166 protein-coding genes, 2 tRNA genes, 2 pseudogenes and 1 riboswitch (2 of these 171 only partly in view) are annotated in these 230,686 nt (G+C 72.6%); of the genes and pseudogenes, 99 read left to right on the top strand and 71 right to left on the bottom strand.

The annotated features are described in order from the left end of the window. The 3 genes in view from ACLJPY_RS34410 to ACLJPY_RS34400 are tightly spaced (at most 34 nt apart) and all read left to right on the top strand, a layout consistent with a single transcriptional unit that may run on beyond the window. Nucleotides 1–2,436, top strand: partial view of a glycoside hydrolase family 48 protein gene (locus ACLJPY_RS34410; RefSeq protein WP_410595046.1) — the 3' portion only. Its footprint begins 483 nt before the window's first position; only the last 2,436 of its 2,919 coding nucleotides appear in the window; its start codon lies beyond the left edge, outside the window; its stop codon occupies nt 2,434–2,436. A 10-nt stretch (nt 2,437–2,446) separates the two neighbouring features. Then, a complete protein-coding gene (locus tag ACLJPY_RS34405; RefSeq protein ID WP_410595044.1) occupies nt 2,447–3,967 on the top strand; it encodes a cellulase family glycosylhydrolase in 1,521 nt (506 codons plus the stop codon). Between the two features lie 34 nt (nt 3,968–4,001). After that, nucleotides 4,002–5,819 carry a glycoside hydrolase family 6 protein gene (locus ACLJPY_RS34400; RefSeq protein ID WP_410595042.1) on the top strand — a complete coding sequence of 606 codons (1,818 nt, stop codon included), beginning with the start codon at nt 4,002–4,004 and terminating at the stop codon, nt 5,817–5,819. Between the two features lie 195 nt (nt 5,820–6,014). On the opposite strand, the gene ACLJPY_RS34395 is transcribed toward ACLJPY_RS34400, so the two are convergent. Both ACLJPY_RS34395 and ACLJPY_RS34390 read right to left on the bottom strand, forming a co-directional pair. Then, nucleotides 6,015–6,542 (bottom strand): GNAT family N-acetyltransferase, encoded by a 528-nt coding sequence (locus ACLJPY_RS34395; RefSeq protein ID WP_410595040.1) that lies wholly within the window; start codon nt 6,540–6,542, stop codon nt 6,015–6,017. A gap of 48 nt (nt 6,543–6,590) precedes the next feature. Further along, on the bottom strand, nt 6,591–7,862 hold the full coding sequence (locus ACLJPY_RS34390; protein ID WP_410595038.1) for an ABC transporter substrate-binding protein: 1,272 nt from the start codon (nt 7,860–7,862) through the stop codon (nt 6,591–6,593). Nucleotides 7,863–8,031: 169 nt separating this feature from the next. On the opposite strand from ACLJPY_RS34390, the gene ACLJPY_RS34385 reads away from it, so the two are divergent. After that, the gene (locus ACLJPY_RS34385; protein WP_410595036.1) at nt 8,032–8,982 is read left to right on the top strand and encodes a LacI family DNA-binding transcriptional regulator; all 951 of its coding nucleotides are present in this window, start codon (nt 8,032–8,034) and stop codon (nt 8,980–8,982) included. A 73-nt stretch (nt 8,983–9,055) separates the two neighbouring features. Here ACLJPY_RS34385 and ACLJPY_RS34380 read toward each other — a convergent pair whose 3' ends face one another. Beyond that, nucleotides 9,056–10,180, bottom strand: a complete 1,125-nt coding sequence (locus ACLJPY_RS34380; protein WP_410595034.1) for a lytic polysaccharide monooxygenase — start codon at nt 10,178–10,180, stop codon at nt 9,056–9,058. Nucleotides 10,181–10,347: 167 nt separating this feature from the next. Between ACLJPY_RS34380 and ACLJPY_RS34375 the strand changes: the two genes are divergently transcribed. Together ACLJPY_RS34375 and ACLJPY_RS34370 are read left to right on the top strand one after the other, a co-directional pair. Continuing rightward, entirely contained in the window at nt 10,348–11,541 is a 1,194-nt protein-coding gene (locus ACLJPY_RS34375) for an AGE family epimerase/isomerase (RefSeq protein ID WP_410595032.1), read from the top strand. A 36-nt stretch (nt 11,542–11,577) separates the two neighbouring features. Continuing rightward, nucleotides 11,578–12,573 carry an aldo/keto reductase gene (locus ACLJPY_RS34370; RefSeq protein WP_410595030.1) on the top strand — a complete coding sequence of 332 codons (996 nt, stop codon included), beginning with the start codon at nt 11,578–11,580 and terminating at the stop codon, nt 12,571–12,573. Between the two features lie 223 nt (nt 12,574–12,796). On the opposite strand, the gene ACLJPY_RS34365 is transcribed toward ACLJPY_RS34370, so the two are convergent. Next, a complete protein-coding gene (locus ACLJPY_RS34365; RefSeq protein ID WP_410595028.1) occupies nt 12,797–13,981 on the bottom strand; it encodes a cellulose-binding domain-containing protein in 1,185 nt (394 codons plus the stop codon). A 510-nt stretch (nt 13,982–14,491) separates the two neighbouring features. Between ACLJPY_RS34365 and ACLJPY_RS34360 the strand changes: the two genes are divergently transcribed. The 5 genes from ACLJPY_RS34360 to ACLJPY_RS34340 are packed head-to-tail and all read left to right on the top strand — an operon-like array spanning nt 14,492 to nt 19,364. Beyond that, a complete protein-coding gene (locus ACLJPY_RS34360; protein WP_410595026.1) occupies nt 14,492–15,943 on the top strand; it encodes a hypothetical protein in 1,452 nt (483 codons plus the stop codon). Nucleotides 15,944–16,002: 59 nt separating this feature from the next. Then, a complete protein-coding gene (locus ACLJPY_RS34355) occupies nt 16,003–16,782 on the top strand; it encodes an AfsA-related hotdog domain-containing protein (RefSeq protein ID WP_410595024.1) in 780 nt (259 codons plus the stop codon). A 29-nt stretch (nt 16,783–16,811) separates the two neighbouring features. Next, the gene (locus ACLJPY_RS34350) at nt 16,812–17,636 is read left to right on the top strand and encodes a carboxymuconolactone decarboxylase family protein (protein ID WP_410595022.1); all 825 of its coding nucleotides are present in this window, start codon (nt 16,812–16,814) and stop codon (nt 17,634–17,636) included. Beyond that, nucleotides 17,633–18,334, top strand: coding sequence for an HAD family hydrolase (locus ACLJPY_RS34345; RefSeq protein WP_410595020.1), 702 nt, complete (start codon nt 17,633–17,635; stop codon nt 18,332–18,334). Before ACLJPY_RS34350 ends, ACLJPY_RS34345 begins: the two co-directional genes overlap by 4 nt. Before the next feature lie 28 nt (nt 18,335–18,362). Next, the gene (locus tag ACLJPY_RS34340; RefSeq protein WP_410595018.1) at nt 18,363–19,364 is read left to right on the top strand and encodes a zinc-dependent alcohol dehydrogenase family protein; all 1,002 of its coding nucleotides are present in this window, start codon (nt 18,363–18,365) and stop codon (nt 19,362–19,364) included. Between the two features lie 336 nt (nt 19,365–19,700). Here ACLJPY_RS34340 and ACLJPY_RS34335 read toward each other — a convergent pair whose 3' ends face one another. Then, nucleotides 19,701–22,406: a cellulose binding domain-containing protein gene (locus ACLJPY_RS34335; RefSeq protein WP_410595016.1), complete on the bottom strand. Its 2,706-nt coding sequence runs from the start codon at nt 22,404–22,406 to the stop codon at nt 19,701–19,703. Nucleotides 22,407–22,753: 347 nt separating this feature from the next. On the opposite strand from ACLJPY_RS34335, the gene ACLJPY_RS34330 reads away from it, so the two are divergent. Continuing rightward, nucleotides 22,754–24,154: a sugar porter family MFS transporter gene (locus ACLJPY_RS34330; RefSeq protein WP_410595014.1), complete on the top strand. Its 1,401-nt coding sequence runs from the start codon at nt 22,754–22,756 to the stop codon at nt 24,152–24,154. Between the two features lie 88 nt (nt 24,155–24,242). On the opposite strand, the gene ACLJPY_RS34325 is transcribed toward ACLJPY_RS34330, so the two are convergent. Continuing rightward, nucleotides 24,243–25,103: a TIGR03619 family F420-dependent LLM class oxidoreductase gene (locus ACLJPY_RS34325; RefSeq protein ID WP_410595012.1), complete on the bottom strand. Its 861-nt coding sequence runs from the start codon at nt 25,101–25,103 to the stop codon at nt 24,243–24,245. Between the two features lie 260 nt (nt 25,104–25,363). Then, nucleotides 25,364–25,442, top strand: a riboswitch (S-adenosyl-L-homocysteine riboswitch). Between the two features lie 14 nt (nt 25,443–25,456). Between ACLJPY_RS34325 and metH the strand changes: the two genes are divergently transcribed. Beyond that, nucleotides 25,457–29,086 carry a methionine synthase gene (metH, locus tag ACLJPY_RS34320; protein ID WP_410595010.1) on the top strand — a complete coding sequence of 1,210 codons (3,630 nt, stop codon included), beginning with the start codon at nt 25,457–25,459 and terminating at the stop codon, nt 29,084–29,086. Here the strand turns inward: metH and ACLJPY_RS34315 are convergent. Both ACLJPY_RS34315 and ACLJPY_RS34310 read right to left on the bottom strand, forming a co-directional pair. After that, nucleotides 29,068–30,219 (bottom strand): FAD-dependent monooxygenase, encoded by a 1,152-nt coding sequence (locus tag ACLJPY_RS34315; RefSeq protein ID WP_410595008.1) that lies wholly within the window; start codon nt 30,217–30,219, stop codon nt 29,068–29,070. The genes metH and ACLJPY_RS34315 overlap by 19 nt on opposite strands. A 191-nt stretch (nt 30,220–30,410) precedes the next feature. Further along, nucleotides 30,411–31,817, bottom strand: coding sequence for a hypothetical protein (locus tag ACLJPY_RS34310; protein WP_410595006.1), 1,407 nt, complete (start codon nt 31,815–31,817; stop codon nt 30,411–30,413). Nucleotides 31,818–31,992: 175 nt separating this feature from the next. On the opposite strand from ACLJPY_RS34310, the gene ACLJPY_RS34305 reads away from it, so the two are divergent. The 8 genes from ACLJPY_RS34305 to ACLJPY_RS34270 all read left to right on the top strand — a co-directional run bounded on the left by ACLJPY_RS34305 (nt 31,993) and on the right by ACLJPY_RS34270 (nt 38,096). Next, complete coding sequence (locus ACLJPY_RS34305) at nt 31,993–33,138, top strand: MFS transporter (RefSeq protein WP_410595004.1); 1,146 nt, start codon at nt 31,993–31,995, stop codon at nt 33,136–33,138. A 355-nt stretch (nt 33,139–33,493) separates the two neighbouring features. Then, nucleotides 33,494–33,817 (top strand): divalent-cation tolerance protein CutA, encoded by a 324-nt coding sequence (gene cutA, locus ACLJPY_RS34300; protein ID WP_410595002.1) that lies wholly within the window; start codon nt 33,494–33,496, stop codon nt 33,815–33,817. Between the two features lie 9 nt (nt 33,818–33,826). Further along, a complete protein-coding gene (locus ACLJPY_RS34295) occupies nt 33,827–34,534 on the top strand; it encodes an RraA family protein (protein ID WP_410595000.1) in 708 nt (235 codons plus the stop codon). 66 nt (nt 34,535–34,600) lie between these two features. Continuing rightward, nucleotides 34,601–35,065 carry a DUF6292 family protein gene (locus ACLJPY_RS34290; RefSeq protein WP_410594998.1) on the top strand — a complete coding sequence of 155 codons (465 nt, stop codon included), beginning with the start codon at nt 34,601–34,603 and terminating at the stop codon, nt 35,063–35,065. Nucleotides 35,066–35,132: 67 nt separating this feature from the next. Beyond that, the gene (locus ACLJPY_RS34285; protein WP_410594996.1) at nt 35,133–35,774 is read left to right on the top strand and encodes a response regulator transcription factor; all 642 of its coding nucleotides are present in this window, start codon (nt 35,133–35,135) and stop codon (nt 35,772–35,774) included. A gap of 72 nt (nt 35,775–35,846) precedes the next feature. Beyond that, the gene (locus ACLJPY_RS34280; protein ID WP_410594994.1) at nt 35,847–36,245 is read left to right on the top strand and encodes an ATP-binding protein; all 399 of its coding nucleotides are present in this window, start codon (nt 35,847–35,849) and stop codon (nt 36,243–36,245) included. Between the two features lie 52 nt (nt 36,246–36,297). Continuing rightward, nucleotides 36,298–37,719 (top strand): PAS domain S-box protein, encoded by a 1,422-nt coding sequence (locus tag ACLJPY_RS34275; protein ID WP_410594992.1) that lies wholly within the window; start codon nt 36,298–36,300, stop codon nt 37,717–37,719. Next, entirely contained in the window at nt 37,716–38,096 is a 381-nt protein-coding gene (locus ACLJPY_RS34270) for a response regulator transcription factor (protein WP_410594990.1), read from the top strand. Before ACLJPY_RS34275 ends, ACLJPY_RS34270 begins: the two co-directional genes overlap by 4 nt. 4 nt (nt 38,097–38,100) lie before the next feature. On the opposite strand, the gene ACLJPY_RS34265 is transcribed toward ACLJPY_RS34270, so the two are convergent. After that, nucleotides 38,101–38,493, bottom strand: a complete 393-nt coding sequence (locus ACLJPY_RS34265; protein ID WP_410594988.1) for an STAS domain-containing protein — start codon at nt 38,491–38,493, stop codon at nt 38,101–38,103. A gap of 321 nt (nt 38,494–38,814) precedes the next feature. On the opposite strand from ACLJPY_RS34265, the gene ACLJPY_RS34260 reads away from it, so the two are divergent. Continuing rightward, nucleotides 38,815–41,385, top strand: coding sequence for a hypothetical protein (locus ACLJPY_RS34260; RefSeq protein WP_410594986.1), 2,571 nt, complete (start codon nt 38,815–38,817; stop codon nt 41,383–41,385). On the opposite strand, the gene ACLJPY_RS34255 is transcribed toward ACLJPY_RS34260, so the two are convergent. Continuing rightward, nucleotides 41,382–42,827, bottom strand: coding sequence for a phenylacetate--CoA ligase family protein (locus tag ACLJPY_RS34255; protein WP_410594984.1), 1,446 nt, complete (start codon nt 42,825–42,827; stop codon nt 41,382–41,384). The genes ACLJPY_RS34260 and ACLJPY_RS34255 overlap by 4 nt on opposite strands. A gap of 28 nt (nt 42,828–42,855) precedes the next feature. Here ACLJPY_RS34255 and ACLJPY_RS34250 point away from each other — a divergent pair, with 28 nt between their 5' ends. The 9 genes from ACLJPY_RS34250 (at nt 42,856) to ACLJPY_RS34210 (ending at nt 52,471) form a co-directional block, all read left to right on the top strand. Then, on the top strand, nt 42,856–43,344 hold the full coding sequence (locus ACLJPY_RS34250) for a MarR family winged helix-turn-helix transcriptional regulator (protein WP_410594982.1): 489 nt from the start codon (nt 42,856–42,858) through the stop codon (nt 43,342–43,344). Between the two features lie 191 nt (nt 43,345–43,535). Continuing rightward, nucleotides 43,536–44,867, top strand: a complete 1,332-nt coding sequence (locus ACLJPY_RS34245; RefSeq protein WP_410594980.1) for a hypothetical protein — start codon at nt 43,536–43,538, stop codon at nt 44,865–44,867. Between the two features lie 103 nt (nt 44,868–44,970). Next, nucleotides 44,971–45,276 carry a DUF1883 domain-containing protein gene (locus ACLJPY_RS34240; RefSeq protein WP_410594978.1) on the top strand — a complete coding sequence of 102 codons (306 nt, stop codon included), beginning with the start codon at nt 44,971–44,973 and terminating at the stop codon, nt 45,274–45,276. Between the two features lie 72 nt (nt 45,277–45,348). Then, entirely contained in the window at nt 45,349–45,825 is a 477-nt protein-coding gene (locus tag ACLJPY_RS34235; protein ID WP_410594976.1) for an MSMEG_6728 family protein, read from the top strand. Nucleotides 45,826–46,728: 903 nt separating this feature from the next. Continuing rightward, a complete protein-coding gene (locus ACLJPY_RS34230; RefSeq protein ID WP_410594974.1) occupies nt 46,729–49,260 on the top strand; it encodes a glutaminase domain-containing protein in 2,532 nt (843 codons plus the stop codon). 24 nt (nt 49,261–49,284) lie between these two features. Further along, a complete protein-coding gene (locus tag ACLJPY_RS34225; protein WP_410594972.1) occupies nt 49,285–50,433 on the top strand; it encodes a type III PLP-dependent enzyme in 1,149 nt (382 codons plus the stop codon). After that, nucleotides 50,426–50,794, top strand: a complete 369-nt coding sequence (speD, locus tag ACLJPY_RS34220; RefSeq protein ID WP_410594970.1) for an adenosylmethionine decarboxylase — start codon at nt 50,426–50,428, stop codon at nt 50,792–50,794. The genes ACLJPY_RS34225 and speD overlap by 8 nt, the downstream gene beginning before the upstream one ends. Further along, entirely contained in the window at nt 50,785–51,660 is an 876-nt protein-coding gene (locus ACLJPY_RS34215) for a spermidine synthase (protein ID WP_410594968.1), read from the top strand. Before speD ends, ACLJPY_RS34215 begins: the two co-directional genes overlap by 10 nt. A 184-nt stretch (nt 51,661–51,844) precedes the next feature. Then, a complete protein-coding gene (locus tag ACLJPY_RS34210; RefSeq protein WP_410594966.1) occupies nt 51,845–52,471 on the top strand; it encodes a DUF4360 domain-containing protein in 627 nt (208 codons plus the stop codon). A 303-nt stretch (nt 52,472–52,774) separates the two neighbouring features. On the opposite strand, the gene ACLJPY_RS34205 is transcribed toward ACLJPY_RS34210, so the two are convergent. Then, a complete protein-coding gene (locus tag ACLJPY_RS34205) occupies nt 52,775–53,206 on the bottom strand; it encodes a MarR family winged helix-turn-helix transcriptional regulator (RefSeq protein ID WP_410594964.1) in 432 nt (143 codons plus the stop codon). A gap of 74 nt (nt 53,207–53,280) precedes the next feature. On the opposite strand from ACLJPY_RS34205, the gene ACLJPY_RS34200 reads away from it, so the two are divergent. After that, complete coding sequence (locus ACLJPY_RS34200) at nt 53,281–55,353, top strand: MMPL family transporter (RefSeq protein ID WP_410594962.1); 2,073 nt, start codon at nt 53,281–53,283, stop codon at nt 55,351–55,353. 133 nt (nt 55,354–55,486) lie between these two features. On the opposite strand, the gene ACLJPY_RS34195 is transcribed toward ACLJPY_RS34200, so the two are convergent. From ACLJPY_RS34195 to ACLJPY_RS34165, 7 genes are all read right to left on the bottom strand, one after another. Beyond that, nucleotides 55,487–55,840, bottom strand: coding sequence for an STAS domain-containing protein (locus tag ACLJPY_RS34195; protein ID WP_410594960.1), 354 nt, complete (start codon nt 55,838–55,840; stop codon nt 55,487–55,489). Next, nucleotides 55,837–56,907, bottom strand: coding sequence for a B12-binding domain-containing protein (locus ACLJPY_RS34190; protein WP_410594958.1), 1,071 nt, complete (start codon nt 56,905–56,907; stop codon nt 55,837–55,839). Before ACLJPY_RS34190 ends, ACLJPY_RS34195 begins: the two co-directional genes overlap by 4 nt. After that, a complete protein-coding gene (locus tag ACLJPY_RS34185) occupies nt 56,904–58,532 on the bottom strand; it encodes a PP2C family protein-serine/threonine phosphatase (protein ID WP_410594956.1) in 1,629 nt (542 codons plus the stop codon). The genes ACLJPY_RS34190 and ACLJPY_RS34185 overlap by 4 nt, the downstream gene beginning before the upstream one ends. Then, complete coding sequence (locus ACLJPY_RS34180; protein WP_410594954.1) at nt 58,525–58,923, bottom strand: ATP-binding protein; 399 nt, start codon at nt 58,921–58,923, stop codon at nt 58,525–58,527. The genes ACLJPY_RS34185 and ACLJPY_RS34180 overlap by 8 nt, the downstream gene beginning before the upstream one ends. Before the next feature lie 92 nt (nt 58,924–59,015). After that, nucleotides 59,016–59,171, bottom strand: coding sequence for a hypothetical protein (locus tag ACLJPY_RS34175; RefSeq protein ID WP_410594952.1), 156 nt, complete (start codon nt 59,169–59,171; stop codon nt 59,016–59,018). A 101-nt stretch (nt 59,172–59,272) separates the two neighbouring features. After that, a complete protein-coding gene (locus ACLJPY_RS34170) occupies nt 59,273–60,439 on the bottom strand; it encodes a VanZ family protein (protein WP_410594950.1) in 1,167 nt (388 codons plus the stop codon). A 74-nt stretch (nt 60,440–60,513) separates the two neighbouring features. Beyond that, nucleotides 60,514–60,708, bottom strand: coding sequence for an antitoxin (locus ACLJPY_RS34165; RefSeq protein ID WP_410594948.1), 195 nt, complete (start codon nt 60,706–60,708; stop codon nt 60,514–60,516). A gap of 284 nt (nt 60,709–60,992) precedes the next feature. Here ACLJPY_RS34165 and ACLJPY_RS34160 point away from each other — a divergent pair, with 284 nt between their 5' ends. From ACLJPY_RS34160 to ACLJPY_RS34145, 4 genes are all read left to right on the top strand, one after another. After that, nucleotides 60,993–62,672, top strand: a complete 1,680-nt coding sequence (locus tag ACLJPY_RS34160; RefSeq protein WP_410594946.1) for a sulfatase — start codon at nt 60,993–60,995, stop codon at nt 62,670–62,672. A 380-nt stretch (nt 62,673–63,052) separates the two neighbouring features. Continuing rightward, nucleotides 63,053–64,180 carry a S1 family peptidase gene (locus ACLJPY_RS34155; RefSeq protein WP_410594944.1) on the top strand — a complete coding sequence of 376 codons (1,128 nt, stop codon included), beginning with the start codon at nt 63,053–63,055 and terminating at the stop codon, nt 64,178–64,180. 101 nt (nt 64,181–64,281) lie between these two features. Further along, nucleotides 64,282–64,824, top strand: a complete 543-nt coding sequence (locus ACLJPY_RS34150) for a dihydrofolate reductase family protein (RefSeq protein WP_410594942.1) — start codon at nt 64,282–64,284, stop codon at nt 64,822–64,824. 297 nt (nt 64,825–65,121) lie between these two features. After that, entirely contained in the window at nt 65,122–65,640 is a 519-nt protein-coding gene (locus tag ACLJPY_RS34145; RefSeq protein ID WP_410594940.1) for a VOC family protein, read from the top strand. On the opposite strand, the gene ACLJPY_RS34140 is transcribed toward ACLJPY_RS34145, so the two are convergent. After that, nucleotides 65,637–66,062 carry a DoxX family protein gene (locus ACLJPY_RS34140; protein WP_410594938.1) on the bottom strand — a complete coding sequence of 142 codons (426 nt, stop codon included), beginning with the start codon at nt 66,060–66,062 and terminating at the stop codon, nt 65,637–65,639. The genes ACLJPY_RS34145 and ACLJPY_RS34140 overlap by 4 nt on opposite strands. A gap of 432 nt (nt 66,063–66,494) precedes the next feature. On the opposite strand from ACLJPY_RS34140, the gene ACLJPY_RS34135 reads away from it, so the two are divergent. From ACLJPY_RS34135 to ACLJPY_RS34070, 14 genes are all read left to right on the top strand, one after another. After that, nucleotides 66,495–67,178: a TetR/AcrR family transcriptional regulator gene (locus ACLJPY_RS34135; RefSeq protein ID WP_410594936.1), complete on the top strand. Its 684-nt coding sequence runs from the start codon at nt 66,495–66,497 to the stop codon at nt 67,176–67,178. Next, entirely contained in the window at nt 67,175–68,284 is a 1,110-nt protein-coding gene (locus ACLJPY_RS34130; RefSeq protein ID WP_410594934.1) for an FAD-dependent oxidoreductase, read from the top strand. Before ACLJPY_RS34135 ends, ACLJPY_RS34130 begins: the two co-directional genes overlap by 4 nt. A gap of 14 nt (nt 68,285–68,298) precedes the next feature. Further along, a complete protein-coding gene (locus ACLJPY_RS34125; protein WP_410594932.1) occupies nt 68,299–68,961 on the top strand; it encodes an alpha/beta fold hydrolase in 663 nt (220 codons plus the stop codon). Between the two features lie 29 nt (nt 68,962–68,990). Then, the gene (locus tag ACLJPY_RS34120; RefSeq protein ID WP_410594930.1) at nt 68,991–70,256 is read left to right on the top strand and encodes a PucR family transcriptional regulator; all 1,266 of its coding nucleotides are present in this window, start codon (nt 68,991–68,993) and stop codon (nt 70,254–70,256) included. 85 nt (nt 70,257–70,341) lie between these two features. Beyond that, on the top strand, nt 70,342–70,590 hold the full coding sequence (locus tag ACLJPY_RS34115; protein WP_410594928.1) for a hypothetical protein: 249 nt from the start codon (nt 70,342–70,344) through the stop codon (nt 70,588–70,590). Between the two features lie 412 nt (nt 70,591–71,002). Then, nucleotides 71,003–74,440, top strand: coding sequence for a beta-ketoacyl synthase N-terminal-like domain-containing protein (locus ACLJPY_RS34110; protein WP_410594926.1), 3,438 nt, complete (start codon nt 71,003–71,005; stop codon nt 74,438–74,440). Nucleotides 74,441–74,860: 420 nt separating this feature from the next. Further along, nucleotides 74,861–78,298 (top strand): amino acid adenylation domain-containing protein, encoded by a 3,438-nt coding sequence (locus tag ACLJPY_RS34105; RefSeq protein WP_410594924.1) that lies wholly within the window; start codon nt 74,861–74,863, stop codon nt 78,296–78,298. Further along, on the top strand, nt 78,295–83,583 hold the full coding sequence (locus ACLJPY_RS34100; protein WP_410594922.1) for an SDR family NAD(P)-dependent oxidoreductase: 5,289 nt from the start codon (nt 78,295–78,297) through the stop codon (nt 83,581–83,583). Before ACLJPY_RS34105 ends, ACLJPY_RS34100 begins: the two co-directional genes overlap by 4 nt. 10 nt (nt 83,584–83,593) lie before the next feature. Next, complete coding sequence (locus ACLJPY_RS34095) at nt 83,594–86,581, top strand: non-ribosomal peptide synthetase (protein WP_410594920.1); 2,988 nt, start codon at nt 83,594–83,596, stop codon at nt 86,579–86,581. Then, nucleotides 86,578–91,977, top strand: a complete 5,400-nt coding sequence (locus ACLJPY_RS34090; protein WP_410594918.1) for an amino acid adenylation domain-containing protein — start codon at nt 86,578–86,580, stop codon at nt 91,975–91,977. Before ACLJPY_RS34095 ends, ACLJPY_RS34090 begins: the two co-directional genes overlap by 4 nt. Further along, entirely contained in the window at nt 91,974–93,221 is a 1,248-nt protein-coding gene (locus ACLJPY_RS34085; protein ID WP_410594916.1) for an ATP-grasp domain-containing protein, read from the top strand. Before ACLJPY_RS34090 ends, ACLJPY_RS34085 begins: the two co-directional genes overlap by 4 nt. Beyond that, a complete protein-coding gene (locus tag ACLJPY_RS34080) occupies nt 93,218–94,480 on the top strand; it encodes an ATP-grasp domain-containing protein (RefSeq protein ID WP_410594914.1) in 1,263 nt (420 codons plus the stop codon). Before ACLJPY_RS34085 ends, ACLJPY_RS34080 begins: the two co-directional genes overlap by 4 nt. After that, nucleotides 94,477–95,409: a TauD/TfdA family dioxygenase gene (locus ACLJPY_RS34075; RefSeq protein ID WP_410594912.1), complete on the top strand. Its 933-nt coding sequence runs from the start codon at nt 94,477–94,479 to the stop codon at nt 95,407–95,409. The genes ACLJPY_RS34080 and ACLJPY_RS34075 overlap by 4 nt, the downstream gene beginning before the upstream one ends. Beyond that, nucleotides 95,406–96,020, top strand: coding sequence for an NAD(P)H-dependent oxidoreductase (locus tag ACLJPY_RS34070; RefSeq protein WP_410594910.1), 615 nt, complete (start codon nt 95,406–95,408; stop codon nt 96,018–96,020). Before ACLJPY_RS34075 ends, ACLJPY_RS34070 begins: the two co-directional genes overlap by 4 nt. Here the strand turns inward: ACLJPY_RS34070 and bla are convergent. Further along, nucleotides 96,017–96,934 carry a class A beta-lactamase gene (gene bla / locus ACLJPY_RS34065; RefSeq protein WP_410594908.1) on the bottom strand — a complete coding sequence of 306 codons (918 nt, stop codon included), beginning with the start codon at nt 96,932–96,934 and terminating at the stop codon, nt 96,017–96,019. The two genes, ACLJPY_RS34070 and bla, sit on opposite strands and share 4 nt — an antisense overlap. A gap of 106 nt (nt 96,935–97,040) precedes the next feature. Here bla and ACLJPY_RS34060 point away from each other — a divergent pair, with 106 nt between their 5' ends. The 3 genes from ACLJPY_RS34060 (at nt 97,041) to ACLJPY_RS34050 (ending at nt 99,542) form a co-directional block, all read left to right on the top strand. Beyond that, nucleotides 97,041–97,910 carry a LysR family transcriptional regulator gene (locus tag ACLJPY_RS34060; protein ID WP_410594906.1) on the top strand — a complete coding sequence of 290 codons (870 nt, stop codon included), beginning with the start codon at nt 97,041–97,043 and terminating at the stop codon, nt 97,908–97,910. Nucleotides 97,911–98,262: 352 nt separating this feature from the next. Further along, complete coding sequence (locus ACLJPY_RS34055; protein WP_410594904.1) at nt 98,263–99,165, top strand: serine hydrolase; 903 nt, start codon at nt 98,263–98,265, stop codon at nt 99,163–99,165. 44 nt (nt 99,166–99,209) lie between these two features. Next, on the top strand, nt 99,210–99,542 hold the full coding sequence (locus ACLJPY_RS34050; protein ID WP_410594902.1) for an antibiotic biosynthesis monooxygenase family protein: 333 nt from the start codon (nt 99,210–99,212) through the stop codon (nt 99,540–99,542). Nucleotides 99,543–99,822: 280 nt separating this feature from the next. On the opposite strand, the gene ACLJPY_RS34045 is transcribed toward ACLJPY_RS34050, so the two are convergent. From ACLJPY_RS34045 to selD, 3 genes are read right to left on the bottom strand one after another with little or no spacing between them, the layout of a single operon-like run. Next, nucleotides 99,823–100,389: a cysteine hydrolase family protein gene (locus ACLJPY_RS34045; RefSeq protein ID WP_410594900.1), complete on the bottom strand. Its 567-nt coding sequence runs from the start codon at nt 100,387–100,389 to the stop codon at nt 99,823–99,825. Between the two features lie 46 nt (nt 100,390–100,435). Next, the gene (locus ACLJPY_RS34040) at nt 100,436–100,648 is read right to left on the bottom strand and encodes a DUF2795 domain-containing protein (RefSeq protein WP_410594898.1); all 213 of its coding nucleotides are present in this window, start codon (nt 100,646–100,648) and stop codon (nt 100,436–100,438) included. 58 nt (nt 100,649–100,706) lie between these two features. Beyond that, the gene (gene selD, locus ACLJPY_RS34035; protein ID WP_410594896.1) at nt 100,707–101,699 is read right to left on the bottom strand and encodes a selenide, water dikinase SelD; all 993 of its coding nucleotides are present in this window, start codon (nt 101,697–101,699) and stop codon (nt 100,707–100,709) included. Nucleotides 101,700–101,753: 54 nt separating this feature from the next. On the opposite strand from selD, the gene ACLJPY_RS34030 reads away from it, so the two are divergent. From ACLJPY_RS34030 to ACLJPY_RS34020, 3 genes are all read left to right on the top strand, one after another. Then, nucleotides 101,754–101,848, top strand: a tRNA-Sec gene (locus ACLJPY_RS34030). Next, nucleotides 101,848–103,131, top strand: coding sequence for an L-seryl-tRNA(Sec) selenium transferase (gene selA / locus ACLJPY_RS34025; RefSeq protein ID WP_410594894.1), 1,284 nt, complete (start codon nt 101,848–101,850; stop codon nt 103,129–103,131). The genes ACLJPY_RS34030 and selA overlap by 1 nt, the downstream gene beginning before the upstream one ends. Then, nucleotides 103,122–104,846: a SelB C-terminal domain-containing protein gene (locus ACLJPY_RS34020; protein ID WP_410594892.1), complete on the top strand. Its 1,725-nt coding sequence runs from the start codon at nt 103,122–103,124 to the stop codon at nt 104,844–104,846. Before selA ends, ACLJPY_RS34020 begins: the two co-directional genes overlap by 10 nt. On the opposite strand, the gene ACLJPY_RS34015 is transcribed toward ACLJPY_RS34020, so the two are convergent. After that, the gene (locus ACLJPY_RS34015; protein WP_410594890.1) at nt 104,843–105,682 is read right to left on the bottom strand and encodes a helix-turn-helix transcriptional regulator; all 840 of its coding nucleotides are present in this window, start codon (nt 105,680–105,682) and stop codon (nt 104,843–104,845) included. The genes ACLJPY_RS34020 and ACLJPY_RS34015 overlap by 4 nt on opposite strands. A 125-nt stretch (nt 105,683–105,807) precedes the next feature. Between ACLJPY_RS34015 and ACLJPY_RS34010 the strand changes: the two genes are divergently transcribed. Next, on the top strand, nt 105,808–106,581 hold the full coding sequence (locus ACLJPY_RS34010; protein ID WP_410594888.1) for an SDR family NAD(P)-dependent oxidoreductase: 774 nt from the start codon (nt 105,808–105,810) through the stop codon (nt 106,579–106,581). On the opposite strand, the gene ACLJPY_RS34005 is transcribed toward ACLJPY_RS34010, so the two are convergent. The 3 genes from ACLJPY_RS34005 to ACLJPY_RS33995 form a co-directional block, all read right to left on the bottom strand. Then, nucleotides 106,572–107,450: an alpha/beta hydrolase gene (locus tag ACLJPY_RS34005; RefSeq protein WP_410595064.1), complete on the bottom strand. Its 879-nt coding sequence runs from the start codon at nt 107,448–107,450 to the stop codon at nt 106,572–106,574. The genes ACLJPY_RS34010 and ACLJPY_RS34005 overlap by 10 nt on opposite strands. A 70-nt stretch (nt 107,451–107,520) precedes the next feature. Then, nucleotides 107,521–107,703, bottom strand: a complete 183-nt coding sequence (locus ACLJPY_RS34000; protein ID WP_364268336.1) for a CsbD family protein — start codon at nt 107,701–107,703, stop codon at nt 107,521–107,523. A 100-nt stretch (nt 107,704–107,803) separates the two neighbouring features. Then, nucleotides 107,804–109,069, bottom strand: coding sequence for a cation:proton antiporter (locus tag ACLJPY_RS33995; RefSeq protein WP_410594886.1), 1,266 nt, complete (start codon nt 109,067–109,069; stop codon nt 107,804–107,806). A gap of 196 nt (nt 109,070–109,265) precedes the next feature. Here ACLJPY_RS33995 and ACLJPY_RS33990 point away from each other — a divergent pair, with 196 nt between their 5' ends. From ACLJPY_RS33990 to ACLJPY_RS33955, 8 genes are all read left to right on the top strand, one after another. After that, nucleotides 109,266–109,601: a hypothetical protein gene (locus tag ACLJPY_RS33990; RefSeq protein ID WP_410595063.1), complete on the top strand. Its 336-nt coding sequence runs from the start codon at nt 109,266–109,268 to the stop codon at nt 109,599–109,601. Nucleotides 109,602–109,640: 39 nt separating this feature from the next. Then, a complete protein-coding gene (locus tag ACLJPY_RS33985; RefSeq protein WP_410594884.1) occupies nt 109,641–110,957 on the top strand; it encodes a cytochrome P450 in 1,317 nt (438 codons plus the stop codon). A gap of 202 nt (nt 110,958–111,159) precedes the next feature. Next, entirely contained in the window at nt 111,160–113,745 is a 2,586-nt protein-coding gene (locus ACLJPY_RS33980; RefSeq protein WP_410594882.1) for a glycosyltransferase, read from the top strand. Further along, on the top strand, nt 113,745–115,193 hold the full coding sequence (locus ACLJPY_RS33975) for a radical SAM protein (RefSeq protein WP_410594880.1): 1,449 nt from the start codon (nt 113,745–113,747) through the stop codon (nt 115,191–115,193). The genes ACLJPY_RS33980 and ACLJPY_RS33975 overlap by 1 nt, the downstream gene beginning before the upstream one ends. Before the next feature lie 91 nt (nt 115,194–115,284). Beyond that, nucleotides 115,285–116,112 (top strand): GH25 family lysozyme, encoded by an 828-nt coding sequence (locus tag ACLJPY_RS33970; protein ID WP_410594878.1) that lies wholly within the window; start codon nt 115,285–115,287, stop codon nt 116,110–116,112. 147 nt (nt 116,113–116,259) lie between these two features. Next, a complete protein-coding gene (locus tag ACLJPY_RS33965; RefSeq protein WP_410594876.1) occupies nt 116,260–117,507 on the top strand; it encodes a GDSL-type esterase/lipase family protein in 1,248 nt (415 codons plus the stop codon). Nucleotides 117,508–117,564: 57 nt separating this feature from the next. After that, on the top strand, nt 117,565–117,873 hold the full coding sequence (locus tag ACLJPY_RS33960) for a hypothetical protein (protein WP_410595062.1): 309 nt from the start codon (nt 117,565–117,567) through the stop codon (nt 117,871–117,873). Then, nucleotides 117,870–118,139 carry a hypothetical protein gene (locus ACLJPY_RS33955; protein ID WP_410594874.1) on the top strand — a complete coding sequence of 90 codons (270 nt, stop codon included), beginning with the start codon at nt 117,870–117,872 and terminating at the stop codon, nt 118,137–118,139. The genes ACLJPY_RS33960 and ACLJPY_RS33955 overlap by 4 nt, the downstream gene beginning before the upstream one ends. Here ACLJPY_RS33955 and ACLJPY_RS33950 read toward each other — a convergent pair. Both ACLJPY_RS33950 and ACLJPY_RS33945 read right to left on the bottom strand, forming a co-directional pair. Then, nucleotides 118,099–118,301, bottom strand: a pseudogene (locus tag ACLJPY_RS33950) (leucine zipper domain-containing protein); the annotation flags it as partial. The gene ACLJPY_RS33955 and the pseudogene ACLJPY_RS33950 overlap by 41 nt on opposite strands. 92 nt (nt 118,302–118,393) lie before the next feature. After that, nucleotides 118,394–119,299, bottom strand: a complete 906-nt coding sequence (locus ACLJPY_RS33945; protein ID WP_410594872.1) for an MBL fold metallo-hydrolase — start codon at nt 119,297–119,299, stop codon at nt 118,394–118,396. An 87-nt stretch (nt 119,300–119,386) separates the two neighbouring features. Between ACLJPY_RS33945 and ACLJPY_RS33940 the strand changes: the two genes are divergently transcribed. Then, nucleotides 119,387–120,259: an AraC family transcriptional regulator gene (locus ACLJPY_RS33940; protein ID WP_410594870.1), complete on the top strand. Its 873-nt coding sequence runs from the start codon at nt 119,387–119,389 to the stop codon at nt 120,257–120,259. Between the two features lie 25 nt (nt 120,260–120,284). Here ACLJPY_RS33940 and ACLJPY_RS33935 read toward each other — a convergent pair whose 3' ends face one another. From ACLJPY_RS33935 to ACLJPY_RS33915, 5 genes are read right to left on the bottom strand one after another with little or no spacing between them, the layout of a single operon-like run. Next, entirely contained in the window at nt 120,285–120,773 is a 489-nt protein-coding gene (locus tag ACLJPY_RS33935) for a DUF2231 domain-containing protein (protein ID WP_410594868.1), read from the bottom strand. A gap of 26 nt (nt 120,774–120,799) precedes the next feature. Next, nucleotides 120,800–121,234 (bottom strand): FMN-binding protein, encoded by a 435-nt coding sequence (locus ACLJPY_RS33930; RefSeq protein WP_410594866.1) that lies wholly within the window; start codon nt 121,232–121,234, stop codon nt 120,800–120,802. Between the two features lie 15 nt (nt 121,235–121,249). After that, nucleotides 121,250–122,632, bottom strand: coding sequence for a ferric reductase-like transmembrane domain-containing protein (locus tag ACLJPY_RS33925; RefSeq protein WP_410594864.1), 1,383 nt, complete (start codon nt 122,630–122,632; stop codon nt 121,250–121,252). A 43-nt stretch (nt 122,633–122,675) separates the two neighbouring features. Continuing rightward, the gene (locus ACLJPY_RS33920) at nt 122,676–124,055 is read right to left on the bottom strand and encodes an ATP-binding protein (protein WP_410594862.1); all 1,380 of its coding nucleotides are present in this window, start codon (nt 124,053–124,055) and stop codon (nt 122,676–122,678) included. Next, a complete protein-coding gene (locus ACLJPY_RS33915) occupies nt 124,052–124,744 on the bottom strand; it encodes a response regulator transcription factor (RefSeq protein WP_410595060.1) in 693 nt (230 codons plus the stop codon). Before ACLJPY_RS33915 ends, ACLJPY_RS33920 begins: the two co-directional genes overlap by 4 nt. Nucleotides 124,745–125,069: 325 nt before the next feature. Between ACLJPY_RS33915 and ACLJPY_RS33910 the strand changes: the two genes are divergently transcribed. The 7 genes from ACLJPY_RS33910 (at nt 125,070) to ACLJPY_RS33880 (ending at nt 134,985) form a co-directional block, all read left to right on the top strand. Next, on the top strand, nt 125,070–127,196 hold the full coding sequence (locus ACLJPY_RS33910; protein WP_410594860.1) for a DUF6351 family protein: 2,127 nt from the start codon (nt 125,070–125,072) through the stop codon (nt 127,194–127,196). A gap of 159 nt (nt 127,197–127,355) precedes the next feature. Continuing rightward, nucleotides 127,356–128,681 carry a purine-cytosine permease family protein gene (locus ACLJPY_RS33905; protein ID WP_410594858.1) on the top strand — a complete coding sequence of 442 codons (1,326 nt, stop codon included), beginning with the start codon at nt 127,356–127,358 and terminating at the stop codon, nt 128,679–128,681. 16 nt (nt 128,682–128,697) lie between these two features. After that, nucleotides 128,698–130,239 carry a hydantoinase/oxoprolinase N-terminal domain-containing protein gene (locus ACLJPY_RS33900; protein WP_410594856.1) on the top strand — a complete coding sequence of 514 codons (1,542 nt, stop codon included), beginning with the start codon at nt 128,698–128,700 and terminating at the stop codon, nt 130,237–130,239. After that, nucleotides 130,239–131,309 carry a DUF917 domain-containing protein gene (locus ACLJPY_RS33895; RefSeq protein WP_410595058.1) on the top strand — a complete coding sequence of 357 codons (1,071 nt, stop codon included), beginning with the start codon at nt 130,239–130,241 and terminating at the stop codon, nt 131,307–131,309. The genes ACLJPY_RS33900 and ACLJPY_RS33895 overlap by 1 nt, the downstream gene beginning before the upstream one ends. Continuing rightward, nucleotides 131,306–132,406, top strand: a complete 1,101-nt coding sequence (locus ACLJPY_RS33890; RefSeq protein WP_410594854.1) for a DUF917 domain-containing protein — start codon at nt 131,306–131,308, stop codon at nt 132,404–132,406. Before ACLJPY_RS33895 ends, ACLJPY_RS33890 begins: the two co-directional genes overlap by 4 nt. Before the next feature lie 21 nt (nt 132,407–132,427). Continuing rightward, nucleotides 132,428–133,498, top strand: a complete 1,071-nt coding sequence (locus ACLJPY_RS33885) for a DUF917 domain-containing protein (RefSeq protein ID WP_410594852.1) — start codon at nt 132,428–132,430, stop codon at nt 133,496–133,498. Then, nucleotides 133,495–134,985, top strand: coding sequence for a helix-turn-helix domain-containing protein (locus tag ACLJPY_RS33880; protein ID WP_410594850.1), 1,491 nt, complete (start codon nt 133,495–133,497; stop codon nt 134,983–134,985). Before ACLJPY_RS33885 ends, ACLJPY_RS33880 begins: the two co-directional genes overlap by 4 nt. Before the next feature lie 376 nt (nt 134,986–135,361). On the opposite strand, the gene ACLJPY_RS33875 is transcribed toward ACLJPY_RS33880, so the two are convergent. Then, nucleotides 135,362–136,336, bottom strand: a complete 975-nt coding sequence (locus tag ACLJPY_RS33875) for an AraC family transcriptional regulator (RefSeq protein WP_410594848.1) — start codon at nt 136,334–136,336, stop codon at nt 135,362–135,364. An 81-nt stretch (nt 136,337–136,417) separates the two neighbouring features. Here ACLJPY_RS33875 and ACLJPY_RS33870 point away from each other — a divergent pair, with 81 nt between their 5' ends. Then, nucleotides 136,418–137,245, top strand: a complete 828-nt coding sequence (locus ACLJPY_RS33870) for an NAD(P)H-binding protein (RefSeq protein WP_410594846.1) — start codon at nt 136,418–136,420, stop codon at nt 137,243–137,245. Here the strand turns inward: ACLJPY_RS33870 and ACLJPY_RS33865 are convergent. The 23 genes from ACLJPY_RS33865 to ACLJPY_RS33755 all read right to left on the bottom strand — a co-directional run bounded on the left by ACLJPY_RS33865 (nt 137,206) and on the right by ACLJPY_RS33755 (nt 176,448). After that, entirely contained in the window at nt 137,206–137,646 is a 441-nt protein-coding gene (locus ACLJPY_RS33865; protein WP_410594844.1) for an ATP-binding protein, read from the bottom strand. The two genes, ACLJPY_RS33870 and ACLJPY_RS33865, sit on opposite strands and share 40 nt — an antisense overlap. Nucleotides 137,647–137,741: 95 nt before the next feature. Further along, nucleotides 137,742–138,146, bottom strand: coding sequence for an STAS domain-containing protein (locus tag ACLJPY_RS33860; protein WP_410594842.1), 405 nt, complete (start codon nt 138,144–138,146; stop codon nt 137,742–137,744). Nucleotides 138,147–138,564: 418 nt separating this feature from the next. After that, entirely contained in the window at nt 138,565–139,674 is a 1,110-nt protein-coding gene (locus ACLJPY_RS33855; protein ID WP_410594840.1) for a hypothetical protein, read from the bottom strand. Nucleotides 139,675–139,774: 100 nt separating this feature from the next. Then, nucleotides 139,775–140,848 carry a branched-chain amino acid aminotransferase gene (locus ACLJPY_RS33850; protein WP_410594838.1) on the bottom strand — a complete coding sequence of 358 codons (1,074 nt, stop codon included), beginning with the start codon at nt 140,846–140,848 and terminating at the stop codon, nt 139,775–139,777. Between the two features lie 23 nt (nt 140,849–140,871). Next, nucleotides 140,872–141,582: a nuclear transport factor 2 family protein gene (locus tag ACLJPY_RS33845; RefSeq protein WP_410594836.1), complete on the bottom strand. Its 711-nt coding sequence runs from the start codon at nt 141,580–141,582 to the stop codon at nt 140,872–140,874. 7 nt (nt 141,583–141,589) lie between these two features. Then, nucleotides 141,590–142,495, bottom strand: coding sequence for an ornithine carbamoyltransferase (locus tag ACLJPY_RS33840; protein WP_410594834.1), 906 nt, complete (start codon nt 142,493–142,495; stop codon nt 141,590–141,592). A gap of 112 nt (nt 142,496–142,607) precedes the next feature. After that, the gene (locus tag ACLJPY_RS33835; protein WP_410594832.1) at nt 142,608–143,903 is read right to left on the bottom strand and encodes an MFS transporter; all 1,296 of its coding nucleotides are present in this window, start codon (nt 143,901–143,903) and stop codon (nt 142,608–142,610) included. Beyond that, nucleotides 143,900–154,339 carry an amino acid adenylation domain-containing protein gene (locus ACLJPY_RS33830; RefSeq protein WP_410594830.1) on the bottom strand — a complete coding sequence of 3,480 codons (10,440 nt, stop codon included), beginning with the start codon at nt 154,337–154,339 and terminating at the stop codon, nt 143,900–143,902. Before ACLJPY_RS33830 ends, ACLJPY_RS33835 begins: the two co-directional genes overlap by 4 nt. Next, on the bottom strand, nt 154,336–160,629 hold the full coding sequence (locus tag ACLJPY_RS33825; protein ID WP_410594828.1) for an amino acid adenylation domain-containing protein: 6,294 nt from the start codon (nt 160,627–160,629) through the stop codon (nt 154,336–154,338). The genes ACLJPY_RS33830 and ACLJPY_RS33825 overlap by 4 nt, the downstream gene beginning before the upstream one ends. Nucleotides 160,630–160,652: 23 nt before the next feature. After that, nucleotides 160,653–160,874: an MbtH family protein gene (locus ACLJPY_RS33820; RefSeq protein WP_410594826.1), complete on the bottom strand. Its 222-nt coding sequence runs from the start codon at nt 160,872–160,874 to the stop codon at nt 160,653–160,655. After that, nucleotides 160,871–161,911, bottom strand: a complete 1,041-nt coding sequence (locus ACLJPY_RS33815) for a PLP-dependent cysteine synthase family protein (RefSeq protein ID WP_410594824.1) — start codon at nt 161,909–161,911, stop codon at nt 160,871–160,873. Before ACLJPY_RS33815 ends, ACLJPY_RS33820 begins: the two co-directional genes overlap by 4 nt. Further along, nucleotides 161,908–162,882: a kinase gene (locus ACLJPY_RS33810; protein WP_410594822.1), complete on the bottom strand. Its 975-nt coding sequence runs from the start codon at nt 162,880–162,882 to the stop codon at nt 161,908–161,910. The genes ACLJPY_RS33815 and ACLJPY_RS33810 overlap by 4 nt, the downstream gene beginning before the upstream one ends. Before the next feature lie 35 nt (nt 162,883–162,917). After that, the gene (locus ACLJPY_RS33805) at nt 162,918–164,177 is read right to left on the bottom strand and encodes a glutamate synthase-related protein (protein ID WP_410594820.1); all 1,260 of its coding nucleotides are present in this window, start codon (nt 164,175–164,177) and stop codon (nt 162,918–162,920) included. After that, complete coding sequence (locus tag ACLJPY_RS33800) at nt 164,174–166,489, bottom strand: amino acid--tRNA ligase-related protein (RefSeq protein WP_410594819.1); 2,316 nt, start codon at nt 166,487–166,489, stop codon at nt 164,174–164,176. Before ACLJPY_RS33800 ends, ACLJPY_RS33805 begins: the two co-directional genes overlap by 4 nt. Continuing rightward, nucleotides 166,486–166,857 carry a cobalamin B12-binding domain-containing protein gene (locus tag ACLJPY_RS33795; RefSeq protein WP_410594817.1) on the bottom strand — a complete coding sequence of 124 codons (372 nt, stop codon included), beginning with the start codon at nt 166,855–166,857 and terminating at the stop codon, nt 166,486–166,488. The genes ACLJPY_RS33800 and ACLJPY_RS33795 overlap by 4 nt, the downstream gene beginning before the upstream one ends. A gap of 231 nt (nt 166,858–167,088) precedes the next feature. Further along, a complete protein-coding gene (locus tag ACLJPY_RS33790) occupies nt 167,089–168,321 on the bottom strand; it encodes an ATP-grasp domain-containing protein (RefSeq protein ID WP_410594815.1) in 1,233 nt (410 codons plus the stop codon). Continuing rightward, nucleotides 168,318–169,748 carry a lyase family protein gene (locus ACLJPY_RS33785; protein ID WP_410594813.1) on the bottom strand — a complete coding sequence of 477 codons (1,431 nt, stop codon included), beginning with the start codon at nt 169,746–169,748 and terminating at the stop codon, nt 168,318–168,320. Before ACLJPY_RS33785 ends, ACLJPY_RS33790 begins: the two co-directional genes overlap by 4 nt. Then, nucleotides 169,745–171,094, bottom strand: a complete 1,350-nt coding sequence (locus tag ACLJPY_RS33780) for a helix-turn-helix domain-containing protein (RefSeq protein ID WP_410594811.1) — start codon at nt 171,092–171,094, stop codon at nt 169,745–169,747. The genes ACLJPY_RS33785 and ACLJPY_RS33780 overlap by 4 nt, the downstream gene beginning before the upstream one ends. Before the next feature lie 214 nt (nt 171,095–171,308). Next, nucleotides 171,309–172,754 (bottom strand): amidase family protein, encoded by a 1,446-nt coding sequence (locus ACLJPY_RS33775; protein WP_410594809.1) that lies wholly within the window; start codon nt 172,752–172,754, stop codon nt 171,309–171,311. A 331-nt stretch (nt 172,755–173,085) separates the two neighbouring features. Beyond that, nucleotides 173,086–173,604: a MerR family transcriptional regulator gene (locus ACLJPY_RS33770; protein ID WP_410594807.1), complete on the bottom strand. Its 519-nt coding sequence runs from the start codon at nt 173,602–173,604 to the stop codon at nt 173,086–173,088. 10 nt (nt 173,605–173,614) lie between these two features. Further along, nucleotides 173,615–174,475, bottom strand: coding sequence for an SDR family NAD(P)-dependent oxidoreductase (locus ACLJPY_RS33765; RefSeq protein WP_410594805.1), 861 nt, complete (start codon nt 174,473–174,475; stop codon nt 173,615–173,617). A 124-nt stretch (nt 174,476–174,599) separates the two neighbouring features. After that, the gene (locus tag ACLJPY_RS33760; protein WP_410594803.1) at nt 174,600–175,655 is read right to left on the bottom strand and encodes a hypothetical protein; all 1,056 of its coding nucleotides are present in this window, start codon (nt 175,653–175,655) and stop codon (nt 174,600–174,602) included. A 292-nt stretch (nt 175,656–175,947) separates the two neighbouring features. Beyond that, entirely contained in the window at nt 175,948–176,448 is a 501-nt protein-coding gene (locus ACLJPY_RS33755) for a hypothetical protein (protein ID WP_410594801.1), read from the bottom strand. A gap of 320 nt (nt 176,449–176,768) precedes the next feature. Between ACLJPY_RS33755 and ACLJPY_RS33750 the strand changes: the two genes are divergently transcribed. From ACLJPY_RS33750 to ACLJPY_RS33735, 4 genes are all read left to right on the top strand, one after another. Next, nucleotides 176,769–177,116: a TraR/DksA family transcriptional regulator gene (locus ACLJPY_RS33750; protein WP_410594799.1), complete on the top strand. Its 348-nt coding sequence runs from the start codon at nt 176,769–176,771 to the stop codon at nt 177,114–177,116. A gap of 192 nt (nt 177,117–177,308) precedes the next feature. After that, entirely contained in the window at nt 177,309–178,100 is a 792-nt protein-coding gene (locus tag ACLJPY_RS33745) for a hypothetical protein (RefSeq protein WP_410594797.1), read from the top strand. A 142-nt stretch (nt 178,101–178,242) separates the two neighbouring features. Beyond that, nucleotides 178,243–179,691 carry an FAD-dependent monooxygenase gene (locus ACLJPY_RS33740; RefSeq protein ID WP_410594795.1) on the top strand — a complete coding sequence of 483 codons (1,449 nt, stop codon included), beginning with the start codon at nt 178,243–178,245 and terminating at the stop codon, nt 179,689–179,691. A 454-nt stretch (nt 179,692–180,145) separates the two neighbouring features. Beyond that, nucleotides 180,146–182,044: an MFS transporter gene (locus tag ACLJPY_RS33735; protein ID WP_410594793.1), complete on the top strand. Its 1,899-nt coding sequence runs from the start codon at nt 180,146–180,148 to the stop codon at nt 182,042–182,044. A gap of 52 nt (nt 182,045–182,096) precedes the next feature. Here the strand turns inward: ACLJPY_RS33735 and ACLJPY_RS33730 are convergent, their stop codons facing one another. Both ACLJPY_RS33730 and ACLJPY_RS33725 read right to left on the bottom strand, forming a co-directional pair. Continuing rightward, complete coding sequence (locus ACLJPY_RS33730; protein ID WP_410594791.1) at nt 182,097–182,414, bottom strand: hypothetical protein; 318 nt, start codon at nt 182,412–182,414, stop codon at nt 182,097–182,099. Nucleotides 182,415–182,766: 352 nt separating this feature from the next. Continuing rightward, nucleotides 182,767–182,955, bottom strand: coding sequence for a hypothetical protein (locus ACLJPY_RS33725; protein WP_410594789.1), 189 nt, complete (start codon nt 182,953–182,955; stop codon nt 182,767–182,769). A 47-nt stretch (nt 182,956–183,002) separates the two neighbouring features. Between ACLJPY_RS33725 and ACLJPY_RS33720 the strand changes: the two are divergent. The 18 genes and pseudogenes from ACLJPY_RS33720 to ACLJPY_RS33635 all read left to right on the top strand — a co-directional run. Next, nucleotides 183,003–184,214, top strand: a pseudogene (locus ACLJPY_RS33720) (IS30 family transposase); the annotation flags it as partial. Nucleotides 184,215–185,241: 1,027 nt separating this feature from the next. Further along, nucleotides 185,242–185,553, top strand: a complete 312-nt coding sequence (locus ACLJPY_RS33715) for an ABC transporter permease subunit (RefSeq protein ID WP_410594787.1) — start codon at nt 185,242–185,244, stop codon at nt 185,551–185,553. Then, nucleotides 185,550–186,311 (top strand): ATP-binding cassette domain-containing protein, encoded by a 762-nt coding sequence (locus ACLJPY_RS33710; RefSeq protein ID WP_410594785.1) that lies wholly within the window; start codon nt 185,550–185,552, stop codon nt 186,309–186,311. The genes ACLJPY_RS33715 and ACLJPY_RS33710 overlap by 4 nt, the downstream gene beginning before the upstream one ends. A gap of 520 nt (nt 186,312–186,831) precedes the next feature. Next, on the top strand, nt 186,832–187,836 hold the full coding sequence (locus tag ACLJPY_RS33705; RefSeq protein ID WP_410594783.1) for a ParB N-terminal domain-containing protein: 1,005 nt from the start codon (nt 186,832–186,834) through the stop codon (nt 187,834–187,836). An 89-nt stretch (nt 187,837–187,925) separates the two neighbouring features. After that, nucleotides 187,926–189,956 carry a SidA/IucD/PvdA family monooxygenase gene (locus ACLJPY_RS33700; protein WP_410594781.1) on the top strand — a complete coding sequence of 677 codons (2,031 nt, stop codon included), beginning with the start codon at nt 187,926–187,928 and terminating at the stop codon, nt 189,954–189,956. Then, complete coding sequence (locus ACLJPY_RS33695) at nt 189,956–190,174, top strand: MbtH family protein (RefSeq protein ID WP_410594779.1); 219 nt, start codon at nt 189,956–189,958, stop codon at nt 190,172–190,174. Before ACLJPY_RS33700 ends, ACLJPY_RS33695 begins: the two co-directional genes overlap by 1 nt. Further along, nucleotides 190,171–190,662, top strand: a complete 492-nt coding sequence (locus tag ACLJPY_RS33690; protein ID WP_410594777.1) for a VOC family protein — start codon at nt 190,171–190,173, stop codon at nt 190,660–190,662. Before ACLJPY_RS33695 ends, ACLJPY_RS33690 begins: the two co-directional genes overlap by 4 nt. After that, nucleotides 190,659–191,582, top strand: a complete 924-nt coding sequence (locus ACLJPY_RS33685; RefSeq protein WP_410594775.1) for a hypothetical protein — start codon at nt 190,659–190,661, stop codon at nt 191,580–191,582. The genes ACLJPY_RS33690 and ACLJPY_RS33685 overlap by 4 nt, the downstream gene beginning before the upstream one ends. Before the next feature lie 33 nt (nt 191,583–191,615). Further along, nucleotides 191,616–193,949: a non-ribosomal peptide synthetase gene (locus ACLJPY_RS33680; protein WP_410594773.1), complete on the top strand. Its 2,334-nt coding sequence runs from the start codon at nt 191,616–191,618 to the stop codon at nt 193,947–193,949. Further along, on the top strand, nt 193,946–197,926 hold the full coding sequence (locus ACLJPY_RS33675; protein WP_410594771.1) for a non-ribosomal peptide synthetase: 3,981 nt from the start codon (nt 193,946–193,948) through the stop codon (nt 197,924–197,926). The genes ACLJPY_RS33680 and ACLJPY_RS33675 overlap by 4 nt, the downstream gene beginning before the upstream one ends. A 22-nt stretch (nt 197,927–197,948) precedes the next feature. Next, nucleotides 197,949–199,139, top strand: a complete 1,191-nt coding sequence (locus ACLJPY_RS33670) for a cytochrome P450 (protein ID WP_410594769.1) — start codon at nt 197,949–197,951, stop codon at nt 199,137–199,139. 23 nt (nt 199,140–199,162) lie between these two features. Next, nucleotides 199,163–205,660 carry an amino acid adenylation domain-containing protein gene (locus ACLJPY_RS33665; protein ID WP_410594767.1) on the top strand — a complete coding sequence of 2,166 codons (6,498 nt, stop codon included), beginning with the start codon at nt 199,163–199,165 and terminating at the stop codon, nt 205,658–205,660. Nucleotides 205,661–205,687: 27 nt separating this feature from the next. Further along, the gene (locus ACLJPY_RS33660; protein WP_410594765.1) at nt 205,688–206,614 is read left to right on the top strand and encodes an alpha/beta fold hydrolase; all 927 of its coding nucleotides are present in this window, start codon (nt 205,688–205,690) and stop codon (nt 206,612–206,614) included. 25 nt (nt 206,615–206,639) lie between these two features. After that, on the top strand, nt 206,640–207,503 hold the full coding sequence (locus ACLJPY_RS33655) for an aspartyl/asparaginyl beta-hydroxylase domain-containing protein (RefSeq protein ID WP_410594763.1): 864 nt from the start codon (nt 206,640–206,642) through the stop codon (nt 207,501–207,503). A gap of 15 nt (nt 207,504–207,518) precedes the next feature. Further along, a complete protein-coding gene (locus tag ACLJPY_RS33650) occupies nt 207,519–208,424 on the top strand; it encodes an LLM class flavin-dependent oxidoreductase (RefSeq protein ID WP_410594761.1) in 906 nt (301 codons plus the stop codon). Beyond that, nucleotides 208,421–209,980 (top strand): acetolactate synthase large subunit, encoded by a 1,560-nt coding sequence (locus ACLJPY_RS33645; RefSeq protein WP_410594759.1) that lies wholly within the window; start codon nt 208,421–208,423, stop codon nt 209,978–209,980. Before ACLJPY_RS33650 ends, ACLJPY_RS33645 begins: the two co-directional genes overlap by 4 nt. Continuing rightward, entirely contained in the window at nt 209,977–211,563 is a 1,587-nt protein-coding gene (locus ACLJPY_RS33640) for a condensation domain-containing protein (protein WP_410594757.1), read from the top strand. Before ACLJPY_RS33645 ends, ACLJPY_RS33640 begins: the two co-directional genes overlap by 4 nt. An 80-nt stretch (nt 211,564–211,643) precedes the next feature. Beyond that, nucleotides 211,644–212,858 (top strand): MFS transporter, encoded by a 1,215-nt coding sequence (locus tag ACLJPY_RS33635; RefSeq protein ID WP_410594755.1) that lies wholly within the window; start codon nt 211,644–211,646, stop codon nt 212,856–212,858. Between the two features lie 48 nt (nt 212,859–212,906). Here ACLJPY_RS33635 and ACLJPY_RS33630 read toward each other — a convergent pair whose 3' ends face one another. Next, nucleotides 212,907–214,439, bottom strand: a complete 1,533-nt coding sequence (locus ACLJPY_RS33630) for an aspartate aminotransferase family protein (RefSeq protein ID WP_410594753.1) — start codon at nt 214,437–214,439, stop codon at nt 212,907–212,909. On the opposite strand from ACLJPY_RS33630, the gene ACLJPY_RS33625 reads away from it, so the two are divergent. Further along, nucleotides 214,438–215,082, top strand: coding sequence for a DUF2461 family protein (locus ACLJPY_RS33625; RefSeq protein ID WP_410594751.1), 645 nt, complete (start codon nt 214,438–214,440; stop codon nt 215,080–215,082). The two genes, ACLJPY_RS33630 and ACLJPY_RS33625, sit on opposite strands and share 2 nt — an antisense overlap. 1,519 nt (nt 215,083–216,601) lie before the next feature. Here ACLJPY_RS33625 and ACLJPY_RS33620 read toward each other — a convergent pair. The 5 genes from ACLJPY_RS33620 to ACLJPY_RS33600 all read right to left on the bottom strand — a co-directional run bounded on the left by ACLJPY_RS33620 (nt 216,602) and on the right by ACLJPY_RS33600 (nt 221,959). Continuing rightward, on the bottom strand, nt 216,602–217,552 hold the full coding sequence (locus ACLJPY_RS33620) for a tyrosine-type recombinase/integrase (RefSeq protein ID WP_410594749.1): 951 nt from the start codon (nt 217,550–217,552) through the stop codon (nt 216,602–216,604). A gap of 153 nt (nt 217,553–217,705) precedes the next feature. After that, nucleotides 217,706–217,779: transfer RNA gene (locus tag ACLJPY_RS33615), tRNA-Pro, on the bottom strand. Nucleotides 217,780–217,891: 112 nt separating this feature from the next. Beyond that, a complete protein-coding gene (locus ACLJPY_RS33610) occupies nt 217,892–220,105 on the bottom strand; it encodes a glycosyl hydrolase family 18 protein (RefSeq protein ID WP_410595056.1) in 2,214 nt (737 codons plus the stop codon). Between the two features lie 160 nt (nt 220,106–220,265). Continuing rightward, a complete protein-coding gene (locus ACLJPY_RS33605) occupies nt 220,266–221,045 on the bottom strand; it encodes an enoyl-CoA hydratase/isomerase family protein (RefSeq protein WP_410594747.1) in 780 nt (259 codons plus the stop codon). Between the two features lie 2 nt (nt 221,046–221,047). Continuing rightward, complete coding sequence (locus ACLJPY_RS33600) at nt 221,048–221,959, bottom strand: PaaX family transcriptional regulator C-terminal domain-containing protein (RefSeq protein WP_410594745.1); 912 nt, start codon at nt 221,957–221,959, stop codon at nt 221,048–221,050. 146 nt (nt 221,960–222,105) lie between these two features. Here ACLJPY_RS33600 and ACLJPY_RS33595 point away from each other — a divergent pair, with 146 nt between their 5' ends. Beyond that, complete coding sequence (locus tag ACLJPY_RS33595) at nt 222,106–223,743, top strand: ABC-F family ATP-binding cassette domain-containing protein (RefSeq protein WP_410594743.1); 1,638 nt, start codon at nt 222,106–222,108, stop codon at nt 223,741–223,743. A 439-nt stretch (nt 223,744–224,182) separates the two neighbouring features. Here ACLJPY_RS33595 and ACLJPY_RS33590 read toward each other — a convergent pair whose 3' ends face one another. The 5 genes from ACLJPY_RS33590 to ACLJPY_RS33570 form a co-directional block, all read right to left on the bottom strand. Further along, the gene (locus ACLJPY_RS33590) at nt 224,183–225,004 is read right to left on the bottom strand and encodes a carbohydrate ABC transporter permease (RefSeq protein WP_410594741.1); all 822 of its coding nucleotides are present in this window, start codon (nt 225,002–225,004) and stop codon (nt 224,183–224,185) included. Beyond that, the gene (locus tag ACLJPY_RS33585) at nt 225,001–225,954 is read right to left on the bottom strand and encodes a carbohydrate ABC transporter permease (RefSeq protein WP_410594739.1); all 954 of its coding nucleotides are present in this window, start codon (nt 225,952–225,954) and stop codon (nt 225,001–225,003) included. Before ACLJPY_RS33585 ends, ACLJPY_RS33590 begins: the two co-directional genes overlap by 4 nt. Beyond that, nucleotides 225,936–227,204, bottom strand: coding sequence for an extracellular solute-binding protein (locus tag ACLJPY_RS33580; protein WP_410594737.1), 1,269 nt, complete (start codon nt 227,202–227,204; stop codon nt 225,936–225,938). The genes ACLJPY_RS33585 and ACLJPY_RS33580 overlap by 19 nt, the downstream gene beginning before the upstream one ends. 112 nt (nt 227,205–227,316) lie before the next feature. Next, complete coding sequence (locus ACLJPY_RS33575) at nt 227,317–229,407, bottom strand: alpha-galactosidase (RefSeq protein WP_410594735.1); 2,091 nt, start codon at nt 229,405–229,407, stop codon at nt 227,317–227,319. Nucleotides 229,408–229,462: 55 nt separating this feature from the next. Continuing rightward, nucleotides 229,463–230,407: a methionyl-tRNA formyltransferase gene (locus ACLJPY_RS33570; RefSeq protein ID WP_410594733.1), complete on the bottom strand. Its 945-nt coding sequence runs from the start codon at nt 230,405–230,407 to the stop codon at nt 229,463–229,465. A gap of 112 nt (nt 230,408–230,519) precedes the next feature. Between ACLJPY_RS33570 and ACLJPY_RS33565 the strand changes: the two genes are divergently transcribed. Further along, nucleotides 230,520–230,686 carry the 5' portion of a lysine N(6)-hydroxylase/L-ornithine N(5)-oxygenase family protein gene (locus ACLJPY_RS33565; RefSeq protein WP_410594731.1) on the top strand. The gene runs 1,132 nt beyond the window's last position, so the window shows 167 of its 1,299 coding nt (coding positions 1–167); the start codon lies at nt 230,520–230,522; its stop codon lies beyond the right edge, outside the window.

The following is a 230,686-nucleotide window of genomic DNA, read 5'->3' as shown; positions in this document are numbered from 1 at the left end:
ATCCCGCTGGCCGCGACCGCCGCCGACAGCGACGGCACGGTGAGCAAGGTCGAGTTCTACGCCGGTGACACGCTGCTGGCCACGGACACGGCCGCGCCGTTCGAAGGCAGCTGGGGCAACGTCCCGGCCGGGACGTACTCGATCACGGCGAAGGCCTACGACAACAAGGGCGCGTCGACGACGTCCAGCCCGGTCAGCGTGAAGGTCCTGTCCGGACCGACGATCGTGGCGAGCCCGGCGACCGCGCAGGTGAAGCAGGGCGGCACGACGACGTTCGCCGTCACCCTCGCCGGCGCGCCCACCTCGCCGGTCACCGTCGCCGTCGCGAGGACGGCGGGCAGCACGGACCTGACCGCGAGCCCGGCGAGCCTCACCTTCACCTCGGCGAACTGGAACGTGGCCCAGAACGTCACGGTCACCAGCGCCGACAATGGCGGAGACCTGGGCACCGCGACCTTCACCGCGAGCAGCAGCGGCTACACCGCGGCCACCGTGGCGGTCAACGAGATTTCGGCGTCCACTTCGGACTACCAGGTCGCGTTCCTCACGCAGTACAACAAGATCAAGGACCCGAACAACGGCTACTTCCGGAAGTTCGGGAACATCCTGGTGCCCTACCACTCCATCGAGACGCTGATGGTCGAGGCACCGGACTACGGCCACGAGACGACGTCGGAGGCGTTCAGCTACTACCTGTGGCTGGAGGCGTCCTACGGGCGGATCACCGGTGACTGGGCCCCGTTCAACCAGGCGTGGACGTCGATCGAGACCTACGCGATCCCGTCGGCGGCCGACCAGCCGGGCAACAGCGGCTACAACGCCAGCAAGCCGGCGACCTACGCGGCCGAGTACCCGACGCCGAAGTCCTACCCGTCGCCGCTGAACTCCGGCGTCTCCGTCGGCAGTGACCCGATCGCGGCCGAGCTCAAGGCGGCCTACGGCTCGGCGGACGTCTACGGCATGCACTGGCTGCTCGACGTGGACAACATCTACAAGTTCGGCCACTGCGAGGACGGCACCAACACCGCGCCCGCGTTCATCAACACCTTCCAGCGCGGTTCGCAGGAGTCGGTCTGGGAGACCGTCACCCAGCCCAGCTGCGACGTCCTCAAGTTCGGCGGCAAGAACGGGTACCTCGACCTGTTCACCGGCGACTCGTCGTACGCGAAGCAGTGGAAGTACACCGACGCGCCCGACGCGGACGCCCGCGCCGTGCAGGTGGCCTTCCAGGCCGAAAAGTGGGCCGCCGCGCAGGGCAAGAGCGCGGACGTCTCGGCCGTGGTGAAGAAGGCGTCGAAGATGGGCGACTACCTCCGGTATTCGCTGTTCGACAAGTACTTCAAGAAGATCGGCAACTGCGTCGGCGCGTCGAGCTGCGCCGCCGGCACCGGCAAGGACAGCGAGCACTACCTCATCTCGTGGTACTACGCGTGGGGTGGCTCGATGGACTCGTCCAGCGCCTGGGCCTGGCGGATCGGCGACGGCGCCGCCCACCAGGGCTACCAGAACCCGCTGGCCGCGTACGCGCTGTCGGCCGACCCGGGGCTGAAGGTCACTTCGGCGACCGGCGCGACCGACTGGGCGACCAGCCTCAACCGGCAGCTGGAGTTCCTGCAGTGGCTGCAGTCGTCCGAAGGCGCTCTCGCCGGCGGCGCGACGAACAGCTGGGAAGGCCAGTACGGCACCCCGCCGTCCGGCACGCCGACGTTCTACGGGATGTTCTACGACCAGCAGCCGGTCTGGCACGACCCGCCGAGCAACCAGTGGTTCGGCTTCCAGACCTGGGGCATGGAACGGATCGCCGAGTACTACCAGGCGACCGGCGACGCCCGGGCGAAGAAGATCCTCGACAAGTGGATTCCCTGGGCCATCGCGAACACGACGGTCGGTGCGGGCGGCAGCTTCCAGATCCCGTCCGACCTGACCTGGAGCGGCGCGCCGGACACCTGGAACGCCACCAGCCCGGGCTCGAACACCGGCCTGCACGTCGCGGTGAAGAACTACAGCCAGGACGTCGGGGTCGCGGGCTCACTGGCCAAGACGCTGCTGTACTACGCGTCGGGTTCGAGCAACGCCCAGGCCAAGACGGTCGGCGAGCAGCTCCTCACGGCGCTGTCGGCGAACGCGGACAGCAAGGGCATCGCGGTGCCGGAGACCCGGACGGACTACAACCGGTTCGACGACGCCTACAACGCCACGACGGACCAGGGGCTGTACGTGCCCCCGGGCTGGACCGGCACGATGCCGAACGGCGACCCGATCAACGCGAACTCCACGTTCCTGTCGATCCGCTCGTTCTACAAGAGCGACCCGCAGTGGCCGAAGGTGCAGGCCTACCTGGACGGCGGCGCCGCGCCGACGTTCACCTACCACCGGTTCTGGGCGCAGACGGAGATCGCCACGGCGTTCGCCGCGCACGTCGCCCTGTTCGGCTGAGAGGCACTTGATGAAGCGACTGCTCGCACTCGCGGTCGCCGCACTGGTCGGGGGCGCCGTTCTCACGGCGTCCCCGGCCGCCGCGGCCCCCGCTGCTTCGGGAACCGGCACCGGCTTCTGGCACGCCGTCGGTTCCCAGCTGGTCGACTCGACCGGGGCACCGGTCCGGATGACCGGCGTCAACTGGTTCGGCGCCGAAACCGGCAACTACTCGCCGCACGGCCTGTGGAGCCGCAACTACAAGGACATGCTCGACCAGATGGCCGGCCTCGGCTACAACACGCTGCGGCTGCCGTACTCCAACCAGCTGTTCGACCCCGGCGTCAAGCCCACCAGCATCGACGCCGTCCAGAACCCGGACCTGCAGGGCCTGTCCGGCCTGCAGGTGCTGGACAAGATCATCGCCTACGCCGGCGTCAAGGGCATGCGCGTGATCCTGGACCAGCACCGGCCGGACTCCGGCGCGCAGTCCCCGCTCTGGTACACCAGCGCCTACCCGGAAAGCCGGTGGCTGTCCGACTGGACCATGCTGGCCCAGCACTACAAGGGCAATCCGACGGTGATCGGCGCCGACCTGCACAACGAGCCGCACTCGATCCAGGGCGGCGGGGGAGCGTGCTGGGGCTGCGGCGACACCGCGACCGACTGGCGCCTGGCCGCCGAACGCGGCGGCAACGCGGTGCTCGCGGCCAACCCGGACTGGCTGGTCATCGTCGAAGGCGTCGACTGCGTCAGCGGCACCGGCGACCCGCAGTGCGGCTGGTGGGGCGGCAACCTCTCCGGGGCCAAGCAGTTCCCGGTGCGGCTGTCCAAGCCGGAGAAGCTGGTGTACTCGGCGCACGAGTACGCGACTTCGGTGTTCGCCCAGACGTGGTTCTCCGACCCGGCGTTCCCGGCGAACCTGCCGGCGTTGTGGGACCACTTCTTCGGCTACCTGCAGAAGCAGAGCATCGCACCGGTGCTGCTCGGCGAGTTCGGCTCCACGCTCGCCGACCCGCGGGACAAGGTGTGGCTGCAGGAACTGATGAAGTACACCGGCACGGGGCCGACCGGGATGAGCTTCACGTACTGGTCGTGGAACCCGAACTCCGGTGACACCGGCGGCATCCTCAACGACGACTGGACCACGGTCAACCAGACCAAGCAGGCGATCCTGCAGCCGTACCTGATCCCGCCGGTGGGTTCGGGCGGCGGCACGACCGATCCGCCGCCCGCGGCGAGCTGCGCGGTCACCTACCACGTCGACAACAGCTGGCCGGGCGGCTTCACCGCCTCGGTGACGCTGAAGAACACCGGCAGCTCGGCGCTGAAGAACTGGGCGCTCGGCTGGACCGTGCCGTCCGGGACGCAGATCACCGGCGGCTGGAACGCGACCGTCACGCAGACCGGGCAGCAGGCGAGCGCCAAGGCGCCCTCCTGGGCCCCCGACCTGGCCGGCGGCGCCTCGGTGTCGATCGGCATCCAGGCGTCCGGCGCCTCGACCGGCACGCCGAGCGGCTTCGCCGTCGGCGCGACCGCCTGCACCACCTGACCCACCCACCGAAGAACACGAAGGAGCGCACTCGATGAGGAGTGAATTCTGGTCCGCGAAGAGGAAGTCACGGTTCGCCGTGGCGTCCTCGGTGACCGCGGCCGCGGTCACGGCGGGACTGCTGGTGGCCGGGGGCAGCCCGGCGGGCGCCGCCACCGGCTGCAAGGTCACCTACACCGTCAACCAGTGGGACACCGGCTTCACGGCGAACATCGCCGTGACCAACCTGGGTGACGCCGTTTCGTCCTGGAACGTCGAATGGGACTTCGGCGGCAACCAGCAGGTCCAGCAGGGCTGGAGCGCCACGTTCAGCCAGAGCGGCAAGCACGTGAGCGCGAAGAACCCGTCGTGGGGCGGCTCGCTGGGCTCGAACGCCACGGCGAGCTTCGGCTTCAACGGCTCGTACTCGGGCACGAACGACATCCCGACGTCGTTCTCGCTCAACGGCGCCCACTGCGACGGCACCCCGGGCGGCACGCCGACGACCACGCCGACGACGCCGACGACCACCACCACGACCCCCACGACCACGACGACGACCCCGACCACGGTGACCACGACACCGCAGCCGGGGACCCACGTGGACAACCCGTACGCCGGCTCGAAGGGGTACGTGAACCCGGACTGGTCGGGCGAGGTGAGCGCGGCGGCCGCGGCCAAGGGCGGCACGCTCGGCGCGCAGATGGCCAAGGTGGCCAACACCTCGACGGCGGTCTGGCTGGACCGGATCGCCGCGATCGAGGGCACGTCGAGCGCGCGCGGCCTGCGCGGGCACCTCGACGCGGCGCTGGCCCAGGCGACCGGCGGTACGCCGGTGACCATCCAGGTCGTCGTCTACGACCTGCCCAACCGCGACTGCGCGGCGCTGGCGTCCAACGGCGAGCTGAAGGTCGCGCAGAACGGCCTGGCCCGGTACAAGAGCGAGTACATCGACCCGATCGCCTCGATCATGGCCGACCCGAAGTACGCGCCGCTGCGGATCGTCGCCATCGTGGAGCCGGACTCGCTGCCGAACCTGATCACGAACACCTCGATGTCCACCTGCGCCGAGGCGCAGTCCAGCGGGGCGTACGTGCAGGGCATCCAGTACGCGCTGAACAAGCTGCACGCGATCTCCAACGTCTACAACTACCTGGACATCGCGCACTCGGCGTGGCTGGGCTGGGACAGCAACTTCCAGCCGTTCGTCAACCTGGTCAAGCAGACGCTGCAGGGCACCACGGCCGGCGTCAACAGCATCGACGGCTTCATCAGCGACACGGCCAACTACACGCCGCTGACCGAGCCGAACCTGCCGGACCCGAACCTGACCGTCGGCGGGCAGCCGCTGAAGTCGGCGACGTTCTACCAGTACAACCCGTACTTCGCGGAAGTTCCCTTCGCCACCGCGATGTACAACGCGTTCGTGGCGGCGGGCCTGCCCAGCGGCATCGGCATGCTGGTCGACACCTCGCGCAACGGCTGGGGCGGCTCGGCCCGGCCCAGCGCGGCCTCCGGGTCCACTGTGGACGCCTACGTCAACTCGGGCCGGGTCGACCGGCGGCTGCACCGCGGCAACTGGTGCAACCAGAGCGGGGCGGGGCTGGGCGTGCGGCCCACCGCGTCCCCGGCGGCGCACTTCGACGCCTACGTCTGGATCAAGCCGCCGGGTGAGTCCGACGGCGCGAGCTCGCAGATCCCGAACGACGAAGGCAAGGGTTTCGACCAGATGTGCGACCCGACGTTCCACGGCACCCAGCAGGCCAACGGCGGCAACCTGACCGGCGCCCTGCCGGACGCCCCGCTGTCGGGCAAGTGGTTCGAGGCCCAGTTCGAGCAGCTGGTCCAGAACGCCTACCCGGCGGTCCAGTAGAAAGCCCCGGGCCGGGCGGTGCAGCGCAGCCGCCGCCCGGCCCGGACTCCACCACGGCGACCGCGGCCCGTCCCGCCGGACCCGGTCGCCGCGGTCCCGCCCGCACCGCCTGAGGCGGCCCGGACGGGACGGCGGGGTCCGGCCGAGGTCCACGGGGACCCCGGCCGGGCCTCGCGGCGCGCGCCGCCCGGCGCGTCAGCCGAGATCCTTGCGGAAGCTCAACCGGTCCAGGCCCGGCCCGTCGTAGTCGGGCTGGACCGGCAACCCCTCGAACTCCTTCGGCCCTGGTTCGGTGACGAACCCCATCCGGGTGTGGAACGCGTGCGAACCCTTGTTCTCCGGCGAAGTGATCGCCCGGACCACCGAGCGCCCATGGGCGGCGCTGTAGGCGAAGAAGCGCTCGTACAGCGCCGTGCCCAGCCCCCGGCCGCGTTCGGCCGGCTCGACGCCGACGAAGTGGATGTAGCTCTCGGCCGGCCGCGACGGCGAGAGGAACCCGATCAGGAACGCGACGATCCGTTCCTCGGACGTCACCAGGACGCTGCTGTGGGAGAAGTGCTGGAACATCAGCTTCGGCAGCAGCAGCGCCCGCTGGCGCGTGCCCGCTTCGCCGCCGAGACCGCCCCACCAGCGGTCGAGGACGGCCAGCACGGGCAGGTGGTCGTCCGGGCCGGGGTGCCGGATCGTGTGGTGCGGCCAGGGGTGCGGCAGAGGAGTGAGCATGCCCGTCACCCTGCCCGCTCCGGCGGGCTCCGACGAGCGGATTCCCGGTCAGGGGACCAGCCGGCGCACCCCGATCAGCACCTGGTCCCAGACGGCCACGGGATCGGCGCCCTGCTCGACCGCCTTGAGCCCCGGCGCGATCACCGTCTCCTGGATCTTGCCGTCGCCCGGCCCCTTGTACTGCGGTTTCCCGACCTTCCGGGCCTGTGCGACGAAGACCTGCCCGCTCAGCGCGCCGCCGAAGTAGCCGTTCATCTCGCTGAGCAGGTCCGGCGAGGTGAAGGCGTCGACCTGACTGGGGAAGTTGCCGCTGACGCGGAAGGCGTGCAGCTGCTGCTCCGGCGCGGTCAGCCAGGCGGCCAGTGCGGCGGCCTCCTTCTGGTGCGGGCTGGCGGCCGGCACGGTCAGGTAGGACCCGCCCCAGTTGCCGCCGCCGTCGGGGAAGGCGTCGGTGAGCGCCCACTTGCCCGCGTTGCCGACCCCGGCCTGCTGCTCGATGACGCCGAGCATCCACGACGGACAGACCTTCGTGGCGAAGGCGCCGGTGCGCAGGCCGTTGTTGCCGTCGTCGGCGAAGGCGGTCAGCCCGGCCGACTGGCCCTGCTTGACCGCGGTGGTGACCTGGTTCCAGGCGTCCTTCAGCGCGGTGTTCGTCTCCAGCGTCGAGTGGTCCTCGCGGTCGAGGTAGCCGACCGGCAGCTGGTTCACCATGGCGTTGAAGATCTGCGCCGAGGAGTCGAACCACGGCTTGCCGTGCGAGCGCTTGACGTACTTCTCGCCGGCTTTGAAAAAGCTGTCCCAGGTCGCGAACATCGTCTTGACCGAGCCCGGGTCGGTGGGCAGGCCGGCCGCTTCGAGCAGGTCCTTGCGGTAGCACATGGCCAGCGGGCCGATGTCGGTGCCGTAGCCGACGAGCTTGCCGTCCTTGCTGCGGCCCGCCTCGTACTTCCACTCGAGCCAGCGGCCCGGCTTCACGTCGGCGGGCCCGACCTTGGCCAGGTCGGCGAACTTCGCCGACTGCGCGAGCACGTCGGCGAGGTGACCCTCCTCGACGGCCTGGACGTCGGCGAGGCCCTGGCCGCTCTGCAGCTTGTTCAGCAGGTCCTGGTGGTACGGTCCGCCCTGCTCGGTCCGCACCTGGCGGATGGTGAGCCCGGGGTGGGTGAACTCGTAACCGGGGATGAGGTCGTCGTAGCCGAACTCGCCGAACGTCGCCACCGTGAGCGTGATCCGCTCGGGCGCGTCCGGTCCGCAGCCCCCGGTCAGCAGGAGCAGGACGACGGCCGCGGCGAAGGCCAGCTGGTTGCGGATCTGCCTCATGCGCGCGCACTCCCCGTTCGCGGCACGCTCCCGGCCCCCATTGGCTGGGAGCGCTCCCGGCAGGAGTCTCGTTTCCCGGTGCGGCGGGTGTCAAGTACGCGACGGCGGGTGTCCGCCCGGACACGGACCGCGGGCTCCCGCCCGGTCCGTGGTGCGAGGAAGGGGTGCGATGAAGCGTCCGACGATCACCGACATCGCGCGGGAGGCCGGCGTCTCGAAAGGCGCGGTCTCCTACGCCCTCAACGGCCGGCCCGGCGTCTCGGAGGCGACCCGGCGGCGGATCACCGAGATCGCCCGGGAGCTCGGGTGGACCCCGAGCAGCACCGCCCGGGCGCTGTCCGGCGGCCGGTCCGGGGCGATCGGCCTGGTGCTGGACCGGTCACTGGAGGCGTTCGTCCCGGCCTTGCTCGACGGCTTCGAGGGCGAACTGCTGCTGCAGGTCGCGCCCGGCCGCGACGCCGCGCTCGCCAGCTACCGCCGCTGGCGGGCCGAGCGGAAGGTGGACGGCGTGCTGCTCACCGAGCCGGGCTGCGCGGCCGAGCTGGTGCGGATCGGCCTGCCGGCGGTGGTGCTCGGCGGGCCGGGCGGGGTGCCGGGTGTCCCCTCGGTGCTCGTGGACGACGTCACCGGCGCCGCCGAGGCGCTGGCGTACCTGGCGGCGCTGGGTCACCGGCACGTGGTCCGCATCGCGGGCGCGGCGGTGTTCGCCGACCCCGGGGCGCGCGGCCGCGCGTTCACCACGGCGGCGACCGGCCTCCCGCACCCGGGCACGGTCCACCCGGAACCCTCGGCCGACGCGGTCCGCCGCGTGCTGACGGCCTGCCCCCGGCCCACGGCGCTGCTCTGCGACACCGACGACCTCGCGGTGGCCGCGCTGGTCGCCGCGCGCGAACTGGGGCTCGCGGTGCCGAAGGACCTGTCGGTGGTGTCGTGGGACGACACCCCGCTCTGCCGCCTGGTCCGCCCGGCCCTCACCGCGATCCGGCGCCCGCTGGCCGAACTGGGCACCCTGGCCGCGTCCGTGCTGCACGACGTGCTGGCGGGGGAGCGGCCGGGTGACGTGTACACCTCCCGGCCGCGGCTGCTCACCCGCGGGAGCACCGGCCCGGCGAACGGGTGAGGACGGCGGAACGCGGGAAGGCCGCTCCGGGCGGACCCGGAGCGGCCTTCCTCAACCGTCCACTCGGGACTTCTCAGGTGCCCTGACACGTCGGCGACGGAGCTGCGTTGCCGCCCGTCGTGTTGACGACCAGGCCGAACGTGGTCGTGCCGTCGGCGGCCACCGCGCCGTTCCAGTTGGCGTTGCGGACCGTGACCGCCGAGCCGGACTGGTTCAGCGTGCCGTTCCAGACGCTGCCGACCGTCTGGCCCGCCGGCAGCGTCCACTGCACCTGCCAGCTCGTGTACGCCGAGGTGCCGTGGTTCATCACCGTGACCGACGCCTGGTAACCGCCGCTCCAGGTGTTGGTGATCTCGTACATCGCCATGCACGAACCCGGCGGGGTGGTCGGGGTCGTCGGCGTGGTGGGCGTGGTGGGCGTGGTCGGGGTGGTGGGTGTCGTCGGCGTGGTGGGCGTGGTCGGGGTCGTGGGCGTGGTCGTCGTGCCCGTGCCCGGATCCTTCACGCCGGTCACCTCGCCGTGCCCGCCGTCGAACACGACGTCCGAGCAGCCGTAGAACGTTTCGCTGCTGTCGGAGCGCTTCCACACCGAGTAGATGATGTGCCGGCCCGACTTGTTGGACGGCAGCGCGCCGCTCCACTTGTACTGGCCGTCCACCGTGCCCACCTGGCCGGTCACCGGCGGGTGGTCCACCGTCAGGAACGGCTGGTCCTCCAGCGAGTCCCAGGTGAGCGGCTGGTTCGGGTTCCAGCCGTCCTTGGTGACGTAGGTGTAGAACCAGCCCGGGTGCGCGGCCCACGCGTTGTACGAGAAGTCGAACTGGGCGCCGGCGGTGAGGTGCGTCAGCGGCCACGCGCCGACCCCGTCGAAGCCCGCGTAGTTCGGGTTCCCGCCCGAGCACAGCTTGCCGTCGGGGATGAACCCGCGCGTGCGCCCGGCGCCGTCGGACCGCAGCACCCCGAACCAGTTGTACAGCGAGTTGGCGCCGCTGACGGCCACCGCGGCCGCGCAGGCCGGGTTCTGCGGCTTGATCTCGCCGGTCGAGCTGAGCCCGTCCTGCCAGCACAGGAAGGTCCGGCTGCCCGGTTTCATCATGGCGCCGTGCGCCTCGGCCGTGCCGGTGTTCAGCAGGATGGCGGTCAGGCTCGCCAGCAGCACGGTGACGGCGGCGAGGATCGTACTTCGTCTCCTGGTCACGTCAGTCCCTTCATTGGGTTGCGTGCGTCGAAGACTGGGAGCGCTTCCAAGGTCAGGATACGCGGTGGCGGCCACTTCCGGAACAGCCCGCGATGGCCGGGGCGGGTGCGTTGGCCTACCTTGGCGGGGGCCGTCGCACCGGGCGCGCCCCTCGAGAAAGGCAGAGAGTGGACAGTCCGTCTTCGGTTCCCGCCTGGGTGCGGGCCGAACCCGCCCGGCTGCTCGGTTTCGCCGGCGCCGCGGCCCACCCGGGCGGCGGGTTCGCCTGGCTCGACGACGCCGGGCGGCCGGTGCTCGACCGGCCCGTCGAAACCTGGATCACCTGCCGGATGACGCACGTCTTCGCGCTGGCGTCGCTGCGGGGAGCGGACACCGCCGCCCTGGTCGCCCACGGCGTCGCGGCGCTGACCGGCCCGCTGCGGGACGCCCGCCACGGCGGCTGGTACGCCTCGGCCGCCGTCGACGAGAAACGGGCGTACGAGCACGCGTTCGTCGTGCTGGCCGCGGCGAGCGCCACCGCGGCCGGGGCCGACGGCGCGCCGGCGTTGCTGGCCGAGGCCCTGGACACCGTCGAACGCCGGTTCTGGGAACCGGAGGCCGGGCTCGTCGCCGACGTCTGGGACCGCGGCTGGACCCACCTGGAGGACTACCGCGGCGCCAACGCCAACATGCACACCGTCGAAGCGTTCCTGGCCGCCGCCGACGTCACCGGCGACGCGGTGTGGGCGCGGCGCGCACTGTCCATTGTGGAGCGGCTGGTGCACGGCGAGGCCCGCGCGCACGGCTGGCTGCTCCCGGAGCACTACGACGCGGACTGGCACGTGCGGCTGGAGTTCAACCGCGGCGAACCGGCCCACCCGTTCCGCCCGTTCGGCGCGACGATCGGGCACCTCTTCGAGTGGGCGCGGCTGGCCGTCCACCTCGGACGGGCCCTCGGCGAAGACGCGCCGGCGTGGCTGGTGCCCGACGCGGCCGCGCTGTTCGAGGCGGGCGTGCGGTACGGCTGGGCCGTCGACGGACGGCCGGGCTTCGTCTACACGACCGACTTCGCCGGGACGCCGGTGGTGCGCACCCGGCTGCACTGGGTGGTCGCCGAGGCGCTGGCCGCGGCGTGGACGCTGCACCAGGAAACCGGCGACCCGGCCTACCTCGACCGGTTCCGGGACTGGTGCGACCACGCCGAACGCTGCTTCGTCGACCGGGAACTCGGTTCGTGGCACCACGAACTCGACCCGGACAACCGTCCCGCCGCGACGGTCTGGGCGGGCAAACCGGACGTCTACCACGCCTACCAGGCGACGCTGCTGCCGCAACTGCCGCCCGCGGCGTCGTTCGCCGGCGCGCTCCTCCCGCGCGACTAGACTGCGCTCGCCGTCCCTCATCTCCCAAGGAGCACCATGTCGCCTCACGTCGCGGCCGAAAACCGGTACGCGGACATGCCGTACCGGCGGGCCGGGCGCAGCGGGCTGAAGCTGCCCGCCGTGTCGCTCGGCCTCTGGCACAACTTCGGGGACGACAAGCCCCTCGACGTCCAGCGGGCGGTGCTGCGCCGGGCGTTCGACCTCGGGGTGACGCACTTCGACCTGGCCAACAACTACGGCCCGCCGCCCGGCTCGGCCGAGGCCAACTTCGGGCGCCACTTCGCCGCCGACTTCCGGCCCTACCGCGACGAGATCCTGGTGTCGTCCAAGGCGGGCTACCTGATGTGGGACGGCCCGTACGGCGAATGGGGTTCCCGGAAGAACCTCCTGGCCAGCCTCGACCGGAGCCTGGCCCGCACCGGACTGGACCACTTCGACGTCTTCTATTCGCACCGCCCCGACCCCGACACGCCGATCGAGGAAACGATGGGCGCGCTCGACACCGCCGTCCGATCGGGAAAGGCCCGGTACGCGGGCATCTCGAACTACTCGCCCGAACAGACCGAGGCCGCGCTCGCGGCGCTGAAGGAGCTCGGCACGCCGCTGCTGCTCCACCAGCCGCGGTATTCGATGCTGGACCGCTGGGTCGAGGACGGCCTGCTTGACACCCTCGAGGAGCACGGCGTCGGCTCGATCGCGTACTCCCCGCTGAGCCAGGGCCTGCTGACCGACCGCTACCTCGACGGCGTCCCGGCCGACTCGCGCGCGGCGGGCACCAGCCCGTTCCTCACGCGTGACCGGCTGACCGAGGACACGCTGACGACGATCCGCGCGCTGAACGACGTGGCGAAGGACCGCGGCCAGACACTGGCCCAGCTGGCGATCGCCTGGGTCCTGCGCCGCGGCCGCGTCACGTCGGCGCTGATCGGCGCGAGCAGTGTGGCCCAGCTGGAGAACACGGTGGCGGCGACCGCGAACCTCGAGTTCGCCGACGACGAGCTGGCTCGTATCGAGCGCATCTTGGGTGAGTAGCAGGCCGGCCGGGTGAGTGCCGCCGGTCGGGCGGTGCCTCGGCCCGCGGCGTGGTCTCGGCCGGTGACCGGCGCCGATCGAAGTGGCGGCCGGTCCGGCGGCCCGGCCGAACCCATGGCCGGCGCCGGTCGTGGTGGCCGCCTCGACCGGGCCGGCCTCCCGGTGACCGGCGCGGCTCGGGCGCCGCTGACCGAGCCGCACCGGTGAACAGGGGGCCTCCCGGTCAGCAGCCGATCCGGCTGCTGCCCAGGGCCACGTCGTCGAACCACAGCGTGTCCGCGTCGCCCGCGTAGCTCTCCCAGCCGAGGCGCAGGTCCGTCAGTGCCGGGTGCCACGCGCGGGCCAGCCACTGCTGGTCGATGTCGGGGGTCGGGACCCCGTCCACCACCAGGCCCGGTACTTCGGTCGAGTTGAGCCACGTCCGCAGCTGCCCGGCGGCGCCGTCGACCTCGAACTCGAAGCAGGACCACGTGCCGGTGGCCAGCGGGACGCTCTGGGCCACCCCCGCCGGGCTCTGCGCGGGCAGCGTCGCGTCGTCGGACTCGCGGTTCCACTGCAGGGCGCGGTTCTGACCGCCGGCGCGCAGGTCGCGGCCGCCGTCCGCGGTGTCGCGCAGCGCCATGAACGCCACGTGCCCGGTGGGCAGCGGGGTCGTGTGGCGGACCCAGAACCGGCCGAACAGCGGGCCCGAAATACCGGTGAGGCCGGTGCCGAGGAACGCGTGGTTGCAGTAGCCGCCCTGGCCGGTCACCTTGACCGAGCGGGTGCCCGAGTGCGCGACCGTCGGGTCGACGGCGACCGTGCCGGTGCCCTGGCAGTTCGCCGCGCCGACGGTCCAGCGGCCGGCCGGGGTGCTGCCGGTCTGCTGCTCGAAGTCGTCGCAGATCGTCGCGCTCGTGCAGCCGGCGGGCGGCGGGCCCGACGTCGTCGTGGTCGGCGTCGTGGTGGGAGTGGTGGGCGTGGTCGTCGGTGTCGTCGTCGTCGGTGTCGTGGACGACGGGGGAGCGGGGTCGCCGCACGAGACGCCGTTCAGCGCGAAGTCCGTGGGCGTCGCGTTCGTCCCGCTGTAGGTGCCCTGGAGCCCGAAGGAGGCCGTGCCGCCGGCGGGAAGGGCGCCGTTGTAGGAGAGGCTCTGCGCGGTGACCGCGGTCCCGGTCTGGCGGACGGTGGCGTTCCAGGCGGACGTCACCGACTGGGTGCCCGCGTAGTGCCAGGTGAGCGTCCAGGAGGAGACCGCGGCCGGGCCGTTGGTCACGGTGATGTCCGCGGTGAACCCGGACTGCCACTGGTTGACGCGGTAGTCGACCGAGCACGCGGGGGCCGCGGCGGCCGGAGCGGCCACGACGACCGCGGTGGTGCCCGCCGCGGCGAGGCAGAGCGCGGCGAGGGCGCCGGCGAACCTGTTCATGGGGTGGGCTCCTCCCGGGGACGCGGACAGGGGCGCCGTGGCCTGCACCACGGCGCCCCTGGGTGGTGGCCGCGTTCTGGCGAGGCGACCTGGCATGGGAGCGCTTCCAGCCGCCGGAAAGGTAACCCCGCTGTGTCGCGCTTGTAAAGAGCGACCCGGACGCGGCCCGATCCGGTGGTCCGTTTTCCGCAGCCGGTGCGCCCGTGCTCTCCACTGAACGCTCCTGAACGGCGGAAGCCGTTGGCGGGCAAAGCATCTCCCGGTCGCACTGCGCCACCGCCCCGACGGCCGGGACGCCGCCGTTGGGGTGGAATCCGAAATTCCGCCGCAAGATCACCGGACGAGCGTCCGGCCACGGAATTGGGAGCGCTCTCAGAAGGAATGACCGTTGCGTCCTCAACCTCTCGGAAACCGCACTGTTCCCGCTCCCGTGACGGCCTGGGCTCCCGCTGTCACGCTGCGGTACTGTCGTCGGGGTGCACCCGTACTCCGGAAATCGTTGGATGAACGATGAGTCGACAGGCCAAACCAGGGAGTAAGCCCTACCGTGCACAACTGCGCGAGCGGCTGACCGCCTTGGGCTTCCCCGAGGCGGCGATCCCGGCGCAGGTGGCGAAGAACCTCGTCGCCGAATGCCGGATCCCCCCGCGCACCGCGTGGCGGCTGGCGTCCGAGCTCTCGCTCGACGTCGCGGCGCACCAGTACAACGCCGTCACCGGAGACCCTCGCGCGGGCATGCGCGGCACGCGGATCTGGGAGTACGAGCAGTGGCCCGAGCGCGGGGTCCGGCCCACCGTCGCCGCCTTGCGGGTGCTGGCCCAGGTCTACGGCACCGACTGGAAGTGCCTGCTGGGCCTGCGCGACCTCGAGCAGCTGCCGGCCAAGGACCTCGCCGAGTACCACGCCGAGATGCAGCCGTCCCCCGAACCCGAAGCGCCACCCGCCGCCGCCGTCGCGGCCGTCGCGCGCACCGACGCCCGTGCGGACGAGGAGCTCGGCGGGAGCGCCCTCGAAGCCGCCATCCAGCTGACCAAGACCAACGTCGACACCGTCCAGCTCGAAGACCTCTGGGCCGATCTGGACTTCCTCGGCGGCGCCTACACCCGGACCAGTCCGGAGTCCATCCTCGGCCAGCTCGCGGTGATCGAATCGCGGACCTCGGCGCTGCTGAAGGGCAGGCAGCGGCCGAAGCAGACCCAGGAGCTGCTGCTCGTCGGGGCGAAGTCGACGGCGATGATGGCCTGGATCGCCGGCGACCTCGGCCGCTACCGGCTCTCGCGCGAGCTCAACTCCGCGGCCTGGCTCTACACCCAGTACGCCGACGACTTCCTCGCCCGCCGCTGGGTGCGCACGTCCCAGGCCCGGGTGGCGTTCTGGGCCGGCAACGGCATCGAGTCCGCGAAGCTCGCCGCCGACGGGCTCAACTACCAGGTGGGCGGGCGGCTCACCGACGCGCCGCTGATCCTGGCCGAGGCGCGCGGCTGGTCGTCGGTGCAGGCCGAGCCGCAGGTGCTGGACGCGATCGCGCGCTGGACCACGATCGAGGACCCGGACCTCGGGGCGGGTGGCGACGACAGCTTCTTCAACATCACCAAAGACCGGCGGCACTACATGGCGGGCACGTCGCTGCTCTCGGTCGGGCAGGCTTCGGCCGCGCTGCGCGAATTCACCACCGCCCGCGAGGCCTTCGAGCAGCTGTCGCTGGAGAACCGCTGGGAAGCCATGGATCCGATGATCCGGATCGACACGGGCCGCGCGCACCTGCGGCTCGACGATCTCGACGGCGCCGCCGCGCAGGTGGCCCCGCTGCTCGACGCGGGCGTGGGCAAACAACCGGACATGGTGCGTGCCATGCTGAAGGTGATGGCCACCGAGCTGTCCGGGCCGCGCTGGCGCTCGGCCGTGACCGCCCGCCACCTCGCCGAGGCACTGCTGGACGCCCACGCGTCGGCGCGGCCGTGACCCCAGACCCGAAGACGGAGGCGCCCGGAGTGGCACCACACGATTTCCCGTGCCCGGACGTGGAAACCGAGAGTGAGCAGGACTGGGGGTTCGCCGGGCACACGCGGCGGGACGTCGTCGTGGTCGCCGACCGCTTCGCGCAGTTCGCCCGGGGGGACCGGGTGTTCACGCTCTCGGGCCTGCTGGCCCTGCTGGACTCCGGCGGCCTGGCGGCGTCGGACGGCCACTGGATCGTCCACTTCGGCCAGGGCATCGACGCGACGGACGGCGACCTGCTCGAAGCCGCCTGCGACAAGAGCGAAGGCGCGGTCCGCCTGGCGGACCCGGCGGCGTTCCGGCAGCCGTGGGCGCCACCCGTGGTCGTCCACAAGAGCCGGCCGGAGAACGTGCTGCTGGCGGGCGTGCACAGCCCCCTGCCGCGGCACTGCCGGGCCGAGCTGCGGATCCACCGGGACAACGAGCTCGTCCTCGACCACCACACCGGTGAGCACGTGCAGGGCATCGTGATCGTCGAGGCGATGCGCCAGATCTGCATCGCCCAGTTCGAAACCGCGATCCGCCCCGGCCTGCCCCCGGCCCGGTACGCCGGCGTGTGGAAGCGGATCGACCTGTCCTTCGAGGACTTCCTGTTCCCCCTGCCGGCCACGGTCGAATCGCTGATCGTCGAGTCCGACCTCGGCCGGGAGACCAACCTGAAGTTCCGCGCCACGACGTCGGTGCGCCAGCAGGGGCGCACCGTGGCCACCGCGGTCATCGAGTACTCGATGGTCGTGCAGGGGCGCATCGACACCCTCGAACACCGCAAGGCCGACCAGGCCACGCGGGCCTACCTCGGCTGAGCCCACTTACGGAAGGGAACCACCCCACGATGTCCGACCTGCAGCAGCAGGACCGCTCCGCGTCCTTCGCCCAGGGCCTGAAACTCATCCAGCAGCTCGGCGGGGCGGACCGGCCCGCCGTGCTGGACCTGTTCGAAAGCATCGGGGAAGCCGAATTCGGGCAGCAGTGCGTCGGGTTCATCTACGGCGACGTCTACCACCGGCCCGGCCTGCCACTGCCGGAGCGGCAGCTGGTGACCGTCGCCGCGCTCACCGCCCTCGGCTACGCCGGCTCGCAGCTGCAGTTCCACGCCAAGGCCGCGCTCAACGTCGGCTGCACCCGCCACCAGCTGGTCGAGGCCGTCATCCACGTCAGCTCGTTCGCCGGGTTCCCGGCCACGCTCAACGCCCTGACGGCGCTCAAGGCGGTCTTCGACGGTCTGCCCGGCGAAGAGCAGGCACCGGCCGGCGAGGACAGCGGGGACACCGAAGTGCCGTGGGCGGGCATCGAGGACCGCTACGAGCGCGGCCTGGCCGCGATGAAGGCCGTCGACGGCGAGGCGGGGGAGCGGGTGGCCGAGGGCCTGCGCGACATCGCTCCGGACCTGGCCACGTACATCGTCGAGTTCACCTTCGGCGAGATCTACTCCCGCCCGCACCTGAGCCTGCGCCACCGCGAGATCGTCACGATCGCCGCGTGCGTCGCGCTCGGCACCGCGCTGCCGCAGCTGAAGGTGCACATCCACGGGCTGCTCAACGTCGGCGGCACCGAGCAGGAGGTCGTGGAAACCGTGCTGCACCTGGCGTTCTACTGCGGCTTCCCGGCCGCGCTGAACGCCGTCGCCGCCGCGCGCGAAGTGTTCGCGCAGCGGTGACCCGGTTCGAGAAGCTGCGCGTGGTCGCGCTCGACTGCGACGGCGTGCTCATCGACGACACCTACCTGGCCATGATCGCCCGGTTCGTCACCGAGCACGGCGGGGTGTACGACGCCGCGGCCGAGCGGGACGTCATCGGGCTGCGCGACATCGTCGTCGCCGAGAAGGTCACCCGGCTCTGCGGGCTCGACCAGCCGGCCGAAGAGACGCTGAAGCAGCTGTGGGCCGCGCGGCAGGACTACCTGGCCGAGCACCCCATCCGCGTCGCCGACGGCGCGCAGGACTGCCTGGAGGCGCTGGCGAAGCTGCCGGTGCGGGTCGTCTGCTACGGCGGCCGGACGCGCGAGCACACCTTCGACCGGTACCTGGGCGACTTCGTCCACCTGCTCGACCCCGAGGTGCCCTACGTGAGCATCAACGAGCACCGCCCGGGCGTCGACCACATCACCCGGTCCGTGCTCGGCGCCGGCTTCGACGAGATCGTGTTCGTCGACGACGTCAGCCGCGTCGCCGAGGACGCCCGCGCGCACGGCGCCGGCTTCGTCGGGTTCCCGTCGAGCCCGGCCCACGCACGGCAGCGCGAGTTCATGGCCGCCCTCGGCGTCCGCCACTTCGCCACGTCGCTCGCCGGGCTGACCCCGGAACTGCTGGCGATCGTCGACGGGGAGCTCGCGGCTTCGACACACTGGCCTCGTTGAGGAGTTCCCCGACCCCTTTGGAGCCGTTGTGAAGTTCTTTTCCCTGCCCCGCCCCGGCGCCGGGCTCGTCCTGGGCGAGCGCGACGTGCCCGAACCCGGGCCCGGACAGGTCCTCGTCCGGCTGCGCGGGTGGGCGGTCAACGCCCGCGACCTGATGATCCTCAAGGGTTTCTACCCGAAGCCGGTGAAGCCGGACGTGATCCCGCTGTCCGACGGTGCGGGCGAGGTCGTCGCCGTCGGCGCGGGGGTGCGGGCCTGGGCCGCGGGTGACCGGGTCGCGGCGACGTACTTCCCGGACTGGCTGGCCGGGCCCGGCACGCCGGAGAAGACCGCGGACGACCTGGCCGGCACGCTCGACGGCGTGCTCGCGGAGTACGCGGTCTTCGCCGAAGACGCCCTGGTCGCGGTGCCCGCGCACCTCGACTACGCCGAAGCGGCCACCCTCCCCAGCGCCGGGGTCACGGCGTGGCGGGCGGTCGTCGAAGAAGGCGGCCTGGCGCCGGGCCAGACGGTGCTCACCCTCGGCAGCGGCGGCCTGTCGACCTTCGCGCTGCAGTTCGCCGCGCTCGGCGGCGCCCACGTCGTCTCGACGTCGGGCTCGGAGGAGAAGCTGGAGCGGCTGCGCGAACTGGGCGCCGCCGAGACGCTCAACCACACGACCACCCCGGAGTGGGGTGCGGCGGTGGCCGAGCTGACCGGCGGCGGCGTCGACCACGTCGTCGACGTGGGCGGCGGCGGCACGATCGGCCAGTCGATGCTCGCCGCGCGGTACGGCGGCCGCGTCAGCGTCGCCGGCGTCCTGACCCACGAAGGCGGCGCCGACCCGATCCTGGTGCTGGTCAAGCAGCTGACCCTGCGCGGCCTCACCAACGCCTCCCGCGAGACGTTCCAGGCGATGAACACCGCGATCGAGCGGACCGGCCTGAAGCCGGTGATCGACCGCCGGTTCGCCTTCGACGAGGTCGCCGAGGCCCTCAAGCACCTGGAGTCGGGCAGCCACATCGGGAAGGTCGTGCTGGAGAGCGCCTGAGCGCGGGCTGCCCGCCGGGTAACTTTTGCGGGCCCGGCTGGGTATATCCGGTACCTGCGGATCGTGTTTTCGCTGGTCAGCAGGGGTGTGCGCGGCCGAAAAAGTCCCCTTTGGGCAGGAATGGCGGCTGCCGTCGGCAACGGGAAGAGTGGAGGTCACCGGGACAGCGCCCGAGCAGGCTGCGGCTGCTCGGGCGGAGTTCCCGCACTGGGGGCGCGGGGAGGGGGTTTCAACCGCCTGGGGGTGGGTTGAAACCCCCTTCGGTCCGCGCATCGGACGCTCCGGAAGCCACCTCGAGGAACCCCGACCTCCTCGAGGTGGCTTTCGGGGTTTCGGTCAGGCCGTCGTGCAGGCCCGGCCGTTGAGCGAGATCGAGTTCGGCCGGGAGTTCACCATCCCCGAACTCCCGGTGAACCCGAACTCCGCGCTCCCGCCCGCCGGGATGGTCCGGTTCCACCCGGCGTCGGCCGCCGTCACCGCCGCACCGCTCTGGGTGACCTGCGCGTTCCACGCCTGCGTGACCTTCTGGCCGTCGGCGAACGTCCACGTCACCGTCCACCCGGTGACCGCCGCCGCGCCGGTGTTGCCCACCTTCACCGAGGCCTGGAACCCGCCCTGCCACTGGTTGGTGACCGTGTAGGCCTCCGTGCAGGAACCGGACGGCACTGGGGTGGTGGTAGTCGTCGGGGTGGTGGTCGGGGTCGTGCTTGTCGTAGTGGTGGTGGTCGTCGTGGGGGTGGTGCTCGTCGGCGGCGGCGGCTGGCTGCCGCCGGACTCGCCCACGATCACCCCGCGGCCGTTGGTGCCCACGTAGACCCGGCCGTACACCCGCGGGTCGCCGGTCAGCGCCGCGCCGATGTTGCCGTACTGGTGCTGGTCGTCGTTGATCCGCGTCCAGGACCCGCCGGCGTCGTCGGACCGGAAGATCCCGCGCACCCCGCCGATCTTCGCGATCGCGTACAAGGCCGGGTACGTCCGGCCGGGTGCCGCCTTGCCGAACCCGATGTTGTCGGCTTCGGCGACGTTCGCCAGCTTCGTGAAGGATGTGCCCGAGTCGGTCGAATGCCAGAGGCCGTACGCCGTGCCGGAACCGCCGGCCAGCCAGACGTCCCCGGCGACGCCCGGCAGCGCCTTGAAGTGCGCCGAGCCGGTGGGCAGGCCGGTGGCCGCGGTCGCGGTGAACGTCGCGCCGCCGTCGGTGCTGACGTAGAACCGGCCCGCCGCGAACCCGTAGAACCGCTTCGGGTCGACCCGGTCGGCCTCGACCACCGCGCCGGCCGGGATGCCGGTCGACGTCGTCCACGACGACCCGAACCCGGTCGTGTAGCTGACGTTGGCGCCGTCCGGGCTCCAGACGAACCGGCTGCCGTCGGCGGCCGCGGCCACCGTGCCCCCGCTCGCGTTCCCGCCCGGCTCCGCACCCTGGAACCAGTTCTTGCCGCCGTCGGTGGAGAAGGCGATCCGGTTGTCGTTCGGCCGCGCGGACCGGTCCAGCGTGCCCACGCGCACGATGGTCGCCGGTGACAGCTCGGCGTAGTCGAGGCTGGTGGTCGTGGTGAACACCGGCTGCGTGTACATGGTGGCCGGGACCGCGTCGAGGCTGTCGTGCCGGAACCCGCCGATGTCGCCGAGGCCCGACAGCAGGGGAGCACCCGACGGCGGGCTGATCAGGTCGAGCACGGCGGTCTCCTCGAGGCCGCCGACGACCGGCTTGATCGTGATCTTCCCGCCGGTGTCCCACTTCGTGAGGTCGGACGTGCCGTAGACGGTCGCGCCCGTGCCGTAGAGCAGGTGGTCCGAGTCGAAGGGGTCGATCTCGACCGACTCGGTCATCCAGCCGAGCTTCGGCGACGGCACCGGGGGCGCGGGCTGCGTCCCGAAGGTCAGCCACGGCACCGAGGAGATGTCCTGGGTGTACCGCAGCGACCGGTCGGGGTAGCTGGAGAAGTCCCAGATCCGGGTCCAGGTGGCGCCGCCGTCGGTGCTGCGGAAGAAGATCACGTCCGGCCACCACGAGACCTGCGTGGCGACCATCAGCGTGCCGGGGTGCTGCCGGTCGATCGTCAGGCCGCTGTAGCCGAAGTAGTCGTCCGAGCTGTCGGAGGGGATCGGGCTGATCCGCGTCCAGGTGCCGGTCTTCGTGGCGTACTTCCAGACGTCGCCCTTCGCGCCGTCGTAGGGGCCGCCGGTGTCGCTGGTCGCGAGGTAGAGGTAGCCGCCAACGGGGTCGACCACGCCCTTGTGCGCCAGGTACCCGGTGGGCTGCCCGGCCAGCCGCGCCCACGTCGTGCCGCCGTCGGTGCTGCGGTAGACGGTGTTCTGCTTGTCCGCGACGCCGACGTAGATCGTCTGCGTGGTGCTGCCGCGGGTCCCGGTCGACGGGTCGAACGTCACCCAGGTGACACCCTCGTTGTCGCTCTGGTAGCCCGTCGTGTCGCTCGGGTCGGGTGCGTAGTTGCCGGCGTTCGGGAAGGCGGTCACCTTCGCCCACGTGACGCCGGAATCCGTGCTGCGCCACAGCCCGTTGCCGCTCGGCGCGCCGAGGTAGAGGACGCTGTTGCGGTTGGGGTCGATCGCCAGCCGCTCGCCCATGCCGCGGCCGGGCATGTTGCCGCCGAGCTTGAACGGCAGCGCGGCGGCCTGCCAGGTCGCGCCGCGGTCGGCCGACCGCAGGATCGCGCCGTTGCCGGGGTCCCAGCTGTTGGTGTACATCCCGGCCGCGACGTAGACCCGGTTCGGGTCGACCGCGTCGGTGGCCAGGCTGACGACGCCGTTGTGCCCCCAATCGGTCCAGCCGACCGAGTCCAGCAGGGGGAGCCAGCGCCCGGTGGCGGTGTTCCAGCGGTACGCCCCGCCGATGTCGGTGCGGGCGTAGACGAGCCCGGGTTCGGTCTGGTTGAAGACGATCCCGGGGACGAAGCCGCCGCCGTCGATCTCCGCGTTGCGCCACGTGGTGGCGGCGGCCGCCGGTGCGGCCGGGGAGGCCGGGGCGCCGACGGTGACCGCGAGGGCGGTGGGCAGCAGAACGGCGAGCGCGGACACGAACAGCCGTCTCGCTGAGCGGGACCTGGACGGGGAATGAGTTCTCGGCACGACGGTGTGCACCTCTGCCTCCACGGTCTGGGAGCGCTTCCAGAGCGAAGGTAAACCAGCGCTCGGACCGTTGTAAAGCATTCGACGATTTCGGCGATCCAGACTGTCCACAGTGGAATCGGCGGGTCGGCGGCCGGCCGTTCGCGAGCGGTGGACGCCGGTTTTGCCGGAGTCACATATCTGAACGGCAATCAGGTTTCTGAATTGTTACCTCGGACCTTCTTGCCCGCCATTTTGCGGCGTGTGAGTGTGGTGCCCGCTGGCTGGACTGGACCTACGAAAGAGGCGACCCGGCAATGACCGATCCGTCAAGGGCACTGACAGCCCCGGCGCGGCACATCAGCCGACCCACGTTGTACTTCTTCGGTGCACTGGGCGGCATCCTCTTCGGCTACGACCTCGGCGTGATCTCCGGGGTGCTCCCGTTCATCGGGAAACTGTGGGCGCTGACCAGCTGGGACAAGGGCGTGGTCACCGCCAGCCTGTCGGTCGGGGCCATCGTCGGCGCGCTGTTCTCCAGCCGCACCAACGAAGCTCTCGGCCGCCGCCGCACCATCATGGTCGCCGCGGGTGTGGTCATCGTGGGCACGCTGGCGGCGAGCTTTTCGCCGACGTTCGTGCTGTTGGTGCTCTCGCGCCTGATCATCGGGCTGGGGATCGGGCTTTCGTCGTCGACCGTCCCGACCTACCTGTCCGAGCTGGCCCCGGCGAAGTGGCGGGGCGCGATGGGCGCGCTCAACCAGATCTTCATCGTGCTGGGCATCCTGATCGCGTTCCTGGTCAGCTACTGGCTCGGCCCGGTTTCGGCGTGGCGCTGGATGTTCGCCGGCGCGATCGTGCCCGCGGTGGTCCTGCTGATCGGGCTGGTGTTCCTGCCGGAAACCCCTCGGTGGCTGGTCAAGAACGGCCGGGAGGACGAGGCCCGGCGCGTGCTGGCGAGCGCGCACGGCAGCACCGTCGACCTCGACGAGGAGATCGCGACCATCCACGAGGTCATCCGGCTCGACACGGAGGAGAAGCCGCGGATCCGCGACCTGTTCTCCGGGTTCGTGCGGCCGATGGTCGTCGTCGCGCTGCTGCTCGCGATCGGCCAGCAGTTCAGCGGCGTCAACGCGATCAACGCGTACTTCCCGACGATGCTGATCGGCCTCGGCTTCGCCACGCAGGCCGCCCTGCTTTCGGGCGTGCTGCTGGGCGTGACGAAGTTCCTGTTCACCGCGTGGGTCGTGTTCGTGGTGGACCGCTGGGGCCGCAAGCCGCTGCTGCTCATCGGCAACGTGATCATGGTGGTGACGCTGGTGGCGGCCGGGCTGGTGGTGCTGAACGTCCACGACACCGGCACGCGCGGCCTGCTGATGCTGGTGATGATGGTGCTGTACCTGGTGGGCTACGAACTCGGCTGGGGCGCGGTCGTCTGGGTGATGATGTCCGAGGTGTTCCCGCTGAAGTACCGGGCGACGGGCATGGGCGTCAGCAGCGTGGTCCTCTGGGCGGCGACGGGCATCGTGAGCGCGGTGTTCCCGATCATCTCCGACCCGAAGTCCCTCGGCATCGGCGGCTCGATGTTCCTGTTCGCCGGGGTGAACGTGGTGCTGTTCGGGCTGACCAAGTGGCTGGTTCCGGAGACCAAGGGTCGTTCCCTGGAGCAGATCGAACTCGACCTGCGGGCGCGCCAGGGCGTCGCGGCCGAGAGCTGACCCCCGGGGGGTGCTCCCGGTGTGTGGCGGCCGGCCGCACACCGGGAGTTGCGGCGGATCGTCTCCCGGGTGCCGGCCGGGAGACCCGTCACGACGCCGGGACGCCGGCGAGGGCGAGTTTCCCGGCCAACCGCCCGATCCACTCCTCGACTTCTTCGGGCGAACGGTCGGGGAGCCCGAAGATCGTCTCGGTCACGCCCAGGGAAGCCAAGTGCGCCAGGCGCCGCGGATCCGGCCGCTCGCCGAGCGCGCAGATCCGCGGCGCACCGACGCGCCCTTCGGAACGCCAGATTTCCTTCAGCAGTGCCACGTGCCCGTCGAGGTCGGTGTCGGCCGGGGTGGTGAGCCAGCCGTCGGCGTGGCGGGCGATCCAGCGGAACGTCTTCTCCGCCGGGCCCGCGCCGAGCAGCACCGGGATGTGGGCCTGCACCGGCTTCGGCCACGCCCAGCTCGGTCCGAAGGAGACGAACTCCCCGTCGTAGGCGGCCTCTTCCTGTGTCCACAGTGCACTCATCGCTTCGAGGTACTCGCGCAGCGCGGTGCGGCGGCGGTTCCCGGGCACGCCGTGGTCGGTGAGCTCGTCGACGTTCCAGCCGAAGCCGGCGCCGAGCGTGACGCGGCCGCCGGAGAGGTGGTCGAGGCTGGCGATCGTCTTGGCCAGGGTGATCGGGTCGCTCTCCACGGGCAGCGCCACGGCGGTCGACAGCCGGATGCGGGAGGTGACCGCGGCCGCCGTCGCCAGCGCGACCCACGGGTCGAGGGTCCGGCTGTAGCGGTCGTCGGGCAGGGAGGCGTCGCCGGTGCGCGGGTGGGGTGACTCGCGCTTGACCGGGATGTGGGTGTGCTCGGGGACGTAGAAGGTCGAGAACCCCGCGGCCTCCGCGGCGCGCGCGGCGGCCGCCGGGGTGATCCCCCGGTCGCTGGTGAACAGCACGATTCCGTAGTCCACCCGCGGAGTGTATTAGAACGTGTTTCAGTTTTCAAGACGGCCGGGCGGTCGCGCTGCGTGAGTGCAGCGCCACGCGAAGTGGCCTTGAGGGGTGTTCGATGGCGGGCTGGGACACTGGGGGCCGGCAGTCGCGGGCACGACCGGAGGTGCAGGGTGGACCAGACGCTCCACTGTGGACGATCAAGGACGGTGTCCCACTCCGTGGGCACGAGGGCGGGGCGGGATGGCGTGCGCGGGCCCGGATCCGATACCGTGGACCACAGGTCGAGAGGCGCTGCAACGGACCACGGGGTCCGCCACGCTCGACCGGGACTGACCACGCAAGGGCGCCTCCCGACCGAGGGAGGCTGCCGGTGAACACCCCGCACGAGTCCGAAGCCAGGTTGCGCGCGCTGCTGGACCAGCGGGTGGCCGTCCTCGACGGCGCCTGGGGCACCATGCTGCAGGGCGCCGGGCTGACCCCGGCCGACTACCGCGGCGACCGCTTCGGCGAGCACACCCACGACGTCACCGGCGACCCCGACCTGCTGAACCTCACCCGCCCGGACGTCATCCTCGACGTCCACCGCCAGTACCTGGCCGCGGGCGCGGACATCACCACGACCAACACCTTCACCGCGACCAGCATCGGCCAGGCCGACTACGGCCTGCAGGCCTACGTCCACGAGATGAACGTCCGTGGCGCGCAGCTGGCCCGCCAGGCCGCCGACGAAGCGGGCGGCAGGTTCGTTGCCGGGTCGATCGGCCCGCTCAACGTCACCCTCAGCCTCTCGCCCAAGGTCGACGACCCCGCGTACCGGGCGGTCACGTTCGAGCAGGTCAAGGCGGCCTACGCGGAGCAGATCGCCGGCCTCGCCGAGGGCGGCGTAGACCTGCTGCTGGTCGAGACGATCTTCGACACGCTCAACTGCAAGGCCGCGATCGCCGCCGCGCGGGAGGTCGCGCCGCAGCTGCCGCTGTGGATCTCGGTGACGATCGTGGACCTGAGCGGCCGGACGCTGTCAGGGCAGACCGTCGAGGCGTTCTGGAGCTCGATCGAGCACGCGAAACCGCTGGTCGTCGGCGTGAACTGCTCGCTCGGGGCCGCCGAGATGCGCCCGCACGTCGAGGAGCTCTCCCGGCTCGCCGACACCTACGTCGCCTGCCACCCCAACGCCGGCCTGCCGAACGCGTTCGGCGGCTACGACGAGACCCCGGAGGAGACGGCCGGGCTGGTCGGCGGGTTCGCCCGCGAAGGCCTGGTCAACCTGGTCGGCGGCTGCTGCGGCACGAGCCCGGCGCACATCGCGAAGATCGCTGCGGCCGCCAAGAGCGTCACGCCGCGGGAGGTGCCGGCCCCGCGCACGCACACGCGCGTCAGCGGCCTCGAGCCGTTCGGCATCGGCGCCGATACCGGCTTCGTGATGATCGGCGAGCGGACGAACGTCACCGGCTCGAAGCGGTTCCGGCGGCTCATCGAGTCCGGCGACCACGCCGGCGCCGTCGACGTCGCGCTGGAGCAGGTCCGCGGCGGGGCCAACCTGCTCGACGTCAACATGGACGCCGACCTGCTCGAATCCGAGCAGGCGATGACGACGTTCCTCAACCTGATCGCCACCGAGCCCGAGGTGGCCCGGATCCCGGTGATGGTCGACAGCTCCAAGTGGAGCGTGCTCGAAGCGGGCCTGCGCTGCCTGCAGGGCAAGGGCGTGGTCAACTCGATCAGCCTCAAGGAGGGCGAGGAGCCGTTCCTCGCCCAGGCCCGCACCATCCGGAACTACGGCGCCGGCGTCGTCGTGATGGCCTTCGACGAGCAGGGGCAGGCCGACACCGCCGACCGCAAGGTCGAGATCTGCGGCCGCGCGTACGACCTGCTGACGCAGAAGGCGGGCTTCGCCGGCGAGGACATCATCTTCGACCCGAACGTCCTCGCCGTCGCCACCGGCATCGCCGAGCACAACGGCTACGCGAAGGCGTTCATCGACGCCCTGCCCCGGATCAAGCAGCGCTGTCCCGGTGCCCGGACCAGCGGCGGCATCTCGAACCTGTCGTTCTCCTTCCGCGGCAACGACGTGGTGCGCGAGGCGATGCACTCGGCGTTCCTGTTCCACGCCGTCAAGGCCGGGCTGGACATGGGCATCGTCAACGCCGGCCAGCTCGCGGTCTACGAGGACATCCCGAAGGACCTGCTGGAACTGGTCGAGGACGTGCTCTTCGACCGCCGCGAAGACGCCACCGACCGGCTGGTGAGCTTCGCCGAGAACGTCAAGGGCAGCGGCACCAAGCGCGTCGTGGACCTCTCCTGGCGCGAAGGCACGGTCGGCGAGCGCCTGTCCCACGCCCTGGTCCACGGCATCGTCGACTACATCGAGGCAGACACCGAAGAGGCGCGGCAGCAGCTGGCGCGGCCCCTCGACGTCATCGAGGGCCCGCTGATGGACGGCATGAAGATCGTCGGCGACCTGTTCGGCTCCGGCAAGATGTTCCTGCCGCAGGTGGTCAAGAGCGCGCGCGTGATGAAGCGGTCCGTCGCCTACCTCGAGCCGTACATGGAGGCGGAGAAGGAGAAGGCGCGCCAGGAGGGCCGGCTGGCCTCGACCGGTGGCCAGGGCAAAGTCGTGCTGGCCACGGTCAAGGGCGACGTCCACGACATCGGCAAGAACATCGTCGGCGTCGTGCTCGGCTGCAACAACTACGAGGTCATCGACCTCGGCGTGATGGTGCCGGCGGGCAAGATCCTCGACACCGCGGTGACCGAAGGCGCCGACGCCGTCGGGCTCTCCGGGCTGATCACGCCGTCCCTGGACGAGATGGTCGCCGTCGCCACCGAGATGCAGCGGCGCGGCCTGAAGATGCCGCTGCTCATCGGCGGCGCGACGACGTCCAAGCAGCACACCGCGGTCAAGATCGCCCCGGTCTACGACAACGCGACCGTCCACGTCCTGGACGCCTCGCGCGTGGTCGGCGTCGTGTCCGACCTGCTCGACCCGGACCGCTCGATCGCGCTGGCCGAGAAGAACCGGGCGGACCAGGAAGTGCTGCGCGAGCAGCACGCGAGCAAGCAGCGCCGTCCGATGCTCACCCTCGAACAGGCCCGCGCGAACCCCGAGAAGGTCGCGTTCGACGGCCTGCCGGCCCCGGCGTTCACCGGCGTCCGCGTGGTCGAGCCGGGCATCGCGGAACTGCGTGAGATGGTCGACTGGCAGTTCCTCTTCCTGGCCTGGGAGCTCAAGGGCAAGTACCCGGCGATCCTGGAGCAGCCGGTCGCCCGCGAGCTGTTCGACGACGCGAACACCCTGCTGGACCAGATCATCGCCGACGGCAGCTTCACCGCGAAGGGCGCGTACGCGTTCTGGCCGGCGCACAGCGAAGGCGACGACATCCTGCTGGACGGCGACTACGCGCACGTCAAGTTCCCGATGCTGCGGCAGCAGACGGCCAAGCCCGAAGACCGGGCGAACCGCTGTCTGGCCGACTACATCGCGCCGGTCGGCGACCACCTCGGCGGTTTCGCGGTGGCCATCCACGGTGCCGACGAGCTGGCCAAGCGGTTCGAGGCCGAACACGACGACTACCGCGCGATCATGGTCAAGGCGCTGGCCGACCGGCTCGCCGAGGCCTTCGCCGAGCACATCCACCTGCGTGCCCGCCGCGACTGGTTCGAGCCGGACGCGCAGCCGGAGCTGGCGGACCTGCACGCCGAGCGGTTCCGCGGCATCCGCCCGGCACTGGGCTACCCGGCCAGCCCCGACCACAGCCAGAAGCGCGAGCTGTTCGACCTGCTGGCCGCGGACGAACTCGGGATGGCCCTGACCGAGTCGTTCGCGATGACGCCGGCGGCGAGCGTGTCCGGGCTGATCTTCGCCCACCCGGACTCCCGCTACTTCACCGTCGGACGGCTCGGCCGCGACCAGGTCGAGGACTACGCCCGCCGCAAGGGTGTCGAGGTCGCCGAGGTCGAGCAGTGGCTGCGGCCGAACCTCGCCTACGACCCCGAGGCGTAGTCCGGCAGTTCGATGCCGGTGGCGAACCCGTCGGTCGCCTTGAGCAGCAGGCCGAGCAGGAAGCGGGACTTGAACGTCCAGTCCCGCAGCTTGATCCGGAGCGGGGACGGCGGCGCCAGGAACGGCCCGGCGCTGCCGCGCTGCGAGACCTTCGCGTAGTCCCGCATAAGCTCCTCGTAGCGGGCGAAGGCGATCCGGTGGTCGCCGTCCGCGGCGAGGAGCTCGCCTGCGAGCACGTACGCGCCGACGACCGCCAGGCCGGTGCCGAAGCCGCCGAGGGTGTTGCCGTAAGCGGCGTCGCCGAGCAGCACGACCCGGCCGCGGGAGTACCGGTCGATCGTGACCCGGCTGAGCGAGTCCAGGTGGAATTCGCGGGCCTGCGGGATCCGGGCCATCAGCTCCGGCACCCGCCAGCCGGCGCCCCGGTAGGCGTCCACCAGCAGCTGCCGCTGCCGGGCGGTGTCGGTGCGGTCGTAGTCGAGCTCGGGCGAGGCGAAGACGAAGAACGCCGACGCCTTCGGGCCGCCGACCGCGGCCATCCGGCCCGGCTCGTTGTACATCTCCGCTTCGCCGCGGGCGAGGTCCTCGCCGAGTTCGGCGAGGGCGTAGTGGTGGCCGAGGTACTGCACGTAGCCGCGTTCCGGGCCGAACGCCAGCCGCCGGACGTTCGAGTGGATGCCGTCGGCGCCGGCGACGAGGTCGAACCGCCGCGGCGCCGCGTGCGCGAAGGTGACGTCGACACCGCCGGCCGTCTCGGTCAGCGACGTGATGGTGTCGCCGAACAGGTACTCGCAGCCGGAGCGCTCGTACAGGAGCTCCGCCAGGTCGCCGCGGCGGATCTCGATCTCGCCGCCGGTGAACTCGCCGGGGATCACCGCCCGCGGGCGCCCGGCGGCGTCGACGATCGTCTGGTCCTGCCCGCCGGTCTGCCGGCGCAGGACCTCGTCGAGGAGGCCCATGCGCGCCAGGACGGTCCGGTGGGTGGCGCCTTTGAAGTCGACGGCCTGCCCGCCGGACCGCAGCGCCGGAGCGCGTTCGACGACGGTGACGGTGCAGCCGGCGCGGGTCAGCAGACCGGCGAGGGCGGGGCCGGCGATGCTCGCGCCGGAGATCAGGACGTGCAGGTTCTTCATGCCGCCGAGCTTCGCGGGGACGGCTTACCGGTTCCTGGCGAAGCGCTGACGGTCGCCGTCAGCCGTCCTCGGATCCGGCGCTGTCGACCGGGCGCGCCCCGGCGAAGCGCCGCCGCCGGCCGCGGGGGCGCCCCCCCGTTTTCCACGCTACCGGAGACCACCGACAGTTCCGGGCCGTCGCCCGTGGTCCGCTACTCGACCGCGCCGTTCTGCGTGACCAGGTTCTGGTACCAAGCGTCGTACGGGTGGTTGGTCGCCGGGTAGTTCGCCAGGGGAGTGGTCGCCTGGCTGGCGGAGTCGAAGTCCCAGCCGCGGACCAGTTTCCCCGCCTGCCGCGCGGAGGTGATGAACGCCGACTCCGTCGCCGGTGCGCCGTAGAACAGCGCGCCCTGGCGGAGTTCGGCGCTGTCGCCCTGCTGGAACTCGTCGAAGGCCACCTGCCGGTAGCGGATCCGGTCGCCGGTGGTGCCGGCGGTGTCCACGCGCAGGGTGTTCGACGGCGTCGGGCCGTCCGCGCCGGTCCACACCGACACCGTGCGGCCGGCGCTCGTGGCGGTGGCCTTGGCGAACCGCGCGTCGGACGTCTTCGCGTTGCCGGTCCATGACACCGTGGCGCCCGCGAGCACGCCGTTCCAGGTCCAGTTCTGGCTGCTGCTCTGGCTCTGGTGGATCTCCCGCAGGTGCGTCGCGTCGGTGAAGGCGACCGTCGGCAGGACGCCGTTGTCGTACTGGTGGGACGCCTGCCAGGTGATCTCGCCGTCCGCGCCGAGCTTGCCGACGTGGTACCAGAGCGTGGCGGCGGTCTGCGACTGGTGCACCTCGACGAGGTCGCCGTTGTCGTTCAACGCGACGGCGGGCGTCTGCCCGCTGTCGTACTTGCCGTGCCGCAGCCAGGTGATGCGCCCGTCGGCGCCGTAGGTCCCGGTCCAGTACCAGAGCGCGCCCGCGCCAGAGTCGTGCACCTCGACGACCTGGCCGCGGCCGTTGAGCGCGACCGCCGGGTGGTAGCCGACGTCGCGCTTGTACTCGGTGCGGGAGCCGGCGTCGCCGGACAGCAGCGGCAGCACGCGCCCGCGCAGCGCGTCGACGTCCGGCTGCGCCGCCGGGTAGTCCTGCGCGCGCAGCAGCCGAGCGCCGAACACCGACTCCAGCTCCTGGTTGAGCGCGGTCAGGTTGCCGTCCGCGAACGAGGGGTTGTCGGTCAGGTCGTCCTTGAGGTCGAGCATGACGACGATCGGCGCGGCGGCCGGGTGCTGCGCCGACCACGTGTTCACCACGGCCAGCCAGTCGCGCAGGTTGTTCGACGCCGGGTTGCCGCCGCTGTGGTCCACGAGGTTGCCGGGGGAGTCGTGCCCGACGCCGTAGTCGTGCGCGGTCGCGTAGCCGTTGTCGTGCACGTCGAGTTCCAGGAACCGCACGCCGTGGTCGAGCTGGTAGGCGAGGGAGTTCTTGGCCCCGTCGACGTTGCCCGAGTAGCTGTTGTGGGTCGCTTCGAAGACCGAGGAGGTGAACGGCGGGCTCGCGGCGTGGGCGGTGGCGGGGGTCAGGACCGCGGCGGTCACCAGTGCGGCGACGGCCATGGCGGACGAGCGGCTCATCCTCGGATCCTCACGTCGGGGAACGGGGCGCCGCCCATCCTGGCCGCCGGGTGGTTGCGGTGTCTCGAATTCCGGATGAATCCGCGTCCGCGATGTGGGAGGTTTTCCAGCCCAAGGTGTGACGCGGTGGCGGCCGCCGTTGACTCCGGCGCCGCGGTGCTCGCAAGTGGAGTGCGTGATCATCCTCCGGCCGGTGGCGGGCGGGCGGCAGCTCGGGCTGCTCGCCGTGGTGCAGGTGTGCGCGATGAGCGTGTGGTTCTCCGCGTCGGCGGTCCTGCCCGCGCTGCGCGCCGAATGGGGCCTGGCGGGCGAACCCGCGATCCTGCTGGCGGCGGCCGTCCAGCTCGGCTTCGCCTGCGGCGCGGTCGTTTCGGCCGCCCTCAACCTCGCCGACCGGGTGCGGCCACCGCTGCTGATGGCCGTCAGCGCCCTGCTGGCGGCGGCCGCCACGGCGGCCCTGCCGTGGTGCGCCGGGCTCGTCGTGCCGCTGCGGTTCGCGACCGGCTTCGCGCTCGCCGGGGTGTACCCGGTCGGGATGAAGGTCGTGGTGTCGTGGTTCCCGCGGCGGCGCGGACTCGCCCTCGGTGTCCTGCTCGCGGCGCTGACCTTCGGCTCGGCCCTGCCGAGCTTGCTGGTGACACTCGAACCCGGGCGCTGGCAAGCGGTCCTGCGCTGGTCGGCCGGGCTGGCGGCGGTCGGCGCGGTGGTCTCGGCGGCCTTCGTCCGGCCGGGTCCCGGCCTGGCGCCCGCCCCGCCGTGGCAGCCGCGGTACCTGCTGCGGATGGCGGCCGACCGCCGCCAGCGCCTGGTGTGCCTCGGGTACTTCGGGCACATGTGGGAGCTGTACGCGCTGTGGGCGTGGCTGCCCGCCTACCTGGCGGCGACCGGCGGCCCGGGCGGCCCGACGGCGTTCGCGGTCATCGGCCTCGGCGGCGCGGCGGGCTGCCTGCTGGGCGGCGCGCTTTCGGACCGCTGCGGCCGCGCGGTCGTGGCGACGACGGCCATGCTGGTCAGCGGCGCCTGCGCGCTGCTGTCGGTCCCGGCGTCCGGCACGGCCGCGCTGCTGCCCCTGCTGCTGGTCTGGGGAGTGGCGGTGATCGCCGACTCCGGCCAGTTTTCCGCAGCCCTCACGGAAACGGCGGACCCCCGGTACGTCGGCACGGCCCTCACGGCCATGACGGCGGCGGGGTTCCTGCTGAGCGCGGGCACGATCCAGCTGCTCCCGCTCCTGGCAGGCGCGGTCGGCTGGCGAGCGGCGGTGCCGTTGCTGTCGGTCGGGCCGCTGTTGGGGGCGGTCGCGATGGCGCGGTTGGGCCGATAGTGGGCGGGGGTGCTCGGATCCGGGTGCTCGCTCGGAATGCACTGGCGGCCGCAGCGCTGCTGGTGGCGGTCGGGCCGCTGTTGGGGGGCGGCCGCGATGGCCCGCCTGGGCCGGTAGCGGGCGTGGCTGCGGAAGATCGGGCGCGTTCCTGGGACTGGGATTCGGGGTGCCCGCGCGGAACGCTGCGGCGGCCGGTCGCGGTCGGCTGGCGAGCGGCGGTGCCGTTGCTGGCGATCGGGCCGCTGTTCGGGGCGGCCGCGATGGCTGGGTCGGGCCGATAGCCGGGCCGCTGCCGGCGGTCGGGCCGCCGCTCGGGACAGCCGTGACCACCCGCCCGGGCCGGTAACCTCGCCGCATGGTGGCAGAACACGTGATCGTCACGTCCACGACCGACTCGGAAGCCTCCGCACGGGAGCTGGCCACGCAGGCGGTCGAAGCCCGGCTCGGGGCCTGCGCCCAGATCGCCGGGCCGATCACCAGCGTCTACCGGTGGGACGGCGCCGTGCGGACGGACCAGGAGTGGCGGGTCGAGATCAAGACCACCGCCGAGCGGGTGCCCGCGCTCACCGAACGGCTCCGGCAGCTGCACGGGTACGACCTGCCCGAGGTGATCGCCACGCCGATCGTCGGCGGGAGCGCCGGGTACCTGGCCTGGCTGAGCGAGGAGACCGCTGGCTAGATTCGGCGCATGGAGCACGAAGGACTCAAACAGCGCTTCGCGACGCTGACCACCGCCCACCTCGCCGACGCGTGCATCCGCGCCGGGCTGCCGGTGCGCTGCGCGCCCGCGCCGACGCGGGCGGTCGTGGCGGGCAGCCGGCTGTTCGGCCCGGCCGTCCCGGCCCGGCACGTCGGCAGCGTCGACGTTTTCCTCGAAGCGTTCGAGGACGCGCCCGAAGGCGGCGTCCTGGTGGTCGACAACGGCGGGCGGCTCGACGAAAGCTGCGTCGGGGACCTCGTCGTCCTCGAGGCGCGCGCCGCCGGGCTCTCCGGGGTGGTGATCTGGGGCCTGCACCGCGACACCGCGGACATCCGCGCCATCGGGCTGCCGGTGTTCAGCCTCGGGTCGCTGCCCACCGGGCCGCTCAGCCTGGGCCCGCGCGTCGACGGCGGGCTGGCGGAGGCGATCGTCGGGACCTGGCGGATCGGGCCGGCGGACCTCGTGCTGGGCGACGACGACGGCGTCCTCTTCGTCCCGCTCGCCCGGGCGGGTGAATTGTTCACCCTCGCCGAAGGAATCCGCGACACCGAACGCCGCCAGGCCGACCGGATCCGCGGCGGCGAACCGTTGCGCAGCCAAGTGCGTTTCGGTGAATTCCTGGCGGCCCGGGAAACGAATCCGGGCTTGACTTTCCGGGCGCACCTCAGGGCCGTGGGCGGCGCCATCGAAGAATGACCACGAAAGTGTGATCGCTGCCCGAATCGGGTATTCCGGTCTCCAGCGGGTGTGGGAGGCGGAACCATGAACACGCTCATCGGATTCGGCAGGGACATCGAATACCACTTCGCCCGGGGGCTGCGCGCCTACCTCGGCCGGGTCGCCCGGGCGGTCGGCGTCGGGTACGAATCGTGTTCGCTCGACCTCGACGTGCCCGCCTCCGGGTACGTCGCGCTCGACCGGACGCTCCCGGACCTGCCGGGGCACGACGTGGCCCTGATCTGGGACGAGGTGCACGGCTGGTCGGCGGTCGTCGAGCCCGCGGGCGGCGGCGCCGTGCGGCTGCTCGCCTACCTCGGGGGCTCGCAGATCCTGCCCGAGCCGTGCGCGGTCGCCCGGTTCCTGGAGGTGCTGCGGGTCGCGGGGCCGCCCGCCGGCTCGTTCCGCCCGCCGGTGTTCCGCGCGCCGGGTCACCACGAGGACCTCGTCGACTGGCTGCCGGTCAGCGGACCCGAGGGACTGCTGCGGCCGAGCTCCCCGGCCTGGTGACCCGCGGCAGCCGCGGGCCCGTGCGCCTAGGATATGCGGGCCGACACCGCCGGAGTGAGGGAACGCCGTGAGCCGCGCCGAGGAACCTCGCCCCGTCCGCGTCCTGCTCGTGGAGGACCACGACATGGTCGCCGAGGCGCTGCAGCTGGCCCTCGACCGCGCCGACGGCCTCACCGTCGTCGGCCGGGCGCGGTCCCGGGCGGAGGCGATCGCCGACGTGCGCGAGCACGCGCCCGACGTCGTGGTGCTGGACCGGCGGCTCGCCGACGGCGACGCGCTCGACGTCATCGCGCAGCTCGGTGCGGGTGGCGCGCGCGTACTGGTGCTGACCGGCGACGCGACTCCCGCGGTCGCCGTGCAGGTCGCCAAGGCGGGCGGCGCGGGGCTGCTGCTCAAGTCCGCCCAGCTCGGCGTGCTGGAAACCGCCGTGCGGGACGTGGCCGCCGGCGCCGTGGTCTTCGACCCCGAGCTGCTGCCCGGCCTCTTCGACCGGCTCGCCGGCCGCAGCCCGGGTGCCGCCCTGACCGCGCGGGAACGCGAAACCCTCGACCTGCTCGCCGAAGGCGCGACCACCGACGAAATCGGACGGCGGCTGGGCGTGTCCCGCAACACCACCCGCAACCACGTCCAGCGCGTGCTGGAGAAGCTCGGCGCGCGGTCGAAGCTCGAAGCCGTCGCGGTGGCCCGCCGCGAGGGCCTCATCGGCTGATGCACCTGCACCAGCCGGGGCAGGGCGGTTTGCATCTCGCGCCGCCCGGTGCTCTTCGCGCAGGCTTGCGGGGTGGACACCCCTGCCCCGCTCGCCGCGGAGTGCGTGCTGACCGGCTCCGCCGGCGCCCTCGCCCTCGCCCGCCGGTTCACCCGCCTGATCCTGCTGGCCTGGACCGACGGCGCCGCGGTGGACGACGCCCTGCTGGTCGTCACCGAGCTGGCGGCGAACGCGCTGCGCCACGGCGCCGGTAACCCGGTGCTGCGGCTGACCGTGGCCGCCGCGGACCTGCGCGTCGAGGTCTTCGACGACAACCCGGCGCCCCCGGTGCGCCGCCCCGCCGGGGCCGACGGCGGCTGGGGCCTCGCGCTCGTCGACCGCCTGTCCTCGGTGCGGGGGACCGAGCGCCACGGCCGCGGCAAGGTCGTCTGGTGCATCCTGCCCGCCTCGCCCGCCGTGGTCGCGGGCTGAGCCGGCGGCTCGTGGCCGTGCCGGGCGCGCGGGGATCCGGCAGAGTTGCCGCATGGACGACGACCGGTTCCGGCTGCTGGTGCAGGGCGTGCTGGACTACGGGATCTTCATGCTCGACACCGGCGGGCACATTTCGAGCTGGAACACGGGCGCCGAGCGGATCAAGGGCTACACCGCCGAGGAGATCATCGGGCAGCACTTTTCGGTGTTCTACCCGGCCGAGGACGTGGCGGCGGGCAAGCCCGCCCGTGAACTGGAAATCGCCGTCGCGGAGGGACGGCTGGAGGACGAGGGGTGGCGGGTGCGCAAGGACGGCACGCGCTTCTGGGCGAACGTGGTGATCACCGCGTTGTACGACGAACAGGGCAGGCTGCACGGGTTCGGGAAGGTCACCCGGGACGTCACCGAGCGCCGCGCGGCCGAACTGGCGTTGCGGGAAAGCGAAGAACGGTTCCGCCTGCTCGTCCAGAGCGTCCAGGACTACGGCATCTTCATGCTCGACACCGGCGGGCACATTTCGAGCTGGAACACGGGCGCCGAGCGGATCAAGGGCTACACCGCCGAGGAGATCATCGGGCAGCACTTTTCGGTGTTCTACCCGGCCGAGGACGTGGCGGCGGGCAAGCCCGCCCGTGAACTCGAGACCGCCGTCGCCGAAGGGCGGCTGGAGGACGAAGGCTGGCGGGTGCGCAAGGACGGCACCCGGTTCTGGGCGAACGTGGTCATCACGGCGCTGTTCGACGAGCACGGGCGGCTGCACGGCTTCGGCAAGGTCACCCGGGACATGACCGAGCGCCGCAACGCCGAGCAGGCCCTGCGCGAACGCCGTCGGCTGGTCGGGCACCTCGTCGAGGCCCAGGAGGTGGAGCGGCGCCGGATCGCCTGGGACGTCCACGACGAGTCGATCCAGTCCATGGTCGCCGTCGGCATGCGCCTGCAGCTGCTGGCCTCCCGGCTGCCGGAGCCGCACGCCGCCGCCGTCGGCAGCCTCGACGAGTCGGTCGCCGCCGCGATCGCCCGGCTGCGCGGGCTGGTGTCCCGGTTGCGGCCCCCGGAGCTCGACCGGCACGGCCTCGTGGAGGCGGTCTCGGCCTACGTCGACGACGTCGCGAGCCGCTGGGGGCTGGCGCACGAGGTGCGGGACGAGCTCACCGCCGAGCCGTCCCCCGAAGCGGCGATTACCGTCTACCGGATCTGCCAGGAGGCGCTCAGCAACGTCCACCGGCACGCGCGCGCGACCCGGGTCGTGGTCACGCTGTCCACTGTGGACCGCGGAACCCGGGTGCGGATCACCGACGACGGCGTCGGCACGGCCGGGGGCGACGCCGGCTCGGGCCACTTCGGGCTGGTCGAGATGCACGAACGCGCCGAAGCGGCGCACGGCTGGCTCTCGGTGGACAGCACGCCCGGCGAGGGCACCGTCGTCGAGTTCTGGCTGCCGCTGCTGCCCGACGCGACGGAGCCCGCGCCGTGACCGAGCTGAGCGTGCTGATCTCCGACGACGACGTGATGATCCGCGAGGTGCTGAAGGAGGTCCTGGACTCCGAGGCCGACATCGCGGTGGTCGCGGTCGCCGGCGACGCCGACGAGGCGATCCGGCTCGCCGAGCGGCACCGGCCCGCGGTCGCCGTCCTCGACGTCCGGATGCCCGGCGGCGGCGGGGCGCGGGCCGCGCGCGAGATCGCCCGGTGCAGCCCGGACACGGCCATCCTGGCGTTTTCCGCCTACGCCGACCGGGCCTCGATCGCCGGGCTGGCGGCGGCCGGCGTCACCGAATACCTGGTGAAGGGTGTGCCGAACGCGGCGATCGTCGAAGCCGTCCGGCGGCTGGGCCGTCAGGCGGCCGGGTGAGCGGTCAGGGGATCGGGCGGACGTCGGCGACGCAGTCGAAGTCGGTCGGCAGCAGCGTGAACAGCCGCCGCACCGCGCGGGACCCCCCGGCGTCCACCGTGAGGCGCGCCCCGGCCGAGTCGGCGAGCAGCTGCGCGCGCAGCAGCGAGTTCAGCCCGGCGACGGAGAAGAACGTGACGCCGGCCAGGTCGACGACGACCTCCCCGAGGTCGCCGCGGACGTGGTCCTGCAGCACTTCGTCCAGGCGGCGGGCGGTGCCCAGGTCGACCTCGCCGGTCACCTCGACGAGCAGCGTGCGGGCGCCGGGGCGGAGCACGCGCAGCGCCATGTGGCCGTCGGCGGTCAGCCGGCCGGGGCGGGTGAGCTGGTGGTCGGCCGAGCGCGGTTCGGGAACCATCGCGACACACCTTTCGTCGGGCAGCGGGGCGGACCGGACGGTGCGGGACGGGATGCCGGCGGAGGGCGGCCTGCCGGCCCGGGCGCGGAACGTCCGGCAGCGGCTGACGGCTCAACCGTGAAGCCTCAGCATAGTGCATCTGCACTAGGTGGACCAACGGGCGCAACCGGATGGAGAGCGGAAACCGGGGCTGCACGGTCGAAGGTTCGAGTGCTGGTACGTCCCCGAATCGGGGCACACCCGGTGATCGCCGGGCCCGCGGATGACGGGCCGTAACGAAACGCACCCCTCCGCGAGTACTCTGGCACGAGGGGGTGAGTGATGGTGCACGCACGGCGACTCGGCGGCTTCGACCAGGCCGAACTCCCCGCGGCTCACCGGATCAGGTGGTGGCTGGCGGCGGTGGCGGCCGGGCTCGTCGCGGCGGGCTTCGCGATCGTGCCCTACCTGCCGTTCTTCCAGGCCTGGACGTTCGTGCGCGACCCGAAGGTCGCCACCGTGATCACCTGGACCGTGCTGCAGACGTCCGTCGTGCTCGTCTCCGCCGTCCTGGCGCTGTACTTCGTCGGCAAGGCCCGGCTGGAAGCCGCTGCCTACCGGGCCAACCAGATCGACATCCGGGTGTTCGTCGACGAACGGCCCGAAGGCAGCCACGACCGCGAGATCGACTCCGCCGTCGAGCTGACCGCCACCTTCAAGCGGTTCCTCAACGACTCCCGGCTCTACACCCCGACACCGGTCCCGGGCGCCGGCAGCTCGTACGACTTCCTGCAGATCGTCGAGCACGCCGGCGATGCCGCGGAAGGCTGGTGGAAGGCCGTCACCAAGCTGATCCGGCTCGCCCAGCCGCCGGCCGCGTTCACCGTCACCGGCACCGTGCGGCCCGGCAACACCCCCGGCCGCCACCAGCTGATCCTGGAACTCGTCCGCGTCCCGCGGTTCGCCGCGAGCCCGCTGGTGCTCGAGGACACGAACTGGCCGCGCGTGCTGCACCGGGCGGCGAACTCCGTGGCCGCGCTGGTCATCCCGCGCAGCGCGTACGTCCGCACGAACATCCACTGGGCCGCGTGGCGCGGCGCGAAGATCCCGTGCGAGCTGTTCGACGCCTACCAGCGCGCCAACCACTTCATCACCAACCGCCGCTACGACGAGGCCCTTGCCGAGTACTACCGCGCGGTCAGCCTCGACCCGGCCAACGTCTACATCAGACTTGAGATCGCCGCCCTGCAGGAGCAGCTCGACCTGCACCTCGACGCGCTCGCCACCTACGACGACGTGATCACCGTCTGCAGCCGCGGCCACCCGCGGCTGGCCCGCTGGTGGATCGGCCCCGACTTCGCGCGCCAGCCCCGCCACGCCGGCCGCGGCCGCGACGTCGCTCTGCTCATCGCCCGGTACCGGCACGCGCTCGTCCTCGGCCACGGCGACTCCGTGGCCGGGTCCTGGTGGGTGCGGCGGACGACGGCGGGCGTGCCCGGCGACGCGCGCGCCCGGCGCCGCGCCGAACTGCGGGAAGCGATCGAGCTGCGCTTCCGCCGGTACGTCGACCTCGACGTCCGGACCCGGCCGTACGCGATCCCGCGCGAGAAGCGGCTGGAGCTGCACCGGCGCGTGCTGCGCGTGCCGGTGGCGGAGCTGCTGGTCAGCGAGGCGACCCCGGCGCAGCTGGCCGAGTACAACCAGCGCGCGGCGGAGATGCGCTCGTACTTCTGCGCGCTCTCGCAGTACGAGATCGAGCGGCTCATCGCGGACTACCGCCGGTTCGGCCGCCGCTGGCGGCGCAGCTGGCACCAGCTGACCAACCGCGCGCTCGACCTGTCCCTGGTCTGGGCGGTGGTGCGGCGCGCGATGGCGGACGTCGAGCCGGTCACCGGCGCGGTGCCCGAACCCCAGCCCGCCTACCCCGGCAGCCGCGTCCGGCTGGCCGACGTCTGCCCGGACCGGCGCTGGCCGCCGTCCCCCGCCGCGCTCGACACGACCGTGGAAGCCGCCGGGCCCCGCCGGTCGTGGGAGGAGTGCTACAACGCGGCGAGCGTGTACGCGGTCTCGCTGCTCGAAGTCGGGCCCCGCGGCGAGCGCGACCTGCGCGACCGCGCGCGCAACCCGCGTCTGGTCGGCGAAGCCCGGGACGAGGTGGCCCGCCGTGCGGTCCGGGAGCTCTACCACGCGGCGACGATCAGCCACAGCGGACGGCTGCCGGAGCGGCGGTCCTGGGTGATGGGGGAGGACCCGGACCTGGCGGCCCTGCGCGGCCACGAACTGTTCCGCGTCTTCGAGATGGTGACGTTCTCCCCGGACCGCGCGGCCCCGCTGCGGCCGCAGCGCGCCCACGTCTGGGAACAGGTCAGCTACGTGCGCGAGCTCGTCGCCGAGATGGCCGGCTGCCGCGCGCACTTCTGGCGCGCCCACGCGCTCGACGAGGGTCCTCCGCCGGACGGCCGCACCCGTGACCGCTGGCGCTCGGCCGATCGCGACGCCTGGCGGACACTGGCGAGCCTGGCGGCGGGGAAGCAGGACTGGTACACGCGGTACCAGGCGATCTGCGCGTTCCGCGCGTGGTCGGCCGAGTGCGGCTACCCGGGCTCGATCCCGGGATTCCCGCTGTACTGCGAAGAACGGCTGCACGCCCAGCTGCGCGGAGCCGCGGGCCCGCGCGCGAAGACGAACCTGGACGCGAACGTCGTCGTCCGCGAGTACGTCCGCCTGTGCGACCGCCGCCTCGACCACCTGGTGGCCGACATCGCCGAGCTGGCCGAGCAGTCCGTGATCGACGACTTCGCCGGCTGCGCCGAACTCTGGGCCGCGCTCGGTTCGTGGTTCGACGACGCCATCGCCGACGGCTCGTCGGCGGACGACCGGCGCGAGCGGTTCCGCAAACTCGCCCACCCCTAGGAAGGCCGCGTGTAGCGGTGCTTCACCCCGATCGGGAAGTACTCCGGGTCGCCCGCCGGGCGCAGGACCACGTCCGGCAGCTGCCGCTCCGCCGGGACGTAGTGCGCGAACTCGCTGTTCAGCCGGACCAGCTGACTGCGCACGGCCTCCGCGATCCGGCCGGCGTCGGCCGAGGCACCGGAGGCCGTCTCGACCGTGATGCGCAGCCGGCGGTCGCGGTCGGCGTCCTCCACCGACTCGACCACGAACTTGCCCGTCACCGTGTCGCTGATGCCGGGCTGCTCCAGGCCCACCGTCACGTTCTCCGGGTAGACGTTCGCGCCGAAGAACGACACCGTGAACAGCGAGCGGCCGAACACGTAGACGAACGGCAGGTCCGGGCCGGGCGGCGGCGTGAAGCCGTGCCGGGCGCAGAAGGCGAGCAGCTCGGCGTGCGGCAGGAGCCCGCCGTCGTCGGCGATGTGGTAGCGGATCAGCGGGATGCCGCCGTCCGCGGTGAACACCAGCGTGCCCTCGTGCACCTCGAAGAAGCGGCTCGCCGGGTCGTACTGGACCAGCGTCGGCAGCCGCGCGTCGCCGAAGACCTCGCGCGCCAGGTCGGGACGGCCGGCGAGGAACCGGCGGATGCCCGCCGACACCGGGGTTTCCGTGCCGAGCACCCCCGCGTCGGCCGTGCCGTACAGCGACGCGACGTCTCGGACGGGATCGGCGATCCCCGCCCGCCCGGCCACCAGCTCGCGCCACTGCTCGCTGAACACCTCGCCCGCCAGCACGAGCTTGATCGCGTACGCGGGCCAGTCGACGCCCGCGGCCAGGCCGGTGTCGACGACGTCCTTGACGAACGGCGGGTAGCCCAGCAGCACCACCTGCTCGAAGTGCGGCGCGAGCTCGGGCAGCACCCGCAGGATCTCCGCCTTGTTGTTGCCCGGCGCCACGACGGTGATCGGGCAGCCCTTGGCGGCGAGGTGGCGCACGCACGCCGTGGTGAACAGGCCGCCCACCCAGGTGCCGAGCGGAAAGCAGACGACGGCGAGCGTGCGACGCCGATCGGCGCCGAAGGCGTCCACCAGCACCTGCTCGAACCGCCGTGCGACGTGCAGTTCGTCTTCGAGCGCGCGCGGCCAGACCGTCGGGTGGCCGCTCGAGCCGGAGGAGACGGCGATCATGTCGAGCCCGTCGAACGTGCCGCCGCGGCACAGCTCGGGCAGCGGGTACCGCCGGTGGTAGCCGGCCTTGTCGACCAGCGGAAGCCGCCGGAAGTCGGCCATCGTCGCGACGCTCGCCGGATCGATCCCGTGCTCCCGCAGGAACTTCCGGTACGCGGGCACGGTTTCCGCGGTGCGGCGGAAGAGGTCGAGGACAGCGGTTTCCGACGGCGGTTCCGGAGCCCCGAAGAAGGTGTCGAACGCCTGCCGCACGCGGGTCTGCCGACCGAGGTCCATGATCGGAGCATAGCGGCGCCCGCGTGTCATGATGGGCGCCGTGAGCACCTCGGCCCAGGAGCAGCCCGCCGGCGCGCCGTTGACCCTCTACCTGGTCAAACGGCTCGAGCTGGTGATCAGGGCGCTGCTCGACGACGCCCTGCGGCCGCTCGGGCTCACCACGCTGCAGTACACGGCGCTGACGGTGCTCGAAGCCAGCGGCGCGCTGTCGTCGGCGCAGCTGGCCCGCCGTTCCTTCCTGCGGCCGCAGACCATGCACGAAATGGTGCTGGCGCTGGAAAAACGCGGCCTGATCGCGCGAACCCCGAAAGCGGACAACAAGCGCGTGCTGCTCGCGGGCCTCACCGACGCCGGACGCGCGCTGCTCGCCGGGTGCGCGCCCGCGGTCGCCGAGGTGGAGAACGCGCTCTTGGCCGACCTGAGCCCGGGCCAGCGGGCGACGTTCCGCGAAGGGCTGCAGCACGGTGTCACGGCGCTGGGTGCGCTCGCCGGGCAACGGCGTGCGCAGGAAACGTGAAGTAAGCGGACGTACACACGGCCCGACACCCGGTCCATCGCGCTCACCCGACCGGAGTCCGGAACCGGCCCCGCCCCGGCGGAAACGCTAGTCCGGAAGAGTGGAAGCGCCAGGTGGCGCGCAGCGGGAGTGTGGCCGGAGGCGTTGGGGGGTAAGTCCCAGGCCTGCACTCACCGTGGAGGTTCGCCGACGTGACCCGGGCTCGCAAGGTGGGCGGCGCGTCCGTCACCGCGCGACGGCTGCTGGTGCTGGCGGGGGCCGTAGCCGGCCTCTGGCTAGTGTCGTGGCTGACGTCCGCCCACGCCGACGCAGCGACCCGGGTGGATGGTGCGGTGGGCACGGTGGTGACTGCGCCGGGTGATGTCGCGGGAGCCGCCCGGCCGGTGCTCGCGGCGGCGCCGGTCTCGCGGGTGGTGAAGGCGGAAGGCTCTCCGGTGGCTGCCGCGGCCGGGACGTCGGCTGGTCAGGTGGTTCGTGCGGCGGCTAGTCCGGTGGGCGAGCGTGCTGCGGTGGCCGGTAGGTCGGCTGGGCCGGTGGTTCGTGCGGTGGTCGCGCCGGTGGGCGCGGGTGCTTCGGTGGCCGGGACGTCGGCCGGGCAGGTGGTTCGCGCGGCGGTCGCTCCGGTGAGCGAGAGCGCTGCGGCCGCGGCGCAGCCAATGGCGCGTTCTGTGGACCGGGCGGCGCGCAGTCTGGGGGCTGTGGTTTCGCCGGTGAGCGACGGCGTTGCGGCGGTAGCGCAGCCGGTGGCGGGTTCGGTGCGGCCGGTTGCTCGCGATGTCGGGGTCCTAATTTCGCCGGTGGGCGAGGGCGCCGCGGCCGTTGTGGAGCCGGTGGCGGGCGCCGTCCGGCCGGTTGTTCGCGGTGTCGGAGCTGTGGTTTCGCCCGTGCGCCAGGGCACCGCGGCGATCGTGGAGCCTGTCGTGCGTGCTGCGGAACCCGTTCTGTCGCCAGTGCGCCGATCCGCTGCCGCCGTCCTGGCGCCGGTGGGGGAGGTGCTGGGCTCCGTCGAGCCGATCACGCGTTCCGTCTCGCCGGTCGCGACCCCTCTCGACCCGGTTCTGCCCACTGCCGCGCCCACGGTCAAGCCAGTGAGCCCGGTTGCCGACAGAGTCGAGCCCCTCGCCACTCCGACGGGCGAGGAACCACCCGCCGACGCCTCCCGAGCTCTCCTGCTCCGGACCCCGACCCTCCCGTCGCCGCCCCGGCAACTCACCCCGGCCCCGGAAACGGCCGCCGTCGGCGCGAACGACCGGACCTGCGTCACCACCCGTCCCGACGCAAGCGCACCCGGCAGAAAACCCTCCCGTGCGCAGCGCGGCAGTCATCGGCCCGAGGACGTCCCCGCACCGCGGCGTCCGAATGGGCCCGTGCCCTCCGATGCCGCCTCCGGGACCGGCTCCACCATCCCGCCCGCCTTCCTGGCCGCGGGCCACTTCCCGCACCGCTTCCGGGCGTCCCCCTGGGCGCACGGCGAATTCGTGCCGCTGTGGCGGCCGTGCGAACCGGGCACCGGGCCCGGCTAGTCCCGTTCCGATCTTCCGCCCGTCGTGTGCCGCGCGGCGCGATCCGCGCTGCCCGCGACGGCCGAACCCGAACCGAAATACCACGCGTGGAAGAGGGACGAAAATGGAAGCGAGCGTATTCGACCTGGGGAAGGTGCGAAGAGACGCGGTGGTCACCGTGCGCCTGGCCGCGATGGCCAACATCCGGCTGCTGACCGCGGTCAACTTCCAGGCCTACCAGCGCCGGCAGTACTACCGCATGCACGGCGGGGTGGCCACCGCACCGATGTTCAAGATCCACATCCCGGCCAACGCCCACTGGTTCCTGGTGATCGACGTCGAGGGCCTCGAAGCCCGGCCCCTGCGCCCGCGGGTGAGCGTCGAACCGGAAGCGGCCGTCGCGGCGCGGGGACGCAGCGGCCCGCGGTGACCATCGCCCCTCCGGTGGCCGATCCGGCCACAGGAGGGGCGTCGCCGGGCGAAAGGCGGGTACCCGGCCGGGATGCAGACGTTCCTGCCGTGCGCCGACTTCACCGCCAGCGCCCGCGTCCTCGACCGCCGCCGTCTCGGGAAGCAGCGCGTCGAGGCGCTGCAGGTGCTGCGGGCGCTCGTGGTCCCCGGCTACGGCTGGCGCCACCACCCGGCGGCGAAGATGTGGACCGGGTACGAAGAAGCGCTGACGCGCTACGGCCTCGAGGTCTGCCGGGTGTGGTGCGAGCTGGGCGCGGCCGACACCTGCGCGGGCAAGCTGGGGGAGGAGTTCACCCGGGCGGTGGGCAAGCCCGAGGTCCGCACCCAGGACGAACTCACGGCGGCGGGGGACGTCCCGCCGTGGCTGGGCGACGAAGCGCTCCACCGCAGCCACCAGTCGGCCCTGGTCCGCAAGGACCCGGAGCACTACGGCGCGCGGTTCCCCGGGGTGCCGGCGGACCTGCCGTACGTGTGGCCGCCCTCGGACCGGCCGAGCCGGACGGCTTGACCGAACCGCCCCACGCTGCCTGGCGCCGAACCGCGCCGGAGGCCTGACGCAACCGCATCGCGCGCCCTGGCGCCGACCGCGCGCCGGAGGCCTGGCCGAACCGAGCCTGTCGTCGGATCGACCGGGCCGGAGAGCCGGACCGCAGTCGCATCGCGTGGCCTGGCGCCGACCGCGCGCCGAAGGCCTGGCCGAACCGAGCCTGTCGTCGAACCGGCCGGGCCGGAGAGCCGGACCGCAACCCCACCGCGCGGCCTGGCATCGATCCGCGCTGGATGCCTGGCCGAACCGAGCCTGCCGTGGGACCGGCCGGGCTGGAGGGGCTGACGGCATCCGCATCGCGTGGCCTGGCGCCGACCGCGCGCTGGATGCCTGGCCGAACCGAGCCTGCCGTGGGACCGGCCGGGCTGGAGGGGCTGACGGCATCCGCATCGCGTGGCCTGGCGCCGACCGCGCGCCGGAGGCCTGGCCGAACCGAGCCTGCCGTGGGACCGGCCGGGCTGGAGGGGCTGACGGCATCCGCATCGCGTGGCCTGGCGCCGACCACGCGCCGGAGGCCTGGCCGAACCGAGCCTGCCGTGGGACCGGCCGGGCTGGAGGGGCTGACGGCATCCGCATCGCGTGGCCTGGCGCCGACCACGCGCTGGATGCCTGGCCGAACCGAGCCTGCCGTCGGACCGGCCGGGCCGGAGAGCCGGACCGCAACCCCACCGCGCGGCCTGGCACCGATCCGCACCGGAGGCCTGACCGAGCCGCACCCGACCTCCTGCCCGGAATCGGCACCGGACCTGCGGCCCCACTGGTCCACCCCGCACCCCAACGCCGACCTTCGGCGGATTTACAACGTTGTACCAACGATGTAAAAAAGTCCCTGCCCGGCTCGTGCGCCGCTGGAAGGGGCCACCGATGTCCTCTCGAGAACACGACCACCTCACCCGCCGCGATCTGCTCCGGCTCGCCGGCGGAACCGCCGCCGCCGTTGCCGCGGCCCTCTGGCTGCCCGGGACCGCCGTCGCCGGGACCTTCAGCCCGATCCGGCCGCCCGCGACCCCGCTGATCGTCCGCTCGCCCTACCTGTCCACCTGGCAGCCCGCCGACAACCTCGCCGGCACCTGGGCCGGCTTCTGGACCGGGCACATCACCGCGCTCTGCGGGCTCGCGCGCATCGACGGGACCGCCTACCTCTTCGCCGGCGCGCCCGGCAGCCCGGCCGCGACGCCGATGACGCAGGTCAGCCTGCAGGTCACCGGCACCCGGTCGATCTTCGTCCTCACCGGCGGCGGGGTGAACCTCACCGTCACGTTCTTCTCCCCGGTCGACCCGGCGAACCTGCAGCGCCAGTGCGTGCCGTTCGGGTACGTCACCATCCAGGCCGCCAGCGCCGACGGCCGCGCGCACACCGTCGACCTGCACTTCGACACCTCCGCCGAGTGGGTGCACGGCGACACCGCCACGCCCGTCACCTGGACGCAGCAGCAGGCCGGCGGCTACACGCTGCTCAGCTGCAGCCCGGCGAGCCCCGGCGTGCTGCAGGAGAACGGCGACCAGGCGAGCTGGGGCTCGCTCGTCCTCGCCGCGCCCGCGTCCGGGACCACCTGGCAGATCGGGCAGGACACCGTCGTGCGCGGTGCGTCGGCGGCACAGGGCACGCTGAACAACTCCAGCGACAGCGCCCAGCCCCGTGCCATCAACGACCGGTGGCCGGTCCTCGCGTTCAACAAGGACCTCGGCACCGTTCCCGCCGGCGGCACGGCCGCCCCGTTCACCCTGGCGATCGGGCACGTGCGCACGCCCGCCGCCCGCTACCTCGGCACCGAGCTGCGGCCCTGGTGGACGCACTACTGGGGCAGCTGGCCGGACATGGCGGTGTGGTTCGCGAACGACTACGCCGCCGCGCTGGCCGCCGCGACCGCCATCGACCAGCGCCTGCACGACGACGCCGTCGCCGCGGCCGGTGGCGGCACCACCGGCGAGCACTACGCCGGGATCTGCGCGCTCGCGCTGCGCCAGGCGTTCGGCGGGACGGAGCTGGTGGACCGGGGCGGCGCGCCCTGGGCGTTCCTCAAGGAGATCTCCTCCGACGGCAACATGTCCACAGTGGACGTCACGTACCCGGCGTTCCCGGCCTACCTCTACCTGTCGCCGGCCTACCTGCGGCTGCTGCTGGAACCCCTGCTCGACTACGCCGAACGCGGCGGCTGGCCGAACCAGTTCGCCGAGCACGACCTCGGGTCGCACTACCCGGACGCGACCGGGCACAACGACGGCAACGAAGAAAGCATGCCCGTCGAGGAGTCGGCGAACCTGCTGATCATGGCGGCGGCGCTGGTGCAGCGGCTGCCGTCGGCCGACGCCGTGGCGTTCGCGAACACCCACTACCGGATCCTGCGGCAGTGGGCCGAATACCTCGTGGCCAACACCCTCGACCCCGGCTTCCAGAACCAGACCGACGACTTCACCGGCTTCATCGCCCACAGTGCGAACCTCGCGCTGAAGGGCATCATCGGCGTCGGCGCCATGGGGATCATCGCCGCCGCCGTCGGCAACACCGCCGACGTGCAGCGGTACCGCTCGACGTCCCGCAGCTACGTCAGCCAGTGGGTGACGCTCGCAGAGGACGGCCAGCACCTGCGGCTCGCCTACGACCAGCCGGGCACGTGGAGCCTGAAGTACAACGGCTTCGCCGACCGCGTGCTCGGCCTCGACCTCGTCCCCTTCGGCGTCGCGACGCAGGAGGCCGCCTGGTACCAGGCCCGCGCGGGCGCCCACGGCGTCCTGCTCGACCCGCGCAACAACTACACGAAGGCCGACTGGGAACTGTGGACCGCGGCCTGGCTCACCGACCAGCCGAACATCCGCACGACGCTGGTCGAAGGCGTCTACAGCTACGCGAACACCACGCCCCAGCGGGTCCCGTTCAGCGACTGGTACGTCGTCGCCGACGCCACCCAGCGCGGCTTCCAGGCCCGGCCGGTCGCCGGCGGCTACCTGGCCCTGCTGACCCGCCCGGCCGCGTCGGCGACGGTGTGGCGGAAGCTGCAGAACCAGCGGTCCGGGAAGGTCCTCGCCGTGTCGGACATGTCGCTGGCCGACACCGCCGAGGTCACCCAGTGGACGGACAACGGCACCGCCGACCACCTCTGGGCCGTGGTCGACAACGGCGACGGCACCGTCCGGATCGTCAACCGCAACAGCGGGAAGGTCCTGGCGGTGCACGACCAGAGCCTCGACAACGGCGCCCACGTGCAGCAGTACCGCGACAACGGCACGCCCGACCACAACTGGCGGATCGTCGACGCCGGCGGCGGCTGGTCCAAGCTGGTGAACGTCCGCAGCGGCAAGGTGATGGCGGTCGACCAGCAGTCCACGGCGGACGGTGCCCAGGTCACCCAGTGGGACGACAACGGCACCCCGGACCACCTGTGGCGGTTCGTCTGACGCCGGTTTGCGACACTGGCGGCCGTGCCCGCCGACTTCACCCGGATCCGCCGCTTCCTCGAGGAGCGGGACCCGCCGACGCCGTGCCTGGTCGTCGACACCGACGTCGTCGCCGACCGGGCGCGCGAGTTCGGCGCGGCGTTCCCCGGCGCGCTGATCCGCTACGCGGTCAAGGCCAACCCGGCCCCACCGGTGCTCGACGCGCTGGTGGCGGCCGGGATCGGCTTCGACGTCGCCGGGCCGGGGGAGATCGAGCTGTGCCTCGGCCGCGGCGCCGATCCCGCGGACCTCGCCTACGGCAACCCGATCAAGAAGGCGCGGGACATCGCCTTCGCGTTCGACCGCGGGGTCCGGGAGTTCACTTCGGACGCCCCGGCCGACGTCGACCACCTGGGCCGGTACGCGCCGGGTGCGGCGGTGTCGATCCGCGTCCTGCTCGACGCACCGGACTCGGCGACGCCGTTCGGCCGGAAGTTCGGCTGCGCCCCGGCCGAGGCGCTCGACCTGGTGCTGCGCGCGGCCGAGCGGGGCCTGCGGCCCGGCCTCGCCTTCCACGTCGGCTCGCAGCAGCCGGACGTCATCGCCTGGGAGATCGGCATCGCCACCGCGGCGAAGCTGTTCGAGGAGGCCGCGGCGCACGGCGTCACGATGACGCGGCTCAACCTCGGCGGCGGCTTCGCGACGCCCCACCGCACCGCCGTCCCGCCCCTGGCCGCGTACGCGTCGGCGATCGCGGCGGCCCTGGAGACGTCCTTCCCCGGCGAGCGGCCGGAGCTGCTGCTCGAGCCCGGCCGGGTGCTCGTCGCGGACGCCGGCCTGCTGCGCACCGAGGTCGTCCTGGTCGCGCACCGGGACGAGCGGCGCTGGGTGTACCTCGACATCGGCCGCTACAACGGGCTCGCCGAGGCCGAGAACGAAGCGATCGCCTACCGGTTCGAGCCGGTGGGCGCGCGCGGCGGCCCGGACGGCCCGGTGGTGCTCGCCGGGCCCACCTGCGACGGTGACGACGTGCTCTACCAGCGGACGCCGTACGCGCTGCCGCTCGGCCTGCGGGCCGGCGACCGGCTCGACCTGCCGGGCACCGGGGCCTACACCGCGAGCTACGCGTCGGTGGGGTTCAACGGGATCGAGCCGCTGCGCACGCACTGCCTCGGGCGGTGGGGCGATGCCTGACGTCGGCCGGTTCACCGGGCGGCACGTGCTCGCGGAGCTGCACGGCGTCGACCCCGTCCTGCTCGACGACCCGGTCCGCCTCGGGGAACTGCTGCGGGCGGCGGTGACGGCGGCGGGCGCGACGGTCCTCGACGTCGTGGCGCAGCGGTTCGCGCCGCAGGGTGCCACGGTGGTCGCGCTGCTGGCCGAGTCGCACGCGTCCGTGCACACCTACCCGGAGCACGGGTCGCTCTTCGCCGACGTGTTCACCTGCGGGGAACGCGCCGATCCCGAGCACGCGCTGCGGCTGCTGGCGGACTCGCTGCACGCCGCCGCGGTCCACCTGTCCGTCCTGCACCGCGGAGAACGCCGATGCCCCTGATCCACGAGCCGGTCGGTGCCGGCCTCACCCGCGTCTGGGAGGTCGGCGACGTCCGGTACCACGAGCGCACGCCGTACCAGGAGGTGCTGATCGGGACGACCGCGCAAGGGGTTTCGCTGTTCTGCGACGGCGAGCGCCAGAGCACCGAGGCGAGCCAGCTGGTGTACCACGAAGCTCTGATGGTGCCCGCCCTGCTGCTGGCCGAGCGGGTGCGGCGGGTGCTCGTCATCGGCTCGAGCGAAGGGGTGGCCAGCCGGCTGGCGGTCGATGCGGGCGCCGCGCTGGTCGACCACGTCGACATCGACGCCGACGCCGTGCGCGCCTGCGCCGAGCACCTGCCCTACGGCTACACCCCGGCGGAGCTCGCGCGGGCCGAGCGCGGGGACGGGCCGATCCGGGTGTCCTATGTGGACGGCTGGGCGTTCCTGGGCGGTGCGGAAAGCCGGGGCGCGACCTACGACGTGGTCGTGATCGACCTGCCGGACGAGAACACCGATCCGGCCGCGCAGCGCAACCGCTTGTACGGCAGGGATTTCCTCGCCCGCTGCGCGCGCCTGCTGGCACCCGGCGGGGTGGTGACCTGCCAGGCGGGCTGCCCGACGCTGTGGCGCAACGAGACGCTGCGCGTGTCCTGGCGGCGGTTCCGCGAGGTGTTCGGTGCCGTGCTGTACTTCGGTTCCGACGAGCACGAGTGGGCCTTCCTGACCGGCCGCGCGGACCCGGTCGAGGAGCCCGGCGCGCTGGTGGCGCGGCGGTTCGCGCAGCGGGGGAGCGGGGCGGTGACGCTGGACGCCGAAGCGCTGCTCGGCGGCAGCACGCCGCCGTATTCGCTCCGGCACGACAGCGGCCCGGACCGCCGCTCTTGACCTTCGATTCCGCGAATATCCGGCCCGTCGAAAGGTGAAATGGCGGGAAATGGTTTTCCCGTGTCGGTGGGCCGGATCGTGTTACTCCGTTCAGTGGCCGTCGAAAAGGTTGCGATCGCGCTACGATCCTCTCCGCGCGCGATCATCATGACACCAGGCACCGTGGCCCAATTGGAGGAGCGTCATGCTCGGTACGTCGGTCGTTGCCGCATTGGTTCTGTCCGCCTTCACCGCCCCTCTCGCTTCCGGGGCGGACTCGGTTCCGGCCGAAAAGATCACCCTCGACATCAAGACGATCAACGGTTCCGGCTGCCCGGCGGGCACGGCCACCGCGTCGGCCGACGTTGCCTCGGACAACACGGCGTTCACGGTGCACTACACGAACTTCACCGCCAAGGCGGGTGGCGGCGCGTCGGCGCTCGAAGCCCGGAAGAACTGCCAGATCAACGTGCTCGTCCATGTCCCGCAAGGGTTCACGTACGCGATCGCGGAGGCGGATTACCGCGGCTTCGCCCACATCGAGAGCGGCGCGAGCGCCCTCGAACAGGCCAATTACTACTTCACCGGGACGGCGCCGACCGCCCGCGTGCGGCACACGTTCCCCGGTCCGTTCCACGGCGTGTGGCGCGCCACCGACACGACCGACGTGACCGACCTGGTGTTCGCACCGTGCGGGGAAAGCCGCAATCTGAACATCAATGCGGAACTGCGTGCGGACGCGGGTTCCGCCACCGCGGGCAGTTTCATCGAAATGGATTCCGAACACGCGAGCGTGGACACGATTTACCACTTCGCGTGGAAGACCTGCTGAATCGCCGAAGCCGCCGAAGCCCGCCGAAGCCCGCCGAAGCCATTGTCAAGGCGCCCGCTCACCGGAAACCCCTCGGCCGGTGAGCGGGTTTGCCGTACCCGCTCGCGAACCGGGGAATCCGTTGAACGCGGATCAACGGATCGGCGTCAGCTCCGGATCGGCGCGCGCTCGGTTTCGGAGCCGGGTGCCAGCCGGCACCGGCGTTCGAACCGCTCCATCAGGACGGTAGCGATCAGGACGGCCACTGGGGTGCTCACCGCGATCCACATGTAGGAAGAGCTACCCAGCCTCGCACGCGGTCAATCACCCCGCGGACAGCCGGGTGACGAGGTCCAGGAGGCCGGCGCGGAACGCGGCGTCGTCGCCGAGGCCGCCGAGCAGGGCCGGTTCGGCCCGCACGGCCCGCTCGTGCACCGCCCGGCCGCGGTCGGTCAGCCGGGTCAGGTGGCGGCGGGCGTCGGCCGGGTCCGGCGTGCGGGTGACGAACCCGGCCTTGGCCAGCCGGTCGAGCGTGCGGCTCATCGTCTGGTCGGTGACCTGGCAGCGCCGGGCGAGCGTCCGCTGGGGGAGCGGCCCGTCGCGCAGGGTGTGCAGCGCGATGAGACCCGCGTGGGTGAGCCCCATGCCGTCGAGCACGGCCACCCAGCGTTGTTCGACCAGCCGCGCGGCCACGGCCAGCAGCCGGCCGGTCGGCCACGTGCTCAGGTCGGGTTCGGGGGTTGTGCTCACCGTCACTCCGGGTTGTCGTGCAGAATGTTCAGCTTGCTGAACAATTGGGCGTGTCCGCCCTCGAAAGGACCTTAGCGACCATGAACGACAAGCCGCGCCGCCTCCGCTGGCTGATCCCGGCCCTCCTGGTGATCGCCTGGCTCGGGCTGGGCGGCTTCGGCGGCCCGTTCGCCGGGAAGCTCAGCGAGGTCGCTAAAAACGACAACGCCGCCTTCCTGCCCCGCGCCGCCGAAGCCACCGAAGTCTCCGACGAGGCGAAGGCGTTCAGCCCGCGTCAGGTGCTGCCCGCGACGGTGGTCGCCGAGCGCCCGAGCGGCCTGACCGGCGAAGACCGGCGGTTCCTGGCGGCCAAGGCGCAGGAGCTGGCCCGCGTGCCCGGCGTGGCCGGGCCGCTCGGGAAGCCGCAGCCGGCGCCCCGGGACAACCAGGCCGAGCAGCTGGCCGTGCCGGTCTTCGCCGACGGCAACCCCGCGGACGTCGTCAAGGAGGTCCGGGCCCGGCTCGGCGGCGCGCCGGCCGGGCTCACCGTGCTCGTCACCGGGCCGGCCGGGCAGATCGCCGACCTGGTCAAGGCGTTCGGCGGCATCGACGGCATCCTGCTGCTCGTCGCGGGCGGCGTCGTGGCGCTCATCCTCGTCGTGGTCTACCGCAGCCCGCTGCTGCCGTTCCTGGTGCTGCTGTCGGCGGTGTTCGCGCTCGGCCTGGCCAGCCTCGTCGTGTACCTGCTGGCGAAGCACGACGTCCTCGCGCTCAACGGCCAGAGCCAGGGCATCCTCTCGATCCTCGTCTTCGGCGCGGCGACCGACTACGCACTCCTGCTGGTCGCCCGGTTCCGCGAGCAGCTGCGCGACACGCCGAGCCGGTTCGACGCCCTCAAGCTCGCTTGGCGGGCGACCCTCGAGCCGATCGCGGCGTCGGCGGGCACCGTCGTGCTCGGTGTGCTGTGCCTGCTGTTCAGCGACCTCAACTCGAACAAGGGCCTCGGCCCGGTCGCGGCGATCGGCATCGGCGCCGCGCTGCTGGCGTCGACGACGTTCCTGCCCGCCGCGCTGGCCCTGTGCGGCCGCGGCGCGTTCTGGCCCTTCAAGCCGGCGCTGGGGTCGGCGCACCCGGAGACGTCCGGGATCTGGGGCCGGGTCGCCCGCGTGGTCGGCCGCCGCCCGCGCGCGGTCTGGGTGGTGACGGCGCTGGTGCTCGGCGTCGGCGTGGCGTTCCTGCCGCAGCTCAAGGCGTCCGGGACCGCGCAGTCGGACGTCTTCCTGACCCAGGTGGAATCCGGGACGGGCCAGGAGGTCCTCGGGCGGCACTTCCCGGGCGGCCTGGGCGCCCCGGCGATCACGATCGCCGGGGCCGGCGCGCTGCCCGCCGTCCTCGCGGCGGCCAAGACGGACGGCGTGGCGCAGTCCTTCCCGGTGCCCGGCGACGACGGCCGTCCGAAGGTGGTCGGCGGCCGCGTGCAGATCCTGTCGGTGCTCACCGACCCGGCCGATTCGGAAGCGGCGGTCGCCACGGTCGGCCGGCTGCGCGACGCCGTGCACGCTGTCCCGGACGCTAACGCGAAGGTGGGCGGCCCGACGGCGATCCAGCTGGACACGCAGCAGACGTCGAAGCGCGACCGCGCGCTGATCATCCCGATCGTGTTGCTGGTGATCTTCCTGGTGCTGGCGTTGCTGCTGCGGTCGCTGCTGGCGCCCCTGCTGCTGATCGCGACGGTGGTGCTGTCCTTCGCGGCGACGATGGGCGTCTCGGCGCTGGTGTTCAACCACGTCCTGGACTTCCCGGGCGCGGACCCGGTGGTGCCGCTGTTCGGGTTCGTCTTCCTGGTGGCGCTGGGCATCGACTACAACATCTTCCTGATGACCCGAGTGCGCGAAGAGGCGGCGGCCCGTGGCACGCGCGAGGGCACGCTGCGCGGCCTGTCGTTGACGGGCGGGGTGATCACTTCGGCCGGCGTCGTGCTGGCGGCGACGTTCTCGGCACTGGCGGTGATCCCGATCCTGTTCCTGGCCCAGATCGCGTTCATCGTGGCGTTCGGCGTGCTCCTGGACACGCTGCTGGTGCGCTCCCTGCTGGTACCGGCCCTGACGGTCGACGTCGGGCGGCGCATCTGGTGGCCGTCGAAGCTGGCGCGCCCGGAACCACGGCCCGAGTAGCGGCCCGAGTAGCGACGCGGCGGCGGGTCCCGAGCGCCCCCAATGTGGCCTTCGGTGCGTCAGACGCACCGAAGGCCGCCTTGGGTGCGTCTGACGCAACCAAGGCCACATTGGGGCGCTCGAGGCGGGCGGGTCAGGAGTCGCGGCGGACGCGGGCGTCCACGGCGTCGCCGGTCAGGTACGCGGCCGTGCCGGTGCGGGTCAGCAGGCGGTGCAGCGAGGGCCGGCGGTTGTCCAGGTGCAGGCGGGCGCCCGCCGCCGCGACCACGCGGTGGATCTTCATCAGCTCGGACAGCCCGGAGGAGTCGCAGAAGCCGATCTCCGCGCAGTCCAAGCGGACGTCGCGGATGCCCGGGTGGCCGGCCAGGCGGTCGGTGATCAGCCGCAGCAGCCTGCCGGTCGTGGCGAACTCGAGGTCGCCCACGACCGTCACGCGCGCCGTGCCCGCCTCCGGGGCGGTCCAGGTGCAGGTCAACCCGGTGGTCATGCGGGCAGCTCCGATCCGGCGGCCGGCTCCGCCAAGTGCGTGCGTGTGGCGCGGAGCATGCCGGTGGCGCGCGGGAAGTCGCGCAACTCCGCTTCGAGCAGTTCCAGGGCCGGCACCAGCGACGACGCCGGGACGCCGCGCGCGGTCAGGATGCCGGCCGTCCAGCCCAGGAACCCGGTGAGCAGCTCTTCGTCGCCGACGTAGAGGGCGGTCGCCAGGAACTCGACGATGTGGGCGAGGTCCTCGGCGGTGTGCTGGCGCTGCTGGTCGGTGTAGGCCCGGACCGCCGGGATGCGCTCCGCCAGGCCGGCCAGCACCGTCTTCACCAGCGCCGCCGAGCTGCGCGTGACCAGCGTGTACTCCTGGTCGGCCAGGTGCGGCAGGTCGTCGAGCGGCTGGTGGGCGGCGAGCGGGCGGGGGAGCGGTTCGGCCAGCCGGTCGGCGGCCGCCCGCGCGTCCGGGGCCCACGCTTCGGCACCCAGCAGCCGGGCGTACCGGCCGTCGGGGCCGAAGGCGGCGCCGCCCGCGATGACCGGGGTGGCCGCCGCCTGGCACGCCGTGATCGTCGCGTGCGCCGTCGGCAGCCGGGTCGCCAGCGAACCGGACAGCGCGACCGCGTCCGGGCCGGTGCGGTGCAGGTGGGCCACCAGGTGCGGGGCCGGCACCTGCGCGCCGAGGTAGTCGACGTGGAACCCGCGCAGCCGCAGCACCTCCGACAGCAGCCGGGCCGGCATCGCGTGCCACTCGCCGTCGACGCAGGCGACGGTGATCCGGCCCAGGTGCGGCTCGGGACGGCGCAGGACGTACCCGAACGTGGCGATGACGCGGTCGTTGATCGCGGTCGCCGCGTGCTCCTGGGCGACGGTCAGGCGGTTCGCCGCCCACTCCCGGCCGACCCGCCGCTGCACCGCGGCGATCACGTCGAGCAGCACGCTCTCCGGGTCGGTCCCGTCACCCAGGGCCCGGACAACGATGTCGCCCGCCGCGTACTCGTCACCGGCCGTGACGGCGTCCCAGAGCCGCTCGGCGTGTTCGGCCACCCGGGCGCCACTGGTCACGGTGCTCATGCGGTGTACCTCCCGCGCCCGTGGCCGCCGACCGCGGCCAGGTGCTGCCCGCGCGGCGCGGTGATCGCCAGCACGGCCATGTCGTCGTGGGCGCGGCGGCCGATCCACTGCGACGCGAGCATGTGCACCCGCTCGACCACGGCGTCGGCCGGCATGTTCGCGCACTCGGCCACCGCCTGCTTGAGCCGCTCTTCGCCGAACATGGCGTCCCCGAGCGGGCCGCCCTTGGCCTCGACGATCCCGTCGGTGTAGAGCAGGCACGTCTCCCCGGGCTGCAGCGTGATGTCCGCGCTCTCCGATTCGATTTCGGGCAGCACGCCGATCAGGCTGCCCCGGCTGTCGGCCTCTTCGACCCGGCCGCCGGCCCGCACGACCAGCGGCGGCGGGTGTCCCGCGCAGGTGACGCGCAGCTGCACGGTGGCGCCTTCGCGCCGCGCGGAGGCCAGCACGAGGGTGACGTACCGGGCGTCGTCGGTGTCGCAGAGCGTGCGGTTCAGCAGGTCGAGCAGCCGGTGGTGGTCGCCGGCCATCGGCAGCAGGGCCCGCAGGGTGGTGCGGATCTTGCCGGTCAGCACGGCCGCGTCCAGCCCCTTGCCGCAGACGTCGCCGAGCACGGCCAGGGACTCGTCGCCCTCGGCGGTGATCGCCGAGTGGACGTCGTAGAAGTCGCCGCCGATCCGCTCGCCGTCGCGGGCCGGGCGGTAGCGGCCGGCGAACTCGACGCCGCCGAGCTGCTCGAGGGTCGGCGGGAGCAGCTCGCGCATCAGCGTGTCGGTGATCGACGCCTGCAGCGCGAACACGCGCGCCGCCGACATGGCCGCGCCCGCCCGCGCCGCGAACAGCCGCGCGAAGAGCTCTTCGGACTCGGTGAACGACGCGCGGTCGCCGCGGCGGAGCAGGACCAGGGCACCCGCGGGGACGCCGTGGCCGGGCAGGGGCGTCACGACGACCGAGCCGACCGGCCCGAAGTCCGCCGGCAGCACCCACGACGGCGCCGCGTCCGGGTCGAGCCAGCGCGACGGCACCGGCGGGAAGCCCTGCAGCGCTTCGCCGAGCCCGGGCAGCTCCTCCGGGTCGATCTCCAGCCGGGTCCGGGCCGGTTCGCCGCCGCGCACGCAGGTCACGGCCGGGAAGGTCCCGCTGGTGGTCGGGGCCAGGACGAGCGCGGCGTCGGCCAGGTGCTGGGCGGCCAGCCGGGCGGCGACCTCCATGCAGCGGTCGAGGTTCAGCGAGCCGAGCAGGGCCGCCGAGGCGTCGCTGAGGAACGTGGTCCGCTCCTGCTCGCGGGCCAGCGCGTCGCGGGCGGAACGGGTTTCGGTCTCGTCGAGCAGCCACCACGTCACGGCGTCGCCGTGCGGGATCGGGTGCGCCGCGAAGAACCGCTCGCCGGCCTCGCCGCGGACGATCCCGTCCGAGCCGCTGGCGTGGGCCGTGACCAGCCAGTCCGCGACCGTGCCCGCCAGCGGGTGGCCGGGGGCGGCCGCCGGGAACAGCCGGCGGGCCGCGTCGTTGAGCGAGCGGATCACCCCGGAGCCGTCGGCCACCAGGGCGGCGACGGGCGCGGCGGCCCAGCCGGGTGTGCTGCCGGCCGGGACGGCCGGCGTCGTGCGCGCCGGGTCAGCCACGGGCTCCGGCCGGGTCCGGGTCGGTGGCCAGCTCGGCCCAGAGGGTCTTGCCGCCGGCCCGGCGCAGCTGACCCCACGCGGCCGCGCAGCGCTCGACCAGCAGGAGCCCGCGGCCGCCGTGGTCGGACGGCGCCCGGCGGCGGGCGGGCTCGCCGCCGCTGTCGTCGACCTCGATCCGCAGCTTGGCGGCGCCGGGCAGCAGGCGGACGTGGTAGGGCGCGCGGCCGTGGCGCAGCGCGTTCGACGTCAGTTCGTCCACCACCATGACCGCCGTGCCGACGACCTGCGCCGGGAATCCGCGCAGGACCGTCCGGACCCAGTGGCGGACCCGCGCCAGTTCGGAGAGCTCGGGGGAGATGCCGAGTTCGTGCCGGACAGATCGGAGTTTCACATCCGCCTCCTTCGCCGTGCCGGCCTCCGCGGGGAGGCCCTCCCCTTCTTCATGCCCGGAACCGGGCTCGCCGACACGGGTGTCCGAGGTTGTCATGCCGCACTCCACGAAGCTTCGAGCGCTTCGACAGCGGGGTGCCCGGGCCGGGCGTCACCGAGGCGGAGCGGGGCGACGGGCAGCCGCCTCGGCACCTGCGACCAGCCGACGCCCGGGTACCGCTGCCGCGGCCGCGCTGAATCGGTGGTCATCGGAAAACTCCAGGACGGGGAGGGGGGACACGGGCTGGCGGCTCAACCCGCTCCGGTCGCAATCTACCAGCGCTGTCGACCCCGGGCAGCCCGGTGCCCCCTCACCGTCCTTTGAGGACTTCCTCCGGCCGGGCCGGCACCGGCACCGGTCCGGCGGCCTGCGGCGGCACCACGGCGACGTTCACGGTGCGGGTCAGCCGCTCGTAGGGCGCCCGGTGCTCGTCGTCGAGCAGCACCGCCAGCGGCGTCCAGACGCCGACGACGAACACCGACGCGGCCAGCGCCACGGGCAGGAGCAGCTGCTCGGGGTGGTGGGCCAGGTCCCAGCGGTCCAGGTCCAGCAGCAGCCAGGTCAGCCACAGCGGCGAGAGCAGCACGCCGTTGCGGACCAGCAGCGCGACCGGTCCGGCCCGGCGGCCGCCCCGGCGGGTCACCCGCAGCAGCATCGCGCGCTTGCCGGGCGTCGAGCCGGTCACGGCGGGCAGCACCACGAACCACACGAGGGCCAGGATGACGATCGGCGTGTCGCGGTGGCTGAGGTCCTCGCCGAACAGCGTCAGCAGGCCGAAGAGGAACCCGAGCAGCGCGGCGAACCCGAGCAGGTCGGTGGCCAGCGCGAACAGCCGCCGCGTGAAGGTGACCTTCGCGGCGTAGCGGTGCCGGTCGCGCTCGGGTTCCGGCGACGGCAGCAGGCGCCCGAGCGGGCCGGCCAGCAGCCAGCCGGCCACCACGCCCGCGGTGTTGAGGATCAGGTCGTCGACGCTGAACAGCCGGTACGGGCACGGGTAGACGAACCAGAGCCCGGTCAGCTGCGTCAGCTCGAAGAACAGCGAGACGCCGAAGCCGACGAGGGTCGCCGGCAGCAGCCGCATCCGCTGGGCGTACCGGGCGTAGAACCCCAGCGGCGCCAGCATCACGACGTTGAGCGCGGTGGTCCAGACCGCCGGGTTGTGCAGCAGCGCGCCCGGGCTCCAGTGCCCGCGGGCCCGCTGGGAAACCACCTCGACGAAGTAGAACGGGCGCAGCTGCGGCGAACTCGCGTAGGTGTGCCCGGTGCAGTAGGAGGGGTCGGCCGGCAGCGGCAGGACCGTCTGCATCGCGATCGCCAGCAGGTAGAACAGGAACGTGTAGAAGACGAACGTCGGCCACCCGCCGGCCCGGCCTCGGCGGCGGTAGCTGACGAAGGCGGCCGGGAGCATCACGGCCAGCGCGAGGAACGGGAAGAGCAGCAGGGCGGTCCGGACGGGGACGAGGTAGGTGGCAACCACGGAGCCGGTGGTACCCAGCCGCGGGGGCGGCGAAGCGCGCTTCCCCCGGACGGCTGGGGATCACCGGCGGCGGCTCACTGCGGCGGGGCGTCCTGCCCGCCGCCGCCCTGCTTGCGCAGGAACTCCTTCGCCTTCTCCGAGCCCTGGTCGATCTGGTCGGCGTGGTCGCCGAAGCGCTGCTTGGCGGCCTCGGCGGCCTTGTCGACACCCTGGTCGGCCTGGTCCGGGTGCTTGCCGAGTGCTTCCTTCGCCTTGTCGAACAGGTTCATGGTGGACCTCCGCTCCGGAACCGATCTTCGGACCACCCGAGGTAAACACCGGTGGCGTGGGCCCGCAACGCTCCTTCCCCCGACCCGGGGAATCCGGGCGGTTCCGCGGGTGAAAGGCCGCGGGTGGCGTTTCGGGCCGGGCGGATCCGGGAACGGGGCGCGGACCGCGAAGAGGGCCTCGCCTGAACCGCGGGGGGCCGCAGCCCGTATACCGGGTGAGGATCGCCGGCCCCGCCGCACGGGCCGCGCGGTCACCGCCGCGAACGACGACGTGAGGCCCCCGCATGCTCCGACGAACCGGTCCGACGACCCCGGCCGTGTCCCTGCCCGATTTCGGCCTGCCGCGGCTCGCCCGGCGCCACGACGTCGCGGGCGGGGTCCTCACCGCGCTGGCCGCGCTGCTCGTGCTGTTCGGGCTGCTGGCCCCGGACGACCTGACCTCGTTCTCGGCCGCGGCCCTCGTGCGCGTGCCGGTCGAAGGGCTGGTCATCGGCGCGGTCCTGCTGGTCCTGCCGCCGCGGGCGCGCCGCGTCGGAGCCGTGCTCGCCGGGCTGGGACTCGGGCTGCTCACCCTGGTCAAGGCGCTCGACACCGGGTTCTACGCGACCCTCGAGAAGCCGTTCGACCCGATCTACGACTGGAGCTTCTTCCACGCCGGGGTGGAGTTCCTCGCCGGGCAGATCGGCGACGCGGCCACGGTCGCCGCGCTGATCGGCGCCGGCCTGCTCGCGGTGGCCGTGATGGTGCTGATGGTGCTCGCGGTGCTGCGGCTCAGCCGCGTCGCGGCCGGGCGCCGGACCGGCGCGACGCGGGTCGTGGCCGTCCTCGCGGTGGTCTGGATCGGGTGTTCGGTGTTCGGCGTCGAGATCGCGCCGGGGCAGCCGGTGGCCGCGCAGAGCGCCGCCGCGCTGGCCTACGGCGACCTGCGCCAGGTCGGCGCGGACCTGCGGGACCAGCGGCCGTTCGGCGAGGTGGCCGCCGACGACGCTTTCCGGTCCACCCCGGGCGCGCAGCTGCTGACCGGCCTGCGCGGCAAGAACGTCGTGCTCACCTTCGTGGAAAGCTACGGGCGGATCGCGCTGGACGACCCGGTCATCGGGGCGAAGATCGGCCCGACGCTGGACGCGGGCACGGCCGAGCTGCGCGTCGCGGGCATCGGCGCGAAGAGCGCGTTCCTGTCCTCCTCGACGTTCGGCGGCGGCAGCTGGCTGGCGCACTCGACCGTGCAGTCGGGCCTGTGGATCGACAACCAGCAGCGGTACAACGACCTCCTCGCCAGCGACCGGCTGACCCTCGGCGGGGCGTTCCAGCGGGCCGGCTGGCGAACGGTCTGGGACGTCCCAGCGCACACGAAGGACTGGCCGGAGGGACAGCGGTTCTACCACCCGGACGCCTACTACGACGCCCGGTCCATCGGCTACCACGGGCCGGGTTACGCCTACGCCACCATGCCGGACCAGTTCTCGCTGTCGATGCTGCAGCGCAAGGAACTCGCTAATGGCGCACAGCGCCCGGTGATGGCCGAGGTCGACCTCGTCTCCAGCCACGCGCCCTGGTCGCCGCGGCCCTGGCTGGTCGACTGGAACCAGGTCGGGGACGGCTCGGTCTTCACCCCCCAGCCCGCGGCGGGCGAAGCGCCGGAATCGGTCTGGAAGGACCCGGAGAAGATCCGCGAGGCCTACCGCGACGCGACCGACTACTCCCTGAAGACCGTGATCTCGTTCGTCCGGCACTACGGCGGCGACGACCTCGTGCTCGTGTTCCTCGGCGACCACCAGCCGCCGGTGGTCACGCCGCAGGGCGCGGTCCACGACGTGCCGATCACCATCGTGGCCAAGGACCCGAAGGTCCTCGACCGGATCGCCGGCTGGGGCTGGCAGGACGGCCTCCACCCGGGCGCGCAGGCCCCGATCTGGAAGATGGACTCCTTCCGCGACCGCTTCCTCAACGCCTTCGCGCGCTGACCGTCCTCTTAGGACCGCCATCGGGTCCCGCCCGGTCTGCCGGACGGGCCCCGGCGGCCGGGCGGGGACGGCCGGGCACGTCCGGTGCCCGGCAGACTCCCGTCCGGGCCGCTGCCCGTCCCGGCGTGTTCTACTTGGTTCAGACCTTTTTTCAACGCCGCGACGAAGGGGTGGCGGCACGGCGCGGACGAGCCGGCGGCCGATCCGCGCTTCAGTCGTGCGCACGAAAAAGCTTTGCTTTGCAACGAATTCTGGTGTCCATAATGGACTGATAGGCTGAAATCCGGACAGAAGACCGGACAAATCTGGACCCGGTGCGAGCGCTGCCCGCACACTCTGCGGACGGTGTGTTTCTTTCCCCCGGCCTTGGAGGAGTTCCCATGCGTCGAAGAATCGCCCTGGCCCTCGGCGGTGTCGCCGTCCTCACCGCGTCCCTCGCCTCCGCCACGTTCACCCCGGCGGTCGCCCAGGCGTCACCGGGCCTGATCGCCGCCATGCAGCGGGACCTCGGGCTCACCGCCGCGCAGGCGTCGGCCCGGCTCACGCAGGAAATGACCGCCAGCCGGGTGCTGCCCGCCGCGCAGCAGGCCGCGGGCAGCGCGTTCGGCGGCGCGTGGTTCGACCCGGCGCGGGGCAAGCTCGTCGTCGACGTGACCGATCCGGCCGCGGCCGCCGCCGTCCGGCAGGCCGGCGCCGAACCCGTGGCCGCCCGGACCAGCGCGGCGAAGCTCGACGCCGCCAAGGCCGCGATCGACGCCGCCGCCAAGGCGCGGCCGGCTCCGGCCGCCGTCACCGGCTGGCGCACCGACCCGCGGGCCGGCAGCGTCGTGGTCACCGTGCGGCCGGGTGCGCGCGGCGCCGACGTCGACGCCTTCCTGGCCCGGGCGGCCGGAGCCGGCCCGGTCACCGTGGCGACCGCGCCGGCCGCCGAGCCGTTCTCGGCCGGCACGGTCGGCGGGGACCCGTACTACATCAACGGCAACACCCGCTGCTCGATCGGCTTCTCCGTGCAGGGCGGGTTCGTCAGCGCCGGGCACTGCGGCGGCGCGGGCAGCTCGGTCGTCGGTTGGGACGGCTCGTGGATGGGCACGTTCGCCGGCTCGTCCTTCCCCGGCAACGACTATTCGTTCATCCGCATCGGCGGCGGCTGGTGGACCGCGCCGGTCGTGCTCGGCTGGGGCACGGTCAGCGATGCGCTCGTCCGCGGGTCCTGGGTCGCGCCGGTGGGCACGTCGGTGTGCCGCTCGGGCTCGACGACGCACTGGCACTGCGGCGTCGTCGAAGGGCTGAACGAGACGGTCAACTACTCCCAGGGTGCGGTCTACCAGGTGACCCGCACCAACGTCTGCGCCGAGCCCGGCGACTCCGGCGGCTCGTTCATCACCGGTGACCAGGCCCAGGGGGTGACCTCCGGGGGCTGGGGCAACTGCAGCTCCGGCGGCGAGACGTGGTTCCAGCCGGTCAACGAGATCCTGCAGACCTACGGCGTGTCGCTGGTGACGGCGTAGGAACTCCGCCGGCGGCGGCCGATGAATCCGGCGGCCGCCGCCGGTAGGTACCGGTGCCGCCGCGCCACCGGGGCCCGGCGGGTCAGGCACCGGGAGCAGCGATGAGCGTGATCGTGGTCGAGTTCACCACCCTGGACGGCGTCGTCGAGGACCCGGACGGGTCCGGCGGCACGGCCTTCGGCGGCTGGGCGTTCCGGCACGGGCCGGAGGCGGTGGCCGGCGACAAGTTCCGGCTCGGTGCCCTGCTGGACACCGGCGTCCTGCTGTTCGGCCGGACCACCTGGGAGCTGTTCGCGAAGCTCTGGCCCGGCCGCTCGGGCGAGTTCCCCGACCGGCTCAACGCCGCGGCCAAGCTGGTCGCCTCGCGCACCCTCCACGACGTGTCGGCGTGGCAGAACTCCGTGCTGCTGCAGGGAGACCTCGCCGAGGCGATCGCGCGGGAGGAGCGTGACGTCGTGGTGATCGGCTCAGTCGGGATCGCGCAGGAACTCGCCCGCCACGACCTCGTGGACGAGTACCGCCTGCTCGTCTTCCCGAGCGTGGCGGGCACGGGCAGGCGGCTCTTCGGCGACCCCGCCGACTTCTCCTTGGTCTCCACGACCCGGGTCGGGCCCGCGATCCTCAGCACCTACCGGACGCGCTAGCGCCGGCCGGCTCTCCGCCTGGAAGTCGATGCGGTGGTGCCCCGGGACTTGGCTTCGGGGAAAGGTCGGCTCCGGGGGCACCACCGCCCGCGGGACGGCTGACTCTGTCCTGCGGTGGTCCCACCCTACGAACCGCCGGGCACCCTGACCAGGGCCTCGATGCGGTGTCGAAGGTTTGTCGCCCGGTCGGGCACCGGGCGTACCGAGAGTGGGTCCCGGCGAGCGGGTTGACCGGCCGTGGGCGGGCGCTTAACCTCAAGTTGAAACTTCAACCGATTCGCGCGCCGTGGAGCACCGATGTCGATCTTCCGCCTGAACCACGCCGTGCTCTACGTCCGGGACCTGGCCGAAAGCGTGGCGTTCTACCGGGACGTGCTCGGCTTCGGGTACATCGACGGCGGGGACGCCCACCGCGGCGCCGCGTTCCTGCGGGCGCCCGGGTCGGTGAACGACCACGACCTCGGCCTCTTCCAGATCGGTCCGGACGCCGCCGACTCCGGGGCCGGCCGGACCTCGGTGGGGCTGTACCACCTGGCGTGGGAAGTGGACACCCTCGGCGACCTCGACCGCCTCGCCACCCGGCTCACCGAAGCGGGCGCGCTGGTCGGCTCCTCCGACCACGGGACCACGAAGTCGCTGTACGCCAAGGACCCCAGCGGGCTCGAGTTCGAGGTCGTCTGGATCATCCCCCGCGAGCTGCTGACCGACGAGGACCGGGCCAAGAGCGCGTCCACCCGGCGGCTCGACCTCGCGGCGGAGCTGGCGAAGTACGGTCCCGACGCGCGCAGCGGCGTCGGGATCTCGCGTCCCGCTTAGACCGTGGCGCTCGCGCGCGTCGGCTCGGACGTGCGCTGCCGGATGGGCAGGTTGCCGAGGGCGAAGCGGCCCGGGCCGACGAACGCGACCAGGAGCAGGGCCCAGCAGAACAGCGCGGCCGCCTCGCCGCCGTTCTGGATCGGGAACAGGCCCGTCGGCAGGTGGACGAAGAAGTACGCGTAGGCCATCGAGCCGGAGCCCAGGACGGCGGCGACCCGCGTGCCGAGGCCGACGCAGACGAGCACGCCGCAGACGAGCTGGATGACCGCGGCCCACCAGCCGGGCCAGGTTCCGACGGGGATGGTCGACTTCGCGCCGAACAGGCCGAAGAGCGACTTGAGGCCGTGGCAGGCGAAGAGGAACCCGATGACGATGCGGTAGAGCCCGATGACGTGGTCGCGGGCGGGGTCCAGGCGATGCATGGTGCCTCCGGGGAGCGGGGGAGAGGGCGGCATCGAACCGGCCGGCGGTGTGGCCGGCCGCGTGCGAATTCAGGTCACCCAGATATACCGCTCGTGGAGAGTTGCCACAAGCACCAAACGTCGTGTAAGCGCCTTTCGAAAACCATTACCCGGTGTTCGCGTCGGTGCGGCAGCCTTGCGGGGCAACGGAAAGCCGCCGTACGGGTGATCTTCACCGCTGTGGTCCAGACCAGTGAATAATCAGGTCCGCTCTTTCGCGATTATTTTCGAGTCTTTCGAGGTGTCTGCTTAACGAAGGACTTAACAAAATGGTGATCCGAATGACGCATTCCACGCACCCGAATGAGGTGTTGATTCCGCGGGGGCCGCCTCGAGGTCGAACATGTTCGCCCCGAACGTGCTCGTGACGAACATGTTCGCTACACTGGCGTCATGACTCCGGGAAGCACGTACAACCGCCGGGAGCGGCCGGCGAAGCCCGCGTTGACGCGGGAAGGGATCGTGGCGGCGGCCGTCGCGGTGATGCGCGCCGAAGGTGTCGAGCGCGTCACCATGCGGCGGCTCGCCGAGGAGCTCGACACCGGCGCGGCGTCGCTCTACGTCTACGTCGCCGACACCGAAGAACTCCACGCCGCCGTGCTCGACGAACTGCTCGCCGAGGTCACCCTCGACGGCGAAGGCGACTGGCGCGAACGCCTGTGGGCGGTGCTGGACTCCTACCGGTCCGTCCTGTTCGCGCACCCGAGCCTCGCCGGGGTCGCGCTGGTGACCCGGCTGAGCGGCCCGCACTACCTGGCGCTCGTCGAGGCGGTGCTGGCCCTGCTCGACGAAGGCGGGATGGCACCGGGGCAGGCCGCGTGGGCGGTCGACGTCCTGTTGCTGACCGCCACCGCCACGGCCGTCGAACACGGCACCCGCCGCGAGCGCCCCGGGGCCGCCCGCGAACACGAGGTGATGACCGAATCCCTGGCCGGCGTCTCGCCGGGGACGCACCCGCACATCGCCGCACTGGGCGGCGACCTGGTGTCCGGACCCGGCCCCGCCCGCGCCCGGTGGGCGTTCGACGCACTGTTGAACGGCGCGCTCGCGACCCCGCGCCCCGGGGAGGGCCGGTGACCCCGTCCGTCGCGATCGTCGGCGGCGGCCTCGGCGGCCTCACGCTCGCCCGGGTCCTGCACACCCGCGGAATCCCCTCGGCCGTCTACGAACTCGAAGCCTCGCCGGCCGCCCGTGACCAGGGCGGCACCCTCGACCTGCACGAGGAGTCGGGGCAGCGGGCACTGGCCGAAGCCGGGCTGATGCCGCAGTTCCGGGCCGTCGTCCGCGAGGAAGGGGAGGCGCTGCGCATCCTCGACCGGCACGGCACCGTCCGGTTCGAAGAAACCGCCGTCGCGAGCGGCGGCACCCGGCCGGAGGTGGACCGCGGCGACCTCAAGCGGATCCTGGCCGGCTCACTGCCGTCCGGGGTGGTCCGCTGGGGTGCCAAGGTGACCGCGGTGTCGCCGGGACGGCTCACCCTGGCCACCGGCGACGTCGTCGAAGCGGACCTGGTGGTCGGCGCCGACGGTGCCTGGTCGAAGGTCCGGACGCGGCTTTCCGGTGCGGTGCCGCACTATTCCGGACTGTCCTTCGCGGAGATCCACCTGTCTGATGTGGACGATCGGCACCCGGCGGCGGCGGCGTTGGTCGGCGCCGGTTCGATGTTCGCGCTCGCCGAAGGCAAGGGGCTGATCGCCCAGCGCACCGGCGGTGGTCGGATCCGGGTCTACGCCGCGGTCCGGACCGCCGACCCGGCCGCCGTCGCCGGACTGGCTGACCGGGATCGGCTGCTCGAGGTCTTCGCGGACTTCGCTCCCGCGCTCCGGGCGCTCATCGCCGACAGTGGAGGAGCCGTGATCCCGCGGCCGATCCACGCCCTGCCGACCGGCCACCGCTGGCCGCGGGTGCCGGGGGTGACGCTGCTCGGCGACGCCGCGCACGTCATGTCGCCCTTCGCCGGCGAGGGCGCCAACCTCGCGATGCTCGACGCGACCGAGCTGGCGCTGGCGCTGGCGGACCACGACGACGTCGAAAGCGCTCTCTCCGCCTACGAAACCGCGATGTTCCCCCGCGCCGAAGCCGCCGCGCGAGCTTCGGCGGAAGGCCTCGAAGCCTGCTTCGCCCCCGGCGCGCCCGCCGCGATGGTCGAGCAGATGACGCGGTTCGCCGCGCACCACCACTGACGGAAGGAAGACCCGTGGACTTCGACCTCATCGACACCGGCCGCGGCGACCGTGCCGTGCTCGTCCTGCACGGCGGCGCCGGACCGCGCAGCGTCACCCCGGTCATCGAGCACTTCGCGCCGCGCGCCCGCGTGCTGGCGCCGACGCACCCGGGCTGGTCGGGCACCCCGCGCCCGGCCGCGTTCACCGGCGTCGACGACCTCGCGCTCGCCTACCTCGACCTCCTCGACGACGAAGACCTGACCGGCGTCGTCGTGGTGGGCAGCTCGTTCGGCGGCTGGGTCGCGGCCGAACTGGCGGTGCGGGACCGCGGCCGCCGCCTCGGCCGGCTCGTCCTGCTCGACGCCATCGGCCCGGAGATCGAGGGCCACCCGGTGCGGCTGCCGCAGCCGCCGCCGGGCGCGTCCGGGCCGGACCCGGCCGACCTGGCCGCCATGCGGGCGTACGCCGGGCCCGGTCTGGCCGACCCGAAACTGCTGCGCCGCCTCGCGCGGGTCCGGGTCCCGGCCCTGCTGGTCTGGGGCGAGGAGGACACCGTCGTCCCGCCGGCGTTCGGCCGGGCGTACGCGGGCGCGTTCCCCGACGCGCGGTTCGAGGTGGTGGCGGGCGCGGGCCACCAGCCGGCCCTGCAGGCTCCGGCGGCGACGTTCGACTTGATCGACGAGTTCCTCGACTAGCCTGAAGGGCCACCCCGTAAGGTGGCTCCATGGTGGACGAAGAAGCCGTCTCGGAGCGCATCCGGCAGATCGCCGCCACGCTCGAGGGCCGCGCGGGTGAACTCACCGGCGAGCTGGTCCAGCTGTACGCCACCGACCTGCCGCAGCTGGTCAACGACGACGAGCGCATGGTCAGCCTGCTGTCGGCGAGCGTCTACCAGAACATCGAGACCGCGCTGCAGATCTTCCGGCACGGCATCGACCCGGCCGGGATCGAGCCGCCGGCCGCGGCGATCGAGTACGCGCGCCGGCTCGCCCAGCGCGGCACCCCGGTGTTCGACCTCATCCGCGCCTACGACCTCGGGCAGGCCGCGATGCTCGACTTCGGGTTCCAGGAGTGCACCCGGCTCGTCGACGACGCCGCCCTGCTCGGGGCCATGATGCGCCGGCTGCTGCGGGTCGCCTACGAGTTCATCACCCGGGTCGTCCGCCAGCTCGTCGGCGTCTACCAGGACGAACGCGACCGGTGGCTGCTCAACCGCAGTGCCGCGCGGGCGGCGAAGGTGGCGGACCTGCTCGACGGGAACGGCGGCCCGCCCGACGTCGACGCCGCCGAAGCGGTGATCGGCTACCGCCTGCGCGGCACGCACGTGGGGATGATCGTCTGGCACGCGTCGGCCGCCTTCGTCGACGACGCGCTGTCGCTGCTGGAGTCGGTCGCGGGAGCGGTGTTCGAGCGCGTCCGCGGGCAGGGGCGCCCCCTGTTCGTACCGCGCGACGAGGCCAGCGCCTGGGTGTGGCTGCCGCTCGTCCCGGGCGCGACCGTCGGCCGCGAGCACCTCGACGCGGTCCTCGCCGAGGCCGAGGCCGGCGTGCGGGTGACCGTCGGCGACCCGGGCACCGGCGTCGGCGGCTTCCGCGACACCCACCAGCAGGCCCGCCGGGTGCACGCGCTGGCGCTGGCCGCCGGCGAGCACTGCGACCGCGTGCTGACCTTCCGGGAGGTCGGCACGGTGGCGCTGATGACGAGCGACCTCAACGCGGCCCGGCTGTGGGTGGCGAGCACGCTCGGGCCGCTGGCCGCCGACGACGAGAACTGCGGGCGGCTGCGCGAGACGCTGCAGGTGTTCCTCGCCTCCGGCGGCAGCTACACGGCGGCGGCCGCCGAGCTGACGATGCACAAGAACTCCGTGCAGTACCGGATCCGCAAGGCGCAGGAGCTGCTGCCGCGCGGCCTCGGCGAGGGACGGCTGGACGTCGAGCTGGCGCTGGTCCTGTGCCGCCGGCTGGGCGCGGCGGTGCTCTCGCCGGCGTGACTTTGGTGTCCCGGACCACGGGCGCCCAAGATCGTTGGGTCGCCGGCACGAAGGCACGGCGTCGATCTTCGCCTACTGTGCTCGCATGGGTGAGAACGGTGGGATGCTCGCGCTGGTGCGGCTACGCCGAGGCGTCGTCGGCGAGAGCAGACGCGTCTGCCACCTGATCCCCGTCCCGGACGTCCCGTTCTCCGGGGCGCTGACGGCGCTGTGCGGCGAGCCCATCCGCCCCGCCGACGCCGAGGTGCTGGACGGCCTGCGCGGCATGCCGTGCCACCCGTGTTTGCTGCGGAGTACGGCGCCGGAACCGGGCCTGCTCGCCAACGCGGGCTGAGCGGATCCGGCCGAGCGGATTCGACGGGTCCGGCACTCGCGCGCGCCCGAGGCTGAATCGATTTCGTTAAATTGCCACCCGCCCGGCCGCCGAACCGAGCCGTCGAAATGGTGGTCGGTGAATATCCGACGGGACCCGCGGTATTCCCGCATTGTGACGATCGGTAGCCGAGCGATCGTCCGCAGTGGCGATTCGGGCCGCGCGGGCTGTGGAAGGCGTGGGAAACTGCGGCGACTGGTCCAGGTTCGATAGGTCATTCGGCTGAACTCTGCGGATTGCGTATCCCCAGACGGTGTCCTGCCCCTTAGCCTTGCGTGATTCTTCGTCATATCGCACTGGGGAGTGAGATGAAGTCCACGTCACCGCCTTGGTTTCCGCGCGCCCATTCGCCGTCGGGAGCCGACACCGGGCGATGACGCAAGCCGGTTGTCTCAGACGTTTCGCGGAACTCGCCCGGCACGCACCCGACCGGATCGCGGTCCTCGAGGCCGGCTCGGCGGTGAGCTACGGCCGGCTGGCCGCGCTGGCCGGCGGGCACGCCGCCCGGCTGCTCGACGCCGGGGTCCGGCCCGGGGAGTTCGTCGGCCTGGTCACCGGGCACGGCACGCCCGCCATCGCCGCGATCCTCGGCACCCTGGCCGCCGGGTGCGCCTACGTCCCGCTGGACCCGACGTTCCCACCCGGCCGGCTCGCCCACCAGGTCGCGGCGGCCCGGGTGTCGGCCGTGCTCGCCGACCCCGAGCACGTCGAGCCGGCGGAGACGCTGTGCCGCACCGGGTCCGCCCGGGTCGTGCGGTCCGGAATGGACACCGCGCCGCTGCCGGTGCCCGACCCGGACCCGGACGCGCGTGCCTACGTGCTGTTCACCTCCGGCTCCACCGGGACGCCCAAGGCGGTCGCGCAGACCCACCGCAACCTGGCGCACGTGGTGGACAACCAGATCGCGACGCTCGGCATCACCGCGGCGGACCGGGTCAGCCTGCTGGCCTCCTTCGGCTTCGACGCGGCGATCCCCGACCTCTACCCGGCGCTGCTGACCGGCGCCGCCGTGGTGCCGGTCGACGTCCGCGCCCACGGCGTGGCCCACGCGGCGCGTGAGCTGGCGCGGCACGAGGTGACCGTCTACCACTCGACGCCCACGGTCTACCGCTACCTGCTCGACGCCCTCGACGGCGACCTGCCGTCGGTGCGGACGGTCCTGCTGGGCGGCGAGCAGGCGACCTACGCCGACGTCCGCCGCGGCCGGTTCGCGCCCGGGTGCGTGTACGTCAACGGGTACGGCGCGACCGAGGTGACCTTCGCCGCGCAGTACCGGCTGACCGCCGCGGACGTCGGCGACGACGACACCGGCCCGCTGCCCATCGGGACCGCGCTGCCCGGCTACACGCTCGCCGTGCTCGACGGCGGCGAGCTCGAAGTCAGCGGCGAATACCTGGTCGACGGCTACTTCGACCAGCCGAGCCCGGCGTTCGGGACCACCGCCGGAGGCCTCCGCAGCTACCGCACCGGCGACCTCGGCCGAGTTCTTCCGGACGGGAACGTCGTCTGCCTCGGCCGGCTGGACCGGCAGGTGAAGGTGCGCGGCTTCCGGATCGAGCTGACCGAGGTGGAGGCCCGGCTCGGCGAACAGCCCGGCGTGGCCGAGGCGCGCGCGATCGTGCGTGACGGCGAGCTGCTCGCGTACGTCGTCCCGGTGCCGGGGTCCCGGCCGGACGGGACCGCGCTGCGGGCCGCCCTGGCCGAGGTGCTGCCCGGGCACGCGGTGCCCGGCGCGGTGACCGTGGTGGCGGCGTTCCCGCTCACCGTCAGCGGCAAGCTCGACGAGGAAGCGCTTCCGGAACCGCGCCCGCCGGCGCCCGTGCCCGCCGGGCCGATGACCCCGGCGCAGCGCCGGGTGCACGAGATCTGGTGCGCGGTGCTCGGGCACGACCGGATCGGCACTACGGACGCCTTCTTCGACGTCGGCGGGCACTCCCTGCTGCTGGGCCGGGTCCAGCAGCGGCTGGCCGCGGAGTTCGGCGCGGAGGTGCCGCTGCTGAGCCTGCTGGAGCACCCGACGGTGGCGGCGCAGGCCGCATACCTGGAGGAGTCCACTTCGGACTCGCCGCGCTCCGGTGCGGACGAGTCCCGTGCGGACGAACCCGGCAGCGACCTGATCGCCGTCGTCGGGCTGGCCTGCCGGTTCCCCGGTGCGCCGGACGCCGGTGCGTTCTGGTGGAACCTCTGCGCCGGGACGGATTCGATCCACGACTACACCGACGACGAGCTGGCCGCCCTGGGCATCGGCCCCGGCCTGCGCGCCGACCCGGCGCACGTGCGCGCCGGCGGCCGGCTCGACGGCGTCGAGGACTTCGACGCGGGGTTCTTCGGGTTCACCGCCGAGGAGGCCGCCCGCACCGACCCGCAGCACCGGCTGTTCCTGGAGACGGCGTGGCGGGCCCTGGAAGACGCGGGCCGCGACCCGGCGCGGGAAGCCGGCCCGGTCGGCGTGTTCACCTCCGCCGGGGTCAACCGGTACTTCCTGTTCCACCTGTTCGGGAACCCGGCCGTGACCGGTGCCGTCGACCCGGACGACTGGGAGGGCCGGCTGCTGGGCCGCCAGCTGACCGACCACCTGCCCGGCCAGGTCGCCTACCGGTTCGGCCTGACCGGGCCCGCGGTGGCCGTCCAAAGTGCCTGTTCGAGTTCGCTCGCCGCGGTGGGACTGGCCGCGCAGAGCCTCGCCGAGTACCGCTGCGACCTCGCGATCGCCGGGGGAGTCAGCGTCACGTGGCCGCGGTACCGCGCCGGCGGCCTGGCGTCCCCGGACGGCCGCTGCCGCTCGTTCGACGCGGCGGCCGCCGGCGCCGGGTTCGGTTCGGGCGCCGGGGTGGTGGTGCTGCGGCGGCTGTCCGACGCGCTCGCCGACCGCGACCACATCCACGCGGTGCTGCCCGGCTGGGCGATGACCAACGACGGCGGCGACCGCGCCGGCTACGCGGTGCCGAGCCCGGCCGGGCAGGCCGCCGCGATCGCCGAAGCCCTCGCGGTGGCCGAAGTGGACCCGGCGGAGGTCCGGCTGGTCGAGGCGCACGGCAGCGGCACCCCGCTGGGCGACGCGATCGAGGTCGCGGCGCTCAACCGGGTGTACCGGGACCTCCCGCCCGGCACCTGCGCGCTCGGCTCGGTGAAGACGAACATCGGCCACCTCGACGCGGCGGCCGGGGTGGCCGGGCTGATCAAGGCCGTGCTGTCGGTGCGTCACGGCGTGATCCCGCCGAACCTGCACTTCACCGCCCCGCACCCGGAGGTCGACCTGGCGGGCGGGCCGTGTTACGTGCCGGTCAAGGCCACCGGCTGGCCGGAGGTACCGCGGCGGGTGGCGGGGGTCAGCGCGTTCGGCATGGGCGGGACCAACGTCCACGTGATCGTCGAAGAGCCACCGGTGCCCGGGCCGCGGGTGACGGCCGACGGACCGTACGTCCTGCCGGTGTCCGCCCACGACGGGACCGCCCTGCGCGAGGCGTTGTCGGCGTTGCGGGACCGGCTCGCGGCCGACCCGCCGGACCTGGCCGACGTGGCGTACACCCTCGCGGTGGGACGCCGGGAGTTCGCTGTCCGCGCGGCCGTGGTGGCGACGACGGCGGCCGAGGCGGTCGAGGCGCTGGAGAAGCTGCTGACCGAGGGCGGCGACGTCGCCGGACCGCCGGGCGCGGCCCGCGAACTGGCCGGCCGCTGGACCGGCGGCGCGGGTGTCGACTGGGCCGCCCGTCACGCCGGCGCCCGTCCTGGCCGGGTGCCGTTGCCGGGTTACCCGTTCCAGCGCACCCGCTGCTGGATCGACCCGCCGGTTCCGGGTGAGCACCGGTGACCGGCGAGTTCGGCTGCGCGGCTGCGGCGGTTCGCGCATGGCCTGGCTGCACGCCGTCGCCGGCGTCGCTCGGCGGATCTGCTTGGGCCGGGGCACCACCTGTGGTCGGCGCGCACGACCACGCGGCCGCCGCCGCGTTCGGCTGCGCGGCTGGGGCGGTTCGCGCCCGGCCTGGCTGCACGCCGTCGCCGGCATCGCTCGGCCGGTCTGCCTGGCCCAGGACACCACCCGTGGTCGGCACGCACAACCGCACGGCCGCCGCCGAGCCCGGTCACCCGGGCCGAGGCGGTTCGCGCCCGGCCCGGCCGCACACCGTCGTCGGCACCGCTCGACCGATCCGCCCGGCCCGGGACACACCCGTGACCGGCACGCACGACCACACGGCCGCCACCGCGGCCGTGCCGAACTGGGGAGTTCACCTTGACCGACACGTTGGCCGGCACCGGCATCGACGGCCCGGCACTGTCCTATCCGGACACGACGGTCGCCGCGCTGGTCCTGGCGCAGGCGCGGCGGACGCCGGCCGCGGTCGCCGTGCGGCAGGGCGCCACCGAGCTCACCTACGCTGAGCTCGTCGCCGCCGCCTGGGGCGTGGCCGCCGCCCTGCGGGAGCGTGGCGCCGGGCCGGAGACCCGGGTCGGGGTGTGCGCGCACCGGACACCCGCCCTCGTCGCCACCGTGCTCGGGGTGCTGCTGTCCGGCGCCTGCTACGTCCCGCTCGAACCCGGCGGCCCGCGGGCCCGGCTGACCGGCATCGCCGCGGACGCCGGGGTGACCCTGGTCGTCGGGGACGCGGCCGTGGCCGAATTCGGGCCCGGGCGGGGGCTCGACATCCCGCCGCCCGGTGCGCCGGGCACCTGCCCCGCGACGCCGGACAACACCGCGCACGTCCTCTACACCTCCGGCTCGACCGGGCGGCCGAAGGGCGTGCTGACCAGCCACCGCAACATCGTCGCCTTCGTCACCGGGTTCGCCGCCCGGCTCGGCGCCGGCGCGGGCACCCGCACGCTCGGCGTCTCCTCGCTCGGGTTCGACGCCTTCACCATGGACGTCTTCGTCCCGCTCGCCGTCGGCGGCTCGGTGCAGCTCGCCGGTACCGCCGACCGCGCCGACCCGGAACGGCTGCGCCGGTTCGTCGTCGAGCACGACGTCAACTTCGGGTTCGTCACGCCGACCCTGCTGTCGCTGCTCGACCCCGCGGACGTGCCCGGCTGGCGGACCGTGGCGTGCGGCGGCGAGCCGGTGCCGGCCGAGCTGGCCGCCCGCTGGCTGCCCGGCCGCCGGTTCTTCCACGTCTACGGCCCGACCGAGACGACCGTCGTCGTGGTCACCGACGAGGTGACCGGCATCCCGGCCGATCCGCTGCCGCTGGGCACGCCGACGCCGAACCACCGCGCGAGCGTCGTCGACGCCGAGCTGCGGCCGGTCCTGCCGGGCGAGGTGGGCGAGCTGGTCATCGGCGGCCCGGGGGTCGCCGCGGGGTACCTGAACCGCCCGGAGCTGACCGCGCGGAAGTTCGTCGACGACCCGTGGACGCCGGGGGAGCGGCTCTACCGCACCGGTGACCTGGCCCGCCTGCGCCCCGACGGCCGGCTCGAGTTCGCCGGCCGCGCCGACCGGCAGGTGAAGGTCCGCGGCCAGCGGATCGAGCTCGGCGAGGTCGAGGCGGCCCTCGGCGCCCACCCGGCCGTCGACGCCGTCGCGGTCGAGGCCGTACCCGGTCCCGGCGGCACCCGGCTGGTCGCGTTCCTGAGCCCGGCTTCGGCGCCGTCCGACGCCGACATCCACGCGTACGCCGGGGATCGGCTGACCGAGGCGATGCGCCCGGCCGCGATCCGGCGGCTGGACGCGCTGCCCGTCAACGCCGTCACCGGCAAGATCGACCGGGCCGCCCTGCGCGCACTGGCCGAGACCGAGTCGGCGGCGGCCGCTGAACCCGCGTCACCGGTGGAAGCGGTGTGGCGCCGGGTGCTCGGCCCGGGCGCCGGAGCCGACTTCCTGCTCTCCGGCGGCGATTCGATCTCCGCGATGCGGCTGGTCGCGGCGCTGCGCGCGGACCTGGCCGCCGACGTCTCGGTCGAGGACGTCTTCGCCGGCCGGACCCTGGAGGAGCTCACCCGGCGGGTGGCCGCGGCCGCTCCGCTCACCGGGGCCGGCCTGACGACCGGGCACGCGCCCGCGTTGTCCCCGCCGCAGCGGCGGCTGTGGTTCCTCGACCAGCTCGCCCCGGACGCGGCGCCGTACAACATCGCGATGGCGTTCCGCCTGACCGGGCCCCTGGACGTGACCGCACTGCGGGCCGCGCTGCGGGCGGTGGCCGAGCGGCACGCCGTGCTGCGCTGGCGCATCCGCCCGGTCGACGGGGTCCCGCGGGCCGAGTGCCTGCCGCCGTCGGACGTGGCCCTGCCGGTCGTCGCGGTGCCCGCGGACGCCGTGCGCGACCGGCTGGCCGCCGACGCGGCGGCACCTCTGCGGCTCGACCGCGAGCCGCCCTGGCGCGTGCGGCTCCACCGGCTGGGGCCCGATGAACACGTCCTCGGGTTCACCCTGCACCACGCGGTGTTCGACGGCTGGTCGCAGGAACTGCTGTGCGCCGACCTCGCCGCGGCCTACCGCGGCGAGGCGCTGCCGCCGCTGCCGGTGTCCTATGCGGACTACGCGGTCTGGCGCGCGGACCGCGACCGTCGCCGCGAAGCCGTCGACCTCGCCTGGTGGAGCGGACACCTCGCCGGTGCACCGTCCATTGTGGATCTACCGCGGGACCGTCCGCGCCCGGCCGTGCAGACCTACCGCGGCGCGAGCCGGTACCAGGCGTTCCCCGCCGGCGTGGCCGAGGCCGCCGGGGAGCTGGCCCGGCGCACCGGGACCACCCGCGCCGGCGTGGTGCTGGCGGCGTTCGGGCAGCTGCTGCGCCGCCTCACCGGCGGGGACGACCACCTGGTCGCGACCGTGGTCGCGGACCGGCAGCTGGCCGAAACCCAGTCCGTCGCCGGGTTCTTCGTGGACATCGTCCCGGTGCGGCTGCGCGCGCCGGACGCGGACTTCACGACGCTGGTGCGGAGCAGCGGCGAAGAACTCCTGGCCGCCACCGCCCACCCGGCGGCACCGATCGACCGGCTCGTCGACGCCCTCGGCGTGCCGCGCGACCCGTCGCGGGCGCCGCTGGTGCAGGTGATGGTCAACGTCCTGAACTTCACCGAACCCCGGCTCGACCTGCCGGGCGTGCGGGAGGCGTGGCTGCCGGTCGAGAAGCCCGGCTCGCCGTTCGACCTGACCGTCTACGTCCTCGAACACGGCGTCGAGCTGCTCTACAACCCGGACCTGTTCGACGCGGTCCGGATGGCCGCGCTGGCCGAAGACTTCACCGCGCTGCTCGCCGCGCTGGTCGCCGAGCCGGACCGGCCCGCCGCGGCGTGCGCACCGGAGCTCCCGCGGGCCGCCGTCCGGACCGCTGCACCGGCGGCGGCCGCACGATCCCGGCCCGAGCGGGCAGCCGTCGCCGACGTCGCCGCACTGGCCGCCACCGAGGCGGTCATCGCGGCCGTCTGGCGGGAGGTGCTGGCGCGCGACGCGGTGGGCGTGACCGACAACTTCTTCGACATCGGCGGGCATTCGCTGGCCCTGGCCCGCGTCCACGCCGAGGTCACCACCCGGCTCGGCCGCCGCATCCCGATGGTGGACCTGTTCACCCACCCCACCGTCCGCGCCCTCGCCGCCCACCTGCACGCGGGGGCCGCACCCGGCCCGGAGCTCGCCCGCGCCGCCGAGCGGGTCGCCGCCCGCCGGGGGCGCACCCCGTCCAGAAGACCCCACCGCAGTGCCGGCACGACCGGCCAGGAACAGGAGCGACCGCTGTGACCCACGACCTCGAACCCGGACCGAGCGCCGACCCGATCGCGATCGTCGGCATGGCCGCCCGCGTGCCCGGCGCCGGCGACCTGCGCCAGTTCTGGCGCAACCTCGTCGACGGCGTCGAGTCCATCAGGCCCGCCACCCGCGAGGAACTGCTCGCCCGCGGCGCGGATCCGGCCACCCTGGCCGATCCGAGCTGGGTCAACGCCACCACGGTGGTCGAGGGCTTCGACGAGTTCGACGCCGACCTGTTCGGCATGACCAGCCGCGAGGCCGAGATCACCGACCCGCAGCACCGCGTGTTCCTCGAAGCGTGCCACTCGGCGCTGACCGATGGCGGCTACGACCCTGCCCGCTACGGCGGGGCGATCGGCGTCTACGGCGGTACCGGCCGGACCGGCTACCTGATCGAGAACCTCCTGCGCAACGAGCGGGTGATGGCGTCGCAGCACGGCGGCATCGGGATGTCGACCGGCAACCAGCCGAGCTACCTGACGACGTCGGTGTCCTACAAGCTGAACCTGCGCGGCCCGAGCCTGGCCGTCCACACGGCGTGCTCGACGTCGCTGGTCGCGGTGCACCTGGCCTGCGAGGCCCTGCGCAACGGCGAATGCGACATGGCGCTGGCCGGCGGCGTGAACCTGGAGATGCCGCACGGCATCGGCTACATGGGCGTCGACGGCTTCACCTCACCGGACGGGCACGTCCGCGCGTTCGACGCCGGCGCCAACGGCACGGTTTGGAGCAGCGGCGTCGGTGTCGTCCTGCTCAAGCGGCTTTCGCAGGCCCTGGAGGACGGTGACCACATCCGCGCGGTCGTGCTCGGCAACGCGATCAACAACGACGGCGCCACGAAGGTCGGCTTCTCCGCGCCGAGCGTCTCGGGCCAGACCGAGGCCATCGCGCAGGCGGTCGGCATGGCCGGGGTGAGCCCGCGCACGATCGGGTACGTCGAGGCGCACGGCACCGGAACGGCGCTGGGCGACCCGATCGAGATCACCTCCCTGTCCACTGTGTACGGACACGGCGTGCCGGACACCGGCTGGTGCGCCATCGGCTCGGTGAAGTCGAACATCGGCCACCTGTCCCAGGCGGCCGGCGTGGTCGCGCTGATCAAGACCGTGCTGGCGATGGAGCACGGCCTCATCCCGCCGACCATCAACTACGACGAGCCCAACCCGGGCATCGACTTCCCGCGCAGCCCGTTCTACCCGGCGCGGACGGTGACCAAGTGGGAGGCGGCCGACACCCCGCGCCGGGCCGGCGTCAGCTCGTTCGGCGTCGGCGGCACCAACGCCCACCTGGTGCTGGAGGAGGCCCCGGCGCCGCGGCGGCACCGCCGTCCGCACCCGGCGCACCTGCTGCGGATTTCGGCGAAGACGCCGGAAACCCTGGCCGCCGCGGTCGAGCGGCTCGCCGACCGGCTGGCCGGCGACATCGACCTCGACCTCGCCGACGTCGCCCACACCCTCGCGGCCGGGCGCACCGAATACCCGCAGCGCGCGGTCGTCGTCGCCCGCGACTCCGAAGACGCGGTGGACGGCCTGCGCGACCCGCGGCGGCTGCTGACCGCCCAGGCGGGCGAGCTCAAGGTGGCGTTCCTGTTTTCCGGGCAGGGTGCGCAGTACGCCGGGATGGGCGCCGAGCTGTACCGCAGCGAGCCGGTGTTCGCCGCGGCCGTCGACGAGTGCTGCGACCTGGCCGGGCTGCCGGGCCTGAAGGAGCTGATCTTCGACCGCGGCGGGGACGCGCGGCTGCGGGAGACCCGGTACACCCAGCCCGCGCTGTTCGTCGTCGAGTACGCGCTCGCGATGCTGTGGCGCAGCTGGGGCGTGCGGCCCGGCGCGATGATCGGCCACTCCGTCGGCGAGTACGTCGCCGCGACCGTCGCCGGGGTGTTCAGCCTGGCCGACGCGCTGCGGCTGGTCGTCCGGCGCGGGGAGCTGATGCAGGCCATGCCCGCCGGTGCGATGCTCGCCGTCCAGCTCGACGAAGAGACCGTGGCGAACCGGCTGCCCGAAGGCCTGGCGATCGCGGGTGTCAACGGCCCGGGCACCTGCGTCGTGGCCGGGCCGTCCGACGCCGTCGCCGACTTCGCCGCGCGGCTCAGGTCGAGTGACGTGCAGTGCCGCGAACTGGTGACCTCGCACGCCTTCCACTCGCCGATGATGGACCCGATCCTGGCCGGGTTCACCGAGGCCGTCGCCGCGGTGCCGCGGTCGGCGCCGTCGCTGCCGTTCCTCTCGAACCTCACCGGCGGCTGGATCACCGACGCGCAGGCCACCGACCCGGGTTACTGGGCCGCGCACCTGCGGCAGGCGGTCCGGTTCGGCGACTGCGTGCGGACGCTGTTCGCCGGCGGTGACCGCTGGGCGCTCGTCGAGTGCGGTCCGGGGCACCAGCTGGCCGGGCTCGCCCGCGGCCAGGTGCCGAAGGGCCTGCCCGCGCCGCAGCCGAGCCTGCCCGGCCGCACCGACCGCGAAGGCGACGTCGAAACGCTGTACGCCGCCGCCGGTCTCTTGTGGACACACGGGGTATCCGTCGAGTCCACGGTTTCCGCGCACCGCGTGCCCCTCCCGGGCTACCCGTACGCGCGCAAGCGCTACTGGGTGGATCCCGATCCGGCGGGGACGGTCGCCGAACCGGTGCGGCCGAGCGGGCCGTCGCCCCTCGACGAGTGGTTCGCCGTGCCGTCCTGGCGCCAGGCCGGGCCGGAGCTGCGACGCGAGCCGTTCGCCTCCTGCCTCGCGTTCGTCGACGACGACGTCCTGCCGGGCCTGCTGCGCGAGGCCGGGGTCACGGTCACCGAGGTCCGCCCGGGTGCGGAGTTCGCCGCCGTCGAGGGTGGCTTCACCGTGCGGCCGGGCGCCCGGCAGGACTACGACGAACTCGTCGCCGCGCTCGGCGTCCGCCCCGAGCGGGTCGTCCACGCGTGGGCGCTCGGCGGGACCGAGACCGGGCCGGCCGCGCAGGACCGCGGGTTCTTCAGCGTCCTCAACCTCGTCCAGGCGTGGGGCGAGCCGGTGCGGATCGACGTCCTGAGCGCCGGCACCGCCGACGTCACCGGCACCGACCTGACCCGGCCCGAGCACGCGACCCTGGCGGGCATCGCGCGGGTGGTCCCGCTGGAGGTCCCCGGCACGGTCGTGCGGCGGATCGACGTCGAGACCGTGTCCGGCGAGGTCGTCGCCGAGCTGTTCGGCCCGGCGGACACCGCCGAGGTGGCCCTGCGGCGCGGCCGTCGCTGGGTCCTGGAGCACACGCAGCTCACCGTGCCCGCGGTGACGCAGCCGGTGCTGCGCGAGGGCGGCCGGTACCTGATCACCGGCGGGACCGGCGGCATCGGCATCACCCTCGCCGAGGACTTCGCCCTGCGGGTCCGCGCGAAGCTGATCCTGCTGACCCGGTCCGGCCTGCCGCCCCGCGAGGACTGGGCCGTTCACGAAGGCGACGATCGGACGGGCCGCGCGATCCGTGCGATCCGGCGGATGGAAGCGGCCGGCTCGGTCGTGCACGTGGTCGCCGCCGACGTCACCGACCCGGCGGCGCTGCGGGAGGTCCGCGCGCTGGCCGAACGCGAGTTCGGCGGCCTCGACGGGATCGTGCACGCGGCCGGGCTGCCCGGTGGCGGCGTCGCCGAGGTCAAGGACCGGGCGGCCGCGGAGGCGGTCCTCGCCCCGAAGATCGGCGGCACCCTGGCGCTCGCCGAAGCCTTCGCCGACCTGCCGATGGACTTCGTCGCGCTGTGCTCGTCGGTCACCGCGGTCTCCGGCGACTTCGGCCAGGTCGACTACTGCGCCGCCAACAATTTCCTCGACGCCTACGCCCGCGGCGACCACGGCTGGCGCGCCCGGGTCGTCTCGCACGACTGGGGCGGCTGGGACGAGGTCGGTATGGCCGCCGAAGTCGCCGCGCCGACGACGATCCGCTCCACCCGGGCCAAGGCGGACGGCCCGGTCGCGCACCCGGTGCTCACCACCCGCACCGGCGGGAGCTGCCACGGACTCGTCTCGGCCAACGGGCACTGGCTGCTGGCCGAGCACCGGATCGCCGGCGTGCCGGTCGTCCCGGGCACCGGGCACCTGGAGACTGTGCGGGCCGCGGTCGAAGCGGCCCTGCCGCGCCCCGGCGACGGCCACGTCGTCGAACTCCAGGACGTCGCCTTCCTGGAGCCGTTCTCGGTGCCCGAAGGCACCGTCGCGGAGTACCGGGTGGCCTTCGACGGCGACGGCTTCGCGGTGACCAGCCGCGCGGGCGGGGTGACGAAGGTGCACGTCCGCGGGTCCGCGGGCTGGGCCCCGGCGCCGGTGACGTCCACTGTGGACCTCGAGGCGATCCGCGGCCGGACCCGGGTGCTCGACGACGGCAACGCCTTCGGCACCGGCCGGACCAGCATGGTCACCTTCGGCCCGCGCTGGGCCGCGCTGCGCAGCCACCGCGTCGGCGAGCACGAGGAACTGGCGTCGCTCGTCGCGCCGGAAGCGGCGGCCGGGGACACCGGCTGGGGCCTGCACCCGGCGCTGCTCGACGTCGCGACCGCGTTCGGCCGCGGCCGGGGGAGCGGCACCTACCTGCCGATGAGCTACGGGCGGGTCGTCGTGCACGCGCCGCTCCCGGCGAGCTTCCACAGCCACCTGCGCTACCGCGACTCCGGTGGCGACCAGGTGATCGCCGCCGACCTGACGCTGTGCGACGACACCGGCCGCGTGCTGGTCGAGATCGAGGACTTCGTGCTGCGGCAGGTCGACGAAGGCGCGGTCAGCGGCGGGCTGAGCGCCGTCCCGAAGTCCACTGTGGACTCGACCGGCATCCGGCCGGTCGACGGCGCGGAGGCGTTCCTGCGGGCCCTGACCCCCGGCCTCGGCGGGCAGGTGGTGATCAGCACCCGCCCGGTGCGCGACCTGTTCGACCGCCGGGTCACCGCGGAACGCCTGGAGGAGACCGAAGAGGTCGCCGAGGTGGTCTCGACGCAGGCGTCGGACGACTACCTCGCGCCGCGCACCGACCTCGAAGCGGAGATCGCCCGGCAGTGGGCCGAGGTGCTCGGCGTCGAGCGCGTCGGCGTGCACGACGACTTCTTCGCCCTCGGCGGCAACTCCCTGGTCGCCATCCAGCTGATCGCCCAGGTCCGCAAGACCACCGGCGCCCGGCTGGCCATGAAGACGCTGTTCGAATCCTCCACGGTGGCCGCACTGGCCGAGCGGATCGAGGAACTCCGCAGCGGGGCACTTTCACGTGAAAGTGCCCCCGAGCCCGCCGCCGCCACCACCATCCCCAAGCTCGAGCGCTGAAGCAGGAGACATGACCGACACGAAGGAATGGACGTTCCCGGCCTCGTTCGGGCAGGAGCGGATCTGGCTGTCCAACCAGCTCGACCCGGCGTCCCCGGTGTACAACCTCCCGTGCCAGGTGCGGCAGGACCTCCCGCTCACCGAAGGGCAGTGGCGGGCCGCGCTCGGCGTGGTCGTCGGGCGCCACGAAGCCCTGCGGACGACGTTCCGGATGGACGGCGGCGAGCTCGTCCAGGTGGTGCACCGGGACGTCCCGATCGGCTTCGAGGTGCACGACCTGCGTGCGCACCCGGAGAAGGAGGCGCGCGCGACCGAGCTGTCGGAAGCGATCGCCCGCCGCCCGATCCCGCTGGACACCGCCCCGCCGTGGCGCGCGCAGCTGTGCCGGCTGGCCGACACCGAGTGGCTGCTCACCTTCGTCGTACACCACACGGTATTCGACGCCGGCTCGGCGGTCGTGCTGGCGAAGGAGCTCGACGAAGCGTGCAACGCGGCCGCCGAAGGCCGGCTGCCGAAGCTGCCCGAGCTGGCCATCCAGTACCCCGACTACTCCGCCTGGCAACGCGGCCGGCTTCCGGAAGTCCGGTCACAGCTGGACTACTGGCGTGACCGGCTCGCCGGGCTGCCGCCCGTGCACGGCCTGCCCACCGACCGGCCGCGGCCCGCGGAGTTCGGGTTCGGCGGCGACCAGGTGGACTTCGTGCTGCCCGACGGCCTGCTCGACCGGGTCGGCGAGGTCGGCCGGGGCGCGTCGGCGTCGCCGTTCATGGTGCTGCTCGCCGCCTACACGGCGTTGCTGGCGCGGCTGTCCGGTTCGGCCGACGTCGTCGTCGGCGTTCCGGTCGCGGGCCGGGACCTGCCGGAGCTGGCGCCGCTGATCGGCATGTTCGTCAACCAGCTCGCCATCCGGGTGGACTGCGACGGCGACCTGTCGTTCGCCGAGCTGGTCGGCCGGGTCCGGACCGCGGTGCTGGACGCCATCGAGCACGGCCGGGTGCCGTTCCAGCTGGTCGCCGACGAGGTCCGCCCCGAGCGTGATCCGGCGGTGCAGGCGGTCTACCAGCTCGGGTTCAACTTCATCCCCGACTCCGGCATCGAGCCGGTCCGCTACGCGACGGCCAAGGACGACGTCGCCATCGACCTGACCGCGACCGGCGGCCGGCTGCTCTACCGCACCGACCTGTTCGACCGGGCCACCGCGGAGTCCATCGTGGATCGGTTCCTGCGGCTGCTGACGGCCGCGGTCGCGGACCCGGCGGTCACGGTGGCGGACCTGCCGCTGCTCTCGGACGCCGAGCGCGTGCAGGTCCTGGACGAGTGGAGTGGCTCGGCCGCCCAGGAGGCGCCGCTGGTCATCGCGTGCTTCGAAGAGCAGGTCCGGGCGACGCCGGACGCTGTCGCCGTCGACCTCGGCGGAGTCCGGCTCACCTACGCCGAGCTGAACGCGCGGGCCAACCGCGTCGCCCACCGCCTCGGCCGCGGGGGCGTGGTCGGGATCGGCGCGCCCAACTCGGCGGACCTGGTCGTGGGCATCCTCGGTGCGCTGAAGAGCGGCGCGGCCTACGTCCCGCTGGACCCGGCGAACCCGGCCCAGCGGCAGGCCCTGATCCTGGCCGACGCCGGGGCCCGGGTCGTGCTCACCGCCGGAGGTGTCACCCTCGACGGAGAAACGCTCGCGCTCGACGACCCGGCCGTCTGGGCCGAGGCGTCCGAGGAGAACCCCGCGCCGCCGGGCCCGGACGACCTCGCCTACGTCATCTACACGTCCGGTTCGACCGGGCGGCCGAAGGGCGTCCAGGTCGGGCACCGGGCCCTCGCCACCTACCTGGGCTGGGCGCGCGAGGCGTACCCGAGCCTGGCCGGCCGCGCGCTGCTGCACACGTCGGCGTCCTTCGACCTGACCGTGACGACCCTGCTCGGCCCGCTCACCGCCGGTGGGTCCATTGTGGACTCGGGGCGCCCGGACTTCGTCAAGGCCACTCCGACCCACCTCGCCGTGCTGCCGGAGGAGTCGTACCCCACCGGTGACCTGGTCGTCGGCGGCGAAGCACTGATGGGCGAAGCCGTGCGGCCGTTCGCCGGGATCGCCGTCACCAACGAGTACGGCCCCACCGAGGCGACGGTCGGCTGCGTCGCCCACCGGCTCGACGGGCCCGTCACCGGGCCAGTGCCGATCGGCCGCCCGATTCCCGGTACCCGCGCCTACGTCCTCGACGACCGGCTGCGGCCGGTGCCGCCCGGCGTGGCCGGGCAGCTCCACCTCGCCGGCGCGCAGCTCGCCCACGGCTACCTCGGCCTGCCCGAGCTGACCGCGCAGCGGTTCCCCGAAGGTCCCTTCGGGCGGGTGTACGCCACCGGCGACCTCGCACGCTGGCGTCGTGACGGCACCCTGGAGTACCTGGGCCGGACCGACGACCAGGTCAAGCTGCGCGGGTTCCGGATCGAGCCGGGCGAGGTCGAAGCCGCCCTGAAGCAGCTGCCGGAGGTCCGGGACGCGGCGGTCGCGGTCCGCGGAGGCACGCTCGTCGGGTACGTCGTCGGCACGGCGGACGGCGCGGCCGACGCCCTGCGGGCGACCCTGCCGGAGTACCTGGTGCCGACGGTGTTCGTCACCCTGGACGCGCTGCCGGTCGCGGCGAGCGGCAAGCTCGACCGGGCCGCGCTGCCGGACCCGCAGCTCGGCGGCGCGGCGGAGTACGTGGCTCCGAGCACCGCGGCCGAGGAGCTGGTCGCCGAGGTGCTCGGCGAGCTGCTGGGCGTGGAGAAGCTCGGCGTGCACGACGACTTCTTCGCCCACGGCGGCAACTCGCTGCTGGCGATCCGGGCGATGGTCCGGATCCGCAAGCAGGTCGGCGTCGACCTGCCGGTGCGCGGGCTGTTCTCGTTCACCACCGTGGCCGAGCTGGCCGCCGAGGTCGAGCGCCGCCTGGAAGCGGACCTCGACCAGCTCAGCGACGAAGAGGTCCGGGCCCAGCTGGCCGAAGGCGGTCCGGCGTGACGACGATCGACGAAACCGGCCGGGCGGCCGCGCGCCGCGCGTTGCTGGAACGGCGGCTCCGGCGGCGGGTGGAACCGGCCGCCACCATCACACCGCGGCCGGAAGGCGACCCCGTCCCGCTGTCCTACCAGCAGGAACGCGTCTGGTTCATGGAGCAGTTCGCTCCCGGCACGACGTCCTACCACATCCCGGTGCCGATCCGGCTCACCGGCCGCCTCGACCCCGCCGTGCTGCAGGCGGCGCTCGATGCCCTCCCGGCGCGGCACGAGGCCCTGCGGATGCGGTTCCCGGCGGGGGAGGACGGGCAGCCGTCCGTCCACCTCGAACCGGTCGTCGCGGTGCCGTTGTCTATCGTGGACGCGGGCAGCGAAGACGCGGCCCGGGCGGCGGTCGACGCCGCCGCGGCCGAACCGTTCGACCTGGCCACCGGGCCGCTGCTGCGCGCCACCCTGGCCCGCATCTCCGACGACGAGCACCTCCTGGCCGTGTGCACGCACCACATCGTCGGCGACGGCTGGTCGGTCGACCTGCTCCTGCGCGACCTCGCCGCGCACTACCACGGCACGGCGGCCGCGCTGCCCGCGCTGTCCATCGGCTACGGCGACTTCGCACACTGGCAACGCCGGACGCTCACCGGCGCCGAACTCGACCGGCAGCTCGACCACTGGCGGGCCGCGCTCGACGGCGTCGAACCCCTGGAGCTGCCGACGGACCACCCGCGGCCGGCGACCCAGGTGTTCGACGGCGCGATCCACGAGTTCTTCGTCGAGCAGGACCTCGCCCGCGCACTGGGTGCCTTGAGCCGCGAGCACGGCGTCACGCTGTTCATGACGCTGCTTGCGGCCTACCAGGTCCTCCTCTCCCGGTATTCCGGCCAGGACGACTTCGCGGTCGGGTCGTCGTCGGCCGGGCGCGGGCTGCCCGAGCTCGAAGGCGTGGTCGGCATGTTCATCAACATGCTGCCGCTGCGCGCGCAGCTCGACGGCGATCCGCCCTTCGCCGAGCTGCTGGCCCGGACCCGGCGGCACGTGCTCGACGCGTTCGAGCACGCCGACGTCCCGTTCGAGCGGCTGGTGAACGCGCTCGGCGTGCCGCGGGACGTCAGCCGCTCGCCGGTGTTCCAGGCGATGTTCGTGCTGCAGAACTACGAGATGGGCCGGATGGGGGCGGCGGGAACGTCCGAAGTGGACTTCCGCTGGCTGCCGATGGACCTGCCCGCCACCCGGTTCGACTTCGAGTTCCACGCGATCGAAGTCGAGTCCGGGATCATCGGCAAGTTCGTCCACAACACGGCGCTCTTCGGGGCCGAAACCGTCGCCGGCATGGCCGGGCGCCTGGTCACGCTGCTGCGCTCGATCGTCGCCGACCCCACCCGGCCACTGTCCGAACTGGACATCCTCGGTGAGCAGCGCGAGCTGGTCGTGCACCGGTGGAACGACACCGCGGGCGAGATCCCGCCGGGCACCCTGCACTCGCTGGTCGAAGCGCAGGTCGCCCGCACGCCGGACGCGCCCGCGCTGACCTTCCGCGGCGAGTCGCTGACCTACCGCGAGCTGGACGAGCGCGCCAACCGCGTCGCCCACCGCCTGCGCGAACTCGGCGTCGGCCCGGGAACCCTGGTGGGCGTCTTCGCGCAGCGGTCGTTCGAGCTGGTCGTCGCGCTGCTCGGCGTGCTCAAGGCCGGTGGCGCCTACGTGCCGCTCGACCCGGAGTACCCGGCCGACCGGCTCGCGTTCATGCTCGAAGACGCGGCCGCGCCCGTCGTGCTCACGCAGGCCGCTCTGCGCGACACGCTGCCCGCGAGCGACGCGACCGTGGTCGTCCTGGACGACCTGACCGGACCGGGCACGCCCGTGGCACCCCTGGCGAGCGCGGACGATCCGGCGTACGTCATCTACACCTCGGGTTCCACCGGGCGGCCGAAGGGCGTGCCGAACGGTCACCGCGGCATCGTCAACCGGCTCGACTGGATGCAGCGCGCCTACGGCCTCGACGGCTCGGACGCGGTGCTGCAGAAGACCCCGGCGAGCTTCGACGTGTCGGTGTGGGAGTTCTTCTGGCCGCTGATGACCGGCGCCCGGCTGGTGCTGGCCGAGCCCGGCGGGCACAAGGACGCGGCCTACCTGCGGGAAGTGCTCGCCGGCGAGAGCATCACGACCGCGCACTTCGTGCCGTCGATGCTGACGTTGTTCCTGGCGGAGCCGGGCGTCGAGTCGGTGACGGCGCTGCGGCGGGTCGTCTGCAGCGGGGAGGAACTGCCGCTGGACACCGCCCGGGAGTTCGTCCGGCGGCTGCCGCACTGCGAACTGCACAACCTCTACGGCCCGACCGAGGCCGCGATCGACGTCACCGCCTGGCACTGCACGCCCGAGGCGCTCGCCGAGGTGGCGGCCGTGCCGATCGGGGCGCCGATCCGCAACATCCGGATCCACGTCCTCGACCGGCGCGGCAACCCGTGCCCGGTCGGTGTCCCGGGCGAGCTGCACATCGCCGGTGTCGGGCTCGCTCTCGGCTACCACAACCGGCCCGAGCTGACGGCCGAACGGTTCGTCACCGATCCTTTTCACGGCGGCCGGATGTACCGCACGGGCGACCTCGCGCACTGGCGCCCGGACGGCACGATCGCCTTCCTCGGCCGGCTCGACCACCAGGTCAAGCTGCGCGGCCTGCGCATCGAGCTCGGCGAGATCGAGGCCCGGCTGCGGGAGCAGCCCGGGGTGGCCGACGCCGTCGTGCTCGTCCGGGAGGACACGCCGGGCGACAAGCGGCTGGTCGGGTACGTCGTCGGCGAGGCGGACGCGGGCGCGCTGCGGACCGCGTTGAAGGAGACGCTGCCGGACTACATGGTGCCGCCGTCGTTCGTCACCCTCGACGCCCTGCCGCTGACGCCGAACGGCAAGCTCGACCGCAAGGCGCTGCCCGCCCCGGTCGCGGCCCGCGACGCGAGCACGGCCCTGGTCGAGCCGACCACGGCGCTGGAGCTGCTGCTCGCCGACATCTGGCGGGACGTGCTCAAGGTCGACGAACTCGGCGTCGACGACGACTTCTTCGACCTCGGCGGCCACTCGATGCTCGCCACCCAGGTCGTCGCGCGGATCGCGAAGGCCGGGCACCAGGCCGGGGTGATGGACCTGTTCCAGCACCGCACGATCCGCGAGCTGGCGGTGTTCCTGGACGGCGACCGCGACGACTCCGGGCACCTGCTGTACGAGCTGACCAAGCCGGTCGCGAAGCCGACGCTCACCTACGTCTGCTTCCCGTACGGCGGCGGCAGCGCGATCGTCTACCAGCCCCTCGCCGACGCCCTGCCGAGCGGGTACTCGCTGTTCTCGGTGGCGATCCCCGGCCACGACGTCGGGCTGTCGGAGGAGGCCGTGCCGTTCGACGAACTGGTCGAGCGGCTGGCGGACGAGGTCTTCGAACGCATCGACGGACCGCTCGCCATCTACGGTCACTGCGGCGTCGGCAACGCGCTCGCCGTCGGCGTCGCCCGGCGCCTGGAAGAGCGCGGCCGGGAGCTCGAAGTCGTCCACATCGGCGCGATCTTCCCGTTCGCGCGGATCAAGGGCGCGGTCGGCACGCTGCGCACGCGGCTGGAGAAACTGCGCAGCAACCGGTACTACGCGAACTGGCTCAAGGGCATGGGCGTCGACACCGACGACCTCGACCCGGCCCAGGCCGACCGGATCATCAGCAACATGCGCGCCGACAGCCGCGCCGCCGAGGAGTACTTCAGCGGCCTGCTCGACGCCCGCGTGGCCAAGCTGCGCGCGCCGATCGTCTCGGTCGTCGGCTCGGAGGACCCGGTCACCGACTACTACGCCGAGCGCTACCGCGAATGGGAGTTCCTCACCGACCGCACCGCTCTGGTCGTCCTGGACCAGGCCGGGCACTTCTTCCTCCGCTACCGCGCGGAGGAACTCGCCGAAATCCTCACCCGGGTGTACCCGGCTCTCGACGAGCCCGGCGACCTGCACATCTCGGCCCGCGGTGCAGACGCGGGCTGGGCGGTGCACGACACGCACACGTCCAGAGTGGACGAAAAGCCGGTGGTGCGGCCGAGCATGGCCCGGTTCGTCACCGTCACCGTCGGCCAGCTGATCTCCTCGACCGGGTCCGCGCTGACGTCGTTCGCGGTGCCGATCTGGCTCTACACGAAGACCGGCTCGGTCACCGACCTCGGCCTGCTCTGGGCGTTGGCGCTGCTGTGCGGGGTGCTGGTCCTGCCCGTGGCGGGCGCGCTGGTCGACCGCGGCGACCGCCGCCGGATCATGATCGCGGCCAGCGCGATCGCCGGCGTCATCCAGCTCGCGCTGGCGTTGCTGCTGACGGCCGGGAACCTGCAGCTGTGGTTCCTCTACGTGCTGATCCCGCTCGGTTCGGTGGCCGGGTCGATCCAGCGGATCGCCTACCAGTCGTCGGTGGCGCAGCTGGTGCCGAAGCAGTACCTCGGCCACGCGATGGGGCTGGCGCAGCTGTCCAACGGCTTCGCGCAGCTGCTCATGCCGGTGATCGCCGCCGGCCTGCTCGCCGCCATCCAGCTGTCCGGGATCCTGGTCCTCGACATGGCCAGCTACGTCTTCGCCATCGTCAGCCTGCTGTTCGTCCGGTTCCCCGACCTGCTCGGCTGGCGCCCGCGCGAACCGCTGCTGACCGCGATCGCGGGCGGGCTGAAGTACTCGTGGAACCACCGCGGCTTCCGCACCATGCTGCTGTACTTCGCGCTGGCCAACGTGTTCCTGGCGCCCGCGCTGGTCCTCGTCTCGCCGCTGGTGCTGTCCTTCGGCACGGTGACCGATGTCGCCCAGGTCGCCCTCGCCGAAGCGATCGGCGCGGTGGCCGGCGGCATCGGCATGGCGCTGTGGGGCGGCCCGCGGCGGCGGCGCATGGTCGGGGTCCTGTTGGGCAACGTCGGCATCGCGCTCGGCAGCCTGGTGATGGGCCTGCGGCCGTCGCTGGTCGTCGTCGCGGCCGGGGTGTTCCTGCTGGCCGCCGCGATGGCCGTGTCCCAGGGCATCTACGCGACGCTCGTGCAGGTCAAGGTGCCGCAGCGCTACCACGGCCGGGTGTTCGCGATCAACCAGACGATCACGTGGTCGACGCTGCCGATCGGGTTCGCGGTGCTGGCGCCGCTGGCCGTCGGCTGGTTCTCGCCGCTGCTCGCGCCCGGCGGCGCCCTCGCCGGGTCGGTCGGCACCGTGCTGGGCACCGGCGAAGGCCGGGGTGTCGGGCTCGCCTACGTCGTCTACGCGCTGGTCCTGCTGCTGATCAACGCCGGCGGGTTCAGCGTGCGGCTGCTGCGCCGGTTCGACACCGAGGTCCCCGACTCGCTGCCGGACGACCTCGTCGGCGCGCAGGAACGGGAGCGGAAGCTCGCCGGGAAGGAGGCCGCGTGAACACCGTGGTCCTGATCAGGGAAGCCCGCGGGCACTGGGTCGGCGAGGTCGCCGCCGCCGTGCACGCGGCCGGGCACCGCGCGGTGCTGCTGGCCCCACCGGTCGACGCGCCCGAGCGGGCGTCACTGGCCGCGCTGGTGGACGAGGTGGTGGCGGTCGACGACGTTTACGACGCTGCGGCGGTCGCGGCGAAGATCCGGTCGCTCTACGGGACGCCTGCCGCCGTGCTGACCGGTTCGGACGGGGCCATCGCCAGCACGGCCCGGGTCGCCGAGCTGCTCGGCGTCGCCCGGTGCCCGGCCGCCGTGTTCGTCCGGTGCGCGAACAAGTTCGCGGTCCGGGAGGTACTGGGCGGGACGGCGTTCGCGTTGATCTCGTCGGCGGCGGAAGCCGCGGAGGTGGCCGCGCGGGTCGGGCTGCCGGCGATCGTCAAGCCGGTCAACGGGGCCGGGAGCAACCTGGTGCGTACAGTGTCCACTGTGGACGAGCTGGCGGCGGCGTACGAGCTGCTGGCCGCGCGGCTGCCCGAGTCGGCAGACCCGCGGTACCACCGCCCGCTGGGCGCACTCGACCCGGCCACGACCTTCCTCGTCGAAGGGTTCCTCGACGGGCCCGAGTACGCGGTGGACGTGCTCATCCGCGACGGCGTCGCCGAGCCGATCGAACTCCTCGACAAGCCGCTGATCGACGAGCGCAAGTTCGAGCTGGCCCTGTCCTGTCCGCCGGCGGGTCTTTCGCCGGAGCGGGCCGCGCTAATCACGTCGGCGGCGTCTTCCGCGGTGCTCGCTTTGGGCCTGGACAACACGGTCGCGCACGTCGAGGTGATCGACGACGTGCGGCGCGGCCCGACGATCGTCGAGGTCAACGCGGGCCGGCCGGCGGGCTCGATCATGCCGCTGCTGGCCAAGCTGCGCACCGGCATCGACGTCTTCGCCGAGCTGGCCGCCCTGGCGCTGGGGGCGCCGCCGCCCGCCCGGGAACCGGCGAAACTCCCGATTCCGCTGGCCATGCTGATCCTCTACGCGGCCGGCTCGGGCACCCTGCGGAGCATCGGCGGCCTCGACGAGGTCGCCGCGCTGCCGGAGGTCGTCGACGTCGTCACGACGGTCTCGCCCGGTCAGGTGCTCACCGACGAGCAGGAGACGTACGCGGTGAACCTGGTCGTCGCCGGGTTCGCCGACCACGAGGACCTCGCGGCCCTGCACGCCGAAGCGAGCAAGCTGATCCGGCTGGAGGTCGCGTGAAGACCGCGTTCATCGTCCGCGAGACGCGCGGGCACTGGATCGGGGACTTCGCCGCCGCCGTCCGGGCGTCGGGGTGGCGGGCCGAGCTCGTCACCGAGCCCCTGGACGAGGCCGAGCGGGCCGCGCTGGCTCCGCTCGTGGACGGGTTCGTCGTCGTCGACGACGTCCGCGACGTTCTCGCCGTCACCGACGCGTTGCGGACCCGGCAGCCCGACGCGGTGCTCACCGCGGCGGAAGGGATCATCGCGACGACCATCCAGGTGGCCGAACTGCTCGGCGTGGCCCGCTGCCCGGCGTCGGTGTTCACGCTGGCGCACAACAAGTTCGCCGTCCGCGAGAAGCTGGCGGAGGCCGGACTGCCGGGGCCGCGGGCGGCGTTGTTCGCCGACCCGGCCGAGGCGGCGGCGATCGCCGGGCGGGTCGGGCTGCCCGCGATCGTCAAGCCGGTCAACGGCGCCGCCAGCACCCTGGTCCGCACGGTGTCCACGGTGGACGAGATGGTCGCGGCCCACGAGCTGCTGGCCACCCGGCTGCCGGAGAACGCGGACGCCCGCTACCACCGCCCGCTGGCCGGGGGCCTCGACCCGCGGCGGGTGTTCCTCGTCGAGGGGCTGCTCGACGGGCCGGAGTACGCGGTGGACGTGCTGGTCCGCGGCGGGGCGGCGGAGACCGTCACCGTGGTCGGCAAACCGCTGATCGACGAGCGGAAGTTCGAGCTCGGCATGGTGTGCCCGCCGTTCGGGCTGTCCGGCGGGCGCGCGGCGGCGATCCGGTCGGCCGCGGCCGACGCCGTGCTCGCGCTGGGCCTGGACAACACCGTGGCGCACGTCGAGGTGATCGACGACGCCGAGCGCGGGCCGGTGGTCGTCGAGGTGAACGCCGGACGGCCCGCCGGGGGCGCCCAGCCCGCGCTGCTGAAGCTGGCCACCGGCATCGACGTCACCGCCGAAGCCGTTTCGCTCGCCCTCGGCACGCCGCCGCCCGCCCGGGGCACCGGGCTGCCGGTGCCGGTCGGGTACCTGATCGTCTACGCCGAAGGCTCGGGACGGCTGGTGCGTGTCGACGGGACCGGCGAGGTCGCGGACCTGCCCGAGGTGCTCGACGTCGTCACCATCGTTTCCCCCGGCCAGGTGCTCACCGACGACCAGGAGATCTACGCCGTCAACGTCCTCGTCGCCGGGTTCGCCGACGTCGACGACCTGGCCGCGCTGCACGCCGAGGCCACCAAGCTGATCCGTTTCGAACTGGAGGAAGTATGACCGCCGAGCTGGCGGCCCTGGAACTGCAGGGCAACGAGCACACCAGAATCGCCGTCTTCCCGGCGGCGGACTTCGCCGCGGTCGAGGCGCACCTGCCGCGGCTGCAGAACCACCTGCGCGAGCACGGCGCGGTCCTGCTGCGCGGCCTGCCCGCCGACCTCGAGCTGTTCAACCGCGTCACCGAGACGATCGGCGGCGCGCTGCTCACCTACACCGAGCGGTCGACGCCGCGGTCGGCGGTGGCGGGCAACATCTACACGTCGACGGAGTACCCGCCGGCCGAGTCGATCCCGATGCACAACGAGAACTCGTACTCGGCGAGCTGGCCGGCGCGGCTGTTCTTCCTGTGCGACACCGCCGCCGAAACCGGCGGCGCCACGCCGATCGCGGACAGCCGCGCGATGTTCCGCCTGCTGCCCGAAGACCTGCGCGAGCGGTTCGCGGGCGGCGTCACCTACACGCGCGCCTTCCGCGAAGGGCTGGGGCTGACCTGGCAGGAGGCGTTCCAGACCGAGGACCGCGCGGCCGTCGAGGACTACTGCGCGAGCCACGGCCAGACGCATCAATGGACCGAAGAAGGGCTGCGCACCCGGCACGTCCGGCCGTCGTTCGTGGTCGAACCGCACTCCGGGGACACCGTGTGGTTCAACCAGGCCAACCTCTTCCACGTCTCCAGCCTCGGCGAGGAGGTGAGCGAGGCGCTGCTGGAGCTGTACCCGGAGGAGGACCTGCCGCGTAACGCCTACTTCGCCGACGGCAGCCCGATCCCGCCCGCGGACCTCGAGAAGATCCGTGAGGTCTACGACGAAGTCAGCTTCGCGTTCCCGTGGCAGACTGGCGACATCATGGTGATCAACAACCTGCTGATGGCGCACGGCCGCGAGCCGTTCACCGGCAAGCGGCGCATCCTGGTGGCGATGACGGGATGACCGCGCCGGTGGTGGTGCTGGTCGCGCACCCGCGACCGGGCAGCTTCAACCACGCGCTCGCCTCCCGCGTGACCGGCACGCTGGCCCGGGCCGGGGTGCCGGTGCGGTTCCACGACCTGTACGCCGAGGGCTTCGACCCGGTGCTGACCGCGGAAGAGGCGTACACCAGCGGGACCCGGGCGGAGGACTTCCTCGCCGCCGAGCCGGATCCGCTGGTGCGGCAGCACCGCTCGGAACTGCGCGAGGCCGGCGGGCTCGTGGCGATTCACCCGAACTGGTGGGGCAAGCCGCCCGCCATCCTCAGCGGCTGGCTCGACCGGATCCTCGTGCCCGGGGTGGCCTACCGCCTCGACGACGCCGGCGGCGCACCGGAGTCGCTGCTGTCGCTGCGGCGGCTGCTGGTGGTGAACACGTCCGACACGACCCAGGAGCGTGAGCGGACGCTGTTCGGCGACCCCCTGGACGCCATCTGGCGGCGCTGCCTCGCGCCCTACCTCGGCGAACCGGAGATCAGCCGGCTGGTGCTGCGGGTGGTCGCCGACGCCGACGCGGCGCAGCGGGCCGCCTGGCTCGACGACGTTTCCGCGGAGGTGCAGCGGCTCTTCGGTTAGCGCTTCGTCAGGGCGTCGAAGACCAGCTTCGCCGCCTGCGCGATCAACCGGTCGTCGTGCTCGGCGTCCTGGCCCGGACGGCTGGACATGACGATCACGACGATCGGCGCGCGCCCGGGCGGCCAGACGACGGCGATGTCGTTGCGGGTGGCGTAGCTGCCGGTGCCGGTCTTGTCGGCGACGGCCCAGCCCGCCGGCGCCCCGGCCCGGATCAGGGCAGCGCCGGTGGTGTTGGCGCGCATCAAATCGGTGAGGACGGCCCGCTTGTCCGGCGGCAGCGCGGTGCCGAGGGTGAACGCGCGCAGGGTGGCGGCCATCGCGCGCGGCGTGCTCGTGTCCCGGACGTCGCCGGGTGCGAGGTCGTTGAGCCCGGGTTCGACCCGGTCGACGTGGGTGGTCGTGTCGCCGACCCGGCGCAGCGCCTCGGCCAGTCCCGCGGGACCGCCGAGCTCCCGGAACAGCAGGTTCGCGGCGGTGTTGTCGCTGTAGCGCAACGCGGCGTCGATCGCGTCGCGCAGCGGCAGCCCGGTGGCGACGTGCTGTTCGGTGACAGGCGAGTTCGGCTGCAGGTCGGCGCGGGTGTAGGTCAGGTTCTTGGCGAGCCCGTCGAGGCTGGTGCGCTGGAGGACGGCCGCGGCGGAGAACGCCTTGTGGGTAGAGGCGTAGCCGAAGCGTTCGTCGGCGCGGTGGGCGATCTCGCGGCCGGAGCCGGTATCGAGGGCGTAGACGCCGAGGCGGGCGTCGAAGTCGTGCTCGAGCGGGGCGAAGTCCGGCTGGGCGACGGCCGTTGCCGCCGGTGGTGTCTCCGGTGTCTGCCTTGTCTCCGGTGGTTTCGGCGGTTCGGCTGTGCAGGCGGTCAGCGGCACGAGGACCAGCGCGGCGAGCGCGGCCCATCGGGCGTGGGGGAACGGCACTGGAGCATTCCTTTCCGTGGTGATCTCCCGCAGTGTCACCGGTCGTCGTCATGCTGTCCAAGACGGAAACGTGCGGTTCGATGCCGAAAACGCATATAGTGCGGGAGTGGACCTGGTCGGCGGCTGCAGGGCGTTCGTGAGCGTGAGCGAAACGGGGAGTTTCACCGCGGGCGCGGCCCTGGCGCGCATCCCGCAGCCGGTGGCCAGCCGCCGCATCGCGGCGCTCGAGCGGCATTTCGGGGAGCGGCTGTTCGACCGGTCGACCCGCCGCGCCCGCCTGACCCCGTTCGGCCTCGAGCTCCTGCCGGCGGCCCGCAGGCTGGTCCGGCTGGCGGAGGAGATGGAGCACGACGCCAGGCAGGCCCGCCTGCGCCCGGTGCGGCTGGCGGTGCCGGCCACGTGCGGGGTCCGGGAGCTGGCCGAGCTGGCGGCGCAGGCCCGCGCCATGGAGGTCCACCTGGAGTTCCGCGCGGCCGGGCCGGGGGAGCGGGCGGAGCTGGTCCGCACGAGCGAGGTCCGGCTGGCCCTCACGGCGGTCCCGGCGGAGGAGGGCGTGTGGTCGGTGCCGCTGGGGGTGGCCGGGACGGCGTTGCCACCGGGCCGGGTGGTGTTCCTGGAGACGTTGCGCACGGGCCGCGCGGCGGGCACCCGGCGCCGGGTGTGGCTCCAGCCGGAGGACGACGTACCGCACGTCCGCGACCGGATGCTGCGCGTCCGCGACGCGGTGGGCTTGGCCCCGTCCCAGGTGGCGGTGGCCGCGTCCCTGCCCGGGGCGGCGGCGGAGGTGTTCGCCTCGAAGGACCTGCTGCTGTGTTCGGCGACCCAGGCCGAGGAGCTGGGCATCCTGTGGCGGCGGACGGGCGAGATCGAGGTGGCGAGGGGATACGCGGTGGCGGCGGTGGTCGAGGAGGACGCGGACCGGCTGCGGACGGGATTGTGGGAGGCGGTCGCCCGGTGCCTGGGAGCGGAGCGCTGATGATGGTCCGGTGGGGCGGATGGCTGGGACTTGGTGTTCCGAGTGGGTGTGGTGGCCGGGTTGAGGTGTCGGAGCCGGGGCGGCTGGTGGCGGGGGCGTGTCGTTCGGTTCAGGGCGTTGGCCGGGTGGGAGCGGCGGTGTCGGATTTGCAGCGGTCGTTCGCAGCTGCCTCTCGGTCGCCTCGGCGCGGTGCCCGGGTGGGAGCGGAGGTGTCGGAGTCGGGACGGCCGGTGGTGGGGGCGTGTCGTCCGGATCGGTGTGGTGGCCGGGTGGGGGTTGAGGTATCGGAGTTGCGGCGGTCGCTCGTAGCTGTTCCTCGGTCGCCTCGGCGCGGTGCCGGGGCGGGCGGGCGATGAGTGACTCGGCGTTGGTGCGGGACCTGCGGTCCGAGCTGGCCGCGGGTGGGCTGCGCGGGTCCTTCCTGGTCCGCGACCTGCGGTCCGGCGCCGAGGTCGGGATCGACCCCGATCGCGAGTACCCGATCGCCTCCCTGGTCAAGGTTCCGCTGGCCGCCGTCACGCTGGAGCGCGTCCGCCGCGGCGAGCTCGACCTGGCGGCGCAGCTCGAGGTGGCTCCCGGCGGTGTCACCACCCCCGGTCCGATCGGCCTGACCCGGTTCCGGCACCCGGCGCGCGTGGCCGTCGAGGACCTGCTGTACCTGAGCACGTCACTGAGCGACGGGACGGCCGCGGACGTCCTGTTCGGCCTGACCCCGCCGGCCGACGTCACGCGGATGCTCGGCGAGTGGGGCCTGGCCGGGATCGCGGTGCGCCACCCGATGCGGGACCTCGTCGAGACCCCGGCGGAGCGTTTCGACGCGGCCGAAGCGGACCTGGCCCAGTCCCTGGCGATCGGCGCGGCCACGGCCGGCCACGGCCACCGCCTCCCGCAGCTCGACATCACGCGCGCGAACGCCGCCTCGGCGCGGGCGCTGGCGGAGCTGCTGCAGGCGCTGTGGACGCCGTCGAGGATCGACCCGTCGGTGGCCGCGGGGGTGCGCGACCTGATGGCGAACAACGTCCTTCGCCACCGCTTGACACCCGACTTCGCTTCCGACGCGGCCCGCTGGTCGTCGAAGACGGGAACGTTGCTGAACCTGCGCCACGAGGCAGGCGTGGTCGAGCACGCGGACGGCGGCGTGTTCGCGGTGGTGGCGTTGACGGAGTCCAGCGTCCCGGCGGTGGTCCAGCCGGAGGCGGAGGTGCTGGCGGCCCGGGTGGCCCGGGCGCTGCGCGACCACCTGCGCGGCCGGTGAGAAAACCGGTTGGGGGCCCGGAGAAGGCGGCTTACGCTCCGGCGGTGTCGTTCACCAGACCCGAACCCCCGTACTACGCGGTGATCATCTCCAGCGCCCTCGACGAGGACAACCTCGACGGCTACGCGGCGATGGACGAGCGCATGGCCGAACTCGGCCGAGCCCAGCCGGGCTACCTGGGCCGCGAGTCGCGAACGGACGCGGAGGGCCGAGAGCTGACGGTGCTGTACTACCGCGACGCCGAGTCGATCTCGGCGTGGAAACAGCACCCGGAGCACCTGGAGGCCCAGCGCCGGGGCCGCGAGCAGTGGTACGCGAACTACCACATCGAGGTGGCGAAGGTGGAGCGCGCGTACGGCTTCGACCGGGGCGAGTAGCGGGAGAGGTGCACACCCGGCCGTCCGCGCCTGACGCCGCACGCCCGCCTCACGCGAGGCGGAATCGCACACCCGGAGGCGGCTGCAGCTCGCCGCCGGTTGATCCACCCGAGACTGCCGCTATCTCCGCCGGGCGCTGTCGTTCCACGCCTGCTCGCCTGGCCCATCCCCGCCGCCCGGACCCGGCCAACCCCGCCACCCGGGCCCGGTCAACTCTCGCCGCTTGGACGCGGCCGACTTACGCCGCCCGGACCCGGCCAACCCGCGCCCGGCCAACCCCTCAAACCGTCGCCTTCACCCCGAACTCCACCTCCGCGGTCTCCACCGTCCCGGCAGTACGCCCCGGCGCGGTCTGGTACTTCCAATACAGATTCGTGTGCGCGATGACCTGCCCCGGCGGCGGCGCACCATACGCCGTCAGGTCCTCGGTCGTGTGCGCGTCCGACACCAGCGTCGCGTCGTACCCCCGAGCCAGCGCGCCGTGCAAGGTCGACCGGATGCACTGGTCCGTCTGCGCGCCCGCCACCACCAGCGAACCGATACCCCGGGCGGCCAGCACCTCCTCGAGGTCGGTCGCCTCGAACGAGTCGCCGTACTCCTTGTGCACCAGCGGTTCCGCTTCCGCGCGCGTCAGCTCCGGCACGTACTCCCACGGCCGGCTGCCCCGGGGCAGCTCGTCGCTGGTGTGCTGGACCCACACCACCTCGGTGCCCGCCGCGCGGGCGCGCTCCACCAGCGAGACGATGTTGGCCAGGACGGATTCGCGGTCGTGGGCCGTCTCCATCACGCCGTTCTGGACGTCGACGACGAGCAGGGCGGTGTTCGGCCGGCCGGGCAAAGTGGTCATGGCGCCACCCTAGCCACCGGCACCGACAATTTCGGCGAACCCGTGGTCAGGGCGCTCCGCCGAGGTGCTTGGCGGACACCGCTTCCCACACCGCGTCGAAGTTCTCGTACCGGTCGCTGTCCGGCAGGCCGCCGAGCGAGCCCAGCACGCCGTCGCCGCCGCCGGCCGCCGCTGCCCGGCGCAAGAGCTCGTCGCGGCCGCAGGGGTACTCGGTGTCGGACAGGTGCTGCTCGAGGCTGGTCCGGTCCGGAGCGGGCATCGCACACCTCCTGATCGTTCTTGGCCCCTCGCGTACCCGCGGCGGCCGGGAAGAAAACTCAGCCCACGACGATCGTGTGCGCCGACCGCGGCTCCAGGGACCCGATCACCGGGTGGCCCGGCAGCTCGCCGGCGACCAGCAACCCACCCGAGGTCTGCGCGTCCGCCAGGAGCAACGCCTCGTCCTCGGAGACCCGGGACAGGTCGGCGTGCGGCCGCACCCAGTCCAGGTTGCGTCGCGTGCCGCCGCTGACGTACCCGTCGCGCAGCGCCTCCCGCGCGCCGTCGAGGTACGGCACCGCCGCCGGGTCCAGCCTGGCCGTGACGCCGCTCGCGCGCGCCAGCTTGTGGAGGTGCCCCAGCAGGCCGAACCCCGTCACGTCGGTGGCGCAGGTGGCCCCGGCGGCCAGCGCGGCTCGCGACGCCGGCCCGTTCAGCGTCGTCATCGCGGCGATCGCCTGCTCGAACCGCTCGCCGGTGGCCTTGTGCCGCGAGTTGAGCACGCCGGTGCCGAGCGGCTTGGTCAGCGTCAGCGGCACGCCCGCGCGGCCCGCGTCGTTGCGCAGCAGCCGGGCGGGATCGGCGACGCCGGTGACGGCGAGCCCGTACTTCGGCTCCGGGTCGTCGATGCTGTGGCCGCCGGCGAGGTGGCAGCCCGCCTCGCCGCAGACGTCGAGGCCACCGCGCAGGACCTCGGCGGCGAGCTCGAACGGCAGGGTCTCCCGCGGCCAGCCGAGCAGGTTGACCGCCACCACCGGCGTGCCGCCCATGGCGTAGACGTCGGAAAGCGCGTTCGCCGCGGCGATCCGGCCCCAGTCGTAGGCGTCGTCGACGACGGGGGTGAAGAAGTCCGTGGTGGCGATCAGCGCGGTGTCCCCGGAGATCCGGACCACGGCCGCGTCGTCGCCGGTGTCGAGCCCGACGAGCAGCTCGCCCGCGGGCGAGACGGGCGTGGCTCCGGTCAGGCCGGCCACGGCCGCTTCGAGTTCGCCGGGCGGGATCTTGCAGGCGCACCCGCCGCCGTGCGCGTACTGCGTCAGTCGGTAACCCACCTCCTCATCCTGCCCGCCGCCGTCATCCTTGGCAGGATGGCCTCCATGGTGCAGGGAGGCGTATCCGGCCTGGTGACCGGCGCGGTCTTCAAAACCGTCGAACGGCAGGTTCTGCCGCTGGCGGGTTCGATTCCCGTCCGCCTCCGCCATGCCTGACCCGCGCCGCGCGATCCCGCGGACCGACGCGGTCCTGGCCGAGCCCCGGATCGCCAAGGCCGCCGGGTCGCTCGGCCGGGACCTGGTGAAATCGGTGGTCAACGACGTCCAGCGAGCGGCTCGGGCCGGCGAAATCGCCCCGGGCGACGTCGCCGAAGCCGTGCTCGCGCGGCTCCCGGCGAGCGCGTCCTCGCTGCGGCCGGTGGTCAACGCGACCGGCGTCGTCGTGCACACCAACCTCGGCCGGGCCCCGCTTTCGCCCGCCGCGCTCGACGCCCTCGCCGCGGCCGGCGGTGCCACCGACGTCGAATTCGACCTCACGACCGGCGAGCGGGCCCGCCGCGGCCGCGGCGCGCTGGCGGCGCTGCGGGCGGCGGTGCCGGACGCCGGCGCGGTCCACGTCGTCAACAACAACGCGGCCGCCCTGCTGCTGTGCGCGCTCGCGCTGGCCCCGGGCCGGGAGATCGTCGTCAGCCGGGGCGAGCTGGTCGAGATCGGCGACGGCTTCCGCATCCCGGACCTGCTGGAATCGGCCGGGGCGCGGCTGCGCGAGGTCGGCACCACGAACCGGACGTCGATCCGGGACTACGCCGCGGCGATCGGCCCGGACACCGGGTTCGTGCTCAAGGTCCACCCCTCGAACTACCGCGTCACCGGGTTCACCGCGGAAGCGGCGCTCGGGGAGCTGGCCGGCCTCGGCGTGCCGCTCGTCGCCGACATCGGCTCCGGCCTGCTCGCGCCGCACCCGCTGCTGTCCGACGAGCCGGACGCGGCGAGCGCGCTGCGGGCGGGCGCCACGGTCGTCACCGCGAGCGGGGACAAGCTGCTCGGCGGCCCGCAGGCCGGCCTGCTGCTCGGGGACTCCGACGTCGTCGAACGGCTGCGGCGGCACCCGGCCGCGCGGGCGCTGCGTGTCGACAAGCTGACTCTTGCCGCTCTCGAAGCGACGCTGCGCGGGCCGCTGCCGCCGGTCCGCGCCGCCCTGGAAGCCGCTGCGGCGGAGCTGCGGGAACGGGCCGAAGCGCTGGTCGAGGTCCTCGGGGACGTCGATGCCTGCGTGGTCGAGTCGGTGGCGGCCGTCGGCGGCGGGGGTGCGCCCGGGGTCGAGCTGCCCAGCTTCGCGGTCAGCCTGCCCGCCCGGTACGCGGCCGCGTTGCGCACGGGCGAGCCCGCGGTGGCCGGCCGGGTGGTCAAGGACCGCTGCCTGCTCGACCTGCGGACCGTGCGGCCGGAAGAGGACGCGAAGCTGCGGGAAGCCGTCCGCCGATGCAGGTGATCGTCACCGCCGGGCACGTCGACCACGGGAAGTCCACGCTGGTGCGGCGGCTGACCGGGATGGAGCCGGACCGCTGGGCCGAGGAACGCCGCCGCGGCCTCACCATCGACCTCGGGTTCGCGTGGACCCGGATCGGCGACGAGGACGTCGCGTTCGTGGACGTGCCGGGCCACGAGCGGTTCGTGCCGAACATGCTCGCCGGGGCCGGGCCGGCCCCGGCGGTGCTGTTCGTCGTCGCCGCGGACGAAGGCTGGATGCCGCAGTCGGCCGAGCACCTCGCGGCGCTGGACGCGTTCGGTGCCGGCCGCGGTCTGCTGGTCGTGACCAAGGCCGACCGCGCCGACCCGGCCGCGGCGACGGCGCAAGCGCTGCGGGAGATCGCGGCGACGTCGCTGGGCGCGGTCCCGAGCGTCGCCGTCAGCGGCACCACGGGTGCGGGTCTCGGCCGCCTGCGCGCGGCGATCGCGGACCTGACCGGCGGGCTGCCCACACCGGACACCGGCGCCGACGTCCGGTTGTGGATCGACCGCGCCTTCACGGTTTCCGGCGCGGGCACGGTCGTCACGGGCACACTGGCCGCGGGCACGATCGCCGCGGGCGACGAGCTGCTGCTCGGGTCGTCGCGGGTGAAGGTCCGCGGCCTGCAGGCGCTGGGCGAGCCCCGCACCCGCGTCGGCGCCGTGGCCCGGGTCGCGGTGAACCTGCGCGGCACCGCGCGCGGCGACGTCGGCCGCGGTGACGTCCTGCTCACGCCGGGCCGGTGGCGCACGACGGCGGAGTTCGACGTCCGCCTGCGCGGCGCCGCGGCCGCGGACCTGCACCGCGAGCTGGTGCTGCACCTGGGCACGGCGGCCGTGCCGGTGCGCGTCCGTCCACTCGGGACGGACACCGCGCGGCTCGCCACCGCGGCCCCGCTGCCGCTGCGCACCGGCGACCGCGGCCTGCTGCGCGATCCGGGCGAGCACCGGATCGCCGCCGGGTTCGACGTCCTCGACGTCGACCCGCCCCCGCTGTCCCGCCGCGGCGCGGCGCGGGCCCGCGGCCGCGAGCTGGCCGATCCGGACCTCGCGCGGACATACCTGCTCCGCAAGGGTTTCGTGCGGGCCGGGGACTTCACGGCGATGGGCCTGAGCGCGACGGGGGAGCGGCTGGGCGAGTGGTACGCGGACGAGGAGCGGCTCGCGGCGCTGCGTGCGCGGGCGGCCGGAATCGTGACCGGGTGGGACCGCACGGCCGCGGGCGTGCCGGTCGAAGCGGTGCGGCAGCGGCTCGGGCTGCCCGCCCCCGAACTGGTCGTCCCCGTGGTGCGGGGCACCGGCTTCGAGGTGTCGGGCGGACTGGTCCGCCGCCCGGGCGCCGGGCTCGCGCCCGCCGTGGAGAAGGCACTGGACGTGGTGGCGGAACGGCTGGCCGAGCACCCGTTCCGCGCCCCGGAAGCGGACGAACTGCGCGCACTGGGCCTGGGCCGCCGCGAGCTGGCGGCGGCGGTCCGCCTCGGCAGGCTGACGGCGGTCGCCGAAGGGGTGGTCCTCGGCCCGGACGTGGCGGAACAGGCGGCGGACCGGCTGCGCGGGCTGCCGCAGCCGTTCACGGTGTCGGAGGCGCGCAAGGCCCTCGACAGCACCCGCCGGGTGATGATCCCGCTGCTGGAACGCCTGGACGCGGCCGGCCACACCGAGCCCCTCGGCGACGGCACCCGCCGCACGAGCGGCTAAGGCCGTTCCCCGGCCAGCGACTGCGTCCCGATCACCCCCAGCAGGGCCAGGCGGTCGGCCGCGTCGCTGCCCGGCTCCGCGGTGTAGACCATCATGCGCAGGTCGCTCCCCGCGACGCTCAGCACATCGCAGTCCAGCGTCAGCGTGCCGACGTCCGGGTGGTCGATCGTCTTGCGGGCCGATTCGTGCCGGCCGACCGTGCCCGACTCCCACAAGGCGGCGAAGCGGGGGCTGCGGCGGCGCAGGTCGGCGACCAGGGACCGCAGGGCCGGGTCGTCCGGGTACCGGCCGGCCGTGCGGTGCAGGTCGGCCACCAGCGCCGCCTGCAGGGCGGCCCGCGACTCGGGGGTGTCGCGCACGCGGGTGTTCGGGTTGAGGAAATTGCGCCACACCCCGTTCAGGTCGCTGCCGTGCCATTCACCCATCAGTGCCGTGTGGAGCGGGTTGGCCAGCAGCTGGTTCCACGCCGCGTCGAAGACGGCGACCGGGGTGCCCGCGAGGCGGTCCAGCATGCGGTGGACGCCCGGTGTGATGTGCCGCGGGACCGTGCCGGGGCCCGGGGGAGCGAGGCCGGCCAGGCGGAACAGGTGCGTGCGCTCGTCCGACGTCAGGCGCAGGGCCCGGGCGAGCGCCTCGACGACCTGGGCCGACGGGCTCGTCGCGCGGCCCTGTTCCAGCCGGACGACGTAGTCGGCGGAGATGCCGGCCAGCTGGGCCAGCTCTTCGCGGCGCAACCCCGCGGCCCGGCGGCGGCCACCCGCGGGCAGGCCGGCCGCCCGCGGCGAGACGCGGTCGCGCCAGTGGCGCAGGGCCGTGCCGAGTGCGGTGTTCGCCATCCCTCGATTGTGCGGGCCGGACGGCCGCTTGTCCTGGTACTGCCCGTCCCAGGAAAACCGGACACTTCCGGCCCGCGCGGTCCGGGCCGATCGTGTTGGTGACCCTCCCGGAAGGACTCGAACCCATGAAGCAGCTCGCCCTCGTCACCGGCGCCACGTCCGGCATCGGCCGCGCCTTCGCCGAACGCCTGGCCGCGGACGGCTACGACCTCATCGTCACCGGCCGCCGCGAGGACCGGCTCGCGGAGTTCGCCGCCGCTCACCCCGACGTCGAGGTCCGGACCGTGCCCGCCGATCTGGGCACCGACGACGGCGTCGCGGCGGTCGCCGCCCTCTGCGCCGCCGAGCCGCTGACCGTGCTCGTCAACAACGCCGGTGTCGCGCACTACATGCCGCTCGCGCAGCTGCCCGCCGCCAAGGCCGGGGAGCTCGTCCACGTCAAGGTGGCCGCACCCACCATGCTGACCCGGGCCGCGGTGGCGGGCATGCAGGAACGCGGCGAGGGGAAGATCGTCAACGTGGCCGGGATGATCGCGTTCAGCGGACCCGCCGATCCGTCCGTCCAGCCCCGCCGGGCCGTCTACGCCGGCTCGCTGGCCTACCTCGTCGCGCTGTCGCAGACGCTGAACGCCGAGCTGGACGGCACCGGCGTGCGGGTGCAGGTGCTGTGCCCCGGCGTGGTCGCGACCGAATTCCACGAGCGCCAGGGCCTCGACCTGAGCGCGGTGCCGCGGATGAGCGCCGCCGACGTCGTCACCGCGTCCCTGCGCGGGTTCGAGCTCGGCGAAGTCGTCACCGCCCCGGGGGTCGAGGACGCCGGCCTGCTGGAGGCCGTCTTCCGGGCCGATCTCGCCGCTTTCGGCGCGCAGCGCCCGGAACTCGCCTCCCGCTACCGCTGAATGCCGCCGAAGAACCCGGCCAGCGCGGCGGCGAGGGCCTCCGGGTTCTCTTCGGCCATGTGGTGCCCGGACTCGATCGCGTGCCCGCACAGCTCGGTCGTCCACGGCCGCCAGACGCCGAGGACGTCGCCGTAGAGGTCGGCCAGATCGTCCTGGCTGGACCAGAGGACCAGGGCGGGGCAGGTGATCCGCCGCCCGGCGGCGCGGTCGGCGTCGTCGTGGGCGCGGTCGACACCCAGGCCCGCGCGGTAGTCCTCGAGCATCGCGGTCACCGTCGCCGGGTCGTGGACGGCGCGGTGGAAGTCGGCGAAGTTCTCTTCGCCGAGGCGGTCGGGGGTGTTGCGCGTGCCGACGTCGTACCAGGCGTCGGGGTCGGCCGTGATCACCCGCTCGGGCTTTTCCGGCTGGGCGAAGAAGAACCAGTGGTACCACTCCCGCGCGAACCGCGCGTCGCAGCGGGCGAGGGCTTCGCCGATCGGGACGGCGTCGAGGATCGCCGCGCCGCGGACGACGTCCGGGTGGTCGAGCGCCAGGCGGGTCGCCACGTACGCGCCACGGTCGTGCCCGGCCACGAAGAACTGCTCGTGCCCGAGGTGCCGCATGAGCGCGACGCAGTCGGCCGCCATGACGCGTTTGCTGTAAGGCGTGTGGTGTTCGTCGGTCGGCGGTTTGCCGGATTCGCCGTAGCCGCGGGTGTCGGCGCACACGACGGTGAACCCGCCGGCCAGCAGCGGGGCGACCCGGTGCCACGTCGTGTGCGTGCGCGGGTGCCCGTGCACCAGCAGGACCGGCGGTCCGGAGCCGCCGTGGCGCACCCGCAGGGTCACCTCGCCGACGTCGACGCGGTCGAGCGTGAAGCCTTCGAACACGGGCAACCCCCGGAAGACAAAGACGCTGCCGCACCCCGGCGTCCGGGGTGCGGCAGCGGGAGAACCGGGGTCAGTCCTTGTTCGTGACGCCCTTGACGGCGTCCTTGACCTTCTCGCCGGCCTGCTTGAGCGAGCCCTTGGCCTGGTCGGTCTTGCCCTCGGCCTGCCACTGCTCGTTGCCCGTGGCGTCGCCGACGGCTTCCTTGGCCCGGCCCTTGAGCTCTTCGCCCTTGTTTTCCAGCTTGTCGTTCATCAGGTGCACCTTCCGTCGCGGCGACATTTCCGGATCGGCCAGTCGCCAAAAGGGCCTTGACATCTGTATACCCACTCGCTCCGGATCTACACATCGCCGTCTAGACATCGGCCGGCAGATGACCGCCCATCCGCTCGATCCGCTGGATCGCCGGTTCGGCGAGCACGCCGTGCACGACCACCGAGACGGCGATGGCCACCGCGCCCACGCGCCACAGCACGTCCTGGTGCGGGATCGGCTGCCGGTCGAGCGCGTAGGCGAGGTAGAACAGCGTCCCGATGCCCCGGACGCCGAAGAAGGCGATCGCCGCGCTCGCCGGCCGCCCGGGCGAGGACGCGCCGAGCAGCGACAGCCAGCCGACCACCGGCCGCACCACCAGCACCGCGACCACCGCCAGCACCACCTCCAGCGGCTGCAGGCCGCGCAGCAGGCCGTCGCCGATGGCCAGGCCGAGCCCCAGCAGCGCGATGGGGACGAACAGCCGCTCCAGCTGGTGGCCGAACGCGTGCAGGACGCCGTGGTACTCGTGCTCGCGCTCCTGCGTGCGCACCGCCACCGCGGCGGTGAACACGGCGACGAACCCGTTGCCGTGGCTCGCTTCGGCGAGCGCGTAGGGCACGAAGGCGAGGGCGAGCAGGACCAGCCCGTCGGCGTATTCGGCCAGCCGCAGCCGGTCCGACGGCACCCGGAAGATCGCCCAGCCGAGCACCCGGCCGGTGAGCAGGCCGGCGACGACGCCGATGACCAGCGGCAGCAGCAGGTCGACCAGCACCCAGGACAGGTCGAGGCGGGGTTCGCTGCTCGCCAGCGCCAGGCCGAGCAGGACGAACGGCATGGTGAGCCCGTCGTTGAGCCCGGCCTCCGTGGTCAGGGTGAAGCGGATCTCGTTGTCCCGCGCCAGTTCCGGCTCGGCGTCGGGGTGCGGGACGCCGATGTCGCCCGCCAGCACCGGGTCGGTCGGTGCCAGTGCCGCGGCGAGCAGCAGCGCGACCCCGGGGGCGAGCGCGAGCCACCAGGCTCCGAGCGCGGCGATCGCGACGATCGACACCGGCATGGCGATGGCGAGCAGCCGCCACGTCGAACCCCACCGGCGCAGGCCGAACGGGCGGTCGACGGCCAGGCCCGCGCCGGCGAGCGCGACCAGGATGCCCAGCTGGGTGAAGGATTCGACGCCGTGCAGGTGGGCGGCGGGGTCGCTCCAGCCGTCGCCGTAGGGTTCGGGCAGCGGCAGCAGCCCGAGCACGGTGCCGGCGAGGAGCATCACCAGCGGCACCGAGAACGGGCGGTCGGCCACCAGCTTCGGCACGATCGCGGCGGCGAGCGCGAGCAGGCCCGCCACTCCGAACAACACCGTCAACGACGACAACGATCTCCTCCTGCCCGCTCGTCCGCACGTCACCGCGGCCGGGAGGCCCGGCCGAGCGTGGAGTCCGGGTTCCGCGGGGCGCACCGCGATCGGCCGGCTACCCGGGTGCCGGGTAGCGTGGCCGGGGAAGGCGCGCCGCGGCCCGGATTCCCGGCGTGCGAGCGGCGAAACCGACGAGGAGGCCGCGGTGACGGCGATGAACGGGGCGGGCGGGCCGTGCCGGTTCTGCGGCAGGCGGCGCGACCCCCGGGTGCCCGGCCGGAAGGGGCCGATCTGCGTGGACTGCGTGCGGGCCGGCCTGCGGGTGGTCCGCGACGGCGCGGACCGCGAAAGCGGCTCGGGTGACGTGCTGGCGGCGGTGACGTCCCCGCTGGCGGCGGTCTGCGACTTCTGCGGCCGCCGCGAGCGCCGGACGTTCCTCGGGCTCCGGCGCCCGCTGCTGCGGGTGGACTGCGCCGCGCGCGACGCGGTGATCTGCGTGGACTGCCTGGACCACGCCGGCGATGTGCTGAACGTCGCCCTGCGCGGCTGACGGCGTTTCCGCCCCCGCGCCCGCGGGTAGCCGGACGGCATGACGTCCACTCGGGACCACCGCACGCAGCCGGAGACCGCTTCGGTGGCCGAAACCCTGCGTGTCGCGCTCGAGGTCGCGCTGCCCGCGCTGGCCGGCGGGGTCATCAAGCGCCGTCCCGCGGCGATGGCGCTGGCCGGGAAGCTGCAGTTCGACCGGTCCGCCGTCAAGCTGCTCCGGCGGCTGCGCGACCGCCACTACGGCCGTCCGCTGCGGCTGCGCGTCCCCGGCCGGTCGGTGGAGCTGGCACTGTCCGCCGCGGACGTCAAGCGCGTGCTGGCCGGCTCGCCGACCCCGTTCAGTCCGTCCACAGTGGAGAAGCGGGCCGCGCTGAGCCACTTCCAGCCGCACGGCGTCCTGATTTCCGGCGCGGCCGGCCGGCCGGTCCGCCGACGGTTCACCGAGGCCGTGCTCCAGCCCGGCCGCCCGCTGCACGAACTGGCGGCGCCGTTCGCCCGCGCCATCGCCGACGAGGCGGCCGGCCTGCCGGGCTCGGCGACGCTCGATTGGGACACGTTCAACGTCGCCTGGTGGCGATTGGTGCGCCGGGTCGTGCTCGGCGCGGCGGCCCGCGACGACACGACGCTGACCGACCAGCTCGAACGCCTGCGGCTCGACGCGAACTGGGCGTACGCGCACCCGAAGCGCAAGCAGCTGCGCGAAGAGTTCCAGCGCCGGCTTACCGGGCACCTGGACCGCGCCGAGCCGGGCAGCCTGGCCGCGGTGATCGCCGCGTCCGACGTGGTGAACGCCGCCGACGCCGCCGACCAGGTGGCGCACTGGCTGTTCGCGTTCGACGCCGCGGGCATGGCGACGTTCCGGACGTTGGCGCTGCTGGCGAGCCACCCGGCGGAGCTGGAGCGTGCCCGCGCGGACCTCGAAGGCGTCGACCTCGCCGAGCCGAACCAGCTGCGGTACCTGCGCGCGTGCCTGCTGGACGCGGTCCGGCTGTGGCCGACGACCCCGATGATCCTGCGCGAGACGACGGAAGAGACCGAGTGGGGCCCGGCGGGGACGACGGTGCTGATCTTCACGCCGTTCTTCCACCGCGACCCGGCCCTGCCCTACGCCGACCGCTTCGAACCGGACCTCTGGCTCGACGGCCGCGCGGCGGAGAACCCGGCACTGGTTCCGTTCAGCGCGGGTCCGGCGATCTGCCCCGGCCGCGACCTGGTCCAGTTCTGCGCGAGCACGACGCTGGCCCACCTGCTGCGCGGCCACCGGTTCGAGCAGGCGTCGGGACCGGTGCTCTCCCCGGAGCGCCCGCTGCCGGCCACCCTGGACAACTTCCACCTGACGCTCAACGTGCTGGGCTGAGCCGCCTCCGCGGCAGCCGGGTTGACCGGCAAGACGACGATCAGCGACGCCCGAAGGAGCGAGAAGCGCCGCAGGTCAGCGCCCCTGGGCCCCCGTTGCGGCATCTCCGCGGCGGCCCCCGCGCCCGCGGCCAACCGGCCGGAGGGCGTCCCGGCCCGTACCCTGGAATCGACGGCGAGGCCGATACGGGGGTTTGACATCGATGTCAGTGCTCTGGGGCGTGTCCTTCGACGCCACTCCGCTGTCCGGGGTCGTGGTCGAGTTCCTCAAGACCGCGCGCCGCTTCGCCGACCGCGGGCACCGCGTCCACCTGGACCTCGGGTACGACATCAAGGCCGACAAGGGCGCGTTCTTCCGGCCCTACCGCGACGAAGCCCGGCTGCTGCCGGAGTGGATCACGCTCGACCGCGTCGCCGGTACCGAAACGGTCCGGGGCTACGACCGCGAGTTCGTCGAGCGGGTCCTGACCGAAGTCGTGCAGGGCGGCGACGACGCGCTGCGGCCCGAGGTCGACCGCATCGCCGGTGAACTCGCGGACCGGATCGTGGCCACCTGGGAACGCCTCGGCGTGACCGTCGTGGTGGTGGAAAACGGGACCCTGCCGGAAAACCTCGCGTACACCGAAGCGCTCTACCGGGCGATCGGCCGCTACGGCGCCCGGCATCGGCTCGGCCGGTTCGTGTTCTGGCGCGACCACGACCTGATGTGGCAGAGCGAACCCGGGATCGCCAAGTACGGCACGTTCCCGTACCCGGGCGTCCCGGCCCCGCGCAACTGTCCGCACATCCACTACTTCGCCCTGCACGAACAGGCGAAGGCGCGCACCCTGGAGTGGGTACCGGGGCTGGCGAACATCGACGTCCTGCCCAACTCCTTCGCCATCGCCCCGGCGCGGGTCGACGAGCGCAACGCGGCCTTCCGGCGCGACCACGGCATTCCCGAGGACGTCCCGCTGCTGGCGCGGATCACCCGGATCATCCCGCAGAAGCGCATCGACCGGGACCTCCACCTGCTGGCCCTGCTGCCGGACGCGTGGCTGTTCGTCGCCGGCGACGTCGACGAGACGCCCACCGAGCACGCCCGGCTCGCCGGCCTGGCGGAGCGCCTCGGCGTGGCTGAACGTGTCGTGTTCGGCGGCTGGCTGACGCCGTACGACACCCGGGTCCCCGGCCGGTACTCCGTGCGGGACCTGCTCGCGCACGCGACCGTCGTGTCGTTCCTGACCTCCTACGACTATGAGAGCTACGGCAACCCGGTCAGCGAGGCGATCGCGTCCGGCACGCCGTACATCACCAGCGGGTACGAGCTCTACGACGTCGTCTACGGCAGCCAGGGCTTCCGGGCGCCGGTGCTGGACATCCGGGCCCGCGACCTGCCGGACGCGGCCTTCGCGCGCGAAGTCGCCGAGCTGATCACCGACGAAGGGAAACGGGCGGAAGTGGTGCGGGTGAACTCGGAACTCGGGCGGGCGCGGTTCGGCACGCGGGTGGTCGACGAGCTGGTCGGCCGGCTGTACCCGCCGCCGATGGGCGCGGCGACGCGGCTGAGCGTCGTGCTGCCGGTCTACAACGAAGCCGCGAACCTCCCGGAGGTGCTGCGGACGCTGCACGACCAGCGCGACGGCGAGGCGCCCCTGGACAAGAGCCGGTACGAGGTCGTGCTCGTCGACAACAACTCCACCGACGACACCGTGGCCGTCGCGCACGCCTTCGCGGCCGCGCACCCGGACCTCGCCCTGCACGTCATCCACGAGCCGGAGCAGGGCGTTTCCTGCGCGCGGCGGGCCGGGATGGACTTCGCCGCGGCCCGCAGCCGCAACCGGCCCGACAGCGACCCGGGGGAGCGGTTCTACCTCGTGTCCGCCGACGCGGACTGCCGGGTGGATCCGCACTGGCTGAGCGAACTCCTGGCCGCGATGGAGACGTCGAAGGCCGCCATCGGCGTCTGCGACTACTACTACAACGCCGGGCACTTCACCGGACGGCCGCGGCTGTGGGACGCGATCCAGCGGACACTGCGGTGCCGGGCCGTCACCTTCGCGCTCTTCGGTGGCTTCCCCGACGGCAAGGGCTTCGCCGTCGAGCGCGACGCCTACGAGCGCGCCGGCGGCATCGAGATCTTCTACCAGCTGCAGGACGGGAAGTTCGTCAACCACCTCTCCGACGACTGGGACTTCGGGATCAAGGTCGCCAGCGGCGGCGACGCGATCACCTACGCCCCGCGCTCGCGCGTCGAGATCAACCCGCGGCGCGTCGACCACGCCATCGACGAGGTCATCGCCGGGCGGGCCTACGGGTCCGGCGGCACCATCGTCATGCGCGACATCCGGCCGTCGGCGCCGCCGGAACCGGTCGACCTCACCGAAGCGCAGGCGCGCCAGGCGTGGGATTTCTCCATCAAGGACTTCACGCCGAAGAACACCATCCTGCCGGTGCTGCTGACCCCCGCGCTGCTGGAGGACGACGCCGTCATCGCGTTCTTCGGAGCCGAGCTGGCCGCGCGGCTGGCCCGGCGGATCACCGAGATCCGCCACGAGATGCGCGTCGTCGACTTCACGCCGATCCACGCCTACAAAACGCCGTCGTACCGGCTCTACTTCGAGTTCGCCGACGAGCTGTTCGCCTGCCTGCGCGCCCACGTCGGCGCGGACATCGGGTTCCCGCCGCCGCTGCCGCCGTGCCTGGCGGAGGTGCCGGAGGAGCGGTTCGCGGAGTTCGTCCGCTACTACTGCGAGGACCGCGAATCGGGCGAGGCCCACGACTACTTCGGCAACGGAGGGGTGTTCTGATGACGCTGGGCTACGAAGAGGCCATCGGCTCGCTGCACACGATCGATCCGGCGTGGCCGCGCCCCGCCGTGCTCGACGTCCTCGAAGCGCCCGAGAACCGCCACCTGCTCGACTTCGTGCAGGAGGACCCGTTCGGCGCGCACGTGTTCCCGGGCAACGTCCCCGGCACCCCCGCGCAGTTCCTGCGCGACCTGGACGCGCAGCTGGCCGCGTCCGGGCCGATCCACCTCTGGTCCTACATCCCCACGTGCGCCTACCGCTGCCGCTTCTGCCAGTACCCGGTGGTGCTGGTGAAGGGCAACCCCGAAGTGGCGTACGAGAAAGCGAAGTCCTGGGTCGACCTCAACATCGCCGAGGCGCGGCTCTGGCTCGACGCCGTGCCGCACCTGCGCGGGGCCGAGGTGGGCGAGTTCAACGTCTTCGGCGGCACGCCGTCGCTGCTGCCGGAACCGGAGATTCGCCGCCTGCTCGAGTTCTACCGCGCGAACTTCGGGTTCACGCCCGCGACGACGATCCGCTTCGAGGGCGACCCGAGCACGTTCACCCCGGCCAAGCTCGAGCTGCTGCGGGAGCTGGGCTGCACCAAGCTCTCCAGCGGCGTCCAGTCGTTCGACGACCACGTCCTGGACCTGTGCGGGCGGGAGCACACGGCGTCGATGTGCGTCGACTTCGTCCGCAACGCCACCGCGGCGGGGTTCGAGTGGGTGAGCATCGACCTGATGTACGGTCTGCTCGACCAAAGCCTCGACAGCGTCCGCCGCGACCTGGACGTCGTGCTGGAAAACGAGGTCACGGCGGTGGTGTGCACGAAGCTGCACCTGGCGTCCTACAGCGACACCCGCACCGGCGTCACCGGCGAGAAGCCGGCGGCGTGGCAGCTGCCGTCCTACCGCGACAAGCTGGTGCGCGACGGCCACCGCTGGCCCACGCTCGGCGAGCAGTACCAGATGCGGGAGTTGCTCACCGAGGGCCTGCGCGCGGCCGGGTACACCGAGCACCCGACGATGTACTTCGCGCGCGAGGGCCGCGGGCCGGAGAAGTGGAAGTCCATCATGGTCGACCAGGACAAGCAGGAGGCCGAGGTCGCGATCGGCCTCGGCGGCAGTTCGAGCTGCCGCGCGTCCGAGGCGATCACCGACGTGAACTCCCGCCGCTACACCGAAACCGTGCGTTCCGGGCGGATCCCGCTGGGGTCGGCGACGCGGTTCACGCCCGAAGCGCAGGAGGCCCGGGCCGTCAAGATGGCGCTGACGACGTTGCAGCCGCTGCGGGATTCCGTGCACACCGCCCGGTTCCCCGGGCGGTCGCTGTTCGCGGAGCCGTGGCTGGGCCGGTTCCGGGCGCTGGCTTCGCGCGGGCTCGTCGAGCTGCGCCCGGAAGACGGCGTCGTCGCGTTGACGCCGCCGGGGGAGACGCTCGTGGAGGCGATCATCACCACCGAGCTGTGAGTCACTACATCGGGTGACACAAGGCTCGCGAGGAGCGACCAGGACCGGCACCATGGATCTCGGACGTGCCAGTACCGAGATCGGAGCGTGGATGAGCCGAACCGTTGCCGGACACGACGAACAGCGTCGGTGGCGGACCCGGCTCGCCGGTGTCCTGGCCGTGCTCGCCGCGGTGGCCGCCGCCCCGCCCGCGTGGGCGGCCCCCGACTACTCGCTGGCCGGCACGAACTACGCCGGCACGCAGATCGCGCGCCACGAAGGCATCCAGGGGAGCCCGCGCGACGACGTCGTCGGGCAGACGCTCGGGCACGACGTCAGCGGGCACCAGGGCGCGGTCGACTGGGCCGCCGCGGCCGGTGCCGGGGCGAAGTTCGCCTACGTCAAGGCGACCGAAGGCACCGGGTTCGTCAACCCGCAGTTCGGGCAGCAGTACGACGGCGCGCACGCGGCGGGCATCATCCGCGGCGCCTACCACTTCGCCCGCCCGGACGTCTCGGGCGGCGCCGAGCAGGCGGAGTACTTCATCGCCAACGGCGGCGGCTGGCGCGCGGACGGCACGACGCTGCCCGGCGCGCTGGACATCGAGTACAACCCGTACGGCGACGTCTGCTACGGCAAGAACCCGGCCGACCTGACGGCGTGGATCGCCGACTTCACGCGCACGTACCTGGCGAAGGTCAAGCGCAGCGCGCTGATCTACACGAGCACGGCCTGGTGGAAGCGCTGCACCGGCAACACCGCGCGGTTCGGCAACACCGACCCGCTGTGGCTGGCGCGGTACGGCCCCGACGTCGGCGAGCTGCCGGCGGGCTGGGACAAGCACAGCATCTGGCAGTTCGCCCGAGGCGGCAGCCTGCCCGGGGACCAGAACTACTACAACGGCCCGCTCGCCCGGGTGCAGTCGCTGGCGAAGGGTTAGCGGCGCAGGCGCAGGCGCCGGCGGCGCTGGCTGGGTGCTGGCCGGGCGCTGACAAGATCGGACAGAATCCTGTCGTTTCCGTGACCGGCTGCTTACGATCGGCGGGCAGGTCTTCGTTGCTCGTCCTTTGTGGACCCGGGAGGCGCCGTGCGCAGGATCGCCCTTCTCGCTGCGGTTTCCGTCGCCGCGGCCGTCGTCGTCTCCGCTCCCGGGGCCGCCGGGGCGCCGCGCGCGTGGTTCACGTCGTGGGCGCAGTCGCAGGACGGCCGGGCCGACACCCCCGTCACCGGTCAGTCGCTGCGCATGATCACGCACCTCAGCCAGGGCGGCGACGCCGTGCGCGTCCGGTTCCAGAACACCTTCGGCACCGGGCCGCTGGCGATCGGGCACGCCACCGCCGGGCCGAGCGCGGGCGGCGCCGCCGTCTCCTCCGCGCGTGAGCTGATGTTCGCCGGGCGTCCCGCGGTGACGATCCCCGCCGGTGGGGAGGTCTGGAGCGACGAGACCCGGCTCGTGACGGGTCCGGACTCCGACCTCGCGGTGAGCATGGCCGTCGAGGGCACCGCCGTGCCCGGCCGGCACGGCGCCGCCCTGCGCGACAACTACCTGACGCCGCCGGGCTCGGGCGACCACGCGGCCGACGTCTCGGGTGCCGCCTTCACGGCGACGGTCGGCGCCACGTACGTCGTCAGCGCCGTCGACGTGCACAACGCGGCGCTGAAGGGCACGGTCGTCCCGTTCGGCAGCTCGGTCGTCGACGGCATCGGCAGCACCAACTGCGGCCCCGGCTGCACCCAGCTCGGCGCGAACCGCCGCTGGACCGACGACCTGGCGCGGCGGATCACCGCCTCGGCCGCCCCGCTGGCGGTGGCCAACGCCGGCGTTTCGGGCACCACGAGCGCCAAGTCGTGTCCGGGGATGCCGCCGTCGGTCGCGGGCCTGGACGCGGCGAGCCGGCTGGACCGCGACGTCCTGGCCCTGCACGGCGTCACGGCCGTCATCTACTACTACGGCACCAACGACCTGGCGTACGGCTGCGACGCGGCGACGATCCTCGACAGCTACCGGGCGGTGTTCGCGCGGCTGCGCGCGGCCGGCATCTCGGTGTACGTCACGCCGAGCACGCCCCGGCCGGGGTACGGCGACCAGGCGAACCTGGCCCGGCACGAGATCGCCCTGTTCGTCAAGCGCTGGAACACCTGCGGGGGCACGTGTTCCGGCGTCGTGGACTTCGACACGGTGCTGGCGGACCCGCTGAAGCCGAACAGCATCCTGCCGGCGTACGACAATGGTGACGGCATCCACGCGAACGCCGCCGGCCAGCAGGCGCTCGCCGACTTCGTCTCCGTCCCGATGCTCGCCCGATCCGGGCCGGTTCTCCACCCGATCGGCTGAGCCGGGCGAGTCGGAACCGCGGATCTGTGCTTGCGGGTCAGCACAGTACGCCGGGTGATGAACGAGTCGATGGACGACGCCGGGTGCTGCCTGCTGTCGGTGGCCTGGAACGTCGCCCCGCTGGCCGAAGGGCAGCCCGGCTCCCGCCGCGCCGACCTGCGGCGGACGGTGGTCTCGGTGTGCCGGGCCGCCGGCCACGGCGCCCGCGACTGGGCCGCGCGGCACGGAGCGGGCACCGAGACCGAGTACCGCCCGTTCCTGCAGCTCGCCGACGTCGCCTACGAGATCGCCACGCTGCTGCTGCTGGTCGAGCTCGCCGAGTGGACGTCGGCCTTCCTGTTCTCCGGCGCACCCGTGCGTCTGTGATGGACCTGGTCGAACCGCGTGACCGCCGCGCACGCCAGGTGGGCCCGGTCGGCCACGTCGGCCAAGTCGTGGCGCGACAGCAGGCCGTCTTCGAAGAGGAAGCCGCTCCTCTGCAGTTCCTGGAGGGCCTGGTCCCGGACGCCGGCCAGTTCGCGCCGTTGCCGGAACAGCGTCTGCCAGTCCTGGGCGGGCTTGGAAGTCATGGCCACAGCTTGCCGATCCGGCCGGCCCGAGTCGAGACCGAATTGCCGCCGCCGCGCCCCTGAGCGGTTTCCGCCGGGTCGGGCTGCGGTGGGGATGGACGCTGCGATCAGCCATCCGGCCTCACCTTCGGCGCGGTAACGATCGGCCCATTTGCGGGCGGTCTTGGCGGCGACCATGAACATCTTCGCCGCTGCGGCGGAGGTCCAGCCCTGCTCGACGATCAGGCGGGCCGGCCGTAGCCACCGGTCACCTCAACCCAGGACGACATCCCCGGCGACCGCGCCCTGAGCGGTTTCCGCCGGGTCGCCGAGCAGTCCTAAGCCGCCCCGGCCCAGCGGTGCACGGCGAACCGGCTGCCGTCGCGGCGGACTTCGGCGGCGCCCGGTCCGCCGAAGTGGGCGGGGACGACGAGTTCGCCGGTGTCCGCGGCGCGTTCGAGGACCGCGTGCCGGGTCGTGGCGGCCTGGTGCGGGTCTTCGCAGAAGCAGCTGCTGTGCTCCGGCGCCAGTATCTGGACCGGGCTGTGCAGCAGGTCTCCGACGAACACCGCCCGGTCCCCGCCGGACGACACGCGCAGGACCGACGAGCCCGGGGTGTGGCCGGGCGCCGCTTCGAGGGTGAGGTTCCCGTCGATGCGGTGGCTGCCTTCCCACAGCTCGGCCCGGCCGAGCACCGGGGCGACGCTGTCGGCGTAGACGAGCAGGCTGCCTTCGCGGCGGAGCTGCTCGTGCGGCGTCCGCGGAGCCGGGCGGCGGTGGGCGTTGCGCGGGTCGAAGTACACCTGGTCGGCGCGCGGGATCAGGTAGGTGGCGCGGGGGAACGTGGGCACCCATTCGCCGTCGCGCAGCTCGGTGTTCCAGCCGACGTGGTCGTAGTGGATGTGGGTGTTGACGACGACGTCGACGTCCTCCGGCCGGACGCCGGCCGCGGCCAGCCGCTCGAGGAACGGGGTCGCCAGGTGGTCGAACAGCGGGATCTGCGGCCGGCGCCGGTCGTTGCCGACGCCGGTGTCGACCAGGATCACCCGGCCTTCGCTGCGGAGCACCCAGGTCTGCACCGCGCCGCGGTAGCCGCCGGTCTCGGGGTTCCAGTGGTCGGGCGCGAGCCAGGCGGCGTTGTCCGTCCAGATCGCCGCCGGGCTGCCGGGGACGATGGACTGCGCCGGGGCGATCTCGCCCTGCCACTCGACCACCTTGAGGACTTCCACTGTTCCGATGTGCATGACGCCACGCTACGAGCGGCCGGTGAGCGTCGCCATGCGCCAACTGCTCGTTCCGATACGCGAGCGTCTCAGGCGTACGCTGACCACGTGGACGTGCTCAGTGACGCGATCGCCGCGGTGCGGGTCGGGCAGCCGGTGTCGAACCGCCTCCAGGCGGGTGCGCAGTGGTGTTACCGCTTCGCGCCGTACGAAGGCGCGGGCTTCCACGTGCTGCTGCGCGGCAGCGGCTGGCTGCACCCGGACGACGGGACGCCGGTGCCGCTCGGCCCGGGCGACGCGGTGCTGGTCCCGCACGGCGGCGCGCACATCCTGTCTTCGACGCCGGACGCCACCGGCGCGGTGCCGTTCGAAACCGCGGTGGCCGAGCCGTCGGGCCGCACCGAGTTCCTCTGCGGCAAGTACCGGCTGGCCCACGCGCGGCGGCACCCGCTGCTCGCGAGCCTGCCGGAGGTCGTGCACCTGCCCGCCGAAGTCGGCCGCCACCCCGAACTGCGCGCGGCCATCGACCTGCTCGGCGGCGAGGTGAGCGACCGGCGGCCGGGCTCGGCCACAGTCCTCACCGGCCTGCTGGACCTGCTGCTGGTCTACCTGATCCGCGCGTGGCTGGACGGCCACCCGGGCACGGGCTGGCCGCAGGCGCTGCGGGACCCCGAAGTCGCCGCCGCGCTGGAAGCCCTGCACGAGCACCCCGAAGCGCCGTGGCGGATCGAGGACCTGGCCGCCCGGGTGGGCCTGTCCCGGGCCACCCTGGCCCGCCGGTTCACGACGCTGACGGGACAGCCGCCGATGGCGTACCTGACGTGGTGGCGCCTCACGACGGCGGCGCGCCTGCTCCAGGACACGGACCTCCCGCTGCCGTCGATCGCCGCGAAGGTCGGCTACGCCTCACCGTTCGCGTTCTCGCACGCGTTCAAGCGCCAGTTCGGCGTGGCCCCGGGCGGGTTCCGCACCGGCCGGTGAGCCCCGCGTCCCGGCCGCGGGAAGCTCAGCGGCCCGCGGTGCTGAACTGGCCCTGCCAGGTGGCCTGGGCGCCGGAATCGCCGATGCGGTAGATGTCGAAGACCGCCGCGCCGGCGGCCGCGATCGACAGCGCGGCGAGCACCACCGTCACCGCCGTCGAGGCCGGCGCCAGGAACGTGCGGCCCGCGCGCCCGGTTTCGCGCCGGCGCCACCACACCAGCAACGCCAGGACGGCCACCGGGATCGCCACCCAGATCGCGGTGTCGCCGAGTTCGGTGTGGGTGCGCACCAGCGGGGTCGGGGCGACCCGGCGTTCGAGCCATTCGCCCGCGTCGGTGGTGATCGGGACCAGGAGCACGACCAGGACCGACAGGATTGCGTTCGGGCCGGCGAGCTTGGCGCGCGCGGCCGGCCACAGCGCGCTCAGGACCAGGAGCAGGGCGGACAGCGGGAGCAGCACGACGATCGCGTGCACGAGCAGGATGTGGGCGGGCAGGCCGTCGACGGTGGTCATGGTGTCCTTTGTGGAGGGATTGGTCGTTACCGGTGGGCCTGGTCGAGCGCCGACTGCAGGGACTGCTGGTAGCCCTCGGAGGTGTACGTGGCGCCGCTGACGGTGTCGATCTGCGCGCTCTGGACCTGCAGTGTCTCCTGGTTCAGCTCCGGCACCGCGGCGGAGTTGATCCGGACGTCGCGGCCGCTCTCCTGCGGGTACTCGACGGCCTGGGAGTCGGTGATCCGGCCGCCCGCCACGGTGATGCGCACCTGGACCGGGCCGTAGCGGGTGTCGGCCTCGTCGCCGGTGAAGGTCCCGTCGACGCCGGCGGATGTCCCGGACGCGGGCGGGTTCGCGGTGCGGGACGGCGGCGGGGTCCGGCCGGTGGCGACGGGCGTGGAATCCGTGCTGGTGCGGTAGCTGAACAGCAGCACGACCACGGACACGGTCGCCGCGGCGGCGATGGCGATCCGGCGCATCGGGACTCTCCTTTTCTACCAGGCGAACCGTTCGCGGTGGACGCGGTCGGCGGGGACGCCGGCGCGGCGGGCGCTGTCGAGCACGGCGGCCGTCCAGGTGTCCGGGCCGCAGACGTAGACGTCGTGGTCGGCGATGTCCGGCACGAGGTGGCGCAGCACCTGCTCGTCGGGCACCGGGGCGTACCCGGCCGGCAGCCAGGACGCGCGGTCGCGGGAACGCCGGCCGAGCAGGAAGTGGATGCGGACGCCACGGCGGGCGGCGAGCTCTTCGAGCTCGCGCCGGAACAGCAGGTCCGCCGGCCGGCCGGCGCGCTGGAACAGCACCGTTTCCCCGGCCTGGTAGGGCAGTTCCTCCAGCAGCGCGCGCAACGGCGTGATCCCGATGCCCGACGCGAACAGCGCGAGCTTCCGTCCTTTCCGGACAGTCCCGGTCAGCCGGCCGTACGGGCCTTCGAAGAACGCCCGCGTTCCCGGCGGCAGGGTGGCCAGGCGACGGCTGCCCGGGCCGAGGTCCTTCGCCGTGATCCGCAGGCGGTGCCCGTCCGGGGCGGCCGAAAGCGAGTACGGCTTGCCGCGCGTCCGGCCGGGCCCGGCGAACCGCCAGACGCAGAACTGGCCGGCCGCGACGGGCAGCCGGTCGAGGGCCCGGCCGCGCAGGTACACCGAGACGACCCCGCCGCCCTCGGGCACGACTTCCTCGACGACCAGCCGGTGCCGCGCGTTGAGCCACACCGGCCGCCCGACGCGGAACACGAGCACGGCGCCCGCGGCCGCGGCGTAGGCGGTCCACCAGAACGCCGTCGCGACCGGCGAAGCCGTGAAGTCGGCGCCGGTCCACAGCTGGTGGGGCAGGGCGAGCCCGGTGCCGAGGTAGGCGTAGAGGTGCAGCAGGTGCCAGGACTCGTAGCGCAGCCGCCGCCGGGCCGCGCGCACCGACGTCGCCGCGACCAGGCCCAGCGCGGCGGTTCCGGCAGCGGCCAGCAGCATGCCCGGGTAGGTCGTCACGAGCAGCCAGAGCTCGCCCAGGACGCCGGACCGGTCGGCCGCCGCGTAGCCGAGGGTGATCAGCACGAGGTGCGCGGCCAGCAGCGCGATCGAGGTGAACCCGGCGATCCGGTGCCGCCGGGCGAGCTCGTCCTGGCCGTAGCTGCGTTCCACCCACGGGATGCGGGCCATGAGCAGCAGCTGCAGCAGGAGGAAGTCGGCCGACAGCAGCCCGGTCAGCCGTCCGGCGGAGGTGACCGGGTCGGCGGTGAGGTCCTGCAGGCCGCGGCCGGACACCCAGAGCGCGACCACGAACAGCGCGCTCAGCCACGCCGTCAGCCCGGCGGCGTCGCGCCACCACGCGCGGACCGTGGGCCGCGCGGTGGGGCGGGTGGCGAGCGTGGTGGTGGACATCGGGCTCCTCGGGGTGATCGACGTCCACCCTTCCGAAGCCGGGTTAGCCGTCGACGTGATCAGGGTGAGAGTTCGGTAAGAGCCGGTCCGCGCCGACGGTGAAGCCGATCACCGCACCGCCGCCGGGGCGCGGCTCGGCGAAGACCGACCCGCCGTGGGCGAGGGCGATCTCGCGCACGATGGCCAGCCCGAGGCCGGACCCCGGCAACCCGCGGGCGGCGTCCGCGCGGTGGAAGCGGTCGAACACGCGGGCGGCGTCGTCGTCGCCGATGCCGGGGCCGCGGTCGAGCACCGCCACGCGGCCGTCGCGGACGACGGCTTCGATCGGACCGTCCGGAGCGAACTTCACGGCGTTCTCGAGCAGGTTCGTCACCGCCCGCTCGAGCGCTTTGGCCTGTCCGGTCAGCGCGGACGCGCCGGCCTCGACGGTGATGGCGCGCCCCGACCGCCGCCGGACGCGCTCGGCGGCGCGGCCGGCGATCTCGCCCAGCTCGACCGGCGCCGGCTCCTCGGCCTCGTAGCGGCGGGTGGCCAGCTCGACGAGCTCGTCGACCAGGTGGGTCAGCTCGCGCGTCTCGCCGTCGACGTCGTCGAGCAGCCGGGCCCGGGAGTCGGGGGTGAGCTCGGCGAACCGGCGCAGGACGCTGGCGTTGGTGCGGAGGCTGGTCAGCGGCGTCCGCAGTTCGTGGGCGGCGTCCTGGACCAGGCGTTCCTGGTCGGCGCGGGCGTCGGCCAGCCGGCCGAGCATCCGGTCGAACGACGTCGCGAGCCTGCCCACCTCGTCGCGCCCGCCGGTCGGGACGGTGACGTCGTCGAGGCGGCCGTCGCTGACCTGCTCGGTGACGTCGGTGAGCCGGACCAGCCGCCGGGTGATCTGCCGGGCCAGCAGCCAGCCGGCCAGCGCCGCGACGGCCAGCACGAGCGCGCTGACGCCGGTGATGCGGGCGGCCAGTCCCTTCAGGACGTGCCGGGACTCGTCGACGTCGATGCCGAGCTCGACGGCCCCGCGGCCGGGTCCCAGCGCCACGGTGATCACGCGGTAGTCGTCGCGCCCGGCGGTGAAGTTCGTGTAGCGGTGGTCGCCGAGGGCGCCCGTGGCGGCCAGCGCGCGGTCGTCGTCGCCGACGTCGAGGCGCACCGGGCGGCCGCCGAGGGGCCGGGCGGCGCCGTCCGGGGCGATCGCCTGCGCCACCATCGGCTGGGCCTCGTCGTGGTCGTCGTCATCGGGGCCGCGGGTGACCGGGCTCGGGGCCAGGATCTGCGTCGCCCCGGCGGCGACCTCCGCCGAGGTCGTCAGCAGCGACCGGTCGAGCTCGGCGTTGATCCGCTGCGAGGCGGCCTGGTAGCTGAAGACCCCGACCAGGATGGCCACCGCCGCGCCGACCCCGGCGAAGGCGATCGCGAGCTTGCTGCGCAGGTTCATGCCGGCCGCACCGAGTAGCCCACGCCGCGCACGGTGTGGATCAGCCCGGTGGCCCCGGCCTGCTCCAGCTTGCGCCGCAGGTAGCCGATGTAGACGGCGAGGTTCTTGGAATCGGCGCCGAACTCGTAACCCCAGATCCGCTGGTAGATCGTCGTGCGGTCGAGCACGATCCCGGCGTTGCGCACGAGCAGTTCCAGCAGGTCGAATTCGGTCTTCGACAGCGTGATCTCGGTGCCCTGCCACCACACCCGCCGTCCGGCCGGGTCGACCGCGAGCTCGCCCAGCCGCAGCGTGCGCCGCGCCTCGGGCTCGGCCGACGTGCGGCGCAGCAGGGCCCGCAGCCGAGCGAGGAGCTCGTCGAGCTCGAACGGCTTCGGCAGGTAGTCGTCGGCCCCGGCGTCCAGCCCGGCCACCCGGTCGGGCGTCTCGACGCGGGCGGTGAGCATGAGGATCGGGGTGGGATCGCCTTCGGCCCGCAGCACCCGGCACACGCCGAGGCCGTCGACGCCGGGCATCATCACGTCGAGGACGATGACGTCGAACTCGTCCCGCCGCGCCGTGGCCAGCGCGCCGACCCCGTCGGCGACCTCGGTGACGTGGTAACCCTCGAGATCGAGCGCTCTGACCAGCGACTCCCGGATGGCGCGGTCGTCGTCGGCGAGCAGGACACGGTGCGGCATGGCCGCCATCATGCCCCCGGCCGCCCCGCGGCGGCCGCCTGCGGCAGGTCGGCGGGCCGCCACTGCGATCATGACCACGTGGACGGCGATCGGAACCCGGGGCGGTAGCCGCTCTCCCCACCGGACGCCACGGGCTGGCTGTCGGCGGCGTGCGGCGTCGGGCTGCTTCATGCCACCGGCGCTGCCGGCAGCGGTGCGCGCTGCCGAGTCCGCTGTGTGGCGCGAACTCGCGTCTTCGCGACGCAATGCCGTTGTTCGCCTCCCGCCGCAGGTGCTATACCGGCAGCAGCCCGGTGTCGCGCCGACGCGACGCCCCGAGCGAGCGGAGTCCCTGGTGGCCCACCGTGCTTTGCGCTCCGCCGCCGTGGTCGCGGCGCTGGCCGCGCCCGTTCTCCTGGCCGGGACGGCGGCGGCCGCGCCGGGGCGGGCGCTGACCATCGAGACCGTGTCCAACCCGCGGCCCGAGCTCGTCAGCGGGGGACAGGTCCTCGTCAAGGTCGTGCCGCCGGGACGGACCGGGCGGGTCACCGTCAGCGCCAACGGCCACGACGTCACCTCGAGCTTCCGCGCGCAGCCGGACGGCAGCCTGCTCGGGCTGGTGACCGGCCTGCGGGACGGCGTCAACGACCTGAGGGCCGCCACCGCCGGGCGGCGGACGGACCTGCGCGTCGCCAACCACCCGGGCACCGGGCCTGTCTTCTCCGGCTCCCAGCAGCTTCCCTTCTACTGCGAGACCACGGCGTTCGGCCTGCCCGCGGCGGTGCAGCCGTTCTGCAGCGCGCCGACGCAGGTCAGCTACCAGTACCGGACGACCGCCGGGGCGTTCGCGCCGCTGGCGGACCCGGCGAGCCGGCCCGCGGACCTCGCGACGGCCATGGTCGGCGGGCACGCGGTGCCGTACGTCGTCCGCGTCGAACGCGGGACGATCGACCGCGCCGTCTACGAAATCGCGGCCCTCTACGCCGGTGCGCCGTCGCCCGTCACGCCCGATCCGAGCTGGAACGGGCGGCTGGTCTACACCTTCGGCGGTGGCTGCAACGCGGGCTACCACCAGGGCAGCTCGACCGGCGGGGTCGTCAACGACCTGTTCCTGGCCCGGGGCTACGCCGTCGCGTCCTCGACCCTGAACGTGCTCGACAACAACTGCAGCCCGATCATCTCGGCCGAAGCGGCGATGATGGTCAAGGAGCACTTCATCGAGACCTACGGCCCGGTCGCCCACACCATCGGCTGGGGTGGCTCGGGCGGGGCGATCCAGCAGTACGACATCGCGGAGAACTACCCCGGCATCGTCGACGGCATCATCCCCGGCGTCTCGTTCCCGGACCCGCTGAGCGTGGGCGGCCCGGTGTCGGACTGCCGCCTGCTCGACCGGTACTTCGCCGGGCCGGGCGCGTCGTTCACCCCGGCGCAGAAGCAGGCCGTCGCGGGTTTCCCGAGCTACGACAGCTGCACTTCGTGGGACGCCACCTTCGCCAGCCGCGCCACCGCGACCGGCAGCTGCAACGCGGCCATCCCGGTCGCGGCGCGGTGGGACCCGGTCACCAACCCGCACGGCGTCAAGTGCAACTCGAACGAGCAGCTGGCCAACCAGCTCGGGCGGGACCCGCGGACCGGGTTCGTGCGCAGCACGCTGGACACCACCGGCGTGCAGTACGGGCTCGCCGCGCTGCGGGCCGGCACGATCACCGCGGCGCAGTTCGCCGACCTCAACGCCACCATCGGCGGCCTCGACCACACGGGAACGCCCGTGCCGCAACGGACCGCGGCCGATCCGAAGGCGCTCGAAGCGGCGTACGCCGACGGCATCCTGAACTCGGCGTCGCAGGGCCTTCCGGAGACGCCGATCATCGACCAGCGGACCGATCTCGACTTCGCCGGTCCGGGCAACGACATCCACACCACCGAGTGGTCCTACGTGCTGCGGCAACGGCTTCTGCGGGCCACCGGCACGGCAGGCAACCAGGTCATCATCGAAAACCACGCGACCGCGGCCGAAGCGGCGGCGGCGAGCGGCTACGAGCTCGACGCGATGGACCGCTGGCTGAGCGCGATCGACGCCGACCGCTCCCACCGCGGCCACCGGCAGAAGGTGCTGGCGAACCGGCCGGCCGACCTCGGCGACGGCTGCTACCTCTCGCCCTCCTCCCGGATCACCGAGGACCTGACGTACCCGGCGAGCGGCCGCTGCGGCGCGCAGTACCCGGTCGCCGGCAACACCCGGACGGTCGCGGGGGAGGGCTTGGCGCTGGACGTGCTGAAGTGCCGGCTGAAGCCGCTGGACTTCCGCGACTACCCGGTCACCTTCACCGCGGCGGACCGGCATCGCCTGCGCGCGGCCTTCCCCGGCGGTGTGTGCGACTACCGCCGCCCGGGCGTCGGGCAGCGCGCCCCGATCGGCACCTGGCTGAGCTACGGCGACGAACGCACCGGGACCACGCCGCCGGCGAAGCTGCCGTGAGGGATCCGCGCCACCGGCGTCCGTAGCCGCCGTCGGCCCGGGCACCGTGCGATCTGCACAGCTTCCGCCGACCCGCTGTGTACATCGCACGATGACGGCCGCCGGGACCGCTGCCTACGGTGCGGGGAACCGTTTCCCTTCCCCGAAGAGGAGGTCGGCGTGGCCTCAACAGTCGGTGTCGACGACTACGCCCTCACCAGGGTGCCGGAGCACGCCCGGTACTCGTGGTGGTCGGTCGCCGTCCAGCGGTTCGGCCAGGTTTCCGCTCTGTCCCAGTTCCTGCTCGGCGCCACCGTCGGGTTCGGCATGAGCTTCTGGACGGCGGTCCTGGCCTTCACCCTGGGCTCGGTCATCCTGGAGTTCATCACCATCCTCGTCGGCGTCATCGGCGTCCGCGAGGGCCTTTCGACGTCCATGATCGCCCGCTGGACCGGCTTCGGCCGCGGCGGCTCGGCGCTCATCGGGCTCGCCATCGGGATCAGCCTCATCGGCTGGTTCGGCATCCAGTCCGCCGTCTCCGCCCAGGGTCTCGTCTCGCTGATCGGCGGCCTGCCGGAGTGGGGCTGGGCGCTCGTGTTCGGCCTGGTCGTCACGGCCGTCGTGGTCCGCGGCTTCCACTCGATGGCCTGGACGGCGTACCTGACCGTGCCCGCCTTCCTCGTCCTCGTCGGCTGGTCGGTCGTTTCCGAGCTGACCCGCCACGACCTCGGCACGCTCGTCTCCTCGGCCCCGCCCGGGCCGTCGCTGAGCCTGCTGCAGGGCACCACGCTGGTGGCGGGCGGGTTCATCGTCGGCGCCGTCATCACCCCGGACATGACCCGCTTCAACCGGACCACCGGCGACGTCGTCAAGCAGACCCTCGTCGGGATCACCCTGGGCGAGTACGTCATCGGGCTCGCCGGTGTCCTGCTCGCCCACGCCGTCGGCAGCGCCGGCATCACCACGATCGTGACGTCGTCGGTCGGCTGGGTCGGCCTGCTGATCGTCATCGCCGGCACGATCAAGATCAACGACTGGAACCTCTACTCCTCGGGGCTGGGTGTCGTGAACTTCATCGGCACGGTGTCCGGGCGCAAGGCCCACCGCGGCCTGGTGACGGCGATCCTCGGGGTCGCGGGCAGCCTGCTCGCCGCGGCCGGGATCCTGGCCGAGTTCACCGGCTTCCTCACCGTGCTGGGCGTCGCGTTCCCGCCGATCGCGGGGATCATGGTGGCCGAGTACTTCGTGGTGAAGAAGTGGCGCGGCGACCTGGAAGCCGCCCGCGCCCGCGGCAGCGTGCCAGAAGACGCCCCGGTGTGGGTACCCGCCACGCTCGTCGTGTGGATCGCCGCCGCGCTGTTCGGCGAGTTCGTCGAGTGGGGCCTGCCGAGCATCAACTCCCTCGTCGTGGCCTTCGTCCTGTACGTCGTCGCCGGGAAGCTCGGCCTGGTCCGCGGGATCGGCAGCAGCCGGACCGCCGACGCCGAGCCCGCTCCCGCCGTCTAGCAAAGGAGATCCTTTCGTGCGCATCGGCATCGACGTCGGCGGCACCAACACCGACGCGGTCCTGCTCGACGGCCGCCGGGTGCTCGCCTCGGTCAAGACCAGCACGACCGCGGACGTCACCTCGGGCATCGTCGCCGCGATCGACGGACTGCAGCGGCAACGCGCGTTCGACCCGGCCGCGGTGCAGGCGGTGATGATCGGCACCACGCACTTCATCAACGCGCTCGTGGAGGCCCACCGGCTCGCGCCGACCGCGGCCGTGCGGCTGAGCCTGCCGGCCGGGGCGTCGCTGCCGCCGATGGTCGACTGGCCGCAGCGGCTCGTCGACGCCGTGCGGGGCCGCAGTTACCTCGTCCACGGCGGCCACGAGTTCGACGGGCGCCACATCGCGGAGCTCGACGAGAGCGAGCTGCGCAAGGCCGCCGAGGACATGGGCGCGGCCGGGATCCGCAGCGTCGCGATCACCTCGGTCTTTTCCCCGGTCAACGCCGAGTTCGAGGCCCGCGCGGCCGAGATCATCGGCGCGCAGCTGCCGGACGTGGCGATTTCGCTCTCGCACGAGATCGGGCGGATCGGCCTGCTGGAGCGGGAAAACGCGACGGTGATCAACGCGGCGCTGCGGGAGCTGGCCGCGCACATCGTCGACGGGCTGGCCGCGTCGGTCACCGGCGCGGGCATCACCGCGCCGCTGTACCTGAGCCAGAACGACGGCACGCTGATGGACGTCGACTTCGCCCGCCGCTACCCGGTGGCCACCTTCGCGTCGGGGCCGACGAACTCGATGCGCGGTGCCGCCGTGCTGTCCGGGTTGGAAACCTGCGCGGTGGTCGACGTCGGCGGGACGACGTCCGACGTCGGCGTCCTGCGGCAGGGTTTCCCGCGCGAGGCGACCACCGACGTGAGCGTCGCGGGCATCCGGACCAACTTCCGGATGCCGGATGTCCTGTCCATCGGCATCGGCGGCGGCAGCCGGGTGCGCGGGAACGTCACCGTGGGCCCGGATTCGGTCGGCTACGAGCTGACGTCGAAGGCACTGGTCTTCGGCGGTGACACGCTCACCGCGACCGACATCGCGGTCGCGGCGGGCCGCGCGGAGATCGGCGACCCTGCGCTGGTGTCGCGCCTGGACCGCGGGCTCGTCGAGGCGGCGCTGGCGAAGATCGCCGCCGACGTGTCCGATGTGGTCGAACGGATGCGGACGTCCGCCGAGCCGCTGCCGGTGGTCGCGGTGGGCGGCGGTTCGGTGCTGCTGCCGGACGAGCTGGCCGGTTGCGGCGCGGTGCACCGGCCGGAGAACTACGCCGTGGCCAACGCGATCGGCGCGGCCATCGCGCAGATCGGCGGCGGGGTCGACCGGGTCTACGTGATCGAGCCCGGCCGCCGCGAGGCCGTCGTCGACGAGGCGAAGCAGGAGGCCGTCGACCGCGCGGTCGCGGCGGGCGCGTCGCCGGCGTCGGTCGGCATCGTCGACTTCGACGAAGTCCCCATCCCGTACCTGCCCGGCAACGCCACGCGCATCCGCGCCAAGGCCGTCGGCGACCTGCAGCTGGGGGCGTGATGCGCGAAATCACGGTGGACCACCTCGCCGACATCGCCTCCGGTGCCGCCATCCTCGGCACCGGAGGCGGTGGCGACCCGTACATCGGCCGGCTGCTGGCCGCCTCGGCGGTCCGCGCGCACGGCGCTGTGCCGCTCGTCCCGCTGGCGGAAGTGCCGGACGACGCCGTCGTGCTGCCGGTGGCCATGATGGGGGCGCCGACGGTGATGGTGGAGAAGCTGCCCTCGGCCGAGCAGGTCGGGCTCGCCGCCCGCACGCTTGCCACGTACCTCGGCCGGGAGCTCACGCACATCGCGTGCGCCGAGGCGGGCGGGGTCAACTCGCTGATCCCGGTCGTCGCGGCCGCGCAGCTGGGCCTGCCGCTGGTCGACGCCGACGGCATGGGCCGCGCCTTCCCCGAACTGCAGATGGTCCTGCCCACGCTGTACGGGATCCGCGCGACGCCGATGTCGATCGCGGACGAGAAGGGCAACCGCGGCGTCCTGGACACCGTCGACAACCACTGGGCCGAGCGGCTGGCCCGGTCGGCGACCATCGACATGGGGTGCTCGGCGATGATCAGCAACTACGCCATGTCCGGGGCGCAGGCCCGCGAAGCGCTGGTCCCGGGCACGCTGAGCCTGTGCGCCGAGCTGGGTGCGCTGGTCCGGGCCGCCCGGGAGGCCCACACCGACCCGGTCGCCCGGGTCGTCGAGCGGCTGGGCGGGCGGCGGCTGTTCGGCGGCAAGGTCGTCGACGTCGCCCGCCGGACGGTCACCGGCTTCGCCCGCGGCGAGGCCCGGCTGGCCGGAACGGACGCCGACGAGGGCGCCGAACTGGTGCTGCGCTTCCAGAACGAGCACCTCGTCGCCGAGCGCGACGGCGTCGTCGAGGCGTCGGTGCCCGACCTCATCTGCACGCTGGACCGCGAGTCCGGGGAAGCGGTGACGACCGAAGGCCTGCGCTACGGCCAGCGGGTCACCGTGCTCGCCGCGCCCGCGGACCCGCGCTGGCACACCCCGGAGGGGATCGCGCTGGCCGGGCCGCGGTACTTCGGCTACGACATCGACCCGATCGGGGTGGCCGGGTGAGCTGGACGCTGACCGAAGCCGACCTGCCCGACCTCGCCCGCGGCGCCGCCGTGCTCGGCACCGGCGGCGGTGGCGATCCGTACGTCGGGCGGCTGCTCGTGCGCGAGGCGATCCGGGCGCACGGGCCGGTCACGGTGCTGGACCCCGCCGAGGTCGACGACGCCGCGCTGGTCATCCCCACCGCGCAGATGGGCGCGCCGACCGTGGTCCACGAGAAGCTGCCCAGCGGCGCCGAGCCGGTCCTGGCGCTGCGGACGCTGGAGAAGCACCTCGGGAAGCGCGCCGACGCCACCATGCCGATCGAGTGCGGCGGCATCAACTCGATGATCCCGCTGCTGGTCGGGGCCCGGCTGGGGCTGCCGGTGGTCGACGCCGACGGCATGGGCCGGGCGTTCCCGGAGCTGCAGATGGAGACCTTCGGCGTCTACGGCGTGCCCGGCTCGCCGATGGCGATCGGCGGCGAGCGCGGCGAGACGGCGGTGATCGACACCGGCTCCGACAACCGGCGGATGGAGTGGCTGGCCCGCGGGGTCACCGTCCGGCTCGGCGGTGTCGCGCACATCGCCGAGTACGCCATGAGCGGCGCCGACGTCAAGCGCACGGCGGTGCCCCGGACGCTCTCGCTGGCGTTGACGGTCGGCCGCACGATCCGGGAAGCCCGCACGGCCAACGGAGATCCGGTGGCGCGGCTGGCCGCGGCGCTGGCCGAGACGCCGTACGAGCACCTGCGGGTGCTGTTCCGCGGCAAGGTGTCCGATGTGGAACGCCGCACCGAGGCCGGTTTCGCGCGCGGGCGCGCGGTGGCGGTGTCGTTCGACGGCGGGCACAAGCTGGAGATCCGGTTCCAGAACGAGAACCTCGTCGCGTCCGTGGACGGCGAGGTGCGCTGCGTCGTCCCGGACCTGATCTGCGTGCTGGAGGCCGCGACCGCCGAGCCGATCACCACCGAAACCCTGCGCTACGGCCAGCGGATCACCGTCGTCGGCATCTCCACCCCGCCCCTGATGCGGACCCCGGAGGCGCTGGCGACCTTCGGCCCGCCGGCGTTCGGGCTGCCGCACGCGTTCGTCCCGGTCGAAGCCCACGGCCCGCGCTGAGCTCGTCTACTGTGGTCAGTCATGCGCATCACCGCCGGTGACGTGGCCGCCCTCGAACGCGGGGTGGCCCTGCTCGGGTCCGGCGGTGGCGGGGACACCGTCACCGCCGCCGTGCTGCTGCGCCGGCTCCTGGCGGACGGCCGCTCGCTCGCCGTGCGGGCCGTCGGCGAGCTGGCGCCGGACACCCGGGTGGTGCCGATCGGCGTCGTCGGCGCGACGGCGGCGTTCACCGAGAAACTGCCCGGTGGCGACGAGTTCGCGGCCGCGGTGGCCGCCGTCGAACGCTGGACCGGCGAGCGCGCCGCCGCGCTGATGTCCATCGAGATCGGCGGCCTCAACGGCCTGCTGCCCCTGGTCGTGGCCGAGCAGCTCGGGCTCGCCTACGTCGACGCCGACCTCTCCGGCCGCGGCCTGCCCCGGCTCGACCAGTTCTCGGTCGCCGCGACCGGCCGCGGGATCGCGCCGGCCGTGCTGGCCGAACCCGGCGGGCAGGTGGTGGTGCTCGCGGCCGGCTCGGACCTCATGGTCGAGCGGGGCACCCGGGCGTTCCTCACCAGCTCCGGCGGGTGGGCGGCGTTCGCGCTCGCCCCGATCCCGGCCGGGGACCTGGCCGCGTGCACCGTGCCGGGCACCACCAGCGGCGCGCTGGCCCTCGGCCGCCGGGTGCTCGCGGTGGGGGAGAGCCCGCCGCGTCCGGCGCTCGAGGCGGCGCTGGACGGTTCGGTGCTGGCGCGCGGCCGCGTCCTGGAGGTCGCGCGGCACCCCGGACCGGGACGGCACGGCAGCCCGGGGTTCGGCCGGGGCAGCGTCACCCTCGCCGACCACCGCGACGGCAGCCTGCTGCGCCTGGAGATGGAGAACGAATACCTGCTGGCGCTGCGTGACGGCGCCCCCGTGGCGTCCACGCCGGACGTGCTCTCGGTGCTCGACCACCGCACCGGGGTGCCGGTGTCGTGCGACGCGATCCGGGTGGGGGTCGAGGTGGACGTGGTCCGGCTGGCCGCGGCGCCGTTCTGGACCGACCCCCGGCGGCTGCCGGTGCTGCAGCCGCGGGCGTACGGCATCGACTGCGATCCGGTGCGGCCGCGATGAGCCTGCGGCGGGTGCTCGCGCTGCCCGGCTGGGCCGAGCACGTCCGCGTGCTGGCCGGCACGGCCGGCCTGGACCGTCCACTCGCGACGGTTCAGGCCACAGTGGACGCTTCGCGCGCCCCGGCGGCGGGTGAGCTGGTCGTCGTCGTGCGGCCGATCGCCGGGACGGACTGGCAGATCGACGCGCTGCTGCGGCGCTGCGCCGACAGCGGCGCCACCGGTGTCCTGCTGCCGGGGACCGAGCCGCTCACCGCGTCCCGCCTGCTCGCCGACCGGCTGGCCGTCCCGCTGCTGAGCACCGGTGCGTCGCCGCTCGACCTGCTCGTGGAGGCCCGGCTGCTGCTGGTGGCGCCCGAGCTGGACCGGGCGAACCTGCTGCTGGCCACCCACCGCGCGCTCGGCGACCGGCTGCGCCCGCCCGAGGAGGTCGTGGCCGTGCTGCGGCGGCTGCTGCGCGGCCCGGTCGCGGTGCTCGACGACCAAGGCGCGCCGCTCGCCGGGGAGGTGACCGGCCGGGTCCGGCTCGACGAGCCGGTGCCGCAGCGCACCGAGCTGGCCGGCGGCGTCCTGCTGGCGCACCCCGTGCTGTTGCAGCGGCCGGCGCTGTGGCTGGCGGCCGAGCTGACCGGGCCGGCGGCGGCGAGCGCGGACATCGTCCCGCCGGCGCTGGCGGTGGCGGCCGGGGCGCTGCAGCGCTGGCTGCTGGCCAACCGGCTGGAACTGGAGCGGGACGCGCGCTCGCGCACGGCGTTGCTCGGCGACCTGCTGCGCCTGGACACCGAACCGGGCGCGGACCTGCGCCGCCGGGTCGCCGACGCGGGCTGGCGGCTCGGCGGCTGGCACGTCGGGCTCCACATCGGCGTCCCGGCCGCGGTCGACACGGTGGCGCGCACGCCGGAGGTGGTGCGCGCTCTGCAGGCGGAGAACGTCGAGGCGGTCGTGGTCGAGCACGGCGACGGCTGGACCGGCTGGGTGAGTTCCGACCACGAGCCGACGGCGGAGCGGGTCCGCTCCCTGGCGGCCCGGCTGCAGGCGGCCCACCGGGCGCTGCGGCTGGGCGCGCACACGGGCGTGGGACGGCCGCACCCGCATCCCGAGGGGCTCGCGGCCACGGTCGCGGAGGCCCTCGACGCGGCCCGGCTCGCCGCGACCCGCCCGGAAACCGGGCACTTCCTGCACGTCGACCAGCTGGGCATGGCCCAGCTCCTGCTGGAGTGGACCCGCACGGACACGTTCGAGCCGGCGGCGAGGGCCCTGCTCGCCCCGCTGCACCCGGCCCCGGGCGACCTGGTCCGCACGCTGGCGGCGTACCTGGACGCGGAGTCGTCGATCGCGGAAACGGCCACGGTGCTGGGCATCCACCGCAACACGGTGGCGGCGCGGGTGGCCCGCATCGAGCAGCTGCTGGGGGTCGACCTGTCCCGCCCGGACGAGCGGCTGGCGCTGCACCTGGCCTCGCGGGCGGTCATCCTTTCCGAGCCGGACTGACTCGGGGGGTCGCCGTTCGGTGGCGGGGTTTCGCTGTGTCGCTGGGGTGGCCTTGCGGCGGCAGGGTGGGGTTGGCGCTGTGGGTGGTCATCTTTTCGGACCGGCTTGACTCGGCGGTCACCGGTCGGCGGGGTTCCGCCCTCCCGTTGGGGCGGCCTCGCGGCGCCAGACCAGTGGGGCTGGTGCCGCACCTGGCCTCGCGGGCGGTCACCCTCTCCGAACCGGACCGACCCGGGGTCGCCGGTCGGCGGGGTTTCGCTGTCTCGCCGGGGTTGCCTCGCGGCGCCGGAGTGGGGGCTGGAGCGGCCTCGCGGCGCCAGAGCGGCGGGCCGGCGCTGTGGGCGGTCACCCTCTCCGAACCGCACCGACCCGGAACTCACCCGTCGGCAGCAGGACTTCCCCCTCCCGCCGGGGCCACCCGGCGCCAGACCGAAGGACTGACCCCGTGGGCGCGTTTGAACGCGACGCTGAAAGCGAAGGCGTCTTCGTAGCCCACCGCGCGGGCCACGGCGGCCACCGTCTCGTCGGTGTCCCGGAGCAGATCGGCGCCCAGCGTCATCCGCCACCCGATGAGGTAGGTCAGCGGCGGCTCGCCGACCCGTGCGGTGAAGCGGGCGGCGAACGCGGCGCGGGACATGCCGACCTCCAGCGCCAGCGCGGCGACCGTCCACCGGCGCGCGGGCTCGGCGTGCATCAGGCGCAGTGCGTCGCCGATGGCCGGCTCCGCCAGCGCCCGGTACCAGGCGGGCAGCACCGTCGGCTCTCCCGCGCACCAGGCCCGCAACCCAAGCACGAGCACCAGGTCGAGCAGCCGGGCGAGGACGGCGTCCTGCCCGGGTTCGTCGCGCGCGACCTCCGCGGCGAGCAGGTCCAGCGCCGGCCGGGTGCGCGGCCCGGCGGGCACGACCGCCAGCGGCGGGAGCACGTCCAGCAGCCGGGCGCCGACGGCGCCGTGGAGCTCGTACGCGCCGCGGAGCATGGTCGTCGCTCCCGGCGAACCGGTGCCGTAGGTGCGCGGCGCCGAGGTCGGCTGGGCCGCCGCCGCGACCTCGCGTCCGTCGGGGAAGTGCTTCTTCCCGCCGGAAATCACGAAGCCGGGCGGGGTGGCCGGGTCGTCGGCGATCGTGTGCCTGCCGGGCCCCCGGACCAGGGCGATGTCGCCCGGAGCGAGCCGCGCCGCCGGGGCAGCGGCGTCGTCGAAGCGGACCGAACCGCCCCCGCCGAGCGTCGCCACGACGGTCAGCGGCGGCGCGTCGGCGTAGGTCACCGACCACGGTGGCCGTCGGATCAGCTGCCGGACCTGCGTGTGCCCGGCGCGGGCCCGGACCAGCAGATCGCTCAGCACGTCCACGCGCCCACGCTAGACGATCACAAAGGAAACGTCGACGTCGTCCCATGGATCGTCTCCGCGCGGCGGAGTTGGCTGACCTTCATGCAGAACATCCTCATCCTCGGCGGCACCGGCAAGACCGGTCGCCGCGTCGCTCAGCGCCTCGAGGCCGACGGCCGGCCCGTGCGGACGGCGTGCCGCACGAGCGGGAGCACCCCGTTCGACCTCGCCGATCCGGCGACCTGGGCACCCGCACTCGACGGCGTCACCGCCGCCTACCTCGTGGAACCCAGCCTGGGGGCAGGCGGGGACCGCATGCCGAGGTTCGTGGCCGAAGCGGTCGCCGCGGGCGTGCGGCGGCTGGTGCTCCTGTCGGCCGGCGGCGTCGGCGAGGCCGGCGACGACCACCCGCTCAAGGCCGCCGAGGACGCCGTGCGCGCCTCGGGCGCCGACTGGACGATCCTGCGCCCGGACTGGTTCTCGCAGAACTTCAGCGAGGGACCGTGGCTGCCGTCGATCCTCGCCGGGACGCTGTCCCTGCCCGCCGGGGCCGGGGCCACGCCGTTCATCGACGCCGGCGACATCGCCGCGGTCGCCGTGGCGGCGCTGACCGAGGACCGCCACCGCGGCCGGACCTACCAGCTCACGGGCCCGCGGGCGATCGGCTTCGGCGAGGCCGTGGACCTCATCGGCCGGGCCACCGGCCGGCCGGTCCGGTACGTCGGCATTGCGCCCGAAACCCACCTCGAGCGCCAGGTCGCCGCCGGCGTCCCGCCCGCGGTCGCGCGGCTGCTCACCGGCGTCTTCACGGCCATCCGCGACGGCTCGGCGCCCGAACCCGCCGACGGCGTGGAACGGGCCCTCGGCCGGCCGGCCAGGCCGTTCGAGGACTACGTCTCGGAAACCGCGGCCTCCGGGGTCTGGAACTGACCGGTGAGGTCGATCTCGCCCCACACGGTCTTCCCGGTGGGCCGCTGCCACTGACCCCAGGACACGCTCAGGGCGCCCACCATGGCCAGCCCGTGCCCGCCGCCGGCCGAAGGGGGCCGGGCGCACGCGGGGTCGACGCAGGCATCGTCGACCTCCACCGAGAGCCAGCCCTGTTTGCGCAGCAAGCGGACCTGGCGCGGGGGCTTCCCGTGGCGGAGCGCGTTGGACACCAGCTCGTCGACCACCAGCAGCGCGTCGAGCCGCTGGTGCTCGGGCAGGTCCTGGAGCAGGCGGTCGGCCCAGGCGCGGACAGTGGCCAGCTCGGCGAGGTCGTCGGCCACCTCGAGGGCGACGACGCGCACCGAGTCGTCGAGCCGGGGCAGCTGTTGTTCGGTCGGCATCCGGGCCGGACCCCTTCCTGTTCCGCGCCGCGGCCGTTCCGCGGCGCCGGTGCCGGGGGGACTACCCGGTTGTCTCCCCGGCCAAGCGCGCGACTTCAGCGCAGCCGGGCCACCAGGGCGAGCCAGGTCTCGGCTTCGGCGCGGTCGGCGTGCAGCGGCAGGACGCGGTCGAGCCGCAGCAGCCGGATCGGCCGGACCACGGCGCGCTGCGTGGTGACGATCGCGCAGGGGATGCCACGGGCGTGGGCGCCGGTGACGGCTTCGACCAGGGCGGACAGGCCACTGGAGGAGCAGAAGCCGACCGCGCCGAGGTCGATGACCAAGGCGGCGGGCCGGAACTTCAGCTCTTCGTCCAGCCGGTCTCGCAGGCGCGGGGTGGTGGCCAGGTCGAGATCCCCGGCGACGGACACCGTCGTGGCGTCCACGGTGGTGGTCACCGTGATGCGCGTCCGGGTGAGGTGCGGGGTACCGAGGTCGCGGGGGGTGACGATGCCGGGCATGGGTGACCTCTCGTCGGTGCGAGAGGCCCGGCACGCCGCGCCCCCCGCGCTGCCGGCCGCCGGTGGGCAGGCCGAAGCGGGTTCGGTGACGGCTGGTGGTTTCAACCGCGGCGCCGCCGGGAGGGCGGCACACGACCTGGAGGCGCCCGAGGCGTTCGTCCGGTCCGAACGGGTACTGCCCACTCCGGCGGGAAGTCAACCGGCGTTCCGATCACCGGAATGCCGGACCGGCGCGGCGGACGCACGACAACGGCGGCCTGCCGCGCTGACCGTCATGGCCCAACACCGCCCCGACGGTGCGAGGCGGTCAGCGCGGCAGGCCGCCGTCCGTTCCCGAGACCCCGTCCCGAGCAACGGTTACCTACCCACCGGGTGGGTGGGTTCAACCGTCCCGGGACGGGTTTTCCGAAACCCCGTGTCAGGCGGCCGCGATCGGCAGCAGCTCGTAGCCCACGGAGGACACCGTGCCGTCCGCCGCGGTGAGCACGGCGGTGCCGACGATGTCCCCGGCGTCGTTGATGCCCGCGGCGGCGCCCAGCCGGACGTTCCGGGTGGGCGCGATCAGCGAGCCGAGCTCGGTCGCGTGGCCGTTGCGGTGGACGAAGCCGTTGCCGATGCCCGAGACGTCGGGAACGACGGCGTCCTCACCGACGATCACCCCGCTGGTGTTGATCGCGGTGGCCCGCGCGGTGCCCGGGTTGACGCCGCGCGGCACGTCGAGGTCGATCGCCTTGCCGCCGCTGAACAGCACCGCGTGCGTGTCGAAGAGCGAGCTGCCGGCGGGTGCGGCCGAGCCCACCGCCTGGCCGGCGGTGTTGACGGCCAGTGCCTCGCTCCAGGAGCCGCCGCCCAGCTGGCCGAGCGTGCCGAGCTTGCCGTCGGTCCACTCCAGGGCCACCTGGTTCCCGCCGGGGAGCGCCCCCTCGCCGACGACGACGCCGGTGCTGTTCTCGCCGAGCGCTTCGGTGTCGACGGACCCACCGAGAGGCGGGAGGTCGGTCACGGTGGTGCCGTTGCGCACCCACGGCGTGATCGCGGTCCGGCCGCCCTCCCAGCCCACGATCTGCTGCCGGCCGTTGACGCCGAAGGCATCGGCCGACCCGGCGGGGTTCACGCCGAGGTCCCACCCGGCCGCGCCGGGACCCGGCCAGACCGCCGGGCGGGTGATCTCCTGCGCGCCACCGGGAACGGCCACGTTCTTCTGGTAGTTCCCTACGATCACGCCCTGGTCGTTGATGGACCGCGGCCGGGAGTCCTGGTTGTTCGTGCCGGGATCGGCCAGGAACACGGGCGTCGTGGTCCCGGCCTTGAGGACGAAACCCTCCTCCCGCCCGAAGCGCGCGGCGTCGAGCCCGACACCGATGATGTCCCCGCGCGCGTTGATCCCGCGGTATTCCAGGGTGACTGCCGAACCGAGCACGAGCCGGTACTGCGGAGCGGCCACGGCGGCCGAGCCGGGCCCGGCCGCACTGATGCCCGTGGTCACCGCGGTCGCGGCCAAGATGGTTGCCCGTAAAACCTTGCGCATCGAATCCTCCCTCGATGTTGACGTCAAGGTCCGATTCGGTAATACGGGCAAGGGTTACGGGCTCAGGCCGCCGAGTTCGCGAAGCCGCTTGTCGTGGGGCTCAGCCGATCGGGGGGACCCGCCGCAGCCAGCCGCCGGGATCGGGGGACTCGCCGTGCTGGACGTCGATCAGCAGCCGGCGCAGGCGGCGGGTGACCGGGCCCGGCGTGCCGTCGCCGACGGTCCAGTCGCCGTCGCGGTCGCGAACCTGACCGACCGCGGTCACCACCGCCGCCGTCCCGCAGGCGAACACCTCCGTGATCCGGCCCGACCGGCACTCCGCCCGCCAGCCGTCGACCGTGACGCGTTCCTCCCGGACGTCGTAGCCGAGCTGCTTTCCCAGCACCAGCAGGGATTCCCGGGTCACGCCCGGCAGCAGCGTGCCGGTCAGCTCCGGGGTCACCAGCTGGGTGCCGGCCGGGGTCTCGCGGACGAAGAACAGGTTCATCCCGCCCATTTCCTCGACCCAGCGGTGTTCGACGGAGTCGAGCCAGACCACCTGCTGGCAGCCGGCTTCCTGGGCCAGCCGCTGGGCGGCGAACGTCGGCCCGTAGTTCGCCGCGCACTTGACGTCCCCGGTGCCGCCCGGCATCGCCCGGCTGTGCTCGCGGCTGATGAGCACCGACACCGGCGCCAGCACGTCGTCGCCGAAGAAGCCGCCCGCCACGAACGCCATCATCAGGAACCGGTACTCCCGTGACGGCCGCAGCATCAGGTTCGGCTCGGTCGCGAACATCAGCGGACGCAGGTACAGGCTCAGGGCCGGGTCGTCGGGCAGCAGGTGCTGGTCCGCCGCGACGATCGCGTCGACGGCCTCGAGGAACGCCGCTTCGGGCAGTTCCGGCATGGCGAGCCGGCGTGCCGAACGCCGGAACCGCAGCGCGTTGCGGTCCGGGCGGAACACCGCCACCGACCCGTCCGCCTGCCGGTGCGCCTTCAGGCCTTCGAAGATCACCTGGGCGTAGTGGAGGCCGATCATCGCCGGGTGCATCGGGATCGCCTCCAGCGGGCCGATGCCCCGGTCGTGCCAGCCGCCGTCCTCGGTCCAGGTCATGGTCACCACGTGCGGGGTGAACGCGTCGCCGTGGCCGGGCCGGGTGAAGCCGGGTGCCGGTTCGGTCATCTGCTGGGTCACGGTGGGTTCCTTCCGGGCGGCGGTCAGGCCAGCGGGGCGAAGTAGTAGGTGTGGCGCCGGTGGAACAGGCCGGTCGCGTCGCGTTCGAAGAAGTCCGCGAACCCGATGCCGATCTCGGCTCCGGTCCGCAGCACTCCGTCGAACCGGCCGTGCACGGCCACGTGCGGGCCGTCGGCGAGCACCGCGGTCAGCGTGTGGGCGCCGGACCGGATGATGCGCTCCTGGGTGTAGAAGGTGAGCAGACCGGCGCGGCCGAGCCAGGGGCGGTAGCCGGGCCGGTGGTATTCGCAGTCTTCGGTGAACAGGGCGGCCAGTGCGGTGAAGTCGCCCGCGTCGACGCACTCGTAGAAGCGCCGGGCCAGCTCGGCCCCGCTCACTTCGGTGGCCGCCGTCGTGGTCGGCTGGGTCATGGTCCGGCTCCGATCTCCTCGTGCGGGGGCGTCTGCCATCGCGTAGGTGGCGCAGACGACGGCCGCCCGGGCGGCGGCGAGCAGCTTGCCGAGCTCGGCCGTGCGTGCGGCGTCGTCCAGCGGAAGGGCTTGCAGCCGCTCCGCGGCCTCGGCGGCGTGGGCGGCCGCCTCGGTCAGGCAGAGCAGGGTTTCGTCGAGCGGGTCGCTGCGGTCGGACCGGGCGTGGATCGCTTCGAGTTCGCGGTGCAGCAGCGCCAGGCGAACGGACCGGGACGCCGGCGCGGCCCGGCGGGCCGGGGCGGGCAGCGGGTGGGTGAGGGACACGGGCGGCTCAGCTCGGCCGCGCGGCGGTGCACCACTCGAGGACGGCCATCGCGGCGGTCATCTTGTGGTAGGCCTGCCGCCAGGCGCGGCTGCGGGAGCCGTCCAGCACCTCGTCGGTCACTTCCTGGCCCCGGACCGCGGGCAGGTCGTGCAGGAAGATCGTCCACGCGGAGCTGACCCGTTCCAGCAGCCCGGAATCGACGCGGTAGGGGGCGAAGGCGGTCAGCCAGTCCGGGTCCGCTTTGGACACCCCCATCGTCTGCCACCGGCTGGTGTAGATGACGTCGACCGGTTTCGGGAGGTCGTCGAGGCTGTGGTGCTGCCGGACCCGCTCCCCGGTGCCGTCGAACGCCTCGGCGGGCAGGCCGTACCCGGCCGGGGTCACCAGGGTGAGCTCGAAGTCGGGGGTCATCGCGGCCGCCTTCGCCAGTGCCGCCGCCGTGCTGTTGCCCTCGCCGACGTAGAGCAGGTGCCGTCCGGCGAGGTCGCCGAACTCCTCGGCGATGGTGGCGAAGTCGGCGAGCGCCTGCGTCGGGTGCTCGAACTCGGTGAGGGCGTTGACCACGGCGAGGTCCGGGGCCTGCGCCAGCTCGCGCAGTTCGGCGACGTCGCCGTTGGTCCGCACCACGAGCGCGTCCAGGTAGGCCGCGAGCACGCGCGCGGTGTCGGCCAGCGTCTCCCCGGTGACCAGCTGCAGGTCGTCCGGTCCGAAGGTGATGACGTCCGCGCCGAGGCGGGTGGCGGCCCGCCAGAAGGAGGTCCGGGTCCGGGTGGAGGAGCGGCGGAAGTACGTGCCCACCGCCCGCCCGGCCAGCGGCGTGGCCCTGGCTCCCGCGCCGAACTCGACGGCCCGGCCGACCAGCGCCGCGAGTTCGCCCGTCGAGATGTCCGAGAGTGAGATCAAGCTGCGCATGGCACACCTCTGCGTCTTTCTCCGTCGAGGTCCGGCTGGACTGCTTGTCCGGCAACGTAATCCCGGGTGATCCGGGCGGACGGCGCCTGCTGGGGCAGAACGGCGGCAGTTCTCACGGCCGCTGTTCCGGTCCGCCGGGGCCGGGCTCGGCCTCCAGGTCGGTCGAGCCGTCCAGCCGCATGGCCCGGACGTGGGGCCGCGAGAGCGAGAAGGCCAGCAGGGCCGCGAAGCCCAGGCCGAAGGCGATCGACGCGGTGGCGAGCCCGGTCAGTGCGGCGAGCGCGCCGAAGCCGCCCATCGCCAGCGGCGCGAGGCCGTCGTCGGCGATGCTCAGCACCGCGCTCGCCCGGCCCTGGTACTCGTCGTCCACAGTGGCCTGGAAGGCGCCCGACAGCATCGGCGACGCGAGCCCGGCCACCACCCCGACCGAGATCATCGCGGCCAGCGTCAGCCCGAAGGGCGCGAACCCGACGAGCGCCAGCGACGCGGCCTGGACGAACAACAGCAGCAGCGCGGTCCGCACCGGGTGGGCCGGCCGCCACCGCATGGCGACCAGCGTGCCGAGCGCCGCGCCGACCCCGATGCTGCCGGTGAGCCAGCCGAGCCCGGTCGCGCCCCAGCCGCTGCCGGTCGCGTGCAGCGCGAGCCCGATCGACAGCACCGGCGAGACGAAGATGTTGAGGCCCGAAAGCGCGATGATCAGGTCGCGGACGCGCGGGGTCCGCTTCAGGTAGACGAGCCCGTCCTTGACGTCCGCGCGCACCGACGCCCCGGTGGACTTCGCCCGCGGCCAGCGCGGCCGCACCGCGATCAGCACGAGGAGGACCACCGCGAACGACAGGGCGTTCGTCGTGATCGCGCCGCCGAGCCCGTAGCCGGCGACGAGGAGGCCGCCGAGCGGGGCGCCGACCACCCCGGCGAACCGGCCGATGAGCTGCCGCAGCGCGGCCAGCCTGCCCAGTTCCCGGCGGGGTACCAGCTGCCGGGGGAAGGCACTGGCCGCCGGGCCGTAGAAGGCGTCCGCGACGCCGAAGAGGAAGCCGATGGCGATCAGCAACGTCGCCGAGACGCCTTCGGCGGCGAAGACGGCCAGCGAGACGCCGAGGACCACGATCCGGGCGATGTCGGAGAAGATCATCATCCGCCGGGCGTCGAACCGGTCGGTGAGGGCGCCGCCGACGAGCATCAGCAGGGCCCGCGGGATCGTGGCGCAGGCGAGCACGAGCCCCGCCAGCCCGGCGTTGCCGAGCTGGGCGGCGCTGAAGGCCAGTGCCACGAACCAGATCTCGTCACCGACCTCGGACACGCCTCTCGCGAAGGCCCAGCCCAGGGTCGCCCGGTCCCGCCACAGCGGCGGGGCCACCTCGGCGGGGGTGTTCTGTTCGCCGTTGTGCACGGTATTCGTCATTTCCGCACTTCCTGGGTGGCTGGGGCCGGTGTCGGCGCCGTCGGGTGGATCCGGGACCGCACGGCGGCGGCGATCAGCGCCAGCGGGCCCGGTCTGGTCATCTCCAGGTGGTGGCAGTCGAGCTCGCGCACTTCCACCTCGCCCGCGGTGTAGGGCGCCCAGCGGTCGGCGTGCCGCGGTGCCCCGCCGCCGGCGCCCGCGACGGCCGTGAAGTGCAGGACGTCGCCGTGGAACCGGCCGGGCTCGTGGGTCAGCGCCACGGCGGAATGCCGGGCCGCCGCGGCCGCGAGCGCCTCGACCTCGTGCCGTTCGAGGAGCCCGAGCACCGGGTTGCCCCGGCGGGCCGCGGTCACCACGTCGTCGACGGAGCCGAGCGGCACACCGGCCAGGAAGGCGCGGTCGACGTCGCCGAGCAGGACGTCGAGCAGCTCGGCGGGCGAATCCCCGGTTCCGGACGCGGTCGGGTAGGCGTCCATCAGCGCGAGCAGGCCGACGGTCTCGCCGTCCCGCTGGAGCCGGGTCGCGATCGCCTGGGCGAGCACGCCGCCGAAGGACCAGCCGAGCAGGTGGTACGGCCCGTGCGGCCGGACCGCGCGGATCACCCGGACGTACTCGTCGGCGAGTTCCCCGACGCTGCCGGGCAGGCGCCCGGGATCGGTCAGGACCGGCGTCTGCAGGCCGTACACGGGCGTCTCGGGGTGCAGGTGGCGCAGCAGCCCGGCGTAGCACCAGCTCATCCCCATCGCCGGGTGGACGCAGAACAGCGGGACCCCGGTGCCGCGCGGCCGCAGCGGCAGCACCGTCTCGAGCCCGCCGTGCTCGCCGCCGAGGCGGGCGCACAGCCCGGCCACGGTCGGCTCCTGGAACACCAGCCGCACGCTGAGGTCGAGGCCGATGCTCTCGCGCGCCCGGCTCACCACCCGCGTCGCCAGCAGCGAGTGCCCTCCGAGGTCGAAGAAGCTGTCGTCGACGCCGACCCGGGGCAGGCCCAGCACGTCGGCGAACACCGCGCACAGCGCTCGCTCCTGCGGTGTCCGCGGCTCCCGCCCGGCCGCGGTGGCCGGTGCCTCCGGCAGCGGCAGGGCCCGCCGATCGAGCTTCCCGCTGCTGTTCAACGGGAGGGCGGGCAGCGGCACCAGCGCCGCAGGCACCATGTAGGCGGGCAGCACCGCGGCCAGCTCCCGCCGGAGCGCGGCCGGATCGGCCTCGCCCACCGGCACGAAGTAGCCGACGAGCCGCCGGTCGCCGCGGTCCTCCCGCAGCACCACCGCGGCCTGTGCGACCTCGGGCCTGCCGAGCAGGACCTCGGTGATCTCGCCCGGTTCGATGCGGAACCCGCGCAGCTTCACCTGGTCGTCGGTCCGTCCGAGGTACTCGGCGCCTCCGGACGGCGACCACCGGACCAGGTCCCCGGTGCGGTACATCCGGGCCCCGGCGGGGCCGAACGGGCACGCGACGAACCGCGACGCGGTCAGCGCGGCCCGCGTCGCATAGCCGCGGGCCAGCTGGGCGCCGGCGAGGTAGAGCTCCCCGGGGACGCCGGGTGGCACCGGGTGCAAGGCGTCGTCGAGGACGTAGGCCGCCACGTTGCGCAGCGGCAGCCCGATTCCCGGCGGCTGCGCGGCCTCCAGCCGGCAGGACAGCGCGTCGACCGTGCACTCGGTGGGGCCGTAGATGTTGTAGCCGGTGACGCCGGGGGTGCCCGCGATCTCCTCCCACAGCGACGGCGGTGCCGCTTCGCCGCCCAGCAGGACGATCCCCGGCCGGTGGCGGCCTTCGCCGAGCAGCCCGGCGGTGAGCAGCTGCCGCGCGAACGACGGGGTGAGGTCCAGGACGTCCAGCGCGTGCCGGGCGACGTAGTCCACCAGCACGTCGGGATCGTGCCGCGTGTCGTCGTCGAGCAGGTGGAGCTCGTGGCCCTCGGCCATCAGGATCAGGCCCTCGAACGAGGTGTCGAAGGAGAAGGCGGCGCTGAGCCCGGCCCGCAGCCGCCGGTCCTTGCCGCCGACGACGTGCCCGCCGAGGTGGTTGCCCAGCAGGTTGGCCAGCGCCCGCTGCTCGATCAGGACACCCTTCGGGCGTCCGGTCGAACCGGAGGTGTAGCAGAGGTAGGCGCCGTTCGCCGGGAGCAGCGGGGCCGTCCGGTCGCCGTCGGTCAGGTCGGACGGCGCCAGCCCGGCCAGTTCCGCCGCGTCGACCGGGCCGTCCAGGACCACGGCGGGGCGGGCGTCGCGCAGCATGAAGCCGCGGCGCTCCGCGGGCAGGTCCGGGTCCACCGGCAGGTAGACCGCGCCGGCCTTGAAGACCGCGAGCACCGCGACGACCAGTTCGACCGACCGGGGCAGGACGAGCGCGACGACCTCTTCCGGGCCGGCGCCCCGGGCGGCCAGGTACCGGGCCAGCCGGTTGGCCCGCGCGTTCAGCTCCCCGAACGTGACGGCGGTGTCCCGGAAGACGAGCGCCACCGCCTCCGGCGTGCGGGCCGCCTGCCGCTCGAAGGTTTCGGCGAACGTCAGCCCGGGAAACGCGGTTGCCGTGCCGGCGCGGTCTACCAGCAGGTCCCGGCGTTCCGTCGCGCTCAGCACATCCAGCTGCGACATCGTGACCGACGGGCGGCGCACGACCTGCTCCAGCACCCGGCGGAAGCGGTCGGCCACGGCTTCGACGGTGCCGCGGTCGAACAGGTCCGCTGCGTACTCGATGCCGCCGGTGATCCCCGCCGGACGGCCGTCGGCGGCGCGGTTCTCGGCGAACGCCAGCGAAAGGTCGAACGCCGAGGTCTCGGCGGCCAGGGGGAGCGGATGGGCTTCGACGCCGGGGAAGACCAGCTTGCCGCCGCCGGTGTTCTGGAGCACCAGCATGGTCTGGAAGAGCGGGTGCCGCGCGGTGGAGCGTTCGGGGTTGAGCAGTTCGACGAGCTTTTCGAACGGGACGTCCTGGTGGTCGTAAGCGGCGAGATCGGTTTCCCGCACCCGGCGCAGCAGCTCGGTGAAGGCCGGGTTGCCGGCGGTGTCGGTGCGGAGCACGAGGGTGTTGACGAAGAAGCCGACGAGGTCGTCGAGGGCTTCGTCGGTCCGCCCGGCGATCGGCGAGCCGATCGGGATGTCGGTGCCGGCGCCCAGCTTGGTCAGCAGGGCCGCGAGCGCGGCCTGCAGCACCATGAACAGCGTCGCGCCCTGCGTGCGGGCCAGTGCGAGCAGCTCCTCGTGCAGCTGCGCGTCCAAGGCCACCGGCAGCACCCCGCCGCGGGGGGAGCGCGGCGACGTCCGGGGCCGGTCGACCGGCAGGGCCAGCTCGGCCGGAAGGTCCGCCAGCGTCCGGGTCCAGAACTCGACCTGTCCGGCGAGGACACTGCCCGGGTCCTGCGCCGAGCCCAGCAGTTCGCGCTGCCACAGCGTGTAGTCCGCGTACTGCACCGGCAACGGCGTCCACTGTGGAGCTTCGCCGGCCGAGCGGGCGCCGTAGGCCTGCGCCAGGTCGCGCAGCAGCGGGCCCATCGACCAGCCGTCGCACGCGATGTGGTGCACGAGCAGCACCAGGACGTGCTCGACCGGCGAAACGACGAACACCCAGGCGCGCACCGGGATCTCCGACGCCAGGTCGAACCGGGCGCGGACCGCGTCGGCCACCCGTGCCTCGACGTCGTCGGCGGAGACGTCGAGCACCCGCACGTCCGCGCCGAGGGCCGTCACCTCCTGGCGCGGGCGGCCGTCGTCGGCCGCAAAGACCGTGCGCAGCACTTCGTGCCGGTCGACGACGTCGTCGAGAGCCGCGCACAACGCAGCCGGGTCGAACTCGCCGGTCAGCCGCAGCGCGGTCGCGATGGTGTAGCCGGCGTCCGGCCCGTCGAGCTCGGTCAGGAACCACAACCGCTGCTGGGCGGGGGACAGGGGCAGCCGCTGGGGCCGGGGACCGGGCCGCAGCGGCGGCCGGGCGGCCGCGCCTTCGCCGAGCCGCCGGTCGAGGCCGGCCGGGGTGGGGTCGGCGAACAGGTCTCGCAGCCCCAATTCCACGCCGAGCACCGTGCGGATCCGGCTGATCAGCCGGGTGGCCAGCAGCGAATGCCCGCCGAGGGCGAAGAAGTCGGCCTCGGTCCCGACCGCGGGCAGGCCGAGCACCTCGGCGAACAGCCCGCGGACGATCTCCTCGCGCGGCGACCGGGCTTCCCGGGCCCCCGCGGCCGTCCCGTGGTCCGGCGCCGGCAGCGCCCGCCGGTCCAGTTTCCCGTGCGCCGTCAGCGGAAGCGCGTCGAGCCGCTGGATCGCCGACGGCACGAGGTAGTCCGGCAGCGCCGCCGAGAGGGCCCGCCGCAGGGCCGCCGGGTCGACGTCAGTGCCGTCCTCGCCGTCCGTGGCGACCACGTACGCGACCAGGCGCCGGTCACCGGGCCGGTCCTCCCGGACGATCACCACCGCCTCGGCGACGCCGGGCTGTTCGGCGAGCACGTGCTCGACCTCGCCCGGCTCGATCCGGAAGCCGCGCACCTTGACCTGGTGGTCGGTGCGGCCGAGGTACTCGAGCGTCGCGTCCGGCAGCCACCGCACGAGGTCGCCGGTGCGGTACATCCGCTCGCCCGGGCGGCCGAACGGGCAGGCGACGAACCTCGACGCGGTCAGCACCGCCTTGCCGGCGTAGCCGCGGGCGAGCTGGCGCCCGGCCAGGTAGAGCTCGCCCGGAACGCCGGGCGGCACCGGCCGGAGGTCGTCGTCGAGCACGTACACCCGCAGGTTGCGCAGCGGCAGCCCCAGCGACGGGCGGCCCCCGCCGTCGATGCGGCGGGACAGGGCGTCGACCGTGCACTCGGTCGGGCCGTAGACGTTGTAGCCGGTGACGCCGGGGGCCTCGGCGACCGCGTCCCACAGCGCCTGCGGCACCGCCTCGCCGCCGAGCATCAGAATCCGGGGGTGGTGCCGTCCTTCGGTCAGCAGCCCGGCCGTGATCAGCTGCTGCGCGTACGTCGGGGTGAGGTCGAGGAAGTCGACGCGGTTGCGGTCCACGTAGTCGACCATGGCCCGCGGGTCCCGCCGGGTCTCGTCGTCGAGCAGGTGCAGTTCGTGGCCTTCGACCATGAGCAGCGGGCCTTCGAGCGAGGTGTCGAAGGAGAACTTCGCGCTCAGCCCGACCTTCCGCCGGGGCTCCTCCTCGGCCAGCAGCCCCGCCGCGATGAGCTGCTGCGCGTAGGACGGGGTGGTGTGCAGCAGATCCATCCGGTTGCGGGCCACGTAGTCGACCGTCGCGCGGGGGTCCTGGCGGGTTTCGTCGTCGAGCACGTGCAGCTCGTGGCCCTCGGCCATGAGCAGCGGGCCCTCCAGCGAGGTGTCGAACGGGAAGACGGCGCTCATGCCGACCCGCAGCCGCTGTCCCCGGTCGCCGACGACGTGGCCGCCGCGGTGGTTGAGCAGCAGGTTGGTCAGCGCCCGGTGCTCCACCAGGACACCCTTGGGCCGCCCGGTCGAGCCGGAGGTGTAGATGACGTAGGCGCCGTTCGACGGCCGCAGCGGGGCGGTCCGGTCCGCGTCGGACAGGTTCGTGGCGGGGTAGCGGGCGAGCACCTCCTCGCCGACCGGCTTTTCCAGCATCAGCAGCGGGTTCGCGTCGGTCAGCAGGTACGCGAGCCGATCCGGCGGCTGCTCGGGGTCGATCGGCAGGTAGACCGCGCCGGCCTTGAGGATGGCCAGCAGGGCGACGACCGATTCGGCCGAGCGGGGCAGGGCCAGTGCGACCAGCTGTTCGGGGCCGGCACCCTGGGCCACCAGGTGGCGCGCCAGCCGGTTGACGCGGCCGTTGAGCTCGGCGTAGGTCAACGCGGTGCCCCGGAAGACCAGCGCGACCGCGTCCGGGGTCCGGGCGGCCCGCTCCTCGAACACCTCCGGCAGCGTCGTCTCCGGGAAGTCCGCCCCGGTGTCGTTGTTCTCCAGCAGCAGGATCCGGCGTTCGTCCGCGCTCAGCACGTCGAACTCGCGGACCGTGGTCCGCGGCCGGTCGACGGCCTGGGCCAGTACCCGCACGAACCGCGCGAAGATCGCTTCGACGGTGGCCCGGTCGAACATCCCGGTGGCGTATTCGACGCCGCCGGTGAGGCCGGCCGGCTTGCCGTCGCCGTCGCGGGTCTCCGCGAAGGCCAGTGACAGGTCGAACTTGGCCGTCCGGGCGGGCAGCGGGAGCAGTTCGGTCTCCCCGCCGGCGAAGGAGAAGTCGGCGGCGGCGGTGTTCTGCAGGACGAGCATCGTCTGGAAGAGCGGGTGCCGGGTCGTCGAGCGTTCGGGGTTGAGCAGTTCGACGAGCTTTTCGAACGGGACGTCCTGGTGGTCGTAGGCGGCGAGGTCGGTTTCCCGGACCTGGGCGAGCAGCTCGGTGAAGGCCGGGTTGCCGTCGGTGCCGGTGCGGAGGACGAGGGTGTTGACGAAGAAGCCGACGAGGTCGTCGAGGGCCTCGTCGGTCCGTCCCGCGATTGGGGTCCCGATCGGGATGTCGGTGCCGGCGCCGAGTTTGGTGTAGAGGACGGCGAGGGCGGCCTGGAGGACCATGAAGAGGGTGGCGCCGTGGGACCGGCCCAGGTCCAGCAGGCCCTGGTGCAGCGAGGCGTCGATCTCGACCGGGAGGACCGCGCCGTCGGACGTGGCCGTCGCCGGGCGCGGCCGGTCACGGGGCAGGGCCAGCTCCGCGGGCAGGCCGTCCAGCGCGGCCGTCCAGAACGCGATCTGTCCACTGAGGACGCTGGCGGGATCGTCCTCCGCGCCGAGCAGGTCCCGTTGCCACAGCGTGTAGTCAACGTACTGCACCGGCAGCGGTGCCCACTCCGGCGCGGCGCCGGCCCGGCGCGCGCGGTAGGCCGTGGCCAGGTCGGCCAGCAGCGGGCCCATCGACCAGCCGTCGCAGGCGATGTGGTGCACCACGAGGACCAGCACGTGGTCGGCGGGCGAGACGGCGAACACCGCCGCGCGGACCGGGATTTCGCCGGTCAGGACGAACGGCCGTTCCGTCGCGTCCGCCACCGCCGCGTCGATCTCTTCCGCCGCGATGCTCCGCACGGTCACCGGGACCGCCGTGCCGGCGGGCCGCACGACCTGGCCGGGGCCGTCGCGGTCGACCACGGTCCGCAGCACCTCGTGCCGGTCGACGACGTCGTGGATCGCCGCGACCACGGCGCCGGAGTCGAACTCCCCGGAGATCCGCAGGGCCGTCGCGACGTTGTAGGCCCCGCTCGGGGTGTCCTCCCACTCGTCCAGGAAGTACAGGCGCTGCTGGGCCGGCGACAGCGGCAGCCGCGCGGGCCGCGGCTGCGGCCGCGGTTTCGGCCGCGGTTTCGGCCGGGCGGCCCGGCCCCGGTCGAGCCGGCGGCCGATCCCGGCCGGGGTCGGTGCGGCGAACAGGTCGCGGATGCCCAGTTCGGCGTCGAGGGCGGTGCGGATGCGGCTGATCAGCCGGGTGGCCAGCAGGGAGTGCCCGCCCAGGGCGAAGAAGTCGTCGTCGGGCCCCACGGCCGGCACCCCGAGCACCTCGGTGAACAGGCCGCACAGGATCTCTTCCCGGGCCGTGCGCGGGGTCCGGCCGCCGCCGCGCACTTCCGGCGCGGGCAGGGCCGCCCGGTCCAGCTTCCCGTTGCCGGTCCGCGGCAGGGCGGGCACCACGACGAAGGCCGACGGCACCATGTACGCGGGCAGCTCCCCGGCGATGCGGTCGCGGACCGCGGCGGGGTCGAGCCCGGCCGCGGCGACGAGGTAGGCCACCAGCCGTTTGTCGCCCGGCCGGTCCTCGCGCAGGACCACCGCGGCCTGGCCGACCCCCGGGCACGCGGTGAGGGCCCGCTCGACCTCGCCGGTCTCGATCCGGAACCCGCGCAGCTTCACCTGGCCGTCCACCCGGCCGAGGAACTCCAGCACGCCTTCGGCGCGCCACCGCGCCAGGTCCCCGGTGCGGTACATGCGGCCCGGACCGAACGGGCAGGCGACGAACCGCGTGGCGGTCAGCCCGCCCTGGCCGACGTAACCCCGGGCCACGTGGGTCCCCGAGACGTAGAGTTCGCCGGCGGCCCCGACCGGAACCGGCTGCAGGTGCTCGTCCAGCAGGTACATCGCCGTGCCGGCCATCGGGTGCCCGAGCGACAGGCCCCCGTCGAGCGGGCGGTCCGGGCCGAACGTCTCGTAGCTGCAGAAGACCGTCGTCTCGGTCGGCCCGTACACGTGCGTGACCGTCAGCTCCGGGCACTCCCGCAGCGCCCGCGCCAGCACCGCGGGCGCCAGCACGTCACCGCCGGTCCACACCTCGCGCAGCCGGCCGAGCGCCGCGGGTTCGTCCTGGGCCATCGCGGCGAACAGGGCGGTCGTCAGGTACATGGCCGTCGGTGCGCCCGCCCGGATCGTCCGGGCCAGCAGGTCGGTGTCGACCCGGCAGTCGGGGGCGATCACCACGGTCCCGCCGCGCAGCAGCGGCACCCAGATCTCGTAGACGCAGGCGTCGAAACCCTGCACCGAGTAGTGCAGCACCCGCGTGTGGTTCCCGCCGGCCCAGGCCGGGTCGCCGGCCAGGGCCAGGACGTTGGCGTGGGTCACCGCGACGCCCTTGGGCCGGCCCGTGGAGCCGGAGGTGAACATGACGTAGGCCGGTGCCTCGAGCGGGACGGCGACCGTGGCGTCACCGGGCGCGCCGGCGGCCGGCCCGTCGTCCAGGACGCACGTCGGCACGGGTGACGGCGGCAGCAGCGCGCCGGCGGCCGAGGTGGTGACGATCACCCGGGGCTCGGTCACCGCCAGGACGTGGGCCAGCCGGGCCGCGGGATCGCCGAGGCTGAGGGGCACGTACGCCGCCCCCGCCTTGACCACGGCGAGCAGGGCGATCACCGCGTCGGGCGAGCGCGGCACGGCGAGCGCGACGCACGTGCCCGGTCCGGCGCCGAGGGCGCGCAGGTGCCGGGCCAGCTGGTCGGCGTGCGCGCCGACCTCGGCGTAGGTCAGCCGGGTCTGCTCGTGGTGGAGGGCGACCGCGTCCGGGGTGGCCGCCACCTGCCGGTCGAACGCCTCACCGAGGCCCAGCCGCAGCGGCGGGCCGGGCGCGGTGTCGTTGTAGGCCACCAGCAGGGCCGCGCGCTCGGAACCGGCGAACACGTCGAGCCGGTCCAGCCGGGTCCCCGGAGCGGCGACGACCTGCTCCAGCAGGCGCACGAGCCGGCCGAGCAGGGTTTCGACGGTGGCGCGGTCGAACAGGTCGGTGGCGTACTCGATGCCGCCTTCGATGCCCAGCGGCGTGCCGTCGGGCCCGGTGACCTCGGCGAAGGCGATCGTGAGGTCGAACTTCGCCACCGGCACCGCCACCGGCAGCGCGGTGACGTCCAGCCCGGCGAACTCCGCCGCGGCCCCGCCGGTGTTCTGCAGCGTGAGCAGGGTCTGGAACAGCGGGTGCCGCGCCGCGGACCGGTCCGGGTTGAGCACCTCGACCAGCCGCTCGAACGGGACGTCCTGGTGGGCGTGCGCGGCCAGGTTCGTCTCCCGGACGCGGTCGAGCAGTTCCCCGAAGGTCGGGTTCCCCCCGGTGGCGGTGCGCAGCACCACGGTGTTGACGAAGAACCCGACGAGGTCTTCGAGCGCCTCGTCGGTCCGGCCGGCCAGCGCCGCCCCGAGCGGGATGTCGGTGCCCGCACCGAGCTTGGTGTAGAGGGCCGCCAGCGCGGCCTGCAGCACCATGAACACGGTCGCTTCCCGGCCCGCGGCCAGCGCGAGCAGCCCGCGGTGGAGCTCGGCGCCGAGGGCGATCGGGACGACGTCGCCGCGGAACGAGGCGACAGCGGGCCGCGGCCGGTCGAGCGGCAGGCGGATCTCCTCGGGCAGGTCACGCAGCTGCTCGCGCCAGAAGTCCAGCTGGGCCGACAGGACGCTGTCCGGGTCGTCCTCGTCGCCGAGCAGGTCGCGCTGCCACACGGTGTAGTCCGCGTACTGCACGGGAAGCGGTGCCCACGCCGGCGCCCGCCCGGCGCACCGGGCCCGGTAGGCGGTCGCCAGGTCCCGCAGGAGCGGGCCGAGCGACCAGCCGTCGCAGGCGATGTGGTGGACGACGACCAGCAGGACGTGCTCGGCCGGGCCGAGCGCCAGCAGCGACACCCGCAGCGGGAGCTCGGTGGCGAGGTCGAACACGTGCCGGGCGCGGGCGGCGAGCGTCTCCTCGAGGTCCGCTTCGGTGACGTCCTCAGTGTGGACGGCGACGGCGGCCGCGGCGGGGTCGAGCACGCGCTGCGCGGGAACGCCGCCGGTCACCGGGAAGACCGTGCGCAGCACCTCGTGCCGCTCGCAGACGTCGGCGACCGCCTTCCCGAGCGCCGTGCGGTCCAGCTGGCCCGCGAGCCGCAAGGAAACGGTCACGGTGTAGGTCGAGCTCGCGCCTTCCAGCTCGTCGTGGAACCAGAGGCGCCGCTGCGCGAACGACAGCGGGATCGCGCCGGTCACGACAGCTCACCCGGCTCGGTCAGCACGCGACGGCGCAGGGCCGGCCGGGCGCGGCCGAGGCCGGCCAGCAACGGCACGATCCCGGCGACCGTGGGGTGGGCGAACAGGTCCCGGATGCTCAATTCGACTCCCAGCGCCGTGCGGACCCGGCTGATCAGGCGGGTCGCCAGCAGCGAGTGCCCGCCGAGCTTGAAGAAGTGGCCGTCGATGCCGACCCCGCGTAGCCCGAGGACTTCGGCGAACAGTCCACAGAGGACTTCCTCCTGCGGGGTCCGCGGCTCGCGGCCGCCGTCGTCGCCCGCGTAGTCGGGTGCGGGCAGCGCCCGGCGGTCCAGCTTGCCGTTGGCCGTGATCGGCAGCGCGTCGAGCACGACGAACGCGGCCGGCACGAGGTGCTCCGGCAGGGCGGCGGCCAGCGACTCGCGGATCCCGTCGACGTCCGGTTCGCCGTCGGCGACCAGGTAGGCGACGAGCCGCTTGTCACCCGGCCGGTCTTCCCGGACGACGACCGCGGCCCGGCCCACGCCGGGGCAGCGGGTCAGCGCCAGTTCGACCTCGGCCGGCTCGATCCGGAACCCGCGCAGCTTGACCTGGTCGTCGACCCGGCCGAGGAACTCCAGCCGGCCGCCGTCGGTCCAGCGCACGAGGTCGCCGGTGCGGTACATCCTGGTTCCCGCCGGGCCGAACGGGCACGCGACGAACCGGCCGGCCGTGAGCGCCGCCCGGCCGTGGTAGCCGCGGGCCAGCCCCAGCCCGGCCATGTACAGCTCGCCGGGCGCCCCGGGCGCCACCGGCCGCAGCATCGGGTCGAGGACGTAGACCGACTTGCCGGCGACCGGGCGGCCGAGCGGGATCGACGGCCGGGCCAGGTCTTCCGGCGTCACGGTGTGGCAGACGGTGAAGATCGTGTTCTCCAGCGGGCTGTAGCCGTTGATCACGCGCAGCCCCGGGAATTCCGCCATCGCCTTCGCGATGTAGGGCACCGACAGGGCCTCGCCGCCGGTCATCACCTGCCGCACCGCGCGGAAGGTCTCCGGGTACTCGTCGAGCATGAGGTTGAACAGGCTCGACGACAGGTACATCGTGGTGATCCGGTGCCGGGCGGCCAGCTCGGCGATCACCGCCGGTTCGGTGCGCTGCCCCGGCTGGAGCACGCACGCCGCCCCGTGCAGCAGCGCGCCGAACAGTTCCAGCGCGAAGGCGTCCCAGGAGATCGGCGAGCACTGCAGGACGACCTCGTCGACCCCGAAGTCGGCGAAGTCCTGGCCCACCATGGTGCCGGCCAGCGCCCGGTGCGGGGTGGCGACGCCCTTGGGGCGGCCGGTCGAGCCGGAGGTGAACATGACGCACGCGAGGTCGTCCGGCCCGGCGGTGGGCGGCGGCGGGGTGTCCGGCCGGGCCGCGATGGCCGCCGCGTCCCCGTCGAGGCGGACCACGGTGAGGCCGTCGTCGGCCAGCCGCGCGGCCGCCGCCGACCGGCTGACCACCAGCGCGCTGCCGACCTCGGCCAGCACCGCCCGGGTCGCCGCGGGCGGGTGGTCCGGGTCGAGCAGGGTGTAGGCGCCGCCGGCCTTGAGCACGGCGAGCAGCGCCACCACGAGGTCCGGGCCGCGCTCCAGGTGGATCGCGGTGGTCCGGCCGTGGCCGGCGCCGGCGGCCACGAGGTGGTGGGCGAGCCGGTTCGCGCGGCCGTCGAGGTCGGCGTACCCGATCGTCCGGTCGCCGAAGACCAGCGCGGTGGCCGACGGCGTCCGCGCGGCCTGCTCCGCGAAGAGCCGGTCCACCGTGGTGGCCGCGTGCGGCGTGCCCGTGTCGTTCCAGTCGCGCAGCACGGTTTCGCGTTCGGCCCGGCCGAGGACGTCGAGGTCGGCCAGGCGGCGGGACGGGTCCTCGGCGGCGGCGGCGAGCACCCGCACGAGCCGGTGGCCGAGCTGCTCGGCCGTCGCCCGGTCGAACAGGTCCGTGCTGAACTCCACGGTCAGCGCCAGTGCCCCCGAGGCGGTCTCGGCGGCCGCGAACGTGAGGTCGAACTTCGCCGTGCCCGCGTCGCGGGACTGCGGCGTCGTCTCGAGCCCGGCGAAGGAGAAGTCGGCGGGCGTGGCGTTCTGCAGGACGAGCATCGTCTGGAAGAGCGGGTGCCGGGTCGTGGAGCGTTCGGGGTTGAGCAGCTCCACGAGCCGTTCGAAGGGCAGGTCCTGGTTGTCGTAGGCGGCGAGGTCGGTCTCGCGGACCTGGCCGAGCAGCCGGCTGAAGGTGGGGTTGCCGGCGGTGTCGGTGCGCAGGACCAGCGTGTTGACGAAGAAGCCGACGAGGGGGTCGAGGGTTTCGTCGGTGCGGCCGGCGATCGGGGTGCCGATGGGGATGTCGGTGCCCGCGCCGAGTTTCGTGTAGAGGACGGCGAGGGCGGCCTGCAGGACCATGAACAGGGTGGCGCCGTGCGACCGGCCCAGCTCCGCGAGTTTCCGGTGGAGGCCGGCGTCGATCTCGCAGCCGGCCACGTCGCCGCGGTGGGACAGCACCGCGGGCCGGGGCCGGTCGGTGGGCAGGACCAGCTCCCCCGGAAGACCGGCCAGCGCTTTGGTCCAGTACGCGGACTGCTCGGCGAGCAGGCTGCCCGGCTGGTCTTCGGTGCCCAGCAGGTCCCGCTGCCACCAGGTGTAGTCGGCGTACCGCAGGGGCAACGGTGTCCACTGTGGAGCGTGACCGGCCAGCCGGGCGGTGTAGGCGGTGCTCAGGTCGGCCAGCAGCGGCCGCAGCGACCAGCCGTCGCAGGCGATGTGGTGCACCAGGACGAGCACCACGTGCCGCCGGGCCGACGTGCTGAACACCGTGATCCGCAGCGGGACTGCGCCGGTCAGGTCGAACGCGTGCCGGGACGCCGCCGCGAGCCGCGCCTCCAGTTCGCCGTCCCCGATGCCGGGGACGTCCTCGACGGTGAGCGGTACCGCCGGGCGGTCGACCACGCACTGGACCGGCACGCCGTCCTCGGCGGGGAACACCGTGCGCAGCGTCTCGTGGCGCTCCAGCAGGTCCGCCACGGCGAGCCGCAGCGCGTCGCGGTCCAGCTCGCCGGAGAGCCACAGCGCCAGCGGGATGTTGTAGGTCGCGCTCGTCCCCTCCAGCTCGTGCTGGAACCACAGCCGTTGCTGGGCGTAGGACAGGGGCAGCGGCCCGGGCCGCTCCGACGGCACCACCGGCGGGCGCCGCCGGCCGGGCCCGCCGAGCCGCCGGTCGATCCCGGCCGGGGTCGGTGCGGCGAACAGGTCGCGGATGCCCAGTTCGGCGTCGAGCGCGGTGCGGATGCGGCTGATCAGCCGGGTGGCGAGCAGGGAATGCCCGCCGAGGGCGAAGAAGTCGTCGTCGGGACCCACCGCGGACGCGCCGAGCACTTCGGTGAACAGGCCGCACAGGATCTCTTCGCGGGCCGTGCGCGGGTCGCGGCCGCCTTCGCCGTGGAACTCCGGTGCGGGCAGGGCCGCCCGGTCCAGCTTGCCGTTCCCGGTGCGGGGCAGCCGGTCCAGCTGCACGACGGCCGCCGGGATCATGTACTCCGGCAGCACCGCGGCGAGTTCTTCGCGCAGGGCCCGCCGGTCGAGGGTACCGCCGGTGGCGACGTAGGCCACCAGCCGCTTGTCGCCGGGCCGGTCCTCCCGGGCCACCACCACGGCCTGCGCTCCGGTGCAGGCCGCCAGCGCGCGCTCGACCTCGGCGGTTTCGATGCGGAAGCCGCGGATCTTGACCTGCCCGTCGACCCGGCCGGCGAACTCCGGCACACCCGGGGCGCGCCAGCGAGCGAGGTCGCCGGTGCGGTACATCCGCTCGCCGGTGCCGAACGGGCAGGCGACGAACCGGGTCGCGGTCAGGCCGCTCTGGCCGAGGTAGCCGTGGGCGACGTGCGAGCCCGAAACGTACAGCTCGCCGACGCCGCCGACCGGGACCGGTGCGAGCGCGTCGTCGAGGATGTACATCCCGGTGCCGGCCATCGGGCGCCCGAGCGACAGGTTTCCGGTGAACGGCCGGTGCGGGCCGAAGGTCTCGTGGCTGCAGAACACCGTGGTCTCGGTGGGCCCGTACACGTGCGCGACGGTCAGGTCCGGGCACTCGGCCAGCACCTGCCGCAGGGCGGCGGCCGGGAGGACGTCCCCGCCGGTCCAGACCTCGCGCAGGTGCCGCAGCGCGGCCGGCTCGCTCTGCGCCATTGCGGCGAACAGCGCCGTCGTCAGGTACGCCGCCGTGGCCGCGCCCTCGACGATCGCGCGCGCCAGCGTTTCGGTGCCGACCCGCGCGTCCGGCACGACCACCACGGTCCCGCCGCTCAGCAGCGGCACCCAGGCCTCGTACACGGTCGCGTCGAACCCCAGCGCCGAGTAGTGCAGCACCCGGCGGTGGTTCCCGTTCGCCCAGCAGCGTTCCCGGACGAGGGCGACGACGTTGGCGTGCGAGACCGCCACTCCCTTCGGGCGGCCGGTCGAACCGGACGTGAACATCACGTACGCGAGCGAGCCGGGGTGGACGGCCGGCCGGGGCGCCGGGCCCGTCCGGGGCAGCTCCTCGGCGGACAGCACGGCGCCGGGGAAGTCCGCGGCCGTCTCGCCGGACCGGTGGGCGGCGTCGGTGACCAGCACCCGCGCGTCCGTGGCGTCGAGGATGGCCGCCGTCCGCCCGGCCGGGAAGCCGGCGGTCAGCGGGACGTAGACGGCGCCGAGCCGGGCCAGCGCGAGCAGCACCGCGATCTGGTCGGCCCCGCGGCGCATCAGGACCGCCACCGACCCGGTCGCCCCGGCGGCCGCCAGTGCGCCGGCGAACCCGGCGACGCGGGCCGCCAGCTCCCGGTAGGTCAGCTCTTCGGTCCCGCACACCACCGCCGTGGCGTCCGGCGTCCGCTGTGCCTGCCGTTCGAACAGCTCGCCGAGGGACGCGGGGGCTTCGGTGCCGTCGACGTCGTTGTAGGCCACGACCAGTTCGTGGTGTTCCCCGGGCAGCAGGACGTCGATGCGGCCGAGCCGCCGTGCCGGGTCCGCGGCGGCCTGCCGCAGGACCAGCAGCAGCCGGCGGACGAGCGTCCGCACGGTTCCCTCGTCGAACAGGGCGCTCGCGTAGTCGGCCGAGAGGACGAGGCCGCCGTCGCCGGTGAGGGCCGGCTTCACCTCGAAGTGCAGGTCGAACTTCGCCGTTCCCGGGTCGCGGTGCTCCAGGGTCGCGGTCAGCCCGGCGAAGCGGGGCTCGGCCGCCGCGGTGTTCTGCAGGGTGAGCATCGTCTGGAACATCGGGTGCCGCGCGTTCGAGCGCTCGGGGTTCAGGACCTCCACGAGCCGTTCGAACGGCAGTTCCTGGTGGGCGAACGCGGCCAGGTCGGTCTCGCGCACGCGCTCGAGCAGGGTCGCGAACGAGGGGTTGCCCGCGGTGCTGGTCCGCAGCACCAGCGTGTTGACGAAGAAGCCGACCAGCTCGTCGAGCGCGTCGTCGGTGCGCCCGGCGACCGGGGTGCCGAGCGGGATGTCGGTGCCCATCCCGAGCCGGGTGTAGAGCACGGCCAGCGCCGCCTGCACCACCATGAACAGCGTGACCTCGTGCTTCTCGGCCAGCGTGGTCAGCGCGTCCAGCAGGGCGGGCGGGATCGGCTCGGCGACGGTGCCGCCGGTGTGGGCCGCGGTGGCCGGGCGCGGCCGGTCCAGCGGCAGCGCCAGCTCGGCGGGCAGGTCGGCGAGCGCCGCCCGCCAGAACGCCAGCTGGGTCGCGATGACGCTCTGGGCGTCGTCCTCGCGGCTGAGCAGTTCCCGCTGCCACAGCGTGTAGTCCCGGTACCGGACGGGCAGGGGAGCCCACTGCGGTGCCGCGCCGGTCAGCCGGGCCGCGTAGGCGGTGCCGAGGTCGCGCAGCAGCGGGTCGAGTGACCAGCCGTCGCAGGCGATGTGGTGCACGCTGATCAGCAGCGCGTGCTCCTCGGCCGTTTCCGAGAAGAGCCAGGCGCGCACCGGCAGTTCGCCGGCCAGGTCGAAGACGTGCGCGGCGGCGGCCGCGAGGCCGCCCTCGACGTCGTCGGTGTCCACGAAGGACACCGGGACGGACGCCTCGGGAAGCACGTGCTGGCGGGGGACACCGTCCGCCACCGGGAAGACGGTCCGCAGCGGTTCGTGCCGCTCGGCGACGTCGTCGAAGGCCGCGGCGAGCGCAGCGCGGTCGAGCGGGCCCCGCAGCCGGACCGACAGCGTCACCGTGTACGTCGAGCTCGGTCCTTCGAGCTCGTTGAGGAACCACAACCGTTGCTGCGCGAACGACAGAGGGAACACCGAACCGCCTCCCGGGACGGACATCAGGACCGGCCGGACTCGCCCATGGCCGCGATCAGGCTGGCCGGGCGGAGGTCCGTCCAGTGGCGGTCGACGTGGTCGAGGCACACCTGGCGGGACTCCGGCCCGAGCGTGACCGTCCAGCCGGCGGGCACCTCGATGGCCGCCGGCCACAGCGAGTGCTGGTTCTCCTCGTTCACCAGCACCAGGAACTCGGCGGTGTCGTCGTCGAAGGGGTTGCTCATGACGGGAATCTCCTTGCTTCGGTGAGCGGCCGCCGGCCCCACGCGAGGTGCGACCAGTGTTCGTCGAGGTCGTCGGGGGCGGTGACCGGTTTCGGCTCGGCGGGCGGCGGGATCCGGTCGACGCCCTGCGCGCGCAGCCAGTCGTCGTTGTAGACGGTGTCGAGGTAGCGGTAGCCGTCGTCGGGGAAGAGCGCGACCGTCACCGAACCCGGCTCCTGGCGGGCGTGCCACCGCGCGGCGAGGAAGGACGCGCCGCTCGTCGGGCCGGCGAAGATCGCCCGCTCGGCGTAGAGCTCCCGGGTGGTCCAGAACGCCGGTGCCGCGCCGACCCAGTGCACGTCGTCGTAGGCGGTGTGCCGGACGTTGCCGGCGTGGATGCTGCTGCCGAGCCCGCGCAGGAGCCGTTTCCCGTTGTGGTGGCCGAAGATGACGCTGCCGGGGGTGTCCACCCCGGTCAGCTTGGTGTCGCCGCCGGACTGCCGCAGCGCGGCGGCCAGTCCGCCGGTGGAGCCGCCGGAACCGACCGGGCCGACCAGGCGGCCGATCGGGCCGAGCGTGCTGAGCAGCTGGTCGGCGACGATCCCGTAGGCGCCCGGGTTGTCCGGGTTCTCGTACTGGTCGGGCACGTAGCTGCCCGGGTGCGCCCGGTGCAGTTCGGCGACGCGGGCCAGCCGCGCGCCCTGGATCCCGCCGGGGGCGTCGAAGGCGTCGACGAGCTCGACCCGGGCGCCGAGGAACTCCAGCCGCGTCCGCAGGTTCCGGTCGATCGCCGGGTCGCCCACGACGATCAGCGGGTGCCCCCGCAGCCGGCAGACCAGCGCCAGCCCGAGCCCGAACGTGCCCGAGGACGTCTCGATCACCGTCGCGCCGGGCGCGAGCGCACCGCTGCGCCGGGCGCGGTCCACGATGTACCGCGCGGGCAGGAGCTTCATCAGCGTGAACACCGCGGCGTAGAGGTTGTCCTCCAGCCGGACGATCCGGGGCAGTTCGTTCGCCTCGACCACCGACGCGAACGCGCCGCCGACCTGCCGGGTCATCGCGGTCCCCCCACCGTGAAGCGCCAGACGTCCTTGATGCCGAGGTCGGCCAGGAGCAGGCGGGCGTGTTCCCGCTGCCGTTCGACGTCCGGTTGCCGGGCGTCGAAGAGCAGGGACGCCACGTCCCCGCTGTGCGCGACCTGCAGCCCGGCCGCGCCGGTCCGGCGGATCAGCGCGGTGATCCGGTCGAGCCCCGGGATCGGCAGGTTCCGCTGGTTGAGCTCGGCGCTGGCCGTGGCGACCGCGCCGAGCGCGGCGGGGTCGTCGCGCTGGAGCGCGCCGCGCAGCTGGTCGCGCAGGTCGCGGAAGCGCACGACGTCCGACGGGGTGTATTCGGCCGGCGGCAGGGAGAGCGTGTCGATCCCGGTGCCGGTCGCGCTGGTGCCGAACCCGACCGCGGCCAGCCGGGGCAGGCGGCAGCCGAAGTCCTCCAGCACGATGCCGTCGCGCTGGGCGAACAGCACCGGGTTCCCGCCGAACATGAGCGGGTCCGACGCGATCTCCGCGCGGACGGCCAGCCGGGCGATCACGGAACTGGGCAGCTCGCGGCCGAACGCGCCCTGCACGGCCAGCACGGCCACCAGCACGTCGCAGGTCGACGAGCCGAACCCGCGGGAGGACGGCACCGTGCCGGTCAGTTCCAGGTAGCCGCCGACGTCGCCGTGGCCGAGCAGTTCCAGGGTCGCTTCCGCGGCCCGGCGGGCCTTCAGCTTGCCCGCGGGCTCGACGACCAGCGGCGCGCCCGGGTCCGGGGTGAAGCTCGCCCGCGCGGAGTGCAGGTGGCACGGCATCGACACCAGGCCGCGCCGGAGCCTGCCCTCGGCGTCGTCGAAGACGCCCTGCAGGATTTCGCCGTGGTGGCTGGTCGTCGTGGCGGTGGCGGTCCGGCCCGGTTCGACGACGCCGAGCGCGACGCCGGCGGCCACCGGTTCCCGCCAGCCGTCCACGACGGACTCCCGTTGCTCACCCATCTCGTGGCCTCCGATGTTCGCTGTCGTCCTCGCGGTCACCGGCCGGCACCGCCGTCCGGGCGCTCTTCGAAGCCCCAGACGTCCTCCGCGGCGAGGTCGCCGGCCGCGTACTTGCCGAGGGCGCTGATCAGCAGCCGCGCCTCGAACGCGAGGGCCTCGACGAGCCGGCGGAGGCCGTGGCGCGGGTCCTCGTCGACGGCGACGAGCGCCGCCCGCCCGAGGCCCACCGCGCGCGCCCCGAGCGCCAGGCACTTGACCGCGCGGGCGCCGGCCCACATCCGGCCGCTGGCGAGCAGGCAGCCCGACGGCGGTCCGACGCGCCGCAGGCACTCGGCCAGCGGCAGGCCCACGTGGTCCAGGAACGACGCCGGGGCCCAGCCGGTGCCCGCTTCGGCACCGTCGACGGTCACCGCGTCGGCACCGGCCGCCCAGGCGACGGCGGCCGCCGCCCCGACGTCCCGGCCGGGCGGCAGCTTCACCCACACCCTGGCCCGCGGGAAGTTGTTGCGCATCAGGCGGATCTGCTGCCGGAGGATCTCTTCGGTGAACGTCCCGGGGCTGGCCGAGCGCAGCACACGCCCGGACTCGCCGTCGAAGACGTCGCTCAGCGCGTACCGGTTGCGCAGCCGGGCCTCCTCCGCCGGGCCGACGACGGTCATCCCGCCGAGCCCGGGTTTGGCGCCCTGGCCCAGTTTCAGCTCGAACCCGAGCCGCCCGGTGTCCAGCAGCGGGGCCACCCCGGGGTCGCTGTAGACGAGGTTCCACACCTCGGCGTCGGCGTCCTCGGTGCTCTGCTGCACGACCACGCCGCCCTCGCCGTCGCCCGCGGCGTCGAGGTAGGCGCGGACCCGGGTCAGCAGGGCCGCCTGCGCGGTGGCCGGCCCGCGCCCGTAACCGTTGGCCGGGACGACGTTCTCGCCGATCACCATCGGCAGGCCGAGCGCGCCCGCCTGCCGCGCCGCGGCCACCCCGGGTTCGCTGCTGCCGAGCTCGGTCGAGCCGAACGCGGACAGGTAGACCGGCAGGGCCGAGGCGAACCCGCCGATCCCGGTGCGCAGGTCGACGTCGGAGAACAACGGCTCCCGGCCGAGTTCGATCAGCTTCTCCAGCCGCCGCGGCACGAACACCGGCGGCACCAGCCGCGCCCGGTCGATCAGGTCGCCGTCCGCGGTCGCGGTCGCGCCGAAGACTTCGTGGCCGTAGGACTTCAGTGCGGGGAAGGCGGCTTCGGGGCCGGTGCGGGCCCGGTACCGCACCTCCGCTTCGGGGAAGCCGTCGGCACGCAGGCCGCTCACGGGGACACCAGGCCCGGGATCTTCGGGTAGGCGTTGACCTGCCACACGGAGTCGAGCCCGGTCAGGTACCGGGTGAGCCGCTCCAGCCCCATGCCGAAGCCGGCGCTGGCCGGGATGCCGGCCCGGACCATGTCGAGGTACCAGGCGTACTTGGCCGGGTTCTCCCCGGTTTCCCGCATCCGGGTGACGATCGTGGCGTAGTCGGACTCGCGTTCGCTGCCGCTGACCAGCTCGCCGTAGCCGCCGGGGGCGATCAGGTCGAAGTTCCGCAGCACGCCGGGCCGGTCCGGGCTTTCCCGGTCGTAGAAGCCGCGGGAACCCTTGGGGTAGTCGGTGATGAAGAACGGCCGCTGGGCCTTGTGCGACAGCAGCTCCTCGCCCTGCCAGTCGATTTCGGCGTCCGGGTTCTGCGGGTGCTGGAAGTCGTGCAGCGCGGCGACGGCCTCGGCGTGGGTCCGCACTTCGAAGGGTTCCGAGAGCAGTTCGGTGAACACCATCGGGTCCCGGCCCAGGCTCGCGAGCTCGTCGGGGACGGTTTCGAGCACGTGCGCCACGATGTGGACCAGCAGCCGCTCGGCGACGCGCCGGGCGTCGGCACGGGTGCCGCCGGAGATCTCGACGTCGATCTGGTGGAACTCGACGAGGTGCCGGCTGGTGGAGCTGGTCTCCGGCGGTTCGGCGCGCACGTTCGGCGCGATGAAGAACAGCTTGTCGAACGCCAGCAGCGAGGCCTGCTTGTAGAGGATCCCGCTGGTCATCAGCTTGTACGGGTGCCCGTAGAAGTCGACGTCGAGCTGCTTCGAGCCGCGGATGCCGGGGTCGGTGACCGGGCCGATGACCGGCGGGAGCAGCTCGGTGAAGCCGTCGCCGTGCAGGAAGGCCCGCGCCGCGACGAGGACCTGCTGCTGGACCTTCAGCGCCGTCCGGGTGACCGCCGAGGCCAGGTGCTCCGACGGCGGCGGCGGGAGGTAGCGCGGGGTGGGGTTCGGGCTGGGCTCCATGACGGCTCCGTCCAATCCTGGCGGCGGCTGGGTGCCGGCCGGGGACGCTGCCCGCGGACCGGTTTCGAGGTCGAACTTGCGTTGCACGTAGGACAGCGAGGCCAGCAGCCCGGCGGCGGTCGGCCGGGTGCCCGCGGCGGCGTGCGGCGGCCGGGGCAGCGGCAGCGAGCCCACGTCGGCCCACCGCAGCCGCCCACCCGGGTCGATCGCGCAGGTCGCGCGGCGCGGGTTGTCCGGGTGCAGGCAGTACGGGATGTCGAGCCGGCCCAGCTCGAACGCCCGCGGCAGCGCGACCCGCAGCCGGTCGTCGAGGTCGAGCACCGCTTCGACGAGACGCCGGGCCTCGGTGTAGACCACGGTGTCGGCCGGGTCGGGCCGCGGGGACGCCCACGTCGTCGCCGCCGCGACGCGCCCGGCGAGTTCGAGCGCGGCGACGTTCTCCTCGATCGTGGGGATGCGGTGGGCCTCGGAGACGGTCTTCACGATCAGCCGGGCGGCTCCCGAACGCACGGCCAGCCGGGCGGCGTCCGCGAGCAGCCGCCGGGCGCCGCCCGCGGTGCGCGGGTACATCCCCATGTGCGCGTAGACCACCACGTGCAGGTCGATCCCGGGCAGCAGCTCCGCGGCCAGCCTGCGCAGCGCGTGGATGGCCTCCTCGTCCTGCTCGGCGTCGGTTTGCTGGGCGTAGCTCAAGGACAGGCTGCCCAGCCCGTGCTGGGCGAAGAACAGCCCCTCCAGCACGCTGATCGCCACGAGCATGCTCGGCGGGCACAGCTGCCCGAGCATGCAGCCGCCGAACGTCTCGACGTGCGGGGCCGCGCCGGTGTCCCGCAGACCGGCCAGCAGCTCGCAGGAGCGCGCCCAGTGCTGCACGGACTCGCGCAGCGGGATCCGGCTGTAGGGCAGGCAGTAGGAAACGGGACCGCCTTCGGTGGCGTCGAGACCGGAGTCGATCAGCGCGCCGATGATGTGCTGCGGGCGGGCCGCGCCGTGGCGGACCTGGACCGGGAACTGCGCGTCCCGGATGCCCTCGAGCACCGCCCGGGTGGTGGCGCGGCCGTGGGCGAGGATCGGGTAGCCGTTCAGCGGGACGCCGTCGGCGAGCGCCCGCTCGGCCGCGGCGAGTTCGTTGAGCCTCGTGTAGCTGTCGAGGGTCACCGTGCCGACCGTGGTGGCCGAGACCCGCCGGGTGGCGGCCAGCCCGGCGCGCATCCGGTCCGGGGCGGCGAACCCCATCCGCGGCTGCACGACCAGCCGGCCCGCCGCGTGCGCCCGCGCCACGAACGCCCCGAACGACGGCTGCCGTGTCACGACATCGCCATGGCCGGCAGCGCGGCCAGGTAGTCGCGGAACGCCGGGACGTCCGCCTCGTCGAAGACGCGGTCGAACCCGGCCCGCTCCAGCGCGGCCCGGCCGGTGCCGTTGCCCGTCCCGTCGACGCCGAGCTTCCCGCCGATCACCAGGGGCGTGCGCGCCAGCTCCGGGCAGTCCCGCACGAGCGGGGCCAGGCGCACGCCGTCGTTCACGCCGTGGCCGTTGACGCTGCTGACGACGATCAGGTCGGCCCGGGCGTCGCGGCATTCCCGGACCAGCAGCGCTTCCGGCACGCAGGCGCCGAGGTTCAGCACCCGGTGGCCCATTTCTTCGACGAGCAACTGGAGGAAGACCAGATTCCACATGTGGGAGTCGGAAATCGTGCTGCTGACCACGATCAGGGAACCAGGAGAAAATGATCTCATTGGGGGCTCTCGCGTCGTTCTCGGTGGCGGTGGGCGTTCGGTGGACGAAGAAACGTCCGCCGCCCGGGTCGTGCCGGTGATTTCCGCCGGCGTCTCGGTAACGTCGGCGAAACAGAACCTAAGCTGCAGGCGGCGCCGGGGAAGGCAGTTGCGGCGGCAGGACTGCGGCGGTCACCCGGCAGCGGGCGGCGACTGGTCGACGACGATCGCCGCCCGGGCCGACTCGGCGGCCGCAGCCGCCCGCGCGACGTCTCCGGCCCTGGTGATGACGTGGCCCAGCCGGTCGCGGAAGGACTGGGTGAGCTCGCCGATCCGCGCTCCCGGTGCGACGGTGACGGTCACCGCCCGGACGTCCGGCATCCCCTGCGCGGCGGGGATTCCCCGCACGGCGGTGACCGGGCCGGCCCGCTCGGCCACCAGGAAGCGGATCGACGCGGCCGCCGCGCGGGTCGGGACGAGCGCGGGGGACCGCCCGCAGGCCAGGTCGACGCAGCAGGCGACGAGGTCGATCCCGGCCGCTTCTTCGACGACGGCCGTGATCATGCCTCCGGCGAGGCGGGGGTTGACCTCGATCAGCACGGGCCCCCGCCGCGTCACCCGCAGTTCGGTGTGCGCGGCACCCCAGCCGAGCCCCAGCGCGCGCAACGCCCGCACCGCGGTCCGTTCCACCGCGGACCGTTCCGCGTCGGCCAGTGGCGCCGGGAAGTCGTGCCCGGTCTCGACGAAGAACGGGGCCGGCCCGAGGTGCTTGCGCGTCACGCCGACGACCTCGGTACCGATCGTTTCCACGGAGTATTCGGGCCCGCGCGCGAATTCCTCGACCAGCACCCGCCGTTCGCGCGCGGTGCCCCGCTCGTCGGCGCCGGCCAGCAGGGCCGCGACCGCCTCGGCCGCCTCGGCGGCGGTGGCGCACAACCGCACCCCGACCGACCCCGATCCCGCGACCGGCTTCACGACGACCGGCAGCCCGAGCGACCCCGCCGCGTCGACGGCCCCGGCGGGACCGTCCACCACGCGGAACGCGGGAACCGCGACACCGCCGGCCACCAGCAGGGCCCGCTGCCGGTCCTTCGCGCGGCACTCCCGGATGGCCGCCGCGGACGGGCCCGGCAGGCCCAGCCGGGCGGCTGCGGCGGCGGCCGCGGCGATGAAGTACTCCGAACTGGACGTGACGCCGGCGACGCCGTCGCGGGCGAAGCGGTCGCAGGCCGCGTCGACGGCGTCCTGGTCGCCCGTGTCGAGGGTCAGGTGGTCGACGCCGTCCTCGGCCAGGTACGGGTACCGGCCGGGATCCGCGGCCAGCACGACCGGGCGCAGGCCGCGGCGGCGCGCCACGGCGCAGAACCGGCGGCCGGAACCGGTGGTGTTGCTCTCGACGAGGACGAACCAGCGCAGCGGCGTCACGACGCGTGGTCCCGGCCGCCGGAGTGCAGGACTTCCGCGACCGCCCGGTCGAGCCCGCCGGCGGCCGCCCGCAGGTGGTCGCGCCGCTCGCGGCACCGTGCGGCCCGCCGGACCGCGGCCTGGCGCGCCTCGGCGAACGTCGCCGCGAACGCACCGGGGCCGCCGCCGGTCGCGGTGGCCGCGGCCACGGCGGCGACGTCGGGCCCCGCACTGTCCAAAGTGGTCTCACCGCGTTCGATCGCGGCCCGCACCGCGGCACCCACCTCGTGGTGGGCGCGCCGGAACGGCACCCCGCCGCGGACCATCCGGTTGGCGGCCGCGGTGGCCACGGTGAAGCCCTCCTCGGCCCGCCGGCGCATGCGTGCGGGCACCGGCGCGGTCCCGCCGGCCAGCACCTGGCTCAGCAGCACGGCTTCGGCCACGGCGTGCAGGCCCGGCCAGGCGGCCGCGACGGCTTCGGTGCCGACTTCGATGGTGTTGGTGAACGGCGTGGACTTCGTCATCGACGCGGCGGCTGTCCAGGCGCCGATCGCCGCCCCCGCCTTGGCCTTGACGTGTTCGAAGAGGAACGCGTTGCGCTTCTGCGGCATCGCCGAACTGCCGCCGACGAGGTGGTCGGGGAGGGTCACGAAGCCGAACTCGGCCGAACTCCACAGCTGCAGGTCCGTGGCCAGGCGGGACAACGTGATCCCGAGCCCGGCGACGGCGGCCAGCAGGCGGAGCAGCACGTCCCGGCTCGCCACCGCGTCGATGGCGTGGGCCGGGCCGCGTTCGAACCCGAGCAGGACCGCGACCAGGTCCGGGTCCAGCGGCAGGTCGGTGCCGGCGACCGCGCCCGCACCCATCGGGCACCGGTCCAGGCCGGCCCCGGCCGCGGCGACCGCGTCGAGGTCGCGGCCCAGCGCGATCGCGACGCCGAGCAGGTAGTGCCCGTAGGTCACCGGCATGGCGGCCTGGAAGTGCGTGTGGACCGGCATGACGACGTCGCGGTGGGCGCGGGCGCGGCCGAGCAGGACCGCTTCGAGCCGGAGCGCCTCCGACAGGAACCCGGCCAGCCACGTCCGGATCCGCAGCGCCGTCATCGTCGCCTTCAGGTCGTTGCGGGACCGGCCGGTGTGCAGGGCACCGCCCACGGCCTCACCGAGCCGCTCGGCCAGCTGTCCCTCGTACATCAGGTACGTCCCGCGCGGGGCCGGAACCCCGTGCAGCTCGGCGAAGTCGCCGGCGCGCAGGACGAGGATGCCGCGCAGCAGCGCGGCCGCCACCGCCGTGCCGAGCAGGCCGCACCGGTGCAGCATCACGACGTGCGCCAGGTCGACCTGCGAGGTCAGCCGGAGCTCTTCGGCCAGTTCGCCGGGAGCCGAGCCGAACACCATCCGGGCGGTGCGCGGGCGCAGGCCGCGCCGCAGCCGGCCGGTGGCGGTCATACGGTGGCCTCGTCGCGCAGGTACGGCACACCGGCGGGCCGGTCGGCGTGGAGCAGCTTGATCAGCTCCAGCACGACGAAGCCGCCCGGGCCGGGCTCGGGCGCGGTCCGGACGACCCCGCGCATCAGCAGCCGGCGGACCAGCCGGGCGCAGGCGGCCGGGGCCAGGCTGCTCAGCCGCACGGCGTCGGCGATCGACCAGCACCCGTCGACCGCGCACAGCCGCGCCAGCAGGGCCCGTTCGTCGTCGGCCAGCGCGCTCAGCTCCGAGCGCCCGGCGTCGCCGAGCTCCGGCCCGACGAACGCGAACGGGTCGTCCCGCAGGTACTGCAGCAGGGTTTCGGGGGAGCACACCATGAACCAGGACGCGGCGACCTGCAGCGGGGCCGGCATGCCGTCGAGCAGCCGGCACACTTCGGCCACGGCGGGCGAGTTGACCGCGGTCAGCCGGAAGCCGGTCCGGCCGATGCACCGGGTGAGCAGCTGCACCGAGCCGACCCGGGCCAGCTCGGCCGGGTCGCGGTCGGCCCGCCGGTGCGGCACGGCCAGCGGCTCCAGCGGGAACTCACGCTCACCGGGCAGCTGGAACGGGGTCCGCGCGGTGATCAGCACCCGCAGGCGGCCGCAGTGCCGGAGCAGGCCGGACAAGGCGTCGGCGTCGACGTTGGCCTGCTCGTAGCCGTCCATGACCAGCAGCGTCAGCCGGTCGCCGACCAGTCCCCGCAGTTCGGCCAGCGCGGTGCCCGCGGCCGCCACGGCGGGGCGTTCGAGAGCCAGGGCGACCAGCTCCGAAACCGGGTCCGAACCGGTGTCCCGGCTCGCTGCGGACTGGTCGGACGCCGAGCTCCACAGCACCGGCAGCCGGTGTTCCCGGTGCAGGAACCCGGCGATCTCCAGGGCGACCCGTGACTTGCCGACCCCGGGCAGGCCGGTCACGGTGACCAGCCGTAGATTGCCGGCGCCGAGCAGGTCGCCGAGCATCGTCACCTCGGCTTCCCGGCCGACGAGGGCGTCCATCGGCGCCGGCGGGGAAACCGGCCCGGCCGCGTAGCTCAGCTTGAGCTCCGGGCCGGCACCGCCGGCCGCCTTCTCGAAGTGGTTGCGCTCCTGCCCGGTCAGCCCCAGCCCGTCGGCGATGAGGTGCACGGTGTCGCGGCGCGGCCGGTGGGCCTTGCCGAGTTCCAGGTCGCGGATCGCCCGCACGCTGATCGTCGACAGATCGGCCAGCTGGCGCTGGGTCGCGCCCCGGCGCATCCGGTGCCACCGCAGCAGTTCGCCGAACTGGGGCGTTTCCCGCGGCCCCACCTCCGCGGCTCTCCGCACCTGCGGTGTGACCTGTCCGGACATGTGTTCCCCCTTTGTCGATATCTTGCCCGACGGTCGTGGATGACCATGGAAGAAGCGGCCCGCCGACGTTGCCAGAGGGCGCCCCCGCCGACGACGGTAATTGCGCCCGCAGCCGCCGGTGAATGATCGAATTCCGGCGTAAAAGCCGAAACGGTGAAAATTGTCGGCCGGTGACAACATTCCTCGCGATTAATCCGGAAATGGGTGGAATGATTCACCCGGTTCGCGGTGTCGGATGAAGAGCGCGCACGTGCCGTGGCCACGCGCCGGCCGCCCGCGGTGGGCCGCCGGCGCGCTCGACGGCCTCGGCCAGCGCCAGCGTCCGTGCGGTCCCCGCCGGGCCGAACACCGAGACACCCACCGGCAGCGCGCCGTCGAACCCGGCGGGCACGGAGACCACCGGGTAGCCGGCCAGCCCGGCCGGGGTGGAGCTGCCGCGCACCGGACGGTCGCCGGCGGCGTGGTCGAGCGGCCACGCCGGCGGGCCGGTCGGGGCGAGGACGGCGTCGAGCCGGTGGTCGTGGAGCAGGCCGTCGATCAGCGCGCGGGCCCGGCGGGTGCTGCGTTCGCGCAGCACCCGCGCCACCATCCGGTCGGTGGGGGAGACCGCGGCGGCCGCCTCGAAGAGGTCCTGGCCGAACAGGCTCAGTTCCACCGGGTCGTCCCGGTTGGCCGCGATCAGCTCGGGCAACGTCGCCGGGACGCCGCCGCGCGAGCGCAGGTAGGACTCGAGCCCGGGGCGCAGCTCCGCGATCAGCGCGGTCACCCCGTCGTCGAGCAGGTTCGCGTCGAGGGGCAGCTCGACCGGCACCACGACGGCACCGGCGGCCGCCAGGCGCGCGCAAAAGCCGTCGGCGACCCGCTCGGCGGCCGCGTCCATGCCGGGTGGCTGCCAGCGCCCCAGCCGCCGTCCGGCGAGCGGCACCGGCTCGCCGAGCAGCCCGCCGCCGGCGAGCACGTCGAGGCAGATCGCGGCGTCGCCCACCCGGGTGGCGAGCACCCCGACGGCGTCCTGCGCGGCCGAGCCCGGCACGACGCCGTCGAGCGGGAGCAGGCCCGGCTCCGGTTTGGCGCCCACGACGCCGTTGACGGCCGCGGGGCAGACGATGGAGCCGTCGGTTTCGGTGCCGAGCGCCAGCGGCGCCATCCCGGTCGCGACGGCCACGGCCGAGCCGGCGGAGGAGCCCCAGGGGCTGTGCCCGGGCAGCCGGGCGTTGCCGGTCTGCCCGCCGACGGCCGACCAGCCTTCGATCCCGTGCACCGAGCGCAGGTTCGCCCATTCCGAGAGGTTGGTCTTCCCGACCACGACGGCCCCCGCGGCGCGCAGCCGCCGCACCACCTCGGCGTCCCGTTCCGGCGGCGTGCCCGCCAGCAGCCGCGAACCGGCCGTGCTGGCCAGGCCCGCGGTGTCGATGTTGTCCTTCACCAGCACGGGAATCCCGTGCAGCGGACCGCCCGGCGCCCCACCGGCCGTGAGCCGGTCGGCCTCGGCGGCGGCGTCGAGTGCGGCCTCGTCGACGGCGATGACCGCGCGGACGAGCGGGTCGACGGCGGCGATGCGGTCGAGGCACCGGCGCACGAGGGCCACGCTGGTCTCCTGCCGGGCCCCGAGCGACCTGCGCAGCGCGGGCAGGCTCGGCCACTCCCGCCCGGCCGTCACCGGATACTCCCGATGGCTCCGGATTCCGTTTCCCTACAGCGCATGCGCAGACGATAAGCGCCCGTTCCGCGGCAGCCGGGAACGCGGGGAGGCAGAATCGAGGCGGCTTCGCCCTCGCAAACTGCCCCGTGCCGAAGCTGCGGTACGACGGCGTCTCGTGGGCGGGCGAAGCGGACAATTCCGGGTTGGTCGAGGGAATCGGGCAAAGCAGTCCCCCTTCACGCGGGCCGCCGGCGGTGGCCGGAGCCGGATGGGTGTCCGGCTCCGGCCACGGTGGCACGGGCGGGTTGCAATCCGTCGACAACGCCGCCGCCGGGCGAAAACCGAGTCCCTACGGCCCGTCGGAACCGCTCCAGGGTGCTTCGTCGCGATGGCGTTCGGCCGTCACCTCCGGTCCGGTCGAGCCGCCGTACGTGGCGATCTTGTACTCGGTGGCGGCGAGGGAAAGCGTCAGCTCGCGGATGCGCCGCCGGATGGTGTCGCGGTGCTCGACGAGCATGTCGAGCCGCTCGGGCACGGTGTCTTCCCCGGCGTCGACGAGCTCGATGTAGTGCTGCAGGTCGCGCATCGGCATCCCGGACAGCCGCATCCGGGTCAGGAACACCAGGCGCCGCACCGCTTCTTCGTCGTAGACGCGGTATCCGCTGCGGTCGCGGCCGACTTCGACGAGCCCGGCGCGTTCGTAGTAGCGGAGCGTGTGCGGCGAGATGTCGAGCATGTCGGCGACCTCGGCGATCGTCATCGGCTCGGTCAGCCCGCCCACGTCGGTCAGCCGGTGGATCGCCTCGACCGACACGTCGTCTTCGCCCAGCATCGCCAGCGCCCTGGTCAGCAGTTCGTCCGTGGCCATGCCGTCCAGCCTAGATCGGCCGCGACGAGGGCGGGACGTCGGCGAAATCGGCGCTGCGGGCGGTCTCGGCCCACCGCTCGACGCCTTCGAGGTCGCGCCGGTAGGCCCGGGTGAGCCGCTCGACGGCCTCACTGCCCAGCGGCAGCCGCAGCGGCACGTCGTCGCCGTGCACGAGGGACACGATGATGTCCGCCGCCCGCGCCGGGTCGCCTTCCTGACGGCCGTCGGCACCGGCCATGTCCGCGCGCACCGTGGCGAGCACATCGCGGTAGGCCTCGGACGGCTCCGCGAACTCCAGCACGTCGGCCTCGTTGAACCCGGTCCGGAACCGGCTCGGCTCCACGAGCACCACCCGGATCCCGAACCCGGCGACCTCGCCCGCCAGGGCCTCCGACCAGCCTTCGAGCGCGAACTTCGACGCCGAGTACGCGGACACACCGGGGAAGGATTGCCGCCCGCCCTGGCTGCTCATCTGCACGATGGTCCCGCTCCCGCGCCGGCGCATGCCGGGCAGCGCCGCGCGGACCAGGGCAGCCGGGCCGAACAGGTGCAGGTCCATCAGCTCCCGCAGCTGAGCGTCGCTGACCTCTTCGACGGCGCCGACGACCGCGCGGCCGGCGTTGTTGACCAGGACGTCGAGCTGCCCGAAGTGGTCGATGGTGTCCTTCACCAGGCCCGCGGCCGCGGCGGTGTCGCGGGCGTCGAACTTCACGACCAGGCAGCGGTCGGGGTACTCGGCCGCCAGGTCGGCCACGCTCTCGGGCCGGCGCACGGCGGTCACCACGTTGTCGCCCGCCGCGAGCGCCGATTCCGCCAGTGCGCGCCCGAGACCGCGGGTCGCGCCGGTGATGATCCAGGTCTGTGTCGTCATGCCGGCGACGCTAAAGCTTCGAGCGCGCTCGAACGCAACGGCGAGGTTTGCTCACGATGGCGAGGGTGTCGGGGCGATTGCTGCCATCTCGGCAGCGTGTCACCGCCGTACTCGCGGACACGGGTCAGACCGGCTTGAAGTAGTAGGTGCCCTCGATGGCCGCGAACAGGCGGTACTGCCGGCCGTCCTGGCCCCGGAACTGTTTGTCCTCGGGCTTCCTGCTCCAGAACCGCTGGAGTTCACCGGGATCGAGCAGCGTCGACGGGTCCGTCGTCTGGACCGGCTTGGCGGCGGGTGTCCGGGCGGAGCGCCCCTCGACGCCGCGGGTTCCGGTCTCCGCGGCGGCGGGAGGACCCGGCTCCCGCTCGGCGTCCCGCTGCTGCTGCCGCTCCCGGTAGCGCTTCAGCGCCTCCGCCCGCTTGCCCGCCTCACTGCCCAGGTAGTCGTGGCGGGCGGGCAGGTCCGGGAACTTGTCCATCAGGATCTTGGTGTGGCCGACGTCCTGCTGCGTCCGGTAGAAACCCTCGAAAGTCAACCACAGTCCGGTACCGATGAATCGACGCCCCGGACCGTAGTCGAGCTCCTGGCCCTCCGGCAGGAAATGGCGGAATTGCGGGTCGACATGTTGGTTCCAGGCGCCCGACTTCATCATCTCGGCACTTGCCGTGGCCCGCAGCGACGCCGACGCGTACTCGATCGTCTCGGCCCGTTTACCGTACTCGGCGGCGGTGTCGACCTTTCCCGTCCGCACGTCGTCCTGGAGTGCGGCGAACGTGGCCGCCTTGTCGGCGTGGGCCAGCTCGAACGCCAGGACCCCGGCGATGACCATCTTGGCCTGTTCGACCTTGGTGGGGTTGATGCGGATGGTGCGGGTCGGGAGGTGCCAGTTGGCCGCCGTCGCCATGTGGGGATCGAGTTCGACCCTGCAGCCGCCCTCGTCGCGGATCTTGGCCGCCAACCGGAGGTAGATCGGCGACTCCATGACCACGTCCAGCGCGCGCCGGAGCAGGTTGCGCTGCGAATCCTGGACGGTCATCTTGTACTCGGCCGGGTCGAAGCGCTGGACCGTCGCCACGGCACGTCCGACGGCCCGGTTGCCGGCGGTTCGCTGGAGCGCGAGGACGTCGGCGGCGGACAGGGCGGGTGATCGGACCAGCTCCGCGGGCGCCGGCCGGCGCACCGACGACGCCCTCCGTCCGTCGGCGGTCCGTGGAGCGACCGGTGTGACCTGCCCCGACGACGGCCGTTGCTCCACACGCATAGCGTGCCTCCCTGCGGAAAGGGAGTCCACGATCGCACCGAGTAGTCGGGTCCGTCAAGCGACCTAGGCGTCCACGCCGATGCTCGCAGGTGCCTCCTACCGGCAATGATGACCGGTCGTCCGGCGGCCTGGTGAGCCGGATATGGCTGGACGCCAGGCCGCCGGACGGTCACTTGGTCACTGTGCGGGACTGCGGATCACGACTGGCCGATCAGTACGGGTGGGGTGCGTAAACCGTCTGGACGGTGGTGGTCGAGTAGGTGACGTTGTTGTAGGTGGCTTGCTGTTCACAGGTCACGGTCACCGCCGCACCGGGTGGGACGCTGCCGGTGTTGTAGGTGACGGTGGTCTTGGTGGCCTTGTCCTCGTGGTCGGAGTCGGAGCCGCCGTAGGTGTCGTGGCAGGAGACGCGGGTGTTGCGGGCGTCGAGGCCGTCGCCGTTGTTGCGTTCGAACCGGATGTAGCTCTGCACCCGGGCGGATTTGACCGGGCTGCCGCCGGAATAGGAGTCCCAGCGCAGCACTGTGGTGTAGGCGTGGACGCGGTAGCCCGTGCCGCAGTCGGGGGTGTAGGACGTCGTCGAGCCGCTGTAGACGGGCGTGCCCTGGTTGGCGCAGGTCGTCGGCGGGGGTGTGGTGGGCGGAGGCACGCCGGGGTCACCCGGGTCGCCGGGATCGCCGCCGCACCCCTCTTCGGGGCACAGCGGTTCCACCGAGGCTGCTTGAGCGGCGGGAAGGCTCACCGCTGTTTCCAGGCCGCCGCAGATCATCACCGCTGCGACAACTGCGGACAGTCGCATATTCGAGGTTTTCACGGTCGTGCATTCGTAGAGGATCATGAACGCGTTACAAACTCGTTTGTGGCTCTTTTGTCGATCTTGCTGCAAATAAGCTCTGCCGAGCGGTCAAATGCTCCGAATGGTCGCGGGCAATTTTTGCATCTTGTAATTATCGTACTCGTATGCGAGTGAGTTCTTTCCTCGACCGATCCGAACAGCGGAGGCCACAGAGCACCGGGCGTATCGTCGGAAGCGTGGAGAAGCGTGTCGCGACGGAGTTGATCGAGGGGGCTCGCGCCGAGACCGAGCGGCTGGTCACGGCCTTGGCGCGGCAACACGACGATATCGTGGCGGCGTCGCAGTTCGACAGCGGCGACGACGAACACGACCCCGAAGGCGCGACCATCGCCTTCGAGCGGGCACAGGTCCAGGCCTTGCTGCGGCAGGCGCAGGACGACCTCGCGGCGCTCGGTAAGGCCACCGAACGGGTGAACGCCGGTGTCTACGAAGTGTGTGAACGCTGTGGCGGTCCGATCGCGGAGGACCGGCTGCTCGCCCTGCCGGCCACGCGGATCTGCATCGCCTGTGCGAACCGCAGGTGACGACCCATAACCTCCTGCGACCGCTATCCCTCCGCGGGGTCGGCCAGGGCGAGGTGGACTGGGACCCGTCGGATCGCGTCCAGTGGGGGAGGGCTCGCGGGCACCGTTGCTCGGGAGCGGGCAGGATGTGGTGCAGGGGAGTCGCGCTGGTCGGACGCGCGATCCCTTTCCCGGCACAGGATTGGACGCTCAATGGGACGTTCGTCGGTGTTCACCTTCCACTACATCGCCATCGACACAGAGGCCGGTGTGACGCCGGAAGAGTTCGAGACCTTCGTGCGGGCTGAAGGCGTTCACCTGCCCTTGTACCCGGGGTGGCGGTGGACGCTGCTGCGCGGGTTGCGTGGAGAGCGGACCGGGCAGTACCTGGTGTTGTCCGAGATCGAGAGCGCCGAGCAGCGCGACCGCTACGTCACGGCCCGGGGTGAGCAGACCGAGCCGGCCCGGCGCTTCTGGGCGGAACACCCGGAGGCGGAGGAGGTGCTGGCGCGGTGGCGGCGGCTGGGCACGTTCGCCGAGCTGCCGACGTTGTTCACCGACTACCGGCTGCTGGCCGACAATCCGCGGAGCACGGTCACGCCCGGTCCCCGTTACCGCGACCGCCCGGGGGAGGAGCCCATCGCCCGGGTCGTCGGGATCCACAACCTGGCGTTGCGCGCCGGGGTGACCGAGGAGGTGTTCGACCGGTTCATCGCCGAGAACCACCACCGGATCGACGACTACCCGGATTGGCGGTTCCACGTGCTCAAGGGCGAGCGGGGCAACCGCCTCGACCAGTACGTGATGATGATGGAGATCGCGAGCCTGGACGCGCTGGACGTCTTCTACCCCGAGCCCGACATCGCCACCGGCGAGGCCGCGGAGTTCGCGGCTGCCCACCGCGACACCAAGCAGATGTACGAGGAGTGGAAGCAGCTGGCCTCGTTCTCCGGCTCACCGCAGATCTACACGGACTACCTCGCCGTCGCGGAGAACCCGGCGTAGTCCCGCACGTCCAGCCGGGCGCGGGGCGCGTTCGCGGTGCGCGTGACGCCGCTGCCCGGGTACACCTCCGCACCTCGAGACTGTCGACGGCGCCGCCCTCCCGGACGTTGCGCCCGGCCGCCGCACCGGCGATGGTGGCCGGGTGGATGCCGAGGTGCTGGTCGTCGGCGGCGGGCCGGTGGGACTCACCGCCCGGGCGCTGCTGGACCGGTGGGGCGTGCGGACGCTGCTGGTCGAGAAACGCGCCGAACTGTCGCCGTTCCCCCGGTCCCGGCTGATCAACGTCCGGTCGATGGAGATCTACCGCGGCCTCGGCCTGGCCGCCGCGATCACGGCCCGGGCGTTCGGCCCGGAATACGGTCGCGTCCGGTTCCGCGAGGCGTTGTGCCGTCCCGACCTCGCGTCCGCGGCCATGCTGGGCGTCCACGACCCGGTGCCCGAGTCGCCCGCGCTCGGCGTCGTCACGTCGCAGGACCGGCTGGAACCGACGTTGCTCGCCGCGGCAGGCGACCCCGTCCGGTTCGGCGCGGCCCTGGTCGGCGTGGCCGAGGAAGCCGACGGCGTCGTCGCCGTGCTCGGCGACGGAAGCCGCGTCCGGGCGCGGTTCCTGCTGGCCGCCGACGGCGCGAACTCGACCGTCCGGGAGCTGCTCGGAATCGGCGTCGACGGGCCCGGGCCGCTGGGCAGCTTCACGACCGTCGTGTTCGACGCCGACCTCGGTCACCTCGAGCCCACCGGGGTGTGCTTCACCCCGCACGGCTCGCTGGTTCCGGTCCATCCCGAAGGCGGCTGGGCCTGGTTCGGCCCGACACCGGCGGACACGGACTGGGCCGGCCACGTCTCGCGTGCTCTGGGTGCGGACGTCGGGGTCGATGTCCGGCGCGTCCAGCAGTGGGTGTTGACGGCGTTCGTCGCCTCGAGTTTCGGCCGCGGCCGGGTCTTCCTGGCCGGAGATGCGGCCCACGCGGTTCCGCCGCTCGGCGGGCTCGGCCTGAACGCCGGGATCGCCGACGTCCACAACCTGTGCTGGAAGCTCGCGGGCGTGCTGCGCGGCTGGGCCGGGCCCGGCCTGCCGGCGACGTACGAGCCGGAACGGCGCCCGGTCGCGCACCGGACGCTCCGGCGGGCTATCGCGAACACGCGGCTGGCCAGGGAAGCCCGGGCGGGCGAACTGCCGTGGTCCGAGCAGTACTTCGCCCAGCTCGGCCTGGTCCTCGGGACCGCCTACCGATCCGACGCCGTGCTCGAGCCACCAGAGCTCACCGAGCCCGGCACCGGTTACGTCCCCGCCACCGAGCCGGGCCACCGCATGCCGCACTTCTGGCTGGCCCCCGGCCGTTCGACGCTCGACGCCTGCACCGGCGGCTTCGCCGTGTTCACCGCTTCGAACTGGGAACCGGCCGGGCCGTGGCCGGTGCGCGTCGAGCGGATCCCGGCCGGGCGCTGCGGTCTCCCTCCGGGCGGCGCCCTGCTCGTCCGGCCCGACGGGCACATCGGCGCCCGCCTGCCGGCTGTCTCGGACCTGCCCGAAGCGCTGACTACCCTGTCTTGTCCCGGCGGGGAGCCGGCTCGCCGCCCTTCCGGCGAGTGACCCCGGAGCCGCCTTGGCGATTCGAGTGGACGTGGTCGCGCGTGGGCTCGACGGCTTCGCGTGGCTATTGTGCCAGTTGGTCGAAACCGGTAGGGAGACGGAATGGCTGCGGCTCCAGCAGTCGATCGGGAAGGTCAACGAGAAATCGACATTCCTGTTCGGGGAGATTCTTCGGTGGCACGGATTCCGTCCAGTGTCGCACCCGGATCCATCGATCGGCTTTCAGCACGGGACCACGTGGTGCCGGCCCTTTCCGGCGTCACGAACGGTGAATTCGGTGATCACCCGGAACCACTGAGAGCGATCTCGCCGACTTTCGGCGCGGCGCGTTCGGCGCCGTTAGACTCGGTGACATGACGAGCACGCTTGAATGGCCCGAACCGGGCTCGGTCGCAACTCCAGTGCTCGACGTGCCGGTTTCGGGCAGCCCGGGCCGATAGTGATTTCGGCGAAGGTGACGAAGCCGGGAGTAGCCTCTCGAATTCCGCTGATCGGCTTGCTCACCGCCGGCGCGACCTCTTTGGCGGGGGTTGCGATGTCGGCCCTGGCCGTGCCGTGGCTGGTGCTGATGACCACCGGCAGCGCCGGGACGACCGGAGTGGTGGCCTTCTGCGAGATGGCTCCTTACGTCACTCTGCAGGCGCTGGGGGGTCCGCTGGTCGACCGGGTGGGGGCCCGCCGGATCTGCATCAGCGGGAACTTCGCGGCATCGGCGGCGCTCTGCACGATTCCGCTCCTGTCGGCGACCGGGTCGCTGCACATCGGTGTGGTGGCCGGGCTGGTCGCGGTGGTCGGGGCCATTCGCAAGGTCACCGACTGTGCCGCGAACGTGCTGGTCCCCGGGGTGGCCGCAGCGGCGAAGATGTCGTTGGAAGGCGCCAGCGGGCTGTTCTCGGGGGCGACGAGGGCCGGCCAGCTCCTGGGACCCCCGATCGCGGGCGTGCTCGTGTCCGTCACCGGCGCACCGGTCGTGATCCTGGTCAACGGCGTGACCTTCGCGGTGGCCGGGCTGATCGTGGCGGTTGCCGTGCCGGCCGCTCTCTCGCCACCGGCGTCCGCCCCCCGGCCGGAGGCCGCGACCAGCTACCGCGCCCAGCTGGCCGAGGGCATCCGGTTCCTCCGCGCCGACCGCCTGCTGCTGGGCATCGCCGTGGTGGTCGCGGTCACCAACTTCTTCGACCAAGGCCTGAACTCGGTACTGGTCCCGTTGTGGATCCACGACGAGCTCCACGACCCCGCGGCGCTGGGGCTGATGTCCGGGGTGATGGGCGCGGGCGCACTGCTCGGCAACGTGACCGGGGCGTGGCTCGGTCCGCGCTTGCCCCGCCGGGCCGCTTTCGCCTGCGGAGTCCTCCTCGGCGGCGCACCCCGTTACGTCGCCATGGCATTCGCCTCGACGCTCTCACCGGTCCTGGTCGCCACGGCCTTCACCGGGACCGCCGGCGGTGTGGTCAACCCGGTGATCGGCGCGGTGCTCTACGAACGTGTGCCGTCGCGTCTGCAGGCCCGGGTCCTGGGCGCGGTCAAGGCCAGCGCCTGGATCGGTGTGCCGTTCGGGCCGCTGCTGGCCGGTGCGGCCTCCGCGGCGCTGGGGTTGCGCACCGTTCTGCTGGTGGGCGCCGTCGGCTTCGTGGCCATGGGCGTCGCGACGCTCGCCTTCCCGGTTTGGCGGCAGCTGAGCCGCCGGGGCGCGCAGACGCCGGTGGCGGGCGGCCCGGCGGCGAGGCGGCGCCGAGGGCCTCGCCGAGGGGCGCTGCGCCGCAGAGGATGGTCTCGACCGTCGAGAGGTCGTAGTCGTCAACGGCGGGGTGCTTGGCGTCCAGGACCGGGAGAACAGCTCAGCCTGGGCGTGCCCTTGCGCGACCGCCCATCGGTAGAACGAGGACAGGACGTTGACGTGCCGATCCCAGGTACTCACCTCGAACCGGGCTTCGAGCGGGCCACACGCCCGATGCACCGCGTAGGCACTCAACGCGTCCTTGAGCGGGCGCCGCTCGTAGAACAGATGCACGCCGACGTCGACGATGAACTCCATCCACGACCGCAGGACCCGCGCGTACGACTCCCACGAGGACGGTGCGGGGCAACCGCTCGACGGCAACTCGCGCAGCCATCGGTTCACCACCGTCGCCGGCCGCGGACCGGACGCATCCTCAAACGCCAAGTCGTCGTCGACGAGGATGGGCATGCCTTCCGGGATGATCGGCCGCCGCTGGACATACCAGGACTCCCACCCGCCGGACGAGAAGAAAACCAACTCCATGTCTCGTACATACATTCGAGACAGGTAGGAGTGCAACACGGTTACGACTGGTCAACGCCGGTGCGGCGTCCTATCGAGACACGGCATTAAAGCGGAGAGAAACCGCGCAGTTGCAGCAGGACTTGTCCCACACCGGCCCCTGTCATTGGCGGCGGGACGGTTCCAAGATCACGGGATAGACCCTTGGCGGCCTCGCGATCAGCACGAGTTCGGTGTGTGTCGGCGGCGTCTCGTGCGCGAATCGCAGATCGATCTCGAGCCAGGTTGACCTGGACAAGCCAAGTGGCTGACACAGGTTGCAACTCAAGGTCGGCACGTAGACCGAATGGTCGTAGCCCATGGTCCGGCCCGCGACATCAAGATGATGATGTTCGTTGAAGCAGCGCTTGTGATGCACCGCCGGTCGCGCCGACAGACCACTGTCGGACCCAGGAGTACAGCCCGGCAGCGCGGCGGTCAACGGTCACGCCCCAACCAGGTCCACAAGCAGAGGGTGCCCTGCAGACGGTACCGATGGCTGTAGGCCTGGGTCATGCCGTAGTGGGTGAGGTACTCCCCGCGCAGGCACTGGACGGGGACGCCTGCGGCGGGCCGGATCGGCAGAAGATCGCCGTACTCGCCTCGGGCGCCGGATCGCGGACCGCCGACTGTAGGGTCTCACCTCGCGTGACATATTGATTTTCGCGGACCTGGGGCTTCACTGTTGTCTCACAGCGATGTCACCCATGATCAATCTCAAGATCGTGGCTTTTCTTCGCGGCGGCGCGCTTTGCGTCGTGGGGTCGGGTCCCCGTGGCGTCGTCGGGCCAGCATCAGGTCGTTTCCAGGCCCTTCTCCACGAGCCAGCCAATCAGCGCGTGGGTGTCGACGTTGATCGTCGTGAAGTGTGCCTTCAACGGCAGTTCGTTGTTGGTGACCTCAGGCGCCTCATAGATCTTGGCGGTGATGTCGTTGCCGGGCTGTTTTTCGAGTTCGGCGATCAGCTCCTTGGTCCCCAGCAAGGGGGCCGGGTCGTATTGGACACGTTGGTCGGCGCGGGCCTGGGTGATTGCCCGGACGTCCGACGGTGGCGTGGCGCGAGGATCGGGTCAGGTTCTGGGCTGCGATCGCGCGCGGAGCAAAGACTGAGGACGCGGCTGCGGAGGCTGGCGTGTCGGGGCCGGTCGCGTTCAGATGGTTCCGTCACGCTGGCGGTGTGAATCCCGCTCTTGCTCCGACGGTGTCGGGCCGGTACTTGTCTTTCGCCGAGCGTGAAGACATCGCGATCTTGCGTGCACAAGGGGCCGGCGTTCGCGAGATCGCTCGGCGGCTCGCGCGTGATGCCTCGACGATCTCACGTGAGCTGCGGCGCAACGCATCAACCCGGACCTACGACCTGAAGTACAAGGCGTCAACCGCGCAGTGGCATGCCGAGCGTCGTGCTCGCCGACCGAAGATCGCCAAACTGACAGGCAATGAACCGTTGCACGAGTACGTGCAGGAACGGCTGGCGGGCCGGGTTCGCCGCCCGGACGGGACACCGGTGACAGGGCCAGAGGCAGCGCCGTGGAAAGGCCGCAACAAACCACGGCGCCAGGACCGGCGATGGGCCAACGCATGGAGCCCAGAGCAGATCTCCTACCGGCTGAAAGTGGACTTCCCGGATGATGAAGCGATGCGCATCTCACATGAGGCGATCTACCAGGCCCTCTACGTCCAGAGCCGCGGCGCGCTCAAACGCGAGCTGGTCGCCTGCCTGCGCACCGGCCGGGCGCTGCGAGTGCCCCGTTCTCGCGCCCGCACACGCCCCGACGGGATGGTCACCCCCGAGGTGATGATCAGCCAGCGCCCCGCCGAGGCCGCAGACCGCGCGGTTCCCGGGCACTGGGAGGGAGACCTGATCATCGGCTTGGACAGCTCCGCGATCGGCACGCTCGTCGAGCGCGCCACCAGATTCACGATGCTGCTGCACCTGCCCCGCATGGACGGCCACGGCCTCGGACCCCGCGTGCACAACGGCCCCGCGCTGGCCGGCCGCGGCGCCGAGGCCGTCCGGGACGCGATCGCCTCGGCCATCACCACGCTGCCCGAACAGCTGCGCCGATCCTTGACCTGGGATCGCGGCAAGGAAATGGCCCAGCACGCCCAGCTGCGCATCGACACCGGCATTGAAGTCTACTTCGCCGACCCGCACAGCCCCTGGCAGCGCGGCACCAACGAGAACACCAATGGCTTGCTCCGTCAGTACTTTCCCAAAGGCACCGACCTGTCCCGCTGGAGCCACGTGGGACCGCTAATGGGCGCAGCATCCCCGGCGATGTGCAACCTGTACGCAGCTCGTGAATTCGGCATTGTGGTCTACAGTCTCGGGCGGTTCATCGTGGCGGCCAAGGGGGATGCGGCGGAGATGCTGAACTTCCTGCCGATCCGCGGTGCGACGGAATCCGTGCCGACGCCGGTGGTCGGCCCGGGTGCTTGTTCGGCCGCTCTGGAGTGGTGGGGAGCGAAGCTCAACAGCCTCTTCGGCGTCTTGACCGACCCGGCGACGTTCACCGACCACGCGACGAAGTACGTTCCGGTCAAACACCTGCAAGCCATCAGCACCGTTGAACAATTGTTCAAGCGGGTCACCTCGATGGAGGCCGCGCACCGGGACGTCATGGCGCGGCGAGTCTTGTTCTTCTCTGTCATGGACACGCTTGACCGGCTCACCGGACGGCCGATCGAGCGACACTGTTCTCTCCAGTTCGCGACCGAGACGCTCGATCGGCTGCGCGCTGCGATTCCCGCTGAGGCTGCGGAAGTGCTGCTTCCCGGGGCGGAACGCGCGGTGGCGGCGCTGCGCAAGGTGCAAGACGGGTTCTACCTGGCCCGGCAGTTTGGCGCCGGCGAGATCGATGTCCTGAACGACGGTGCCGCGGCAGGAAAGCTGAGCCTGGAGAGTGCGGCTGGCGAGTATCTCGAGATGTTGCGCAACGCCACCCACGGGTTCGGGTCGAACAGGTCGGGGCGCGTCGGCCTGACGAACACGCTGCTGGCGCACCACGATGGCGACGTACCCCATGACATCGGGTTTCTGGGGTACCTGTATCTCTTGGACCTGCTGAGCCGGCCAGAGGTGCTCAGGGGTGCTCTCTATCGCGGAGGACGTACCTAACCCCGCACCGCTCGACCCGGAAGTTCGCGTCAGTCGAGCCACGCGAATTTCGGCGTCGCGTCGATCCAGCGGTGCTCCTCCGGCGGGGATCGCGGCGTACGGAACCGACTTCGGCGCGACGCCGTGCGTGAGCGACACGGACCCGACTGCGATGGTTACGCAGGCGCTGCAGGGCACCCGCGTCGGTTCGTACGACCCGACCAACGGCGGGTTCACCACGATGTTCTTCGCGGTCGCGTCGGCCGTGATCGGCGGCACGGCGCTGCTCGGCGGGTCCGGCACGGTCGCCGGGGCGTTCCTCGGCGCACTGCTGCTCGGCATCGTGTTCGACGGGTTCAACCTGACCGGGGTCAGCGCGAACGCGTTCAACGTGGTTCTCGGCGCCGCCATCCTGGTCGCGATGGTGCTCAACGTGACGCTGATCGTGGTGCGCAAGCGCGCCGGGTCCCGGGACCTCACATGACCGGCCCCGGCGGCGACGTCATCCGGGCCGAAGGGGTCGGCAAGCACTTCGGCCCGGTCACCGCGCTCGCCGACGTCAACCTGCACGTGCGGCGCGGCGAGGTGCTCGGGCTCATCGGCGACAACGGCGCCGGCAAGTCGACGCTGATCAAGATCCTCACCGGCTACCACCGGCCCGACGACGGCCGCATCCTGTTCGAAGGCGAGCCGGTCACGCTGAAATCCGTGGTGCACGCGCGGTCTTTGGGCATCGAGACGGTGTTCCAGGACCTGGCGATGGTCGACGACCTGCCCGTCTACCTGAACCTGCACCTCAACCGCGAACTGACCCACCGCCCGATCCCGTTCCTGCGCCGCCGCGAGATGAAGCGCCTCGCTCGCGAGGCACTGGACTCGATCGGCATCACGATCCCGTCGGTGACGGCCGAGGTGGGCATGCTCTCCGGAGGCCAGCGCCAGGCGATCGCGGTCGCCCGCTCGGTGTATTTGAAGGCGAAGCTGCTGCTGCTCGACGAGCCGCTCGCCGCGATGGGAGCCAAGGAAAGCGCACTGATCCTGCACCTGCTGCAGGAACTCAAACGCCGGGGCGACATCGCGATCATCCTGATCGCCCGCAACTACGGCCAGATCATCGACGTCTGCGACCGGATCAACCTGTTGCAGCACGGCGAAATCACCTTCGACCGGCCGGCCGCGGAGACCTCGGTGACCGAGCTCCTCGACCTGGTGAACGCGGAGTACCGCCTCGACGGGGCGTGAAGCGACTCGGGTTCGCCACTGTACAAGCAGGGCGACTCGGGCCCGTGCACGGCGGCGTGGTGTTCCGCGCACCGCACGCAGAGCAGCGGGCGCGCACCAGTCGGCAACTCGTCGGACCTCGAGCGGCGCAACGAAAAACGTGGCGGGCAAGCCGAGCAAAAACGGCGATAGCGCTTCACTGCGTGATGACCCGATCCGCCAGGTGTCACTCACCGTCGATCGGCGCGGTGTCGAATGGTCCAATTCCCAGGCTCGCTACCATGCCGAGCAACCCTCAGTAGTCTGCCAGGCGATAGATTTCGGCAAACGGCCACCCGGTCGGCGGCATGGCTGTCTCTGGAGTTTCCGTATACCGCTGTTCGGGTCGAGTTGCCCGACGGTCCGGTGGTCACGGTGCACATTGTTTGTTAATTGTCGCCGACGATCGCTCATGCCATGCTGATGAGGTACGAGGGAGAGGTGGCGCACTTCTCGGGTGTCGACGGAACGCAGTGCGCGCACTCACGGGAGGCTGAGGGATGTGGCGGTGATCCGCGACCATCACGCAATCGATTTTCCCACCATTGGCGAAGGTTCTCATGTATCCGAAGACTGTGTCCGCGTTCCCCTTGGTTCTTTGATCGAAGCCGACTCGCCGCGGCTCGACGGGGTCAGCGAAGAGCACGTGCGAACGCTGGCCGAGTCCGGTTCGGCATTGCCGGCAATCATTGCCCACCGCGCCACGATGTGCGTGATCGACGGAAGGCACCGGCTGCGGGCTGCGGCGCTCCGCGGCGACGAGGAAATCGACGTTCGTTTCTTCGACGGTTCTTGGGCGGAGGCATTTGTGCTCGCCGTGAAATCGAATGGCAAGCACGGCCTGCCGCTGACGCTGGCCGACCGGAAGGTGGCGGCCGCCCGCATCATCGGAAGTCATCCGGACTGGTCGAACCGTGGCGTCGCCACCGTCGTCGGGCTCACGGACAAGACGGTCGCTTCCATCCGCAGCCGTGCAGCTGCGGAAATTCCGCATTTGCACGCCCGGATCGGCCGCGACGGACGAGCGCGGCCGGTCGACGCGGCGGAAGGCCGCCGGCGCGCGAGCGAGGTGCTGCGCGAAACACCCGGCATCTCCCTCCGGCGGGCCAGTGCGATCGCGGGCGTCTCCGTGGGCACGGTGCGTGATGTCCGTGATCGGCTGAAGCGCGGCGAAGATCCGGTCTCGCCGCGGCGGCGTCCCGCGGCCGTCCCGATCGGTGAATCGGCCGAATGCGCGCCGAGCGGCAGTGCCGACGTCCCGGTCAAGGCGGTGAATCCGGCTCTGATCCTGCAGCGGCTGAGGCAGGACCCGTCTTTGCGGTTCTCCGAATCCGGGCGGGCGCTGCTGCGCAAGCTCGACGCGTTCCTCATCGACGACGAGGAGATGAACTGCGCCCTCGCGATGGTGCCGGACCACTGTGCCGGCGCGGTGGCGGACCTGGTCGCCGAAGGCGCAAAAATGTGGCAGGATCTCGTCGGGGCGCTCAAAAAGCCAAGGTCGAGCTGACCGTCTGCCGGTGGCGATCGAAAACCAGGTTCGGCGATGTGTCTTCCCCTTGTCGTTGTGCGAATTTTCATGATTCTGCAGAGGGGCGTGTGAAGGAATTGTGGAGTGAATTACCGGAAGAAGGTCAGCCGGTAGCCGAGCAGAACGCGTACGACGTGGTCGGGGTGGGTTTCGGGCCTTCCAATCTGGCCTTGGCGGTCGCCGCGCACGAGATCGATCCGGGCAAGCGGTGCCTCTTCGTCGAGCGGCGGCCCGAGTTCGAGTGGCATCCCGGTATGCTGCTCGACGACACGCGCATGCAGATCTCCTTCCTCAAGGATCTGGTTCTGCTGCGGAACCTGGACAGCAAGTACTCGTTCCTCAGTTACCTGAAACACCACGGGCGACTCGAACAGTTCGTCAACCTGAACGATTTCCACCCGTCCCGGATCGAGTACAGCGACTACCTGAAGTGGGTTGCCGCGGATTTCGCGGGCCAGGTGCGCTACGGGGCCCAGGTGACGCGGGTGGCGCCGTGGCCGTCGCCCGACGGCATGATGCCGCTGTTCGAGGTCGAGTGCCGGGACGTCAGCAGCGGAGACCGCCGGACCGTGCTGGCGCGCAACGTGGTCGTCGCCCCCGGAGGGCGGCCGAGGGTCTTCGACGATGCCGCTCATGAACACGTGATCCATTCGAGCGAATTCATCCCGCGGTTCAGCGACCGGGTGCCCGACCCTTCGGCGGCGCCGAGCGTGCTGGTCGTCGGCAGCGGGCAGAGCGCGGGCGAGATCACCAAGCACATCCTGGAGCGCTATCCGAACGCCTCGGTGCGCTTGCTGGTCTCGGGGTATTCGCTGCGGCCGACCGACAACAGCCTCTTCGTCAACGAGCAGTTCTTCTCGGACCGGTCGCTGGCGTTCCGACGGCAGTTGCCGGGACGGCGTGCCCGGCAACTGGCCGAACTGAGCGCCGCGAACTACGGCGTCGTCGAAGGGGAGCTGCTCGACGAAATCTACCGGTTGACCTATCGCGACGCCGTCCGTGGCCGGCAGCGCCTGATCATCCATTCCTACGCCAAGCTGACCGGTATCCGGCGCGACGACGACGGGATCGTCGCCGTGGTGCAGGACCGGCTGGACGGCCGGACGTACGAGTTGACCGGTGACGTCGCGGTGCTGGCGACGGGATACGAGCGCGAGCTGGACGAACACGCTTACGCGGACGTCCTGCCGTTCGTCAAGCGGGATGACCTCGGCAAGCTGCTGTTGACCGAGAACCACCGGGTGGTGACCGCCGAGACGGTGACGGGTGGCCTGTACGTCCAGGGACTGGGCGAACACGCCTTCGGGATCGGGGAAAGCCTTCTCTCGATGTTGCCGTTCCGCAGCAAGCAGATCTTCGACGATCTCCGGGCGAGGGATGCGGGCCCGGTCTCCGACGGCGGGCGGCGGCGGCCGGAACAGCTGTACCCGCCCGCGCGGCACCTCGAGGACGAAGAAGAAAAACTGTACCGGGTGATCGAGCGGTACAAGTTCGCGACCGTCGTGTCGGCGCACGCTTCCCGGCCGCTGGTCACCCAGGTGCCGCTGATCCTCGATCGCGGCGCCGGCGGCAAGGGAACGCTGCGCGGGCACTTCGACCGGGCGAACCCGCAAGCGGCGCTGCTGGACGGCCGGCCGACGACGGTGGTCTTCTCCGGCCCCAACAGCTACATCGCTCCGACCGTCTACCGGTCCGCTCAGTTGCCGACGTGGAATTCGGTCGCGGTGCACGTTTCCGGACGGGCCCGGGTGATCCACGATCGCGAACAGGGGGTGGATCTCCTGTGCCGGATCGCCGAGTTCTCGGACCGGTCCGCGCAGCCCTGGCTGCTGAGCCCGGACGATCCGCGCATCGACGCGCTGATCGACCGCATCGTCGCTTTCGAGATCGAAATCGTCACGCTCACCGGCCGCTTCAAGCTGTCCCAGGATCGCGACCTGGAAGATCGGCGCCGAGCGGCGGACGCACTGGCGAACACGGCGGAAGCACCGGAGCGGGACTTCATCGCCTATCTGGCTGATCTGGCACGGGACGAGCACGAACCGGGAGCGCACCCGTGCAACGGCGCACCGGTCGACAGCAGGGAAAGTGAACGGTGATGGGTGACGAGCAGGAGCAGGACCTGTTCTTCGTCGTGCGGAACATCGAGGAACAGTATTCCGTCTGGCCGGCGGGGAGAGAAGTGCCGGACGGCTGGGAGATGGTGGGGACCGCCAAGCCGAAGAGCGAATGCCTGGCCTACATCGGCGAGGTGTGGACCGACCTCCGTCCCGCGAGCCTGCGGCGGAGCATGGCGGCGAATGAGGTGACTTCGTGACCACGGAGCTGTCCGGCACCCTTCAGCGGCTCGCGACACCGGTACTGCACCACGTCGCCGTGCAGACCGAGGACCTGGACAACACGGTGAACTGGTACACCGCCTTCCTCGGCTGCGAGCGGACCTGGACGTTGGAGCAGTTCTCGGAGCTGACGCTGACCCGGCTTCCGGGCATTCGCCGGCTCGTGGAGCTGGTGCTCGGTTCGGTGCGGTTCCACGTCTTCGACCGGCCCGCGGGAGGGAGCTCCGGCCTCGATGCCGGCGCCTCCCAATACCAGCACCTGTGCTTCGCAGTGGGCAGTTCGGCGGAGCTGGTGGGCTGGCGGGAGCGGTGGCTGGCGCTGGAGCGGTCGGGCAGGTACGCGTTCGCGGTCGTCGAAGAGCCGTCCGAGCTGGTGGTCGACGCCGACGGCGTGGAGAGCTTCTACTGCCGTGACGTCAACGGCCTGGAGTTCGAGTTCACCTGGGCACCAGGGGAATCGACGTGACTGCGGCTCGCGCGGGCTGCCTGGACTCGCGCCCGGGTGCGGCCGGGGACTTCGGCGCCTACCGGTGGGGGCTGGAGCCGTTGTTCCTGCCGGATCCGCTCGGATCGGACCCACGGCCGAGTGGCGGCAGTGCCGCGGCGACACCGGATTCGCCGGGCCGCGAGGCGAAGACCGGTCAGTACCCCGCGCATTCCGGCCCCGACGAAATCTACTGGTTCCGGTGGATCACCGGACACCAGGTCACCTTCCTGCTGTGGCAGTTCCTGGCCAGGGCGCTGGAGCGGGTCGGGCCGGGCGGGGCGGCGGACGGCAAGACGGCCGACGCGGTCGAGCGCCTCACCGTCGCCTGCAACGCCGTGCTCGTGTACACCGGTTCGTGCAGCCGCGAGTGCTACGACCGGATCATCCGGCCCGCGATGTACCGGCACCACCACGGTTTCAGCGGCAGCTGGTCGATGGACTACCGGCCGGTCCGGCGGTTGCTGCACACCCGGCAGCAGGCCTGGCTGAGTCATCCGGACATGGCCAAGGTTCGTGCCGCGGCGAACGTGAACGCCCTGGTGCACAACGCCATCGCGGCCAGACTCGTCCCCGGCGGACCTTCACTGCTGAGCACCGCGGTGCCGGAGATGCGGCTGCAGGACCGCGCCACGCTCGGAGTGATGTTCGACATCTTCTTCCTCACCGTGCGCAGGCCGGTCGACGACGGCGAACTCGTACGCCAGCTGGTCCGCCGGCTCAAGGCCGTGGTCGCGGACGTCGGTGAGAACGGCCTGCTGCCTGAGGGCAGCCAGTCGTTCGACGAGGTGCCCGCGCGGTTCCGTGCACCTTTCCTCTACTCCTGCGAACGCCTCCTGCCCGAAGTTCTCGGCGCGGTGGCGGCCCTGTCCGCCGAGCTGGTCGCCGAACCCGCCATCTGATCGACGCGACCACGGATCTCAAGGAGCAGTGCAATGTCTGGGCAGCCGGCCGGGCCTCGGCCGAACTTGGTGCTTCGCATCGACGCCGACCTGTCGCGGCGAATCACGTCTCTCGCCGGGGAAACCGGTGCCGACTGCGAGGCGGTCGTGGTCGCGGGGCTGGCCGCGACCCTCTTCCGCTACGACCGCACACCGACCCGTCCGGTGCTCGCGGACGGACGCCTTCGCACGGTGGCCGTGTCCGGCGAAGGCTCGTTCCGGGAATTGGCCGCCACGATGCCCGAGCCTGCCGGCTCCGGGGAAGCACCGGCCGAGGTCGGGCTGCGCACCGACGCGGAAGGCCACGTGACCGAGCTGACCGTCACGCTCGACGCGGACTGGCCGGCCGCGCTCGGCCGGTCGTTCGAGCACCTGCTCCGGCACGGGACGGCCGAACCGGACACGCCCGTCGCGGCGTTGTCGCTGCTTTCCGCGGCCGAGGCCGAGCAGGTGGTCCGCGAGGCGGGTCGCCGGGTCACGGCGTTCACCCCGTCGTCCTCCGGGGTGCATCACCCCTTCGAGCGGATGGCGGCCCGCGAGCCGGATCGGCCCGCTCTGATCACCGACGGCGAAACGGTGACCTACGGGCAACTCGACGCGCGCGCCGACCGGTTCGCCGCGCACCTCGCCGAGCTCGGCGCCGGGCCGGAGTGCCGGGTCGGCCTGTACGTGGAGCGGACCCCGGAACTCGTGGTGGCCATGCTCGCGGTGCTGAAGGCGGGGGCTTCGTTCGTCCCGTTGGACCGGCGGACGCCGCGAGCACGCGTCGAACGGATCCTCCGGAGCGCGGACGCCCGGCTGGTGGTCGCCGGTTCCGGGACGCGGCGGGAAGTTTCCGGCTTGGACGTGCCGGTGGTGACCGAAGGCGATTCCGCCGGGACGACCCCGGACCGGGGCGTCCGGGCCGGCGTCGCGCCCGACCAGGCGGCGGTCACGTACTTCACCTCCGGCTCCGCCGGGCAGCCGAAGGGAGTGGTGCTCGGGCACCGGTGCGTCTCGGGCCGGATCGACTGGATCACCCGGCGCTACGCGCTGGGTCCCGGGTCAGTGGTCCTGCACAAGACCCCGTTGATCTTCGACGTCGCGCTGATCGAGGTCTTCGCCCCGCTCGGCGTGGGCGCGGCCGTCCGCATGGTGGCTCCCGGCGCGGAGGCCGACGTCGGCTATCTCGCCGACGTGCTCGGCACGGAGCGGATCGACTTCGTGCACTTCGTCCCGTCGGTGCTCAAAGCCTTCCTCGGTGGCACCGAAGGGCGAACGTTCCCCGGCGTGCGGTGGGTGCAGACCTCCGGCGAGGCGATGCCGTCGCGATTGCTCGAAGGCGTTCGGGATCGCTTCCCCGCAGCGGAGTTCCACGCGGCGTACGGTCAGACGGAAACCTCCGAAGTGGCCTGCTGGGAGGGGAGCTCCTTCGGGGGCGGGCCCACCGTGCCGGTCGGTCACCAGGTCGGGCTGTACCGGGTGCTGGTGCTGGACGAACACCTGAACCCGGTGCCGGCCGGCGTGCCCGGCGAAATCTGCGTCGCCGGTGCCGGTGGCCTGGCACGGGGATACCACCGGCAGCCGGAGCTGACCGCGCAGCGATTCGTCCCGGACCCGTGGCCGCTTGCGCCGGGAGAGCGGCTCTACCGCACCGGGGACCTCGGCGTCGCCGGCGAGGACGGCGGGATCGCGTTCCTCGGCCGCGCCGACGACCAGGTGAAGATCCGCGGGGCCCGGGTCGAGCTCGCCGAAGTCGAGTCCGTCCTGGCGGCCGCTCCGGACGTGCTGGACTGCGCGGTGCTCGCCCGGCCGGACGCCCACGGCGATCTGGAACTGGTCGCCTACCTGCTCGGCCCGGCTGTCTCGACCGGCGACCTGGCGGCCTGGGCGGCCGCCCGGCTTCCGGGGTACATGGTTCCCTCGGCCTACGTCCGCCTCGCGGAGTGGCCGTTGACGAAGTCGGGGAAACTGGCCCGCGCCGAGCTGCCCCGGCCTTCCGCGGCGGACCGCGTGGCCGCCAAGAGCGAAGACGGGACGTCGTCCGCGTCCGAACTCGAGGCCGAGCTGTGCGGCCTCGTCGCGGGCATCCTCCGGATCGACGAGCTCGGCCCGCTCGACGACTTCTTCCTGGTCGGCGGCAACTCCCTCCGGGTCACCCAGGTCATGGTCCGGGTCCGCGCGCTGTTCGGCGTGCGGCTCGCGGTCGCCGAGTTCTTCGAGGAGCCGACCGTGCGACGGCTGGCCGCCCTGATCGAACGGGAACTTTCGATCGCCGTGTCGGCTCTTTCCGACGAGGACGTCGCCCAGCGCATCGCGTCGGTGCCCGGTTCCGCGGTGACCCGATGAGCGACCTGACCCCCGCACAGCGCGAGCTGGTGCAACGCCTGCTGCGGCAGAAGCTCGCCGATGTCCGGTACGACCGCCTTCCCCACCGCGGGGGCCTCGTCAAGGTGCCGCTCACCCCGGCTCAGGCGGGCATATGGTTCTTCACCCAGGCGTTCCCGCGCAGCTCGGAGTACAACCTCTTCGACCTCGTCCGGATCCCGTGGACCGGCTCCGAAGCACGGCTGCGCGAATGCGTGCGGACCTTGATCGGCAGGCACGAGGCGCTGCGCATCGCCGTGACGGTGGAAGACGGCGAGGCCATCCAGTACGACACGGGGCAGGCGGAGCCGAGGATCGAGTGGTTCGACCTGCGCGCACTGGCTCCGGAAGCGGCACACGCCCGGGCCGAGGAGCTCGCGAACGCGGCCGCCCGCGTGCCGATCCGCATCGACGAAGCACCCCTGTTCCGGATCACCGCGATGGCCATGCCCGATGACCGGACGCTCCTGCTGCTCGTGCTGCACCACCTCGTCGCCGACTTCGTCTCGATGGCCATCCTGATCGACGAGCTGACGACCTCGCTGGACGGTGGCTCGCTCGCGCCGGCGCCCGGGGTCGGCTTCCTCGACTACGCCGCCTGGACAGCAGCGGAGCCCGACACCGAACGGATGGCGGTCGAAGCCGGCTACTGGCGGACGAAGCTGGCGGGCGAACTGCCGGTGCTCGACCTGCCCGCCGACCGGCCCCGCCCCGCCGAGCCCACTCGCCGGGGCGTCTCGGTCGCCGTCACGGTCCCGGAGGACGTGGTCGCGTCGCTCAAACGGATCGCGGCCGAGGAACGCACCACGTTGTTCGTCGTGGCACTGGCCGTCTACCAGCTCACCCTGGTGCGGCTGTCCGGCGAGCGGGACGTCATCGTCGGCACCGCCTTCGCGGGGCGCGATCACCCCGACGTGGAGCAGATGCTCGGGTGCTTCGTGCGGTCGGTCGCACTGCGCACGCCGATCGGTCCCGGCACGTCCTTCCGCCGGGTGGTGCGTGCCGTGCACACCACGGTCGCCGAAGCCCACGACCACCAGAAGATCCCCTTCGAGCGCGTCGTCGACCTGCTCGGAGTGCCCCGCCGCCTGGACAACCACCCGGTCTTCCAGACGTTCTTCGGCTACCAGAGCAACGAAACACCGGAGCGGCCCGGGGTCGAGCTCAACCCGATCACCCTCCTGGACTACGACTCCGCGAAGTGGGACCTGTCGACGACCTTCGCGGAAACGGGAAAGGTCATCGCAGGCAGTATCGAAGGCGCGGCCGATCTGTTCGACCGTGTCACGGTCGCCCGGTTCCGTGATGTCTACCTGCGCCTGTGCGCCGAAACGGGCCGTGCCCCGGACCGGCCGGTCGGCGCGCATGCCCTGCTGGGGCCGGAAGAACGCCGTCGCGTGCTGGAGGAGCTGAACGAGTACCGGCCGGCGCGGGTCGACCACGCCACGCTCGCCGGCCCCTTCGAGGATCAGGCGCGGCGCACGCCCGGACGCACCGCGCTGGAGACGGCGAGCCGGACGCTGACCTACCGCGAACTCGACGAGTGGGCGAATCGGCTCGCCCACGCACTGCGCGCGCACGGTGTCCGGCGCGGTGACCGGGTCGCGCTGCTGATGTGCCGCAGCTTGGAAGCGGTCGTCCTGCTGTACGCGGTGGCGAAGAGCGGCGCGGCGTTCGTCCCGCTCGACCCGGAGCTGCCGGCGGCCAGGCTCGCCGACATGATCGAAGACGTCGAGCCGCGGCTGGTGATCGCGGACCCGGCGCTGGTGGCGAGCGTGCCGGGCCACGGTCCGGTGTTCCCGTTCACCGCTCTCGACGAGGCGGCGGCCGGACGACCCAGGACACGGCTCGCCGTCGACGGCGACAGCGGGAACGTTTCGCACCTGCTCTACACGTCCGGGTCGACGGGCAGGCCCAAGGCCGTCGTCTGCTCGGTCCGGACCGCACTCGCCGACATCTTCGAGATGCAGCGGCGACTCGGGTACGGCCCGGACGACGCGGTGCTGTTCAAGACGTCCTACGGCTTCGACACGTCGCTGTGGGAAACGTTCTGGCCGCTGTACACCGGTGCGAGGACGGTCATCTGCCCCGCGGACGCGGAAAAGGACCCGGTCCGGTTGATCGAGGTGATCGAGCGCCACCGGATCACCGTCGTCGACCTCACGCCCAGCGTCCTGCAGGCCGTGCTCGAGCAGCTGGACGGCCCGCGCTGCGGTTCGCTGCGGTACCTGCACACCGGAGGCGAAGCCGTCGGCTCGCAGGTCCGCGCCGCCTTCCACGCCCGTTTCCCGGACGGCTCCACGCAGCTCGTCAACGGCTACGGCCCGACGGAGACCGCCTGCGTCGTCGCCGGCCGTCTCGATCCGGCTCTCGAAGGCGAAACCGTCCCGCTGGGCAGACCCCACCGGCACGCTCGGCTGTACGTACTGGACGACTGGCTCAACGTCGTACCCGCCGGGGTGGCCGGTGAGGCCTACGTCCAGGTGGGTCCCGGACTTTCGTACGGCTATCACCGGCGTCCGGAACTCACCGCCCAGCGCTACCTCCCCGATCCCTACGGGCCACCGGGCAGCCGCATGTACCGGACCGGGGACGTGTGCCGCTACCGCCCGGACGGCGTCCTCGAATTCGTCGGACGAGCCGACTCCCAGCTCAAGATCCGCGGATTGCGGGTCGAACCGGCCGAGGTGGAGGCCGCGTTCCTCGAACACCCCGATGTCGTGGAATGCGTGGTCGTCGCGGTCGGGGAAGGAGCCGACAAGCAACTCGCGGCTTTCGTGCGACTGCGGCGGGGAGCGGAGTTCGACGCCGTCGCGGTCCGGGAGCAGGCGCTGCGCTCGTTGCCGTCGCGGATCACGCCCGCGACCGTCCAGGTGGTCGATCGGATGCCGGTGACGGTCAACGGGAAGGTCGATCGGAACGCCCTGCGCGCACTGTGGCGCCCTGACCCGGTCGCCCGGCGCGGTGCCCGCGCCGAGCCGGCGAACGACCTCGAGCGCAGCCTCGCGGCGATCTACCGCGAGGTGCTCGGTGTGCCCGACGTCGGGGCGGAGGACAGCTTCTTCGACCTCGGCGGACATTCGCTGAAGGTGTTCCGGCTGCTGACCGCGTGCGATCAGCAGCTCGGGGTCCGGCCGCGGGTGGCCGACGTGTTCGCGGCGCCCACCGTCCGGCAACTCGCCGGGCGGATCGGTGCCGCGCACGAGCGGAAACCGGAGACGAGCGTCGTCCCGTTGCGGGACAACCCCGGGAAACCCCTGGTGATCCTGGTGCACGCGTCGGGTGGGTCCGCGCTCCCGTTCGTGCCGCTGGCCGGGCGGCTGGGGGACGAGTACTCCGTCCACGCGATGCAGGCACGCGACGGGGAGACCGCCGAAGACACGATCGAAGCCATCGCCGCGCGGTACGCCGGGGAGGTCGACGGCATCCGGGGAATGAGCCCGGTGCTGCTGGCCGGCTGGTCGGTGGGCGGGGCCATCGCCCTCGAGATGGCGCGGCTGTGGAGCGTGCGCGGCTTCGACGTCAGCGGGGTCGTCCTGCTCGATTCGTGGCCACCTCCGGACGTTTTCGCGCCCGGGCCGGTGCGGAGCGCGGTCCGCGAATCCATCGTCGAAATGGACGTGGTCGCGGAAGAAGGCATCGACGTGGCGCTCGCGGGCGTGGCCGACGCCGAGCTGGACCGGTTGCGTAGCGTGATCGAACGGCACCGCCGGGCACTGCTGGCTTACCGGCCCGCGCCGTTCCACGGCCGGGTCCACCTGGTGCGCGCCACCGGCTCGGACGGGCGCGGTGGACGGTACCCGGGGGAGGACTACGGCTGGGGCGCGGTGCTCGCCGACCTCGTCGTGCGGTCGGTGCCCGGCACCCACTCGACCCTGGTGCACGCGGAAAACGCGGAGCCGGTCGCGGCGGTCCTCCGCGAGGTCGCGGCCGACCGCGCCCCCTTCGCCGAAATCTGAGCCGAGACAAGGAGACCCGGCAGTGCAGGTTCCACGCCCCGACCTCACCGACCCGGCGCTGTACGCGTCGGGCGATCCCCATGCCGCCTGGCGTGCCCAGCGGGGGAGCTGCCCGGTGGCCAGGCACACCGCGGGCGGCGATCCCTTCTGGTCGGTCACCGGGTACGCCGAGGGCAACCGGGTCCTGCAGGACACCGCGACCTACCGGTCGGGGAGCGGGGTCCAGCTGCGACGGCGGCTGGCTGAGCCGCCTCCTGGCGCCGGCGAGATGCTGGCGCTGAGCGACGCCCCCCGGCACGGCGTACTCCGGGCGCCCTTGCGGAAACTGTTCGCGGCGAAGACGGTCGCGGCGTGGGAACCCCGGATTCGGACCGTGGTCGGCTCGCTGCTCCGGCCCGTCGTGGGCGCGGGGGTCGTGGACTTCGTCCCGGCCGTCGCCGCTCCCACCCCGATGGCCGTGCTGGGCGACCTGCTGGGGGTGGCTCCCCACGACCGGGAAGCGATCGCCGCGGCGGCGTTCGCCTCGGGAGACGAGTCGCCGGACGCCGACGGTATGTCCGCCGGGGAGGCGTACACCGTCGTACTCCTGTACTTCGCCGAACTGATCGAGGCGCGTCGCGCCCATCCGGCGGACGACGTCGCCTCGGCGTTGCTGGGTGCGGTGCGCGACGGGGCCGAGATCGCTCCCGACGAGATTCTGCTGACTTGCACGAACGTGCTGACAGCGGGAATGGACACGACCAAACTCGCGATCGGCGCGACGGTGTCCGCGTTGCTGGAGCACCCGGCCGCCTGGGCCTCCCTGCGTGCCGGAGAGGTCCCACTCGGACGGGCGGTCGAGGAGATCCTGCGCTGGATCTCGCCTGCCACCCATGTCCTGCGCACCGCGTCGGCGGCGGCGTTCCTCGGCGATGTCCGGATCTCCCCCGGGGACCCGGTCGCCGTCTGGCTGCCCGCGGTCAACCGCGACCCGGCGGTGTTCGACGCCCCTGAGGAGCTGCGGCTCGACCGGAGTCCCAACCCGCACCGGGCGTTCGCCGCCGGCGCCCACGTCTGCCTGGGCGCGTCGATCGTCCGGCTGGTGCTGCGGGTCTTTCTCGAGGAACTCCTGGCCACCACGGGAGAGGTGCTCGCCGCGGGGAAGCAGGAGCGGTTCGCTTCCGCCGTTCTCGGTGGCCCGGTCTCGCTGCCCGTCGAACTGCGACCCCGGTGACCCCCGGCGAACGAGGAGGATCGATGTCGGAAGCCCGGGCTCTGCTGGCCGCACTGCGCGGACGCGGGGTGCAGCTGTGGACGAACGAGGGCAGAATCCGCTACCGGCCCGAAGACGCCTTGGCCGCCGAGGACATCGCGTTCCTGCGCGAGCACAAGGCCGAGGTCATCGGCCTGCTCGAACAGGGGAACGCCGCGAAACCGCACGGCCCGAGGCCGCTGTCCGCGGCCCAGGAAAGCCTGTGGTTCCTGGAACAGCTCGGCGGGCACGGGCCGGCTTACAACATCGTCAGCGGGTTCCGCCTGGCGGGAAGGCTCGACGAGACCGCCCTGCGCCGGGCGTTCGACGAACTGGTGCGACGCCACGAGATCCTCCGCACCCGGTTCGGCTCGGTGGAAGGCACACCGGTGCAACTGGTCGCGCCGGTCGCGCCCGCCCGCTTCCACCGCGTCGATCTGTCGTCCGCGGACCCGGCGACCCGGCGTCGGCGGGTGGGTGAACTCGTCGACCGCGAGCTGGCCCGCCGGTTCGACCTCGAACAGGAGAACGCCTTCGTGGTGTCGTTGCTGCGGCTGGCGCCCGAAGAGCACCTGCTCGTCGTCAACGTGCACCACATCCTCTACGACGCGACGTCCGACAGTGTGTTCTTCGACGAGCTGGATCGGCTGTACCGGGCATTCGAGGCCGGTGCCGCCTCGCCGCTGCCCGAGCCGACGTGGCAGTTCGGCGACTACGCGGAGTGGGAACGCCGCTGGTCCCGGAGCGACGAGTTCCGCGGACAGCTGCGGTACTGGCGGGAGCGGCTGGCCGGCGCACCGGCGGGGCTCGAACTCCCGCTCGACCGCCCACGGCCGCTCACCCCCGACCACACCGGTGACGTGGTCGCGCTGACCCTCGGCGGCCGGCTGGCGGACTCGGTGCGCGAGCTCGCCAAGGAACGAGGTGCCACGCCGTTCATGGTGCTGCTGGCCGCGTACCACGCGCTGTTGTGGTCGTCGACCCGGCAGCGGGACATCTCGGTCGGGGTCGCGATCGACGGCCGGGGACACCCGGACGCCGACGCGCTGATCGGCTACTTCCTCGCCGTGCTGCCGATCCGCGCCGAGATCTCCGCCGGTGCCGGCTTCGCCGATCTGCTGGAGACCATCCGGGAACGGGTCATCGAGGCCTACGACAATCGGAACGTCCCGCTGGCGCGCCTCGTTGCGGAGCTCCGGCCCGCGCGGGAGCCGGGCAGGCAGCCCTTCTTCCAGACGCTGTTCTCGTACCTGGGCGGTGGCGCCACCCGGCTCGGTGACCTCACCCTCGAACCGGTGGACCTTCCCGGCCGGTCGGCGAAGTTCGATCTCTCGTTGTTCGTGGCGGAGACGGCGGGGGGATTCGACGCGAGCTTCGAGTACGCCACCGCGGTGTTCGACCGGGCGACCGTCGAACGGCTGGCCGGACGGTTCGAGCGGCTGCTGGAAGGCGCTGTCGCGGCCCCGCGGCTGCCGCTCGCCCGGCAGCCCCTGCTGTCCGACGCGGAGCGCCGGCTGCTGACCGGCTGGAACGCCACCGGCGCGCCGGTGCGCGACGTCACCCTGACCACCCTGATCGCCGAGCGGATCTCGCTGCATCCCGGGCGGACCGCCGTGGTGACCGACGGGACCGCGCTGACCTACGCGGAGCTGGACCACCGGTCGACGCAGGCGGCACACCACCTCCTGGCGCACGGCGTCGCCGCCGACCGGGTGGTGGGTGTGCACTTCGGCCGATCGATCGAACTCGTGGTCGCGGTGCTGGGGGTGCTGAAGGCGGGCGGGGCGTACCTGCCACTGGATCCCGAACTGCCGCCGGAACGCATCCGGTTCATGGTGACCGACACCGCGGCTGCCGTGGTGCTCACCGACCAGGCGGGGCGTGCGCAACTGCCCGCACTCCCGGGGACGGCGGTGCTGGCGATCGAGGACAGGACGGCACCGGCACCGGCCGCTGCCTTGCCGGTGCGGGTGCACCCGGAGAACCTCGCCTACGTAATCTACACCTCCGGCTCCACCGGACGTCCCAAGGGCGTGGCGAACACCCACCGAGGCATCGTGAACCGGCTGTCGTGGATGCAGGGGGCGTATGCACTGGGTGCCGACGACGTCGTCCTGCACAAGACACCGATCGGCTTCGACGTCTCGGTCTGGGAACTGTTCTGGCCGCTGGTCTCCGGGGCGCGGCTGGTCCTCGCGGCGCCGGGCGGGCACCGGGATCCGCACTACCTGGCGGAGGTCCTTCGCCAGCACCGGGTCACCACGGTCCACTTCGTACCGTCCATGCTCCGGGCGTTCCTGGACGCGGAGGTGGTCCCGGGCGCGTCGGTGCGGCGGATACTGTGCAGTGGCGAGGAACTCCCGCGGCAGCTGGTCACCGATCTCCTCGCGGTCTTCGCCGGTGAGCTGCACAACCTCTACGGCCCCACCGAGGCCGCGATCGACGTCAGCAGCCACCCGTGCACGGCGGGCGAGGCGGGCCGGGTGCCGATCGGACGTCCGATCTGGAACACGCGGCTCCACGTGCTGGACGAAAACCTGGAGCCGGTGCCGATCGGCGTGCCGGGCGAGTTGTACCTCGGTGGTGTCCAGCTGGCCCGTGGGTATCTCGGCAGACCGGACCTGACCGCCGAGCGGTTCGTGCCGGATCCCTTCGCCGCCGCGGGCGAGCGCCTGTACCGCTCCGGTGACATCGCGAAGGTCCGGCCGGACGGGGCGATCGTCTACCTGGGCCGGATCGACGACCAGGTGAAGATCCGCGGCCACCGGGTGGAACCCGGCGAAGTCGCGCAGGTGCTCCGGGACTTCCCCGAGGTCACCGACGCGGTGGTCGTGGCCAGGGAAGACCGTCCGGGCGATCCGCGGCTGGTGGCCTATCTGACCGGCGGCCGCCTCGAGCCCGCCGAGCTGCGCGATTGGGCGAGCAGCCGGTTGCCCGCGCCCCTGGTGCCTTCGGCGTATGTCGCCGTCGACTTCCTCCCCGTGACGGCGAACGGGAAGCTCGACCGCCGTGCGCTCCCTGCCCCCGGTGCAGCGGACCTGCCCTCGGGGGCCGGGGCCGTCGCGCCGGTCACAGCCGTGGAGACCACGCTCGCCGGCATCGTCGCCGAGGTCCTCGGCCTGCCCCGGGTGGGGACGCAGGAAGACTTCTTCGCGCTGGGCGGGCATTCGCTGCTGGTGACCCAGGTCATCGCCCGGGTCCGGCGGGACCTGGGGGTGGACGTGCCCGTGGGAGCCTTCTACGCCGGGCCGACGGTCGCCGGACTCGCCGGGCTGGTCACCCGGGAGGTGCCGGGCGCCGAGAGCGAGCTGGTACGCGCGGATCGTGACGGCCCGCTGAAAGCCTCGTTCGCGCAGGAGCGGATGTGGCTGGCGGATCAGCTCTCCGCCGCGCCGGGCACCCACACCGTCTCGGCGGCCTGGCAGCTCACCGGCGCCCTCGACGTGCCCGCTCTGGAGGGCGCCGTGCGGGAGGTCGTGCGCCGGCACGAGAACCTGCGCACGGCGTTCAGGGCGATCGGGGGCGAGCTGTTCCTCGAAATCGCGGAGCCGCCGGACTCCGCGTCGAGGTTCACCGACCTGGCGAGTGCCGGTGGCACGCCCGAGGATGCCCGGCGCCTGCTCGCCGAAGACGACGAGACGCCGTTCCGGCTCGACAGCGGGCCGCTGCTGCGCGCGCACGTCGTCAGGCTGGGGCCGCGCGAGCACTTCTTCGGGATCACCGTGCACCACACCGTCGCCGATCACTGGTCGTTCGGCGTCCTCCTGGCCGAACTGTCCGCCGCATACACGGCGCTGGCCGAGGGAAAGGCCCCGTCCCTGCCGGCGCTGCCCGCCCAGTACGCGGATTACGCCGCGTGGCAGCGGGAACTGCTGACCGAGGAGGTGCTGGCCGGACACCTCGCCTACTGGACGGACTACCTGGCCGGTGCGTCCCCGGAGACCGGTCTGTCCGCTGCCCGCCGCCGGCCCGCGCACCCCGCGCACGCCGCCGGCGCGGTCGACTTCGAGATCCCCGCCGTGTCCGCCGACCGGCTGCGCGCGCTGGGCCGGGACCTCGGTGCCACCCCGTTCGAGGTGCTGCTCACCGCGTTCGCCGTGCTGCTGCACCGGATCGGCGGCCAGGACGACCTCTGCCTCGGGTACTTCTCGGCGAACCGGGAGCGGGTCGAATTCGAAGGGCTCATCGGATACTTCGTGAACACGCTGGTCCTCCGCTCCCGGATCGGCCCCGGCACGGGTTTCGCCGACGCCCTGGCGGACGTGGCGGCTTCCGTGCGCGCGATGGAAGAGCACCGGGCACTGCCCTTCCAGCACGTCGTCGAGCGGCTGCGGGCGGGGCACGACACCGAGCGTCATCCGATCTTCGACGTCGCCTTCAACTACCTGCGTGAAACGGGGGAAAGCGGGTTGCGGCTGCCCGGTGTGGACGCCGGACCGCTGGCACTCGACCGGACCCGCACCCAGTTCGCCCTCACCTTGGCGATCCTCGACCGGGGCTCGGGCCGGCCGATGGGGGCGACCTTCGAATACGACACCGAAGTCTTCGACCGGGCGACCGCCGAGCGGTTCGCCGCGCAGCTGGTGACCTTGACGGCCTCGGTGTCCGGCGCGCCGCGCGTCCCGGTGCGGGAACTGCCGTTCGGCACCCCCGCGGCCGGCCGGACCGCCGGCCGGGAACCGGTGCGGACGACGACCATCCCGGCGGAGTTCGAGGCGTGGGCGGCGCGGGTGCCGGACGCCGTCGCGGTCACCGGCCCGGCCGGCGCACTGGCGCCGGGAACGCTCACCTACCGGGAGCTGAACGCGCGAGCCAACCAGCTCGGCCGCTACCTGCTCGACCGTGGCGCGGGTGCCGAACGGATCGTCGCGCTCGTGGTGGAGCGCACGGTGGACCTGGTCGTCGCGGTCCTCGCGACGCTGAAGACCGGAGCGGCGTACCTGCCGATCAACCCGGACGACCCACCGGCCCGCATCGCGGATCTGCTCGCCGACGCGGACCCGGTGCACGTTCTCGCGTCGGCGGACGTCCCGCTGCCGGACGAGCGCGTCACCAGGCTCGGCACCGGCCTTCCGGCGGTGCTGGACGGCATCGAAGCCGCCGGCCTCCCCACCGGGCCGGAGCCGGGCAACGCCGCATACGTGATCTACACCTCGGGCTCCACCGGCCGGCCGAAGGGCGTCGTCGTCCCGCACCAGAACGTCATCCGGCTGCTCGACCAGACCGATCCGTGGTTCGGCTTCGGACCGGCGGACACCGGGGTCCTGTTCCACTCCTACACCTTCGACTTTTCCGTCTGGGAGCTGTGGAGCATGCTGCTGAAGGGCGGCAGGCTGGTCGTCGTCCCGCACTCGACCTCGCGGGCCCCCGGGGAGTTCCTGCGCTTGCTCCGGAGCGAGCGGGTCACCGTGCTCAACCAGACGCCGACGGCCTTCTACCAGCTCATGAAGGCGGAGCAGGCACGACGTCAGGACGACAGGCCCCTCGTTTTGCGCTCCGTCGTCTTCGGTGGCGAGGCGCTGGACGCGAGCAGGCTGGCGGACTGGTACGCCGGGCATCCCGAACGCTCTCCGTTGCTGGTCAACATGTACGGCATCACCGAGACGACGGTGCACGTCACGTACTTCGAACTCGATCGGCAATGCGCCACCGGAACCGCAGGCAGCGTGATCGGCACCGCCATCCCCGATCTCGAGCTGTCCGTCCTCGACGACCACCTGCGGCCGGTGCCTCCCGGAGCGGTGGGTGAGCTCCACATCTCCGGCGCGGGTCTGGCGCGTGGCTACCTCGGCCAACCGGAGCTCACCGCGGAAAGGTTCGTGCCCGACCCCCTCGGCGGGCCGGGAGCCAGGATGTACCGGTCGGGAGACCTGGCGCGGATCCGGCCGGAGGGAACGGTCGAATACCTCGGCAGGATCGACGACCAGGTGAAGATCCGCGGGCACCGCGTCGAACTCGGCGAGATCGAACAGGTGCTGCGCGACTGCCCGCAGGTCACCGACGCGGTCGTCACGGTGCGGGAGGACCGTCCCGACGACCAGCGGCTCGTGGCGTACTTGACCGGTCGCGCGGAGCCGCGGTCCGCCTTGGCCGAGTGGGCGCGAGCGCGGCTGCCCCGGTACATGGTCCCGTCAGCCTATGTCTTCGTCGAGGAGTTTCCCCTGACCGTGAACGGAAAGCTCGACCGGCGCGCGCTACCCGCACCCGGCGTGGCGGACCTGCCCCCGGGGATCGGTTTCGTGGCGCCGGCCACGGCAGCGGAGCGTGCACTCGCCCGGTTCTGGGCCGACGTGCTGGGGGTGCCCGTCGTCGGGCGGCACGACAACTTCTTCGAAATCGGCGGACACTCGCTGCTCGCCACGCGCATTCTCGCGCTGGTGCGGGACCGGTGGGGGACCGAGCTTCCCCTGCGCGATTTCTACAAGCACCCCACCGTCGCCGAACTGGCCGGCTTCGTCGCGGGCGGCGCGGCCGGCGAAGAGCGCGTCGTCGGTGTCCTGTGATCACGCGTATTCGAGGATGTGGTGAAAGTGGCAACACCTGCCGGTGCGGGGTCCCGGGGGAAAGCGGTCGTCGACGTCGTGCTGGCGGAACTGCGCCGCAGGCGCGTGCGGATCCGGGTCGAAGGAGGGGCGCTGCACTACGACGCTCCCCGCGATGCGCTCGACGAAGGCTTTCTCGCCGTCCTTCGCGAACACCGCGCCGAGCTCATCGACCGGCTGAGCCACGCGGGCGAAGCAACGGTGCGGCTCACCCCGTTCACCGGGCCGGGGGACCGGGTGATCTTCGTGTTCCCCGCCGCCGGGTCCGGTCCGAGCGCCTTCCGCTCGTGGCGGGACGTGGCTCCGCCGGGCACGGAGATCGTCCTGGTCCACCTGCCGGGGCGCGAGGACCGGGTGGACGAGTCCCCCTTCACCCGCGCGGCACCGCTCGCCGACCAGGTCGCGAAGCTGATCCTCGGCTACGGCGAGCGGCCCTTCGCACTCTTCGGTCACTGCATGGGGGCCTTGGTGGGCCGGGAGGTCGTGCGGCGCCTCGGGGACCGGAAGCCCGCCGTGCTCGCCGCGGCGGCGGCCCCGCCGCCGGACGCGGTCGACGTCGAGGAGGACCCGAGCGACGACCACCTCGTCGAGACGCTCGCCGGCTGGGGCGCGACGCCACCCGAACTGCTCGGGGACCGGCGCGCGCTGTCCGTGCTGATCGAGCCGTTGCGCGCCGATCTGGCGGTGATGGCCGAGTGCCGGCGGAACTGGTCGGAAGAGGAGAAACTCGACGTCCCCGTGCTCGCCCTCGCCGGGGAGTCCGATGATTCGACGCCGGAATCCACTTGCGCGGAATGGGCTCGCTGGACAGATTCCACGTTCACCTTGCGCACCGTCGCGGGTGGTCATTTCTTCCCGGTCGAACAGCCGCGACGAGTGCTCGCCACTCTCGCGGAAGCCATCGTCCAGCCGTAAGCGGAAAGAGAAGGGAAACCGAACCATGCGTTCACACCTGGTGGGCACCATCCAGCTCGACCACGACAAGGTCGCCGACGAGCTGGACGCGTCACGGCGCCTGGAATTCCACGAACCCTACGAGGAGTTCATCTGCGGTCGCACGACCGCGGGCGAAGGACAGCTCATGCTCTACACACCGGGAGGCGAGGTCGGCGACGGCATCATCGCCAACTACGACCCCGACGCCCCGCCGGGGTTCACCGAGCACGGCAGGCGGCTGCCGTACGTGGCGAGTCTCATGGAGCAGGCCCTCGCCATGGAGCACGTGCGGTTCGCGCGCGTGGTGTGCATGAAGTCCAATGTGCTCGTACCGCACCGCGACTACGTCGAATTCGAGTCGGTGAGCACCGAGAGCAGGCCCATGCACCGGCTGCACATCCCGCTGATCACCAACGAGCACTGCATGTTCAGCGACAACAACACGGTGTACCGGATGAAGGCGGGCGAGGTGTGGTTCCTCGACGCGACCCAGGTGCACACCGCCGCGGCGCTGACCACACTGCCGCGGATGCACCTCATCGTCGACTTCGCGGACGTCCCGGATCGCGCGGACCTGCTGCGGATCGACCTGGCCCCGACCCAGGAAATCCCCGAGCGCAGCCTCGTCACCCGGCCGCCGCTCTCGGAGGCGGAGCGGGCGGCGCTGCACGGCCTGGCGTGGCTGGTCACCGAGACGAGCATCCTCGACATGTTCGGGATCATCGCCAAGACCCACTTCCGGCGCGACGGCGGGGAAGACTTCTTCTGGAACACGGTGGCGAACATCCGCGACCGGCTCACCGACAGCGGTCTGGCCGCGCACCTGGACAACCTGCACAGCTACTACGTGCAGAGCCGGGGCAAGTAGCGGGAAAGGGAACCGGTGCGTCACGGAATCGTCATCCTGCCGGAGGATTCATGGTCCGAAACGCGGGGGAGGTGGCAACGGGCCGAGGAACTCGGCTTCAGCCACGCGTGGACCTTCGACCACCTCTCCTGGCGGTGGCTGCGCGATTCGCCGTGGTTCTCGGCGATGCCACTGCTGGCGGCGGCAGCCGCGTCGACGGAACGGATCCGGCTGGGCACGCTCGTGGCCAGCCCGAACCTCCGCCTTCCCGTCACCTTCGCCAAGGACGTGATGACCTTGGACGACATCTCGGCCGGGCGGGCGATCTGCGGGATCGGAGCCGGTGCGGGCGGGGCGGACGCCCAGGTCCTCGGCGTCGCCCCGCTGTCGCCCGGCACCCGCGGCCGCCGGTTCGAGGAGTTCGTGGAGCTGACCGACCTGCTGCTGCGCAACGAGCGGACCACTTTCGACGGCGAGTTCTACCGGGCCGTCGACGCCCGGATGCACCCCGGTTGCGTTCAGCGCCCGCGCACCCCGATCGCCGTCGCGGCGACCGGCAGGCGTGGTCTGCGGCTCGTGGCCCGCACGGCCGACGCCTGGATCACCACCGGGGTGCCCGGGAACTTCGATCCGGGCCGGTTCGACAGCCGGACAGGACCGCTTCGCGAGCAGCTCGATCGGCTGGCCGAGGCGTGCGCCGCCGAAGGGCGCGACTTCCGCGCACTCGACAAGATCGTCGTCGCGGGGGTCCAGCTCGGGGGCGCGCTGGAATCGAGAACGGCCTTCGAGGAGGCGACGGGCCATTTCGAGGAGCTCGGGTTCACCGACATGGTGGTGTTCTGGCCACGTCGCACGTTCCCGTTCGAAGGCCGCGTGGCCGTGCTCGAGGCCATCGCTCCGTCGCTGACACCCGGCCTCACCGCAACCGGAGGGAAACGATGAACGGTGCCGCTGCCCTGCTCGGATCGCTCCGGGCGGCCGGGCTCACGGTCTGCTTCGCCAACCCGGGCACCTCCGAGTTGCACCTGGTCGCGGCGCTGGACTCCACGCCGGGCGTGCGGGGCGTCCTCTGCCTGTTCGAAGGGGTGGCCACCGGAGCGGCGGACGGTTACGCCCGGATGGCCGGACAGCCCGCCGCCACCCTGCTCCACCAAGGGCCGGGCTTGGCCAACGGGCTGGCCAACCTCCACAACGCCCAGCGCGCGCGGACGCCGGTCGTTTCGCTCGTCGGCGCGAGCACCACCGAGCACCGTGCGCTCGACGCCCCGCTGGAGTCCGACGTCGCCGCTGTCGCGGCACCGTTCTCCCGCTGGGTCAGGATGGCCGAGGCCGCCAGGACGATCGGGGAGGACGCCGTTGCCGCGGTCCGCGCCGCGCAGCGGGCGCCGCACGGCGTGGCCACGCTCATCGTGCCGTCCGACGTGGCGTGGGCGGAGGGCGCCCGGATGGCCGAGCCCGGGCCTGCGCCGTCGGCACCACCGGTTCCGGCCGGCGAACTCGGCCGGGTGGCGGACCTGCTGAGGCGAGGGGCGGCGGTGACCCTGCTGCTCGGCGGGGCGGCGCTTCGGCACGACGGCTTGGCCGCCGCGGCGAAGATCGGGGCGGCCACCGGAATCCGCGTGATGGCCGAGACGTTCCCGGCCCGGCTGGAACGCGGGATCGGGGTCGCGCCCGTCGAGCGGCTCGCCGCGGACGTCGAACGTGCGCGACGGCAGCTGTCCGGTACCGGCAGGCTGGTGCTGGTCGACTCCGTGCCGCCGGTGGCCGCGTTCGGGTCTCCGGGAGCTCGCGGCGAGCTGACGCCACCGGGCTGCGTGGTGGACCGGCTGGGTGCGCCGGGAGAGGACGTGGCCGCGGCTCTCGAAGAACTCGCCGGCGTACTGGCACCGGGGGTGCGCGCACACCCGGCCGCGCCTCTGGTCCGGTCGAAACCCCTGACCGGGTCGCGGTTCACCCTGGCGAGCATCGGAAAAGTGATCGCCGCGCAGCTACCCGAGGGAGCCGTCGTCGTCGACGAGGCCAACACCTCGGGTCCGGACCTGGTGTCCGCGCTGGAAGCGGCGCCACGCCACGACCTGCTCTCGTTGTGCGGGTTCGCGATCGGCGAGGGCCTGCCGCTCTCGATCGGTGCCGCACTGGCGTGCCCGGCACGGCCGGTGATCTGCCTTCAGGCGGACGGCAGCGCGATGTACTCGATCAGCGCGTTGTGGACGCAGGCACGAGAGCGGCTCGACGTGACCACGCTGGTGCTGAACAATCGCGGATACGCGATCCTGCGGGCCGCCGAACGCCGGCTGCGCGACGGGAACCCCGGATCGTCCCCGTTGTTCGACGTCGCGGATCCCGAACTCGATTTCGTCGCGATCAGCACGGGCATGGGTGTGCCGGCCGCCAGGGCGCGAACGGCGGATGAGCTGGGTGACCACCTCGCCTGGGCCATGGCCGAAGCCGGACCGCATTTGATCGAGGTAGTGCTGGCGGGGGAGGACCCTCGGTGAGCGGGGTGACGACGGAAGCGCTGGCCCGGTTGTTCGCGGAGTGCCTCGGCCGGGAAAGCGTCGGCCACGACGACGATTTCTTCGAACTCGGCGGGTATTCGCTCCCCGCTGCGAAGCTGGCCGGGGAAATACGGCTGGCCTTCGGGCGTTCGGTCGGCATAGCCGACATCTTCCGCAACCCGAGTGTCCGCGCGCTGGAGGTCATGCTCCGTGGGAGTGCCGTGCGTCCGGTGCCGATCGAACCGGCCGCTTCCGTGCCCCCGCCCCTGTCCTTCGCCCAGGAACGCTTGTGGATCCTGGAAACCTTCCACGGCCCGTCAGCCCTCTACCACGTTCCGCTGGTCCTCGACCTTCGCGGTGACCTCGCCGTCGGAGCACTGCGCGCGGCGATCGGCGACCTGGTTGCCCGGCACGAACCGCTGCGGACGCGGATCACGATCGGCGACACCGCATTCGCCCAGGAGGTCCTGCCTGCCGAAGCCGTGAGCCCGCTGCGCGTCACCGCCTCGGACGAACAGGAGGTGGACAGGGTGGTGCTGGCTGCGGCGACCGCGCCGTTCGACCTCGTCGACGAGGCGCCGTTCCGTGCGCACCTGTTCCCGGTGGGGCCGGACCGAAGCGTGCTGCTCCTGTTGTTCCACCACATCGCCGTCGACGGCTGGTCGCTCGACGTGGTGGCCGACGACCTCGGGTTCGCCTACACGACGAGGTTGATGGGGCTGGCGCCCGGGTGGGATCTGCTGCCCGTCCGCTACACCGACTACGCGGCGTGGGAGCGCGCTCGGCACGCCGCCGAGGACGGCGTGCCGGCCGGGCCCGGACGGCACGCGAAGTTCTGGGCGGCGACGCTGGCCGGCCTGCCCGAGTCGACCGCGATGCGCACCGACCGGCCGCGCCCCGCGGTGCCGAGCAACCGTGGCGGGCGCGTCGAGGTCCGGCTGGACCGGAACCTGCACCGGGCGGTCGCCCGGCTGGCGGCCGGCCTGGGCACGACGGTCTTCGTCGTGGTCCACACCGCCGTGGCCGTCCTGCTGCGGCGACGCGGTGCCGGCGACGACGTGGCCATCGGCGCGACCGTGTCCGGACGGCCGGATCCGGTTCTGGAACGCCTGGTCGGTCTCTTCGTGAACACGGTGATCCTGCGAGCCGATCTGTCCGGTGAGCCGACGGTGGAGCAGTTGCTGCGGCGGATTCGGAAGACGGACCTGGCGGCTTTGGAACACCACGCATATCCCTTCGACAAGGTGATCGAGCTGGTGAATCCGGCGCGTTCGATGTCGTACAACCCCGGCGTTCAGGTATTGCTCGCCTTTCAGGTGGGTGAACTCGTCCCGCCCCGGCTTCCCGGCGTCGTCGCCGAAGCGGAGCAGCTGGATGTGGGGGTCGCCAAGTTCGCCCTCACGTTCGAGTTGACCGAGTGTTCCACGGAGTCGGCGGAACCGGACGGGATCACCGGCCATCTGGAGTTCGCCGCGGATCTGTTTGACCGCACCACGGCCGAATGTATAGTTCGAGAACTGCGAAGTCTGCTCGCGGTCTTCGTGCGGGAGCCCGCGCGGCAGCTGGACGAACTGGACTGGTGACGGGAGCAAGGGGATTGGTGCATTCCGACGAGGCTCCGCAAGGTTCCACCGCTCGCCTGGCCAGGATCGTCCCGCCGCTGTTGCTTCGCGTTCCATTCCGGCGCTACTGGACGGCGCAGACGATCTCCTATCTCGGCGACCAGGTCACCTTTGTGGCGTTACCGCTGATCGCCGTGCTCGCGTTGGACGCGAGTGCCGGAGAAGTGTCGATCCTCTCGGCGGCCGGAACGCTGCCGAATCTGCTGTTCGCGCTGCACGCGGGTGTCTTCGTGGACCGGTTCGGACGGCGGCGGAAGCTGATGATCGCGACCGATCTGCTGCGCGCCGGCCTGCTGGTGACCGTTCCGGTGGCCTACTGGGCGGGGCTGCTGTCGATGGCGCACCTGTACGTGGTGGCGTTCCTGACCGGGGCGCTGGCCGTCGTGTTCGGGATCTGTGCCAACAGCCTGTTCACCGCGCTGGTGGACCGCCGGGATTTCGTTCCGGCGAATTCCCTGGTGAAAGGCAGTTACTACTTCTCGTGGGCGGCGGGGCCGCCGGCGGGCGGGGCACTGGTGCAGCTGCTGTCCGGGCCGATCGCCCTGCTCGCGGACGTGGTTTCCTTCCTGGGGTCGGCTTTGCTGCTCCGGAGCATCGCGCCGGAGGAGCCGCCGCGGCTGAAGGCGGGGCGCGACCACCTTCGGGAAGGTTTCGCGTTCATCCGCCGCGTGCCCGCGCTGCTGGCGAAGTTCCTCGTCGACGCGGGGTTGAACTTCTTCTACACCATCTACTTCACCCTGCTTCTGCTGTTCGCGATCGACGAGCTGCACCTGCCCGCGGTCGCGACCGGGTTCGTCCTGGCCGCGGGCGCGGTGGGTGCCCTGATCGGGTCGACGGTGACGACCCGGGTGACCAGCCGGATCGGTGTCGGGTGGGCGTTCCTCGGCGGCGGGTTCCTCTACCTCGGCGCGTTGGTGCTCGTGCCCATCGCGCACGGGCCGGTCTGGCTCACCACCGGAATCCTCGTCGTCGCGGAGCTGCTGTCCGGGATCGGCCTGATGGTCTGCGACATCGCGGGGAGCTCGATCCAGCAGGCCCTGACCCCGGATCGGGTGCGCGGCCGGGTCCAAGGGGTCTTCATGGTCTTCAACAACGGCTCCCGGCCGTTGGGTGCGCTTCTCGCCGGAGTGCTCGGCACCTGGCTCGGGCTCCGGACGACCTTCCTCGTCGCGGTCCTCGGCGGCCTCGTCTGCGTGCTGCTGGTGGTGCCTTCCTCGATCCGGCGGATGCGGGAGCTGCCGGAGGAGGCGGCTTGACGGCTTCCTTTCCCCCGGGCGGCTTCCGCACCCGCCGGACCGTCCGGATCAGGCCGGCGCGAGGTCTGCCGCCAGGTCGCGCAGAGCACCCGCGTACGCGTCCACCGCTTCCTCGGTGTGCGTCACCGAAAGGGTCCACTCCTGGTCGCGGTTCGGCGCTGTGAAGATTCCGCGGTTGAAGCAGTACAGCCAGAACAGCCGGCTCAGGTCGGTGTCCCGGTTGGCTTGGAAGCTGCGGTAGTCGGTCACCTTCTCCGCGGCGAAGGTGACGCAGCCCTTCGCACCCAGACCCAGCGAATACCCGGGCAGGCCGAACTCGTCGAGGACCTTGGTGCAAGCGCCGGTCAAGCGGTCGTTGAGCCGTTCGAGATGCCGGTAGGCGTCGGGGGTCAGCACGTCCGTCAGGCTGGCCCGCGCCGCGGCCATGCCGAGCGGATTACCGTTGTACGTCCCGACCTGGTAGACGCTCCCGTCCTTCACCACGGACATGACGTTTTCGCTACCGCCGACCGCACCGAGCGGGAAACCGCCACCCAGTGTCTTCGCGAGGGTCACCATGTCGGGCCGAACCCCGAACCGTTCCACGGCGCCACCGGCCGCCAAGGTGAGCCCGGTCTTCACCTCGTCGAAGATGAGGACGACGCCGTGGCGTTCGGTGATTTCCCGGACCGCCTCGAGGTAGCCGGGCTCGGGGAGGATCAGCCGCATGTTCATGGGGGCGGCCTCCATGATCACGCAGGCCGGCTTGCGCCCCTCCTCGGTGAGCTTTGCGATCCGGCGTTCCATCGATCGAGCGTCGTTGTACGGCACGGCGAAGGTGAGATCGACGGTGCTCCGGGGGATGCCGGCGCCGTAGGGGACCGAAACGAGAGCGTCGGGCTCGCCGATTTCTTCGTATTCACCCGCGATGGAGATCATCACCGAATCATGATGACCGTGGTAGGAGCCGAAGATCTTCATGATCGGTTCCCGGCCGGTGTAGGCGCGGGCGATCCTGATCGCATCCATCGTCGCCTCGGAACCGGAGTTCGTGTACCGCCACTGCGGGATCTGCCATCGGCGTTTGAGCTCCTCGGCCACGACGACGGAATCCTCGGTCGGCGCCGCGAAATGGGTGCCCTTCTCGTAACGCTCCCGGATCGCGGCACCGATCACCGGATGCGCGTGACCCTGGATCATCGAGCCGAATCCGTTGTGGAAGTCCCACAGGGCGTTGCCGTCGACGTCCCAGACCTTCGGGCCTTTCCCGCGATCGAGGTAGATGGGCCAGGGGTCGCGAAACTGATAGGACGAGGCGACTCCGCCGGAAAGTGATTCCGTGGCCCGGTCGAGAATTTTCGCCGATTCGGTGGTCCGGCGCCTCGCTTCTTCGTCTTCCCGAGTCAGAAGGTCCAGCAGTCGATTGCGATCTATTCGAGCCGTCGTCTGAGTCACGATAGCGCCCTTCGTCACCGGTTTGCCACAAGCTAACAGGGCTCGAGCGAGCTGAACCAGTGTGCAACTGCGGAACGAATTTCCCCGGCGCGCCGGCGGTGGCCTGTGGCTGCGGAGCGCGACGTGGTCGGTGATACTGACTCGCATGCACCGTGACTTTTCCGGTTGGTCGGAGGCGGCCTTCGACGTCCTCCTGCGGCTCGAAGGCGATCCTTCGGCGGCGGCGCGGGAGGCGCTGCGGAAGGATCGTGAGCGGTTGGTCCGGCAGCCGATGGTGGCGCTCGTGGACGCGCTCGCCTTCCGCTCCGAATCGTTCGAGGATCACTCGGTCTCGGGTTTCCGCAGTACGCCGTGGTGGTGGCAACACCAGTGCGCCGTCGTGCGCCTCGCCGAGAACGTGGAGATCGGGCTGCGCTTCGACCTCGATGGTCTGCGCTTGCAGGGAGCCTGGTGGTATGCGACCCCGGGGCAGGTGGAACGTTACCGGGCCGCTGTGGCAGCCGAAGCGTCCGGTTCCGTTCTCGCGAAGGTCGTCGAAGAGCTGGCGGACGGCGGCTACGAGATCACGGGGGAGAAACTCAAGCGAGTCCCTCGGGGTTTCCCGGCCGACCACCCGCGGGCGGAGCTCCTGCGCCACCGGTCGTTGCTGGCGGTCAGGGAACTCGGCTGCGACGACTGGTTGCATTCGGCCGAGGCGCTGGACCGGGTTTGGCTCGCGTGCCGGGAGCTGGAGCCCGTGCTCTCCTGGCTGGCGCAAAACGTTGCCCCGCCCGGGGCGGAGGACCGCTGACCGGCGGCACCGGGTACCGGGCGGGCGTGGCCGGCCGCGGACCGCACCTCGACCGGTGCGGTCCGCGGCGTTGCCGGTTTCAGGCGTGCCAGGGCGTGCAGCGGATCTCGTAAAGGAGGTGTAGTTGCGGGCGTTCGGACCCGGCATCTGCGGCACGGTCAACCCGACGTCTGGCGAACACTCGCATCGCCTGGGTTGTAACGACGCTTCGAGCTGGTGCGACAGGTTGATCGTGACGATGCGTCGGCGGAGCGCCCACTGGTTCGTCGTGCTCTTGGTCATGGGCCTGGCAGGTTGTGGAAGCGACCCTCCAGTTCCAACCGCGGGCATTGCCACGTCGGCGCCAAGGCCGGCGGTATCGTCCTCACCGCCTGCATTGACGACGTCTAGTAGCTTGCCAAGCGTCAGCCACACCGATTCGACTCGTGGCCTGATGAGTGATGTGACGTGGTGGAACAAGACCTTCGGGCAGGTGCCGGAGACAGAATGCACCGACCAAGGCGAAGATCCTATCGGTGAGGGACACGCTTGGCGTCTAGCCGGCGGCGTCGCGTGCGCAGACGAACCGGGTCCCGTCACGTGGTCAGGCAAGTTGAGCGGATTCAATCTCTACTTCCCTGGAGGGATCTCCGAACGGGCCGCGCTGAAAGTCGCAACGGAGCTGTTGCCTCTCGACGCGATCAGCGGGCCAGCCTTCGACGGTGTGAATCCGAACTACCCCGCGAAGCCTGGAGGGACATGCCGGGAGGTCACATTCACCTCCGCCGGCATCGGCGATGCTGTCCAAGCTGCCAACCCTACCTGGGAAGCCGACCCCACCAAGGCCACTCTTGGCCTCTACTCAGGTCGTGCAACCAGCGAAAACGGTGCTGAGGTGCCCTACCGATCAGACCGTGTCGCGCTAGTGAGCGTGACGATCGGTGGAGAGAACCGTGGAGCTGACGGGAGCGTACATTGTTGACTGGTGCGCGATATCCAGCTGCGGCGGCCACTCCGTCTGGGCGTTCGCGGCCTGCCTCGGTGTGCGGCGGCTACGATGGTGCCGAGGAACCGGGAGCCAGGGAGATAGGCCGGCGCGGTTCAAGGACTTCAGCGGTTCGGGCATTCTCGCGGCTGTAGCCGCCGCGGAGTGATTGCCGTTTGTCGAACCGGCCGACCATCGACGTCGGTGAGGGCGAAGAGGTCGATGTCGCCGACGGTGTCGCTCCCGGAAGGTAAATGCCCACGCGAAATGCTGGAGATTGAAGTGTAAGGGCGATCACTCTGCGCTATAGTGAGCGCATGGTCTCTCCGAACACGGGAGATATCCCACGTATGAGGGGCAAGTCCCCCGTTCCCCTTGAATACACGTTCGCACAATTTCGGCTATAGGTGCTATTGCTGCTCGGACAAGTGGTGGCGCGGGGGCGGCAGGTCGCGGCAACTGCACTGGAGAAACTCTGGCGTGCAAGGTGGCGTATCATTGATTGATTGCTGTGCTGCCGCTGCTCGGCGGTTGAGCAGCGGCAGCACACCCTACTTATACGCGATTGCCCAGGTTCAGGGTTCGATGGGTGTTCTCCGCTCGTTCGGCGGCGGCGCTGGCGCCGTAGCGGCGGAGCATTTCGGGGGAGCGCCAGCCCATGATGGCCATGAGGTCGGATTCGTTTCCTTGCTCTCGCTGCCAGCCGTGCGACAGGGTGTGGCGGAGGCGGTGAGCGTGCATGTGCGGGATGCCGGCGGCATTGCCGCGGCGGCGGATCATGATTTTGATGCCATTCGGTTTCAGTTGCTCGCGTCCGCGTTCGGCGAGAAACAGGTAAGGGAGGTCCGCTGCCGAGTGGCGGCTGCGAGTGCGGAGGTAGCGGCTGATGGCTTGGCCGGTGTGTTCACCGAAAGGGATGAACCGCTGGCGGTCACCCCTGCCCTGGACGACGATCCCGTCACGCCGGAGATCAACGTCATGGACCTTGAGGTTGGCGACCTCGGTGAGCCGCGCGCCGATGTCGAGGAGGAGGCGGATGATCGCCAGGTCGCGCCGCTCGCGATAGCCTTTTCCACGACAGGTGCCGAGCAGGCGGGTCAGTTCGTCATCGGACACCACTGGCACCAGCTTGTCCGGGGTGTCCGGCTGGCTGAGTTTCTCCATCGGATGGCGATCGATCTCCTCGCACTCGAGGAGGTAGTTGAAGAACTGTTGGATGGCCTTGTACTTGTTCAGGGCTGTCGAGGCGGACCGGCTGTCGATCATCCAGGCGATGAACCACTCGACATGCTTGCGTCCGACATCGGTGGGGTCATCCGCGGCATCGCTGTCGTCGTCGGCGGACATGTCCATCTTCGCGAGGAACTCCGGCAGCTCCGAGCCACCCAGGAAGTCGGCGAGCTGGGCGACCGCGAGCTGGTAGTTGTAGCGGGTCGTGTGCGGGCGGTTCGCGGCGCGCAGGCTGCGGTCCCACTCTTCGACGTAGGAACGCCACGTGTCGTCCACGGGCCTGGGCAGACCCTGTTTGGTCAAATTCGTCGGCATGGGGAGAGCCTCCAGTCAAGGTGTCACCGAGCGCTGTGCTAGACCGGAACGACACCCACGACCACAGCAAAAGCGGGCCTCCGCAGCTGTGAGCTGCGGAAACCCGCCGTCCGGTCGGGCTGACAGGATTTGAACCTGCGACCCCTTGACCCCCAGTCAAGTGCGCTACCAAACTGCGCCACAGCCCGGACCCGCACTCCCTGAGTGCGTGGAAGTACTTTAGCGTGCCCGCCGAACGGCCCCGCACGCAGGGTACCCAGTCCCCCTGACCTGCGGAAACAGGTCAGGGGGACCGAGGTCTCACCCGAGGCCGGCGCTCACCGCGTTCATCAGCGCACCGGAGTCGCCCGACATCTCCCAGGCCATCACGCCGAGGAGGCCGCGGGACTTGAGCCACGTCGTCTTCAGGCCGATCGACCACGCGTCGTCGAACGTCCACCACTGGCCGCCGTTGCCCGTGTAGCACGATGTTGCCACCGCGGCCGTGTCGTGGTGGACCGTGCAGTTCGGGACGCTTGCCAGCAGGTTCGCGTAGCCGCGGGTGCCCGCCTCCTCGGCGAACTGGCCCGGGGCCGCGCCGGTTGCCGATTGCCACTCGCCGCTCTTGCCGCCGTCCGCCACCCCTTGCCAGCCGCGGCCGTAGAACGCCAGGCCGAGCGTCAGGCGGCGGGGGTCGACGCCCGCGTTCGTGTACGCGTTGATCGCCGCCTCCGCGCTGAAGTGGAACGGGTACGGGTCGTCCGCGTCGGCGTACAGGTTGCCCTGGTGGCCGGTGCGGTTCGGCTCCCACGAGTTGTCGCTGCCCGAACCGTGGAAGTCGTAGCCCTGCACGTTCGCCACGTCGAGGTAGTCGAACACGCGGGGCACGTCCCACCCGGACGCGACCTTGGCCGGGTCCGCCGGCGTGAACGCGTGCAGCTGGTACCGCTTGCCGGTCGTCGCGCCGTACGCGTCGAGCTGCGTGCGGAACTCGGCCAGCAGTGCCGTCAGGTTCGCCTTATCGTTCGGGCTCCAGTGGTTGCCCGGGTGCCCGTCGCCGCTGGCCGGCCACTCCCAGTCGAGGTCGATGCCGTCGAAGATGCCGGCCGCGGTGCCCGGGCCGCCCGCGCCGCCGTACGACGCGATGTTGCCCTTCAGCCAGGTGTCCACACAGGACGACACGAACTTCTTGCGCGACGCGTCGGTGGCCGCGACGTCCGAGAAGTACTTCGAGTACGTCCAGCCGCCCAGCGACACCAGCACCTTCAAGTTCGGGTGCTTGGCCTTGAGCTTCTTGAGCTGGTTGAAGTTGCCGCGCAGCGACTCCCAGCCGGTGTCGGCCACCCCGTCCACCGACTGCGCCGCCGAGAACGGCCGCGAGTAGTCGGCTTCGGCGTCACCGGCGCCGTCGCCCTGGTTCGGGTCTTCCGGGTTCGCCGTGGTGCCCTTCGTGACGCCGGACAGGCAGGTCAGGTTCACCGGGTCGATGTTCTCGAACGCGTACAGCAGGTGCGTCAGCTTCGACGCCGCGCCCGAAGTCTCCAGGTTCTTCACGAAGTACTGGCGCCCGTAGATGCCCCACTGCACGAAGTACCCGACCTTCGCGTACCCCGAGACGATGTCGCCGGTCTTCGCGGTGACGGCCACGCTCGGCGCCGACACGTTGTCGTAGCCGTCGCGCGCCCGGACCGTGAACGTGTACGAAGTGGACGGTGCCAGCCCGGTCACCACGGCCGACGTCGTGGTCACCGTGGTGGCCAGCACCGATCCGCGGTAGACGTCGTAGCTGACCACGCCGGTGTTGTCGGTCGACGCCGTCCAGGTCAGGGAGACGCTGCCCGAGTCCGCGGCCGTCGAGCGCAGCCCGCTCGGCGCGGACGGCGGCTGCGTGTCGTCGGCCGGGTTGTTCGTCGTCACGGCCAACGCGGCACTCGCCGGGGAGGTGTTCCCCTTGGCGTCCTTGGCCTTCACCGTGAACGAGTACGCGGTACCCGGCGTCAGCCCGGAGATCGTGGCGCTCGTCCCGGTCACCGACGTGGCCAGAGAAGTTCCCTGGTAGACGTCGTAACCGGACACCGGCAGGGAGCCGGCCGCCGAAGCGTTCCACGCCAGCGCGACCGTCTTGGTCGTCTTCGCGACCAAGCGCAGGTTCGCGGGCGCGCCCGGCGGGGTGTCGGGTGAACCGTCGCAGTTGGCGTTGTCGACGCGGCACTGCGTCGGCGTCGCCGCGGCGCTGAGCCGGAAGGTCGGGCTGTAGGGGTAGGTGTTGCGGCCCGGCGCCAGCGTCGCGATGTAGTACGCCGGGGTGAGCGTGACCTGGGTGCCGTTCTGGGTCACCGTGCCGTTGTCGCCGGTCGAAGCGGTGATCCCGGCGGGCAGCGTGAAGGTGATCGCCCAGTTGCTCACCGAGGCGGTCCCGGTGTTGGCGACGGTGTAGGTGCCGGTGGTGCCGTTCAGCGCCAGGGTGGCGGTCAGCGAACCGGCGGCGGCGGCGGGTGGCGCGAGCGCCGCGGTGCCACCGAGCGCGATGAGCAAGGCGGCGAGTGCGGAGCGTAGTCGTGCGGGCGTGCGTCTCATGGCGGTTCTCCAATCGGCACGAGGCGGGGACGACGTGGTCTAGACCACGTCGAATGTAACCCGGTGCGGGGAGAACCGCGCAGGCCCGAACGGCGGCAACCGCTGTCCGAACGGACTGTTAACGCCCCGAGAACGTCGCCTTGCCGGGTCCCTCGGCCAAGAACGACTTCACGGCGTTGCGGAGATCTTCAGTCTCGAACAGCTCCGCCGCGATCGTCGTGATGTACGCGTTCGCCTCGGGGACGCCGCCCGCGGAGAAGTGCTCCAGGACGCGCTTGGTCGCCGCGTGGGCGCGGGTCGGGCCCTCGGCCAGCCGCCGGGCGAACGCCCGCGCCGCGTCGTCGAAACCCTCGTCCGGCAGGACGCGGTTGACGACGTTCCAGCGCTCGAGCGTCGCGGCGTCGTAGGTGTCGCCGGTCATCACGAACTCCTTGGCGCGCCCGACGCCGGCCCGCGCGGCCAGCCGCTGGGTGCCGCCCATGGTCGGCGTGAGACCGACGACCTTCTCCACCAGGCCGAACTTCGCGCGCGAAGCGGCGAGGATGACGTCACAGGCGACGGCGACTTCGAACGCCCAGGTCAGGCACAGGCCGTGCGCGGCGAACACCGTGGGGAACGGCAGCGCGGCGATCCGGTCCGGCACCGCCAGCATCTCGTCGAAGAGCACCTTCGCCTCGGCCGGCGAGCCCTGCGCGTCGAACAGCGAGACGTCCACGCCGCCGCTGACGATCTTGCCCTCGGCGCGGATGAGCAGCGCGCGGGCGGGTTCGGTCTCCAGCTCGCCGATCGCCGAGGCGAGCGAGGACTGCAGCGAAGCCGTGTAGAGGTTCAACGGCGGGGCATCGACGGTCAGGACGGCGAGCCCGCCGTCACGATCGAGGCGGACCTGCTGAGTCATGTTCACCCTGCTTCTTCGGCTTCGACGATGTCGTCCCAATACTGCTGGGCCTCGGGGCGCCAGTCGACGTGTTTGTGATGGAACAGTTCCGCCGCTTTCGTCCCGCTCCACTTCGCCGGCAGCAGCTCGGCCGGCAGCTGCGGGTCGAGGAACGGGAACCGCCGCCACTCGTGGACGAGCTCGGTCTGCGCGCGCAGCACCGCCCGGCCGCCGGTGGGGTGCAGGCCGGTGAACCGGTCGATGAAGTCCTCGTAGCGGTCCTTGAGGTCGGTCAGGTCCCAGGACCGGGCGACCATGGACTCCTGCTCGCCGACCTCGCCGTAGGCGGCGGTGAACGACATGGCCTGGGCGTCGAGGCCGAGCTCGCTGACGATCTGCTGGGCCTCCCGCTGGCGCGACAGGTCCGGGCTGACCCACACGCCGGCGACGGGCGAGCCGAAGCCCGCCCAGGTCAGCCGCGTGCGCAGCCGGTGCCGCAGGTCGCGCTTGGCTTCGGGCACGGACACGATGAGCATCAGCCACTGCCCGTTCCAGCGGCGTTCTTCGCGGCCGAACGCGTAGATCCGGTCGGCGCCCTCGGTCAGCAGGCGCCGCCCCGGCGGGGTCAGCGACCACCGCACGCGGCGCCCGACGCGCTCGGAGACCACCCAGCCCTCCGCGGCGGAGCGGGCCAGCGCCTGCCGCGCGGACTTCTCCTCGATGTCGAGCATGCCCAGGACCTCGACGAGCATCGACGTCCAGACCGGCTTGTCGCGCGGCAGCGCGTACTCGCCGAGGACGGTCATCAGCAGCGACCGCGCGCTGGCGTGACTGACCTCCCGGCGGCGGCTCACGGTGGGCCGCGGCGCGGACGGGCGGCTTTCCCTCGGCTTCGGCCTGCGGCCGAGGGTGACCGGGGGAGCGGGCTCGCCCATGTTGTTCACCGACCTCACTGCGCTGCTGGTCTGACAACCGAACAGGGTACCCACAGTGAGTGATCAAAGCGCCACGGGACACACACAGCCGGTGGTTTTGACCTTGATCTGACAGTTCACGGCGACGTCGTAGACTCGGCTACCTCATGAGCGCAACTCTCGTCGCGAAGGACCTGGCCGCGGGCCACGGTGACCGCATCCTCTTCTCCGGCCTCGATCTCGTCGTCGCGCCCGGCGATGTCGTCGGCCTGGTCGGGGTCAACGGCGCCGGCAAGTCCACGCTCCTGCGGACCCTCGCCGGGCTCGCGAAACCGGACAGCGGCGAGGTCCGGCTGAACCCGCCGGCCGCGACCGTCGGGCACCTGCCGCAGGAGCCGGAACGGCGCGAAGGCGAGTCGGTGCGGGCCTTCCTGGCCCGCCGCACCGGCGTCTCGGCGGCGCAGGCCGACCTCGACTCGGCGACCGCGGCACTGACCGACGGCGCAGCGGGCGCGGACGACCTGTACGCGGCGGCCCTGGACCGGTGGCTCGCCCTCGGCGGCGCCGACCTCGACGACCGGGCCGCCGAAGTGGCCGCCGACCTGGGTCTGGCCGTGGATCTGGACCAGCCGATGACGTCGCTCTCGGGCGGCCAGGCGGCGCGCGCGGGGCTCGCGTCGCTGCTGCTGAGCCGCTACGACGTCTTCCTGCTCGACGAGCCGACCAACGACCTCGACCTGGACGGCCTGGCCCGCTTGGAGCGGTTCGTGTCCGGCCTGCGCGCCGCCACGGTGCTCGTCAGCCACGACCGCGAGTTCCTGGCCAGGACGGTCGACCGCGTCGTCGAGCTGGACCTGGCCCAGCAGCAGGTGAACGTCTTCGGCGGCGGGTACGAGTCCTACCTCGAGGAACGCGAGGTCGCGCGCCGGCACGCGCGTGAGGAGTACGAGGAGTACGCCGATACGAAGTCCTCGCTGGAAGCGCGGGGGCGGATGCAGCGGGCGTGGATGGAGAAGGGCGTGAAGAACGCCCGCCGGAAGCAGCCGGACAACGACAAGGCGGCGCGCAAGTTCCGCACCGAGGCGACCGAGAAGCAGGCGTCGAAGGCGCGGCAGACCGATCGGATGATCGAGCGCCTGGAGGTGGTCGAGGAGCCGCGCAAGGAGTGGGAGCTGCGGATGGAGATCGCCGCGGCCCCGCGCGCGGGCGCGGTGGTCGCGACCCTGCGCGGCGCGGTCGTCCGGCGCGGCGGGTTCACGCTGGGGCCGGTCGACCTGCAGGTCGACTGGGCGGACAAGGTCGCCATCACGGGCGCGAACGGGTCGGGCAAGTCGACGCTCCTGGCGGCGCTGCTGGGCCGGGTCGCTCTGGATGCGGGAGCTGCCGCTTTGGGCCCCGGCGTGGTGGTCGGCGAGGTCGACCAGGCGCGGCGGCTGTTCCTGGACGACGTCCCGCTCGCGTCGGCGTTCGCGCGCGAGGTGCCGGAGTTCGCCGACGCCGAGGTCCGGACGTTGCTGGCGAAGTACGGCCTGAAGGCAGCCCACGTGCTCCGCTCGGCGGCGACGCTTTCCCCGGGGGAGCGCACGCGGGCGGCGCTGGCGCTGCTGCAGGCGCGCGGGGTGAACCTGCTGGTGCTGGACGAGCCGACGAACCACCTGGACTTGCCGGCGATCGAGCAGCTCGAGGCGGCGCTGGACAGGTACCCGGGGACGCTCCTGCTGGTGACGCACGACCGCCGGATGCTGGACGCGGTGCACGTGACCCGCCGCTTGGAGGTCGACGGCGGGAAAGTCGCCGAGCGGTGAAACTTTCCTCGCCGAGGCGGCGAGAGCACTGCTCTCCGACGTGAGCACCGCTCGTGCAGCACCTGCGATCATTGCTCTGGCGCGAGAGCGCTGCTCTTGGTTGTGAGCGGTGCCTCGGCGACGCGTGAACGCCGCTCTTGCGCGGGAGCACTGCTCTCGTGCGAGAGCGCTGCTCATGGGGGCGTGTGAGCCGCGCTGGAGAGGGAGGTGCTCTCCGCTTCCGCAGGGAGAGTGCTTATCTCTGAAGTGAGCGGCGCTTGGGTGACTGTGTGCGTCGTTCTCGCGTGAGAGCACTGCTCTCCGAAGTGGGCGGCGGTCGGGCGACCGCGTGAGCGCCGCTCTTGCATGTGAGCGCCGCTCTTGCACGAGAGCACTGCTCTCTGATGTGAACGTCGTCCTCGCGCCTCATGTGATCAATGCTCTCACGCGAGAGCACTGCTCACCCTTTCGTCGCCCCTCCCGTCAGGCCCTTCACGAACTGCTTCTGCAGCGCCAGATAAAAGATCAACACCGGCAGCGTCGCCAGGAACATCAGCGCGAACACACTCCCCAGATCCGCCTGGTACTGCCCGATCGACCGGTAGATCCCCGTCGTGATCGTCGTTCCCTGGCTCGGGCCCAGGATGATCAGCGGGTCGATGAAGTCGTTCCAGATCCACACGCCCAGGAAGATCAACACCGACGCCGTGGCTGGGCGGAGCAGCGGGAACACCACTCGCCAAAACACCTGCATGCGGCTCGCCCCATCGAGCAGCGCCGCCTCCTCCAGTTCCACCGGCACCCCGCGGATGAACCCGGTGAACACGAACACCCCGAACGGCACGTAGTACCCGACGTTGAACAGGATCAGCCCCTGCAGCGTCGCCATCAGGTGCGTCACCCGCAGGACGTCCGTGATCGGGATCAAGATCACCTGCGGCGGGATCATCAACCCCGCCAGCAGCACCAGTGTCAGCACCTTCGTCCACCGCTTGCCCGAGCGCGCCAGGTAGTGGCCCAGCATCGCCGACAGGACCGTCAGCACCAGGATCGACAACACCGTCACCACGACACTGTTGGTCAGGCTGACCCAGAACAACCCGTCCGGGCGGGTCAATACCGCCCGGATGTTCGCCAGCGTCGGCGGCAGCGGCAACGACGCCGGCGACTTCGCGATCAGGGAACCGTCCTTGACCACGTTGGCCAGCACCAAATACAACGGCACGAAGAACACCGCGCTCACCAGCAATGCGATCGCGGGGCGCAGCCAAGAACGAGTCACAGGTCCACCTCCCGGCGGCGCAGGAAGTGCAACACCACCGTCGTCACCACCGCCACGATCACCAGCATCAGCACCGCCATCGCCGACGCGTAGCCGACGTGGTTCGAGTCGAACCCGGTCTGCAGGACGTCGAACGCGATCGTCGCCGTGGCGCCGGAACCCGGGCCGCCGTTGGTGATCACCTTGACGTAGTCGTACGTCTTGAACGCCGAAATCAGCAGCACCACCGTGTTGATCGTCAGCGACGGCGCCAGCAGCGGCCACGTCACCGCGCGGAACCGGCGCAGCGGCCCGGCGCCGTCGATCTCCGCCGCCTCCAGCAACTCCGCCGGCACGCCCTGCAGGCCGGCCAGGTACACGACCACGCAGAACCCGAGCATCTGCCAGCACACGATCGACGCCACCGAATACAACGCCACGTCCGGGTCCGACAGCCAGCCCGGCGGGTGCGAAACACCCCAGGCGCGCAGCAGGTCGTTCAGCGGCCCCCGGTCGTCGAGCAGGCGCGACCACACGATCGACACCACGACCGAACTCAGGATCACCGGCGTGAAGAACACGCTCCGCAAAGTGTTGTACAGCCACCCTTTCCGGTCCAGCAGGAGCGCCACGCCCAGACCGAAGACATTGGGGACGACCACCACGATCACCGTCAGGATCGTGGTCACCCGCAAGGCGGTGAGAAACTGCGCGTCGGCGAACAGCAGGCGGTAGTTGCCGAACCCGACGAACTTCACCGGCGGGTTGAACGGGTTGTAGTTCGTCAGGCTGTAGCCGAAGCTGATCAGGATCGGCGCCAGCACGAAACACAGGTACACGAGCACGCCCGGCGCGCCGAACGACGCGAAGTGCATCAGCCGCGGCAGGACCGGACGGCGGCGCCGAGCAGCAACCGGCGGGGACGGGCGGGAGATGACGGCGGTCAAGGACGTCAGCCCGCCTTCGCCCACTCGGTGTCCAGGAACGCGCACGCCTCCGCCACCGGCTTGCGGCCGGTGATGACGTCCTGGGCGGCCTGGTCGACCTTGTCCTTCATTCCCGGCAGCAACCCGTCGTCCGCGGTCTCCCAGCGGAACGCGTGCACCACGGCGTTCTGCTGCACGGCCTGGGTGTACAGGTCGTAGCCCGCCTTGAACGTCGCCCCGGCGTCGGGGGGCGGCGTGTACCCCTTGATCGCCGGGAACAGGCCGTCGGCCTTCACCGAGGCGTCCAGCTGGTCCTTGTCGAGCTGGAAGCCGAGGGCGAACTTCCTTGCCGCGTCGAGGTTCGCGGCCTTGGCGTTCACGATCATGCCGCCGCCGGTGTAGGCCGGGACGACGAGCTTGCCGTCCTCGGTCGGGAAGTCGAACACGCCCACTTCGAAGTCGTGCTTCTTCGCGTCGGCGTTCGCGGAGAACCAGTTGCCCATCGGGTACATCGCGCTCTGGCCGTCCAGGAAGGCCTGTTCGGTCGCCGCGTAGTCGCGGGACACGCTGGTCTTGTCCACGTACCCCTTCGCCGCGAGGTCGGCGAGCTTCGAGAACGCGTGCTGGAACGCGGGATCGGCGAACTTCACCTTGCCCTGGCGGCGCTGGGTCAGCCAGTCCGGCACCGTGTCGTAGACCTCGGTGCTCACCAGGCCGGACAGGATCATCGACGACGGGAACCCGTCCTTGCCGCCGCCGATGGTGAACGGCGAAAAGCCCTTGTCCTTGAGCTTGCCGGCGTCGGCGACGAGCTCGTCCCACGTCTTCGGGGGCGCCGCGATGCCCGCGTCGGCGAACATCTTCTTGTTGTAGTAGATCGGCGGGATGGTCTGGGTGTTCGCCGGCAGCTGGTAGTACTTCCCGTTGACCGGGTTCGCCTGCGGGAACTGGAAGTCCTTCAGTTCCTCCGGCGTCCAGGCGTAGAGGTTGCCCGCTTCGGCGAAGCCGGCCGAGTCGACGGCGATCATCACGTCCGGGAACTGACCGGACTGCAGGAGCTGCTTCGCGTACGACGTCCGTCCGTCGGCGGTCGGCGCGACCAGCTTCTTCACCTTGATCCCCGGGTTCTTGCCGGTCACGCGCTTGATGGCGGCGTCCCAGTAGGCCGGCGTGAGGTTCGGGGTTTCGAACGTCAGGAAGGTGATCTCCGCGCCGCTGCCGCCGGCGTTCGACCCGACCGAGCACGCGCTCACCGCCAGGAGCGCCGCTGCTCCCAGCGCCAGGGACCTTCTCATGTCCAGCCACCTTCCTCGACGCACCATATGTGATGTATGACGCATCTCATCGGACCTATTCGACGATGTCAACCACCAAGAGGCCGCGAAGCCGCAGCAAACGCGAAATAGATCAGATCTTTATGCGTTCGAGGCGGACGAGCGTGCTGGCGAAGTCACCGGCGGGCAGGTCGAGCGGGAGCCCGTGCGCGAGCAGCACGGCCCCGCTGTGCGCCCGGCCCGAATCCGGGTCGAGGTAGCGGGCGGCCGGGTCGAGGCCGTCGAGCCGCAGCGGCCGCTCCGGCGCGTTGAAGTGCGCGGCCTGGCGGTAGGCGAACACGACGACGCGCTCGCCGTGCACGTACTGCAGCGCGGTCACGCCGTCGTCGATCGGCGGCCGGAGCCGGTACAACGCGCCGTGCTGGACCACCGGCCGGATGTCCTTGTACCGCGCCACGAGCTTGCGGGCGAGCGCGAGGTCTTCGTCGGGCCAGTGCACGATGTCGCCGCCGAGGCCGAGCACGCCGGCCATGGCGACGTGGAAGCGGAACTGAAGCGGCACTGAACGGGCTGTCACGAAGTTCGGGTTGTCCGTCACCCACGCCGACATCGCGCGGGCCGGGTAGAGCTGGCCGTAGCCGTGCTGGATCCGCAGCCGGTCGAGCGCGTCGGTGTTGTCGGAGGTCCAGACCTGGTCGGTGCGGGCCAGCATGCCGAGGTCGATCCGCCCGCCGCCGCCCGCGCACGCCTCGATCCGCAGGCCGGGGTGGTCCGCGCGCAGCCGGTCGAGCAGCGCGTACACCGCGCGCGTGTGCTCGACCCAGAGCCGGTCCTGATCGGCTTCGCCGGGCCAGCCCGCCTCGCTGAACGGCCGGTTCATGTCCCACTTGAGGAAGTCGACGCCGTGCTCGCCGACGAGCCGGTCGAGCCATTCGTGCGCCCACGCGGCCACGTCCGGGCGCGCGAAGTTGAGCACCAGTTGCCGCCGCAGTTCCGAGCGGCGCCGGTGCGGGTGGTGCAGCACCCAGTCCGGGTGTGCGCGGTAGAGGTCGCTGTCGGGGTTGACCATCTCGGGCTCGACCCAGAGGCCGAACCGCATGCCGAGCCCGTGCACGGCGTCGGCCAGTGGCTTGAGCCCGTCGGGGAAGCGCGCGCGGTTGACGTGCCAGTCGCCGAGCCCGGCGTGGTCGCCGGTGCGGGCGCCGAACCAGCCGTCGTCCAGCACGAACAGCTCGGCGCCGAGCGTCGCCGCCCGTTCGGCGAGGGCCCGCTGCCCGGCTTCGGTGACGTCGAACCCCGTGGCCTCCCAGGAGTTGTAGAGCACCGGACGCAGTTCGTCCGCGTGCGGCAGGACGTGCGCGAGGGTGTACGCGTGCCACGCGCGGCTCGCCGCGCCGAACCCGCCGCCGGTGTAGAGCCCGGCCGAAACCGGGGTGGTCAGCGGGCGGCCCGGCCCGACGCGGTGGACGACGCCGTCCTGGCCGAACCCGCCGCTCACCGTCACCCGCCCGGTCGACGACCGCGTGGTGGTCAGCCGCCACGACCCGCTCCAGGCCAGCGCGACGCCGTAGACCTCGCCGTGGCGCTCGGTCGCCGTGCCGTCGTCGACCATCACCCAGGGATTGGCGTGGTGGCTGGTGATCCCGCGCCGGCTGCCGAACACGGTTTCCCCGTGCGGCGCCGGCGACCGGCGCAGCTGCGTTTCCGCGGCCCAGCGGCCGGTGACGTGACTGAGCCGGTAGTCCTCGAAGACCGGCAGCACCCAGGTGGCCGAGTCGGCCCGGACGACCTCGACGTCGGTTTCGGCGCTAAGCTCGGTCCAGCGTTCGAGGACGGCACCGCGCAGCCGGTAGTGCAGGGTGATCCGCAGCGGGTAGTGCCGGTCCGCGAACACCAGACGCAGGTGATCGGACGTGCTTTCGCCGCGCTCGTACCGCCATTCGAGGGCCCGCGTCCCGTCGGCGAAGCGGACCTGGAGGGCGGGTGTCCAGTACCGGGTGCCGCCGTCGGCGGCGAGTTCCGGCAGTCCCTCGTTCGGGTCGTTGAAGCCGTCCCACCAGGGAAGCGCTTCCCCGGTCAGCTCGGCGACGCCGGCTTCGGGCAGCGGGGGTCCCCAGTAGACGTGCACCGGGACGTCGTCTTCGCCGAGCCGCAGCGCGTAGGTGCTCGACTCCCCGGTGAGCACCCAGGTGCGGTGTTCCTCGAGGAAGCTGATCCCGGCCATGCGGGACATCCTGCTCACCGGCGCGGCCGCCGCCAAGGGACGTCCCGCTCACCGGTCACGGGCGGTCGGTGAGGTAGCCGCCCATCGTCTTGAAGTACTCGGCCGCCGGCAGCTCCGCCCCGTCCGCGGTGCGGACGCGCTCGACGAGCAGGCCGGGGGACTGCCCGCGGCGGGCGCCCGGCCCGGCGACGACCACCACGCCGTCGCCCTCCCGGATGAAGATCCGGCCCGGCGTGCCGCCGTAGTGCCCCTGCGACACCGACGCCTTCAGGATCCGCAGCTCCTGGCCGCGGTGGTGGGTGAACGCGTTCGGGTACGGGTCCGAGAGGGCGCGCACGAACCGCTCGAGGTCCGCCGGCGGCAGCGTCCAGTCGATCAGGCTGTCGCGCTTGGCCCGCTTGTGGAAGAAGCTGGCCTTCGACCGGTCCTGCGGCACCGGTGTGTAGCCGGTCTCGATCAGGGAGATGGCTTCGGCGGTGATCGGCGCGATGAGGTCGACCGTGCGGTGGAAGAGGTCGGTCGCGGTGTCGGACGGCCCGACCGGGATCGCGCGCTGCAGCACGATGTCGCCGGCGTCGAGCTCGCCGTCCATCATGTGGGCGGTGACGCCGACCTCCGGCTCGCCGTTGATCATGGCCCAGATGAGCGGCGAGAACCCGGCGTACGCGGGCAGCAGCGAGTCGTGGATGTTCAGGGTGCCGTGCCGCGGCAGCTCGAAGATCTCCGGCGGCAGCCAGGTGCGCCAGTTGTTCGCCACGATCAGGTCGAGGTCCGCGGCCTTGAGCTCGGCCAGCAGCTCGGCGTCGTCCGGCCGGTTGCGCAGCAGGACGCGGATGCCGTGCGCCGCAGCGAGGTCGGCGACCGAGTCGGCCCAGATCCGCTCGTAGGCGTGGTCGCTCTTCGGGTGGGTGACCACGAGGGCGACCTCGTGGCCGGCGTCGATGAGCGCCTGGAGGGTCCGGTGCCCCCAGGTCTGGTAGCCGAACATCGCCACGCGCATTCGAGAGTGCCTTTCGGGATCGGGGGACCAACATCACCACGAACGTACTAGGCGAGGCTCGCCTAAGTTAGGTTAGGGTTCCCTGAACCGTACCGGAGCGCGAGGGAGCACCATGACTGCAGAGGTCCCGATCTACGACATCGTCGGCGTGGGCTTCGGGCCGTCGAACCTCGCCCTCGCGATCGCCCTCGCCGAGCACAACGCCGGCCCCGGCGAGCCGGTGACCGCGCACTTCCTCGAGCGCCAGCCCCGGTTCGGCTGGCACCGCGGGATGCTCAT

The sequence above is a fragment of the Amycolatopsis sp. lyj-23 genome, assembly GCF_046549135.1.
Lineage (GTDB): Bacteria > Actinomycetota > Actinomycetes > Mycobacteriales > Pseudonocardiaceae > Amycolatopsis.
The sequence above is the reverse complement of the archived record's forward strand: the minus strand, read 5'-3'. Positions and strand labels throughout refer to the sequence as shown.

Bases quoted from the DNA above. Each gene is read 5' to 3' on its own strand.
- ACLJPY_RS34405 (WP_410595044.1), top strand. From the start codon at position 2,447: ATGAAGCGACTGCTCGCACTCGCGGTCGCCGCACTGGTCGGGGGCGCC.
- ACLJPY_RS34400 (WP_410595042.1), top strand. From the start codon at position 4,002: ATGAGGAGTGAATTCTGGTCCGCGAAGAGGAAGTCACGGTTCGCCGTG.
- ACLJPY_RS34395 (WP_410595040.1), bottom strand. From the start codon at position 6,542: ATGCTCACTCCTCTGCCGCACCCCTGGCCGCACCACACGATCCGGCAC.
- ACLJPY_RS34390 (WP_410595038.1), bottom strand. From the start codon at position 7,862: ATGAGGCAGATCCGCAACCAGCTGGCCTTCGCCGCGGCCGTCGTCCTG.
- ACLJPY_RS34385 (WP_410595036.1), top strand. From the start codon at position 8,032: ATGAAGCGTCCGACGATCACCGACATCGCGCGGGAGGCCGGCGTCTCG.
- ACLJPY_RS34370 (WP_410595030.1), top strand. From the start codon at position 11,578: ATGTCGCCTCACGTCGCGGCCGAAAACCGGTACGCGGACATGCCGTAC.
- ACLJPY_RS34365 (WP_410595028.1), bottom strand. From the start codon at position 13,981: ATGAACAGGTTCGCCGGCGCCCTCGCCGCGCTCTGCCTCGCCGCGGCG.
- ACLJPY_RS34360 (WP_410595026.1), top strand. From the start codon at position 14,492: ATGAGTCGACAGGCCAAACCAGGGAGTAAGCCCTACCGTGCACAACTG.
- ACLJPY_RS34350 (WP_410595022.1), top strand. From the start codon at position 16,812: ATGTCCGACCTGCAGCAGCAGGACCGCTCCGCGTCCTTCGCCCAGGGC.
- ACLJPY_RS34330 (WP_410595014.1), top strand. From the start codon at position 22,754: ATGACCGATCCGTCAAGGGCACTGACAGCCCCGGCGCGGCACATCAGC.
- ACLJPY_RS34315 (WP_410595008.1), bottom strand. From the start codon at position 30,219: ATGAAGAACCTGCACGTCCTGATCTCCGGCGCGAGCATCGCCGGCCCC.
- ACLJPY_RS34310 (WP_410595006.1), bottom strand. From the start codon at position 31,817: ATGAGCCGCTCGTCCGCCATGGCCGTCGCCGCACTGGTGACCGCCGCG.
- cutA (WP_410595002.1), top strand. From the start codon at position 33,494: ATGGTGGCAGAACACGTGATCGTCACGTCCACGACCGACTCGGAAGCC.
- ACLJPY_RS34295 (WP_410595000.1), top strand. From the start codon at position 33,827: ATGGAGCACGAAGGACTCAAACAGCGCTTCGCGACGCTGACCACCGCC.
- ACLJPY_RS34290 (WP_410594998.1), top strand. From the start codon at position 34,601: ATGAACACGCTCATCGGATTCGGCAGGGACATCGAATACCACTTCGCC.
- ACLJPY_RS34275 (WP_410594992.1), top strand. From the start codon at position 36,298: ATGGACGACGACCGGTTCCGGCTGCTGGTGCAGGGCGTGCTGGACTAC.
- ACLJPY_RS34265 (WP_410594988.1), bottom strand. From the start codon at position 38,493: ATGGTTCCCGAACCGCGCTCGGCCGACCACCAGCTCACCCGCCCCGGC.
- ACLJPY_RS34260 (WP_410594986.1), top strand. From the start codon at position 38,815: ATGGTGCACGCACGGCGACTCGGCGGCTTCGACCAGGCCGAACTCCCC.
- ACLJPY_RS34255 (WP_410594984.1), bottom strand. From the start codon at position 42,827: ATGGACCTCGGTCGGCAGACCCGCGTGCGGCAGGCGTTCGACACCTTC.
- ACLJPY_RS34250 (WP_410594982.1), top strand. From the start codon at position 42,856: ATGATGGGCGCCGTGAGCACCTCGGCCCAGGAGCAGCCCGCCGGCGCG.
- ACLJPY_RS34240 (WP_410594978.1), top strand. From the start codon at position 44,971: ATGGAAGCGAGCGTATTCGACCTGGGGAAGGTGCGAAGAGACGCGGTG.
- ACLJPY_RS34235 (WP_410594976.1), top strand. From the start codon at position 45,349: ATGCAGACGTTCCTGCCGTGCGCCGACTTCACCGCCAGCGCCCGCGTC.
- ACLJPY_RS34230 (WP_410594974.1), top strand. From the start codon at position 46,729: ATGTCCTCTCGAGAACACGACCACCTCACCCGCCGCGATCTGCTCCGG.
- speD (WP_410594970.1), top strand. From the start codon at position 50,426: ATGCCTGACGTCGGCCGGTTCACCGGGCGGCACGTGCTCGCGGAGCTG.
- ACLJPY_RS34215 (WP_410594968.1), top strand. From the start codon at position 50,785: ATGCCCCTGATCCACGAGCCGGTCGGTGCCGGCCTCACCCGCGTCTGG.
- ACLJPY_RS34210 (WP_410594966.1), top strand. From the start codon at position 51,845: ATGCTCGGTACGTCGGTCGTTGCCGCATTGGTTCTGTCCGCCTTCACC.
- ACLJPY_RS34200 (WP_410594962.1), top strand. From the start codon at position 53,281: ATGAACGACAAGCCGCGCCGCCTCCGCTGGCTGATCCCGGCCCTCCTG.
- ACLJPY_RS34195 (WP_410594960.1), bottom strand. From the start codon at position 55,840: ATGACCACCGGGTTGACCTGCACCTGGACCGCCCCGGAGGCGGGCACG.
- ACLJPY_RS34190 (WP_410594958.1), bottom strand. From the start codon at position 56,907: ATGAGCACCGTGACCAGTGGCGCCCGGGTGGCCGAACACGCCGAGCGG.
- ACLJPY_RS34175 (WP_410594952.1), bottom strand. From the start codon at position 59,171: ATGACCACCGATTCAGCGCGGCCGCGGCAGCGGTACCCGGGCGTCGGC.
- ACLJPY_RS34165 (WP_410594948.1), bottom strand. From the start codon at position 60,708: ATGAACCTGTTCGACAAGGCGAAGGAAGCACTCGGCAAGCACCCGGAC.
- ACLJPY_RS34160 (WP_410594946.1), top strand. From the start codon at position 60,993: ATGCTCCGACGAACCGGTCCGACGACCCCGGCCGTGTCCCTGCCCGAT.
- ACLJPY_RS34155 (WP_410594944.1), top strand. From the start codon at position 63,053: ATGCGTCGAAGAATCGCCCTGGCCCTCGGCGGTGTCGCCGTCCTCACC.
- ACLJPY_RS34150 (WP_410594942.1), top strand. From the start codon at position 64,282: ATGAGCGTGATCGTGGTCGAGTTCACCACCCTGGACGGCGTCGTCGAG.
- ACLJPY_RS34145 (WP_410594940.1), top strand. From the start codon at position 65,122: ATGTCGATCTTCCGCCTGAACCACGCCGTGCTCTACGTCCGGGACCTG.
- ACLJPY_RS34140 (WP_410594938.1), bottom strand. From the start codon at position 66,062: ATGCATCGCCTGGACCCCGCCCGCGACCACGTCATCGGGCTCTACCGC.
- ACLJPY_RS34135 (WP_410594936.1), top strand. From the start codon at position 66,495: ATGACTCCGGGAAGCACGTACAACCGCCGGGAGCGGCCGGCGAAGCCC.
- ACLJPY_RS34120 (WP_410594930.1), top strand. From the start codon at position 68,991: ATGGTGGACGAAGAAGCCGTCTCGGAGCGCATCCGGCAGATCGCCGCC.
- ACLJPY_RS34115 (WP_410594928.1), top strand. From the start codon at position 70,342: ATGGGTGAGAACGGTGGGATGCTCGCGCTGGTGCGGCTACGCCGAGGC.
- ACLJPY_RS34110 (WP_410594926.1), top strand. From the start codon at position 71,003: ATGACGCAAGCCGGTTGTCTCAGACGTTTCGCGGAACTCGCCCGGCAC.
- ACLJPY_RS34095 (WP_410594920.1), top strand. From the start codon at position 83,594: ATGACCGACACGAAGGAATGGACGTTCCCGGCCTCGTTCGGGCAGGAG.
- ACLJPY_RS34075 (WP_410594912.1), top strand. From the start codon at position 94,477: ATGACCGCCGAGCTGGCGGCCCTGGAACTGCAGGGCAACGAGCACACC.
- ACLJPY_RS34070 (WP_410594910.1), top strand. From the start codon at position 95,406: ATGACCGCGCCGGTGGTGGTGCTGGTCGCGCACCCGCGACCGGGCAGC.
- ACLJPY_RS34055 (WP_410594904.1), top strand. From the start codon at position 98,263: ATGAGTGACTCGGCGTTGGTGCGGGACCTGCGGTCCGAGCTGGCCGCG.
- ACLJPY_RS34045 (WP_410594900.1), bottom strand. From the start codon at position 100,389: ATGACCACTTTGCCCGGCCGGCCGAACACCGCCCTGCTCGTCGTCGAC.
- ACLJPY_RS34040 (WP_410594898.1), bottom strand. From the start codon at position 100,648: ATGCCCGCTCCGGACCGGACCAGCCTCGAGCAGCACCTGTCCGACACC.
- selA (WP_410594894.1), top strand. From the start codon at position 101,848: ATGCCTGACCCGCGCCGCGCGATCCCGCGGACCGACGCGGTCCTGGCC.
- ACLJPY_RS34020 (WP_410594892.1), top strand. From the start codon at position 103,122: ATGCAGGTGATCGTCACCGCCGGGCACGTCGACCACGGGAAGTCCACG.
- ACLJPY_RS34015 (WP_410594890.1), bottom strand. From the start codon at position 105,682: ATGGCGAACACCGCACTCGGCACGGCCCTGCGCCACTGGCGCGACCGC.
- ACLJPY_RS34010 (WP_410594888.1), top strand. From the start codon at position 105,808: ATGAAGCAGCTCGCCCTCGTCACCGGCGCCACGTCCGGCATCGGCCGC.
- ACLJPY_RS34000 (WP_364268336.1), bottom strand. From the start codon at position 107,703: ATGAACGACAAGCTGGAAAACAAGGGCGAAGAGCTCAAGGGCCGGGCC.
- ACLJPY_RS33990 (WP_410595063.1), top strand. From the start codon at position 109,266: ATGAACGGGGCGGGCGGGCCGTGCCGGTTCTGCGGCAGGCGGCGCGAC.
- ACLJPY_RS33985 (WP_410594884.1), top strand. From the start codon at position 109,641: ATGACGTCCACTCGGGACCACCGCACGCAGCCGGAGACCGCTTCGGTG.
- ACLJPY_RS33980 (WP_410594882.1), top strand. From the start codon at position 111,160: ATGTCAGTGCTCTGGGGCGTGTCCTTCGACGCCACTCCGCTGTCCGGG.
- ACLJPY_RS33975 (WP_410594880.1), top strand. From the start codon at position 113,745: ATGACGCTGGGCTACGAAGAGGCCATCGGCTCGCTGCACACGATCGAT.
- ACLJPY_RS33970 (WP_410594878.1), top strand. From the start codon at position 115,285: ATGAGCCGAACCGTTGCCGGACACGACGAACAGCGTCGGTGGCGGACC.
- ACLJPY_RS33960 (WP_410595062.1), top strand. From the start codon at position 117,565: ATGAACGAGTCGATGGACGACGCCGGGTGCTGCCTGCTGTCGGTGGCC.
- ACLJPY_RS33945 (WP_410594872.1), bottom strand. From the start codon at position 119,299: ATGCACATCGGAACAGTGGAAGTCCTCAAGGTGGTCGAGTGGCAGGGC.
- ACLJPY_RS33935 (WP_410594868.1), bottom strand. From the start codon at position 120,773: ATGACCACCGTCGACGGCCTGCCCGCCCACATCCTGCTCGTGCACGCG.
- ACLJPY_RS33930 (WP_410594866.1), bottom strand. From the start codon at position 121,234: ATGCGCCGGATCGCCATCGCCGCCGCGGCGACCGTGTCCGTGGTCGTG.
- ACLJPY_RS33925 (WP_410594864.1), bottom strand. From the start codon at position 122,632: ATGTCCACCACCACGCTCGCCACCCGCCCCACCGCGCGGCCCACGGTC.
- ACLJPY_RS33920 (WP_410594862.1), bottom strand. From the start codon at position 124,055: ATGAACCTGCGCAGCAAGCTCGCGATCGCCTTCGCCGGGGTCGGCGCG.
- ACLJPY_RS33915 (WP_410595060.1), bottom strand. From the start codon at position 124,744: ATGGCGGCCATGCCGCACCGTGTCCTGCTCGCCGACGACGACCGCGCC.
- ACLJPY_RS33895 (WP_410595058.1), top strand. From the start codon at position 130,239: ATGCGCGAAATCACGGTGGACCACCTCGCCGACATCGCCTCCGGTGCC.
- ACLJPY_RS33885 (WP_410594852.1), top strand. From the start codon at position 132,428: ATGCGCATCACCGCCGGTGACGTGGCCGCCCTCGAACGCGGGGTGGCC.
- ACLJPY_RS33880 (WP_410594850.1), top strand. From the start codon at position 133,495: ATGAGCCTGCGGCGGGTGCTCGCGCTGCCCGGCTGGGCCGAGCACGTC.
- ACLJPY_RS33870 (WP_410594846.1), top strand. From the start codon at position 136,418: ATGCAGAACATCCTCATCCTCGGCGGCACCGGCAAGACCGGTCGCCGC.
- ACLJPY_RS33865 (WP_410594844.1), bottom strand. From the start codon at position 137,646: ATGCCGACCGAACAACAGCTGCCCCGGCTCGACGACTCGGTGCGCGTC.
- ACLJPY_RS33860 (WP_410594842.1), bottom strand. From the start codon at position 138,146: ATGCCCGGCATCGTCACCCCCCGCGACCTCGGTACCCCGCACCTCACC.
- ACLJPY_RS33855 (WP_410594840.1), bottom strand. From the start codon at position 139,674: ATGCGCAAGGTTTTACGGGCAACCATCTTGGCCGCGACCGCGGTGACC.
- ACLJPY_RS33840 (WP_410594834.1), bottom strand. From the start codon at position 142,495: ATGCGCAGCTTGATCTCACTCTCGGACATCTCGACGGGCGAACTCGCG.
- ACLJPY_RS33835 (WP_410594832.1), bottom strand. From the start codon at position 143,903: ATGACGAATACCGTGCACAACGGCGAACAGAACACCCCCGCCGAGGTG.
- ACLJPY_RS33820 (WP_410594826.1), bottom strand. From the start codon at position 160,874: ATGAGCAACCCCTTCGACGACGACACCGCCGAGTTCCTGGTGCTGGTG.
- ACLJPY_RS33815 (WP_410594824.1), bottom strand. From the start codon at position 161,911: ATGACCCGGCAGGTCGGCGGCGCGTTCGCGTCGGTGGTCGAGGCGAAC.
- ACLJPY_RS33810 (WP_410594822.1), bottom strand. From the start codon at position 162,882: ATGGGTGAGCAACGGGAGTCCGTCGTGGACGGCTGGCGGGAACCGGTG.
- ACLJPY_RS33795 (WP_410594817.1), bottom strand. From the start codon at position 166,857: ATGTGGAATCTGGTCTTCCTCCAGTTGCTCGTCGAAGAAATGGGCCAC.
- ACLJPY_RS33785 (WP_410594813.1), bottom strand. From the start codon at position 169,748: ATGACCGCCACCGGCCGGCTGCGGCGCGGCCTGCGCCCGCGCACCGCC.
- ACLJPY_RS33780 (WP_410594811.1), bottom strand. From the start codon at position 171,094: ATGTCCGGACAGGTCACACCGCAGGTGCGGAGAGCCGCGGAGGTGGGG.
- ACLJPY_RS33770 (WP_410594807.1), bottom strand. From the start codon at position 173,604: ATGGCCACGGACGAACTGCTGACCAGGGCGCTGGCGATGCTGGGCGAA.
- ACLJPY_RS33765 (WP_410594805.1), bottom strand. From the start codon at position 174,475: ATGACGACACAGACCTGGATCATCACCGGCGCGACCCGCGGTCTCGGG.
- ACLJPY_RS33745 (WP_410594797.1), top strand. From the start codon at position 177,309: ATGGGACGTTCGTCGGTGTTCACCTTCCACTACATCGCCATCGACACA.
- ACLJPY_RS33715 (WP_410594787.1), top strand. From the start codon at position 185,242: ATGGTTACGCAGGCGCTGCAGGGCACCCGCGTCGGTTCGTACGACCCG.
- ACLJPY_RS33710 (WP_410594785.1), top strand. From the start codon at position 185,550: ATGACCGGCCCCGGCGGCGACGTCATCCGGGCCGAAGGGGTCGGCAAG.
- ACLJPY_RS33695 (WP_410594779.1), top strand. From the start codon at position 189,956: ATGGGTGACGAGCAGGAGCAGGACCTGTTCTTCGTCGTGCGGAACATC.
- ACLJPY_RS33680 (WP_410594773.1), top strand. From the start codon at position 191,616: ATGTCTGGGCAGCCGGCCGGGCCTCGGCCGAACTTGGTGCTTCGCATC.
- ACLJPY_RS33675 (WP_410594771.1), top strand. From the start codon at position 193,946: ATGAGCGACCTGACCCCCGCACAGCGCGAGCTGGTGCAACGCCTGCTG.
- ACLJPY_RS33665 (WP_410594767.1), top strand. From the start codon at position 199,163: ATGTCGGAAGCCCGGGCTCTGCTGGCCGCACTGCGCGGACGCGGGGTG.
- ACLJPY_RS33655 (WP_410594763.1), top strand. From the start codon at position 206,640: ATGCGTTCACACCTGGTGGGCACCATCCAGCTCGACCACGACAAGGTC.
- ACLJPY_RS33645 (WP_410594759.1), top strand. From the start codon at position 208,421: ATGAACGGTGCCGCTGCCCTGCTCGGATCGCTCCGGGCGGCCGGGCTC.
- ACLJPY_RS33625 (WP_410594751.1), top strand. From the start codon at position 214,438: ATGCACCGTGACTTTTCCGGTTGGTCGGAGGCGGCCTTCGACGTCCTC.
- ACLJPY_RS33630 (WP_410594753.1), bottom strand. From the start codon at position 214,439: ATGCGAGTCAGTATCACCGACCACGTCGCGCTCCGCAGCCACAGGCCA.
- ACLJPY_RS33605 (WP_410594747.1), bottom strand. From the start codon at position 221,045: ATGACTCAGCAGGTCCGCCTCGATCGTGACGGCGGGCTCGCCGTCCTG.
- ACLJPY_RS33600 (WP_410594745.1), bottom strand. From the start codon at position 221,959: ATGGGCGAGCCCGCTCCCCCGGTCACCCTCGGCCGCAGGCCGAAGCCG.
- ACLJPY_RS33595 (WP_410594743.1), top strand. From the start codon at position 222,106: ATGAGCGCAACTCTCGTCGCGAAGGACCTGGCCGCGGGCCACGGTGAC.
- ACLJPY_RS33580 (WP_410594737.1), bottom strand. From the start codon at position 227,204: ATGAGAAGGTCCCTGGCGCTGGGAGCAGCGGCGCTCCTGGCGGTGAGC.
- ACLJPY_RS33575 (WP_410594735.1), bottom strand. From the start codon at position 229,407: ATGGCCGGGATCAGCTTCCTCGAGGAACACCGCACCTGGGTGCTCACC.
- ACLJPY_RS33570 (WP_410594733.1), bottom strand. From the start codon at position 230,407: ATGCGCGTGGCGATGTTCGGCTACCAGACCTGGGGGCACCGGACCCTC.